Raw genomic sequence first — 230,686 nt, 5'->3', positions numbered from 1 at the left:
GCGCGTAGTCCGCCACCTGACGGCTGTGCGCGAAATCCCGCTCCACCGCGTCCCGGAACCGCAGGAACGTCGCCCCCGCCGCGCACTCCGCGTCCGCCGCGGGCACCTCCGGATGCGCCACCCGCAGCACGAGGACGGCCAGCAGATGCCGCAGCACGTCCAGGTGGGCCGCCCACGGCAGCCCGGCCCGCTCCCCGAACTCCTCGTGCAGCTGGTGCAGCGCCGCCCGCGTCCGCGTTGCCGCCGCGCCCTCGGGGTGCCGGACGGCCGGGCCGTACCAGTCCTCGATCCGGGCCGCGGCCGCCGTCGCCGGATCCAGGAACCCGGGCTCGAACAGCACCAGCAGCCCCTCCGCCCGCGACAGGTCACCGAAGTGCTGCACCTGCCCGGGGCGCGACCACAGCCAGTCGCCGGGGCCGACGGTGTGCTCCCGGAAGTCGACGGTGTGGTGCAGCCGCCCGTGCTCGACGGTGAGCAGATGGTGGAAGCCGGGCCGGTGCGGGGTGGCCAGCCGGCAGGCGTCGGCCCGCTCGCGCAGCTCGGCGAGGGTCATCACCTCGACCCCGGACGGCCGCCCGGCCGGCGCGGAGAACGCCACCTCCGGAATCTCCCGCCCGACCGCGCTCTCCCGATCCTGTCGCATTTTCACCACCACGCGTCCCATGTCCACCGCGATCCACGCACCTGACGGTCCTAGCGTAGAAGACGTCGGCCCCGCCGATGACGGAAAACGGAAGCCCGCCCCGGATGCGGCAGACCCCAGGAGAGACCATGTCCACGCTCGCGATCTTCGGCGCCAACGGCACCATCGGCAGCCGCATCGTCCAGGAGGCCCTCCGCCGCGGCCACCAGGTCACCGCGGTCGTCCGCGACCCCGCCAAGCTCACCCTCACCGACCCGAACCTGACCGTCACCACCGGCGACGTCCTCGACCCGGCGTCCGTCGCGCAGGTCGCCGCCGGGCAGGACGCCGTGATCAGCGCGGTCGGCGGCGGCGACGGCCCCGGCCACATCGCCACCATCAAGCCCGCCGCGGAGGCGCTCGTCGCCGGGCTGCGCACCCTCGGTGACGCGGCCCCCCGGCTGCTGACCGTCGGCGGCGCCGGTTCCCTGCGCAAGCCGGACGGCACCCAGGTCTGGGACGCCGAGGGCCTGCCCGAGTTCCTGCTCCAGATCATGCACGCGCACGGCGACGCGCTGGACTTCTACCGCACCGTCTCCGACGTCCGCTGGACCAACCTCAGCCCCGCCGCCACCATCGAGCCCGGCGAGCGCACCGGCGGCTACCGCACCGCCACCGACGACCTCGTCGTCGCGGCGGACGGCAGCAGCCGCATCTCCGCCGAGGACTACGCGGTCGCCCTCCTAGACGAGATCGAGCAGCCGCGGCACACCGGCGAGCGTTTCACCGTCGGCTACTGACCGTCGCGCACACGACGGGAGGGGGAGACCGGACGCCGGTCTCCCCCTCCCGTCCGTGCAGGTCAGCGCAGTCCCATGGCCTCACGCAGCGTGCTGAACAGATCCGTCTGGTTGGTGACGCCCAGAACCTGGTACGCCTTCGGGCCCTGCGCCGCGATCCGCACCTCGGTGCCGGTGTGCTCCTGGGACTCACCGGGCGGGTTGGTCCCGTAGTTGACCTTCAGCTGCTGCCCCTCGTCGGTGACGAGCGTGGAGGTCAGCCCGGGCGGCGCCGCCTCCAGCGGGACGATCTGGCTGGAGTGGCCGTGGTCGGCGGTGGTCACCACGAGCGTGTCGGGGTGCTTGGCCGCGTAGTCCCGGGCGACCTTGACGGCACGGTCGAACGCGGCGGTCTCACCGATCTGCCCGCACGGGTCCGCCGCGTGGTCCTGCTTGTCGATCGAGGCGCCCTCGATCTGGAGGAAGAAGCCCTTCTTGGCGTGCTTCTGCTTCGCCTCCAGCAGCTGGATGGCCTTCGTCGCGGAGTCGGCGAGGCTCGGCGTGGCGCCGGGACGGTTCGGGTTGGAGGTCACGCAGCGCTGCGGGTCGGTGCCGCCCTGCGCCGCCGGCTTACCGGTCCACTCGGTGGGCACATTGCCCGGCGCGAAGAGCCCGAGCACCGGCTTGCCCGGCTTGACCGCCTTCATCGACGCGTCGTCCGTGACGACCTGGTAGCCCAGCTTCTGCGCCTGCCCGGTGACCGTCAGACCCTTGTACCGGCCGTCGGTCACCTTCTGGTCGAACCGCTGCTTGCCGCCGCCGAAGAGGACGTCGACCTTGTGGTTCACGGACTGCTCGGCGACCGAACCGGGCCCACCGCCCGCCACCGCGTCGGTCGGGCACTTGGCCATGTCGGCCGGTCCCTGGCAGGAGCGGTCGGTGACGTGCGAGGCGAGCACCGCGGGCGTGGCGTCGGTGAGTTCGGCGGTGGTGACGGAGCCCGTCGCGTAGCCGCCCCGCTGCGCCAGCTCCAGGATCGTCGGCACCGCCTTGTCGGTGTCCGGCGTCTTGGAGATCCGCCCGTTCACCGTCTTGTGCCCGGTCGCCCACCCCGAACCGCTCGCCGCCGAGTCGGTCACGTAGTCCGGGGTCCCGTCCTTGTGCACGGAGTACGTGGTGTACGCGCCGGTGAGCGGGAAGCGGTCCATGTTGAGCCGGCCGTTCGCGCCGACGGTGTAGTCGCGGGCGAGCGTGATCTCCGAGTCGCCCATGCCGTCACCGATCAGCAGGATGACGTTCTTCGCCTTCCCGCCCTTGATGGCCTGCTGGGCCTGCTGCTTGGTGTCGGAGGCGCCGGCGGCGGTGGTGACGGCCACGGTGGCGGTGGTCGCGGCCACCAGGGCGGCACCGATCATGAGGTGGCGACGGGGTCTGGGCATGGAACGGCTCCTCGAAAGCCTCGTGGGGCGGGTGACGACGAGACGTACACCACCAGCCGTCGGTGAAGCGCCGGTGACGCTCAGGCGATCTCACTGCTTCCGGGACATGACACACGGAAGTGAGGGGCGGGCGCCGTGTTCCCGCGGTGCACCCACGCACGAGGAAATGCGAGAGGCCCGACCTGTTTTCACAGATCGGGCCTCTGCCTTGCTGGGGTGAGTAACGGGACTCGAACCCGCGACATCCTGGACCACAACCAGGTGCTCTACCAGCTGAGCTATACCCACCATGGCCGGTGCTTGTGTGGTTCCTTTTCCCCACCGGCTGAGAAAAAGTGTACAGGGTCCGAAGGAGTGCTCGCTCCCGGCTTTCGCCGTGCCGGGAGCGAGCTACGTCACTACGGCGTGGCCGGGGCCACGGGCGGCACCACGTGCTTGGCCGCGAGGGCCTTCGCGGTGTCGGAGTCCGGGCCGGGCTGCGGCACGAAGACCGCCTCCCGGTAGTAGCGCAACTCCGCGATGGATTCACGGATGTCGGCCAGCGCCCGGTGGTTGCCGCTCTTGTCCGGACTGTTGAAGTACGCCCGCGGATACCAGCGCCGGGCCAGCTCCTTCACCGACGACACATCGACGATCCGGTAGTGCAGATAGTTCTCCAGCGTCGGCATGTCGCGGTGCAGGAAGCCCCGGTCGGTGCCGACGGAGTTGCCGCACAGCGGCGCCTTGCCGGCCTCCGGCACGTGCTGACGGATGTACGCCAGCACCTGCTCCTGGGCGTCCTCCAGCGTCGTGCCGCCGTCCAGCTCGTCCAGCAGTCCGGAGGCGGTGTGCATCTCGCGCACCACCTCCGGCATGGTGGCCAGCGCCTCGGCGGGCGGCCGGATCACCACATCCACGCCGTCGCCGAGTACGTTCAGCTCCGAGTCGGTGACCAGGGCGGCCACCTCGATGAGCGCGTCGGTCGCCAGCGAGAGACCGGTCATCTCGCAGTCGATCCACACCATGCGATCGTTCATACGGCTCACCCTACGGGGCGCTCACGCTGGCTGGGCAGCACGGGGCGCCCGGCGCCCCGCCCGACCGGTGGCTCCGGAAGGCGTGCCGCATAGGCGTCCGACTGCGGTTTACCGGCGTCCGGGTCGGCGGTGGCCAGCGCCGCGGCCGGATTGGCCAGCGCCGCGAACCGGTCGCCCACCGCGGCCGCCCGCTCGCTCCGCTCCGCCCGCAGCCCGCCCTCGGGCGCACCACCCTGCGGCCGCCGGGCCCGGTACGCCGCGCGGTACGCCGCGGGCGAGGCACCCAGCTGTCGCCGGAAGTGGCCGCGCAGGGCGACCGGCGAACGGAAACCGCAGCGCCCCGCGACCTCGTCGACCGAGTAGTCGGAGGTCTCCAGCAGCCGCTGGGCCTGGAGGACCCGCTGCGTGATCAGCCACTGGAGAGGGGCGCTCCCGGTCAGGGAGCGGAAGCGCCGGTCGAAGGTGCGACGGCTCATGTAGGCGCGGGCCGCCAGCGTCTCCACGTCGAACTGCTCGTGGAGGTGCTCCAGCGCCCAGGCGACGACCTCGGCGAGCGGGTCCGCGCCGATCTCCTCCGGTAAAGACCTGTCCAGGTAGCGCTGGTGCCCGAGGTCGGCCGCGGTACGGCGGGGCGGTACGACCAGCCGGCGGGCCAGTGCGTTCGCCGCGTCCGCGCCGTGGTCGCTGCGCACGATGTGCAGGCACAGGTCGATACCGGCCGCCGTCCCCGCGGAGGTGAGCACATCGCCGTCGTCGACGAAGAGTTCACGCGGGTCCACATGGACGGACGGGTAACGCTTGGCGAGCGTCGGTGCGTACATCCAGTGGGTGGTGGCCGGGCGGCCGTCGAGCAGTCCGGCCGCGGCGAGGACGAACGCCCCCGTGCACAGCCCGACGATCCGGGCCCCCTCCTCGTGCGCGCGGCGCAGCGCGTCGAGTGCCGCGGGCGGCGGGGCCTGGGTGATGGAGCGCCAGGCCGGTACGACGACCGTCCCGGCCCGGGCGATGGCTTCCAGCCCGTAGGGAGCGGACAGTTCCAGCCCCCCGGTCGTGCGCAAAGGCGCTTCTTCGCCCGCGCACACAAGCAATCGGTATCGGGGAACGCCCGCGTCCTGGCGGTCGATTCCGAAGACCGAGAGCGGTATGGAGCTCTCGAAAATGGGGCCGCCGCTGAAGAGGAGCACCGCGACTATTTCGCGGCGTCGTCGGGCAGCGAGCTTGCGTGCGGGATCTGGTACGGCAGCGGAGTCCTGGCTCATGGCACTTAAGCCCCCCTCGGTCGTCTCGCCCTCTCGGTACTGCACAGCTCCCCCGCCATAACTACCAAGATCGAATCTACTGTGTCCCGTGAGGATGGCGTGCCAAGTTCACCACCCGCTGGTATGTCGATATGGCAACTTGGCGCGAAGCATTCGATCACGAAGCGTTCCACTCGTCGGGCCTCCAGGGAAAGTGCGCGTCTCGGCTCTGCCCGTTCGCAGTAGGGCACAACCATGCCGAGCGGTCCTTTCCGCCCTGCTCACGCCGGGGTTGGGGGGTGGTCGGACCAAGGTGGTGATCCGGACCCCAAGTTGGCTGAAAACGGTTGGGTCAGGGGTTGTGCGCTCCCAATTCGAGCCCTGCGTACGTGTCGGAACACCCTGTGCTTCCCTGCGCCCCCGTCCGCTTACGTCCCGCTCTGTCCTGATGTGGGGCGGTCGTCACGCCAGCCCCAGGGGTTACGGCCGGGGTGTGGTCCCGGCGACCGTCGGGCCGCGTGGACCAGGGGGTGCCGCCGGGCGCCCGGCGCCGGCGGAAGGGTCCCCTCCGGGTGGCGGTCCGGGGCCCCGCGGGCGGCGCGGATGGCCGGAGAACGCCACACGCGTCCCAGGGGGTACGTACGGGGGCAGGCCGGGGCATTGCCATCCGGGCCCGGCTCCGGCATGCTCCGGGGGACCGTTCGAGGGGGAACCCCGCCCCGTGCGGGCGCTCTGCCGCCTCCGCGGCCTTCTGGGCAGTGGAGGAGTGGCGCCGTACTCTTGGGGTAAAGCCTTGGGAAGATGATTCCCGGTCGTATCGTTCTTCGTTGAACTAAGACGTCGGCCCCTCGATCGGGTCAGCTCAGTCAACTGCCGGATCAAGTCACACGCCGTCCCCCGTTCGCCCCTCCGCAAGAGGACGTCCTCGCCGAGACATCAATGGCCGGTCACGAATTTCCCGAACCCGCGCACCGCAAGCAGGTGGCCGACCCGCTGGCCGACCTCCGGGCGGCGGAAGAGGCGCACCATCCCTGTGATCCCGCGTTCCGGCACGGCGTCGTCGTCGGCTTCGACGGATCCATGTCGAGCGAACGGGCGTTGGCGTATGCAATCGGTATGGCACGGCGACTCGGCTCGGGCCTGATCATCGTGCATGTCGCCAACAGACTGCCGACGACCGTGTGGGCGGGGTGTGAACCACCCGTCTTCGTGGACGTCCCCGACCACCGCACCGAGGTGCTGGGCCTGGAGCTGGCCTGCGCCGACCATCTCTCCGAGGTGCCCTGGATCCTCGTCGAGCGCGGCGGGGACATCTGCCACGAGTTGGAGGAGGTCGGCCGGGAGTACGAGGCCGACGGCATCGTGGTGGGCTCCACCCACGGGATCGTGGGGCGGATCTTCGGCTCCGTCGCGGGCCGTCTGGCGCGCCGCGCGCAGCGCCCGGTCATCGTCGTCCCCTGAGCGTCAAGGGCCCGCCCGCCGGGCCCTTCTACGCCGCCCGGCGCGCCCGTACGGCGTGTGCGGCGCCCCTGTGTGCCCCCTGTGCGGCCCCGTTCCGCCGCTGCCCCCGCACGCCCGTGTGCGGCTCCCCGGTACGCGTCCGGATCTCCCCGGAGTGTGCACAGTTGCGGGGGAGACATGGGGATTGCGGGCAGTCGTGAGATCAACTGCCGTACCGAGGTGGATTGTGACGGTGTGACGGGTAGATACCGGTCGGACGCGACGGCCGTCCGGGCAGGTCCCGGGCGTGTCAGGAGCGTGCCGCCGACCGGGAGATGACGGTTGACCGGTGTGGTGGCATCCGCCGGCGTATGGGCGACGCCGGCAGCAGGGGAGGCGGCGGCTCCGTGCGGCGTGGTGGCACGCACGGAGCCGTCGGCCGCCCCGTCGGACTACTCCACGGTCACGGACTTGGCGAGGTTGCGCGGCTTGTCGATGTCGCGGCCGAGCGCGAGCGCCGTGTGGTGGGCGAGCAGCTGGAGCGGGATGCCCATCAGGATCGGGTCCAGCTCCGGCTCGTTCTTCGGCACCACGATCGTGTGGTCGGCCTTCTCCTGCTCCTGGTGGGCGACGGCGAGGATGCGGCCGCTGCGGGCCTTGATCTCCTCCAGCGCGGCGCGGTTCTTCTCCAGCAGGTCGTCGTCCGGCACGATCGCGACGGTCGGCATCGCGGGCTCGATGAGCGCCAGCGGGCCGTGCTTCAGCTCCGAGGCCGGGTACGCCTCGGCGTGGATGTACGAGACCTCCTTGAGCTTCAGGGACGCCTCGCGGGCCACCGGGTAGCCGCGCACCCGGCCGATGAACATCATCGACTTGGCGTCGGCGTAGTGCGCCGAGAGCTTCTTGATGTCCTCCTCGCCCTTGAGGATCTCGTCGATCTGGCCGGGCAGCTTCCGCAGCCCCTCGATGATCCGCTTGCCGTCCGCGACCGACAGGTCCCGGATCCGGCCCAGGTGCAGGGCGAGCAGCGCGAAGGAGACCACCATGTTGGTGAAGCACTTGGTGGAGACCACGCAGACCTCCGGGCCCGCGTGCACGTAGATGCCGCCGTCGGTCTCCCGGGCGATCGCCGAGCCGACCACGTTGACCAGGCCCAGCACCCGGGCGCCCTTGCGCTTGAGCTCCTGGACGGCGGCCAGCACGTCGTAGGTCTCGCCGGACTGGGAGACGGCCACGTAGAGGGTGTCGGGGTCCACGACCGGGTTGCGGTAGCGGAACTCGGAGGCCGGTTCGGCGTCCGAGGGGATGCGGGCCAGCTCCTCGATCATCTGGGCGCCGATCTGACCGGCGTGGTACGAGGTGCCGCAGCCCAGGATCTTCACCCGGCGCACCGCGCGCGCCGCACGGGCGTCGAGGTTGAGACCGCCGAGGTGGACGGTGGCGAAACGGTCGTCGATCCGGCCGCGCAGCGCCCGGTCCACCGCCTCCGCCTGCTCGGAGATCTCCTTGTGCATGTACGTGTCGTGGCCGCCCAGGTCGTACGACTCGGCCGCGTACTCGACGGTCTCCGGCGTCGCCGTCGTGCGCGAGCCCTCGGTGGTGTACGTGCGGTAGTCGTCGGCCTTGAGGGTGGCCATCTCGCCGTCGTCGAGGGTGACGACCTGGCGGGTGTGCGAGACAAGGGCGGCGACGTCGGAGGAGACGAACATCTCGTGCTCGCCGATGCCGAGGACGACCGGGGAGCCGTTGCGGGCAACGACGATGCGGTCGGGGAAGGCGGCGTGCAGCACCGCGATGCCGTAGGTGCCCTCGATGTGCCGCAGCGCCTCGCGGACCTTCTCCTCCAGCGTCTCGGCGGTGGAGCGGCCGATGAGGTGGGCGAGGACCTCGGTGTCGGTCTCGGAGGCGAATTCCACGCCGTCGGCGGTCAGCTTGGCGCGTAGGTCGGAGGCGTTGTCGATGATGCCGTTGTGGACGACCGCGACCTCGCCGGTGACGTCCACGTGCGGGTGGGCGTTCTCGTCGGTCGGCGCGCCGTGCGTGGCCCAGCGGGTGTGGGCGATGCCCGTGGTGCCCTGGAAGCGCTTGGGCAGCCGGGACTCCAGCTCCCGCACCCGGCCCTTGGCCTTGGCGGTCTTCAGGCCGCCGGCGGACTTGCCGGACGCCTTGGCGTGGATGGCGATGCCCGCGGAGTCGTAGCCCCGGTACTCCAACCGCTGCAGCCCTTCCAGCAGCAGCGGCGCGACATCGCGCTTACCGATGTATCCGACGATTCCGCACATGGGGTGGGCCTCCTGGGTGACGTGGTGACGGGCCGCGCGGCGCGCGCCGTGGGGCGGTGCCGGTGCGCGACGGCCGCGCGGGTGATGACGTAGGAGCGGACAAACGGAACGGAAAGGTGGTGGGGCATGGGCGGCGGGACGGTGCCGGGGGGCCGGTCGGTGTCTCCGGCGGGTGCGGCGCGGTCAGCCGTAGACCATGCGGCGGAGCTGGCGGGCCGTGAGATCCGGTGGGGTCACGGCGCGGTGCGGCAGCTCCTGCCGGATGCGCTCGAAGATCGCGTCGTTGCGCAGCCCCTGGAACTGCAGCTCGCGGTGGCGGCGGCGGACGAACGCCTCCGTCGTCTCGTCGAAGTACGCGAGCACGTCCAGCACCACCCGGGTGGCCTCACCGCGCTGCAGCGGTGTGCTGCGCACCAGGTGGTCCACCAGGTCGTCGTGGGGGGCGGGACGGGTGTCCACGCCGCGGGCAGGGGGTTCGAGCACGGGTCGATACTGCGGGGGAGCGGAGAGTTTCGCAAGAATCCTGCCCGATATCGGGCAAGGTCGTGGCGAAAGTGCCGGAGATTGGCCCATACCTTGACCTGGAAGGGGGCTCGCGGTACGCATGGTGACCGTTCGGTCGCTCCATGCCATGTTCGACATGCCATGCACGATGCTCGCCGAAGGGATCGTCGATGAGACGACGCAGACTCCTCTGTTCCCTGCTGCTGGTGACCGCCGCCGGGATGGCCACCGCAGCCGCCCCGCCGCCGGCCGCCGCGGCACCCGCCGCCACCCCGCTCGACCGGGTCGTCCCCGCCCCCGCCGCGGTACACCCCGGCGGGGACCCGTACACGCTCGGCGACCGGACCACGATCCGGGTGCCGGGCGGTGGCGCCGAGGCCCGGCAGGTCGCCGGGTACCTCGCCGGGCTGCTCCGCCCCGCCACCGGTTTCGCGCTGCCCGTCACCACCCGCTCCGGGTCGGACGGCATCGTTCTCAGGCTCGGCGGGCGGGACACCGCGAAGCTCGGCGCCGAGGGATACCGGCTGGAGTCCGGGCCCCGCTCCGTCACCGTCCGCGCGGCCCGTCCCGCCGGGCTCTTCCACGGCGTCCAGACGCTGCGTCAGCTGCTGCCGCCGTCCGTCGAGCGCCGCACCGAGCAGCCCGGCGCCTGGCGGATCGCCGGCGGCACCGTCACCGACACCCCGCGCTACGGCTACCGCGCCGCGATGCTCGACGTCTCCCGGCACTTCTTCGGCGTCCAGCAGGTCAAGCGGTACATCGACCAGCTCGCCCTGTACAAGATCAACACCCTCCATCTGCACCTCTCCGACGACCAGGGCTGGCGCATCGCGATCGACTCCTGGCCCAAGCTCACCTCGCACGGCGGCAGCACCCAGGTCGGCGGCGGGCGCGGCGGCTTCTACACCAAGGCGGACTACCGCGAGATCGTGAAGTACGCCGCGAGCCGGTATCTCACCGTCGTCCCGGAGATCGACATGCCGGGCCACACCAACGCCGCGCTCTCCTCGTACGCGGAGCTGAACTGCGACGGCAAGGCGCCGCCCCTCTACACCGGCACCGACGTCGGCTTCAGCTCGCTGTGTGTGCCGAAGAAGAAGACGTACGACTTCGTCGACGATGTCGTACGGGAGCTGGCCGCGATGACTCCGGGCCGCTATCTCCACATCGGCGGCGACGAGGCCCACTCCACCAGCCATGACGACTACGTTGCCTTCATGGACAAGGTGCAGCCGGTCGTCGCGAAGTACGGCAAGACCGCCATCGGCTGGCACCAGCTGGCCGGCGCGCACCCGGCGAAGGGCGCCGTCGCGCAGTACTGGGGCTACGACGCGACCTCCGCCGACGAGCGGAAGGAGGTCACCGAGGCCGCCGCGCACGGCACCCGGCTGATCCTCTCGCCCGCCGACCGCTCGTACCTCGACATGAAGTACGACAAGAACACCCCGCTGGGGCTGGCCTGGGCCGGTTACGTCAGCGTGCAGCGCTCCTACGACTGGGACCCGGCCACCTATCTGCCGGGCGTCCCCAAGGGCGGGGTGCTGGGGGTGGAGGCGCCGCTGTGGACGGAGACGCTGTCGACGCCCGCGCATCTGGAGTACATGGCCTTCCCCCGGCTGCCCGGCATCGCCGAGCTGGGCTGGTCCCCGGCGTCGAGCCACGACTGGGCGCGCTACCGCACCCGGCTCGCCGCCCAGGGCCCGCGCTGGGACGCCATGGGCATCGGCTACTACCGCTCACCGGAGGTGCCCTGGCCGGGGCAGTCCTGAGCTGAGCTGACGCACGGGAGCGGCGGGCGGCCGGTGACGGCCCGCCCGCCGCTCCTCAGATGCCGTCAGCCGACGCCCAGCTCCCGGGCGATCAGCATCCGCTGGACCTCGCTGGTGCCCTCGCCGATCTCCAGGATCTTGGAGTCCCGCCACATCCGGGCGACCGGGTACTCGTTCATGAAGCCGTAGCCGCCGTGGATCTGGGTGGCCTCGCGGGCGTTGGTGACCGCGATCTCCGAGGAGTACAGCTTCGCCAGCGCCGCCTCCTTCTTGAACCGCTCGCCGCGCACCATCCGGGAGGCCGCGTCCCGCCACGCCAGCCGCGCGGTGTACGCCCGCATCTCCATGTCGGCGAGCTTGAACTGGATGGCCTGGTTGCTGCCGATCGGCTTGCCGAACGCGTGCCGCTCGCGGGCGTACTTCACCGACTCGTCGACACAGCCCTGGGCGAGACCGGTGGCGAGCGCGGCGATGGCGATCCGGCCCTCGTCGAGGATGCGCAGGAACTGCGCGTAGCCGCGGCCCTCCTCGCCGACCAGGTTGGCCAGCGGCACCCGCACGTCGGTGAAGGACAGCTCGCGGGTGTCCGAGGCGTTCCAGCCGACCTTGGAGTACGGGGCGGCGACGGTGAAGCCGGGGGTGCCGGACGGGACGATGATCGCGGAGATCTCCGGGCGGCCGTCCGGCTTGCGGCCGGTGACGGCGGTGACGGTGACCAGACCGGTGATGTCCGTACCGGAGTTGGTGATGAAGCACTTGGAGCCGTTGATCACCCAGGAGTCGCCGTCGCGGACCGCGGTGGTACGGGTGCCGCCCGCGTCGGAGCCGCCGTCCGGCTCGGTCAGCCCGAACGCGCCGAGCATCTCACCGGTGCAGAGCTTGGGCAGCCACTCCCGCTTCTGCTCCTCCGTACCGAAGAGGTACAGCGGCATCGCGCCCAGCGACACCCCGGCCTCCAGGGTGATCGCCACCGAGGAGTCGACCCGCGCCAGCTCCTCCAGCGCGATGCCGAGCGCGAGGTAGTCGCCGCCCATCCCGCCGTACTCCTCGGGGAACGGCAGCCCGAACAGGCCCATCCGGCCCATCTCACGGACTATCGGGTACGGGAAGGCGTGCTGCTCGTAGTACTCGCCGATCTGCGGGGCGACGACGTCGTGCGCGAACGCCTCGACCGTGCGCCGGAGTTCTTCCAGCTCGTCGGGGAGACGGTGGTCCAGGGACATGGGTGTCACTCCTTGTGGGAGAGGGCGCGGACGGTACGGGACGGGCTCGGCCGCCCGAGGGCTTCGGCCATCCACACGCTGGTGGCGGTGAGGGCGGTGAGGTCGACGCCGGTGTCGATGCCGAGGCCGTGCAGCATCCACACGAGGTCCTCGGTGGCGAGGTTGCCGGTGGCGGACTTCGCGTACGGGCAGCCGCCGAGGCCGCCCGCGGAGGCGTCCACGGTGGTGACGCCGTGCTCCAGCGCCGCCAGGGTGTTGGCGAGCGCCTGTCCGTAGGTGTCGTGGAAGTGCACACCGATCCGGTCGGTCGCCACGTCCGCGCCGTTCAGGGCGGTCAGCAGCGCCCGGACGTGGCCGGGGGTGGCGACGCCGATGGTGTCGCCCAGGCTGAGTTCGTCGCACCCCATGTCGAGCAGCGCCCGGCAGACCCGCACCACCTGCGGGAGCGGCACCGGGCCCTCCCAGGGGTCCCCGAAGCACATCGACAGATAGCCGCGGACCCGCACCCCGGCCTCCTTCGACCGCGCGACGACCGGCGCGAACATCGCGAGCGCCTCGTCGACGGTGCGGTTGAGGTTGGCCTTGGCGAACGACTCGGTGGCGCTGGCGAAGACCGCGACCGACCGGGCCCCGAGCGCCAGCGCCCGGTCCAGCCCGCGGTCGTTGGGGACCAGCACCGGCAGCGTCGCCGCGTCCAGATCGTCCAGCCTGCCGAACAGCTCCTCGGCGTCGGCGAGCTGCGGCACCCAGCGCGGGTGGACGAAGCTGGTCGCCTCGACGACGGGCAGCCCGGCGGCGGCGAGGCGGTGCACGAACTCCGCCTTGACCTCGGTCGGCACCACCGTCTTCTCGTTCTGGAGGCCGTCGCGGGCGCCGACCTCGTGGATGCGTACGCGCGCGGGCAGCCCCTGCGCGGGCACCGTCATGGGAAGTCCGGAAGCCGTCATCGCGCCTGCTCCTCCTCGCTGTCGGGTGCGGGCTCCGCCTCGTGCGGGTCGACCACGGCCAGCACCTGGTCCATGGCGACGGTGGTGCCGGGCGTCACATCGAGGGCGGTGACGGTCCCGGCGTGCGGGGCGGCGATGACGTGCTCCATCTTCATCGCCTCCACCACCAGCAGCCCCTGGCCCGCCCGCACCTCCTCGCCGACGGCGACCTTGACGACGGTGACGGTGCCGGGCATCGGCGCGGTCAGCGCGTCGGCGCCGTGCCCGCCGGCCGCGCCGAGCAGCGCGGCCGCCACCGGGTCGTGGTCGGTGACGTGCCAGGAGTCGCCGTCGCGGCCCAGCCAGTCGCCCGCGCGGTGGAAGGTGTGCACCACACCGTCGACGGTGACCCGCACGGTGTCCGCCGTCACCTCGGCGCCGTCCGTGCCGGGCGCCACGTCCCGGGCGACCGGCTCCTGCCCGGGCAGCCTGAGCCAGTGCCGCACCGGCGCCGCCTCGCCGCCCAGCCGGAAGCCGCTCGGTACGCCGAACGGGTCGCACCAGCCGCCGTCCGCCGCCGGCTCCAGCGCCGCCTGCCGGACCGCCGCGGCCGCCGCGTACACCTCGTCCGGCACCCCCTCCGGCACCAGCGAGGCGGCTTCCCGCTCGACCAGCCCGGTGTCCAGCTCACCGCTCACCACGTCGGGGTGGGCCAGCAGCCGTCGCAGGAACCCGGCGTTGGTGGTGACCCCGAGGGTGACGGTCTCCGCGAGCGCGGCCCGCAGGGCGCGCAGCGCCGCCGCCCGGTCCGGGCCGTACGCGATGACCTTGGAGAGCATCGGGTCGTACCGGCTGCCGACCTCCGCGTCCTGGAGGAGGCCGGAGTCGGTGCGGACCGCGTCCCCCTGGGGCTCGCGCAGCAGGTGGACGGTGCCGCCGGTGGGCAGGAAGTCGCGGGCCGGGTCCTCGGCGCAGATCCGGGCCTCGACCGCGTGCCCGGCGAAACCGATGTCGTCCTGGGTGAAGGGGAGTTCCTCACCCGCGGCGATCCGCAGCTGCCAGGCGACGAGGTCGAGGCCGCGCTCCCCGCCGATGCTCACGGTCAGCTCGGTGACCGGGTGCTCGACCTGGAGGCGGGTGTTCATCTCCATGAAGTAGTGGGCCGAGGGGTCCTTGCCGGGGACGATGAACTCGACGGTCCCGGCGCCGCGGTAGCCGCAGGAGCGGGCCGCGCGGACCGCCGCCTCGCCCATCGCGGCGCGGGTCGCCTCGTCGAGCAGCACCGACGGCGCCTCCTCGATCACCTTCTGGTGGCGCCGCTGGAGGGAGCACTCGCGCTCGCCGAGGTGGACGACGTTGCCGTGCCCGTCGGCGAGGACCTGGATCTCGATGTGCCGGGGCCGGTCGATCCACCGCTCGACCAGGAGCGTGTCGTCCCCGAAGGAGCCGCGGGCCTCACGGCGGGCGGCGGCGATCTCCTCGTCGAGCCGGGCCGCGTCCCGCACCAGCCGCATGCCCTTGCCGCCGCCGCCCGCCGACGGCTTGAGCAGTACGGGCATGCCGATCTCGCGGGCGGCGGCGGCCAGTTCGGCGTCGGTCAGCCCGCTGCCGGAGGAGCCGGGGACGACCGGCACCCCGGCCGCCCGGACCGTCTCCTTGGCGCGGATCTTGTCGCCCATCAGCTCGATGGCGGCGGCGGACGGGCCGAGGAAGACCAGCCCGGCGTCCGCGCAGGCGGCGGCGAACGCGGCGTTCTCGGCGAGGAAGCCGTAGCCGGGGTGGACGGCCTGCGCGCCGGTGCGGGCCGCCGCCGCCAGCAGCCGCTCGGCGCAGAGATAGCTCTCGGCGGCGGGCGCGGGCCCGATCCGGACGGCGGTGTCGGCCTCCCGCACGTGCCGGGCGCCGGCGTCCGCGTCGCTGAAGACGGCGACGGAACGGATGCCGAGCGCGCGCAGGGTGCGGATGATGCGGACCGCGATCTCGCCGCGGTTGGCGACCAGCACGGTGTCGAACATGGTGGTGGGCATGGCCTTCGAAGTCCCTCTCGTGTGCGGCACGTCGCTCACATCCGGAAGACGCCGTAGCCGGGCGCCGCGGCGTCCCGGGCGGGCAGCGGGGCGTTGGCGCAGGCGGTCAGCGCCAGCCCCAGCACCTGGCGGGTCTCCAGCGGGTCGATGACGCCGTCGTCCCACAGCCGGGCGCTCGCGTAGTAGGCGTTGCCCTGGGTTTCGTACTGCGCGCGGATCGGGTCCTTGAAGGCGTCCTCCGCCTCCGCGCTCCACTCCTCGCCGCGCGCCTGAAGCTGGTCGCGCTTGACGGTCGCGAGGACGGACGCGGCCTGCTCGCCGCCCATCACCGAGATCTTGGCGTTCGGCCACATCCACAGGAAGCGCGGCGAGTACGCCCGCCCGCACATCGAGTAGTTCCCGGCGCCGTACGAACCGCCGATGACGACGGTCAGCTTGGGCACCCGGGTGCAGGCGACGGCGGTGACCATCTTGGCGCCGTGCTTGGCGATGCCGCCGGCCTCGTACTGCCGTCCGACCATGAAGCCGGAGATGTTCTGGAGGAAGACCAGCGGGATGCCGCGCTGGTCGCACAGCTCGATGAAGTGGGCGCCCTTCTGGGCGGACTCCGCGAACAGGATGCCGTTGTTGGCGACGATCCCGACCGGGTGCCCGTGCAGATGGGCGAAGCCGGTGACCAGCGTCTGGCCGTACTCCGCCTTGAACTCCGCGAACCGCGAACCGTCGACGAGCCGGGCGATGACCTCCCGCACGTCGTAGGGCGTCCGGGAGTCGGTGGGCACCATGCCGTACAGCCCGGCCGGGTCGGCCTTCGGCTCCTCGGCCGGCCGCACCGACCAGGGCAGCGGCGGGCGGTCGCCGAGCGTGGAGACGAGGGTGCGGACGATCCGCAGCGCGTGGGCGTCGTCCTCGGCGAGATGGTCGGTGACGCCGGAGGTCTTCGCGTGCACCTCGCCGCCGCCCAGCTCCTCGGCGGTGACCACCTCGCCGGTGGCGGCCTTCACCAGCGGCGGGCCGCCGAGGAAGATCGTGCCCTGGTTCCGCACGATCACCGCCTCGTCGCTCATCGCCGGGACGTAGGCGCCGCCGGCGGTGCAGGAGCCGAGGACCGCGGCGATCTGCGGGATCCCGGCGCCGGACATCCGCGCCTGGTTGTAGAAGATCCGCCCGAAGTGCTCACGGTCGGGGAAGACCTCGTCCTGCATCGGCAGGAACGCGCCGCCGGAGTCGACGAGGTACAGGCACGGCAGCCGGTTCTCCAGCGCGATCTCCTGCGCCCGCAGATGCTTCTTGACCGTCATCGGGTAGTACGTGCCGCCCTTGACGGTGGCGTCGTTGGCGACGATCAGCGTCTCGCGGCCGGAGACCCGGCCGATCCCGGCGATCACCCCGGCGGCCGGTGCGGCGCCGTCGTACATCCCGTCGGCGGCCAGCGGCGCGATCTCCAGGAACGGCGAGCCGGGATCCAGCAGGGCGTCGACCCGCTCCCGGGGCAGCAGCTTGCCGCGGGCGGTGTGCCGGGCCCGGGCGCGCTCGCCGCCGCCCAGCCGGGCCGCCGCCAGCTTCTCCCGCAGCTCGGCGGTGAGCGCGCGGTGCGCGGCCTCGTTGGCCCGCCAGGAGTCGGACGCCGGGTCGGCGGCGCTCCCCAGCACCGGTGCCTGCTCCATCAGTACGCGCTCCCTTGTTCGGTCGCCGCGGACCGTCCGCCGGGGCGGAGGTGCGGTTAATGGCCGTTAACGTCGCTCCGTTCAGGTTAACGACCACTAACCCGACTGTCTACAATTGCGTCCATGAGCAATGCGCCCGCCCCCGCCCCGACCAGCCGCCGTGAGCAGATCCTCAAGGAGGCGGCCCGGCTCTTCGCCGAGCGCGGCTTCCACGGCGTCGGCGTCGACGAGATAGGCGCCGCGGTCGGTATCTCCGGCCCCGGGCTCTACCGCCACTTCGCGGGCAAGGACGCGATGCTCGCCGAGCTGCTGGTGGGTATCAGCGAGCGGCTGCTGGACGGCGGCCGGATGCGGATCGCCGAGGGCGGCGAGAGCCCCGAGGCGGTGCTGGACGCGCTGATCGACGGCCACATCGACTTCGCGCTGGACGACCGCCCGCTGATCACCGTCCACGACCGGGAGCTGGACCGGCTGCGCGAGGCCGACCGCAAGCGGGTGCGGCGCCTCCAGCGCGAGTACGTCGAGCTGTGGGTGACGGTCGTCCGTGAGGTGCACCCGGAGCCGTCCGAGGCGGAGGCGCGCGCCGCCGTCCACGCGGTCTTCGGCCTCCTCAACTCCACCCCGCACCTGGGCCGCCCCGGCGCGCTGCCGGGCCGTACCGAGATGGCCGGGCTGCTGCGGCGGCTGGCGCTCGGGGCGTTCGGCGCGATGGCGGACGGCGGGCGCCCCGCGGGGGGCCTGTCCACCGGGTGAGCGGTCTCTGGACAGGGTGTAGACCGACCGGTAGCTTTCGCTGAGCAAGCGCTTAGGTAGCGATCCGGAGGAGGCGGCCGTGCGTCGCACAGTGTTCAACGAGGACCACGAGGCGTTCCGCGAGACCATCCGCGCCTTCATCGAGGCCGAGGTCGTGCCGGTCTACGACCGGTGGATCGAGGCCGGAGCCGCCCCCCGCGACTTCTACCGCAAGCTCGGTGAGCTGGGCGTCTTCGGCATCGAGGTCCCCGAGGAGTACGGCGGCGCCGGGGAGAGCAGCTTCAAGTTCAACGCCGTGATCACCGAGGAGTGCGCCCGCGCCGGCGTCAGCTTCGGCGGCTCCAGCGTCCACACCGCGCTCTGCCTGCCCTACCTCCTCGCGTACGCCACCGAGGAGCAGAAGCAGCGCTGGCTGCCGCCGTTCGTCTCCGGCGACATGATGACCGCCATCGCCATGACCGAACCCGGCACCGGCTCCGACCTCGCCGGGATGAAGACCACCGCCAAGCTCTCCGCCGACGGCAGCCACTACGTCCTCAACGGCGCCAAGACCTTCATCACCGGCGGCGTCCTCGCCGACCGCGTCATCGTCTGCGCCCGCACGGCCGCCCCGACGCCGGAGGACCGCCGCGCCGGGATCACCCTCCTCGTCGTCGACACCACCTCCGAGGGCTACGCCGTCGGCCGCAAGCTCGACAAGCTCGGCCTGAAGACCTCCGACACCGCCGAACTCTCCTTCACCGACGTCAAGGTGCCCGTCGCCGACCGCCTCGGCGAGGAGGGCAGGGCCTTCTCCTACCTCGGCCAGAACCTCCCGCAGGAGCGCCTGGGCATCGCCGTCGGCGCGTACGCCCAGGCCGCGGCGGCGGTGCGGTTCGCCAAGGAGTACGTGCAGCAGCGCGAGGTCTTCGGCAAGTCCGTCGCCTCCTTCCAGAACACCAAGTTCGTGCTCGCCGACTGCAAGTCCGAGGTCGACGCGATGGAGGCGGTCGTCGACCGCGCCCTCGACGCGCACGACGCCGGGGAGCTGACCGCCGCCGACGCCGCCTCCGCCAAGCTCTTCACCACCGAGCGCGCCGCCGTCGTCATCGACAAGTGCCTCCAACTGCACGGCGGCTACGGCTACATGCAGGAGTACCCGATCTCCCGCCTCTACGCCGACACCCGCGTCAGCCGCATCTACGGCGGCACCAGCGAGGTCATGCGCTCCATCATCGCCAAGTCGATGGGTCTGTGACCGCGGGCCGACCCCGGCAGTACCTCCGAGACGGCGTACGGACCCGGCACCCGGCCCCACCGGGTGCCGGGTCCGTACGCCGTACCGCACCCGACCGAAAGCGCCCCATGCCGTGAACGACGCCCTCAAGGATCTGCTGGTCCTGCTCGACCTGGAGCGGATCGAGCAGGACATCTTCCGCGGCGCCAGCCGGGATTCGCTGGTCCCCCGCGTCTTCGGCGGGCAGGTCGCCGCCCAGGCGCTGGTCGCCGCGGGCCGCACCGTCCCCGCCGACCGGCCCCCGCACTCCCTGCACGCCTACTTCCTGCGGCCCGGCGACCCCGGCGCCCCGATCGTCTACACCGTCGACCGGATCCGCGACGGCCGCTCCTTCACCACCCGCCGGGTCGTCGCCGTCCAGCACGGTCAGCCGATCTTCCACCTCTCGGCCTCCTTCCAGGTGCACGAGGAGGGCCTGGAGCACCAGGAGCCGATGCCGAAGGCGCCCGACCCGCTGTCGCTGCCGACCGCCGCCGAGACGCTGCCCCGCTACGCCGGGCACTTCGCCGACCCGGACGTCACCCGCCGGCTGCTGCGCGCCCGCGCCGCCATCGACCTGCGCTACGTCGACGCGCCCCCGTACGCGACACCGGGGGAGCCGCGCGAACCCCGCTCCCAGGTGTGGTTCCGCACCAACGGATCGCTGGACCACCTGCCGGTCGCCACCGGCTCCGGCGCCCCCGCCGACGACGCCCCGACGGCCCGCCCGCTGCTCGACATCTGCCTGGTCACCTATGTCTCCGACATGACCCTGCTGGACTCGGTGCTGCTCGCGCACGGCCGCGGCGGCTGGGCGGTCGGCGACGTGGTCGGCGCCAGCCTGGACCACGCCATGTGGTTCCACCGCCCGTTGCGCGCCGACGACTGGCTCCTCTACGACCAGGAGTCACCCACCGCCCAGGGCGGCCGCGGTCTCGGCCGGGGCCGGATCTTCAGCGCCGACGGACAGCTGGTGGTCTCCGTCATCCAGGAGGGCGTGATCCGGGTGCCCCACAGGTGACGGGCGTCCGGGCCGGTGCCGTCGGCCCGGACCGGCGCGGCTCAGAGCAGTCCGGCGGCCTTGAGGAGGTACGCGGTCAGCGGGTCGTAATGGCGCGGGCTGCGGACGTGGTCGTCCAGCGGGACGGTGACCCGCAGCGTGCCCTCGGCCTCGGCGAGGAAGAGCGCCGGGTCGTTGCAGTCGGCGAAGCCCACCGCGTCGATCCCGCGCTGCGCGGCGCACCCGGCCCAGCCGTGGTCGGCCATCACCAGATCGGGCAGCGGGCGGCCGGCCCGCTCCAGCCCGTCCAGGACCGCGGCCATCGGCGCGGGGGAGTGGGTGTGCCAGAGCGTCGCCCCGCGCTCCAACATCGCCACCTCGCCGAACTGGAACACCATGCCGTCGTCGGCCTGGAGCCCGTCCGGCACCACGACGATCTCGCAGCCCCGGGCCCGCAGCGCCTCCGCGGTCGCCCGGTGCACGTCCAGCAGCCCGCCCGGATGCCCGGTGGCGAACAGCACCCGCTGCCGCCCCGCGGCCGCCTTGTGCAGCACCGCCGCCGCACGGTCCAGCGCGTCCACCGTCAGCTCGGGGTCGATGGTGTCCTGCCCGCTACGGTGGTGCGGATCGTCGCTCACCCCGCACCGCTCCGCCATCACGGCCAGCACGTCCTGCTCGTCCGTCCACCGGTCGCCCAGTTCGAGACCGAACCAGTAGTGGCGGTCGCCGTTGGCGAGGCGGCGGTAGTGGGAGAGGTTGTTCTCCCGGGGCGTGGCGACGTCACCGGCGATCCGGGTCCGTACGAGATGGTCGACGAGTTCGGCACGGGCGGGGACGGCGTCCACGGAGGGTATCGGCATGGCGCCATTGTGCCCGCCGAGGCCGTCCCGGGCCGGGAGTCCGGGGTTCCGGGGCTCCTCGGCAGGGCCGTCAGGCGGTGTGCCGCGTGACGAAGCCGGCGATGGCGTCCTGCATCTGCGTCAGGCCCGGTTCTTCGAGCGGGTAGTGACCGGCGCCGTCGAGCAGGACGGTGCCGACCGGGACCCGCGTGATGCGGGACAGCAGCGGCGTGCTCAGGTGGAGCGGGCTCCAGCGGTCCTCGGCGGGCGGGGTCAGCAGCACCGGGCAGGCGTCGAACTCCTCCGGCTCGACGGCGGGGGCGTACGTGGGTTCCGGTGCGGGCGACGGCGGTCCGGTGCGGTCGGCGGCGGTTCCGGTGTGATCGGCGGCGGTCCGGTGCCGTCGGCCGCGATCCGGCGGCTGGCCGATCCGTCGAAGGCCCTCCGCCCGACTCACGCAAATGTCCATCCCCAGGGGCGGCGGCGCTTCCTACCCTCACCCTCATGACCACCGCATCCGCCGCCTCGTCCGGCCCCGTCGGCCCCACCGACTCCTCCCGGGTCCCCCGCTACGCCGGGCCCGCGACCTTCGCCCGTCTGCCCCGCCTCGACCAGGTCGCTGCCGCCGATGTCGCGGTGGTCGGCGTGCCCTTCGACACCGGCGTCTCGTACCGGCCCGGCGCCCGCTTCGGCGGCAACGCCATCCGGGAGGCCTCGCGGCTGCTGCGCCCGTACAACCCGGCGCAGGACGCGTCCCCCTTCGCGCTGGCGCAGGTCGCGGACGCCGGTGACATCGCCGCCAACCCGTTCAACATCAACGAGGCCGTCGAGACGATCGAGGGCGCAGCCGACGATCTGCTCGCCACCGGCGCCCGCATGATGACGCTCGGCGGCGACCACACCATCGCGCTGCCGCTGCTCCGCTCCGTCGCGAAGAAGCACGGCCCGGTCGCCCTGCTCCACTTCGACGCGCACCTCGACACCTGGGACACCTACTTCGGCGCCGAGTACACCCACGGCACGCCGTTCCGCCGCGCCGTCGAGGAGGGCATCCTCGACACCTCCGCCCTCTCCCACGTCGGCACCCGCGGCCCGCTCTACGGCAAGCAGGACCTCACCGACGACGAGAAGATGGGCTTCGGCATCGTCACCTCCGCCGACGTCATGCGGCGCGGCGTCGACGAGATCGCCGACCAGCTCCGGCAGCGCATCGGCGACCGTCCGCTCTACATCTCCATCGACATCGACGTCCTGGACCCGGCGCACGCCCCGGGCACCGGCACCCCCGAGGCCGGCGGCCTCACCAGCCGCGAACTCCTGGAGATCCTGCGCGGTCTGGCCTCCTGCCACCTCGTCTCCGCCGACCTGGTCGAGGTCGCCCCGGCCTACGACCACGCGGAGATCACGTCGGTGGCCGCCTCCCACACGGCATACGAACTCACCACGATCATGGCCCGCCAGATCGCGGCGTCCCGCGGCTGACGCGGCGCCGAAACTGCCTGCGGGCGGCGACCTTTGAGGGGTCGCCGCCCGCTCGCGTACGCCCTCGGCGGCGCGCCTCTCGCGTACTGGCCCCGCCCTGGTGAGGCGTGCACGGCTCGACCGCCGGCGCTCCCGAACAGCCGGTTCCGCACGCCGTCCGGGCGTCAGCGCGGGGCCGCCCCCGCGCTCACGCCGAGGCGGCGTGCCCGGTGGCGCGCGGTGACCGCGGCCGACGGGCCGGGCGGGACACGCGGGGCGCGGGGGCCGGGGGAGCAGGGGGAGCCACGGACGGGGGCACGGTGGCCGTGCCGCCGATGCGGCCCTGGAGCAGCCGGGACAGCGAGGCATGGACGTCGTCGACCGTGCGGTGGGGCTGGAAGGACTGCCAGTCGAGGGCGGCCACCAGGACCATGCCGATCAGGGCGGACGAGGTGAGCGGGACGTCGATCTCCTCGCTCAGCTCACCGGCGTCGACCGCCTCCCGCAGGACGGATTCGACGACGGCCATCGCGCGGCCGCGCACCGACCGCAGGGTGGCGCGCCAACTGCGGTTGGTGCGCCACAGCTCGGCGACGTACAGCTGGGTGAGCGCGGGGGCGCCGGCGATGAACTCCAGCCCGGCGCGGATCATCGCGTCCACGGCGTCGATATGGGTGCCGCCGCGCGCCGTCACCTCGTCGGCAGCTCGGCGCAGGGAGGCGGCGAGCAGCTCGATGCCGTCCCGCAGCAACTCCTCGAAGAGGACGTTCTTGCTGGTGAAGTTGTAGTAGACGGTGCCCTTCGCGACACCGGCGCGTTCGGCGATCTCGTCCACCGTGGTGGCGGAGAAACCCTGCTCGGCGATGAGCGTGACGGCGGCTTCGAAGAGCTTGCGGCGGGTGCTCTCCCGCCGGGCGGCCCGGGAACCCGCCGCGGGGGCGGCGCCGTCCCCGGCACCGCCCCTACGGCCTGTGGAGGTGGTGGTCACAGGCTGAGTTCCGGATGGAGGTCCTTCATCCGGACGACCTGCCGGCCCCGCGCGGTCAGCGCGGTCAGCGCCAGCGAGGCGACGGTGAAGACCGCCAGCACGATGCTGCCCTGCGTGACGATCGAGAGGTCGCCGCCGGTGATCAGACGACGCAGACCGTCGACGACGTAGCTCATCGGCAGGAACGGGTGGATCGCCGCGAAGAATCCGGGGCTGGTCTGCACCGGGTAGGTGCCGCCCGCCGAGGTCAGCTGGAGCATCAGGATGACCAGGGTGAGCACCCGTCCCGCCGGTCCGAAGACCGCGCTCAGCAGCTGGATCAGGGCGGTGAAACACGCCGTCGCCAGCAGCAGGTAGCCGACCGTGGCGGTCGCCCGGGCCATCTCCAGGCCGAGGCCCCAGTGGAGCACGGCCATCAGCGCCAGCACCTGGACCACGCCGATGGCGAAGGCCGGGAGCCAGGAGCCGAGGGCTATCCGCCAGCCCGGCGCGCCGGCGGCGAGCGCCCGCTTGCCCAGCGGCTGGAGCAGCATGAAGGCGACCATCGCGCCGACCCACAGGGACAGCGGGATGAAGTACGGGGCGAGGCCCGTGCCGTAGTTGGGCGCCTTGTGCATCGACTTGGCGGCCAGCTCGACCGGGTCGGCCATGACCTCGGTCCGGGCGTCGCGCTCGTTCTTGTCGTAGTCCGGGATCTTGGCGACGCCGCTGTTCAGGCCGCTGGCCAGCTGGTTGGAGCCGTCCTTCAGCTTGTAGAGGCCACCGTTGAGCGAGATCGCGCCGTCCTTCAGCTTGCCCAGGCCGCCCGCCAGCTCGTCGGTGCCGTTCTTGGCCTCACCGATGCCGTTGTGGACCTGGCCCGCGCCGTCGGCGAGGTCGCCCGCGCCGTCGGCCAGCTTGCCGCTGCCGTCGGCGATCTTGGCGCTGCCGTTGGAGAGCGCGCCCAGCCCGGCGGCGAACCGGTCGGCGCCGTCGGCCACCTTGTGCGCCCCGGCGTTCAGCTTGTTGATCTGCGCGAGCTCGCCGTCGGCGTTCTTCGCGATCTCCGGGACCTGCTCGGCGACCATCACCGCGCCCTGGTGGATCTCACGCAGCTTGGCGCGCTGGGCGTCGAAGTCGAGGCGGAAGACGTCGCCCTTGACCTCCTTCGTCGATTCCAGCGTGTCGGCGGTCTTGGCGACGGTCTCCTTGAGGTCGGGGCAGGCGACGCCGGTGACTCCGGCCGTGCACTGCTTGCGGTAGGCCGCGGCCGCCTTGTCGGCCGCCTCCTGAGCATCGGTCACGCTTGTCTCGGAGCTGCTCGGCAGCCGGCCCAGCACCCGGTCGAGGGTCTCGGTGAGGTCGGCGACGAACTGCGCCCCCCTGGCGATCTCCTCGCTGTGCTTCTTGAGGTAGGGGAGGTCCTTCTTGGCCAGCCCGTTGAGCTTCGTGGCGAGCTGCTGGGTGCCGTCGGCGACCTGCCCGGCGCCCTGGCTCAGCTCCTTGGCCTTGGCCTGTGCCTGGCCGATGCCGGAGTGCAGGTCCGAGGCGCCCTTGCCGAGCTGCCCGGCCTTGTCGTGCAGGGTGTCCGCGCCGTCGCTGACCTTGCCCGCGCCCTCGTCGAGCTGGCCGAGGCCGCCGGACAGCTTGCCGGTGCTCTCCTCGGCGGTGCCGAGCCCGTCGGCGAGCTTGCCCGCGCCCTCCTTGGCGTCGTGCAGCCCGTCGTCCAGCTTTCCGGCGCCGTCGGCGGCCTTCTGCGTCTGGTCGTGGAGGTCGGAGAAGGAGACGAAGATCTTGTCGAGGAACTGCCGCGACGACTTCGCCGACGTCTTCGCCCGGATCTCCGAGAACACCGTCTTGGAGATCGAGCCGACGATGTAATTGTTGGCGTCGTTCGTACGGACCTGGAGCGCGCCGGTCTGCGGGGAGTCGCCGCCGCTGGACGCGATGCGCTCGCTGAAGTTCGAGGGGATGGTCAGCGACAGGTAGTACCTGCCGTCCTCCAGCCCCTTCGCCGCCTCACCGGAGCCGACTTCCTGCCAGTCGAAGGTGTCGCTGTCGCGGACGCTCTTGACGAGCTGGGAGCCCGCGTCGAGGTGCTTGCCGTCGGCCGTGGCGCCCTTGTCGTCGTTGACGAGGGCGACCGGGATCTTGTCCAGGCGGCTGTAGGGGTCCCAGAAGGAACAGAGGTAGAGCGCTCCGTAGAGCAGGGGGATCAGCGTGAGGGCGATGATGCCGAGCCGGGGGAGCTTGCCCCGGCCGAAACGCCTCAGCTCAAGCGCGGCCAGTTTCGGCGAACGCATGCGCTGTTTCCTCCTCGTGGGTGTCGGCCGGGCCCTGCGGGCCGGCGGTGGTCGTGGCATCGGTGGTGGCGCGCGGCGCGGCCGCGGCACCGGAGTCCGTACGGACGATCAGTGCGTCCTCGGGGGCGTCGCCGGCGACCGCCACGACGGTGGTGCCCGCCGCCGACAGCTCGCGCAACAGCCCCCAGATCTCTTCCCGTTCCCCCGCGGAGAGCTTGAGGTCGACGTCGTCGACGGCGAGCAGATGCGGGGCGTGCAGCATGCCGAGCGCCAGGGACAGCCGCAGCGCCTCCAGGCGTTCGAGGTCACGGACGGTGGTGTTCAGCCCCTTCGGCAGGGTCTCGGGGGCCAGGCCCACGGCCGCCAGTGCGGCCTCGATCCGGGCCCGGCGCTCCTCCCGGTGGCGGCGGCCCCAGGAGAGCCCGCCGAGCGGGGACCCCTTCAGCCGGCGGACCAACAGGGCCTGCTCCTTGAGGTGTTCGCCGACGGTGAGGGCCGGCTCCAGGTCGGCGACGCCCGGTACGTGGGCGACCGCCGTCCGGCCGCGCACCGCGCCCATCCGCTTCGGCAGCGGGAAGCCCGCGACGGTGGCCTGGCCCTCGGCGAGCCGCATCCGGCCGGTGAGGGCGAGCAGGAGGCAGGTACGGCCGGAGCCCGAGGGGCCCTGCAGCGCGATCAGTGCGCCCGGTTCCGCGGAGATGTCGACACCTCTGAAGGCCCATCCGCGCGGTCCTTTGACGCCGATCCCCTTGGCGATGACCGCCGCCCCTTGACGGGTGGTGTCCACTGCCCCTCCTTTGATCTGACTGGTCAGTCTAAAAGTTTGCCGCATCGATCGCCGCTTGACCAATCGGCGCCTTGCCAAATGCCCGTTTTCGGTGCGCTCGGCGGCGCTACGTGCTTAAGGTCACCCCTGACGTCGCAAGGACGCCGCGAATTCCCCCAGGAAGCGGCCCGTGCCGGGCAGTTGCGGATCCGGGCCGCACACGGACGACGGAGAGCGATGAATCAGACGGCACGGCATCCGGCGTATCCACCATCTCCCGAGCACCACCGGGCGGCCCGCACGGCCGCCCGCCCCCGCAGGCTGCTCGCACCACTCCTCGCGGTGGCCCTTCTCGCAGGCTCGGCCCCCGCCTCGGCCGCGGCCGAGCCCCTCGCCGCCGCCCCCGGAGCCGCTTCTGGCCCCCGCCCCGACCGGGACGGACCGTGCGGCAAGGGCTCCGGCTGGACGGCCGATTCGACCCGTATCGACCCCGAGGACAGTCACCACGCCTATGTCGGCAACGGCTACCTCGGCCAGCGCATCCCACCCAACGGCACCGGATATGCCGCCCCCGGCGGCGCCACCGGCTGGCCGCTGAAAACCCCGGCCTACGACGGCTCGTTCGTCTCCGGGCTCTACGCCAAGGGCCCCGCGAACGTCGAGGGACGGCAGGCCGTCGCGGCGATCCCCACCTGGACCACACTCGACGTGACCACCGGCGGACCGGGCGCCGAGACCTACTCCTCCGCCACCCCCGCCGCCCGCATCTCCCACTACCGGCAGACCCTCGATCTGCGCTGCGGATTCGTCCGCACCTCCTTGACCTGGACCAGCGCCGACGGCCGCGCCACCGACCTCGTCTACGACGTCCTCGCCGACCGGACCGACGCCCACATCGGCGCCGTACGCCTGCGGATGACACCGCACTGGAACGGCGCGGCGACCGTCACCGATGTGCTCGACGGGCGAGGCGCCCGCCGGATGAAGGCCACCGGGGCCGCCTCCGCCGACGGCACCATGGACGTCGCCTTCCGCACCGACGGCACGGACACCGACGGCGCCGTCGCCTCGACGCTGCGCCCCGGACCGGGGACCCACGCCCGCCCGGAACGGCGGCCCGCCCACGTCTCCGGGCTGACCAACCGGCAGCGCGTCACCTTCCCCGTCCGCAGCGGCCACGGCTACGAACTGACCAAATACCTCGGCGTCGACACCGCCCTGACCTCCCGCTCGCCCCGCGCCGCGGCCCGTGCCGCCTCGCTGCGGGCCGCCGGGCGCGGCTGGCCGTCGCTCTTCGCCCGGCACACCGCCGCCTGGCGCTCCCTGTGGCGCAGCGACATCGAGGTGGCCGGGCAGCCGGAGCTGCAGTCCTGGATCCGCTCGGCGCAGTACGGACTGCTCTCCGCCACCCGCGCCGGAAACCGCAACAGCATCGGCCCCACCGGTCTGACCAGCGACAACTACGCGGGCGAGGTCTTCTGGGACGCCGAGACCTGGATGTATCCGGGCCTGCTGGCGAGCCACCCCGCGCTCGCCAGATCGATCGTCGACTACCGCTACCGGACCCGCGCGGGCGCCCGCGCCAACGCCCGCAAACTCGGCTACGACGGGCTGTTCTACTCCTGGACCAGCGGCAGCAAGGGTGACCTGTGGACCGAATGCCACAGCTGGGACCCGCCGCACTGCCGTACCCAGAACCACCTCATGGGCGACATCTCCCTCGCCACCTGGCAGTACTACCTCGCCACCAAGGACACCGCCTGGCTGCGCTCGCACGGCTGGCCCGTGCTCAAGGGCATCGCGGAGTTCTGGGCCTCCCGCGCCACCCGCAACGCCGACGGCAGCTACTCCGTCAGGAACGTCGCCGGCCCGGACGAGTACAGCAACGGCGTCGACGACGGCGTCTTCACCAACGCGGGCGCGGCCACCGCACTGCGGCACGCCCTGCGCGTCGCCGCCGTCCTCGGCGAAAAGGCCCCCGCCGCCTGGCGGACCGTCGCCGACAAGCTGCGCATCCCCTACGACGCGGAGAACAAGGTCTTCGCGCAGTACGCCGGATACCGGGGCACCACCATCAAGCAGGCCGACACCGTGCTGCTGATGTATCCCCTGGAATGGCCGATGACGACGCAGCAGGCGGCGGACACGCTCGACTACTACGCGGCCCGCACCGACCCGGACGGCCCGGCGATGACCGACTCCGTCCACGCCATCGACGCCGCCGCCCTCGGCGAGCCCGGCTGCGCCGCCTACACCTACCTCCTGCGTTCCATCAAGCCGTTCGTCCGCGGGCCGTTCGCGCAGTTCTCCGAGGCGCGCGGTGACAAGGCGGGGGCAGAGGATCCGCACGCCGGACAGCCCGCCCAGGACTTCCTCACCGGCAAGGGCGGCTTCCTGCAGACCTTCACCCACGGCCTGACCGGTCTGCGGCTGCGGGAGAACGCCGTGCACCTCGACCCGACGCTGCCGCCGCAGCTCTCCCGCGGCGTCACCCTGCGCGGTCTGCGCTGGCAGGGCCGGACGTACGACGTGGAGATCGGCGCGCACCGCACCCGCGTCCGGCTGACCGCGGGTGCGCCGCTGCCGGTCGAGACCCCGCAGGGCGTGGAGACGGCCCGCGCGGGCCGGCCCGTCGTCCTCACCACCCGGCGTCCCGACCTCACCCCCACGGACAACGCCGCGCGTTGCACCCCCGCGAAGGCGACGTCCGAGGAGCCCGGGATGTACGCGGGCGCCGCCGTGGACGGCAACGCCACCACCGCGTGGGTGCCCGACGCCGCCGACGGCACGCTCACCGTCGACCTCGGCCGTACCGTGACCGTCGGGCAGATCACCCCGCACTGGAACGCGACGAAACCGGTCTCCTACGTCGTGCAGGTCTCGCGGGACGGCAGCCACTGGACCGGCACCGGATTCGCGGGCCGCACCCCGGCGCGGTACGTCCGCGTCACGGTCCACGGCGATCCGCGGCCGAACCCCGACGGCACGCCGAAGAAGCGCCCGGGGATCACCGAACTGACGGTGGACCGGGCCACCGGCACGGGCGGCGCCGGGAGCTGATCCGCACCACCACCGATGCCCTTCGCGGCGGCCGGGCCGTACCCCGGCGCCCGGCCGCCGCACGCCGCCCCTGGCACGGTCAGCCGGATATCGCACCCTCCGCGCGGCCGGCCGGGCCACCGCCGCGTCCGTGCGCACGGCGGAAGATGGCGAAGAGGAGTCCGAAGGAGGTGACGCCGCACCGCCCCGGCAGAGCGGACGGGGGGCTGGACGGGCCGAGTACGCGGATCTGTGTTCTCATGTCACTCAGCGTGACGGACGTCCGGCTCGGGCACCATCGGGGATCTCCCGGAGATCGCCCCTGACGACCCCGACCCCCGTCTCCGGGGAAACCCGGATTTCCGGCCGATCGCCCGCGCGGAGTGTGACGGCGGGATGAAATCCGACGGTGGCGATGTTGGCAATTTCCGTCAGGGTCGAGGCGCGGGAGGCACCGGGTGGCGGGGACGGACACGGCAGGACAGAGCTGGTCGCGGAGGCTGATCCGCGACTGCTGGCAGTACCGGACGGATGTGTTGCTCTCGCTCGGCTCCTCGCTGGGCGGGATGGCGGTCATGGCGCTGGTCCCGCTCATCCCCAAGCTGATCATCGACGATGTGATCGTCCGCCACGACCGCACGCTCGCGCCCTGGGCCACCCTCATGGTCGTCGCCGCGGTCGTCGTCTACGCCCTCACCTACGTCCGCCGCTATTACGGCGGACGGCTCGCCCTCGACGTCCAGCACAACCTCCGCACCCGCATGTACGGCTCGATCGCCCGGCTCGACGGGCGGCGTCAGGACGAGCTGAGCACCGGCCAGGTCGTCGGCCGCGCCACCAGCGACCTCCAGCTCATCCAGAGCCTCCTCTTCATGACGCCCATGATGATCGGGAACGTCCTGCTCTTCCTGGTCTCGCTGGCCGTGATGCTGGTGCTCTCCCCACTGCTCACGGTCATCGCGCTGGCCGTCGCCCCGGCCCTGTGGTTCGTCGCCAAACGCAGCCGCGCGCGCCTCTACCCCGCCACCTGGTACGCCCAGAGCCAGGCCGCCGCGGTCGCGGGCGTCGTGGACGGCGCGGTCTCCGGCGTCCGGGTCGTCAAGGGCTTCGGGCAGGAGCAGCAGGAGAGCGGCAAGCTCCGGGACGTGGGCCACAAGCTGTTCGCCGGACGGCTGCGCACGGTGCGCCTCAACGCCGTCTACAGCCCCGCCCTCCAGGCCGTCCCGGCCCTCGGCCAGGTCGCGATGCTGGCCCTCGGCGGCTGGATGGCCACCCGCGGCGAGGTCACCCTCGGCACCTTCGTCGCCTTCTCCACCTACCTCGCCCAGCTCGTCGGCCCGGTCCGGATGCTGGCCGTGGTGCTCACCGTCGGCCAGCAGGCACGGGCCGGCGTCGAGCGGGTCTACGAACTGATCGACACCGATCCCGTCGTCGAGGAGCGCCCCGACGCCCGTGAACTCCCCGCCGACGCCCCCGCCACCGTCGAGTTCGACGCCGTCACCTTCGGCTACGGCGAGGCAGCCGGGCCCGGGCCCGGGCGTGACGCGGAGCCCGCCGGGACCCCGGCCCCCGACGCCCCCGGGACGCCTGTCCCGGCCGGTCCCACCGCGCCCCGCCCCGTACTGGACGGCTTCTCGCTGCGCATCGCGCCGGGCGAGACCGTCGCCGTCGTCGGCCGGTCCGGCAGCGGCAAGTCCACCGTCTCGCTGCTGCTGCCCCGCTTCTACGACGCCACCGCCGGCCGGGTCCTGATCGGCGGCCACGACGTCCGCGATCTCACCCTGGAGTCGCTGCGCTCCGCCATCGGCCTGGTGCCCGAGAGCAGCTTCCTCTTCTCCGACTCGGTGCGCGACAACATCGCGTACGGCCACCCGGAGGCCACCGACGAGCAGATCCGTACGGCCGCCCGCATCGCGCAGGCCGACGGCTTCATCAGCGAGCTGCCCGCGGGGTACGACACCGAGGTCGGCGAGCAGGGCCTGACGCTCTCCGGGGGCCAGCGGCAGCGCATAGCCCTGGCCCGCGCCATCCTCACCGATCCCCGGCTGCTGGTGCTGGACGATGCGACGTCCGCCGTCGACGCCCGGGTCGAGCACGAGATCCACGAGGCGCTGCGCGGGGTGATGGCCGGCCGCACGACGCTGCTCATCGCCCACCGTGCCTCCACCCTGGCCCTCGCCGACCGTGTCGCCGTGCTCGACGGCGGCCGCCTCGTCGACATCGGCACCCAGGACGAGCTCACCGCCCGTTGTCCCCTCTACCGCAGTCTGCTGACCGACCCGGACGAGCTGGGCGGCGTCCCGCACGACCCGGCCGGTGAGGTGGCGGGCGCCTTCGACGGCGAAGCCGCCGCGACCGGTCTGCTGGAACCGCTCCCCACGGCCCACCCGGATGGTGTGCACCCGGATGGTGCTCACCCGAACGGCGCACGGCCCCGCGCCACGCGCCCCGCGGCCTCGGACGGCGCCCCCGTCCCGGGCGGCACCACCCCCGAGCTGTGGGTCCGCCGGGATACCGACGGCGCCCCGGAAGGACCGACCGGACCGGCCGCCACCCCCGAACTCCTCGCCCAGGTCGCCGCGCTCCCGCCGGCCACCGACACCCCGGACATCGACGAGGAGCGGGCCGCCGCGGCCGAGGGCTCGTACGGTCTGCGGCAGCTGCTGCGCGGTTTCCGCGGGCCGCTGCTCATCGCCCTCGGTCTGGTGGCAGTGGACGCCCTCGGCGGTCTTCTCGTCCCGATCCTCATCCGGCAGGGCATCGACGAAGGCGTCCGCCGCGGGGTGCTCGCCGGGGTGTGGACGGCTGCGCTCCTCGCCCTGGTGACGGTGCTCGTCCAATGGGCCGCGCAGATCGGCGGCAACAGAATGACCGGCCGCACCGGCGAACGGGTCCTGTACTCCCTCCGCGTCAAGATCTTCGCCCAGCTCCAGCGCCTCGGCCTCGACTACTACGAGCGCGAACTCACCGGCAAGATCATGACCCGGATGACCACGGACATCGACGCGCTGTCGACGTTCCTGCAGACCGGCCTGGTCACCGCCGTCGTCTCGGTGCTGACCTTCGGCGGCATCCTCGTCGCGCTGCTCGTCATCGACGTCCAGCTGGCCCTGGTCGTCTTCGCCACCCTCCCGCCGCTGATCCTCGGCACGTACTTCTTCCGCAAGCAGAGCGTCAAGGCGTACGAGCTGGCCCGTGAGCGGATCAGCGTCGTCAACGGCGACCTCCAGGAGAGCGTCGCCGGGCTGCGGATAGTCCAGGCGTTCCGGCGCGAGGGCATGGGCGCCGCGCGGTTCGCCGACCGCAGCCACGCCTACCGACAGGCCCGCGTGCGCGGCCAGTTCCTGATATCCGTGTACTTCCCGTTCGTCCAGCTGCTGTCGTCGGTCGCCGCCGCCCTGGTGCTGATCGTCGGCGCCGGGCGGGTCGGTGCGGGCACCCTGACGGCCGGTGCGCTCGTCGCCTACCTCCTCTACATCGACCTGTTCTTCGCCCCCGTACAGCAGCTCTCCCAGGTCTTCGACGGCTACCAGCAGGCGTCCGTCTCGCTCGGCCGCATCCAGGAGCTGCTGCGCGAGCCGACCACGACCCCTGCCGCCGCGGACCCCCGCCCGGTGCCGCGGCTGCGCGGCGAGATCACCTTCGACGGGGTGGACTTCCACTACGGCGCGGAGTCCGAGGGAGCCGAACAGGCGCTGTCCGGCATCGATCTGACGATCCCCGCCGGGCAGACCGTCGCGTTCGTCGGCGAGACCGGCGCCGGAAAGTCCACCCTCGTCAAGCTGGTCGCCCGGTTCTACGACCCGACCGGCGGGACGGTCCGCGTCGACGGCATCGACCTGCGGGAGCTGGACCTCACCGGCTACCGCCACCGCCTCGGCATCGTCCCCCAGGAGTCGTACCTCTTCGCCGGTACGGTCCGCGACGCCATCGCGTACGGGCGGCCGGACGCCACCGACACCGAGGTGGAGGCCGCGGCCCGCGCGGTCGGCGCCCACGCCATGATCGCCACCCTGGACGGCGGCTACCTCCACGAGGTCGCCGAGCGCGGCCGCAACCTCTCCGCGGGCCAGCGCCAGCTGCTGGCCCTGGCCCGCGCCGAGCTGGTCGACCCCGACATCCTGCTGCTCGACGAGGCCACCGCCGCCCTCGACCTCGCCTCCGAAGCCGTCGTCAACCAGGCCACCGACCGGCTCTCCGGGCGCCGCACCACCCTCGTCGTCGCCCACCGTCTGACGACCGCGGCGCGCGCCGACCGGGTCGTCGTGATGGACCGCGGCCGGGTCGCCGAGGACGGCACCCACGCCGAACTCCTCGCCCGCGACGGCCGGTACGCCGCCCTGTGGCGCGCCTTCGCCGGAGAGCAGGCGACGGCGCGGGTCTGACCGCCCCCCGGCCGGGACAACCGCCCCCGGCCGGCGAGGCGTTACGCATCGGTGCTGGTAGGACCCGATTCCCCCCGGGTAGGTTCGGCGCGAATTCCGCGACCCCTGGGGAGGGATCATGCGAAGAACGTTCAGCTGGCTGGTGCCGGTCGCCGTCCTGATCGGCACGGCGGGCGCCACCACCGCCCCGGCCACGGCGGCCACCGCCGCGCCGCGGACGCAGGACATCAAGGAGCGCCTGCTCGCGATACCCGGTATGCATCTGGTGGAGGAGAAGCCGGTCGACGGCTACCGCTACTTCGTCCTCACGTACACACAGCCGGTCGACCACCGCCACCCCGACCGGGGCACGTTCGAGCAGCGGCTGACCGTGCTGCACAAGTCGGTCGACCGCCCGACCGTCTTCTACACCTCGGGCTACAACGTCAGCACCCCCCCGTCCCGCAGCGAGCCGACGCAGATCATCGACGGCAACCAGGTCTCCCTGGAATACCGCTACTTCACGCCCTCCCGGCCGCAGCCCGCCGACTGGAAGAAGCTGGACATCCGGCAGGCCGCCGACGACCAGCACCGCATCTACCAGGCGCTGCACCGCATCTACGGGAAGAACTGGATCGCCACCGGCGGCAGCAAGGGCGGCATGACGGCGACGTACTACCGCCGCTTCCACCCCGACGACATGAACGGCACCGTCGCCTACGTCGCGCCCAACGACGTGGTCAACGACGAGGACTCCGCCTACGACCGGTTCTTCCGCACCGTCGGCACCCCGGAGTGCCGCACGGCGCTGCACAAGATCACCCGCGAGGCGCTCAACCGCCGCGACGAGATGGACGCGCGGTTCGCCGGGTGGGCCGCGAAGGAGAAGAAGACCTTCCGCCTCTTCGGCTCCGTCGACCGCGCCTACGAAGTGCTCGTCACGGACCTGGAGTTCGGCTTCTGGCAGTACCAGCCCGCCGCCACCGCCTGCAAGGACGTGCCCTCCCCGGACGTGTCCACCGACGCGCTGTGGACGTGGATGGACGAGGTCGGCGGCTTCGAGAGCTACACCGACCAGGGCGTGGAGTCGTACACGCCGTACTACTACCAGGCCGGTACCCAGCTCGGTGAGCCCGGATACGGCTACCCGCACCTCAAGGGCCTGCTGAAGTACCCCGGTATCAACAACTCCCGCACCTTCGTGCCGCGGGAGATCCCCATGGAGTTCGACAAGCGCGCCATGCCGGACGTGGACCGCTGGGTGCGCCACCACGCGCAGCGGATGATGTTCGTCAACGGCCAGTGGGACCCGTGGAGCTCGGAACACTTCGAGCTGGGCAGGGGCGCCCGGGACTCCTACGTCTACACCGTGCCCGGCGGCAACCACGGCTCCAACATCGCCAAGCTCAAGGACGCCGACCGCACCAAGGCCACCGCCTCCCTGCTGAAGTGGGCGGGCGTCGACACCGGCGGCAAGGCCACCGCACAGGCCCCCTACAACCGGAAGCTGGACCGCCAGGAGCCGCACCGCACCGCTCCGCTGCGCCCCTGATCGCCGGTCCCCGGACCGGCCACGGTTGACGGAACGTTACGGCGCGCCCCTCCACCCGGGAGGGGCGCGCCCCGTGCCGCGGCGTCAGTACGTCAGCCCGTGGCCGACCGGGTACAGCTCCTCGTCCGGCGCGTCGGCCCGCATCACCGGCACCGGCAGCCGCCCCCGCGGCGCCCGCCGCCCGGCGATCACCCGCGCCGCCGCCCGCACCTCGACATCGGTCCACCCGTAACTCGCCAGCGCCGCCCGCACACCGTCGAGCTGCGCGATGTCGTACGGATTGCGGACCGCGAGCTGCACCACCGGCTTCCCGGTGGCGAGCAGCGCCTCGACGAGTGCGCACTGCGGCGAGCCGGGCGTGACGTTGTACGTCACGACGACCGCCGCGTCGTGGTCGCCGAGCACCGCCACCGCGTCGTCGATCACCGTCCGGTCCGGCGTCAGGCCCGTGGACAGCGCGGTCGCGGCGAAGCCGAGCCCGGTCAGCTCCCGGGCCAGCACCCCGGTGGGCGGCCCGCCCGTCCCGGACGGCGCGGCCGTGTCCACCCCCGCCACCAGCAGCCGGTGCTCCCGGCGGCGGGAGAGCGGCAGCACCCCGCCGGTGTTGCGCAGCAGCGTCGTCGTCCGGTCGGCCAGCGCGTCCGCCGTCTCCAGATGGCGGCGGCTCCCCACCACCCGGTCGACCGCGGCCCGCGAGGTGTACGGGTCGGTGAAGAGACCGCGGCGCTCCTTGAGCAGCAGGATGCGCAGCAGCTTGGCGTCGATGTCGGCCTCGGACAGCTCGCCGTCCTTCAGGGCGCGGACGACGGCGGCGTGCGCGACGCCGAGGTCCGGCGGGTTGAGCAGCTGATCGACGCCGGCCTTGAGCGCCAGCACCGGCACCCGGTCGTCGCCGTACTTCTCGCGGACGCCCTGCATGCCCAGCGAGTCGGTGATCACCACACCGTCGTAGCCGAGCCGTTCGCGCAGCAGCCCGGTGAGGATCGGGCGGGAGAGGGTCGCCGGGTCCCCGCTGGGGTCGAAGGCGGGGACGACGATGTGCGCCGACATGATCACGTCGATCCCGGCGGCCACCGCGGCCCGGAACGGCGGCTCGTCCAGCCGCCGCCACTCCTCGGCGGTGTGGTGGATGGTCGGCAGCCCGACATGGCTGTCGACGTCGGTGTCGCCGTGCCCGGGGAAGTGCTTGGTGCAGGCGGCCACCCCCGCGCCCTGGTAGCCGCGCACCTGGGCGGTGACCAGCCGCGCCACGGCCCGCGGATCGGAGCCGAAGGAGCGGACGCCGATGATCGGGTTGGCGGGGTTGACGTTGACGTCGGCGTCCGGGGCGAAGTCCTGCCGGATGCCCATCGCGTACAGCTCGGCGCCGCTGATCCGGGCCGCGGTCGTGGCGTCGCCGCGTGAGCCGCCGGCGCCGAGCGCCATCGCGCCGGGCAGCAGGGTGGCGGGCGCGCCGATCCGCGTGACGATGCCGTGTTCCTGGTCGGTGGAGATCAGCAGCGGGACGGGCAGCCGCTGTGCGGCACCCGCCTTCTGAATGCCGTTGGACAGCTCCGCGATCTGGTGCGGATCGCGGGTGTTGTGCGCCCAGCTGAAGTAGATGATGCCGCCGACGTGGTACTTCGCGATGAGTTCGGCCGCGTTCGCGACGCCGATCTCCTTGCGGTTGGCGTCCACGTCGGCCTGGTCGGGGTCGGTGGCGGAGTGCCCGTAGACCCGCATGACGAAGAGCTGACCGGCCTTCTCCTCCGGTGTCATACGGGCGATGAGGCGCCGCATCCGCTCCCGCGCGGCGGCGGTGGGGCGGGCGGCGGCAGGGCCTGCGGCGGCCGCGGGAACGGTGCCCGCGGCGCAGGCGGCCGCGACGGCGGTGGTCAGGACGGCACGTCTGGAGTGCATGTGCGCTCCTTCCGGCGGGCTTCCCCGGCGAAATGAGGGACAGTCGGTGGATCACGGATAGCCCGAAAGCATCGCGTGGTCAATGACCGGTTGACCGGCGCCGTCCGGCGGTTGCGCCCCGGGCGGTGGCGTGCGCAGGGGCGGCGCCCGCCTCCTGGCGGCCCGTCAGTGATCCGGCGACACCTCGGCCGGGCCGCGTTGTCAGACCCCGGCGGTACCGTTCGGAGCATGGGCAACGCGGTCAACGCCTCGGTGGTCGAAGGGGTCCTGGAGCGGATCACCTACGCCGACGAGGAGAGCGGTTACACCGTCGCGCGCGTCGACACAGGCCGCGGCGCGGGCGATCTGCTGACGGTCGTCGGCGCGCTGCTGGGCGCGCAGCCCGGCGAATCCCTGCGGATGGAGGGCCGCTGGGGCTCCCATCCGCAGTACGGCAAGCAGTTCACCGTCGAGAACTACACCACCGTCCTGCCCGCCACCGTCCAGGGCATCCGACGCTATCTCGGCTCCGGCCTGATCAAGGGCGTCGGCCCGCGCATCGCCGACCGCATCACCGAGCACTTCGGCGTGGCCACGCTCGACGTCATCGAGGAGGAGCCGGCGCGGCTGATCGAGGTGCCGGGGCTCGGCCCGAAGCGGATGCGGAAGATCGCCGCGGCCTGGGAGGAGCAGAAGGCGATCAAGGAAGTGATGATCTTCCTCCAGGGCGTCGGCGTCTCCACCTCCCTCGCCGTGCGCATCTACAAGAAGTACGCGGACGACGCCGTCGCCGTGGTGCGCGAGCACCCCTACCGGCTGGCGGCCGACGTCTGGGGCATCGGCTTCCTGACCGCCGACCGCATCGCGCAGGCGGTCGGCATCCCGCACGACAGTCCGGAGCGGGTCCGGGCCGGGATCCGGCACGCCCTGTCGCAATCGGCCGACCAGGGGCACTGCTTCCTGCCCGAGGAGCAACTCCTCGCCGACTCCGTGAAGTTGCTCCAGGTGGAGATCGGCCTGGTCATCGACTGCCTGGCCGAGCTGGCGGCGGACCCGGAGGGCGTGGTCCGCGAGAAGATCCCCCAGGGCGGTGGCGAGGAGCCCGTCACCGCCGTCTACCTGGTGCCCTTCCACCGCGCCGAGCTGTCCCTGACCGGCCGGCTGACCCGGCTGCTGCGCACCCCCGAGGACCGGCTGGCCGCCTTCGGGGAGGTCGACTGGGAGCGTGCGCTGGCCTGGCTGGCGCGGCGTACGGGCGCCGAGCTGGCGCCGGAGCAGCGGGACGCGGTGCGCCTCGCGCTGACCCGCAAGGTGGCGGTGCTCACCGGCGGCCCGGGCTGCGGCAAGTCCTTCACGGTCCGGTCGGTGGTCGAGCTGGCCCGCGCCAAGAAGGCCCGGGTGGTGCTGGCCGCGCCGACGGGGCGGGCCGCCAAGCGGCTGGCGGAGCTGACGGGCGCGGAGGCGTCGACCGTCCACCGGCTGCTGGAGCTGAAGCCCGGCGGGGAGGCCGCCTACGACGCCGACCGGCCGCTGGAGGCCGATCTGGTGGTGGTCGACGAGGCGTCCATGCTCGATCTGCTGCTCGCCAACAAGCTCGTCAAGGCGGTCCCGCCGGGCGCCCATCTGCTGCTGGTGGGCGATGTCGACCAACTACCGTCGGTCGGCGCGGGGGAGGTGCTGCGGGATCTGCTGGCCGACGGCGGCCCGGTGCCGTGCGTCCGGCTGACGAGGATCTTCCGCCAGGCCCAGCAGTCCGGCGTGGTGACCAACGCCCACCGCGTCAACGCGGGGAAGCCACCGCTGACCCAGGGCCTGCCGGACTTCTTCCTCTTCGCCGAGGAGGACACCGAGGAGGCCGGCCGGCTGACCGTCGACGTGGTGGCCCGCCGCATCCCCGCGACCTTCGGGCTGGACGCCCGGCGGGACGTCCAGGTACTCGCCCCGATGCACCGCGGACCGGCCGGGGCGGGCGCGCTCAACGCCCTGCTCCAGCAGGCGGTCACCCCGGCGCGCCCGGATGTGCCGGAGCGCCGCTTCGGCGGCCGGGTCTTCCGGGTGGGCGACAAGGTCACCCAGATCCGCAACAACTACGAGAAGGGCCGCAACGGCGTCTTCAACGGCACGGTCGGCGTGGTCACGGATATGAACACCGACGAGCAGCGGCTCCTGGTGCGCACGGACGAGGACGAGGAGGTTCCGTACGGCTTCGACGAGCTGGACGAGCTGGCGCACGCCTATGCGGTGACGATCCACCGCTCCCAGGGGAGCGAGTACCCGGCGGTGGTGATTCCGGTCACCACGGGCGCCTGGATGATGTTGCAGCGGAATCTGCTCTATACGGCGATAACCCGGGCAAAACGCTTGGTGGTGCTGGTGGGGTCCCGGAGGGCTCTGGGGCAGGCCGTACGCACGGTGTCCGCCGGTCGGCGGTATACGGCGCTCGATCGCCGACTCGCCGGAGTGGTGGGTGTCGCTCAACTTCCCTAATCGGGTCGAAGGGGCGCAGGATGGTCAGGTAAACGGCACTCAGTGCCGCCCGAAGGCCGAATTGCCGACCCCGAGTGCACATCCCACGTCCAAATGGGGGAAGGTAGAGGCAGTCAGGGCACCTCGAAGAAGAGGCACAACGTCGGTGAGGGATGACGTGAGCGACAACTCTGTAGTACTGCGTTACGGGGACGGCGAATACAGCTACCCGGTCGTCGGCAGCAGCGTCGGCGATAAGGGCTTCGACATCTCGAAGCTGCGCGCCCAGACCGGTCTGGTGACCCTGGACTCCGGTTACGGCAACACCGCCGCGTATAAATCCGCGATCACCTATCTGGACGGTGAGCAGGGGATTCTGCGCTACCGCGGCTACCCGATCGAGCAGCTCGCGGAGCGCAGCACGTTCGTCGAGACCGCGTACCTGCTGATCAACGGCGAGCTGCCGACCGTCGACCAGCTGTCCAACTTCAAGCAGGACATCACGTACCACACCCTGCTGCACGAGGACGTCAAGCGCTTCTACGACGGCTTCCCCCGGGACGCCCACCCGATGGCGATGCTGTCGTCGGTCGTCAGCGCCCTGTCGACCTTCTACCAGGACAGCCACAACCCGTTCGACGAGCAGCAGCGGCACATCTCCACGATCCGCCTGCTGGCCAAGCTGCCGACGATCGCGGCGTACGCCTACAAGAAGTCGGTCGGCCACCCGGTTGTCTACCCGCGTAACGACCTCGGCTACGTCGAGAACTTCCTGCGCATGACGTTCTCGGTGCCGGCCGCCGAGTACGAGCTGGACCCGGTCGTGGTCAGCGCCCTCGACAAGCTGCTGATTCTGCACGCGGACCACGAGCAGAACTGCTCGACCTCCACCGTGCGCCTGGTCGGCTCCTCGCAGGCGAACCTCTTCGCCTCGATCTCCGCCGGCATCAACGCGCTCTGGGGCCCCCTGCACGGCGGTGCCAACCAGTCCGTGCTGGAGATGCTGGAAGGCATCCAGCGCGACGGCGGCGACGTCGATTCCTTCATCCGCAAGGTGAAGAACAAGGAAGACGGCGTGAAGCTCATGGGCTTCGGGCACCGCGTCTACAAGAACTTCGACCCCCGGGCGAAGATCATCAAGGCGGCGGCGCACGACGTCCTCTCGGCGCTCGGCAAGTCCGACGAGCTGCTGGACATCGCCCTGAAGCTGGAGGAGCACGCGCTCTCCGACGACTACTTCGTCGAGCGCAAGCTCTACCCGAACGTCGACTTCTACACCGGCCTGATCTACCGGGCCATGGGCTTCCCGACCGAGATGTTCACGGTCCTCTTCGCCCTCGGCCGCCTGCCGGGCTGGATCGCCCAGTGGCACGAGATGATCAAGGAGCCCGGTTCCCGGATCGGCCGCCCGCGGCAGATCTACACCGGGATCGTCGAGCGCGACTTCGTGCCCGTCGAGCAGCGCTGACCCGTCCGGGCGTCCGCGCCCGGTACGGAGACGGCCCCCGCCCGTCCAGGGTGGGGGCCCGTTCGCTTTCCGTGCGGGGAAGGCGGACGGAGCGGAAGAACGGGAAACGAAAAGCGCCCCGCCTCCAGATCCCCCCACGGGTCCAGAGCGCGGGGCGCTTCCCTTCTCCCGGGTCGGATTCCCCCCACGGGATCCGTCCGGGCGTTCAGGGTGCACCGCGATCTGCCGGGACGCGCACGTTCGGGAGGGCCGCTCAAAGCTCCCCGGGCACGTCGCCCCGGCCACGCGTAGCCGGTCCGATCCCCCAAGACCGGCACGGCTGTTGCCGAACAGGCCCCGCCGGGGTGCCTGCTCACCTGGTTAGACTCTCGACCCCCCTCGATGGTTACGTTCGGACCTCTGTGATCTGAGTCTCTTGCCATATGAGGGCGAAAACGGTCAAGGGCCGCGATCTGAATTTCGCGGCCCTGACGTATGGGTGTTGTGCCCATTGTGGGAATTTTGTGAACGTGTGGGCTGTGTGGGCCGTGGAGTGGCCCCTGTGACGAAAAGCCCTCCGGTTCGCGAGGGAGGTTCAGGCCTGGCCCACCAGCTCGTAGCCGGCCTCGTCCACCGCCTCGCGCACCGCGGCCTCGTCGAGCGCGGTCCGCGAGGCGACGGTCACCAGGCCCGTGGCGGCCTCCGCGCGCACCGAGACGACGCCGTCCAGCTCCGAGATCTCGGAGTTGACCGCACCTTCGCAGTGCCCGCAGGTCATGCCGGTCACCTTGTAGGTGGTGGTGATCTCGCCCGCCTGCGCCGCGCCCTCGCCGGAGTGGCAGGAGCCTTCGGGGGTGCAGCAGGAGCCGTTCGTCGATGCGGCGGTCATGGGAATCTCCTCGTGGTGCCGATGGTCCGTGGATGTCGGAGTGCCGTGCGGGCGCCGGGGTCCCGGGGCGTGCGTCGCCCGGGGCGCCGCCGGGTGACCGGAGCCGCCACCGTCCGACGAGCGCAACTCTATACCCCTAGGGGGTATCAATCCAGCGGCGGCGCGCCACTCCTTCCGGCGCGCGTTGCCACCCCGCGCGCCACGCGTCAGCCTGGGAGGTACCGGTGCGGATCCGCACCGCGCCGGGGTGACCGGAGGAGGCGCGCCGGATGGACGTGCTGGCTCTCTACGGGCTGCTGCTGCTCACCACCCTGCCACCGCTGGTGCCCAACTCCGCGCTGCTGGTCTCCGCCGGGGTCCTCGCCGCGCACGGCGACCTCTTCCTCCCCTTCGTCCTGATCGTCGTCGCCGGCAGTGCGACCCTCGGGGACCTGCTGATGTATCTCCTCGCCCGCCGCTTCGGCGGTCCCGCGCGCCGCTGGATGCGACGGAGCGTCCGCCGCCGCGTCCTCCTGGAGTGGACGGCCCGGCGCATCGAGCACTACGGCCTGCCCTTCGTCCTGGGGGTGCGCTTCCTGCCCAGCGGCCGGATCGTCGGCGCCCTCGCCTCGGGCGTCCTGCGCTATCCGCTGCGCCGCTACCTGCTCGGCGCCGCCCTCGCCGAAACCGTGTGGGCGACCTACTCGATCGGCCTCGGCTACCTCGGCAGCGCCGCCGTGGGCAACCGTCTCTACGCCGCAGCCCTCGGCATCGGCGTCTCGTGCGCGGTCGCCACGCTGGGTGCGGTCGTCCCCTGGCTGGTGCGCCGCCACGCCGTCCGGGCACGGAAGGCCCCGGAGTGCCGGGTGACGGCCGCGGGAGTGGTGGTCCGGGGTGGCAGCTCCGGTGGCGCGGTGCGACGGCGTGCGGGGCGTGCCGAGCGGGACGGGGACCGTGTTCCGGGCCCGGATGCACGCTCCCGGCCCGTTGTCAGTGGCCGCCCTTACCTTTGAGTCATGGCAAATGAACTCTCCGTAATCGTCCTCGTGTGGGCGTGTGTCGCGGCCCGGTCGTGGCGGGTCCTCGGTGCTGCGCGGCGCCCCGGCTCAGGCGGCGCCCGTGGTCCGCAGGTCGCGGTCGACGGCGCGCAGCAGGGTGAGCAGCATGCGGTTCAGCGGCGTCGGGAGGGAGTGCCGTTCGCCCGCCGCGACCACCGCTCCGGTGAGGTATTCGTGCTCCAGGGGCCGGCCCGCCTCGCGGTCGTAGAGCATCGACGAACCGCCGCCGGGCGGGGCCGCCGCATAGATCTCCAGCGTCCCGGCGATATCGCTCTCGCCGACGTCCGCCCCCTCCGCGCGGGCGACCTCCGCCGCCTCGGTGAGCAGGGCGCGGGCGAGTGCGGTCATCTCGGCCTCCCGGAAGATGTCCATCCGCTGTCCGAGCAGCGCGGTGAGCGGGTTGGCGGCGAGGTTGAAGAACACCTTGCGCCAGGTGGCCGTGGTGAAGTCCGGCACCTGCGTGACGTTCAGCCCGGTGCCGTCCAGCAGCGCGGCGAACGCCTCGGACGACGGGCCCTGCGGCACATGGAGTTCGCTCGCGAGGTGGTGGACGATCCGGCCCGGCGCGGTGCGCTCCGCCGAGAGGTAGCAGATCACCGGCAGTGTCGCGGTCCCCTCCGGGATATACGGGGCGACGCGCTCCGCGAGTCCGGTGCCGTTCTGGAGCACGGCGACCGTGGTGCCCGGCCCGCACAGGGCGCGCAGCCACGGAGCGGCGCTCGGGGTGTCCTGCGCCTTGGTGGTCAGCAGCACCCAGTCGACGGGCCCGGCCTGTGCGGGATCGGTGACGACGGGCACCGCGGCGTGCCGCTCGGTGCCGTCGAGGGTGACGGTCAGCCCGTCGACGGGCGTCCGCACGCACAGGGTGACGTCGAGGCCGGCCCAGTGCGCCAGGGCGGCGGTGTAGCCACCGATCCCGCCGGCGCCGATCACCGCCAGCCGGGCGGAGGAGGAGCGAGATGTCGTGGACATGGAGTGATCGTAGGAGGGGCCGGCCCGGCGTGTCCGGCGGTGCGCGGAACCGCCCGCGCCCGGGGCCCGGGAAGGAGCCGGGCCGATGCGGCGCGTGCCCCGTGCGGTGGGCGCGGGCGGGGGCCGGAGTCACCCCCGGCGGCTGTGGCCCGGTCTGCGGGTCACCCAGTCGCGGACGGTGTCGGCGAACCAGTACGGCCGGCCGCCCTCGACGTGGTCCGGCTCGGGAAGGAGTCCGTGCTTGCGGTAGGAGCGCACGGTGTCCGGTCGTACCCGGATGTGTGCGGCGATGTCCTTGTAGGACCAGAGCCTCCGGTCGGTCATCGCTGCCTCGCCTCCCTGGATCCGGGGCCCCGGCCCGCGCGGCCTGCGGGCGGCGCGGGCGGAGCGGATGTTCCTGTGTCCTGCGCCGGGACAACGACACCGACCGGCGTACGGACAGGGGCTGTTGATCACCTGTGACGGAAGGCCCGCGTAATCGTGACGGACGTAACGCAACGGGGACGGACGTGACACGTACGGAACAGAAGCGGATATGAGGGGAGGGGTGCGGGATGTGGGAGGGGTGCGGCCTGGCCGGGCGGTGGCCGCTCCGGAGGCGGGCGGCGGGCCGCCCCGCCCGGGACGGCCCGCCGTGTGAGGGGCGCCGCGCCGTCGGTGCGCGGCGGCCGGGTCAGGCGTAGAGCGCCTTCCAGGTCTTCTTGCCGACCTTGCCGTCGGCGGGCAGATGCGCCGCCTTCTGGAACTTCTTGACGGCGGCGAGCGTCTGGTCGCCGAAGTAGCCGGTGAGGCTGCTCCACGGCAGGTACTTGCGGTTGGCCAGCAGGCACTGGACCTGCTTGACCCGGTCGTTGCGCTGGCCGTACACGGTGAGCGCGGTGCCGCTGTAGTAGGCGCAGGCCGCCTTGGGGCTCGGTCCGGTGGCGGCCTGTGCCCCGGGTGCCGTACCGGTGAGCAGGGCGGCGGTGATCAGGCTGGTGGTGGCCGCCAGGGCGGCCGGGCGGCGGATGGTGCGATGCAGTGAGGTGATGCGCATGATGTCCTCATTTCCCCCGTTGGGTGCCATGCATCCTTATGGCGCGTATCCGACCACCCTCAAGGGGTATGTGCGCCGGACCGTTCCGCAGCGGGATGCGGTGCATCTACGGGCACGCCGCCCGCGCCCGCCGCGGTTGCCGGAGGCGCGGAGTCCGGAGTGTCAACTTTCCTACGCAAGAGAGGTGATGAGGGGGCATCGTCACGGACCGGTCGCTTTGCGGCGAACGTTCCACGGGCCGGGGGACGCGGCGGGGCGGCCGTCGTCCCCGCGCAGCCGCCGGACGGGCGGGGCAGGGAGCGGATCAGCGGTACAGCGTCGGCCGTTCGGGCAGGTCGACGGGGACGCGCTCGCCGGTGCGCTGCGCCTGGACACCCGCCTGGCAGACCACCGCGGCGGCGTAGCCGTCCCAGCAGCCGGGGCCCTCCACGGTGCCGCGCCGGGTGGCGTCCACCCACCGCTGCACCTGGTGGTCGTACGCGCCCGCGAAGCGCTCCACGAAGCCCGGCGGGATGGTGCCGCCCCAGCGGCCCGCCGCGTTGACGAAGACTCCGCGGTCGTCGCCGATCCGGGCGGTGCCCCGCTCGCAGACCGCCTCGCAGGACACCTGGTAGCCGAAGCCGCAGTTGACGAAGAGTTCGGTGTCGACGAGAGGGCCGTCCGCGGTCTCGAAGACGATCAGCTGCGGGTCGTGCAGCCCCTCGGGCGCGCCGCCCGAGGGCGCCGGGCGCAGCACCCGCACGGCGGTGATCTCGGTGTCCAGCAGCCAGCGCGTCACATCGATCTCGTGTACCGCGGAGTCGTGCAGCGTCTGCGCGTCGGTGCAGCCGGGCGGCGAGGAGACGTTGCGGTGCGTGTGGTGCAGCATCAGCGGACGCCCGTACGCACCGCGCGCCAACTGCGCCTTGAGGGCGCGGTAGTCGGCGTCGTAGCGGCGCATGAAGCCCAGCTGGACGAGGCGGCGGCCGTGGCGTTGCTCGGCGGCGAGCACCCGCAGCGCGGAGTCCGGGTCCGGCGTCAGCGGCTTCTCGCAGAGCACCGGAAGACCGCGGTCGAACGCCGCCGCCAGCGCCGCCTCATGGGCCGCCCCCGGCGATGCGACGAGGACCGCGTCCACCCCCGCGGAGTCCATCGCGGCCACCGGATCGGTGCAGGCCACGGCCCCTTCGATGGGGTCGGCCAGCGACTTCGCGCGGGCCCCGTCCACATCGGCGACGACCGCCACCCGCGCCCCGCTGGTCACCTCGTCGATCCGGCGTACGTGATCGGCGCCCATCCGTCCGGCGCCGATGACGGCCACCCCCAGCGTCCCGTGCATCTCGCCCTCCTGCTCGCGGTCGGTTCCGTCCGTCGCTCAGGCGCCGCAGGCGCGCAGGAAGCGGCGGGTGCGCCGGGCGATGGGCAGCGGCTGCTCCGGCGGACACGGATACATGTCCTGCTCGACGATGGCGAAGAGCGCGCTGCCCAGCTCCTGCGCCGCCTCCAGGACGGGCGGCAGCGCGGGCACCCCGCGCGGCGGTTCGCACATCACGCCCTGCCGCACGGCCGGACCGAAGGCGGTGCCCTTGGCGCGGACGTCGGCGAGGACCTCGGGGTCGACCTGCTTGAGATGGAGATAGCCGACGCGTTCGCCGTAGGTGCGGAGCAGCGCGACGCTGTCCCCGCCGCAGTAGGCGTAGTGGCCGGTGTCCAGGCAGAGGGAGACCAGGTCGGAGTCGGTGGCGTCGAGGAAGCGGGTGACGTGCTCCTCGGTGTCGAGATGGGTGTCGGCGTGCGGGTGCACCACCAGCGTCAGGCCGAACTCCTCCCGGACCCGCCGGGCCAGCCACTCCGTCCCCTCGGTGAGGTGCCGCCACTGCGCGGCCGTCAGCTCGGGCGGCTCCAGCTCCTCGGCGGTGCGGTCGTCGCGCCAGAAGGACGGGATGGCGACGAGATGCCCGGCGCCCGTCGCCCGGGCGAGCGCGGCGACCCGGGACACCTGCGCCCACGTCGCGTCCCGGACCGCGGGGCCGTGGTGCAGCGAGGTGAAGACCGTTCCGGCCGAGACCCCGAGGCCGCGCCGGGCGGTCTCGTCGCGCAGTACCGCCGGGTCGGTGGGGAGATAGCCGTAGGGGCCCAACTCGATCCAGTCGTAGCCCGCCTCGGTGACCTCGTCGAGGAAGCGCCGCCAGGGGATCTGCCGCGTGTCGTCGGGGAACCACACACCCCAGGAATCCGGTGCGGACCCCACCCGGATGCGGTCCAGCACGGGCGCGTCGGCACGGGCTGCGGTCATACGACGGCTCTCCTCTCGCCGGTCGGCGGTGACCGGGGGCGCGGGAGTGGTGGGCTCAGCGTCCCGGGCGCTCCCGGGGGGTGTCAAGATTCCCTCCCGCCGGTGGGACCGAGGCGTACGACGCTCCGGAAGGGCGCCCGGAAGTGACGGTTCCGGCAGGTTGCCGCCCGGGTGGACGGCGGGACGAGGGGTGGCCGCAGCCGTGCGGCCACTCGCCCGTACCGCCGCCGCCGTACAGGTCAGCGCGGTGCACCGGGCCGTTGACACGGTTCGGTGGCCCCACTAGACCTGAGCCCGCGACGGGGTGCGGGCGCGCCGCCCGGCCCCGCCGTGCCGCGCCGGGCGAAGCGAAGGGGATCCATGCCGGAACCGTTCGACCTCATCACCATGGGCCGCATCGGGGTGGACCTCTACCCCCTCCAATCGGGTGTGCCGCTCGACCGGGTGGAGACCTTCGGGAAGTTCCTCGGCGGCTCCGCCACCAACGTCGCGGTGGCCGCCGCGCGCCTGGGCCGCCGCACCGCCGTCATCAGCCGCACCGGACGCGACCCCTTCGGCGACTACCTCCACCGGGCGCTGCGGGAGTTCGGCGTCGACGACCGCTGGGTCACCGCCGTGGACGATCTGCCCACCCCGGTCACGTTCTGCGAGATCTTCCCGCCGGACCACTTCCCGCTCTACTTCTACCGCCGCCCCACCGCCCCCGACCTCACCCTCCGCGCCGACGAACTGGACCACGACGCGCTGCGGGCCGCCCGGATCCTCTGGGTCACCGGCACCGGACTGTGCGAGGAGCCCAGCCGCACCGCCACCCTCGCCGCGCTCGCCGCCCGCGGCAGGCGCGGCCCCACCGTCTTCGACCTCGACTGGCGGCCGCTGTTCTGGGGCGGCGCGGGCGGTGCCTCCGGGGACGGCGGGGCGACCGGCGCCGCCGCCATGGCCGCCGCGCGCCCCCACTACGAAGCGGCGCTCGCCCACGCCACCGTCGCCGTCGGCAACGTCGACGAGGCCGAGGTGGCCACCGGGCTGCGCTCCCCGCGGGCCTGCGCCGAGGCGCTGCTCGCCGGGGGCGCCGAACTCGCCGTCGTCAAACAGGGCCCCAAGGGCGTTCTCGCCGTCCACCGGGACGGCCGCACCGCCGAGGTCCCGGCCTTCCCCGTCGAGGTCGTCAACGGCCTGGGCGCCGGGGACGCCTTCGGCGGCGCCCTCTGCCACGGCCTGCTGCACGGCTGGGAGCTGGAGCCGACGATGCGCTACGCCAACGCGGCCGGCGCCCTCGTCGCCACCCGTCTCGCCTGCTCACCGGCGATGCCCACCGAGGCGGAGGTCGACGCGTTCCTCGCCGGACGATGAGCCGGCCGCGCCCGCACCCCGCGGCCGGCCCCGGAGCCCGGCGCCGGACGGCCGGACCGGCCCGCGCGTCCGGCCGCACGCGCACGGGTGGGCGCCGCCGCGGCGCCCGCATCTTCCTCACTGTCAGTGGTCGGGTGGAGACTTGTGGTCATGAATCCCGCATCCGCGTCAGCCGCTTCCGCACCCGGCCCCGGCCGGGCCCTCGGCCTCCACATCCCGGCAGGTCACGGCGGGGCCGGGCCGTACGCCCTGGACATCACGCCGGAGCGGGCGGGCTGGGGCCACTCCTCGCTGCGCATCCTCGAACTGCCGCCCGGGGGCCACCACGCCTTCGACGCCGGGGACAGCGAGTGGATCGTGCTGCCCCTCGGCGGAGGCTGCACCGTCACCACCGACGGCACCTCGCACGACCTCACCGGCCGCGACAGCGTCTTCAGCGGTCTCACCGACTTCGCGTACGTCCCGCGCGACGCGCACGCGCGGCTCACCAGCAGGGCGGGCGGCCGGTTCGCCCTCGCCGGGGCCCGCTGCACCCGCCGCCTGCCCGCCCGCCGCGGCGCCACCGCCGACATCCCTGTGGAGCTGCGCGGCGCCGGGGCCTGCTCCCGCCAGGTCAACAACTTCGCCGCCGCCGACGCCTTCCCCTGCGACAAGCTCATCGCCGTCGAGGTCCTCACCCCCGGCGGCAACTGGTCGTCCTACCCGCCGCACAAACACGACACCGCCCGCCCCGGCGAGGAGTCCGCGCTGGAGGAGATCTACTACTTCGAGGTCGAGCCCGCCCACGGCACCCCGGGCGTCGGCTATCAGCGCGTCACCCCCTCCGGGCCCGGCCACACCACCGACGTCCTCGCCGAGGTCCGCGGCGGTGACGCCGTCCTCATCCCCGACGGCTGGCACGGCCCGTCCATCGCCGCCCCCGGCCACGCCCTCTACTACCTCAACGTCATGGCGGGCCCAGGCGCCACCCGCGAGTGGCTGATCCGCGACCACCCCGACCACGGCTGGATCCGCGACACCTGGCCCGGCCTGCCCACCGACCCCCGCCTGCCCCGCTACACCGCGCCCCCGGGAGACACCCGATGACCACCCTCCGCCTCACCGTCGCGCAGGCCCTGGTGCGGTTCCTGGCCCGCCAGTACACCGAGCGCGACGGCCACCGCCACCGCCTGGTGAACGCCTGCTGGGGCATCTTCGGCCACGGCAACGTCGCCGGGATCGGCCAGGCGCTGCGCGAGGACCCCCAGGCGCTGCCGTTCCTCCAGGGCCGCAACGAACAGGCCATGGTCCACGCCGCGACCGCCTACGCCCGCCAGAGCGACCGGCTCCGCGCCCAGGCCGTCACCACCTCCATCGGCCCCGGCGCCACCAACCTCGTCACCGGCGCCGCCCTCGCCACCGTCAACCACCTGCCGGTCCTGCTGCTGCCCGGCGACACCTTCGCCACCCGCCGCGCCGACCCCGTCCTCCAGCAGCTGGAGGTCCCGTACGCCGGTGATCTCTCCGTCAACGACGCCCTGCGCCCCGTCTCCCGCTACTTCGACCGCGTCACCCGGCCCGAGGCGCTCATCCCGGCGGCCCTCCAGGCGATGCGGGTCCTCACCGACCCCGTGGACACCGGCGCCGTCACGCTCGCCCTGCCGCAGGACGTCCAGGCCGAGGCGTACGACTGGCCCGCAGAGTTCTTCACCTACCGCATCTGGCGCGTCCCGCGCCCCGCGCCCGACCCGGACGCCCTCTCGGCGGCGGCCCGGGTGCTGCGCGCCGCCCGCCGCCCGCTGATCATCGCCGGGGGCGGCGTCCACCACAGCGAGGCCGAGGGCGCCCTGCGGGCGTTCGCCGACGCCACCGGCATCCCCGTCGCCGCCACCCAGGCGGGCAAGGGGGCGCTCCGCCACGACCACCCCGCCGACGTCGGCGGCATCGGCCACACCGGCACCGCCACCGCCGACGCGCTCGCCCGGCACGCCGATGTGGTCCTCGGCATCGGCACCCGCTACACCGACTTCACCACCGCCTCCGCCACCCTCTTCGCCGACCCCGCCGTCCGCTTCGTCAACCTCAACATCGCCTCCTTCGACGCCCACAAGCTCGCGGCGCTGCCCCTGGTCGCCGACGCCCGCGAAGGGCTCGTCGCGCTCACCCGTGCCCTGCACGGCCACCGCGTCGAGGCCGCGTACGAAGCGGGGTACGCCACCGCCAAGGCCGACTGGGAGCGCCGCGTCGACGCCGCGTACGCCGCCCCCGATCCGGACGCCCGGCCCACCCAGACCCAGGTGCTCGGCGCCCTCGACGCCGTCGTCGACGACACCGACATCCTCGTCAACGCCGCCGGCTCCCTCCCCGGTGATCTGCACCGGCTCTGGCGCGCCCGCTCCCGCCGGCAGTACCACCTCGAATACGGCTACTCCTGCATGGGATACGAGATCCCCGCCGCCCTCGGCGTCGCCCTCGCCGCCCCCGGCCGCCCGGTGTGGGCCCTGGTCGGCGACGGCACGTATCTGATGAACCCCACCGAGATCGTCACGGCGGTCCAGGAGGGGGCCGCGTTCACGCTGGTGCTGCTCCAGAACCACGGCTTCGCCTCCATCGGCGGCCTCTCCGAGCAGACCGGCGGCGAGCGCTTCGGCACCGACTACCGCTTCCGCGCCGCGGACGGCACCTACACCGGCGATCCGCTGCCCGTCGATCTCGCGGCCAACGCCGCCTCCCTCGGTATGCGCGTGCTGCGCGCGCCCACCGTCGGTGCCCTGCGCGACGCCCTCGCCGAGGCGCGTGGCGCGAACCGTCCCACATGTGTCTACGTCGAGACCGAAACGGCCGACACAGTGCCGGGCGCGCCGGGCGCCCAGTCCTGGTGGGATGTACCCGTTGCCGAGACCGCGACGCGTCCGGCGGCGGTCGCCGCGCGCCTGGCCTACGACCAACACGCCGCAGACCGCCGCCGACACCTCTGATATCGGCCCGTAGTCGTCACCACCGGAAAGGCCCCCCCGCATGCAGACCATCAGCCACTGGATCGGCGGCAAGCCCGTCGAGGGTGTGTCGGGCAACTTCGGCCCGGTGTACAACCCGGCCACCGGCGCCCAGGAGAAGCAGGTCCCCTTCGCCTCCGTCGAGGAGGTCGACGCCGCGGTCGCCGCCGCCAAGGAGGCGTTCGCCACCTGGGGCACCAGCTCGCTGGCCAAGCGCACCTCCGTGCTGTTCCGCTACCGCGAGCTGGTCGCCGCCCACCGCGAGGAGCTGGCCCGGCTGATCACCGCCGAGCACGGCAAGGTGCACTCCGACGCCCTCGGCGAGGTCGCGCGCGGACTGGAGATCATCGAGCTGGCCTGCGGTATCCCCGAGAAGCTCAAGGGCGAGCTGTCCACGCAGGTCTCCACCCGGGTGGACGTCGCCGCGATCCGGCAGTCCCTCGGCGTGGTCGCCGGCATCACGCCGTTCAACTTCCCCGCCATGGTGCCGATGTGGATGTTCCCGCTCGCCGTGGCGTGCGGTAACACCTTCGTCCTCAAGCCGAGCGAGAAGGTGCCCAGCGCCGCCCTCAAGCTCGCCGAGCTGGCCGCCGAGGCGGGCCTGCCCGACGGTGTGCTGAACGTCGTCAACGGCGACAAGACCGCGGTCGACCGCATCCTGGAGCACCCGGACATCGCCGCGGTCTCCTTCGTCGGCTCCACCCCGATCGCCAAGTACATCCACACCACCGGCACCGCCAACGGCAAGCGGGTGCAGGCGCTGGGCGGCGCCAAGAACCACATGCTGGTGCTGCCCGACGCCGACCTCGACCTCGCCGCCGACTCGGCGATCAACGCGGCGTACGGCTCGGCCGGTGAGCGCTGCATGGCGATCTCCGTCGTCGTCGCCGTCGGGGAGACCGCCGACCCGCTGATCGAGAAGATCAAGGAGCGCGCCGCCGCCCTCCGCATCGGCCCGGGCGACGACCCGGCGTCCGAGATGGGTCCGCTGATCACCAAGGTCCACCGCGACAAGGTCGCCTCGTACGTCCAGGGCGCCGCCGCGCAGGGCGCCGATGTCGTCGTCGACGGCACCGGCTTCACCGTCGAGGGCTTCGAGGACGGCCACTGGATCGGGGTGTCGCTGCTCGACAACGTCACGCCCGAGATGGACGCCTACCGCGACGAGATCTTCGGCCCGGTGCTGTCGGTCGTCCGCGTCGCCACGTACGACGAGGCCATCGCGCTGATGAACGCCTCCCCGTGGGGCAACGGCACCGCCATCTTCACCCGCGACGGCGGCGCGGCCCGCCGCTTCCAGCTGGAGGTCGAGGCGGGGATGGTCGGCGTCAACGTCCCGATCCCGGTGCCGGTCGGCTACCACTCCTTCGGCGGCTGGAAGGACTCGCTCTTCGGCGACCACCACATCTACGGCAACGACGGCGTGCACTTCTACACCCGCGGCAAGGTCGTCACCACGCGCTGGCCCGACCCGTCCGACGGCGGTATCAACCTCGGTTTCCCCAGCAACCACTGAGGGCCCGTCCGCTGCCCCGCCGGTCACCGGCCGGCGGGGCAGCGGCGCCCGGTACGCCGCGGAGCGCGCTGTTCAGGGGGACGGCTGTCAGCGGGGGTTGCTACGGTGACCGGGCGTGTACACAACATCATCATCGGGGGACGCGATGCCACGGAGCACGGCACTGGCCAAGGGCGCACGGATCACGGGCGGCATTTTCTGCCTGGTCTTCTTCCTCTACACCGGCTTCTGGCTCTGCTACGACCTCGCGGAGTTCGGCCTCCCCGCGGTGTGGGACTACTGGACGGGCGCCCGTCCCCCCGGCCTCAACACCGTCTCCAACTCCACCCAGTTCTGCCTGGCCCTGGTGCAGCTGAGCGGCGCCGTTGCGGCGTTCGCGGGGCGGCGGACGGCCGGCGGTCTGATGGCCGTGGCCACCACCTTCACCTTCGCCACCGCCGTCCAGACCGTGATCAGCGTCGGCTCCCACACCGGTGACAACCGCTGGTTCCGCAACGCGCGGATCGACGCCGACCCCTTCGAAGCGGTCTTCCTCGGCGGCCTGGCACTGGCCCTGCTGGCCTTCCTCGCCGGGATCGTGCTGCTCGCCGGGATGCGGTCCTGGCCGCGCCCCACGCCCAGCCCGCCGCCGGTGCGCCCGGCCAAGGCAGCGGGCGTCATCGGCGGTCTCGTCCTCGGGGCGATGGCGCTGCTCTCGGTGATCTGGCAGCTCACCATGGTGGTCCAGGCCGGCAATCTGGGGGACTCCGTCCTCATCCTCTACCTGGGCAAGGGCATCCTGTCGTCCCTGACCTCGCTGGCCCCCGGCTGGGACGCACTGGTCCTGCTGGCGCTGGCGGGCATCGCCGCGCTCACCTGCCTGATGCGCGGCACCGCCGCCCGTGGTCTGTCCCTGGGCCTGGCGACGCTGCTGCTGCCGAACGCCCTGCTGATGGTGGTCGGCCCCGGGTTCTCCGGCCACCTGTTCACGATCAGCCACGCGGCGCCGGGCCAGAGCATCCTCGCCATCGCCGAGGTGGCGCTGGACCTCTTCGGCTCGCTCGCCCTGCTCGCGCTGATGGCCAAGGGCGAACCGGTCGCCCCCGGCTGGCAGCCGCCCGCGCCCGCACCGCGGTTCGGCGGACCCGGCTTCGTCCCGCCCGGCCCGCAGCCGTCCGGCTGGCAGCCGCCGGCCCCGATGCCGGGCGGCCCGGTCCCCGGCGCTCCGGTCCCCGGCCCGATGGCCGGCGCCCCGGTGCCCCCGCAGGCGGGCCCGGTCCCGCCGATGCCGACGGCGGGCCCCGCCGCCCCGCCGATACCGCCCACCGCCCCGCCGGTCCCGCCCGGCAACCCGCCGGCCCCCGGCGGATTCGGCCCTCCGCAGTACTGACGGGGCGGGCCGGACCGCGCGGCGCGATGCGCGGCCCGTACGGCCGACGGCGGCGCGGGCCACGCCCCGGCGGCCCCGGTGCCGCTTCCGCCGCACTCCCGGCACCCCCCGTACGGCCCACTCCCTAGGATCCCCGTATGGATCTGCGACTGCGCGGACGACGGCTGTACGCGGCCGTCGGCGCCCTGGCCCTGCTCGTGGGCGGCGGGGTGTGGACGGCCGCCACCTCGGACGCCGCACCGGCCGTGCACCGTACGGACCGGACGCTGACGATGCCCGAGAAGCCCGGCAGCGAGAAGACCGTACGGATCGACACCTCCTACTTCACCGCGGGGAGTTCCTCCGCGCGCCGCCCCGCCGTCCTGCTCGCGCACGGCTTCGGCGGCAGCAAGAACGAGGTCCGTCCGCAGGCGGAGCGGCTGGCCCGGGACGGCTACGCCGTCCTGACCTGGTCGGCGCGCGGCTTCGGCGACTCCACCGGCGACATCGGGCTGAACGCCCCGGACCGCGAGGTCGCCGACGTCAGCCGCCTCGTCGACTGGCTGGCGAAACGCCCCGAGGTGCGGCTCGACAAGGCGGGGGACCCACGTGTCGGCATCGCCGGTGCCTCGTACGGCGGCGCCGTCGCGCTGCTCGCCGCCGGGCACGACCCGCGGATCGACGCCCTCGCCCCGCAGATCACCTACTGGAACCTCGCCGACGCCCTCTTCCCCCACGGCGTGTTCAAGAAGTTGTGGGCCGGGATCTTCTTCACCACCGGCTCCGCGGGCACCCCCACCACGGCGCCCGGCCGCGCCCCCGCACCGTCCGGCGGCTGCGGCCGGTTCGCCGTGGACCTGTGCGCGATGTACCAACGGGTCGCGGTCGCCGGGAAACCGGACGCGGCGGCCCGCGCCCTCCTGGAGCAGCGCAGCCCGTCCGCCGTCGGCGGCCGCATCAAGGCGCCGGCCCTGATCATGCAGGGGCAGACCGACTCGCTCTTCACCCTCGACCAGTCCGACGCGATGGCGCGGGCGCTGCGCCGCAACGGCGCCCCCGTCTCCGTCGACTGGATCGCCGGTGGCCACGACGGTGGCGACCGCGAGACGGGACGGCTCACCGACCGCACCCGCGCCTGGTTCGACCGCTACCTCAAGGGCGACAAGGGCGCCGACACCGGGCCCGCGTTCCGGGTCAGCCGCAGCGGGGGAGTGGACTCCACCAACGGCGCCCTCCAACTGCGCGGGGCGAGCGGCCCGGCCTACCCCGGACTCGACCACGACCCGCGCCGCATCCAGCTCACCGGCCCCGAACAGCGCTTCACCAACCCGCCCGGCGCGAGCCCGCCCGCGATCTCCGCGGTCCCCGGCACCGGCGCGCTCGGCGCCCTCTCCTCCCTGGGCGGCGGCCTCGCGGTCGACTTCCCGGGCCAGTACGCCCGCTTCGACTCGGCGCCGCTCACCGCACCCGTCCATCTCACCGGCGCCCCGCGCACCACCGTGACCGTACGGTCCACCGCCCGCGACGCGGTCCTCTTCGCCAAGCTCTACGACGTCGCCCCGGACGGCACCAAGCAGGTGCTGCCCGCGCAGCTCGTCACGCCGTACCGCATCTCCGGCGCCGGCCGGGGCACCCGCGTGACCCTGGAACTGCCCGCCGTCGACCACGACTTCGCCGCCGGGCACCGGATGCGACTGGTCCTGGCCGCGACCGACCTCGGCTACGCCTCACCCACCGAGCCCGCCACCTACACCGTGGCGGCAGCGGGCGGCGGCGCCCTGAGCGTCCCCACCGACCCGCGGGTCCGCGCGGCCGCCGCCCCGCTGCCCGCCTGGACCTGGCTGCTCCCGTCGGCCGCCGCCGTCCTCGCCGCCGCCCTGCTGCTCACCGCCCGCCGCCGCACCACCGCCCCGCCCCCCGACCCGTCGCTCGCCGCCGTGCCGCTGGTGATCGACGGGCTGAGCAAGAAGTACGCCGGGGCGAGCGACCGGTACGCGGTGCGGGACCTGTCGTTCCGCGTGGAGAGCGGGCAGGTCCTGGGGCTGCTCGGCCCCAACGGCGCCGGGAAGACCACCACGCTGCGGATGCTGATGGGCCTGATCCGCCCGGACGAGGGCGAGATCCGGGTCTTCGGGCACGCCGTCCGGCCCGGCGCCCCGGTGCTCTCCCGGGTCGGCGCGTTCGTCGAGGGCGCCGGGTTCCTGCCGCATCTGTCGGGCCGCGCCAACCTCGACCTGTACTGGCGCGCCACCGGGCGGCCCGCCGCCGACGCGCACGCCGAGGAGGCCCTGGAGATCGCCGGGCTCGGCACCGCTCTGGACCGCGCGGTGCGCACCTACTCCCAGGGCATGCGGCAGCGCCTCGCCCTCGCCCAGGCCATGCTGGGCCTGCCCGACCTGCTGATCCTCGACGAGCCGACCAACGGCCTCGACCCGCCCCAGATCCGCGAGATGCGCGAGGTGATGATCCGTTACGCGGCCGCCGGACGTACCGTCATCGTCTCCAGCCATCTGCTGTCCGAGGTCGAGCAGAGCTGTACGCATCTGGTCGTCATGGACCGCGGACGCCTGGTCAGCTCCGGGCCGGTCGCGGAGATCACCGGCGCGCAGGACACCGTTCTGGTCGGCGTCGCGGATCCCGGGACGCTCACCGACGCGGTGCTGGAGAAGGTCCGTGAGCTGCCCGGTGTCGTCGCGGTGGCCCGCGCCGACGACGGTCTGCTGGTCCGCCTCGACGACCCCGCGGTCACCCCGGGCCTGCTCGCCGGGCTCCTGCGGCTGGACCTGCCGGTGCACCGCGTCGGGCCGCACTGCCGCCTGGAGGACGCGTTCCTCACCCTGATCGGAGGCGACCGATGACCGCCACCCCACCGGAACCGCGCCCCGCACCTGCCGCCGGGCCCCCGGAGTCGGCCGCCGCCCCCGGCTACCGTCCGCGCCGCACCCTGCCGCTGCGCGTCGAGGCGCTGCGGCAGCTGCGGCGGCGCCGCACCCTGGTGATCGGCGCCGGGCTGGCGCTGCTGCCGTTCGTGCTGGTCGTGGCCTTCGCCATCGGCGGCACCCCGGGGCGGCGGGCGAACGGCCGGATCACCCTGATGGAGACCGCGACGGCGTCCGGCGGCAACTTCACCGCCACGGTGCTGTTCGTCTCGGCGGGCTTTCTGCTGGTCGTGCCGGTCGCGCTGTTCTGCGGGGACACGGTGGCGTCCGAGGCGAGCTGGTCGTCACTGCGCTATCTGCTCGCGGCGCCGGTGCCACGCGCCCGGCTGCTGCTGAGCAAGCTGACCGTGGGCCTGCTCTTCAGCGCCGCCGCGATGGTGCTGCTGCCCCTGGTCGCCCTGGGGGTGGGCACCGCCGCGTACGGCTGGGGCCCGCTCACCCTGCCCACCGGCGGTGCGCTGGCGCCGGACGAGGCGGTGGGGCGCCTCGCGGTCGTGGTGGCGTATCTCTTCGTCAGTCAGCTGGTCACGGCGGCGCTGGCGTTCTGGCTGTCGACGGTCACCGACGCGCCCCTGGGGGCGGTCGGCGGCGCGGTCGGGCTGACCATCATCGGCAACGTCCTCGACCAGGTCACCGCCCTCGGCGGCTGGCGCGATGTGCTGCCCGCCCACTGGCAGTTCGCCTGGGCCGATGCGCTGCAGCCCAAGATGGCGTGGTCCGGGATGCTCCAGGGCGCCTCCGTCTCGGTCGCCTACGCGCTGGTCCTCGTCGCCTTGGCGTTCCGCGGCTTCGCCCGCAAGGACGTGGTGTCCTGAGGGGCGGTCCGGGGGCGGCCGGGCACCGGCCCGGCCGCGTTGCGGGCCGCCCGGACGTCCCGTAGGGGCCCGGCCGAGGGGCGCACCGGCCGGGCGGGCGCGCCGGGTGCGCACGTTTCCCGGCGGGGGCGCGCGACGGAACGGGACGCGCCCTCCGCCGGGTCCGCCGAGGGCCCTCCGGCACGGCCCCCGCGCCACGCGGGACGCCGGTCCTGGCCGCCCCGAACCGCGGCATTTCGCCCCGTATTCTCTGGTTATGACCTGGTCGCGCGCGCTGAAGCAGACCGCCCGCTCCGGGCTGACCATCGAGCGGGCCGAGCTGACCCCCCTCATCGCGGTGCGCGGCACCGTCGGCGTCGCCCTCGTCATCGGACTCTGCCTGTGGCGCGGCGATCCGACGCTCGCCGTCTCCTCCGCCTTCGGCGCCTTCGCCGCGGGCACCGTCACCTTCCAGCGCAGCTGGCGCCCGCGCCCCGTCCTCGCGCTCGCCGTCGCCGGCGGCCTCGCCCTCTCCACCTTCCTCGGCTACCTCGCCGCCGTCCACCTCCTCGCCTTCCTGCTGCTGCTCGCCGGCTGGACCTTCCTCGCCGGGCTGGCCTGGGCGATCGGGCCGATCTCCGGGCTCGTCGGCACCCAGACCATCTCGATCATGCTGGTCACCGTCACCCTGCCGACCTCCGTGCTCGGCGCCCTCGAACACGCCGCGCTGATCGCCTTCGGCGGCCTCATCCAGGCCACACTGATCACCGTCTTCCCGGTGCGCCCCTGGGGCGTCCAGCGCGACGCCCTCGCGGACGCCCTCGCCGCCGAGGCCGACTACGCCCGGCGGCTGCGCCACGACCCCGTCGCCCCCTTCGACCCGCAGCCCCTCATGGACGCCCGGCTCGCCTCCGCGGTGACGCCCCGCCAGGCCAAACGGCGCCCCGTCCAGCTCCACGGCCCGCGCGGCGTCGCCGAGCAGATCCGGCCGGTCCTCGCCTCCCTCGCCGACCCCGTGGTCGGCACCCCCCTGGAAGGGCCCGAACGCGACCGCACCCGCGACCTGCTCGGCGCCGCCGCCACCGTCCTGGACGCCGTCGCCCACGCCATCCGCCACGACCGCCCCGTACGGCTGACCCCGGAGACGATGGCCACCCTGGAGGTCCCGCCGTCCGGACCGCTGCTCAAGGGCGCCGCCCGCCGCTCCGCCTACCGCCTGATCGCCCTCCTCGCCGACGCCGTCGAGAGGAGCGACGAGCCCGTCGAGTCCACCCGCCCCACCACCGCCGAACAGGAACGCCACCTGCTGCGCCCCAGCGTCCCCCGGCTGATCCCGGGCGCCCTGCGCTCCCTCCACCGTGAACTGCGCTGGTCCTCCCGCTTCCTGCGGCACGCCGTCCGGCTCAGCGCGGTCGCCTCGGCCGGCTACCTCCTGGGCACCGTGCTGCCCTTCGGCCACGGCTACTGGGTACCGCTCGCCTCCGTCGTGGTGATGCGCCCCGACTTCGGCCAGACCTACGCCCGCGGCGTCGCCCGCTTCTGCGGCACCCTCGTCGGCGTCACCATCGGCGGCGCCCTGGTGGCGCTCTTCCACCCCGGTGTCTACGTCAACGCCGCGCTCGCCCTCTGCTGCGTCCTGCTGATGTACCTGCTCATGCGCACCGGACACTCGGTCACCTCCGCCTGCGTGGCCGCGTACGTCGTCTTCCTCCTCGGCATCGCGGGCGCCGGCTGGGAGCAGACCGTCCTGGAGCGTGTCGTCCTCACCGCCGTCGGCGGAGTCCTCGCCATGGCCGCCTACGCCCTCTTCCCGACCTGGGAGACACCCCGGCTCCGCCGCCGCCTCGCCGACTGGCTGGACGCCAACGGCCGCTACGCCCTCGCCGTCTTCGAACTGCACGCCCGCCCCGCCGAACGCCGCCCCCGCCAGGTCCGCGACGCCCTGCTGGACTCCCGCGCCGCCCGCGCCGCCTGGGAGGAGTCCGAGGAGCGCGCCGAGAAGGAGCCGGTGCGCCACCGGGGACTGTCCCGCACCTCGGCCGCCGCGGCGACCACCGCGCTCACCACCATGGGCCGGGTCGCGATGATCCTGGAGGCCCACCTCCCCAAGAAGGACGCGGAACCCTCCGTCGGCGCCACCGCCTTCGCCTACGAACTGCGCGAATCCCTGGAACGCGCCACCCAGGCCGTGGTGGACCGCGAGGAGCTGGACTGGAGCGAACTGCGCGCCGTCTGGGAGCGGTGGGACGCGGAGGACGAGAGCCAGGGCGTCGCCCTGCGCGGCGCCGACCTCCTCCTCGACGCCCTCGACGACCTCGCCCACGCCCTCTCCCGCGGCCCCGGCGGCCGCAACCGCGCCACCCGGAGCAGGCTGGGCAGCAGCAGCCGGTGACGGCGGGACGGTGCGTACGGCTCCCCGGGGAGCCCGCGTGGAACCGGCCCGCCCGGGGAACGGTTGGAGGGACCGGCCCGCCCCGGGCGCCGCCCCCTCCGGAACCCCTCCGCAGGCCCGCCCGTTTCCCCATCGCGGGAACCGATCCGCGACCCCAGTACTCTTGATAATTGCCCGAAAATGACGCCATTGGTACGCCCTTGGTGCCTCTGGGCCGCGATGCCCGAGGACCCGCCCCGCCGGGTCCTGTCATCCAGTGTGAGAAAGAGCGAACGAACTCCCCATGGCGCCCAGCACCTCGTCCGGTACGTACGACATAGGCATCGACCTCGGTACCGCCAACACCCTGGTCCACGCACGCGGCAAGGGGGTCGTGCTCAACGAACCGTCCGTCGTCGCCGTCAACGCCGCGGGCGACGTCGTCGCCGTCGGCGCCGAGGCCAAGCGCACCATCGGCCGCACCCCGTCCGGGATCACCGCCCTGCGCCCCCTCCGCGAGGGCGTCATCGCCGACTTCCACGCCGCCGAACAGATGCTGCGCGCCCTGATGAAGAAGGCGCTGCCCACCCGCCGCTTCTCCAAGCCGCGCGTGGTCATCTGCGTCCCGTCCGGGATCACCGGGGTCGAACGGCGCGCCGTCATCGACTCCGCACGCGGCGCGGGCGCCCGTGAGGTGCATCTCATCGAGGAGCCCATGGCCGCCGCGATCGGCGCCGGACTGCCGGTCGCCGAACCGGTCGGCTGCATGGTCGTCGACATCGGCGGCGGCACCACCGAGGTCGCGGTCCTCTCCCTGGGCGGCCTGGTCACCGCCCAGTCCGTACGCGTCGCCGGGGACGCGCTGGACGCCGCGATCATGGCCTACATCAAGAAGAAGCACGCGCTGGCCATCGGGGAGCGCACCGCCGAGGACATCAAGATCGCGATCGGCTCGGCGGCCTGGAGCCCGGTCGTCGAGGGCGAGGACGGCACCCCGGAACGCGCCACCACGTACACCGTCCGCGGCCGCGACCACATCGGCGGACTGCCGCGCGTCCAGGAGGTCACCGAGGAGGAGATCCGCGAGGCCCTCACCGAGCCGGTCGACGCGATCGTCCGCGCCGTCCACCGCACCCTGGACGAGTGCCCGCCGGAGCTGTCCGGCGACATCGTCGAGCGCGGTATCGCCCTGACCGGCGGCGGCGCCCTGCTGCGCGGCCTCGACCAGCGGCTGCGCCAGGAGCTGGGGGTGCCGGTGACCGTCGCCGACCAGCCGCTGGACTGCGTCGTCAACGGCACCGCGAAGTGCGTCGACGAATTCGCCACCCTCAAGGGCCTGCTGTCCGACGCCAAGCAGCCGCCCCGGCGCGCGGTCCGCCTCTAGTACGTACCGCCGATACGTACCACCACGGACGCCCCGGGCGCCGGCCCACGGCGCCCGGGACGTTCCGCCGCTCCCGCTTCCTCCGCAGGGGCGTATAGCCGGTAAATCCGGAATACCCACCGCGGACGGAGCGGACGGGGCGCCCCTCCCGGGCGCGGACGCGGCCTGTCGCCGCAGCGCACGGAGGGGGCGAAGGGGGTGCCGCCGGCGCATCCCCCGCCCCGCCGGACGGCGGCCCGGTGCCACTGCCGCCTCCCCGGGGGCCTACCTCCCCACGGGTGAACTCTCCGCCGCCCGGGGTGACCCCGTCTCGCCCCCGCCCGCTACGAACGGCGGATGCGGCCCTACGCCACCCGGTGTCGGAGGGGCGGACGGCAGGTCGGAGAGTTCCTGGCACCCCGCACGCGGGAGGCGCTCGACGCCCGCCACGCTCCGTTGAACAAACCACTGGCATGTGCCGCTGCGCCCGGTGAGGGGCGGGGGTCTCCGAGGGGATCGCACGGCCGGACCACTCCCGCCGGACTGCCGAAAACCCGTCCGATGACACGACTCACCCAGGATTCGGAAGTGAACTGACGGAGTGTCGAATATGAAGGGGAAGTTCGATTTCCGCTTGTTCAGGGCGTAGTGACCTGGCGTCAGCCTGCGATCAAACCCGGTTATGCTACTTCCGGTCCGCCGCCCCCCTGGAAGCGTTGCACGGTAACCACCGTGGTGACGCTGTCCGTTGTGTCGCGGATTCGGCAAGTCGTCCCGATCTTTCAATGTTTGAGGGTTTTGAGGGTGCAGATGGTTCGAGAAGGATCGTCGCCCGGGGGGTCACGTCCCGTCTCGGTTCTCGCGTGGGCCGTGCCCGCCGCGGTGACGGCCGTGGCCGGAGTCATCGCCGCGGTGACGGTCCCCTCCCAGGCGAGTACACCGGTCGCCTGGGTCGGGGTGATCGCCACTGTGGCGGTCGCACTGGTCACGGCCGAGCTGGCCCGACGGGCCAAGGTGATCGCCGGGCTGCGGCAGCGCGACCGTGAGTACCGCACGGCCCTGTCCCGCCAGGAGTCGGAGACCATCCGCCTGGCCAAGGACCTGCTGCCCGAGATGGTCTCCCGGCTCAGCCGCGGCGAGTTCCCCGAAGACGTCTTCAACGCCATGGGGGAGCGGCTCGCCAAGCACGCCAAGGAGGCGGAGCTCACCCCCGAGTTCCACGGCGCCCACCAGGCCGTTCTGCGGTCCGTCATGGAAGCCGTCGTCGCGGAGGAGGACCTCCGTGACGCCGCCCAGCGCGCGTTCGTGAACATCGCCCGGCGCGTCCAGGCGATCGTCCACCAGCAGGCCCAGGAACTCCGCGAGATGGAGGACCGTCACGGCCACGTCCCCGAGGTCTTCGGCGACCTGCTCCAGCTGGACCACGGCACCGCCCTGATCGGCCGCCTCGCCGACTCCATCGCCGTGCTCGGTGGCGCCCGCCCCGGCCGTCAGTGGAGCCGCGCGGTCCCGCTCTACAGCGTGCTCCGCGGCGCCATGTCCCGGATCCTCGACTACCAGCGCGTCGAACTGCACTCGGTCTCCGAGGTCGCCGTCGTCGGCCCCGCCGTCGAACCGCTCATCCACGCCCTCGCCGAGCTGCTGGACAACGCCACCCGCTACTCCCCGCCCCAGACCCGGGTGCATCTGACCGCGGTCGAGGTGCAGTCCGGTATCGCGGTGGAGATCGAGGACGGCGGCGTCAGCATGAGCGAGGAGGCGCGCAAGCGCGCCGAGCGGATGCTGGAGCAGGCCCAGAAGGGCATCGACGTCAACGACCTCGGCGAGACCCCGCGCCTCGGCCTCGCCGTCGTCGGCCGCCTCGCGCAGGTCTACAACTTCCAGGTGTCGCTGCGCACCTCCGCCTACGGCGGCGTCCGCGCGGTGCTGATCGTCCCGCAGGACCTGATCACCACTGCCCCCGCCACCGGCCGCGCCCACGGCATCGGTGCCTCCTCGGGCCCGCTGACCGCCCGCGCGGAGCGTCCCGCCGGGGCCTCCCGCCCCGCCCCCGCTCCCGCGGCCGCCCCCGTCGCGGCGCCTCCCGCCGCGCCCGCACCGGTCAACGGCGGGTACCCCGGCGACACCATGGACGACATCCCGGTGGTGACGGAGCGGACCGCCACCGGGCTCCCCCAGCGACGGCGCAAGGCCCGGGCGACCGCCCCCCTGGCGCCGCCGGCCGCCCCCGCCCCCACCCCGGCGCCGGCCCCCGCTGTTCCCGCCCCCACCCCCGCCCCGGAGAAGGCATCACCAGTGCAGCCCGGTATGTGGCTGGCGGCGTTCCAGAGCGGCCTGTCCGGCGAGAGCCAGACATCCGCGCCCACCGGTGCCTCCGGTGAGGCCGGTGCAGCCCGTGAGAGTGACGAGTCCTCGGAAAAGAGTGAGTAGCCATGATTCAGCACCGGCCCAACATGGACTGGATGCTCAAGGACCTCGCGGAGAGCGTGCCGCAGACCCGTCACGTCATCGTGCTGTCGTCGGACGGCCTGCGGATGGCTCAGCACGGCACCGACACCGACACCGCCGACCGGCTGGCGGCCGCCTGCGCCGGGCTGCAGAGCCTGGCCGGAGCGGTTTCCTCGGAGTTCCCCCGCAGTGACGGCCGGATGCGTATGGTCGTGATCGAACTGGACGGTGGGTTCTTCTACCTGATGGCAGCAGGTGCCGGGGCATACCTCGCGGTGCTGGCCGATGAGGACGTGGACGCCGGCTTGATCGGTGCGCGGATGCGGGACCTCGTGGCCCGTATCGGTGAGCACTTGAGCAGCCCACCGCGCCACAACGGACAGGTCGTATGAGCGGGGTCGTCGAACGTGTTGAGGACATGCGGCGTCCCTGCCGAGGGGGAAGAGGGTCTCCGGAGTGAGCGATGCGGACGAGGGCTGGGAGGACGAGAACCCGGAGAGGCTTTATGTGATCACCGGTGGGCGCAGCGGATCCTCCGGAAAGTCGGCCTCCCTCGACCTGGTCACGCTGATCGTGTCCAAGAACAGCCCCAAACCGGGCATGCAGCCCGAGCACGCCACGATCATGCGGCTGTGCCACTCCCCGCTGTCCGTGGCGGAACTCTCCGCCTACATGCGCCTGCCGGTCAGCGTGCTCACCGTTCTGCTCGGTGACCTGCTGGCGGACAGCCGCGTCGTCGCACGGGCACCCGTACCTCCCGCTCAACTTCCCGACCGTGCCCTTATTGAGGCGGTGATCCATGGACTTCAAAAGCTCTGAGACGCTTGTCGAGCACCCTGCCGAGGGCCCACGGACCGAGGACGAACTGCCGGACAGCGCGGCGGCAGCGGTCAAGGTCGTGATTGTCGGCGGGTTCGGCGTCGGCAAGACCACGCTCGTCGGATCCGTCAGCGAGATCCGTCCGCTGACGACCGAGGAGACGATGACCCAGGCCGGTGTCGGCGTCGACGACACCATCGGGGTGGAACGCAAGACCTCCACCACCGTGGCGATGGACTTCGGCCGGATCAGTCTCAACGACGAACTCGTCCTCTATCTTTTCGGAACCCCCGGACAGCAGCGCTTCTGGTTCCTGTGGAACGGCCTGTTCGACGGTGCCCTCGGTGCCGTCGTGCTGATCGACACCCGTCGGCTGGAGGTCAGCTTCGACGTCATCGGGCGGCTGGAGGAGCGCGGCGTCCCCTTCGTCGTCGCCATCAACTCCTTCCCGGACGCACCGGCGCACCCGGTCGAGGAGGTCCGTGCCGCCCTCGACCTGCCGGCCGATGTGCCGATAGTCGACTGCGACGCCCGGCTGCGCCCGTCAAGCCGCGACGTCCTGATGACGTTGATGCGGTATCTGCATTCCCTCGCCGTGGCGTGAGCCGGCGAGGAGCCAAGGAGCCACTGTGAGCACTTCCCCCACCCCGCCCCCGGGCTGCCCGGCCCACGGCGTCGGCCCGGAGGGCCTGCGCCGGCTGTACGGTCCCGAGGCCGAGGCCGATCCGATGGGGCTGTACGAGAAGCTGCGCGCCGAACACGGTCAGGTCGCGCCGGTTCTGCTGCAAGGCGACCTCCCGGCGTGGCTGGTGCTGGGGCACCGCGAGAATCTGGACGTGGCCCGCACCCCGTCCCGCTTCTCGCGGGACTCGCGCCGCTGGCGGGACATGCGGGAGGGCCGGGTCGGCCCGGAGCACCCGCTGACGCCGGTCGCCGCCTGGCAGCCGGTGTGCAACTTCGTCGACGGCGCCGACCACGAGCGGCTGCGGGCCGCGGTCACCGACTCCATCAACCGCTTCGACCGGCGCGGTATCCGCCGCTACGTCACCCGCTTCGCCAATCAGCTGATCGACGAGTTCGCCGGTGCCGGTCAGGCCGATCTGGTCAGCCGGTTCGCCGAGCATCTGCCGATGCTGGTGATGACGCAGCTGCTCGGCATGCCGGAGTCGTACGGTCCCCGGCTGGTCGAGGCCGCCCGCGACATGATCAAGGGCACCGAGACCGCCGTCGCCAGCAACGAGTTCGTCATGCAGACGCTGCAGCAGCTCGTGGAGCGCAAGCGCGCCACCCCCGGTCACGACTTCACCACGTGGCTGCTGGAGCACCGCTCCGCGCTCACCGACGACGAGGCCGTACAGCACCTCCGCGTGGTGCTGATCGCCGCGTTCGAGACGACGGCCAACCTCATCGCCAACACGGTGCTGATGGTCCTCACCGACCGGCGGTTCCGCGCCAGCCTCTCCGGCGGTCACATGACCCTGCCGGACGCGCTGGAGCAGGTGCTGTGGGACGAGCCGCCGTTCACCACCATCCTCGGGCGGTGGGCCACCGGCGACACGGAGCTGGGCGGTCAGCGCATCAAGGAGGGCGACATGCTGCTCCTGGGGCTGGCGGCGGGCAATGTCGACCCGGAGATCCGTCCCGACCTCACGCAGCCGGTGCACGGTAACCGCTCGCACCTCGCGTTCAGCGGCGGCCCGCACGAATGCCCTGGTCAGGACGTGGGCCGCGCCATCGCCGACACGGGTATCGACACGCTGCTGGCCCGGCTGCCCGACCTCCAGCTGGGCGTCGCCGTGCACGACATCCCGTACCGGTCGTCGCTGATGTCGCGTCACATGATCGAGCTTCCGGTGCGGTTCACGCCGAAGCCGAGCATGCCGGCGCAGACCGCCGGTACCGAGCTGCCCGCACCGCGCCGTTCGGAGCCGCTGCCCGAGGCGGCCGGTCCGCGGCCGCCGGTCGCGGTGCCCACGGCGGAGACGAAGCGCGGCACCAGCACCTGGTGGCGTCGCTGGTTCAGCGGCCACTGAGGCCACCGTCCGGGCCCGTCGGCGTACGCCGATGTGTCGCGGGCGAAGGGTGTGATGGGACCGGCGGTACGGTGCGTGCCGCCGGTTCCGCTGTTGGTGGGGTGTCCCGGTGGGGGCGGGACACCACGCTCAGGGAGCGTCGGGGGACGTCAGCTGGTCCCACCACCAGGCGATGGCCGGGAGGGCCGGTGCGTCCGTCGAGGGGTCGCTGGGCGTGTCCCGGTAGGTGATGTGGAACGACGAGCCCGGCACCGGCAACGGATTGCGGTTGCGGGGGCTGGCGAACCGCGGGGCGTTGTTCTGCCAGACGATGCATCCGGCGATGTAGTCGCCCAGCGTGTCCAGGTAGCGCCGCATCATCGGGTCGCCGTCGGCGGCGAGTTGGTCCCGCAGCCGCAGGTAGAGCGTCATCGTCCGGTCGCGCAGCCCGACCGCCTCGGTCAGCGCCTCGGCGGGGGTGCAGCCCCGCTCGTGGGCGATGACGTTGATGAGGTTCTGCTCGGGGATCTCCAGATGGTCCTCCTTGGCGTAGGAGAACAGGTCGTTGTCGGTGCCGACGAGGAAGCCCGCGGCGTCGGTGAGGGCCTGGACCGCCGGGGAGCACTGCACGTCGGGCGGCAGGTCGACGCCGTTCGCCACCTCGCCCCAGGTGAGCGAGAAGCGGGTGCCGTTGATCGAGACGGCCATGGCGGCGAAGTCGTTGAGGCTCGGCATGACGCCGCGTTCGGCGTTGGCGGTCTGCCAGGAGGAGGCGAACAGCCAGTCCCGGACGCCGTCGGTGAACCGCCGCAGCTGCCAGGGGCTCAGCACGGCGCGGGTGCGCCCCACCAGGTCGTGCAGCGCGTCGGTGTACGGGCTGGGCGGCATCATCGACGAGCCGGGGTACTCCAGGGCGCGGAGCAGCCGGATGCTGGTGTCGACGACCTTGCCGGTCGCGGTGGCGTTGCTGCCGGAGTCGAGCCAGTCGTCGACCGCGTGGGCCCAGTAGTTCCACATCATGAAGACGAGGAGGGGCTCCGGCTCGCCGTGCGGGATGATCCGGCAGCTGAACTCCGCGCTGTGGGTGGCCAGTCCCCAGGCGCGTTCGGTCGCGTCGGGGTAGAGGCCGTAGCTGTCGATCCACTCCAGGGCGCGCCGCTCCAGCTCGGCGTGGCGCGGGTGGATGTCACCGGTGAGCGTGATCGGGCAGTAGAACGGCGGGAGTTGCCAGCCGATGGGGGACGGGCGGGACCGGTCGCCGCCCGGGGTGGTGCGGACGTCGGAGGTGACGGTCATGGTCAGTTGCCTCCCAGGCGGAAGAGCAGCAGGCGGGTCTCGACCGCGTGGTCACGCCAGATGCGGAACAGCTTGCCGTGGGTGCGCTCCGACTCCAGCAGCCGGTCACGGGCGATGGGCGAGGGCACGCCCGTACGGTCCATCGTCTCCACCTCCGCGGTGCTCCACGCCATCGACTGCATCCAGAACTCCGCGACGCGGTCGGTGATGTCCTCGTCCTGCTCCAGCTCCAGACCGGCCGCGTGCGCGGCGTTGATGTACTCGGTCAGGGTGCCCAGGCGGGTCTTGTAGTAGTCGTCGATGAACTCGGTCCACTCCGGGCGGCACAGGAAGTGCTCCTGGATGCCGAACCAGCCGCCGGGCTTGAGGGCCTTGGCGACGACGGAGAAGAGCCGCTCACGGTCCATGTAGCCGGAGCTCTCGATGGCGACGGCGCCGTCGTAGCGGTTCTCGTCGGTCAGGTCGTGGATGTCGCCGAGGACCGGGGTGATCCGGTCGCCGACGTCGGCCCGGCGGGCGAGGTCGGCGATGACCGGTATGTGTTCGCCGGTGACGGTGATGCCGGTGACCTGCGCACCGAACTTCTGCGCCCAGTAGATCGAGCCGCCGCCGACGCCGCAGCCGATGTCGAGAAGATGACCGGGCGGGTTGCGCGGTACGTCCCAGAGTTCGGCGGCGTGATCGAGGACGGCCTCCTGCGAGGCGACGATGCGTTGCCGCAGGACGCGCTGCGCGACCGTGGTGTTGGGGTGCGCGCCTTCGTCGAATATCCCCATATGGAAGTGGACACGGGGGCCAGGGCCGTATTTGTGGAGGATGTCCCTGGTCTTGCGCGTGTAATAGAGGGGAACTTGCTTCTCGTCGAACCCGGACTGGCCGGGGACCGCCGCGTCGATGACGAGGTTGTTGTCCATGTTTCAACTCCGATGGGCAGACAGTCCGGTGCGCCGGTAGCATCCGGCGCCCCGGTAGGGGGGTGGGCCGGAACCAGACAGTCCGGGCCCACACGGTCTGCCCGAGAGTGATCGTCCGCAATCCGGATCGGGACCTCACGTGATCAGAGTCATATGCAAACAAGCCAAAAATAAACACTTTTGGGCGTGTCGAATGCCGCCAACATGCTGTTCGTCCGGTCGACGCCACGTCAGAACGCCTGTGGGCGAAGGGAGTGGACGAGGCGTCAGGCGGGGTCTGTGGGAACGGTGGTGCTCCGGGGTCGCGGTCTCGGCCGGAGGGAGTTCCGGGCCCGGGCCTCTCCCGGCAGGATGTACGGGAGAGCACGGCGCCGGGCGGCCCACCACTACGGTGGACGGCGGGCGCGAGACGGATCGGCACGGCCGCCCGGCAGTGGTACCGGGCGGCGTACAGGGGGAGTGACGGCATGCTGGATCCCACGTCGATGGCGGCGGTTTCGTCCCTGCTGTCCACCATGGCGATGTCCATGGCGACAGAAGCGGGCAAACGTGGCTGGGAATCGCTCGGTGCGCTCGCCCGCCGGATCGCCGGACGCGAGGTGCCCGCACCGGTCGGCGCCGAGGAGCGCGGCGAGCTGGCGGCGGTACTGGCCGGCGCCGCCGCCCGCGACCCCGAATACGCCCGCGCCCTCGGCGTCCTCTTCCGCACCGCCCCCGCCCCCGCGAGCGCCACGGCCGTCCCGCGCCAGCTCCCGGCCACCGCCCGCTTCTTCACCGACCGCCGCCGACCCCTCAAACAGCTCGACAAGGAAGCCGGACGCAAGGCCGACGGCCTGCCCCGCGTCGCCGTCGTGTACGGGCCCGGCGGCATCGGCACCAGCGCCGTACCCATCCACTGGGGAAGCCGCAACGCCCACCGCTTCCCGGACGGCCAGCTCTACCTCGACCTGCGCGGCGGCGCGGGCTCCGGACACGACGCCCCCGCCGTGCTCCGCCACTTCCTGCGCAAACTGGGCGTCGCCGACGCGGACGTACCGCCCGCGGCCGAGGACCGTATCGACCTGTTCCGTACCCTCGTCGCGGACCGCAGACTGCTCGTCGTCCTCGACCACGCCCGCTCCGCCGCCCAGGTCTGCCCCCTGCTGACCGGCGCCCCCGGCGTCTTCACCATCGTCGTGGCGCGCCGCCCGCTGGCCGGACTCGACGCCGTGCCCGTCCCGGTCGGCCCGCTCGCCGCCAAGGACGCGCGGGCCCTCCTCAGCCGGCTCACCGGACTGCGGTGGCGTGGCGACCACGAGGCCGCGCTCCGGGCCGTCCTCGACCGGTGCGGCGGTTTCCCGTGCGCCCTGCGCACCGCCGCCACCACGCTCACCCTGCCGCAGGACCCCGCGCCGGACGGGTCCGCTCCGCCCGCCCGGGAGCCCGCCGCCCCGGACCCCGACCCGGTACGCGCCGCCGTCGACGACGCCTACCGCGCACTCTCCGCGGACGCCGCCCGGCTCCACCGCCTGCTGGCACTGCACCCCTGGCCCGCCATCGGCCCCGCCCAGGCGGCGGCCACCGCGGAGACCATCGGGGCCGAGGCCGAACGCCTCCTGGGCGAGCTGGTCGCCCACGGACTCCTGGAGACCCGCGACGGCGTGCGGTACCACCACCGCCCCCTCGTCCGGCAGCACGCCGAAGCGCTCGCCGCCCGGGAGGACCGGCCCGCCGGTTGCTCCGCCGCCGTCTCCCGCACGGTGAGCTGGGCGCTGTGCCTGGCGGTGCCCGCCGACCGCGCGGCCCTCCCGGAACGCTGGCACCTCGGCCCGCTCTACGACCTGCTGCCGCCCGGCCCGTACGCCGACCCCCGGGCGGCGCTGGCGACCCTGGACTGCGAACTCCCCACCCTGGTGGCCGCCGTGCTGGCGGCGGAGGCGTACGGGGATCACCACAGCGTCTGGCAGCTGTGCGAGGCCCTGTGGGCGGTGCAGCTCAAGGCCGGGCGTCACGAGCAGGTCCTGCCGGCGCTGCGGGCGGGCGTCCGCGCCGCCCGCGCCCTGGCACCCGAGGCCGGTCCGGTGCCCGAGGCCGGTCCGGTGCCCGAGGCGTCCGGCGCGCGGGTCCGGGTGCGGGCCCGGATGCACACCCAGCTCGCACTGGCCCTGGCGGAGCTGGGCGCCGACCACTTCGCCGAGGCCGAGGAGGAGCTGCGGCAGGCGGCCCGGGCGTCGCAGTCGGCCGGTCACCGCCTCGGGCGGGCCACCGCGGTGGAGACGCTGGGCCTGTTGCGGCTGCGGCAGTGGCGGTACGCCGAGGCGCTGGACCTCTTCGAGGAGGCCGACGCCGTCCTCGTCGCCATCCCGGACGGCGGCGAGGGCAGCCGCGACGTGCCCCGCGCCCGCGCCCTGCTCCGCCGCCACCGTGGCCGGGCCCTGCGCGGTCTGGGCCGCCGCGACGACGCCACCCGGTGGCTGGAGCAGGCGCTGGAGTACTTCCGCGCCAACGACCCGTACAACACCGCCCGCACCCTCACCGACCTCGCGGAGACCCGCAGCGAGGCCGGGCAGGCGGGGGAGGCGCTGGCCCATTTCGAGGAGGCCGCCGGGCTGCTGGCGGAGGGCGGCGCGGGGTACCACCTGAGCCGCCTGCGGGAGCTGCGCGAGGCCGTCGCCCGGGACGCGGAGTAGGGGCGGCGGGTGCGGGTCGGCGGGTCAGCCCGCTGTCCCCGCGCCGTCGTCCGCCGCGGCGACCGTCACCCGGTGGCGGGCCCGGGTGGTCCGTACCGTCAGCCCGTTCGCGATCAGGCGCTGCGGCGCCGTGCCCGCGGAAAGGCAGGCGAACAGCGCCGAGGCCAGCGCGGCGGGGTCGGCCGCCGAGGCGTCGGCGGTGAGGGTGAACGTGGCGCCGGTACGGAGGCGGACGGTGCAGGTGTCCGGAGCGCTGACGTACACGGCGAGGGCGCACTGCGGGTGGCGGGCGAGCACCTCGGCACACCATGCCGCGGGCGGTCCCAGCCGCGGATCGTCGGCCGCACCGTCCCGGAAGATCACATCCGCCGCGGCCACCGCCTCCCGGTCCGCGGTCTCCTCGTGCGCCGCCAGATGCGCCTGGAGGGGCGCGCCGCCGCACGCGCCCGCGGGCCGGCTCCCGGGCCCGTCGGGCTCCTCCGGTTCGTACGACGGTTCCGCATAGCGGTGCAGCGCCACCTCGTACGGGCCGAGGAGGCGGGTCAGCACGCGGAGCGAGGTGGTGTGGCGCGGCGGCGTGTGGTCGGGCAGCGGCAGCGGGTCGAGGTGGGCGGGGAAGCCGGGTTCGGGGATGCCGATGAGGCGGTGGAAGAGGGCGCGCAGCAGCGCGGCCGACTTTCCGGGGACGGAGGTGGTGAGTTCGGCGGGCCCGGGGTGCGGCCGGTGGTCGCTGAGGGCGGACTCCAGCTGGGGGCGGAGCGGCCGGAGCGGGTCGAGGCGGGGCGCGGTGCGGACGAAGTCGGCGACGGGCGAGGCGGGGTCGAGACCGTCGAGCGGGGCGGCGCCGAGAAGGACCGGGGTGCCGAGGGCGGCGGCGTAGTACGTGACCGAGCCGTGGTCGCCGATGACCAGGTCGGCGGCGAGCAGCGCCTGACGCCATTCGGTCAGCGGATCGAGCAGCGCCAGGCCGCCGCGGCGCGCCCGCTCCAGCCAGGCCCGCACCTGTCCCGGGCCGTGACCGTGCCAGATGTTGGGGTGGAGGACGGCGGCGAGCCGGTAGTCGTCGGCGGGAAGCTCACCGGTGAGCCGGGGGAGGAGCGAGGGCAGCAGGTCGTCGCCGCCGTCGCCGAAGAGCGAGGCGGGATTCCAGGTCGAGTTGAGCACCACCAGCCGCTGCCCGGCCCGCAGCCCGAGGGCCCGCCGGAAACGCTCGCGGTAGGGGCGGGCGTCCAGCAGCCGGTCGAAGCAGGGGTCCCCGGCGACCACCGCGGTGTGCGCGGCGGCCGGGCACGCCTCCCGCAACCGCGTGAGCTGCTCGGGATGGGAGAGCACCATGGCGTCCGCGACCGGCTCCCCGTCGACCAGCAGCCACGCGTCCGACATCCCGAACACCGGGTCCGGCGTCCGGCGTCCGGCGTCCGGCGTCCGGCGTCCGGCGTCCGGCGTCCGGCGTCCGGCGTCCGGCGTCGCCAACGTCTTATTGTATCCGACCCCATGTGACAAAACGGCCAACTTACCGCAAATCTCATGCAGTTGGCCGCCGAAGCTGGCGGAGACGGCGAGGTCCACCCGCGTCCGCAGTGCCTGCGCCCACGGCAGTACCGGTACCCCGACCTCGGCCAGCAGCTCCGGCACCCCGGCCTGGAAGGGGGACGAGCCGGTGCAGGTGGCCAGCAACTGGATACGCAAGTCACGGAGGAGCGGCAGAACATCGAGCAACCGGGTCGCAGAGGTCACGTTGTGCACCACAAGCAGCACCCGCCGCACCGATCCCCGGGTATCCCATCGGCCCCCCTCGCCCCCGACCGGCACGCGTATCCATGCCCCGTCCCCCTTGCCCACGGGCCCCCTCCGTCGCCTCGACCGCCCTCGGTGCCTCGCCTGCGGCGCGGACCGGATTGCGCCGCCCGGGCGGCGCAAGGGGTCATGATCTCATCGGGTGTCGCTTCGGGGGCGGGGCCCTGGTGAGGTTCGCGGGCCCCAGCCGTAAGGGAGCACCCCGGGGGCCGCAGGGGCGACGGGGTCGCCCGCGGCGACCTCCCGGTGGAAGCGGCGCGCCTCACGGCGGCTCCGCCGAACCCCTGCGGGAGAACCGTGCCGCGTATTCTCCGTGGCCACCTGCGGAAACCCGGAGCCGGCCGGACGCCGTCGAGGGTGTCCCCTGTCTGGCCGGGGGTGCCTCCGGCTGTGGCCGGCCGGTCGGAAACCACCCCCGACCAGCAAAAAGACCCTCCCGAAGGAGGGTCTGATCCGGAGTGCCCCCGGCAGGACTCGAACCTGCGGCCAAGTGCTTAGAAGGCACCTGCTCTATCCGCTGAGCTACGGGGGCCGGTGGTGGGCGTGGAGCACGGACCGCGGACAAGGATAGGGGTCCGGGCGCCTCGTCCCGGTTGCTTCACCTCCGTGGCACGTTGTGGAGATTCCGTGAAGCGGTCCCGATAATCGCAGGCGGGTACGAATCCTGCACCGGTTTTGGCCACTCCGGCGGCGGCTGTTGTGCAGTCGTTATGCCTGCGAGTCGCCCGCCTCGATCGTCTCACGCGTGGCTCGTACCGTTCTGTGGTGGTTTTTATGGCACGCACACAGGTGTATACGCTTCAAAAACCTAACCAAATTGGGCATTCTGCACATGTGGCGACCTTGGACGTACGACCCCGACTCATCGACGCCCTGTCCGTACTGCGCGACCGCGTCGACGCCGCACGCTTCCCCCTGCCCCTGAGAGGCGCGGCCCGCGCCCGGCGCAGCAGGGACGAACTGCTCGCCCAGCTCGACGACTACGTCATGCCGCGGCTGCGCGCACCCCATGCCCCGCTCCTCGCCGTCATCGGCGGCTCCACCGGCGCCGGAAAATCGACCCTCGTCAACTCCCTCGTCGGCCGGCGCGTCTCCGAAGCCGGCGTCCTGCGTCCCACCACCCGCACCCCCGTCCTCGTCTGCCACCCCGACGACCTGCACTGGTTCGCCGGCCGCCGCGTCCTGCCCCACCTGGCCCGCCTCTGGGTCCCCGAACAGGAAGGCCCCGGGCCCGCCACCCGCGAACCCCGCCGCAACACGACACGCACCACGCCCCCGTACCCCACCTACGGGGCAAGCGGAACACACGACACCGGCCACACCCCGGACGACGGCGCCCCACCCGGACGGCACGAACCCCCGTACCCCACCCGCGACGACTCCGCCGTCCCCACCCTCCGCCTGGAGACCGACCCCGCCCTCCCCGCCGGACTCGCCCTCCTCGACGCCCCCGACATCGACTCCCTCGTCGCCCGCAACCGCGAACTCGCCGCCGAACTCATCTGCGCCGCCGACATCTGGGTCCTCGTCACCACCGCCGCCCGCTACGCCGACGCCGTCCCCTGGCACCTCCTCCGTACCGCCAAGGAGTACGACGTCACCCTCGTCACCGTCCTCGACCGGGTACCGCACCAGATCGCCACGGACATCGCCGCCCGCTATGCCGCCCTCCTCCAGCGCGCCGGACTCGGCCACGTCCCCCGCTTCACCATCCCCGAACTCCCCGAATCCGCAGGCGGCGGCAGCGGACTGCTGCCCGCCACCGCCGTCGCCGCCCTCCGCGACTGGCTCGCCCGCCACGCCCAGGACCCGCCCGCCCGCACCGCCGCAGCCGACCGCACCACCACCGGGGTCATCGCCTCCTTCCGCAGCCGCCTGCCCGCCCTCGCCGGCGCCGCCGCCGCCCAGCACGCCGCCGCCCTGCGCCTCGCCGCCCGCGTCGAGGAGACATACGGCGAAGCCGCCACCCGTGTACGACGCGAGATCACCGCGGGCGAGGTGCTGTCCGGCGACGCCCGCGCCCACTGGCGCGACCACGCCCTCGGCGGCCGCCCCGACGACCTCCTCGACGCCCTCACCCACGGCCTCACCGCCCTCCTCGCCTGCGCCGTCGAACGCGCCGACGAACGCACCGCCGACGCCTGGCGCCGCGACCCGGCCGCCGCCGACATCGCACCGAACGCCGCCGCAGGCACCACCGGCACCCCCGACCGCCTCGGCGTCGCCGTCCGCCGCTGGCGCCGCTGCCTGGAAGAGGTCACCGAGGAGGAGATCCGCGAGGCCCGCGGCGGCCGCGCCGCCCAACGGCCCGGCTCCGTCACCCCCGACGAACCCACCGCCCTGCTGGCCACCGCACTCCTCGGCGGTGACCGCGCCCGCGCCGCCGCCGAACGCCTCGCCACCCTCCTCGGCGCCCAGAGCACCCTCCGCCTCCACGACCGCGGCACCCGCCTCCTCACCGCCCACCTGGACCGCGCCCTCACCGCCGAACGCCAACGCCGCCTCGCCCCCCTCGAACGGCTCGCCGTCCCCCCCGACCAGCAGGCCGAACTCATCGCCGCACTGTCCGTACTGCAGAGGGAGAAGGTGACCGGATGAACGGCGCGAGCGGACCCGGCGACCTCCCCGACGGGCCCGGCCCGGCGGCCGCGCACCCCGCACCGTGCGAGGCGTGCGGCCGACCCGGCTGCCGGGCCTGCGGCGAACACGCCGACGCACCCCCGGCCACCGGAACCGACACGCCCCACCCACCGGAACAGGACGGGCCCGCCCCTTCCGCCCCCGCACGCGGCACCGACGGCCCCGAGGACCACCGGGCCTGGGCGGCGGGCACCGTGGTCTGCACCGACGGCAGCCTCGTCACCGGCGCCGCCGCCTGGGACGACGGCCTCATCGCCCGCCGCGCCACCGCACCCCGCGACCCCGCCCGCCGACGCCGCCGGCTGACCACCTGGACCGCCCGGACCGGCCCCCGCACCCCCGAAGGCACCGAAGGCGGCCGGATCGGACCGCAGTGGGACGGCGAACCCCCCACCGGCCCACCGGGCACGGCCCCGCCCCGACCCGCACTCCGCGACGCCCACCGGCACCCCGCCCACGCCCCCCACGAGGACGCCCCGTACGAGGACGCCCCGTACGGCTGGGCGCTCCCCCACACCGGACGCCCCGACCCCGGCGACGCCCTCCAGGCCCGCCTGGACGCACTGCGCCAGATGATCGTGCTCTCCCGCACCCGCCTCGACCGCACGATGCTCGACGAAGCCGGACAGGTCCTCGACGCCGCCGACGAACGCCGCCGGCTCTCCACCCGGCACACCGTCGTCGCCCTCGCCGGCGCCACCGGAAGCGGCAAATCCTCCCTCTTCAACGCCCTGGCCGGGGCACCCCGCTCCCGGGCCGGCGCCCAGCGGCCCACCACCGGCGAACCCGTCGCCTGCGTCTGGAGCGGCGGGCGCCCCGGCGCCGACGGCCTCCTCCACCGGCTCGGCGTCCCCCCGCACCGCCGCCACACACCCGCCCGCGACGCCACCGGACTCGACGGACTCGTCCTCCTCGACCTCCCCGACCACGACTCCGCACAGACCGGCCACCGTGCACAGGTCGACCGGCTCCTCGCCCTCGTCGACGCCGTCATCTGGGTCGTCGACCCCGAGAAATACGCCGACGCGGTCCTGCACGAGCGCTACCTCCGCCCGCACGCCGGATACGCCGAGGTCACCTTCGTCGTCCTCAACCAGATCGACCGGCTGCCCGGCGACGCCGCCGGCCAGGTCGTCGACGACCTGCGACGACTGCTCGACGACGACGGCATGGCACTCGGCGAACACGGCGAACCGGGCGCCACCGTCCTCGCCCTCTCCGCCGCCACCGGCACCGGCGTCGGCGAACTGCGCGACGCCCTCGCCCGGTTCGTCGCCGACCGCGGCGCCGCCGACCGCCGCCTCACCGCCGACGTCGACGCCGCCGCCACCCGCCTGCGCCCCGCCTACACCACACAGGGCCGCGTGACGCTCACCTCACGGGCCCGCCGCGCCTTCGACGACCGGCTCGCCGTCGCCGTCGGCGCCGCGGCGACCGGCCGCACCGCCGAACGCGACTGGCTCCGCCACGCCGAACGCGCCTGCGCCACCCCCTGGACCCGCCTCCACCAGCGGCGCACCCGCCCCGCCACCGACGCCCCCCGCACCGCCGACGACCGTGCCGCGGCCCGCCCCGTCGTCGAACAGGCCGTACGCACCCTCGTCGGCGAGGCGTCCCGTGGGCTGCCCGCACCGTGGGCCCAGGCCGTACGCGACGCCGCCGGGCGGGGCGCCGAAGAGCTGCCCGCGGCGCTGGACGTGGCTGCCGCCGACGCCGAGGCGGCACTGCGGCCCGGCCCCGCCAGGCCGAGGTGGTGGACGGTGGCCGCCAGCCTCCAAGGGCTGATGTGCGTCCTGCAGGTTGTCGGCACGGTGTGGCTGCTGGGGACGCTCGCCGGGCCCGCGAACGTCACCGGCTGGCCGGCGGCGCTGGCCGTGACGGCCCTCGGCGTCCTGGGCGCACCCACGCTGACCTGGGCATGTGCGGCCGCTGCCCGGGCTCCGGCCCGCCGCCACGGCCAGGAGACGGAGCGCCGCCTGCGCGAGGCGGCGGCCCACTGCGGCAGGGCCCATGTCCTCGAACCGGTCGCCGCGGAACTGCTGCGGTACCAGGAGGTCCGGGAGCAGTACGCGGTGGCTTCGGGGGGCTGAGGCCGGGGGCGCGCCGCTTCCGAGGCGGGTGCCGGGGCGGTGGGCGACGGGGCGATGGCCGGTGGGGGGCCGGGTCTGGGGTTCCGGGTGGTGCCGCTTGCGCGTCGGGCTCTTCGGGCGGTGTGCCCTGGGCGGTGAATTCACCGTTCGCGTGGCCGAGTTGTCCACACGGTGAGCTGTCGTCCACAGGCCCGAGCGGGGACGGGCGGACGCACGCAGCATGAGAACCGTCCACGGCAGTAGCGGCGGCCCGCAGAGCGCGAGCGCCGATCCGCCGACGGACGTGCCGACGGATGTACCGGTGGATGTGCCGGCGCGGATGTGCCGGTGGATGTGCCGATCGGACGTGGGAGAAGCCCGCGGACGACGAAAAGGAAGAGGGCGTCGTGTGACGGCGGCCCGACGAGGGGGATGCGATGAACGACACGATGGTCACGCTGGTGGGGAACGCCGCCACGGCGGTGGAGCACCGGACGACGCCAACGGGCGTGCCGGTGGTGCGGTTCCGGCTGGCGGCGACGCCCCGGCGCTGGGACCGGGCACGCGAGCGGTGGACGGACGGCGACACCAGTTTCTTCACCGTCAAGGCGTGGCGCGCGCTCGCCGACCACGTCGCGGCGTCCGTGACGGTGGGCGAACCCCTGCTGGTGCAGGGCCGGTTGCGCGTACGGGAAGGCGAACAGTCCGTGGACCGCGGCGGACAGCGCTGGCTCGCGGCGGAGGTCGAGGCCGTCGCCATCGGCCATGACCTCACCCGGGGGACCGCGGCGTTCCGCCGGGCGTCACCCCGGCCACGGTCCGAACGGCAGCCGGACGAAGGTGACGCGCGGGGAGGCGAGTTGGGGCCTGACTGGTCCACGGGGGGAGGAGCGGGGGCGTGGGGGAAGCCGGAGACGCCACCGGCGGTGACGCCATCGACGGTGACGCCGACGTCCTCTGTCGCGGACGGGAGCGGGGGTGCGGCCGAAGTGGTTGCGCGGGCGGTGGACGGTGCGGCGGCGGGCGCGGTCGCGGCGGAGAAGGAAGCCCTGGAGGGGGCGGGAGTGGGGGCGGGGTGACGGCGTAGGCGGAGGTGGCCGGCCGGGTGGACTCGGGGGCGCGGGGTGGGGAGGGGGAGGGGGAGGGAGGGGAGGGGCCCCCTCCCCAGCGCCGATTTATCGATAAACCCAGCCCCCACATTCCCCTATCGATAACGATTGCGATTCGGATCGTCTGCAGGGGTGTGATCCTGAGGACCGTGTTGCGGCTTCTCCCTAGGATCCGACGAGTACTCACGGGGGCTGATCTGTTCAGCTGTTGAGTTGTCTGGGATCTTTCCGGCGAGGCTTCTCCCCACTCGACCGCCTCGCCCAGAGGGGAAATTCATGCTTTCGAGGAAGAGGCGGGGCGCAGCCCGTCTTGCCGCCGCGGTCGTGGCTTCGGGCCTGGTCGCGGCGGGTGCGATAGCCACGGCGGGGCCCGCCGCGGCGGACGAGACGGTTGCGGGGCACGGCGGTGCCACGGCCACGCTCGGTGGGTTGAAGGTCTACGACCAGGCGATCGTGCACGGTGAGGGTGGGGACCAGCCCCTCGGCGCGGGCCTGTTCGAGATGTCCGTGGACAACGGTGGCACGCTGCAGACGTACTGCATCGACGTGCACAACCCGACGCAGCAGCAGGCGAAGTACCAGGAGGTGCCCTGGAGCGCTTCGTCGCTGCACAACAACGCGGACGCCGGCAAGATCCGTTGGATCCTGCAGAACTCGTACCCGCAGGTGAACGACCTGGCGGCGCTGGCGCAGAAGGCCGGTGCGCAGGGGCTGACGGAGAAGACCGCGGCGGCCGGTACGCAGGTCGCGATCTGGCGGTTCTCCGACCACGTCAAGGTGGACGCGGTGAACCCGGCGGCCGAGAAGCTCGCCGACTACCTGGAGCGCAGTGCGCGCAACCTCTCGGAGCCGAAGGCGTCGCTGACGCTGGACCCGCCGGCGGTCTCCGGAAAGTCGGGCGGCCGTCTCGGCCCGGTGACGGTGCACACCAACGCGGACAGCGTCGCGGTGTCCCCGGCCGCGGACCTGCCGTCGGGCGTGAAGATCGTCGGCAAGGACGGCAAGCCCGTCACGAGCGCCGCCGACGGCTCCCAGCTCTTCTTCGACGTGCCCAAGGGCGCGGAGGACGGCAGCACCTCGCTGACCGTGCAGGCCGCGACGAAGGTGCCGGTCGGCCGGGCCTTCACCGGTATCGGTGAGCACGCGAAGAGCCAGACGCAGATCCTGGCCGGCTCCAGCGAGTCGACGGTGTCGGCGGCGGCGACCGCGTCGTGGAAGAAGCAGGGCGCCGTTCCCGCGGCGACCGCGCAGAAGAACTGCGCGAAGGGCGGGGTGGACGTCACCACCACCAACAGCGGTGACGAGGCGTTCCCCTTCTCGCTGTCCGGCAAGGACTACGAGGTCGGTCCCGGTGAGTCGAAGACCGTGACGGTGCCGGTCGGCGAGGACCAGCCGTACAAGATCACGGTGAAGGGTGCGGGCGGCTTCGAGAAGTCGTTCTCGGGCGTGCTGGACTGCAAGACCGCCGGTTCCGGTGGCGGCAAGCCCACCCCGCAGCCCAGCCCCGCGTCGGTGGGCGGCACCAACGGTGGGAGCACCACCGGCGGCGGTGACCTCGCCGAGACCGGTTCCAGCAACGCCACCCCGGTGATCGCGGGCGTCGCGGTCGTGCTGGTGCTGATCGGCGGCGGTGCGGTGTTCTTCCTCCGTAAGAAGAAGACCGCGTAACACCTCCTCGTGAGCGACGGCGGGCGGCACCCGGGTACGGGCGCCGCCCGCCGCCGTATGCGCGGACGGCTGTGAGCCGCCGGGCCGCGGGCCGCCGGGCCACGGGTCGCCGGGCCACGGGCACGGGCGGCGGTGGGCCGGGCGGGGCGGCCCCGCGTTCCCCGTTCGCCGGCCTGCTCCACGGCTCCGGTCCCCGCTCGTTCCCCCGTGCGTTTCCGCCAGGGCAGGGCGGTACGGCAAGATGGGTGTATCTGCCCTCGCGCGGCCACGCCGCTTCATGGCCCACGCGGCGGAGCCCCTACAGACCCGCACGATCCAGACTGCCGGACGGTTTCTCTTGGCTGAGTACATCTACACGATGCGCAAGACGCGCAAGGCGCACGGTGACAAGGTCATCCTCGATGACGTCACGCTGAGCTTCCTGCCGGGCGCGAAGATCGGTGTCGTGGGCCCCAACGGCGCCGGTAAGTCCACGGTGCTGAAGATCATGGCAGGTCTTGAGCAGCCCTCGAACGGTGACGCGTTCCTCTCCCCCGGCTACACCGTCGGCATGCTCCTGCAGGAGCCGCCGCTGGACGAGTCGAAGACGGTGCTGGAGAACGTCCAGGACGGCGCCAAGGAGATCATGGGCAAGCTCCGGCGCTTCAACGAGGTCGCCGAGCTGATGGCGACCGACTACTCCGACGAGCTGATGGAGGAGATGGGCAAGCTCCAGGAGGACCTCGACCACGCCAACGCGTGGGACCTGGACACCCAGCTGGAGCAGGCGATGGACGCGCTGGGCTGCCCGCCCGGTGACTGGCCGGTCACCAACCTCTCCGGTGGTGAGCGCCGCCGCGTCGCGCTGTGCAAGCTGCTGCTGGAGGCGCCCGACCTGCTGCTTCTCGACGAGCCCACCAACCACCTGGACGCCGAGTCCGTGCAGTGGCTGGAGCAGCACCTCGCGAAGTACCCGGGCACCGTCGTCGCCGTCACCCACGACCGGTACTTCCTCGACAACGTCGCCGGCTGGATCCTGGAGCTGGACCGCGGCCGGGCCATCGGCTACGAGGGCAACTACTCCACGTACCTGGAGACCAAGCAGACCCGTCTGAAGGTCGAGGGCCAGAAGGACGCCAAGCGCGCCAAGCGGCTCAAGGACGAGCTGGAGTGGGTCCGCTCCAACGCCAAGGGGCGGCAGGCCAAGTCCAAGGCGCGTCTGGCGCGTTACGAGGAGATGGCCGCCGAGGCGGACAAGATGCGGAAGCTGGACTTCGAGGAGATCCAGATCCCGCCGGGCCCGCGTCTGGGCAATGTCGTCGTCGAGGTGGAGAACCTCTCCAAGGCGTTCGGCGAGAAGGTCCTCATCGACGACCTGTCGTTCACGCTGCCGCGCAACGGCATCGTCGGCGTCATCGGTCCGAACGGTGCGGGCAAGACCACGCTGTTCAAGATGCTCCAGGGGCTGGAGACGCCGGACGCCGGTTCGATCAAGGTCGGCGAGACGGTCAAGATCTCCTACGTCGACCAGAGCCGCGAGAACATCGACCCGAAGAAGACGCTGTGGGCCGTCGTCTCCGACGAGCTGGACTACATCAACGTCGGTCAGGTCGAGATGCCCTCGCGCGCCTATGTCTCGGCGTTCGGCTTCAAGGGCCCGGACCAGCAGAAGCCGGCCGGGGTGCTCTCCGGTGGTGAGCGCAACCGCCTCAACCTGGCGCTCACCCTCAAGCAGGGCGGCAACCTCCTGCTCCTCGACGAGCCGACCAACGACCTCGACGTCGAGACCCTGTCGTCGCTGGAGAACGCGCTGCTGGACTTCCCCGGCTGCGCTGTGGTCGTCTCCCACGACCGCTGGTTCCTCGACCGCGTCGCCACGCACATCCTGGCGTACGAGGGCGACTCCAAGTGGTTCTGGTTCGAGGGCAACTTCGAGTCGTACGAGAAGAACAAGGTCGAGCGGCTCGGTGCCGACGCGGCCCGTCCGCACCGTGCGACGTACAAGAAGCTGACCCGGGGCTGACATCGTGCGTCACACCTATGCCTGTCCCCTGCGCTGGTCCGACATGGATGCGTTCGGTCATGTCAACAACGCGGTCTTCGTGCGCTATCTCGAAGAGGCGCGGATCGACTTCATGGAGCGGCTGGCGCCGGGGAACGGCAGTGTGTCGTTCACCGGCGGTTCCGTCGTCGCGCGGCACGAGATCGACTACGTGCGCCCGCTGGTGCACCGGCACGCGCCGGTCACCGTCGAGCTGTGGGTCACGAAGATCAGTGCCGCGTCGATGACGGTCGCCTACGAGGTCAAGGACGAGGGGGCGCTGTATCTGCGTGCCTCGACCGTCGTCGTGCCGTACGACTTCGCGGCCGAGCGGCCCCGCCGTCTGACCGCGGAGGAGAAGGCGCATCTGAAGGAGTACCTCGACGACTCCGCGCAGACGAAGGGGGCAGTCGCCGGATGACGGTGCTGCGCCTGGCCGATGCCGGGGAGGCGGCGGATCTCGCCGCCTTCCTGGGCCGGCTGCTCCATTACGACAAGGCCGCCGCGGTGCGGTTGCAGGGCGGCGGCGGGGCGCTGGCCGTCTTCGGGCGGCCGCCGTCCTTCGAGGTCCTGGCGATCCGCACGGCGCGGCTCGCCGATCCGCGGGGTCCCGGCGGCCCCGACGGGATGCGGCTGGACACCACCGTCTCGGCCGGTGATCTGCTGGAGGTGATCGACCCCGAGGCCGTCGGGGAGGCCGCCGGTGTGCTGACGGTGCCCGCGGCGGTCACCGGTCCGCCGTGGGCCGGGGTGCTGCCGCCGCGCGGTGGCTGGCGGCGGGTGCCCGGGCTGCCGGGCCCCGAGGCGTTGGGCCGGGCGGTCGCCGCGGCGGTCGCGGAGTTCCGGGCCCGGGACGAGGCGCTGGCCCCGCAGGAGCGCACCCGGGCGGCGCGGGACGCGATCGGCCGGGAGATCTGGTCGCGGACGCTCGGCGACACCCGGCTGCCGCTGCGCGCCGTGCACGCCGCCCGCTCCCTCGGTTTCCTGCGCCCCGCGCAGGTCCCGGCGGCGCCCGGTGGCGGAACGCTGACCGCGCCCGCCCCGCAGCCGCCCGCCCTGCTCGCCGCCGGCGGCTGGCTGCGGCTGTCCACGCCGTACGGGTCGGTGGCGGTACGGGTCGCGGGCCCGGGGCTGTCCGGGTTGACGGTCACGCCCACCTGAGCGTGCGGCCAGGCGTGCGGCCCGGCGCCCGTCCGGTGACCGCTCAGGCGCCGGACGCCCCGCCCGGAGCGTCGTCCTCCCCGCCCGTGCGGCTGCGCGCCGCGTCGTCCGCGGTGTGGTCCGGCCAGACGCCGATGTGGTCGCGCTCCAGCTCCAGCAGCACCCGCTGGGCCATGCCCAGGCTGGTCAGGTGGTCGGCGGGCAGTTGCAGGCGTCCGGCGCGGTCGAGCATCGCGTACTCGCGGGAGACCAGGGACTCGGCGCCGGTCGCCGCGTCGCGTTCGGTGCGGCGCAGCACCTCCGACGCGGTGCGGCCGTCGCGGATGGCGACGGTACGGCGGACCTCGTCGGCGACGGCCTGGTCGTGGGTGACGATGACGACGGTGGTACCCAGCTCCGCGTTGGCGGTGCGGAACGCGGCGAAGACCTGCTCGGCGGTGGCGGAGTCCAGTTCGCCGGTCGGCTCGTCGGCGAGCAGCACCTTCGGGGCGTTGGCGAGGGCGACGGCGATGGCGGCGCGTTGCTGCTCGCCGCCGGACATCTCGTGCGGGCGGCGGTCGCGGCAGTGGTCGAGCGCCAGCATCGTCAGCAGTTCCTCGGCCGCCCGGGTCCGCTCCGCGCGGCGCTTGCGGCCCGCCAGCCGCATCGGCAGGGCGACGTTCTGGAGCGCGGTGAGGTACGACAGGAGGTTGCGGGCGGTCTGCTGCCAGACGAAGCCGACGGTGTCGCGGCGGTAGGCGAGGCGGTCGCGGGCGCCCATCGTCAGCAGGTCGCGGCCGGCGACGCGGGCGGCGCCGGCGGTGGGGACGTCCAGTCCGGCGAGGATGTTCATCAGCGTGGACTTGCCGCTGCCGGACGCGCCGACCAGCGCCATCAACTCGCCCTCGGCGACCAGCAGATCGAGCCCTTGGAGGGCCTGGACCTCCACGCCGTCGGTGGCGAAGACGCGGACCAGCCGGTCGCAGACGATCAGCGCGTCGTGGCCGTAGGCGGGGCGGTCGCCGCGGGCGGCGGCGCGGCGTTCCAGCTCGGCGAGGTCGGCCGGGGCGCCGTCGGGTGTACGGGCCTCCGGTGCGCCGCCGTCCGGTGTTCCGGCGGGGGGTGCGGGTCGTTCCGTCACAGGTCACCTGCTCTCCGGTCGGGGGACTGCCGTCGTCCGGCCGACCACGTCTGTGCCAGGGCCGCCACCAGGGTGAGGACGAGGACGCCCGCCGACGGCAGCAGCAGCGTGGCCCCTCCGGGCCGCAGCGGGACGGTGCCGGCGGCGCCGCCGGGCAGCGCCAGCGGGGTGAGGTCGGTCGCCGGGCCCAGCAGCCACAGGGTGACGGCGGCGGTCGCCGCGCCGCCGGCCGCCGCGAGGAGGGCCTGCGGCAGCGCTTCCAGGAGCAGCAGCCGCCGCCCCTGCCGCCGGGTCATGCCCAGGGCCCGCAACCGGTCGAGCAGCGGCGCGCGGTCGGGCGCCGCGCGCACCCCGGCGAGCACCAGGGCCAGCAGCGCGTATCCGGCCCCGGCGGCGGTCGCCGCGGCGTACAGCCGCTCGGCGCCCTGCTGGAGCGGGGCGTCCGCGAGGCGGGCGCGGACCTCGCCGCGGACCACGGTCACCGGGTGCGCGCCGGGCGGGGTGTGGGCGCGGACGGCGGCGCGGAGCGCGGCGGGGTCGGGGGCGGTGCCGGAGAGCAGCAGGGCGGTGGGGGCGGCGTCGGCGTCCGGGTGGCGGTGGCGCACGGCGTCGGCGGCGACCACCAGGAAGGAGCCGCCGGGCAGCGCGGGGGTGTCGGTGCGTACCGCGGCGGGCCGGACGACGAGCGACCCGGCCTCGGGCTGTAGCGGCATCGGGTCGTGGCCGAAGCGGCGGACGACGTCGGGGGAGACGAGGGCGGGCAGCGGGGCGTCGCCGCCGGGGTCGGCGAGGGTGCGGGCCGTGAAGGAGCCGAGGCCGGTGGTGCGGGAGAGCCGCGCGTAGGCGTCGGCGCCGGCCACGACGAGGGTCAGCGGCGGGCCGTTGTCCGGCGCGGGCTGCACCTCGGTGCGGACGGGGACGGCGTCGCTGACGCCCGGGACCTTCGCCAGGGCGGTGCGCAGGGCGGGCGGCAGGGGCCGGTCCGAGGTGATGCGGGCCTCGGCGCCGACGGTGGCCAGCGCGGCGGCGTCCCGGCCGTGGCCGACGCCGGACAGCACCGCGCCGCCGAAGGAGGCGCAGGTCAGGGCGGTCAGCAGGGCGAGCAGCGGCAGTCCGGTGGCGGTGTGGGCGCGGCCGGCGCGGGCCAGCGCCAGGAAGCCGGTGAGGCCGCGGCGGCGGGCGGCGGGCCGGGCCAGGGCGCGCAGCGGCAGCGGGTGGAGGCGGAGCAGCAGCAGCGTGGCGATCACCGCGATCAGCACGGGCGCGGCGCTGACGAGGAGGTCCGGGCCGTCCGCGGGCCCGTGCCGGCGCAGCGCGGCGACGGCAGCGGCGGCGAGGGCGACGGTGGTGAGTTCGGCGACGGCGCGGCGGCGGGAGGGCCGGGCGGTGGCGGTGTCACGGCGGGCCGCGGGGTGCGGGCGGCGGTGGACGTGGGCGGCGCGCAGCGGCAGGACGGCCGCGCCCACCACGGCGACGGCGGCCGCCGCGAGCAGCGGGCCGGTGGCCGGGGCGCCGGGCGGGCCGGGGACGAGGAGGCGGGCGGCGGCCCACCCGGCCGCGGCGGCGGGCAGCGCCACCGCGCAGCTGCCCGCGGCGAGGCGCCCGGCGAGCCCCGGGAGGGAGGCGCCGCGGGCCCGCAGCAGCGCGAACTCGTCGTGGCGGCGGGCGGCGGCGAGGGAGCCGGCCATGACGAGGACCACGGCGGCGGTGGTGGCGACGGTGCAGGCGGCGACCGTGAGGACCGGGGTGAGGGCGGCTCGGGAGCGCGCGTAGCCGGCGAGGAGGGAGTCGGCGGCGGTGTCGACGACGGTGTCGGGGCCGGTCACGGCGCGGACAGCGGCCAGGCCCGCGCCGTGCTCCAGGGAGGCCAGCCGGGAGCGCAGCGCCGGGACCTGACGGGCGGTGAGGGGACGCGCGTCGAGCCCGTACCACCAGAACTTCTCCGGGGCGCCGCGGTCGTCGGCGCTGAGCGCGGGGCCGTCACCGGGCGCCAGCAGCAGCGCGGCGCGCCAGGCGCGCAGCGGGGGGACGCCGTCGGTGGGGGCCAGGTGCGGGGCGGTCAGCAGGCCGTCGAGGGACCAGTACGCGCCGGAGACGGCGCGGGGGGTGAGCAGGCCGGTGATCCGGACGGTCAGCGCGCCGGGGTGCAGGGTGTCGCCGGGCCGCAGGTGCAGGGTGCGGGCGGTGGCGGCCGTGACGGCGGCCTCCAGAACCGGGGCGCCGGGCGCCGCGGCGCGCGGCAGCCGGCCCGCGGTGAGCGTGGCGTGGCGGTCGAGTCCGGCGGGCGCGTACAGGGCGAACGCGGCGGGCTCGCCGTCCGGGCGGGGCAGCGCCGGGTCGGGGGTGGTCAGCGGGACGGTGGTGCGGACGCCGTGCACCGCGTCACCGGGGGCGACGGGGACGCCCAGGGCGCGGCGCAGGGCGCGGTCCTCGCGGTCGGTGCGGGGCGGGGCGAAGTCCGTGCCGGGGTCGGTGGTGTCGGTGCGGGAGAGGGAGATCTGGAGGGCGCGCTGTTCGGCGGGGGCGGTGGCGAGGGCCGCGCGGGCGCCGCGGGTCTCGTACGCGTCGACGCCCCCGGCGAACGCGGCGGCGAGGAACGCGGTGAGCAGCACCAGCACACCGAGGACCACGGCGGGGCCGTGCGCGGGGTGCCGGGCGGGGGAGCGGTTCATGTCAGACGCCTCCCCGGGCGCGGAGGTCCCGGACGGTGTCGCCGCGCCGCGCGGCCACCGCGGCGGTGGTCAGCAGCGGCACCGCGACGACCGCGGCGATCAGCAGCGCGACCTGCCCGGCCGGCAGCTCCACCAGGACCGGCGGGACGGGCCGGTCGGCGTGTTCGGTCAGCACGATCAGCGGGACGACGGCGTGGGTCAGCAGGGCGCCGAGGGCCGCGCCGACGGCGGTGGCCGCCGCGATCAGCAGGCCCTGTTCGGCGATGACCGCACGGGCCCGGCGGCGCCGGGACGTGCCCAGGGCGCGCAGCACGGCGGACTCGGCGGCGCGGGCGCGCAGCGCGGCGGCGCAGCCGACCGCGAAGCCCGCCGCGGCCAGCGCGACGGCGACCACCATGGCCGCGGCGAGCGCCGCGCGCGGGCCGCGGCCCAGCGGGTCGCCGTGGAGCGCGGCGGCGGTCTCGTCGCGGACCAGGACCTGTCCGGGCTCGGTGTCGGCGCGCCCGCGCAGGGCGGCCGCGGCCCGCGCCGCGTCGCCGCCCGCGGGCCGGATCCACCACTCGGTGGCGGGCAGCGGCGTCGCGTCGTGGTCGGTGAGCGCCTCGTTGACGGCGGCGAAGTCGACGAGGAGTCCCGCGCCGTCGGCGGGCCGGTCGGCGGGCCCGGGCAGTGCCCGGACGGCGCGGACGATCCGGGTCCGCAGCGGCTGCCCGTTGACGGTGATGTCCACCGTCGCGCCCGTCTTCGAGCCGCTGGCGCGCAGATAGGCGTCGGTGGCGACGGCGGGCAGCGGGCCGCGCGGGGGGTGGGCGGCGAGGGTGCGGACGGTGGTGACGGCGGCGCCGTAGCCGTCGGCGGGCCGGGCGCCGGTGTCGTAGATCTGGGAGACGAGCGCGCCCGGCGGGACGGCGGTGGCGCCGGTGCGGGGGCCGAAGTCCTGGTCGGCGTAGGTGCTCTTGGTGCCGAGGGCACCGGTCCAGGACAGTCCGCGGGGCGGGTGCAGGGCGCGGTGGGTGCCGTCGGGGAGGTCGGCGCGGGCGGCGGTGAGGGTGAGCTGCTGGCGGTGGGCGACCGGCGGCTGGGCCGTGGTGGTGGTGAGCGCGGTCAGCCGCAGCGGCCCGACGGGTCTGCCGCCGGGCCCGGCCGCGGCGGCGAGATCGGCGGTGAGGGTGTGCGGGCGTCCGTCGGCCGGGACGCGCCCCAGGGCCAGCGGGTAGGGCGCGCCGTGGCCGTCGGTCAGCTGGACGGTGAGGTCGGCGGGGACCGGGCCGGTGTCGTGGACCGGGGTACCGGGCGCGGCGGGCGCGGCGGCGAGGGTGCGCAGCGAGCGGAGGGTGACGGTCAGGCGCAGCCGGGCGGTGCGGTCCGGCACGGCCAGGCCGGTGGCGCCGCGCGCGGGGGCGAGGGCGCGCAGCACGGGGTCGGCGGCGCGGCCCGGTGGTGTGTCGGCGGAGCCGCCGACGAGGTCGCCGCGGAGCAGCAGGGTGCCGGCGGCGGCGCGGGTGCCGAGGGCGAGGAGGGTGGCGCTGTCGCCGTCGGAGAGGTTCAGCGTGGCCTGCCCGGCGGGCAGCGCGGCCGCCACGCCCGAGGTGGCCGCCAGCGCGCCGCCCGCGCCGAACTGTGGGGCGCGGCCCGCCAGGACGCGGACGGCGGCGCCGGCGCGGTGGTCGGCCTGGTCGTCCTGGGAGCGGTCCCAGGAGGCGCGTTGGCCGACGGCGAGCATGCCCAGCGCGGTGGCGAGGACGAGCAGCAGCACCGGGCCGGTGGCGCCGGTGGTGCGGCGGCCGATCTGCCAGGCGGCGAGCGCCGCGGTCAGGCCCCGCCCGGCGGCCGCGGCGCGCTCGGCGAGGCGGGCGGCGAGCGGCAGCAGCCGCAGGGTGACCACCGCGCCCGCCAGCAGCGCCAGCGCGGGCGCCGCGACCGGCACCGGATCGATGACCGGCCGCCCGGCGGCGTCCTCGGTCAGCACCCCGCCGCCGTCCGCGGAGTGCTGCCGCAGCTGGACGAAGGCGACCGCGGCGAGGACGAGGAGTCCCAGGTCGGCCCCGGCGCGCAGCGCCCCGGGCGGCGCGGCGGACCTGCGGCGGCCCGGCCGCGCCGCCCCGGTGCGCAGGGCGGGCGCCGCCAGGGTGAGGGCGCAGCCCAGCGCGACGGCGACGCCGGTGGCCCAGGTGGTGGCGGTCGGCGCGGTGTCGAGCGGCAGACCGTCGGAGGCGAGGAGCCGCAGCAGCGGGACGGCGAGGAGCGGGGCGGCGACGGCGGCGGGCAGCGCGAGCAGCAGCGCCTCGGCGAGCGCGGCGGCGGCCAGCGTGCGGCGGGCGCCGCCGCGGGCCCGCAACAGGACGCCCTCCGCGGCGCGTTCCCCGTTCAGCGCCCCGGCGACCAGCAGCAGCGCGGCACCGGCGAGCAGGATCAGCTGGAGGGCGACGATCAGCACACCGGAGCGGTTGACGAGCAGGGAGCGCCGCAACTCCCCGAGCGTGTCGGGCAGTTCGGTGGCGGCGGTGGCGCGCCCGGCGAACGCCGGATCGGCCATCAGCGCCTTGGCGGCCGGGCGCGCGGCATCGGTCAGCGCGTCCAGCTGCCCCGCGGTCAGGGTGCGGAAGTCGCCGGTGACCAGCCAGCCGGCGGACTCCTGGGCGACCCGCCCGCCGCGGAACGCCTCCGGGGCGGTCAGCAGCGGCCCGTAGGTGGTGAACCCGAGGGTGCGCACGCCCCGGCCGCCGAGTTCGTCGAGTTTCCAGTAGGGGTCGGTGCGGTCCTTCGGCCGCCACACGCCGGTGACCTCGATGTGCAGGTCGGGCCCGGAGAGCCGGTCGGTGAGGGTGAGGCGGTGGCCGGGGGTGAGGCCAAGCCGGGCGGCGGCCGCCTCCGGCAGCGCCACCTGGAGCGGTCCGTCGCCGGTGGGCGCGGCGGGCCGGGTGCCCGCGGTGAAGACGAGGCGGGAGGTGTCGAGGGCGGCGAGCTGGGTGAGGTCCGGGTCACCGCCGTGCCGCGGGCGGCCGCCGGGCGCCGCGAGGGTGCCGGGCAGGGCGTACGGGCCGGAGCGGACCAGGGTGCGGACGCCGTAGGGCAGCCCGCCGAAGGCCCGGTCGGCGCCGTGGCGCACCGCGCGGTCGGCGGGGGCGGTGGCGTCGGCGGGCAGTTGCGCGGTGACGCGGAGGGCGGCCGCGGGCGCGGCGCGGGTGGCCAGCGCCCGGCGCAGTCCGGCGTCGCCGACGGCGTCCGCGTAGCCGGTGAGGGTGGTCAGGACCGTCGTGGTCAGCAGCACCGCGACGAGCGCGGCACCCGGCAGCAGCCGGTGTGCGCGCAGACGCGGAATGACGAAGCCGAACACGGGTCCCCCTGCACCGCTCAGCAACCGAACACTGTTCGGATGCTGTCAGAGCGGGGTCCGTACCGTCAGCCGCCTGCCGGGACGTGTCCGGATTGTGACGTACGACGCCACCGGGCCGCTCAGCCCGGAGAGTTGATCATCGTGGCGGCGGCGTACGTGAAGTAGTTCCACAGCTGCGCGGCGTGCTCCTCGGACAGGTCCAGGGAGTCCACCGCGTCCCGCATCAGCCGCAGCCAGGCGTCGTGCGCGGCGCGGTCCACGGTGAACGGCGCGTGCCGCATCCGCAGCCGCGGGTGGCCGCGGTTCTCGCTGTAGGTGCGCGGCCCGCCCCAGTACTGCATCAGGAAGAGCGTCATCCGCTCCTCGGCCGGACCGAGGTCCTCCTCGGGGTACATCGGCCGCAGCAGCGGGTCGCCGGCCACGCCTTCGTAGAAGCGGCGCACCAGACGGCGGAAGGTCTCCTCGCCGCCGACCTGGTCGTAGAAGGTCAGCTCCGGATCGGTGGTGCGCGGGTCGTCAGTCACCCGTCCATGGTGTCAGACACGCCGACCGGCGCGGGCCGGGTCGGGGGGTGGACAGTGGAGACATGGACCCGCAACGCAACGGCGACCCCGCCGGGCCCGCGGCGGCGGCCGCGGCGCGCGAGCGGCTGGTGCGCTCCATCGAACGCGGCGGCGCGCTGCGCGATCCGCGCTGGCGGGCGGCGTTCGAGACGGTGCCGCGCGAGGCGTTCGTCCCGGCCTTCCACGACAGCGTCCTCGGCGGCTACGCACGGCTGTCGGGCGACGACGCCGACCCGCTGCGCCGGGCCGCCTGGCTGCGCGGCGTCTACCGGGACGCGCCGCTGGCGCTCCGCGTCGACGACGAGGGGCGGCTGGTGTCGTCCAGCAGCCAGCCGTCGCTGATGGCGCGGATGCTGGAGGCGCTGGACGTCACCGACGGCTGCCGGGTCCTGGAGGTCGGCACCGGCAGCGGCTACAACGCCGCCCTCCTCACCCACCGGCTGGGCGGCGCCGCGGTGACCACCGTGGACCTGGAGGAGGAGATCACCGCGGCGGCCCGGGAACGGCTGGCGGCCGCCGGGTACCGGCCGACCGTGGTGACCGGCGACGGGGCGCTCGGCTGCCCCTCGCGCGCCCCCTTCGACAGGATCCTCGCGACGTGCTCCCTGGGGGCGGTCCCGACGGCCTGGCCCCGGCAGTGCGCGGCGGACGCGGTGATCCTCGCCCCGCTCGGCACCGGCCTGCTGAAGCTGCGGGTCGCCCCGGACGGCCGCGCCGAGGGCCACTTCCTGCCGACCCCGGTGTACTTCGTCCCGCTGCGCACGCCAGGCCCCGCGGCCGGCGCCGACGGGTCGGACGAGGCGGACGCGGTGGGGCTGGGCCTGCCGCGCCAGGCACTGGGCGACGACCGGTTCCGCTTCCTGCTGGGCATCGGCGCGGCCGGGCTGCTGCCGCAGGAGGCGTACGTGCTGTGGCGGCGCGAGCGGCGGCCGCAACGGGAGCGCTACGGCGTGACGGTCGAGGGCGACCGCCAGTGGTTCTGGCTGGACGACCCGACGGGCCCGTACGCCTGGGAGCTGGGCGGGTACCCGAACGGGGCGTGACCTGAGCAGGTCACGCCCCGTTCTTCGTTCCGCGTGAGCCGGGCTCAGCCGCGGCGGACGGTCAGCGTCGTCCACGCGCCGACGTGCACCCGGTCGCCCTCGTGCAGCGCGACGGGGACGTACGGCTGGATCGGCTCCTCGGCGAGGTTGAGCGTGGTGCCGTTGGTGGAGTTCTGGTCCACCACGGCCCAGCTGCCGTCCGGCTGCTGCACCAGCAGCGCGTGCTGGTGCGAGACGCCCGGGTCCTCCGGCGAGCGGCCCAGGTCGACGTCGGGCGACTCACCGGTGCTGTTGCGCCGCCGCCCGATCGCGACCTGCCCACCGGCCAGCGGCAGCTGCTGCTCCGGGCCGTACGACGGGAGATTGAGCCCCGCGGCCTCCGGGCCGCTGCGCTCCATCATCGCGGCGAAGTACTCGCGGTCCGGTGCGATGGCGACGACCCAGCCGTCCCCGACGACCGGCGCCGGACCCTGCGGCGCCTCCGGAGCCTGCGCCGGGCCGCCGCCCCACTGCTGCTCACCCGGCGGGGGCGGCGTCTGCTGCGGTTCGTACGGACCGGGCTGCTGCGGCGGCACCGGGCCCTGCGGGGCGCCGGGCGGCTGTCCGAACGGCGCCGGCGGCGCGGGCGGCGCCCCCTGGGCGTCCGGCGGGCTCAGCGGCCAGTCGTCCCCGGGCTGCTGCGGGACGGGCTGACCGGGCGCCCCCGGCAGACCACCGGGCGGCGGGCCCTGCGGCGGCGGGAAGCCGTAACCGTCCTGCGGGCCGGGGCCCGGCGGGGGCGGGAAGCCGTAGCCACCCTGCGGCGGGCCCGGCTGACCTGCGCCGACGGGCGGTGCGAACGACGCGGGCGCCTGCCCGGCGAAGGAGAAACGGCACTCCTCACAGGCGGGCGCGCCCGCGGCCCGCGGCGTACCGCACTGCGGGCACGCCTCGGGCGCACCCTGCTGGTCGGGACCGGGCGCCGGCGGGAAACCGGGACCGCCCTGCGGCTGCCCGGGACCGCCCTGCGGACCGGGGCCCGGCGCGGGCGGGAAACCGTAGCCGCCCTGGGGGCCACCGGGACCGGGCGCCCCCGGGGGCGGCGGGAAGCCCGGGCCGCCCTGGGTGCCGCCGGGAGGCGGGGGGAAGCCCGGTCCGTCCTGCGGCTGACCCTGGGGGCCGCCGGGGGGCGGGGGAAAACCGGGCGCGCCCTGGGGGCCGCCCTGGGGCGGGAAGCCGTAGCCACCTTGCGGCGGGCCGTCCTGCGGCGGGGGGAAGCCGTAACCGCCCGGAGGCGGCGGCGTCTGGCCCGGGGGCGGGCCGGCCGGCGCACCGGGGGCCGGCGGGAAGCCCGGGCCGCCCTGGGGGCCGCCGGGGGGCGGGGGGAAGCCCGGTCCGTCCTGCGGCTGACCCTGGGGGCCGCCGGGGGGCGGGGGAAAACCGGGCGCGCCCTGGGGGCCGCCCTGGGGCGGGAAGCCGTAGCCACCCTGCGGCGGGCCGTCCTGCGGCGGCGGGAAGCCGTAGCCACCCTGCGGCGGGCCGTCCTGCGGCGGCGGGAAACCGTAACCGCCCTGCGGACCCGGGCCGCCCTGGTGCGCGGGGGGCGGCGGGAAGCCGGAGCCACCGCCCTGGGTACCGCCCGGAGGCGGCGTCTGTCCCGGGGGAGGCCCGGTCGGCGCACCGGGGGGCGGCGGCATCTGGCCGGGCGGCGGGCCGGCGGGTGCGCCCGGGGGCGGACCGGCCTGGCCCGGCGGCGGGAAGCCGGGACCGTCCTGCGGCGGTGCGAAGCCCTGGCCGTCCTGCGGCTGACCCTGGGGGCCGCCGGGCGGCGGGAAGCCCTGGCCGGGGGGCGGCGGCGGGCCGGGTGTTCCGGCGGCCGGGGTGTTCAGGAAGCCGGCGGGCAGGGAGGGCGGCGGGGGGACGGCGCCCGCCATCGGCCGGCCGCACACCTCGCACCAGTCCTCGGCCACCGACTGGTGTCCGTTCGGGCAGGTAGGCATGTCGGTTTCTTCCCCCTCCGTACCGTCTCCGGCGCTCACGGCCGGCACTGTCGCTGGTCTGTCATGGCGTGGGGCGGACCGTCTCACGGCCGCGGCGGGTGCGCCCCGCGCGTGCCGGAGCCGCCGCCCCGTCGCACAGTACCGTTCGCCACCTCGCCACCGCCGCCCGCCTCGGAGCGGGGAACACCCGCCACCGGTGCCTCACCGGGCGACGTGGCTCCCGCCCGGCCCGGGGTGTGGAGTGCGTCACGCGCCACCCGAAACGGTGCCGATCCGACGAATCCGCACGTCCCACCCACAGGTGTCCGCGACGTCGCGCCGGACCGGCACCGGACGGTCCGGATCAGGCCGTCGCGGAGTGCCCCGCCGGTGCCGGGAACGGCACCACCGCGACCGTGACGTTGTCGTGTCCGCCGCCGTCCAGCGCATGCGTCACCAGCGTCCGGGCGCTCTCCAGCGGCCGGGCGTGCGCGTCGGCGGGCAGTACCGCGGCCATCTGCTCGGCCGACTCCGCGTAGTTCCACAGCCCGTCCGTGCAGACCACGACGACGCCCGGACCGTCCGGCTGGAAGTGCCGGGTGTGCGGCTCGACCTCGTACGCGTCCGCGCCCAGCCAGCCGGTGATGGCGTGCGCCCGCTCGTCGGCCATCGCCTCCGCCTCGGACATCAGATTGCCCGCGACCATCTGCGCGGCCCACGAGTCGTCCTCGGTCAGCCGGGCCGGCGGGACGCTGCGGTCGTCCGGCACCCAGTAGGCGCGGCTGTCGCCGACCCAGCCGACGGTCAGCAGCCCGCCGCCGACCACCGCGCCGACGAACGTGCAGGCCGGGGCGTTCTCGCGGCGCGGCTCCTGCGCATCGTCCGGCCCGGCCAGCGCGTTGACCGCCGTCGCCGCCGTCACCACCGCGTCGTGCATCGCCCGCTGGGCGTGGACGCCGCGCGGCAGCGACTCCAGCAGCGACTCACACGCCGCCTCGCACGCCGCGGCCGACGCCTCGTCCGGCCGGGTCGCGGAGGACACCCCGTCGCAGACGACGGCGACCACGGCCGGCGAACCGTCCTGGAGCGCCGTCGCCGACACCGTGAAGAAGTCCTCGTTGCGGTGGTGGCGGCGGCCGAGGTCGCTGACCGCGCCGACGCCCTCCAACTCCCGCTCCATGTGGTCACGTTCGCGCGGCTGCGCCTGTCCGCAGCGGGGGCAGTACCCGGCCGCGTCCACCCCGCCCGCGCCGCACAGCACACACCGGCGGGTGCCGCGCACCGGCGTCTGCTCGGCGGCGTCGGCGACCGCCTCGTACCCGGCGACCCGCGGGTCGGTGGCGGGCTGCCGCCCGGCAGTCTCCCCGCCCAGTGCCGCGTCGGGGACCCGGGTCTGCGGGTCGGGCGGCGCCGGCGCCCCGGCGCCGCAGCGCCCGCAGCCCGCGCCCTCCTCCTCCGGCGGCTCGCCGCAGCTCGGACACCTGGACGGCCCAGTCACACCCATGTCACACCCACGTCCCGGGGCGGAAACGGTCGGCCCGCTCCACCAGCTCGATCCTTGTCTCGCCACGCCGCGCCCTGCCGCGCGGTCGGCGCCCCGCCCGCCGCGCGGCGGCTCCAGGGGCGGTGGCCGCACGGCCCGGTCCGTAGGCCGGACGGGCACCGTGGCCCCCGGAGAGTACCCAGTCCGCGGCGAGGTTCCGTACTCCGGTCGCCCCCGGCGGCCCGATCCTCCCGGTGCGGCCGGTCGGCCCGAAGTCGGCGGGCCGGCCGGTGCGTTCGGCCGCGGGCCCGCTCACGCCCCGCCCCCGGGGCCCGGCCGGTCCCCGGCGAGCGCCTCCGCCGCCGCCCGCTGGTAGCGCGCCACCGCCGCCTCCGCCGCCCGCAGATCGCACGGTGCGCTCCACAGCAGCCGCCGCGCCGCGTCGTACCGCTCGCCCGGCAGCGGATCGCCCGCCAGACCGCGCCGGGCCAGCTCCGCCCGGTACGCGTCGAGGCGGCCGCGCAGCTCGGCGCGGACCGCGAGCGGCGCGGTCACCGCCGTCAGCGACTCCCGGGCGCGCAGCAGTTCGTCCTCGGCGCTCTCCTCCAGCCGGTCCAGCAGCGGCGAGAGGCGGTGCCACTGGGCGCGGCGCCGGAAACCGGCGGCGGCCGCGAGCTGTTCGTGCAGCGCCGTCGACGGGCCGCTGACCGCCGGGACCTCGCACGACGCGATCTTCGCCAGCACCTCGCCGCGCGCCTGCCGCGCCTCGGTCAGGGTGCGCTCGGCGCGCGAGAGGACGTCCCGCAGCCGCATCAGCCGCGCCTCGGCGTCCTGCCGTACGTCCAGCACCGCCTCGATCTCCCGGCGGACGTCCTCCAGCGCGCGGGCGGCCCGGTCGTAGCGGGTGGTGTCCGGCCGGCCGCCGCCCGGTGCGGCGCTGCCGCCCGCCGGGGCCACCCAGAACGCCAGCGGGTCGGCGATCACCTCGGCGCGCAGCCGGGTCAGTTCGCCGGTGATGTCCTCCAGGTCGTCACCGGAGGGGTGGGTGCCGGGGCGGACGCCCACGGAGTGCGCCAGCGAGCGGGTGCGCCGCAGCTCCTCGGCGAGCAGGTCGATCCGGGCGGGCAGCGTGGACCAGACGGCGTCCGCGGCGACGATGGTGTCCAGCGCGCGGGCGTAGCGGGCGTTGAGCCGGGCCACCAGCTCGCGCAGGGTGCACAGCTCCCTGCCGGCACTGCCGGCCCCGTCGGCGCCGCCGGCCGGGATCTGCGCGTCGCGCAGCAGTCCGGTCAGTTCGGCGAGGTCGTCGGGGGAGAGCCAGCGCCGCCGCTCCCGCAGGGCGCGGACGGTCTCCAGCGTCTCGGTGTACGCGTCGAAGTCGGCCCAGAGCGCGACCAGCGAGCGTTCGGTGGCCGCCCAGCGCTCCGCGGTCACACCGGTCAGTTCGGCGCCCTCCAGGAGGCGCCGCCCCGCGTGGTCCTGGAGCGCCTGGAGCGAGGACTCGATCGCCTCGTACTCGGCGCTCAGCCGCTCCACTGCGCGGTCGGCCTCCTCGCGGTCCAGCGCCTGGCCGGGCGGCCGTTCCGCGGATCCGGGGAAGGGTCCCAAGACCCCCATCGATCACCTCTCCAAACTGCGTACGGGGCGCGGTGGTTGGTGCGCTTCGGCCGCCTCTCGGGTGCTGCTGCCCCCACTTTTCCTCCATAGTGACGCCCCGACGCCCCGCGTGGGGACGATCAGCGGGGTATTTCGCCGACGGTGGTCCCGCGATGCCGGAAACGCCGGAATTAGGAGGGGTGCGGGTCCCGGGACCCGCACACGGAACCCGGGACCCGCACACGGAAGAGGCGCGGGGCGGAGGCGCGGCCTCCGAGGTCGCCGCGCCTCCGCCCCGCGCCCCTGCGCGCGGATCCGTCCGCCGTTACGTCCAGGTCTCCCGCAGCCGCGCGTACGCCGCCGCCGGTGCCCCGGCGCGGTCCAGGGCGGAGAGCGCGGCGCCCAGCACCGGGGGAGCGGTCACCACGTGCGCGACGGCCTTCGGCGCGCGCTCCGCCAGCAACCGCACCACCCGCTCGTGCAGCAGCGGATGGCGGGCGGCCAGCACCCCGCCGCCGAGCACCACGCGGATCTCCTCACCGAGCAGTTCGAGGCGGTCCAGCGCGACCGCCGCCAGCAGTACCACCTCGTCCGCCTGCCGCTCCACGATCGACCGGGCCACCGCGTCGCCGTCCGCCGCGACGGCGAAGAGCACCGGCGTCAGCTCGTACCGCCGGTGGTCGGGGAGGCGGCGCAGGTGCAGCGCCTCGATCAGTTCGGCCATGGTGGTCAGCCCGAAGTGGGCGGGGAGCGCCCGGGCCAGTGCGCTGGGGCCGCCGCGGCCGTCCTCGGCGCGCGCCGCGAACCACAGCGCCTCGTCGGCGAGGTGGCCGCCGCCGCCCCAGTCGCCGGAGATCCGGCCGACCGACGGGAACCGCGCCGTCGCCCCGTCCCGGCCCAGGCCCACGCCGTTGATCCCGGCGCCGCACACCACGGCGACGCCGCGCGGTTCGGCGCCGTCCGGCAGTCCGGCGCGCAGCAGCGCGAAGGTGTCGTTGGCGACGGTCACCGACCCGGCCCAGCCGCGGCCGGCGATCTCCGCCTCCAGCGCGGTCTCCTCGACCGGCAGGTCGGCGTTGGCGAGGTACGCCGAGACGTGCGCCACCGGGCCCTCGGCGCCGGCCTGCGCCAGGACCGACGCCACCAGCGGCGCGAGGACGTCCACCGCGGGGCCGACGCCGACCACCGGTGGCTGGAAGCCGCCGCCGCGGGCCGTGCCGAGGACCCGGCCGTCGGCGCCCACGAGGGCCACGTCCGTCTTGCTGTTGCCCGCGTCGATCGCGAGTGACGCGCCGCTCAGGCCCACGTCAGGTGCTCCCGGTTGTGTGCGAGGAGATCGTCGGTCAGCTGCTCGGCGTAGGCGATCTGGCCGATCAGCGGGTGGGCGAGCAGCGCCTGGAAGACCCGGTCCCGGCCGCCCTTGAGCGCCGCCTCCAGCGCCAGTCGCTCGTACGCGGTGACGTGGGAGATCAGCCCGGAGAACAGCGGCTCCAGGGGGCGTACGGGCAGCGGCTTCGCGCCGGTGGCGTCGACCGTCGCCGGGACCTCGATCACCGCGTCGTCCGGCAGGAACGGCAGCGTGCCGTGGTTGAAGGTGTTGACGATCTGGGTGTCGCCGGTGTCCCGCAGCAGCGAGGACGTCAGCGCCACCGCCGCCTCGGAGTAGAACGCGCCGCCCCGCTTGGCCAGCAGCTCCGGCTTCTCGTCCAGCTTCTCGTCGCCGTACATCTCCAGCAGCTGCTTCTCGATCGCGGCGACCTCCGCCGCCCGCGAGGGCTTGCGCCGCTGCTCCCGCACCACCTCGTCGTGCTGGTAGTAGTAGCGCAGGTAGTACGAGGGGACGACGCCGAGGCGGTCCACCAGGGAGCGCGGCATGTGCAGGTCCTCGGCGACCGCGTCGCCGTGCTCGGCCAGCAGCCGCGGCAGCACGTCCTCACCGCCGACCCGCACGGCCCGCTCCCACGTGAGGTGGTTGAGCCCGACGTGCTCCAGCTCCACCCGCTCCGGCGGGACGTCCAGCAGCCGGGCGAACTTCCGCTGGAAGCCGATGGCGACGTTGCACAGCCCGACGGCCCGGTGGCCCTCGGTGAGCAGCGCCCGGGTGACGATGCCGACCGGGTTGGTGAAGTCCACGATCCAGGCGTCGGGGTTGCGCCGCCGCACCCGCTCGGCGATGTCGAGGACCACCGGGACGGTCCGCAGCGCCTTGGCGAGCCCGCCCGCGCCGGTGGTCTCCTGGCCCACGCAGCCGCACTCCAGCGGCCAGGTCTCGTCCTGGTTGCGGGCCGCCTGCCCGCCGACGCGCAGCTGGAGCAGGACCGCGTCGGCGCCGTCCACGCCCGCGTCCAGGTCGGAGGTCCAGGAGATCCGGCCCGGGTGACCCTGCTTGGCGAAGATGCGCCGGGCCAGCCCGCCGACCAGCTCCAGCCGGTCGGCCGCCGGGTCGATCAGGACCAGTTCCGCGAGCGGCAGGACGTCCCGCAGCCGTGCGAAGCCGTCGATGAGTTCGGGGGTGTAGGTCGACCCGCCGCCGACCACTGCGAGTTTCATGGGAACAGCCACAGGTTCAGCCCTTTACTCCGGTGAGAGTGACGCCTTCGACGAAGGCTTTCTGTGCGAAGAAGAACACGAGGATGACCGGGGCCATGATCAGCAGCGTCGCCGCCATGGTCAGGTTCCAGTCGACGCTGTGCGCGCTCTTGAAGGATTCGAGGCCGTAGGAGAGCGTCCAGGCCCCGGGGTTCTGCGCCGCGTAGATCTGCGGGCCGAAATAGTCGTTCCAGCAGTAGAAGAACTGGAACAGCGCGATGGCGGCGATTCCGGGCTTCGCCATCGGCACGATGATTTTCAGCAGCGTACGGACCTCGCCGCAGCCGTCCACCTTCGCCGACTCGACGTACTCCTGCGGAATCGTCAGCAGGAACTGCCGCAGCAGAAAGATGGAGTACGCGTCACCGAACGCCATCGGGATGATCAGCGGCCACAGCGACCCGGACAGATGCAGCTGCTGTGCCCAGACCAGATACATCGGGATGACGACGACCTGCGGTGGCAGCATCATCGTGGAAATCACCAGGATCATCGCCGTCCGGCGGCCCCGGAAACGGAACTTCGCCAGCGCGTACGCCACCGGAACCGCCGAGCAGACCGTGAACAGCGTGCCCAGACCCGCGTACATCAGGGAATTCTTCCACCAGTCCAGGAAGCCCGGCGTGTGGAAGACGGTGGCGTAGTTGGACCAGTGCCATTCGGTGGGCCACAATTCGCCGCTCATCGCCTGGCCGTCGCTCATCACCGACGTCAGGAAGACGAAGACGAACGGCAGCACGAAGAAGAGCGCGGCGGCGATCGCCACCGTGTGCACGGCGATCCAGTGCAGCAGCCGGGTGCGGCGGGCCCGCAGCGCCGGACCGCGCGCGTCGCCGCCGGTGCGTGCCGGTGCGCCGGGGGCGCTCAGGGTCGTGGTGGTCATGGGATCAGTCCTCCGCCGGGAGCAGACCCGCGCGCTTGCGCATCAGCAGGGTGGTGACGGCCATGGCGATGACGAAGAGCACGAGCGAGAGCACGCACGCCGCGCCGGTGTTGAAGTTCTGGAAGCCCAGCGAGTAGACGAGCTGCGGGACGGTCAGCGTGGAGTGGTCCGGGTAGCCGGGCTGGATGACCGTGCCGGGGCCGATGGTGACGCCGGAGGCGAGCTTCCCGGCGACCAGCGCCTGTGTGTAGTACTGCATGGTCTGTACGACGCCGGTGACCACCGCGAACATCACGATCGGGGTGATCGCCGGCCAGGTGACGTAGCGGAACTTCCCCCACGCCCCGGCGCCGTCCAGTTCCGCCGCCTCGTACTGCTCGCGCGGCACGTCGAGCAGCGCCGCCATGAAGATCACCATCAGGTCGCCGATACCCCACAGCGACAGCAGCACCAGCGACGGCTTCGCCCAGTTCGGGTCGTTGAACCACGACGGCGCGTCGATGCCGACGGCGCCGAGGATCTCGTTGACCGGCCCGCTGCCCGGGTTCAGCAGGAAGACGAAGGCGACGGTCGCGGCGACCGGCGGCGCCAGATACGGCAGGTAGAACGCGGTGCGGAAGAACCCCGCCCCCGACTTGATCTTCGTGACGAGCAGCCCGATGCCGAGCCCGAAGACCACCCGCAGCGCGACCATCACCACGACCAGCCACAGCGTGTTCCACAGCGCCGGACCGAACAGCGGCATCTGCGTCAGCACGTACTTCCAGTTCTTCAGCCCCACGAAAGCGGGCTGCTCGATCTGGTTGTAGTGCATGAACGAGAAATAGACGGTGGCGAGCAGCGGATACCCGAAGAAGACCGAGAATCCGACCAGCCAGGGGGAGAGGAAACCGACCGTACGCAGTCTCTCGCGCAGTTTCTTACGGCGCAGCGCGGGCGCGTGGGTGCCAAGTGCCATGGGTGGCTCCGTCAGTTCTCGGACTGGAGGTTGTCGGCGTCGATCTGCGCGTCGAGGGTCCGCAGCCCCTTGTCGAGATCGGGCACCTTGCCGGCTTCGACGTTGTAGGAGAAGTCCTGGAGCGTGGTGACGTACTGCCCGCCGTTGTTGGACGGGGGCAGCGCCGAACTGTGCGGGTTCTTCGCGATGTTCAAAAAGGTGCGGAACGTCGGATCGGCGTCCAGTTTCGGCGATTTCAGCGCCGCGAACGTCGAGGGGACGTTGTGGATGGCATTGGCGAACGCGACCACCTGATCGGTGTCCGCGGTCAGGAACTTCACCAGCTCCCAGGCGGCGTTCTGATGCATACTGCTGTGCGCGACACCGGCGATGGTGCCGGTGAGATAGCCGCGCCCGTACGTGTCCGCCTGGTCGTCGGGGACCGGCAGCGGCGCGGTGTCCCAGCCGAACTTCGCCTTCGCGTCCTTGAGCATCAGCCCACGCCACTCACCGTCCAGGTGCATCGCCACCTTCTGGGTGAGGAAGGCGTTCTGCGACGACATCTCGTCGCCGAACATGGTGCGGAACTTCTCCAGCGGACCGTAGCCGCCCTGCGCCTTGATCAGTTTGAGCTGGGTACGGAAGAAATCCTTGCTGCGCGGATCCTTCGCCAGCGCGGCCTTGCCCTCCGTGTCGAAATACGTCGGCCCCCACTGCGCGAACAGCCGGTCCGGGCTGTTCTGGTACAACCGGAAGGCCGGCATGAAACCCACCCGCCGGTACGAACCGTCCTTGCGCCGTTCGGTCAGTTTCGCGGCGTCCCGCTCGAATTCCGACATCGTCCGCGGCGGCCGGTCGATTCCCGCCTTCTTGAACGCGTCCTTGTTGTAGTAGAGCCCGTACGCGTCGGCCAGCAGCGGCAGTGCGCACTGCCGCCCGCGGTATTGCGTGTAGTCGAGCAGCGTCTTCGGGAAGATCTTCTTCTTGTCCAGCCCGCTCTTCTTCAGGAACGGGTCGAGATCCGCCCACATGCCCGAGGAGCAGTACTGCCCGACGTTGTTGGTGGTGAACGACGACACCACGTCGGGCGCGTCGTCCCCGCCCGCCCGCAGCGCCTGGTTCATCGTCTCGTCGGTGACGTTGCCGACGGCCTCGACCTTGATGTTCGGGTGCGCTCTCTCGAAGCGGGCGATGCTGTCGTTCACCGCCTTCACCTCACCCGGCTCCGACCAGCCGTGCCAGAACTTCAGCGTCACCGGTTTTGTCGGATCGTCCCGGTCGCTGCCGACGCTCGGCCGGGCACACCCCGACACGAGCAGCCCGGCACCGGCCAGCGCCACGATCAGGCAGCGGCCTGCGCGCGAGGATGGCATGGCGTACTTCCTTTACGGCGGGAGGAATGAGAAAGGGGAAGTGAAAAAGTGCAAGGAATTCAGGCCGTGTTGAAGACGGTGTCGCGGGCGGCGGCGAGTGCCGTGCGCAGGGCGCCGGTGAGAATGGGATTGCCGTCGAGATGGCTGATGCGCAGTTCCGGCCGGGGCAGCGCGAGCCCCGTGAACTCCTCCTCGACCAGCGCCCGCAGCTCCTCCCCGCCGGCGTGCGCGACCGCCCCGGACAACACCACCAGCTGCGGATCGACGACCGCCACCACCGCGGCCAGCCCGGTGGCCATCCGCACCGCCACCTCCGCCCGGACGGTGTCGACCCGCAGCGCCTCCTCGACGGTGCGGACGTGACCGGCGCCGTGCCGGTGGGCGAGTTCGACGACGCTGGGCGCGCCGACCAGGCTCTGGAAGCCGCCGCCGCCGTCGGCCCGCGCGGCGCTGCGGTCCCCGCCGCGCGCCAGCGGCGCCCCCGGCAGCGGCATGTAGCCGATCTCCCCGGCACCGCCGGTCGCCCCGCGCAGCAGTACGCCGTTGAGCACGATCGCGGCGCCGACGCCCTCGTCCGCCCAGACCAGCACGAAGTCGTCGTAGTCCTGGGCGGCGCCGTCGTGCTGCTCGGCGACGGCCGCGAGGTTGACGTCGTTCTCGATCTCGATGGGCGTGCCCAGGACCTCCGCCAGCTCCTCCTGGAGGGCCCGCGAGTGCCAGCCGGGCAGATGCGGCGCGTACCGCAGCCGCCCGGTGCCCGGGTCCAGCGCGCCCGGCGTACCGATCACCGCGCCGTGCAGCTGCTCACGGCCCAGCCCGGCCTTGGCGAGCGCCCCGTCGACGGCCGCCGCGACCAGTTGCGCGGTGCGGTGCGGTACGTCCTCGGCCACCGCGTCGGTGCCCACCCGTGCCTCGCCGCGTACCTGCCCGGCGATGTCGGCCACGGCCGCCGTGATCCCCTCCTGATCCACGGCGAGCGCGGCGACCTGCGCCACGAACGGATTCACCTCGTAGAGCTGGGCGTTGGGCCCCGGGCGCCCGGTGACGTTACCGGTGGTCCGCACCAGCCCGACGGCCTCCAGCCGTGCCAGCAGCTGGGAGGCGGTGGGCTTCGACAGGCCGGTCAGCTCGCCGATCTGGGTACGGGTCAACGGTCCCTGGGACACGAGCAGGTCGAGTGCGGCCCGGTCGTTCATCGCGCGCAGTACCCGAGGCGTTCCGGGCATCCCCGCTCCCGCTGCCGCCATGTGCGCCCCCACCCCGTTCCCGGTGGCGCCGCCACCATCTGTTAGGAAACTTTCCAATCGGTGCAAGGACGGTAGGGCGCACCCCGAGGGGCCGTCAATGGTTTACGCGCGAAGACTTTTCCCGAAGATCCCCGGACCGTCATCTGCTGCCCACCGCCCGGCCGTTGACCGCGCCGCGGGTACCGCCACACGACACGGCCCCCGTACCGCGCGGGGCGGTACGGGGGCCGTGGGACGGCGGGGTGCGGGCCGCTACTTGCCCAGCTTCGGCCGGGCGATCGGCGCCGCGGCGAGGGACTGCGGCGAGTCCGGGTTGTTGAGCGCGGACGGTGCGGCCACCGCGGCGGACGGGTCCGCGGCCTCCCCGTCCTCCTCCTCCGGCTCCGGGCGCGGTGCGAGGCGGATCGCGGCGCGGTCCAGCGCCTGCTTGACCCGCCAGCGCAGCTCCCGCTCGACGCCGCCGGCCTTCCCCGGCATGGTCTTGGCCGAGAGGCCCAGCGTGACGGTCTCCAGGGAGACCTCGCTCAGGCCCAGCACCTCCACCGGCTCCCACAGCTGCTCGTTCCACGGCTCGGCCTTGGACATCTCCTCGCCGGCCGCCGTGATGACCTCACGGGCCCGCTCCAGATCCTGGTCGGCGGCGAGCTGGACGTCGACATGGGCGGTCGCCCAGCCCTGGCTGAGGTTGCCGATCCGCTTGACCTCGCCGTTGCGTATGTACCAGATGGCGCCGTTCGGGCCGCGCAGCTTCGTCACCCGCAGACCGACCTCGATGACGGTGCCGGTGGCCACCCCGGCGTCGATCTCGTCGCCGACGCCGTACTGGTCCTCCAGGATCATGAAGACACCGGAGAGGAAGTCGGTGACGAGGTTGCGGGCGCCGAAACCGATCGCGACACCCGCCACACCGGCGCTCGCCAGCAGCGGCGCCAGATTGATGTTGAGCACCGACAGCACGGTGAGCGCCGCCGTGCCCATGATCACGAAGGAGGCGACGGAGCGCAGCACCGAACCGATCGCCTCGGAGCGCTGCCGGCGCCGCTCGGCGTTGACCAGGAGCCCGCCGAGCGCGGTGCCCTGGGCGGCGTTCGCGGTGCGGTTCATCCGGTCGATGAGCCGGGTCAGCGTGCGGCGCACCACATGCCGCAGCACCACCGCGATCACGACGATCAGCACGATCTGGAGGCCGGACTCGACCCAGTTGCCCCAGTTCTCCTGCACCCACCCGGCCGCGTTGGTGGCCTTCTCCGTCGCGTCCTCGAAGGACGTCGGACCGGTGGCGTCCGGCGCCGGTGCGGCGCTGTAGGGCGCGGCGGCGACCGCCATGGCTGACCAGTGCACAGCAGAACCTTCCGTGTGGGGCGGGATGCCCGGACCGAGGGGGCGCCACGGCTCGGACGGCCACCACACTAACGGGGCAACGCCACCGAACCGCGCCCTTGTTCGAACGTCAACGCCTTCCGGGGCGTTCCCGGAGCGCCACGAGTGCGCCCGAATGAGGGCGAAGTAACACCGTGCCGCGCGAACTGAGGGGGTGTGCCGGAAAACACCTCCGGCCCGTTACCCGGTCATGGTGGCGCCGCGCCCGGGCACCGGGTGACACTGGGGGAGATCGTCCCGGCGCGAGCCACGCGCCGCCGGCGTACAAGGAGGCACCCGTGCCGCATGTCCTGGTCCTCAACGCGTCGTACGAGCCGCTCGGCGTCGTACCGCTCCGCCGCGCGCTCGTCCTCGTCCTCAATGAGAAGGCCGTCAGCCTTGAGGAGTCCGGCGCCCTGATGCACAGTGCGACCCGCGTCATCCCCGCCCCGAGTGTGGTCCGTCTCAAACGCTTCGTGCGGGTGCCTTTCCGCGGTCCCGTCCCTCTCACCCGGCGGGCGCTGTTCGCCCGCGACGGAGGCCGCTGCATGTACTGCGGCGCGGTCGCCACCAGCGTCGACCATGTAATCCCCCGCAGCCGCGGCGGTCAGCACACCTGGGAGAACGTCGTCGCCGCCTGCCGCCGTTGCAACCACGTCAAGGCCGACCGCCATGTCGCCGAGATCGGCTGGCGGCTGCGCCACCAACCGGCCCCGCCGTCCGGCCTCGCCTGGCGGATCATCGGGACGGGCCACCGCGATCCGCGGTGGCTGCCGTATTTGCAGCCGTACGGCGCCGACGACGCCCTGGCCCGGATCAGTGCCGTGACGGCCTAGATCCGGGCCTTCGTGCGCCGGGCCCGGCCCGGGGCGCACGGGCTGCCGCGCGGGCGGGAGCGCCGTCCCGCCGCCCGGCGGCCCGGGCGTCCCGGGTCGCCGTATGTCCGGGGCCGGTGCTCGCGGTGGATCGCCGGACGGTCTCGCGCCCCGCAGAACTTGCCGTCGGAGGGCCGCTCCCGCCGCAATCTGTGCGCCCCGTTCCGGGCCGCGCCGTGAAATCGCCCGTCCCTTAGGGTGTGATGTGGGTCACGTTTGCTGGTCGTTCGCGTCTGTGATCCCGATCGCTGGGTAGCCCAGCCCTTGACCCACTGCCGACGAACGGGAGGCCCTTGTGGCCGCGTCCGCTCAGTTGCTCCTCGACGCCCTGTCCTCCAAACCCGGCGACGGGCCCGTGGAGCCGGACTTCTTCGACGGGCTCTCCGGCCCCGACTGCCTGGACGGCTCCGGCTCCGCCAGCTTCGTCGAGCCGCCCCTGACCAGCGAGCCGCCGCTCGCCGCCGGCGCCCCGCTCACCAGTGAGGTCCCGATCTCCGCCGAACTGCCGCTGACGAGCGAGCCGACCGCCACCGGTCTGGGCACGGAGTCCATGGAGGTCTGACGGCCTCCGGCCGGGCGGTCCGACGCCTGTACCGCCCCCTTTCTCCGGCGGTGCCGCCTTGCGCCACCCCGGGCGCGCGGGCGGCCGGGGCGTCCTATACGTTGACTCCGTGAACAAGGTCAAGAAGAACGCCCTGCGCGCCGGAACCGTCACGGCCGGCACTGCGCTGATGCTGCTGATGTCGTCCCCCGCGTTTGCGTCCGTTCGCGACGACGGCGACGACCCGGGTCCGGGCCTGAGCGTGCTCTCCACGCTCGGCCTCTACGTCGCCGCCCCCATCGTTCTCTTCCTGGTCATCGCCGGGCTGGTCATGGTGGGCGACAAGTCCCGCAAGCAGGCCAAGTAAGGTCTGACGCCGGGCACCGACGCCTTTCAGGGCGCCCTTCGGTTCGTAAGAACCGAAGGGCGCCCTTTGTTGTTTCCGCGGGCGAACAAGGTGAAATAAGGCGATTTGGCGGGTCAGGGACTTAACTCGGCCTCACTTACGATGCCGTAACCTACGGAGCCGTAGGTCCAACTTACGGTTCCGTAGGTCATCGTCCCCCCAGGAGTTCCCCCGTGACCATCGCCCCCGCCCGCCACGACGGAGAGCCTGGCCTCAGTGCCTGGAGCGACGCCCACCTCCTCTACGCGCTCGAAGAGGTCGTCGAGAAGGAGCTGAACCGCCATCTGAAGGTCGCCAAGGAGTGGATGCCCCACGAGTACGTGCCGTGGAGCGACGGCCGGAACTTCGACGGCGTCATGGGCGGTGAGGCATGGGCGCCCGAGCAGTCCAAGGTGACCGACATCGGCCGCACCGCTCTCGTGGTCAACCTCCTCACCGAGGACAACCTCCCCAGCTACCACCACGAGATCGCCACCCTCTTCGGCCGCGACGGAGCCTGGGGCACCTGGGTGCACCGCTGGACCGCGGAGGAGGGGCGGCACGGCATCGTGATGCGCGACTACCTGCTCACCAGCCGCGCGGTCGACCCCGTCGAGCTGGAGCGGTTCCGGATGGCCCACATGTCGGAGGGGTTCGAGTCCGACAACAGCCACAGCATGCTGCACTCCATCGCGTACGTCGCGTTCCAGGAGCTGGCCACCCGCATCTCGCACCGGAACACCGGCCACCACTCCGGTGACCCGGTCTGCGACCGGATGCTGGCCCGGATCGCCACCGACGAGAACCTCCACATGGTCTTCTACCGCAACCTCCTGCGCGCCGCCTTCGAGCTGGCCCCGGACCAGACCATGGCCGCCGTCCGTGATGTCGTCACCGCCTTCCGGATGCCCGGCCACGGCATGCCCGGCTTCGAGCGGGCCGCCGCCCGGATGGCCATCGGCGGGATCTACAACCTCCGCATCCACCACGACGACGTGCTCCAGCCGGTGCTGCGCCACCTCAAGGTGCTGGAGATCGGCGGCCTCGGGCCGGTCGGTCTGGCGGCCCAGGAGGAGCTGGGGATGTTCATGGGCGGGCTCGACGACCAGGCCCGCGCGTTCGACGAGCGGCGCGCCGCCATCGAAGCCCGCCGGGCGGCCCGCGCCGCCTCGTAGGACACACCATTCAGTTCGGCTGAACAGAGTGCGTCGAAATTTTCGATGGACCTGATGTTTCCGGAACTGCCACGGTGGGTGGGCCTCCCTCCGACCGAAAGGACACCGTGGCAGTTCTGGAACGGCCCCGCACCCCTCGCACGGGCACGGCGCGCGCCATCGGCCTGACGCTCGCGCTCACCGCGACCGTCATCTGGTCCGGCAACTTCGTCATCGCCCGCGCCCTGCACGCGACGGTGCCCCCGGTCCAGACCGCCTTCTGGCGCTGGATCGTCGCGCTCGTCGCCGTCGCGCCCCTCACACTGCCCGAGGTCCGCCGGCAGTGGCCCGCCGTCCGCCGCCACCTGCCGCACCTCGCCGGGGCCGCGCTGCTCGGCGTCACCCTCTTCAACACCCTCATCTACCAGGCCGGACGCACCACCTCCGCCACCAACATGGCGATGATCGCGGCCGGTTCGCCGCTGCTGATCGCCGCCTTCGACCGCCTCGGACGGCGCCGCGCCGCCCCCGCGCCGGACGGCGCCCCGCTCGGCGCCCGCCGCCTCGCCGGGATGCTGCTCGCGCTGGCCGGGGTGGTCGTCCTCGTCGGCGGCGGCTCCCCGGCCGCCCTCGCCCGGCTCGACTTCGCCCCCGGCGACCTGTGGATGCTCGCCGCCACCGCCACCTTCGCCGGATACAGCGCACTGCTGCGCCGCCGCCCCGACGGCATCGGCCAACGCGCCTACCTCTTCATGACGTTCGCCCTGGGCGCCGCGATGCTGCTGCCCGCCTACGGGGTGAGCCTCGCCGTCGAGGGCGGCTTCCCGCTCACCGCCGCCACCGCCGGCCCGCTGCTCTACATCGGCGTCCTCTCCTCCGCCGTCGCCTTCTTCACCTGGAACACGGCGATAGCCCTGGTAGGCGCCGCCCGCGCCGGGGTCGTCTACTACCTCCAGCCGGTCTGTGTGGCGCTGCTGTCGTACGCGGTCCTGGGCGAGGGCGCCGGGCCCGTCCAGGCGGTGTGCATGGCGCTGATCGTGGCGGGGGTCGTCCTGGGGGCGGGCGGCAGGCGGTGAGCCCGCCGGAGGGGCGTCCGGGCGCGCCGCCCGATGCGTACGCTGCCCGCATGGCCGACTGGGACATCAAGAAGCTGCGGATCCTGCGCACGCTGCACGAGCTGGGCACGGTCACCGCGACCGCCGAGGCGCTGCACCTGACGCCGTCGGCCGTCTCCCAGCAACTGGCCGGCCTCGCCAAGGCGCTCGGCGTCCCGCTGCTGGAGGCGCACGGCCGCCGGGTGCGGCTGACCGACGCCGCCCATCTGGTGCTCCGCCACGCCGACGTCGTCTTCGCCCAGTTGGAGCGCGCCGACGCGGAACTCCTCGGCTATCTGCGCGGTGAGGCGGGCCGGGTCCGCATCGGCGCGTTCTCCACCGCCATCCCCGCCCTCGTCGTCCCCGCCGTCCAGGAGCTGCGCCGCACCCACCCCGGGCTCGCCGTCGCCGTCCGCGAGGCCGAGGCGGAGGCCGCGTACGAGCTGCTGGCCGAGGGCAGCGTCGATCTGGCGCTCTCCCTCGCCGCGCACGCGCCCACGCCCCGGGACCCCAAGTTCAGCCGGCTGTCGCTGCTCGCCGACCCGTTGGACGTGGCGCTGCCCGCCGGGCATCCGCTCGCCGCCGAGCCGGGGCTGCGGCTGGCCGATCTCGCGGGCGAGCCGTGGATCTTCGGATCCAGCGGCCCCTGGTCGCAGATCACCACCGCCGCCTGCGAGAACGCCGGTTTCGTCCCCGAGCAGGCGCATGCCGCCGCCGACTGGAACGCGATCTGGGCGATGGTCGCCGCGGGCATGGGCGTCGCGCTGGTGCCCCGGATGGCGCGGCCCGGCGTCGGCGCGCCCGCCCGGGGCACCGGCGGCGGCCCCGGCGTCGTGCTGCGGGTCCTCCACGCCGACCAGCCGCGCCGCCATGTCGTCGCCGCCGCCCGCCGCGGCTCCGAGGGGGCGCCGGGCCTGTCCCGGGTGCTGGCCGCGCTCCAGCAGGTGGCCGCGGCGCGCGCCGGTGCCCGGACGGCGCCCGCGGACGGCGACGCGCCCCCGGACGGGCCGCCCACCGTTCAGTCCATCTGAACAACGACCTCACGAACTGTCGATGGACCTGCCGGGTGGCCGCTGCGACGGTGGAGAGGTCCGCAGCGCCGCACCACCGAAGGGCGCCTCACTTCACCGAAGGGCGACGATGACCACCACCCCGGCCGACTCCACCGATCCGCACGCCAACGACGCCAACCCGTACGGCGGCGGCGACCCCTTCGCCGACTACCGCGGCGGCGACCACGCCTTCACCTCCCTCGTCGACCTCGCCGACCGGCGGTTCGGCGCCGGGGTGATCGCTGCGAACGACGAGTTCTTCGCCGAGCGCGAGAACCTGCTGAAGCCCGGCCCGGCGGTCTTCGACCCCGAGCGCTTCGGCCACAAGGGCAAGATCATGGACGGCTGGGAGACCCGGCGGCGCCGCGGCGCGGACGCGGACCACCCCTTCCCGACCGACGACGAGCACGACTGGGCGCTGATCCGCCTCGCCGCCCCCGGCGTGATCCGCGGCGTCATCGTCGACACCGCCCACTTCCGCGGCAACTACCCGCAGCAGGTCACCGTCGAGGCGACCGCCCTCCCCGGCAGCCCCGGCCCGGAGGAGCTGCTCGCCCCGGACGTGAAGTGGGAGGAGATCGTCCCGCGGACGCCGGTCCGCGGCCACGCCGCCAACGGCTTCGAGGTCACCACCGAGCGCCGCTTCACCCATCTGCGCCTCAAGCAGCACCCCGACGGCGGTATCGCCCGGCTGCGGGTCCACGGCGAGGTCGTGCCCGACCCGGCGTGGCTGGCCGCCCTCGGCACCGTCGACCTGGCGTCGGTCCTCAACGGCGGCGCGGTGGAGGACGCCTCCGACCGCTTCTACTCCTCGCCCACCCAGATCATCCAGCCCGACCTCTCCCGCAAGATGGACGACGGCTGGGAGAACCGCCGCCGCCGGGTCAAGGGCACCCACGACTGGGTCCGCTTCCGCCTTGCGGCCCAGGGGGAGATCCGCGCGATCGAGATCGACACCGCCTACCTCAAGGGCAACTCCGCGGGCTGGGCGGCGCTGTACGGCTGCGACGGCACCCCCGAGGACGAGGACTCCTGGTTCGAGATCCTGCCCCGGACCAGGCTCCAGCCGGACACCCCGCACCGCTTCGCCCTGCCCGAGGCGGTCACCGCCACCCACATCCGCCTCGACGTCTTCCCCGACGGCGGTCTCGCCCGGATGCGCGTCCACGGCAGCCTGACCGCCGACGGGCGCCGGGCCCTCGGCGAGCGCTTCACGGCGCTGGGCGGCTGACGGAACGCGGCGGGCCCGACCGGAGCCGCCGGCCGGCCGCGGCCGGTGCGCACGGCCCGGCCACCCGCCGCTGACGGAGAACGGGGCGCCCGGGACCACACGGCCCCGGGCGCCCCGCCCGTACGGAAGCTCCGGTCAGCCCGCGGCCGCGTCCGCCGCGCGGGCCTTCAGCGCCCGCTCGACGCCCGCCCGGGACTCCACGACCAGCCGCCGCAGCGCCGGGCTCGGCTCCGCCGACGCCAGCCACGCGTCCGTCGCCTCCAGCGTCTCCGGGGTGATCCGCAGCGCCGGGAAGAGCCCGGTCACGATCTGCGAGGCCATCTCGTGGCTGCGCGCGTCCCAGATGTCCTTCACCGCGTCGAAGTACTTCGCGGCGTACGGCGCCAGCTGCTCCTCCTGGTCGTGCTGGAGGAAGCCGCCGATGACGGCCTCCTGCACCGCGTTGGGCAGCGTGTCCGCCTCGACGACCGCGGCCCAGGCGGCGGCCTTCGCCTCCGCCGTCGGCCGGGCCGCCCGCGCGGACGCCGCGTGCTGCTCACCCGCCGAGGTGCGGTCGCGCTCCAGCTCCGCCGCGATGGCCTGCTCGTCGGCGCGGCCGGTCGCCGCCAGCCGGCCCAGCAGCGACCAGCGCAGATCGGTGTCGATGACCAGCCCCTGGACCGTCTCGGTGCCGTCCAGCAGCGCCTGGACCAGGTCGAGGTGGGCGTCGGAGCGGGCCGCCTCCTTGAACGCGCGGGCCCACGCCAGCTGGTGGTCGCTGCCCGGCGCCGCCGCCCGCAGCTGCTCCAGCGCCGCGTCCGCCCACCGCGCCAGACCCGTCTCGCGCCACGCCGGGTCCGCGTACATGTTCAGCGCCAGCGACACCTGGCGGTGCAGCGACTGGACGACGCCGATGTCCGACTCCTTGCCGATGCCGGAGAGCACCAGCGCCAGGTAGTCGCGGGTGGGCAGTTCGCCGTCGCGGGTCATGTCCCACGCCGACGCCCAGCACAGCGCCCGCGGCAGCGACTCGGTGAAGTCGCCGAGGTGGTCGGTGACGACCTTCAGCGACTCCTCGTCCAGGCGGACCTTGGCGTACGACAGGTCGTCGTCGTTGAGCAGCACCACGTCCGGCCGCCGGGTGCCCGCCGGGAACGGCACCTCGGTCAGCGCGCCGTCCACGTCCAGCTCGATGCGGTCGGTGCGGACGAGCGCGCCGTCCTTCAGGTCGTAGCAGCCGATCGCGATGCGGTGCGGGCGCAGCACCGGCTCGCCGGTGGCGCCGGCGGGCAGCGCGGGGGCCTCCTGCCGGACGTGGAAGGAGGCGACCGTGCCGTCCGCGGCGAGGGTGATCTCGGGCCGCAGGATGTTGATGCCCGCGGTCTCCAGCCACTTCTTCGACCAGGTCTTCAGATCCCGGCCGCTGGTCTTCTCCAGCGCGCCCAGCAGATCGCTCAGCCGGGTGTTGCCGAAGGCGTGCGCCTTGAAGTACTCCTGCACGCCCTGGAAGAACGCGTCCATGCCGACGTACGCGACGAGCTGCTTGAGGACGCTGGCGCCCTTGGCGTAGGTGATGCCGTCGAAGTTGACGAGGACGTCGTCCAGGTCACGGATGTCCGCCATGATCGGGTGCGTCGACGGCAGCTGGTCCTGGCGGTAGGCCCAGGTCTTCATGGAGTTCGCGAACGTCGTCCACGAGTGCGGCCACTTCGAGCCCGGCGCGTACGCCTGGCAGGCGATCGAGGTGTAGGTGGCGAACGACTCGTTCAGCCACAGGTCGTTCCACCACTCCATGGTGACCAGGTCGCCGAACCACATGTGCGCCAGCTCGTGCAGGATGGTCTCGGCGCGCGTCTCGTACGCCGCGTCCGTCACCTTCGAGCGGAAGACGTACTGGTCGCGGATGGTCACCGCGCCCGCGTTCTCCATCGCCCCGGCGTTGAACTCCGGCACGAAGAGCTGGTCGTACTTCTCGAAGGGGTACGCGTAGTCGAACTTCTCCTGGAACCAGTCGAAGCCCTGCCGGGTGACGTCGAAGATCTCCTCGGCGTCCAGGTGCTCGGCGAGCGAGGGACGGCAGTAGATCCCCAGCGGCACCGTCCGCCCGTCCGCGCCTTCCCAGCTGCTGTGCACGCTGTGGTACGGACCGGCGATCAGCGCGGTGATGTACGTCGAGATGCGCGGCGTCGGCGCGAACGTCCAGACGGTGCCCTCGGGTTCCGGCGTCGGCGAGTTGGAGATCACCGTCCAGCCCTCGGGCGCGGTGACGGTGAACGCGAACGTCGCCTTCAGGTCCGGCTGCTCGAAGGAGGCGAACACCCGGCGGGCGTCCGGCACCTCGAACTGCGTGTAGAGGTACGCCTGCTGGTCGACCGGGTCGACGAAGCGGTGCAGCCCTTCGCCGGTGTTGGTGTACGCGCAGTCGGCGACGACGGTCAGCTCGTTGCGCCCGGCGAGCAGGGAGGGCAGCGCGATCCGGGAGTCGGCGAAGACCGCGGCCGGATCCAGCGCGGCGCCGTTGAGGCGCACCTCGTGCACGGTCGGCGCGATCAGGTCGATGAAGCTCTCGGCGCCCGCCTCGGCGCAGTCGAAGCGCACCGTCGTGACGGACCGGAAGGTGCCGCCCTCCTGCGCGCCGGAAAGATCGAGAACGATCTCGTACGCGTCCACGGTCAGCAGTCGCGCCCGCTGCTGTGCCTCGTCGCGGGTCAGGTTCGTGCCAGGCACCAGGTCATCTCCTCGTAAGAGTCCTCGTCTGCGGGGTGCGGCCATCCTTCCACGCCCGCATTGTCAGGGTCGGTGGGTACTGTGATCGGAGAGGCAGTCGGCACTAGGAGGTGGTGGCCATGGCGGTTCTCGACCGACTCTGGCGGGATGTCGAGGCACAGAGCCGAATCGAGGGTTACGTCGTTGAGATCATCGACGGAAAGGTGATCATGACGCCGCAGAGCCCGACCCAGTCGAACACCATCCGCAGCCTGATCCGGCAGGCGGAACGCGAGCTGGGAGAGGAGGTCCCCCTCGTTTTCGACGTGGGCATCGACTTCCCGGGAGAGACCTCCCTGGCTCCGGACCTCGCGATCCTCGACCTCGACGCCCAGCCACGCGGAAAGCGTTACGTCTACATGGATGTCGTCGCGGCCATCGAGGTCGTCTCGACGGCGGCCGACACCAACGATTACGTGACGAAGGTGGCCAAGTACAGCCGCTTCGGCATCGAGACCTACCTGATCATCGACCCGTTCACCCGCGTGTGCACCCTGCACGAGGGCGCGGTGGGCGCGCAGTACGAGAAGAGCAGCACATACCGGTACGGGGACGTGGTGGAAATGGAGCTGGCCGACGGCCGGAAGTTCTCCATCGACACCAGCGGCTTCCCGGGGGAGACGGCCGCACGGCCCGCTGAGTGAGCAAGGGCTCCGGCGGACCGTACCGGAGACGCACCGAGGCGCCCGCCGGAGACCCGGCAGGCGCCTCGTGACGCGAAGGGGACCGCTCAGCCCCGCAGCTCCGCCGCGACCAGTTCGGCGATCTGGACGGCGTTGAGGGCGGCGCCCTTGCGGAGGTTGTCGCCGGAGACGAACAGCGCCAGGCCGTTCTCCGCGGTCTCGTCCTCGCGGATGCGGCCCACGAAGGAGACGTCCTGACCGGCCGCCTGGAGCGGGGTCGGCACGTCGGAGAGGGCGACGCCGGGGGCGGCGGCCAGCAGCTCCTGGGCGCGGGCCACGCTCAGCGGGCGGGCGAAGCGGGCGTTGAGCTGGAGGGAGTGGCCGGTGAAGACCGGGACCCGCACGCAGGTGCCGGAGACCTTCAGCTCCGGGATGCCGAGGATCTTGCGGCTCTCGTGGCGGAGCTTCTGCTCCTCGTCGGTCTCGTGCAGCCCGTCGTCGACGATCGCACCGGCCATCGGCAGCACGTTGAACGCGATCGGGGCGACGTACTTCTCCGGCTCGGGGAACTCCACGGCCGCGCCGTCGTGCGTCAGGCGGGTGGCGTCCTGCTCGACGGCCTTGCGGACCTGCCCGTTCAGCTCCTCGACACCGGCCAGGCCGCTGCCCGAGACCGCCTGGTAGGTGGCGGCCACCAGCGAGACCAGCCCGGCCTCGTCGTGCAGCGGGCGCAGCACCGGCATCGCGGCCATGGTGGTGCAGTTCGGGTTGGCGATGATGCCCTTGGGGCGCTCGGTGACCGCCGACGGGTTGACCTCGGAGACCACCAGCGGGACCTCGGGGTCACGGCGCCAGGCGGAGGAGTTGTCGATCACGACGGGACCGGCGTCCGCGACCTTCGGCGCCAGCGCCTTGGAGGTCGCCCCGCCCGCCGAGAACAGCACGATGTCCAGACCGGAGAAGTCGGCGGTGGCGGCGTCCTCGATCGTGATCTCGGTGTCCTGCCAGGGCAGGGTGCGCCCGGCGGAGCGCGCCGAGGCGAACAGGCGCAGCTGCTCGACCGGGAACTTCCGCTCGGCGAGAATGCCCCGCATCACGCCGCCGACCTGGCCGGTGGCTCCGACGATTCCGATCCTCATGGAACTCCCTCTTTCCTGACCTGGCATCGGTGCTTCTCTGAGGAACACCTGCTCAGAAGTGTCTCCATCATGTGTGTGAACCCCGTCGCCTTGTCCAATCCGTTCCGATACGTGGCCGGTACGTGTCCTGTGTCACCGCGGCCTCCCACGGCACCGGACCGGCCCGCGCGGTGCGGTGATCCCTGTGCGGTGATGGGCCACGGCTGTTGCGGTGGCGTTCACGCCGCCGACACCCCCGCTGCCAAGCATCCCCGGTGAGCGGGCAGTTGAGCTGCCCGGCCGCCCGCGCCCACGCAACCGGGGAGTCCGCGCATGTCCCGCACACGGTCCGCCGCCTCCGCCCTCGACCGCCGCGCCTTCCTCGCCGCCACCGGTGCGGTCGGCGCCGCCGCCGGTCTCGGCCTCGCCTTCGGCGGCGGCGACCGGCCCGCCGCGGCCGCCACGCCCCCGGGCGGCCACGCGCCCGTGGCACCCGTCCCCGTCGACGCCCCGGCCGTGCCCCCCGTCCCGTACACCCGCGGCACCACCCTCGCCTCCGTCGCCACCCCGCACGGCACCGGCGGCTACCGGCAGCTCGGCGACGGCCCCGGCTGGCGGCGGCTGGTCCGCACCGAGCTGGCCGCCGCGCACCCCGGGCGCGCCGGGCGGCGCACCGCGCTCGCCTCGTTCGTGCAGGTCACCGATCTGCACCTGGTCGATGTGCAGAGCCCGCTGCGGTACGAGTACCTGCGCGCCGAGACGGCCAGCGCCTGGCGCCCGCAGGAGGCGCTCTCCGTCGCCGGGGTCGTCTCACTGATCGAGCGGATCAACGCGCTGCCCGGCGGGCCCGCGACCGGTGCGCCCCTCGCCTTCGTGATGACCACCGGCGACAACACCGACAACAACTCGCGTCTGGAGCTGGACTGGTTCCTCACCGCCATGAGCGGCGGCGCGATCACCCCGAACTCCGGCGACCCGCGCCGCTACGAAGGCGTCCAGGACAGCGGACTCGCCCTCTACTGGCAGCCCGGCAGCGCCCTGCGCGACGCCGACAAGCGCCTCGGCTTCCCGCGGATCGACGGTTTCCTCGACGCGGCGATCCGTCCCGTCCACAGCCCCGGCCTGCGGATGCCGTGGTACTCCACCGCCGGCAACCACGACTCCCTGCCCGGCGGCTGCTACGCGCCCGGCGACCCGTTCCTCACCGCCGTCGCCACCGGCGACCGCAAGCTGGAGACGCTCCCCGCCGACCGCGCCGCCCAGGTCTGGAAGGCCGTCCGCAAGGGCCTCGACCCGCGCGGCGAGGACTTCAAGGAGCTGCTGCGCGCCCAGGCGAAGAAGGCCCGGCACGTCACCCCGGACCCGCGGCGGGCACCGTTCACCCGCACCGACTACCTCCGCGCCCACCTCGACCCGGCCCGCACCGGCCCCGGCCCGCACGGCCACGGCTACACCGCCGACCACCTCGGCGACGGGCGCCTCCACTACACCTTCCCGGTCGCCGACGACGTCCTCGGCATCAGCCTCGACACCACCGACCCGGCCGGCCACTACACCGGCTCGGTCGGCGCGGAGCAGTTCGCCTGGCTGCGCCGGACGCTGGCGGCGAACGAGCGCGACGGCGCCCGGCACGTGCTGATCTTCAGCCACCACACCTCCGCGACGATGGACAACACCCGCCCCGACCCGGCCCGCCCCCACGAGAAGCGGCACACCGGGGCCGAGCTGGCCGCGCTGTTCTCCGCGCACCCGTCCGTCGTCGCCTGGATCAACGGCCACAGTCACAAGAACGAGGTCACCGCCCACCCGGGCTTCTGGGAGGTCTCCACCGCCTCCCACATCGACTTTCCGCAGCTCGCCCGGGTCATCGAGCTGACCGACAACCACGACGGCACGCTGTCGCTCTTCACCACCCTCGTCGAATCCGCGGCCCCGCACCGCGCCGACCCCGCTGACCTCTCGGGGCCCGGCCTCGCCGCCCTCTACCGCGAACTGGCCGCCAACGCCCCCAAGGCCCGTAAGGACCTGGCGGGCGAGGCCACCGACCGGAACCTGGAGCTGGTGCTGCGGCGGCGGTGAGGCGGCGGGGCCGGAGCCGGGGCCGGAGCCGGGCGGGCCCCGGGCCGGGGCGCCTCCGCCGGGGCCCGCCCGCCGCCCCGGAATTCGGTGGACACCCGGCCCGCGCACCCCTTTGGCTGGCCGGATGGCTGCCACCGGATCCGTACCCCGTCTGCACACCGCCCGTCTGCTGCTCCGCGCCTGGCAGGAGGCCGATCTCGCGCCCTGGGCGGCGATCAACGCCGACCCGGAGGTCCGCCGCCATCTGGGCGGACCGCTCACCCGCGAGCAGAGCGACGCCTCCGTCGCCCGCTTCCGCGCCGAGTTCGCCGCCCGCGGCTACGGCTGGTGGGCGGTGGAGGAGCGGGCGAGCGGCGCGCTCCTCGGCTTCGCCGGGTTCGACCGCGTCGAGGAGGAGAGCCTGCCGTTCCACGGTGTGGAGGTCGGCTGGCGGCTGGCCCGCCACGCCTGGGGCCACGGCTACGCCACCGAGGCCGGCCGCGCCTGCCTCGACTTCGGGTTCGGCACCCTCGGCCTCACCGAGATCCTGGCGCTCACCACCGCCGCCAACACCCGCTCCCGCGCCGTCATGGAACGCCTCGGCATGGTCCGCGACCCGGCCGACGACTACCTGGACCCCACCCTCCCCGAGGGCCCGCTGCGCGCCGGGGTCTGCTACCGGATCCGCGCCTGAGCGGGGCGGCGCCCCGGGCCCGTACGGACCCGCGGCGCTCCGGGCGCTACCGCGGCGCGATCACCACCGCCGCCGGGTCCCGGTCCACCGCCGCCATCAGGGCCGTCCGCACCACCACCGCCTGCTCGGCGGGGGCCCGGCGCAGGCCGTCCGGGGTGCAGCGGACCACCGTGACACCCAGCCGCTCCAGCTGTTCGCGCTTACGGTTCCAGGCCGCGCCGGGCAGGGCGCCGTCACCGTCCGGCGCCGCGGTGTCGATCTCCACCGCCACCGCCTCGGCGGGCCAGTACGCGTCCACCCCGCCCAGATGCGGGCCGTCCGGCAGCCGCAGGCCGACGTTCCACAGCGGGTCCGGCAGCCCGTGGTGGCGGACCAGCGCGTAGAGCCGGTCCTCGGCGCGGGCGCGGTCCCCGGCCAGCAGCAGCGTCACCGTGTCCACCACGTGCGGGCGCTCCGCCAGCCGCGCCCGGCGCAGCTCGCCGACGACCGCGGCCGCCTCGGCGTGCCCGTCGCGGACCGCCTCCGTGACCAGGTGCCGCACCGCCGCCGCGTCCGTCAGCGTCGCCACCGTGTCGGCGAGCGCCCGCGCCACCGGGGCGACCGGCAGCCCGTCGACCTCCTCGGCCCCGGGCAGCTCCGCGGCGCGCACGACCCGGGCGAACCCCGCCGAGCGCAGCCGCCGGCCGTGGCCCACCAGGACGTGCAGCCGGTTGAGGGAGGGCAGCGGGGGAGCGGCGGCGACGCCGTGCAGCGCCAACGCCGCCGGACCGGTCAGCATCGCCCGCGCGCCCGGCCGCACCCCACCGCCCTGGTGCGGGACCGACGGGCCGCGCTCGGCCGCGTACAGCACGGCGGCGCGCAGCCGCTCCTCGGTGGACGGCGGACCCGGATGCAGCAGGTACACGCCGGGCAGCACCTCGCGCCAGGGGCCGCCGGGGCGGCAGCGCCCGGCGGTCTCGGCGGCCGTGACGCCCCGCTCGCGCAACCGGTGCGCGGTGACCAGCGAGCGGCCGGCGTCGGTGCGGGGGAGCGGGGAGAGCGGGGTGTCCTGGGTCATGCCCGGCACTTTTCCCGCGCGCGGGGCGCCCGCTCACGGTTGTTACACACCTGTGGCAGGAAGCGGACAACTCCGTTCAGATGGACGGGTGTTCGGGGCGGGGCCGACCGGTCCGGGCCGCACGGGCCGCACGCCCACCGCCCAGGACCGGCCGGCCCCGCGTCCGTCAGTCCCGCGGGCCCGCCGCCGCGTCGCAGGCCCGGGCCCGCAGCGCCCGGGCCAGGTCGTCACGCTGCTCCGACACCAGGCGGCGCAGCGCCGGCGCGGCCTGTGCGTGCTCCGTCAGCCAGGCGTCGGTGGCGTCCAGCGTGGCCTGCTCGATCTGCCAGAACGGGAAGAGGCCGCGGACCACGGCCATGCCGATCTCGATCGACCGCTCCTGCCAGATCCGCTCCAGCGCCGCGAAGTACCGCTCGCCGTACGGCGCCAGCAGCTCGCCCTGGCCGGGCCGGGCGAAGCCGCTGATGGTGGCCTCCACCAGCGCGTTGGACAGCGCGTCGGACTCCACCACGTCGGCCCACGCCCGCGCCTTGACGCCGGCGTCCGGCCGGGCGGCCAGGCAGCGGACCTGGTGCCGCTTGCCGGACGCGGTGTCGTCGCGGGACAGCTCGGCGTCCACGGCGGCGGCGTCGGCCGCGTCCTGCGACGCCAGCGACGCCAGGAACGCCCAGCGCAGCTCCTGGTCCACGTCGAGACCGTCGATCCGCGCGGTGCCGTCCAGCAGACCGCGCAGCAGCTGGAGGTCGGACGGCTGGGTGGCGACCGCGGCGAAGTGCCGGGCCCAGGCCAGCTGGTGGTCGCTGCCCGGCGCCGCGAGCCGCAGCTCGCGCAGGGCGCCCTCGGCCAGCGCGAGGGCCGCCGCGTCCCGGTGCTCCGGCGCGGTGTACGACCGCAGCGCCGTCTGCGCCTGCCCGTGCAGCGTCTGGAGCACGCCGATGTCGCTCTCCCGCCCGGCGAACCGCAGCACCAGGTCGAGGTGGTCGCGGGCCGGCATCAGCCCGTCGCGGGTCAGCCCCCACACCGCCGCCCAGCACTGGGCGCGGGCCAGCGGGTCGGTGAGGTCGCCGAGGTGGGCGCGGAGGGTGGCGAGCGAGCCCTCGTCGAAGCGGGTCTTGCAGTACGTCAGGTCGTCGTCGTTGACGAGGATCAGCTCGGGCCGCTCGGCGCCGGTCAGCTCCGTGACGACGGTGTGCGGCCCCGCGACGTCGACCTCGGCGCGGGCGTAGCGCACCAGCGCGCCGTCCGCGTCCGCCCGCCGGTAGAGGCCGACCGCCACCCGGTGCGGCCGCAGCTCCGGGTGGGAGGCGGCGGCCTCCTGGAGGACGGCCAGCTCGGTGATGCGGTCCTGGGCGTCGTAGGTGACCTGCGGGGTCAGCGCGTTGACCCCGGCGGTTTCGAGCCAGGCGTGCGACCAGGCGGCCATGTCGCGGCCGGAGGTCTCCTCCAGCACCGACAGCAGATCGCCCAGCCGGGTGTTGCCGTAGGCGTGGCGCTTGAAGTAGCGGCGGGCGCCCTCCAGGAACGCGTCCCGTCCCGCGTACGCCACCAGCTGCTTGAGGACGGATGCGCCCTTGGCGTACGTGATGCCGTCGAAGTTGAGCTTGGCGTCCTCCAGGTCACGGATGTCGGCGGTGACCGGGTGGGTGGAGGGCAGCTGGTCGGCGCGGTAGGCCCAGGCCTTGCGGTTGTTGGCGAAGGTGATCCAGCCGTTGGTGAAGCGCGTCGCCTCCACCAGCGACAGGGCGCCCATGTAGTCCGCGAACGACTCCTTGAGCCACAGATCGTCCCACCACTCCATGGTGACGAGGTCGCCGAACCACATGTGCGCCATCTCGTGCAGGATGACGTTGGCCCGGCGCTCGTACGCCGCCTCGGTGACCTTGCCGCGGAAGACGAACTCCTCGCGGAAGGTCACACAGCCCGGGTTCTCCATCGCCCCGATGTTGTACTCCGGGACGAACGCCTGGTCGTACTTGCCGAACGGGTACGGGTAGTCGAAGTGGTCGTGGAAGAAGTCCAGGCCCTGCTTGGTGACGGTGAAGATGTCGTCCGCGTCGAAGTGCTTGGCCAGCCCCTTGCGGCAGAGCGCGCCCAGCGGGATGTCCAGCTCCGTGCCGTCCTCGAACGTCCGCCGGTAGCTGTCGCGTGCGTAGTGGTAGGGACCGGCGACCACCGCGGTGATGTACGTGGAGATCGGCTGCGTCGTCGCGAAGCGGTGGTGGCCGCCGGCCGGCTCGCCCTCCTCCGCGCCGTTGCTCAGCACCAGCCACTCCTCGGGCGCGGTCACCTCGAAGGTGAACGGCGCCTTGAGATCGGGCTGTTCGAAATTGGCGAAGACCCGGCGGGCGTCGGCGGGTTCGTACTGCGTGTAGAGGTAGACCTCGCCGTCCTCGGGGTCCACGAAGCGGTGCAGGCCCTCGCCGGTGCGGCTGTAGGCGCACTGCGCGTCGACGGTCAGGGTGTTCTCCGCCGCGAGTCCGGCGAGCGTGATGCGGGTGCCGTCGAAGACCGCCGACGGGTCCAGGACCGTGCCGTTGAGCGTCACCGACGTCACCGACGGCGCCAGCAGATCCGCGAAGGTGGTGGCGCCCGGCTCGGCGCAGCGGAAGCGGATCGTGGTCAGCGAGCGGAAGGTGTCCTCGCCCTTCACCGCCGACCGCACGTCCAGCGCCACGTCGTACCCGTCGACGCTCAGCAGCCGTCCGCGCTCGTGGGCCTCGTCCCGGGACAGATTCTCACCTGGCACGCTCTGACTCCTTCGTCCTTTTCGTGGTCTTCTTCCGGTTCCGTGGTCCACCGGTCGAACACGGGAATCATGGCACGGCCGCACTCTGTTGAAGCGGGCGCCGACCGGCGTACGCCCCGGCACCCACCGCACCCGAGGAGAGCCCGTGTCCGACTCCGCGAAGACCCCCGCCGACTTCTGGTTCGATCCGCTGTGCCCCTGGGCGTGGATGACGTCCCGTTGGATGCTGGAGGTGGAGAAGGTCCGCCCGGTCGAGGTCCGCTGGCACGTCATGAGCCTCGCGGTGCTCAACGAGAACCGCCTCGACGACCTCCCGCCGGAGTACGCCGAGCCGATGCGGCCCGGCGGCAGCTCCTGGGGCCCGGTGCGGGTCTGCATCGCCGCCGAGCAGCGCTTCGGCAGCGACGTCCTCGGCCCGCTCTACACCGCGCTCGGCACCCGGATGCACCACGAGGGCCTGGGCCGCGACCGCGCCGCGATCGTGGCGGCCCTCGCCGACGCCGGGCTGCCCGCCGAGCTGATCGGGGCCGCGGACTCCGACGCGTACGACACCGCGCTGCGCGCCTCCCACAAGGAGGGTATCGACCTGGTCGGGCAGGACGTCGGCACGCCGGTCATCGCGGTGCCCGGCGCGGACGGCGGGCGGATCGCCTTCTTCGGCCCGGTCGTCACGCCCGCCCCCAAGGGCGAGGAGGCCGCCAGGCTGTGGGACGGCACCCTGATGGTCGCCTCCGTCCCCGGCTTCTACGAGATCAAGCGGACCCGTACGGCCGGTCCGGTCTTCGACTGAGCTCTCTCCGGTCATGGGCAGGGCCCCGCGAGTCACGTCCTCGCGGGGCCCTGCCGTTCTTCCGCCTGCCGGGTGAAGGTTGAGAAGACGATCACGAGGCAGGACGCGCGGGGTGCCTTACGGCGCCAGCAGCAGCGTGTTGGCGCGCTCCTTGGCGGCGGCGTAGCGCTTGGCCACGTCCTGCCAGTTGACGACCTGCCACATCGCCTCGATGAAGTCGACCTTCTGGTTCTTGTACTGGAGGTAGAAGGCGTGCTCCCAGGCGTCGAAGACCAGGATCGGCACCGAGCCCTGGCCGACGTTGCCCTGGTGGTCGTAGATCTGCTCGACGATCAGACGGCCGCTGACCGGCTCGTAGGCGAGCACGCCCCAGCCGGAGCCCTGCGTGGTGGCGGCGGCCTTCGTCAGCTGGGCCTTGAAGCCGGCGTACGAGCCGAAGCTCTCGGTGAGGGCGTCGGCCAGCTCGCCCACCCCGTCCTTGGCGTCGGGCTCGCCGCCGCCTTCACCGCTCATGTTGTGCCAGTAGATGCTGTGCAGGATGTGCCCGGAGAGGTGGAACGCGAGGTTCTTCTCCAGCCCGTTGATGCCGCCCCACTGCTCCTTGTCGCGGGCCTCGGCGAGCTGCTCCAGGGTGTCGTTCGCGCCCTTCACATAGGCCGCGTGGTGCTTGTCGTGGTGCAGCTCGATGATCTCGGGGCTGATGACCGGGGCCAGCGCCGAGTAGTCGTAGGGGAGCTCCGGAAGGGTGTAGGTCGCCATGTGCCCAGCCTCTCCAACTGCTTACGCCTTCTTATTGCAACAGGGAGCTATTGCAACTGATGTGCAAGAACGCTCGCTACGCTACCAGCCGGCGTGATCACCGGCCCGGTAAGGGCGGGCTGCCCGGTACCAAAGACGGAGGCGGGGCGGGACCCCCGGAGGAGTCCCGCCCCGCCTCGTACGCGGGAATGCGGTCCGGTCAGCCGGCCGCGGGCCGCTCGCCCTCCGCGGGGGCGCGGCCCAGCTTCGCGCGCAGCAGCCCGATCACGGCCAGCACCAGCGTGAACCCGCCGGTGAACAGCAGCTGGACCCGCTGGTCGCCGTCGCGCAGCATCATCAGCAGCACCGCCGCGATACCGGCCAGCGACACCCACGTCAGGACCGGGAACGCCCACATCTTCACGACCAGCTTCTCCGGCGCCTCCCGCTCCAGCTGACGGCGCAGCCGCAGCTGGGCGACGGCGATGAAGCCCCACACCACCAGCACCGCGGCGCCGACCATGTTGAGCAGCCACTGGAAGACCGTCGTCGGCCACCAGAAGCTGAAGAGCACCGCGAGGAACCCGAAGCCCGAACACAGCACCACCGCGCGGCGCGGCACCCCGCCGCCGCTGACCTTGCGGAGGAACGCCGGGCCCTGCCCGCGCGAGGTCAGCGAGAACGCCATCCGGGACGAGCCGTAGATATGGGCGTTCATCGCGGACAGCAGCGCCACCAGGATCACCACGTTCATGATCTGGCCGGCCGCCGGGATGCCCAGATGGTCGAGGACCGCGATGTACGGGCCGTTCTTGGTGATGGCGGGGTCGTTCCACGGGAGAAGGGTGACGATGACCGCCATCGAGCCGACGTAGAAGAGGCCGATCCGCCACATCGCGGTCCGCACCGCCCGCGCCACGCCGCGCACCGGGTCCTCCGACTCGGCGGCGGCGATCGTGACCGTCTCCATACCGCCGTACGCGAAGACCGACGCCAGCAGGCCGACCATCAGCCCGTCGACGCCCTTGGGCAGGAAGCCGCCGTCACCGGTGAGGTGGGTGGCGCCCGGCGCGGTGGTGCCCGGCAGCACGCCGAAGATCGCCAGCAGGCCCAGGACCAGGAAGACGGTGATCGCGAGGACCTTCAGCGCGGCGAACCAGAACTCGAACTCACCGAAGTTGCTGACCGCCGCGAGGTTGCTCCCGCACAGCAGCGCCATGAAGAGCAGCACCCACATCCAGGGCTCGGTCCCCGGGAACCACTGCGTCATGATGCCCGCCGCGCCGACCGCCTCGGCGGACACCGCCACACACAGCAGCGCGGTGAACAGCCAGCCCGCGGTGAACCCGGCCCACGGCCCGATCGACCGGCCGGCGTGCACCGAGAACGACCCGGACGCCGGGCTGGCCGCGGCCATCTCGCCCAGCATCCGCATGACCAGCATGACCAGCACGCCGGAGACCGCGTAGGCGAGGACGATCGAGGGTCCGGCGGCGGCGATGCCCGCACCGGACCCGACGAACAGCCCGGCGCCGATCACCCCGCCCAGGGCGATCATCGACAGATGGCGCTGCTTGAGGCCGTTGGACAGCGGGGTGCCGCCGTCGCCTCCCTGTTCCGCACCGGACCGCTCGCGCGCGGTCGTGGCGGACGGGGGTATCCCATTCATGTCGTACCTGTCCCAGTGGTGAGAGCGGAGCGGAACCTGCGTTCTCCCGGGGCTGCGACCTGTACGCCTCCGCCGCCGACCCCCGGCCCCCCGCCCGCGACGGCAAGGCACAGCCCTGCGCATGGCGCGTAATCGAGGGGTCCTCGGTGAAGCGCGCTCAGTTTGGGCGGCGGTGTCCGCTCAGGGCAACAGGCATGCAGCGAATGTTCGGTATTCAGACGCGATCGTGACCGTACGTGTCCAGGTCGTCGTCGTATGCCACCACAAGCCCGCCCAAGAGGGTACAAGTCCGCCTCAGCGCCGGTACGACCGCCCGCGCACTTCCCGGACCCCGGCGATCAACAGGACCAGCGCGGTCGCCCCCGCCGACCACAGCAGCTGCGGCCGGGCGGTGGCGTCGGCGAGCATCAGCACCAGCACCGCGGCCATACCCGCCAGCGCGGCCCAGGTCAGATAGGGGAACGCCCACATCCGCAGGGCCAGCTTCTCCGGCGCCTCCTGCTCGATGCGCCGCCGCAGCCGCAGTTGCGAGACGGCGATCAGCGCCCAGACGAAGAGCAGCACCGCGCCGACCGCGTTCAGCAGATAGAGGAAAACCGAATCCGGCCACTTGAGGTTCAGCAGCACCGAGACGAAGCCGAACGCCACCGAGGCCAGCACCGCCCGCCGCGGCACGCCCCGGCCCGCCACCTTCAGCAGCCCGCGCGGCGCCTCGCCCCGCTCCGCCAGTGAGAAGACCATCCGGGAGGCGCCGTAGAGGTTGGCGTTCAGCGCCGACAGCAGCGCAACGAACACCACGATGTTCATGATCAGCGCGGCGCCCGGGATCCCGATGTGGTCGAGCACCGCGACGTACGGGCTCTTCCCCGGCACCAGCTTCGACCACGGCAGCAGCGCGACGATCACCAGCATCGAGCCGACGTAGAAGAAGACGATGCGCCACACCGCGCTGCGCACCGCGCGGCCCACCGCGCGCACCGGGTCGTCCGACTCGGCGGCCGCGATGGTGACGACCTCCAGCCCGCCGAAGGCGAACACCACCGCCAGCACCCCGGAGATCACCCCGGACCAGCCGCGCGGCAGGAAGCCGCCCTGACCGGTCAGATTGGCCAGCCCCACCGGCTCGGTGTCCGGCAGCACCCCGAAGATCGCCAGCAGGCTCAGCACCAGGAAGAGCACGATCGCGGTGACCTTCAGCGTGGCGAACCAGAACTCGAACTCGCCGAAGTTCTTCACCGCGGCGAGGTTGGCGCCGGTGAACACCACCATGAAGAGGAGCACCCAGCCCCACTGCGGCACCGCCGGCACCCAGCCGTGCGCGATCTGCGCCGCCCCCGTCGCCTCCACGGCGAGCACCACGACCAGCATGAACCAGTACAGCCAGCCGACGCTGAACCCGGCCCAGCGGCCCAGCGCCCGCTCCGCGTGCACCGAGAACGCCCCGGACGCCGGCATCGCCGCCGACATCTCGCCCAGCATCCGCATGATCAGCATCGCCAGCGCGCCCGCGATCAGGTACGAGAGCGCGATGCCGGGCCCGGCCACCGAGATCCCCGCACCGGACCCGACGAACAGCCCGGCGCCGATCACCCCGCCCAGCCCCATCATCGTCAGATGACGCTGCTTGAGCCCCCCGGCGAGCGGTTCCCGCTCTCCGGCCGCCTCTCCGAGCGGCGGTATCCCGGAGGGGGCTGATGCGTCAGGCATGACTCGTTCTCTCGCGAGGGGTGCGGCCTCGCGAACGGCGCGGCCTGTGGACCTTCACAAGTTTCCCCGCACCGGCGACCGGAGCAAAGCGCTCCGACGCTTGGTGAGAAGCATCACGTGACCTGCGAAAAGATCAGCCCGGCGGCGATGCCCGGCACGAATGGGGATGTTCGGAACTCTCCAAGCCGCCCGGCGCCGCTTTGTCGCCGCCACACGATGATCGCGGTGGCCCTGCTGGACTAACGTCCATCGGGTCCGACCTGTCCGTATCCCTCTGACCTTCGCGGAGTCCTGATGAGCACTGCCGCTCTCACCCGTCCCGGTGCGGTCCTCGCCGATCTGCTGCCCGCCGCCACCGCCTCCCGCGCCCGCGTCCGTGACGCCGCGCTGGTCGCCGGGGGCGCCGTCCTCACCGGCGTCGCCGCCCAGATCGCCCTGCCCGTCCCGGGCTCCCCGGTGCCGGTGACCGGCCAGACCTTCGCCGCGCTGCTGGTGGGCACCGCGCTCGGCGCCCGCCGCGGCCTCGCCTCCCTCGCGCTGTACGCGGCGGTCGGCATGGCGGGCGTGCCGTGGTTCGCCGAGGGCAAGTCCGGTCCCGGCGGCGCCACCTTCGGCTACGTACTGGGCATGCTGCTGGCCTCCGTCGTCGTCGGCGCGCTGGCCCGCCGCGGCGGCGACCGGGGCGCGCTGCGCACCGCCGGGACGATGGCCGTCGGCCTCGCCGTGATCTACGCCGTCGGCGTCCCCTACCTCGCGCTGTCCACCGGCATCTCCTTCGGCCAGGCGCTCGCCGTCGGGATGGTGCCGTTCCTGATCGGCGACGCCCTCAAGGCGGCCCTGGCGATGGGCGCCCTGCCCACCGCCTGGAAGCTGGCCGGCCGCCGCGGCTGACCGCGCCCGCGCGCACGGAACGGGCCGGGCCCCGCACTCACCCAGGTGGTGACTGCGGGGCCCGGCCCGTTCCCCGTGTCCGGTGCCGTACGTGCCTGCCGGCTACGCGCGGTCCGCGCCCTGCGCGGCAGCGGCCTCCGGCGCCTCGGCGGCCGGAGCCTGCCCCGGGACGGCGGCGGCCTCGCGGGGGCGGCGGCGGTCCAGGATCAGACCGATGGCGAGGACGACCACGGCGGCGACGACGGACAGGACCATCTGCTTACGGCCGTCCGGGTCGTAGAACATGTAGCCCACGACGAAGAGGATCAGCGCGATCGTCGCGTACGTCAGCCACGGGTACAGCCACATCCGGACCGTCAGCCGCTCCGGCATCTCCTTCTCGATGACCTTGCGCATCCGCAGCTGGGAGAAGCAGATGACCAGCCACACGAAGAGCGCGACGGCGCCCGAGGAGTTCAGCAGGAACTGGAAGATGGTGTCCGGCGAGGTGTAGCTGAAGATCGTCGCGATGAAGCCGAAGGCCACCGACGCCCAGATCGCCACGGCCGGCACGCCGCCCTTGTTGACCTTCGCGAACGCCTTCGGCGCGTCCCCGCGCTCACCCAGCGAGAAGGCCATCCGGGACGCGGTGTACAGGCCCGAGTTCAGACAGGACAGCACCGCCGTCAGCACCACGACGTCCATCACGGTGCCCGCGTAGGGGATCTTCAGCGACTCCAGCACGGCCACGTACGGGCTCGCGTCCAGCTTCGGGTCGTTCCACGGCAGCAGCGTCACGATGACCGCGATCGAGCCGAGGTAGAAGAGCGCGATCCGCCAGATGACGCTGTTGACGGCCTGGCGGACGGCCTTCACCGGGTTCGGCGACTCGCTGGCCGCCAGGGTGACGATCTCGCTGCCCATGAAGGAGAAGACCACCAGCAGCATGCCGGAGAGGATCGCCCCGGGGCCGTTCGGCAGGAAGCCGCCCTGGCCGGTGAAGTTGCTCAGCCCGACCGCGTGGTCGCCCGGGGGCAGACCGAAGATGGCCAGCGCGCCGACGATGATGAAGATGACGATGGCGACGACCTTGATCCCGGCGAACCAGAACTCGAACTCACCGAACGAGCTGACGGAGATCAGGTTGGTACCGGTCAGCACGATCATGACCAACAGTGCCCACGCCCACTGCGGGACGGCGGGGACCCAATTGGTGAGGATCGCGGCAGCCGCGGTCGCCTCGACGGCCAGCACGACCGACCAGAAGAACCAGTACAGCCAGCCGATGGTGAACCCGGCCCAGCGGCCGAGCGCACGGTCCGCGTAAGCGGAGAACGAACCGGACGTGGGGGAGGCCGCGGCCATCTCACCCAGCATCCGCATGACGAGCACGACCAGAAGTCCGGTCAGTGCGTAGGAGAGGAGAATGCCCGGTCCGGCGGCCTTGATACCGGCTCCGGACCCGACGAACAATCCGGCTCCGATGACGCCACCGATGGCGATCATCGACAGATGCCGGTTCTTGAGTCCTGCCTGAAGCCCGTCCGTGGTAGGCGGGTGCGTGCCCATGTGCACCGTCCTTCAGTGGTTCTCGGTTTCGAGTCCCCGCATTAGACAGGTGACACCGACCGCTTAGGAAGATCCGACTCCGGATCGTTGCCGTTCCTGTTCAGCTGTATGAAGAGTGGCTGAAACCTCCCTGCCATATGTACGAAGACCCGACGCCACAGAGCCGCATTCCGCGTGTCACACTCATGCCATGCGCGTGTATCTCGGCTCCGACCATGCCGGTTTCGACCTCAAGAACCACCTCGTCGACTGGCTCAAGGCCCACGGCCACGAGCCCGTCGACTGCGGCCCCCACCTCTACGACGCCCAGGACGACTACCCCCCGTTCTGCCTCCGTGCAGCTGAGCGGACCGCCGCCGACGCCGACGCCCTCGGCATCGTGATCGGCGGCTCCGGCAACGGCGAGCAGATCGCCGCCAACAAGGTCAAGGGCGTCCGGGCCGCACTGGCCTGGAGCGAGGAGACCGCGAAGCTGGGCCGCGAGCACAACAACGCAAACGTGATGTCCGTCGGTGGCCGGATGCATACCCTGGAAGAGGCGACCAAGTTCGTCGAGATCTTCCTCGCCACCCCGTACTCCGGCGAGGAGCGTCACACCCGCCGCATCGAGATGCTCTCGGCGTACGAGACCACCGGCGAACTCCCCCCGATCCCGGCCCACCACCCCCAGGGCTGATCGCCTCCGAGCCCGACGCCGCCCGCTTCCCCGGCCGCCGGGGGAGCGGGCGCTCACCTTCTGAAGGACGCACCGCATGCCCGAGGGGCACACCATCCACCGCCTCGCCCTCGACCACCGCGAGCGCTTCGCGGGCGAGACGGTCCGCGCGAGCAGCCCGCAGGGCCGGTTCGCCGCCGGGGCGGCGCTCGTCGACGGCCGGGTCCTGGAGCGTGCCGAGGCCCACGGCAAGCACCTCTTCCTCGGCTTCGGGCCCACCGGATGGATCCACATCCACCTCGGCCTCTTCGGCAAGCTCGGCTTCGGCACCGCCCCCACCCCGCCCGCCACCGACACCGTCCGGCTCCGCCTCGCCACCCGCGAACACCACGCCGACCTGCGCGGACCGACCACCTGCGCGCTGATCACCGACGCCGAGAAGCAGGCGATACACGAGCGCCTCGGCCCCGATCCGCTGCGCCCGGGGGACGACGGCGAACGGGCCTGGCGGCGCATCTCCCGCAGCCGCACCACCGTCGCCGCGCTCCTCCTCGACCAGAAGGTCGTCGCGGGCGTCGGCAACGTCTACCGCGCCGAGGTCCTCTTCCGCCGCGGCATCGACCCGTACCTCCCCGGCCGGGCCCTCGCCCGCGACGACTGGGACGCGATCTGGGCCGACCTCGTCGCCCTGATGCGCGAGGGCGTCCGCCACAACCGGATCGACACCGTACGGCCCGAGCACCTGCCGGAGGCGATGGGCCGCCCGCCGCGCGTCGACGACCACGGCGGCGAGGTGTACGTCTACCGCCGCGCCCACCAGCCCTGCCATCTGTGCACCACCGAGATCCGCACCGCCGGCCTGGCGGCCCGCAACCTCTTCTGGTGCCCGCGCTGCCAGCCGGCGCACGGCGGCTGAGCGGGACGTCCGGCGCGCTCCGGGCCCGGGGACACCGGACCCCGGGCCCGGCCCCCGTCGCGGGCCCCGGGCCCGGCCGCTCTCAGAACTCGTGCGGCAGCCACGGCGCGACATCCGCGCCGAACGCCACCGACGCCGCCGCCAGCGCACCCGGCCGCAGCTCCCGCACCCGCCCGGCCCCGGCCATCGCCGACAGCGTGAAGCCGCCCAGATACGCCGAACCCAGCTCCCGCACGGACAGCGCCAGCTCGGCCGGGTCGGTGGTCCGCTCGCAGGTCGCGCCGGTGCCGTCGCCGGACAGCCGCCAACGGCCCTCGTTCCACGGGCAGAACGGGTCGGCCACCTGCAGCACCGTGTCCACCGGCCTCTGGTACGTCCGTGCCGCCAGCGCCGCGCCCAGCTCCACCGGCCGTACGAACGCCGCCTCCCGCAGCCCGATCAGACACCGCCGCATGTCCGGGACCAGATGCAGCAGCGGATCGTCCACCGGCAGATTCTGCGCCGTCACCCACGTCGTCAGGTCGATGTTGAACAGATAGCGCCACAGCGCCGCGCCCACCACCGGATCGGGCGCGCCCAGCTCCCACACCCGCACCGTGCCCTGCGCCCCGGCCTCGGCCCAGTCCATCACCACGGAGTAGCGGGCGTATCCGGCCACCTCGCCGCCGACCTCGGCCACCACGCACTGCAGCGGAGTCTCGTCGTCGTCGCGGTCGTCCTCCGGGTCGAGGATCATCAGCCGGTCCCAGCCCGGCGGCCGCACCAGCATCCCGGCGCGCCCCGCGACCACCCGCGCGTAGACCGCCTCACACGCCGTCAGCGCCTCGTCCGGCTCCTTCAGCCGCAGCCGTACGTCGTCACAACCGGGCAGCTCCACGGGGGCCACCCGGGTGGTGTCGGCCTTGATCCGCATCTCCTGCGTCGCCGCGCCGTACCCGAACCGCCCGTAGATCGCGGACTCGGACGCCGTCAGCATCGCCAGCGGCTCACCCCGCTCCCGCACGTCCTCCAGCTGACGCCGCATCATCGACGTCAGCACCCCGCGGCGGCGGTGCGTCGGCTGCACGCTGACCATCGTCACCCCGGCCGCGGGCACCGAGGCCCCGCCCGGCACCGTCACACCGAAGGAGAACGCGCCCGCGGTGCCGACGATCTCGTCGTCGTCCCAGGCGGCGAGGGAGCGGCCGGGCTCCATCAGCTCCCGCCACATGGCCCGTGCCTCGGCCGTCTCCTCCTCGCTGAACGCCCGTTCCAGCTTTCCGTACCAGACGTCCCCCTCGTCCGGCAGCAACACCCGTACCTCTGTCGTCATACGCCACCTGTACCAGGTGGCTCTCCGGCAGCGCGACCGCATTTCGAACGGGATTCCCGGCAATCACACCGGGCGGTGTCCGGCGAATCGACGTGCCGCCGAACGGGTGGATAAAGTCCCCGTGACATGACTCGCCGCCCGGGATCGGAACCCCTGACGGCCCGGCTGCACAAAGCGCTGCACCGGGCCCGCGTCGGCGTGCGCAAGGCGGGGGTCGACTACTTCCGCGGCGACGGCTCCGACGGACCCGCTCTCGCCGCGCTGCTCCTCTCGGTGGCGTTCATCGCGGGCGGCACCCTGTGGCACACGGAGTGGTTCGGACCGACCGCGTTGGTCCTACCGGTGATCGCCGGCGGCCTCCTCCTGCGCCCCGCCAACCTCCTCGTCCTCTACGCCGCCTCCGCGACCGCACTGACCGTGGAGGCGGCGCTCTTCGGCCCGTACGACGAGGGACCGGAACGCATCACGCCCGGCACGGTCCTGATCGTCGCCGCCGTCGGGCTGATCGGCCTGCTGATCGCGCAGTTCCGCAGCCGGGTCGGCGTGCCCTGGCGGCGCGGCAGCACCATGCTCTTCGACCTGCGCGAACGCATCCGGGTCCAGAGCGAGCTGCCGCGGCTGCCGGACGGCTGGCACCACGAGATGGCGCTCCGTCCGGCCGGCGGGCAGTCGTTCTCGGGCGATTTCGTCGTCGCCTCCCGCACCCAGGGCGGCAACATCCTGGAGGTCGTCCTCACCGACGTCTCCGGCAAGGGCATGGACGCCGCCTCCCGCTCGCTGCTGCTCTCCGGCGCCTTCGGCGGCCTCCTCGGCTCGCTGCCGCCGCACAGCTTCCTGCCCGCGGCCAACGGCTATCTGCTGCGCCAGGACTGGGACGAGGGCTTCGCCACCTCCATCCACCTCGTCCTCGACCTGGAGTCCGGCGACTACGAACTGCTCTCCGCCGGCCACCTCCCCGCCCTCCAGCTCTGCGCCGGCAGCGGCCGCTGGGAGGAGAAGTCCGGCGAGGGCCCGCTCCTCGGGGTGTACGACGGGGCGCAGTTCGACCCGGTGAAGGGCCGGCTGCGCCCCGGCGACGTCCTGATGATGTTCACCGACGGCCTGGTCGAGTCCGCGGAACGCGACATCGCCGAGGGCATGGACCGGCTGACCGGCGAGGCCGACCGCTATGTCGCGGGCGGCTTCGCGGGCGCCGCCTGGCATCTGATCGAGGCGGTCGCCAAGGACGTCAACGACGACCGGGCGCTGCTCCTCATCTGCCGGGACGCGTAGCGCCGACGGGTCCGGGCGCCGCCTCCCGCGCCGTGTCCGCGGTGTCCGGCGCGTCCTCCGAGGCCCGGCGGCCGCCCGGCAGCACCCGCGCCAGCAGCTCCGCGCGCCCGGCGGCCAGCGGCCCGAGCACCGCGAGGATCAGCACGTATCCGGCGATGAAGGGCGACAGCCGCGCGTCGAGCCCGGCGGCCGCGGCCATCGTCGCCAGGATCAGCGCGAACTCACCGCGGGCCAGCAGCGAGGTGGCGATGCCCGCGGCGGGCCGCGGCCCGAAGCCGTGGATCCGTGCGGCGAGCAGCCCGGCGACGACGTTCATCGCCACCGTCAGCGCGACGGCGATCAGCACCGGCCCGACCACCGACGGCAGATCACCGGGGTTGATGGAGAGCCCGAAGGCGAAGAAGAAGATCGCGCCGAACGCGTCCCGCAGCGGATGCACCAGCTCCCGGATCCGGTCGCCGGAGCTGGTCCCGCCCAGCATCAGACCCACCATGAACGCGCCGATCGCGTCCGCGACCCCGAACCACTCGGAGACCCCGGCGACCAGGACGGCCGCGCCGAGGAAGGAGATGACGAGGAGTTCGTTGTCCCGGGTGGCGATCAGCCGGTCGATCACCCGGGTGCCCCACCGCGCCGCGGCGGCGAGCAGCAGCAGGAACCCGAACGCCTTGCCCGCGTCGAACGCCGCCGCCCCGAACGAGTCCGCGCCGGAGATCACCGGCTGGAGCGCGGCCAGGTACAGCGCCAGGAAGATGTCCTCGACGACGATGATCCCGAGGATCGGCTTCGCTTCCGGGCTGCCCAGCCGTCCCGTGTCGACCAGCACCTTGGTGACGATCGCGGACGAGGAGATGCCCAGCACCCCGGCGAGCACCAGCGCCTCGGACGTCCCCCAGCCGAGCGCGAAGCCGAAGGCGAGGCCGGCGCCGACGTTCAGCGCCAGATAGGCGCCGCCGGCCAGCGCCATCGCGCGCCCGCCGTTCTTGAGGTCGTCCACATGGAATTCGAGGCCGAGGTAGAAGAGCAGCAGCACCAGACCGAGGAGGGAGAGCATCTCCAGGTCGTGCGGGTCGGCGACCAGCACCAGGCCGGGGGTGTGCGGGCCGAGGAGGATCCCGGCCAGGATGAAGAGGGGAATGGTGGGCAGGCCGATCCGGCGGCCGGTCCGGGCGAGCACGGCGGCGGCCAGAAAGGCCCCGCCCATGGCTATCAGGGTCTGTGCGTGACCGATGGCTCCTCCAGGGTCTGAGGGACGGACAGATGAACGGGCGGACCACGGGCGGACCCGCGCAAGACAGAAGCGGGCAAAACGCCAGGAATTGACACCCAAGGTCAAGAGAGAGTCAAGAAATGGTCGATAGTTAGATTACCAAAGGAGATTCCGGGTGTGCCGAAGCGCGGGCCGGAGCCGGCGCGGCAACCGCCCGTACGCCCGGACGCGACGCGTCAACGGGCGGGTGGGGGAGGAGGGTCGGGGAATTCCAGATTTTCCGGGTGGGCCGCGGAGCTACCGTGTCGCGGCGGCGCGGCCGCCCTCCGGGTCCTTGCGGAACGCCCACGCCATCGTCGGCTCCATCGCGAACCGGAAGACCTTGCGGACCGGCGGGGTGCACAGCGCCGTGACCACCACACCGGCGATCACCGTGACCGCGATCTCCCCGAGCGGTGTGTGCAGCCAGGCGTAGTCGTCGAACCAGCCCCAGAAGCGGGAGCCCTTGGCGAGGAAGCCGTGCAGCAGATAGCCGTAGAGCGTGCCGGCGCCCAGCACCGTGAACCACGTCCGCCGGGTCGGGACCCAGGCGTAGAAGCACGCCGTCAGCACCAGTGAGCACCCGAAGAGCGCCAGGTTCATCACCGCCCCGGCCCACCAGGTGGTGCCCAGCTCCTGCGCGCTGTCGCGGTGGTAGAACCACGCCGACGTCATCCGGGGCGCCGCCCAGTACGCCATGACCACAGCCGTCGCGAAGACCGGCACCGCCGCGATCCGCGCCGCCCGCCGCCGCACCCACGCGAAGTGCTCCGGCTTCAGATGCAGCCCCAGCACGAAGAACGGCAGGAACTGCAGCACCCGCTGGAGGTCGAGATCGTCACCGATCTCCGGGGAGACGGAGGCGGCGACCGCGATGGCGAGCGCCAGCGGGACCGGCCACCGGACGATCTTCCACAGCGGGGTGGTCAGCCGCCAGATGAAGAGCGCGACCAGGAACCACGTCAGGAACCACGGATCGAGCAGGCTGATCGGCATCTTCGGATCGTGGTTCGCCCACCGCGCGAAGAAGGTGTACGCCGTCTCGAAGAGGATGTACGGCACGGCGACGCCGGTGATGAGCCGCTGCAGCCGGTCCTTGCGCATGTCGAAGCTGCGCGAGAAATAGCCGGAGATGACGATGAACGCCGGCATGTGGAACGCGTAGACCGTCATGTACAGCGCCTCGGCGGCGCGGCTGCCGTCGGTCAGCGGCTCCCAGGCGTGCCCCATCGCCACCAGCACGATGGCGAGGTACTTCGCATTGTCGAAGAACGCGTCCCGGCCCCGCGCGGGCGCCGGCGCCCCGGGGGCGGGCCGTTCGGCCGCCGGTCCGCCCGAGGGTGGCGCCGGGTGCGCGTCCGCCCCCTCCCGGACCGCGGGAAGGGCACGTCGCGAGGTCGGCACAGGCGGAAACATCTGAGGCACCCTAGTGGCGATCCGTCGAATGCGTAAAACCGCCGCCGGGCAATTCGCCATTCCCCCAGGTAAGTGCCGCATACGGGCGCCGCCCCCGGCGTGATCCATTTCCACGCCGTGCTCCGCGATATCCCGCTCGTATTGCCCGCGCGCCCGTGAACCCCCCGACCTACGCACCGTTTTGTGGCATTTCACCCCGATAAAACGGTCGATAAGGCATGAGGTCTCCGCCGGAGGGAATGTCGCACCCCGCCGCCGACGCGCCATTGCGGCGAACATGAGTGATGTCACATCAGAGAATGCGCTCCGGCTTCCGCGCGGCGAATGCGGCGCGGGCCGCCGGGTAAATGACCGCGTGGGGAACGTCACTTACCGGCCAGGCGCAACGAAATGTTCCGGCCGAATTGCCGTTCTCGCGGCGCGCGTCGTTTCCCTCCGCCCCGCCCGCACCGTACGGTGCCCCGCCCGGACGCCCCGCGCCCGCTTCCTGGCACCTTGTCGCGCCGCCCCCGGGCCGTCGTACGAGCGGGACGTTCCTCCGCTTCGCGCCCCAACGGAACGAAGCGGGCAAAGCCTTGGCCGATGATTCGTCACCCGTATGCGGTGGGAAGTGACTTGGTGGCACGATGGGTGCCTGCGGGGGTGTGCGCAGCTGCACACTTCCCGGCCGGTGAGGCTTCCGACCGAGGGTGTGATCAGTGTGGCTCTGTCGCTGTCAGTGGTGCTGCTGTTGGGGATCGTGCTGATCGTGCTGATCCGCGGCAAAACGATCAAGCCCGGCCCGGCGATCGTCGCCATCCTCTTCGGGTTCTTCCTCGCGTCCACCGGCATGGCCCCGTCCATAAACCGGTTCTTCAACTCCCTCGCGGACACGATCAACCACATCACGTTCTGAGCCGCCGCCCCACCGCCCCACCGCCGCCGGTGGCACACCGCGCGGCACCGCCCGCCGGCCCCCGGGGCCGGACCGCGCCCGCGGCCCGGCCCCGGACCCGTGTCAGCTCCCGGCGCCCCGCGCCAGCGCCGCGCGCACCGCGTCCTCGCTGCGCCCGACGACCGCCGTGCCGTCGTCCGCGGTGATGATCGGCCGCTGGATCAGCCGCGGATGCGCGGCCAGCGCCTCGATCCACCGCTCCCGCCCGGCGTCCGACCGCTCCCAGGACGCCACACCCAGCTCCTTCGCCTCGGCCTCCTGCGTCCGCGTGATCTCCCACGGCTCCAGCCCCAGGCGCTCCAGCACGGCGCGGATCTCGTCCGCCGTCGGCGGCTCCTCCAGATAGCGGCGCACCGTGTACCGCGCCCCCTCCTCGTCGAGCAGGCCGACCGCGGAACGGCACTTGGAACACGCGGGATTGATCCAGATCTCCATGCCGGTCACCCTAGAGGGCCGCGCGGGCGCTCGGCGGGCAGCAGGAGGGCGTACGGCGAGAGGCCCCGGACCTGCCGGTCCGGGGCCTCTCGCTGAGCTGAGCGGGCGACGGGAATCGAACCCGCGTAGCCAGTTTGGAAGACTGGGGCTCTACCATTGAGCTACGCCCGCATGTGCCACAGGTCGTCGCGACCCCGGCACGCAGAGCACTGTAGCGGGTCGGACCCCTCCGCCGCACACCGGTTGACCACGCCCGGATATCCGGCAGCCGCAGCGCCATCAGCCATGTACCCTACGTGTCGCACCGACGGGGTGTGGCGCAGCTTGGTAGCGCGTCCGCTTTGGGAGCGGAAGGTCGTCGGTTCGAATCCGGCCACCCCGACCAGCAGTATTCACGGCGTACGTCCCGGTGGACCGGTTCCCCGGGGCGCCGCCCGCCGGGCACTTCCGAAAATCCGGAGGTGGCTCTCCGGCCACGTCACAGGCGCCGCGGGCGCCCTCCGCAGGGGCCCGAGAGGTCGCGTTGTCGGTGCCGTCGTCCTTGCGGTTACTATGCAAGCTGCGTGCCCGTGTGTCTCTGTACCGGGCGCGATCGGCCGGGGCCCGCACCGCGGGACCATCCCGGAAGATCCGAGCAGAACCCCAGAAGTCAGCCCCAAGGAGACCGAACCGTGAAGAGCGCCGTGGAGACCCTGAACCCGACCCGGGTTCGGCTCACTGTCGAGGTGCCCTTCGAGGAGCTCAAGGACAGCCTCGACGCGGCGTACAAGAAGATCAACCAGCAGGTCACGGTGAAGGGCTTCCGCAAGGGCAAGATCCCTGCCCGCGTCATCGACCAGCGGTTCGGTCGCGGCGCCGTGCTGGAGGAGGCCGTCAACGACGCGCTCCCGAAGTTCTACACCGAAGCGGTCAACGAGGGTGAGCTGAACGTCCTCGGCCAGCCCGAGGTCGACATCACCGAGCTGAAGGACGGCGAGCTGCTGGCCTTCACCGCCGAGGTCGACATCCGTCCCGCCCTCGAGATCCCGGACTACTCCGGCATCGAGGTCGAGGTCGACGCGGTCGCCGTGTCGGACGAGGACATCGAGAAGTCGGTCGAGCAGCTCCGTGAGCGCTTCGCCTCCACCTCCCCGGTCGAGCGCGCCGCGCAGGACGGCGATGTCCTGACGCTGGACCTCGAGGCCAAGGTGGACGGCGAGGTCCTGGAGGACGGCGTCGCCAAGGGCGTCAGCTACACCGTCGGCTCCGGTGAGCTGCTGGACGGCATCGACGAGGCCGTCAAGGGCGTTGAGGCCGGCGGCACCGCCACCTTCACCTCCGAGCTCAAGGGCGGCTCCGCCCAGGGCAAGGAGGCCGAGGTCAAGGTCGACGTCACCGCCGTCGCCGCCCGTGAACTGCCCGAGCTGGACGACGACTTCGCGCAGCTGGCCAGCGAGTTCGACACGCTCGACGAGCTGAAGGCCGACAGCGCCAAGCGCCTCGAGCAGATGAAGAAGTACGACCAGGCCACCCAGGCCCAGGAGAAGGTGCTCGAGGAGCTGCTGAAGCTCGTGGAGGTCCCGATCCCCGAGAAGCTGCTCGAGGACGAGATCAACACCCGCAAGCACAACCTCGTCAACCACCAGCTCGGCCAGATGGGCCTCGACCTCGCGAAGTACCTGGAGATCCAGGGCAAGAGTGAGGAGGAGTTCGACGCCGAGACCAAGGAGCAGGCGGAGAAGGGCATCAAGACCCAGTTCATCCTCGATGAGCTGGTCAACAAGGAGAAGCTGAACGTCAGCCAGGAGGAGCTCACCGAGCACCTCATGCGCCGCGCGCAGTCCTCCGGCATGTCCCCCGACCAGTTCGCCCAGGCCGTCGTCGAGGGCGGCCAGGTGCCGATGCTCGTCGGTGAGGTCGCCCGCGGCAAGGCGCTCGCCGTCGTCGTCGAGGCCGCCACCGTCAAGGACAGCAACGGCGAGGTCGTCGAGCTGGACGACGACGAGGACGAGACCGCCGAGACGGTCGTCGCCGAGGCCGAGGGCACCGAGGCCGCGGAGAAGACCGAGAGCTGAGCTCCGGCACCCTCCCGCACCCCTTGATCACGGGCCCGAACGCGCCTCTGCGTGTGTTCGGGCCCGTGCTCGTCACCGCCTGGTGAGCCTGCGCTCACAGCGAACAGTTCTCCAAGCGGGATGGCGTTGTCCGACCTGCGCGTTAGGGTCCGTAGATACGAGGGCAGGGGAGTCTCCGAACGCGCCGGGGCCCAGACCGTACGGCGCAGATCCCCACGCCCCGGCAGACGACGCTGAGACGGTTCCGTACCGTCCGACAACGAGCAGGTGGACACGTGACGATCCCGATGCCTTCCGCCGCCGCTGAGCCGACCTTCGGTGGCCTCGGCGACCAGGTCTACAACCGGCTGCTCGGCGAGCGGATCATCTTCCTCGGCCAGCCGGTCGACGACGACATCGCCAACAAGATCACCGCGCAGCTGCTTCTCCTGGCCGCGGACCCGGACAAGGACATCTACCTCTACATCAACTCCCCGGGCGGCTCGATCTCGGCCGGCCTGGCGATCTACGACACCATGCAGTACATCAAGAACGATGTGGTGACGATCGCCATGGGCCTGGCCGCCTCCATGGGGCAGTTCCTCCTGAGCGCCGGTACCCCGGGCAAGCGGTTCGCGCTGCCCAACGCGGAGATCCTCATCCACCAGCCCTCGGCCGGTCTCGCCGGCTCCGCGTCGGACATCAAGATCCACGCCGAGCGGCTGCTGCACACCAAGAAGCGCATGGCCGAGCTGACCGCCTTCCACACCGGTCAGACCGTCGAGCGGATCACCCAGGACTCCGACCGTGACCGCTGGTTCTCCGCCGACGAGGCCAAGGAGTACGGCCTCATCGACGACGTCATGACCTCCGCCGCCGGCGTTCCGGGCGGGGGCGGCACCGGGGCCTGAGCCCGCGGACCACTCGCCCCACAGCCACCCAGCCCCTTGATCGCCACCAGGACGGTGAACCTCCCGATGAACAACTTCCCCGGCAGCGGCCTGTACCAGGGCGCCGAGTCCGAGTTTTCCGGCCCGCGCGCCGAGTCCCGCTACATCGTGCCGCGCTTCGTCGAGCGCACCTCGCAGGGCGTGCGCGAGTACGACCCGTACGCGAAGCTCTTCGAGGAGCGGGTGATCTTCCTCGGCGTGCAGATCGACGACGCGTCGGCCAACGACGTCATGGCGCAGCTGCTGTGCCTGGAGTCGATGGACCCCGACCGTGACATCTCGATCTACATCAACTCCCCGGGCGGCTCCTTCACGGCGCTCACCGCGATCTACGACACGATGCAGTTCGTGAAGCCCGACATCCAGACGGTCTGCATGGGCCAGGCGGCCTCCGCCGCCGCCGTGCTGCTCGCCGCCGGTACCCCCGGCAAGCGGATGGCGCTGCCCAACGCGCGGGTGCTGATCCACCAGCCGTACAGCGAGACCGGCCGCGGTCAGGTCTCCGACCTGGAGATCGCCGCCAACGAGATCCTGCGGATGCGTTCGCAGCTGGAGGACCTGCTGGCCAAGCACTCCTCCACCCCGATCGAGAAGATCCGGGACGACATCGAGCGTGACAAGATCCTGACCGCCGAGGAGACCTTGGCGTACGGTCTGGTCGACCAGATCGTGTCGACGCGCAAGGCGTCGGTCTCGATGGGCTAGCGGTACCGCGCACAGGCGCCGGGCGCCCGCCCCCTTGGACCGAGTCGACGGAGTCGGTCCAAGGGGGGCCCGTACGAAGGGCCCGGCAAGGTACCGTCGATAGGCAAGCACCCGGGTCCGTAGGAGCAATGCGGATCCCAGGCGAAGGGGAAGCACCTCGTGGCACGCATCGGTGACGGCGGCGACCTGCTCAAGTGCTCGTTCTGCGGAAAGAGTCAGAAGCAGGTGAAGAAGCTCATCGCGGGACCTGGTGTGTACATCTGCGACGAGTGCATCGACCTCTGCAACGAAATCATCGAGGAGGAACTCGCCGAGACCTCCGAGGTGCGCTGGGAAGAGCTTCCCAAGCCCCGCGAGATCTACGAGTTCCTCAACGGCTACGTCGTCGGCCAGGAGCCCGCCAAGAAGGCCCTGTCGGTGGCCGTCTACAACCACTACAAGCGGGTGCAGGCGGGCGAGAACGGCGGTGGCCGCGGCGACGAGGGCATCGAGCTGGCCAAGTCCAACATCCTGCTGCTCGGCCCCACCGGCTCCGGCAAGACACTGCTCGCGCAGACCCTCGCCCGGATGCTGAACGTCCCGTTCGCCTTCGCGGACGCGACCGCCCTCACCGAGGCCGGTTACGTCGGCGAGGACGTCGAGAACATCCTGCTCAAGCTGATCCAGGCCGCGGACTTCGACATCAAGAAGGCCGAGACGGGGATCATCTACATCGACGAGATCGACAAGGTCGCCCGTAAGAGCGAGAACCCCTCGATCACCCGTGACGTCTCCGGCGAGGGCGTCCAGCAGGCGCTGCTGAAGATCCTGGAGGGCACCACCGCCTCCGTGCCGCCGCAGGGCGGGCGCAAGCACCCGCACCAGGAGTTCATCCAGATCGACACGACGAACGTGCTGTTCATCGTGGGCGGCGCGTTCGCCGGTCTGGACAAGATCATCGAGGCGCGGTCCGGCGCCAAGGGCATCGGCTTCGGCGCCACGATCCGCTCCAAGCGCGAGATCGAGTCGAAGGACCAGCTCAAGGACGTCATGCCGGAGGACCTGGTGAAGTTCGGGATGATCCCGGAGTTCATCGGCCGGCTGCCCGTCCTCACCTCGGTCCACAACCTCGACCGCGAGACGCTGCTGCAGATCCTCGTCGAGCCGCGCAACGCCCTCGTCAAGCAGTACAAGCGCCTCTTCGAACTCGACGGTGTGGAGCTGGACTTCGACCGCCCGGCCCTGGAGGCCATCGCCGACCAGGCGATCCTGCGGGGCACCGGCGCCCGCGGTCTGCGCGCCATCATGGAGGAGGTCCTCCAGTCGGTGATGTACGAGGTGCCCTCCCGCAAGGACGTGGCCCGCGTCGTCATCACCGAGGACGTCGTGCACTCCAACGTCAACCCGACCCTGGTGCCGCGCAGCCGCGGCGAGTCGGGCGAGCCGCACGAGAAGAGCGCCTAGCGCCCATCCCGTACCGACGAAGAGCCGCCCGGCAGCGAACGCGCTGCCGGGCGGCTCTTCGTCGGTCCCGCGGGGTTACTTCTCCTGGCGCACCTCGTTGCGGACCGTCGCCGTCTTCTCCGACAGCTGCTCCGTGCTGAGCGCCTGCGCACCGGAGGCGCCCGTCGGGTCGGGCTTGGCCTGGGAGTTGACGACGCCGACTGCGCTGCTGTCGGCCCAGATGCAGGTGGACGCCGTAAGGGCGGCGGAGGCGCCGCCGGCCGAGACCGTCACCTTCTGCGTCCGGCACTTCAGGACGGCGCCGTCGAAGTCGTCGGGGGAGTACGAGGTGGTCGGTACCGTCGTCTCGATCTTCGTCTTCGACCGCTCCTGCTGCTTCTTCTGCTGATCGTCGATCTTGGCGAAGAGGGCGTCCACCGCCGCATTCGGGTCCGCGACCTCGCCGTAGATGCCCGTGACGCCCAGGAGCTGATCGCCGGAGTTGGAGTAGGACCCCGCGACGGCCTTGCTGTTGGTGATCCCCATCGCCCGGAGTTCCTTGTCGTCGGAGAAGTCCTTGGAGGTCTCCGCCCCGGGCCGGTCGGGCACCTTCGTGTACTCCCCGTTCACCAGCTTGTCCTTGAGGACGATGGTGTACGGCGGGACGCTGCCGCCCGAGCCGAACGCGAAGTACGCGCCCACGGCGATGGCGGCGACGACCGCCACGCCGCCGATGATCAGGCCGACCTTCTTGCCGTTGCCGCCGGAGGAGGGCGGGGGGCCCTGCGGGATCGCGCCGTAGGGCGTCTGCTGGCCGTACGGGGCCTGCGGCTGCTGGCCGTAGGGGCCCGGCTGCTGCGGCTGGCCGTACGGTGCCTGCTGGGGTGCGCCCTGCTGGGGGTAGCCGTAGCCCTGCTGCGGGGGCACCGGGGCGCCCTGCTGCGGATAGCCGTAACCGGGCTGCGGGGCCGGGGGCTGCGGCTGACCGTACGGTCCGGGCTGCTGCGGCTGCTGCGGCTGCTGGCCGTACGGTCCGGGCGGCGGCTGGTTGAAGCTCATGGAGCGGTTCCCCTCGTGACTCGCTGGCGGCAGGCTCTGCCCTGCCTCGACACATCCTGTACGACGGCGCTGACAGTCGGTGCCCCGGGGGCGAAACCGATTCGAAGCTGCGACATCCGCGCCCGTACACTGTCGGTCGTGACCGAGAACACTCAGCAGAGCAACCACAGCGCCCCCGAACTGCCGACTCAGTACACGCCGGCCGACGTAGAGGGGCCGCTGTACGAGCGCTGGGTAGAGCGGGGCTACTTCACCGTCGACGCGAAGAGCGAGAAGCCCCCGTACACGATCGTCATCCCCCCGCCGAACGTCACCGGCTCGCTCCACCTGGGCCACGCCTTCGAGCACACCCTGATCGACGCCCTCACCCGCCGCAAGCGCATGCAGGGCTTCGAGACCCTGTGGCAGCCCGGGATGGACCACGCGGGCATCGCCACGCAGAACGTCGTCGAGCGGGAGCTGGCCAAGGAGGGCAAGTCCCGCCACGACCTGGGCCGCGAGGCGTTCGTCGAGCGGGTCTGGCAGTGGAAGGCCGAGTCCGGCGGTCAGATCGCCGGCCAGATGCGGCGCCTCGGCGAGGGCCTCGCGTGGGACCGCGACCGCTTCACCATGGACGACGGTCTCTCCCGCGCCGTCCAGACCGTCTTCAAGAAGATGTACGACGACGGGCTGATCTACCGCGCCGAGCGCATCAGCAACTGGTGCCCGCGCTGTCTGACGGCCATCTCGGACATCGAGGTCGACTACCAGGACGACGACGGCGAGCTCGTCTCCATGAAGTACGGCGAGGGCGAGGACACCATCGTCGTCGCGACCACCCGCGCCGAGACGATGCTCGGCGACACCGCCGTCGCCGTCCACCCGGACGACGAGCGCTACGCCCACCTCATCGGCAAGCGGATCGCGCTCCCGCTGACCGGCCGCACCATCCCGGTCGTCGCGGACACCCACGTCGACCCGGAGTTCGGCACCGGTGCCGTCAAGGTGACGCCCGCCCACGACCCGAACGACTTCGCCATCGGCCAGCGCCACGACCTCGAATCGATCGAGGTGCTGGACGAGCGGGGCGTCATCACCGCCCACGGCCCGTTCGAGGGCCTCGACCGCTTCGAGGCGCGCTCGGCGATCGTCGCCGCGCTGCGCGCCGAGGGCCGGATCGTCGCCGAGAAGCGGCCGTACGTCCACTCCGTGGGCCACTGCTCGCGGTGCAAGACCACGCTGGAGCCGCGGCTGTCGCTCCAGTGGTGGGTGAAGGTCGACACGCTCGCCAAGGCGGCGGGTGACGCGGTCCGCGACGGGCGGGTCGACATCCACCCCGCCGACCTGACGCAGCGCTACTTCGACTGGGTCGACAACCTCAACGACTGGTGCATCTCCCGGCAGCTGTGGTGGGGCCACCGCATCCCCGTCTGGCACGGCCCGAACGGCGAGACCGTGTGCGTCGGCCCGGACGAGCAGCCGCCGAGCGGCGAGGGCTGGGAGCAGGACACCGACGTCCTCGACACCTGGTTCTCCTCCGGTCTGTGGCCGTTCTCCACGATGGGCTGGCCGGAGAAGACCGCGGAACTCGCCAAGTTCTATCCGAACTCCGTGCTGGTCACCGGCTACGACCTGATGTTCTTCTGGGTCGCCCGGATGATGATGTTCGGCCTGTACGTGATGGACGAGGTGCCCTTCCGCACCGTCGCGTTCCACGGCATGGTCCGCGACGAGCACGGCAAGAAGATGTCGAAGTCGTTCGGCAACGCCGTCAATCCGCTGGACTGGATGGACAAGTACGGCTCCGACGCCCTGCGGTTCACGCTCGCCCGCGGCGCCAACCCCGGCACCGACGTGCCGATCGGCGAGGACTGGGTCCAGGCGTCCCGGAACTTCGCCAACAAGATCTGGAACGCGACGCGCTTCGCGCTGATGAACGGCGCGACGATCGAGGGCGACCTGCCCCCGGCCGAGGAGCTGTCCGCCACCGACCGCTGGATCCTCTCCCGGCTGAACACCGTCGTGGCCGAGGTCGACGCGTACTACGACGACTACCAGTTCGCGAAGCTCGCCGACGCCCTCTACCACTTCGCGTGGGACGAGGTCTTCGACTGGTACGTCGAGCTGTCCAAGACGACGTTCATGGCCGGCGGCGAGGGTGCCAAGGTCTCGGCGCGGGTCCTGGGCGAGGTCCTGGACACCACGCTGCGGCTGCTCCACCCGATCGTGCCGTTCGTCACCGAGACGCTGTGGACGACGCTGACCGGCCGCGAGTCGCTGGTCGTCGCCGACTGGCCGACCGACTCCGGCTTCCGGGACGCGGCCGCCGAGCAGGAGATCGCGCTCGTCCAGCAGGTCGTCACCGAGGTCCGCCGGTTCCGCTCCGACCAGGGCCTCCAGCCCGGTCAGAAGGTGCCCGCGCAGCTGGAGCTGGCCGGTACGCCGCTGGTGGCGCACGAGGCGGCCATGCGCTCGCTGCTGCGCCTGCAGCCCGCGGGCGAGGAGTTCAGCGCCACCGCGTCGCTGCCCGTCGCCGGCGCCACCGTCGCGCTGGACCTCTCCGGCGCGATCGACATCGAGGCGGAGCGCAAGCGGCTGACGAAGGATCTGGCCGCCGCCGAGAAGGAGAAGGCGCAGGCGCTGGGCAAGCTCGGCAACGAGGCGTTCCTCGCCAAGGCGCCGGAGAAGGTCGTGGACAAGATCCGCGGCCGGCTGGAGACCGCCGAGGCGGACCTCGTCCGGATCACCGCTCAGCTGGCGGCGCTGCCGCAGGCATGACCACGCCCGGGGACTGCCCCGGGATGTGCACCGCAGGCCCCTCGCCCTCACCGGCGGGGGGCCTGCGCCGTCCCCGGGTCCCCCGCTCGCGCACCGGCCACAGCAGGACGTACGCGGTGGAGACCGCCACGAAGCCCAGCCGGATCAGCCCGCGCGCCGCGTCGTCCGGGACGACGAAGACGCTGCCGTAGAGGGTGAGCAGCGCCAGCCAGCTCCACCACGGCACCAGCCGTCGCTGCCCGATGACGTCCCACAGCAACGTGCCCAGCAGCACCGACGCCGTGTAGTACGTGTAGACGCTCGGGTCGAGGACGATCCGGGCGTTGGCGCCGAGCAGCACCACGGCGGCCCACCGGCCCCGCCACACCGCCAGCGAGCCGAGCGTCAGGCCCAGTACGGCCTGGGCGGGGCGGTCCCAGCCGGGCGTCTCGGGGTCGCCGACGCCCAGCCAGCGCAGCGCGGACGCCGGATGGTTGGGGATGGTGAACCGCGCCGCGGCGACCGTGTCGGGGGCGTCCAGGAAGAACGGCAGCCAGGCGACCGCCACCAGCGCCGCACACCACAGCCCGGCCCGCAGCCACTGCCGCCGGGGCAGAGCCAGCAGCAGCGGCAGGAAGGCGAGCGCGGTGGGCTTGGCGTCCATCGCCAGCGCCAGGCAGACACCGGTCGCCGCCGGGTTGCCGCGGGTCAGGAAGCGGACGGCGAGGGCGGTGAAGAAGAGCGCGAGGACGTCGTCGAGGTGGCCGAAGCGGACCGCGACCTCGATCCACATCGGGATGAACGCCAGCCCGGCGATGAGCACCCGCTGCCGCAGCCGCCGGTGGTTGGTGCCGGTGCCCAGGAAGTGCTCGGCGGCGCTGCGCCCGGCCAGCACCGTGATCACCAGGCCGAGCAGCGACATCAGCGCCGCGGCCAGGAACTGCCCGGTAGCCTCGGGGAACGGGTTGAAGACCCCCGCGACCAGGAAGCTGACCGGCCCCATCTGGAGCTCGGGGTGGTGCGCGTAGAGGTTGAGGCCGCCGGTGCCGTCGCCGGCGGAGCCCTGGTAGAGGAGTTCGCCGCCCGCCCGCAGATAGTGCCAGGAGAAGCCGCCGTGCGGCTCGACCACGGCGAACCACAGCACCGTCCAGGCGGTGAGCAGCACCAGATGCATCCGCTGACGTGTCGGCGGCACGTTCTTCGCTCCCGTATTCCGTCCACTCGTACCGGAAGGGGCCCGCGGAGACCCCTCCGACCAAGAGGGGGGAATGCGCGGAAAAGTTCCCCGGCCGGGCCGAAAGGTCATTTTCATCGCGCTCTCATCAAGACGGGTGACCCTGGGGCGGGGCCGCCGGACTTTCCGGAGGAACCGCTCGAACCGTGAGGAGCCGCGCCGATCATGAACAAACCGCTGCGCCGGGTCTCGGTCTTCTGCCTGACGCTGGTCGTCGCGCTGATGGGCTGGGTCACCTGGATCCAGGGCGCCAAGGCCGATGCGTACCGGAGCGATCCGCACAACCCCCGGGTCGCCATAGGGAAGTACGCCGCCCCGATGGGCAACATCCTCGTCGACGGCCGGCCCGTGACCGGCTCCGCCGAGACCTCCGGATCGCTGCGGTACAAGCGCACGTACACCGACGGCGCCCTCTACGCACCGGTCACCGGCTTCGCCTCACAGGTCTACGGCTCCACCCAGCTGGAGGCGCTCTACGGCGACCTCCTGGACGGCACGGACAGCCGCCTGCAGTCCCCGGTGGACGTGCTCTCCCGCGAGCGCCCCAAGGGCGGCGACGTCGCCACCACCATCGACGCGTCGGTGCAGAAGGCCGGGTACCAGGCGCTCGGCGGCAAGAAGGGCGCCGCCGTCGCCCTCGACCCGGCGACCGGCAAGATCCTCGGAATGGTGAGCACGCCCTCGTACGACCCGGGGAAGTTCGCCGGATCGGACGGCAAGGACGCCGAGGCGTGGCGGGCGATGAGCGACGACCCGGACAGCCCCGAGGTGAACCGCGCGCTGCGCCAGGCGCTGCCGCCCGGCTCCACCTTCAAGCTGGTCGTCGCCGCGGCGGCGCTGGAGAACGGGCTGTACTCCTCGGTGGACGAGCCGACCCGCAGCCCCGATCCGTACACGCTGCCGCACACCCGCACGCAGCTGACCAACGAGAGCGCCTCGGCGCCGTGCGAGAACGCGGACATCCGCACCGCGCTCCAGTACTCCTGCAACACCGTCTTCGCGAAGATGGCCGCCGACCTGGGTCAGGACAAGGTCCGGGCGCAGGCGGAGAAGTTCGGGTTCAACGACGGGAAGATCGACACCCCGGTACGGACCGGCAAGAGCGTCTACCCGAAGGGCATGGACGAGGCGCAGACCGCGCTCTCCGGCATCGGGCAGTTCGACGACCAGGCGACCCCGATGCAGATGGCGATGGTCGCCGCCGCGATCGCCAACGGCGGCGAGCTGAAGACCCCGCAGCTGGTCGACCGGGTCACCGACGGCTCCGGCAACACCCTGGAGCAGCCGGGCACGAAGACGTACGGCCGGACGATGTCGGCGCACACCGCCGAGCAGCTGCGCTCCGCGATGCGCACCGTCGTCGAGAAGGGCACCGGCACCAACGCCAAGGTCGACGGGCTGACCGTCGGCGGCAAGACCGGCACCGCGCAGCACGGCGTGGACAACAGCGGTACCCCGTACGCGTGGTTCGTGTCGTACGCGCAGGACGACCGCGGGCGGCAGGTGGCGGTCGCGGTGATGGTCGAGGACAGCGGCGCCGCGCGCGACGAGGTCTCCGGCAACGGCCTGGCGGCGCCGGTCGCCCGGGCGATGATGAAGGCGGCGCTGCGGTGACCGGACCGGGCCGCCCGGCGCGGGCGGCCCGGTCCGTCCCGGCGGGCCGCAGGGTGTGCGGGGCGGCCGGTTTCCGGCCGCGCGCCTGTGGCCTGGGAAGGTCCGCGGGCCGTGGTGCGGGCGAGACCGTTGTCAGGGGTGACTCGTAGACTGGTCGGCGTGAGCGAGAGCCCCCAGAACGACGACCACGAGCAGACCGACGCCTTCGAGGAGATGGTCGACGCCGAGACCCGGCGCGACCCCGATCTCGCGGTGATCGAGGCCGGCAGCCGCACCCTGCGCGCCCAGGCCGGCCCCCCGCAGGGGGACGTGCCCGCCCGGCCCGAGGACCCCGAGACCGACCGTGCGCTGCGCGCGGTCGAGGAGGAGCTGGCGGGCCGCTGGGGGGAGACCAAACTCGACCCGTCGGTCCAGCGCATCGAGGCGCTGCTGGACATCCTCGGGTCCCCGCACCGCGCCTACCCCGCCATCCACATCACCGGCACCAACGGCAAGACCAGCACCGCCCGGATGATCGAGGCGCTGCTCGGCGCCTTCGACCTGCGCACCGGCCGGTACACCAGCCCGCACGTCCAGTCCGTCACCGAGCGGATCAGCCTGGACGGCGCGCCGATCTCCGCCGAGCGCTTCATCGAGACGTACCGGGACATCGCCCCGTACGTCGAGATGGTCGACGCCCAGCAGGAGTACCGCCTCTCGTTCTTCGAGGTGCTGACGGCGATGGCCTACGCCGCGTTCGCCGACGCCCCGGTGGACATCGCCGTCGTCGAGGTCGGCATGGGCGGCACCTGGGACGCGACCAACGTCATCGACGGCGACGTCGCGGTGATCACCCCCATCGCGCTGGACCACACCGACCGGCTGGGGGACACCCCCGAGAAGATCGCCGTCGAGAAGTCCGGAATCATCAAGAAGGACGCGACGGTCGTCCTGGCGCAGCAGCCGGTCGAGGCGGCGTCCGTGATGCTCAAGCGCGCGGTCGAGGTGGACGCCACCGTCGCCCGTGAGGGCATGGAGTTCGGCGTGCTCTCCCGCGAGGTCGCGGTCGGCGGGCAGATGCTGACGCTGCGCGGTCTGGGCGGCGAGTACCCGGAGATCTTCCTCCCGCTCTACGGCGCCCATCAGGCGCACAACGCCGCGGTGGCGCTCGCCGCCGTCGAGGCGTTCTTCGGCATCGGCTCGGCGCACGCCCGCAGCCTGGACATCGACACCATCCGCCGGGCGTTCGCCTCGGTCGCCTCGCCGGGCCGGATGGAGGTCGTCCGCCGCAGCCCCACGGTCGTGCTGGACGCCGCGCACAACCCGGCGGGCGCCCGCGCGGCGGCCGACGGCGTCACCGAGGCGTTCGGTTTCAGCCGCCTGGTGGGCGTGGTCGGCGCCAGCGACGACAAGGACGTCCGGGGCTTCCTGGAGGCGTTCGAGCCGGTCTTCGCCGAGGTCGTGATCACGCGTAATTCCAGCCACCGCGCGATGGACCCGGACGCGCTGGCCGCGGTCGCGGTCGAGGTCTTCGGCAGCGAGCGGGTCCAGGTCGAGCCGCGGCTCGACGACGCCCTGGAGGCGGCGATCACCCTCGCCGAGGAAGAGGGCGAGTACTCCGGAGCCGGTGTGCTGGTCACCGGCTCGGTGATCACGGTCGGCGAGGCCCGGCTGCTGCTGGGGAGGGGCTGACGATGCGGACGCTCTGCGCGAGCACGCTGATCGGTGAATTCTTCGTCATCGGGTTCGCCGGTCTGGTGGCGATGCAGCTCAACGACCTCCCGGCGGCCACGGTCTGGACGGTCAGCGGCATCGCGATGCTGCTCTGCGTCCTGCTGTGCGGCGCGCTGACCCGCCCCGGCGGCGTGCAGCTGGGCTGGGCGCTCCAGATAGCCCTGATCGCCAGCGGCTTCGTCGTCCCGACGATGTTCTTCCTCGGCCTGGTCTTCGCCGCCCTGTGGTGGGCGTCGGTGCACTACGGCCGGAAGATCGACGAGGCGAAGGCCCGATGGGCGGCGATGGCCGAGACGGAGGCGGAGGCGGCGTAGCGCCCCGCCCCGCGGAGACGGTGTGCGGGGCGGAGCGGGCCGGCGGCGCCCGTCCGGTGCCTGTGGGTGAAGCCCCGGCGGCGCACCGTACGGAGGGCGCCCGCCCGCGGTCCCGCCCGCCGGGTGCGGGCCGCTTCCCTGTAGCCTCGGCTCACCGCAGTCCCGTTCTTTCCAAGGAGCCTTCTTCATGAGCCAGCGCACTCTCGTCCTTCTCAAGCCTGACGCGGTCCGTCGTGGCCTGGTCGGCGAGATCATCGGCCGGATCGAGCGGAAGGCCGGCTGGACGATCGGTGCCCTGGAGCTGCGCACCCTCGACCGCGCGATCCTGGAGCAGCACTACGCCGAGCACGTCGGCCGGGACTTCTACGAGCCGCTGGTCACCTTCATGTCGTCCGGCCCGGTGGTCTCCCTCGTCGTCGAGGGCGAGCGGGTCATCGAGGGCGTCCGCGCGCTCGCCGGCCCCACCGACCCGATTACCGCACCGAGTGGGTCCATTCGTGGGGACTTCGGCACGATCACCCGGGAGAATCTGATCCACGCCTCGGATTCCGAAGAGTCCGCCGAACGGGAGATCAAGATTTTCTTTCCCGGCCTTTCCTGATACATCATCGCGCGTATACCGCTCGTGACCAGGGGCGACCGGTGAAATTACCGGTCGCCTCCCGGCATGTGAAGGACGTTCGGGGGAACGCGACTCCGCGACACGACGTCACCATTGAGGAAGGCGGGTACGGGTACCGCCGACAATGGCGCAAGTGGCGCCCACCGCCGTGTTCGGGCGGGCGGCGCGACGAACTACGATGAAGCTTCCGCGCCGTGTGGCGCATCACCTCCTGCCGACCTCCAGTAAGCATTCGCTCCAGTTGGGAAGGCCAGACGTATCCTCATGGGGAACAACATGTCGTTCATCGGCCGTGACATGGCTGTCGACCTCGGCACCGCCAACACGCTGGTGTACGTCAGGGGTCGCGGGATCGTGCTGAACGAGCCCTCGGTGGTGGCCATCAACACCAACACCGGTGGCATCCTCGCGGTGGGCGCCGAGGCGAAGAAGATGATCGGGCGCACACCCGGCAACATCGTCGCCGTACGGCCCCTCAAGGACGGCGTCATCGCCGACTTCGAGATCACCGAGCGGATGCTCCGGTACTTCATCCTCAAGATCCACAAGCGGCGGTATCTGGCCCGTCCGCGGGTCGTGGTCTGTGTCCCCTCCGGCATCACCGGCGTCGAGCGCCGCGCCGTCATCGAGGCGTCGACGCAGGCGGGTGCGCGGCAGGTGCACATCATCGAGGAGCCGATGGCCGCCGCGATCGGCTCCGGTCTGCCGGTCCACGAGGCCACCGGCAACATGGTCGTCGACATCGGCGGCGGCACCACCGAGGTCGCGGTCATCTCGCTCGGCGGCATCGTGACGGCCCAGTCGATCCGCGTCGCCGGTGACGAGCTGGACAACGCGATCATCCAGCACATCAAGAAGGAGTACAGCCTTCTGCTGGGCGAGCGGACCGCCGAGAGCATCAAGATCACCATCGGCTCGGCGTACGACCTGGAGCAGGACGAGCACACCGAGATCCGCGGCCGTGACCTGGTCTCCGGTCTGCCGAAGACCGTCGTCATCTCCGCCGCCGAGGTCCGCAAGGCCATCGAGGAGCCGGTCAACTCCATCGTCGACGCGGTCAAGACGACCCTCGACAAGTGCCCGCCGGAGCTGTCCGGTGACGTCATGGACCGCGGCATCGTCCTCACCGGCGGTGGCGCGCTGCTCCGCGGTCTCGACGAGCGGCTGCGCCGCGAGACCGGGATGCCCATCCACATCGCCGAGGACCCGCTCGACTCCGTCGCGCTCGGCTCCGGCAAGTGCGTCGAGGAGTTCGAGGCGCTCCAGCAGGTCCTCGACTCCCAGCCGCGCAGGTAACCCGACCGGCCCGTCCACGGCGCGGACGCCCTGCGGCGTCCGTGCCGGGCGGGCACCATGGCGGAGGGCCGTCCCCTTCTTTCCCCGGCCCGCTGATATACAGGACCACCCCGGGAAGGGCTCCGCCCGGCCCGGGCACCGCCCCAACCCCCAGAAAAATCCGGTGGACTGACCCCGCACCACCAGCCACCGCACACACAGGCACAACGCTCAGCACTCCCGAACGAGACCGGCGCGGGCCCGCAGCCGGCCGGTCCTACGAGGAAGGACACGGCCGCCGCACGTGAGGGACACACGAGAGAGCCGGCTGCTACTTGTGCTGCTGGTCGCCATCGCGTTCGCGCTGATCACGGTGGACATCCGCGGTGGCGAACAGTCCCCGCTCGACGGTGCCCGCCAAGCCGCCGCCTCCGCCTTCGGACCCGTCGAGAACGGCGTCGCCGGAGCGGTCAACCCGATCGGCAACGCCATCGGCGCGGTACGCGACTCCGGCGAACGGCACACCAGGATCGCCGCGCTGGAACGCGAGAACGCCACCCTGAAGGCCAAGCTCGGCTCGTCCGACCGCAACCGCAACCGCGCCGCCGAGCTGGACAAGATGCTCAAGACCGCCGGTGCCGGGCAGTACGGCATCAAGGGCGCCCAGGTCATCGCCATCGGCGCGGCCCAGGGCTTCTCCTGGACGGTCACCATCGACGCGGGCAGCCGGGACGGCATCGCCCGCGACATGACGGTGCTCAACGGCGACGGGCTCGTCGGCCGCGTCACCACCGTCGGCACCTCCACCGCCACCATCCTGCTCGCCAACGACCCGGACTTCACCGTCGGCACCCGGATGGAGAAGACCAACGAGATCGGCTTCGCCTCCGGGCAGGGCGGCCGGGCGATGCGGGTGCAGCTCCTCAACGGCAAGGCGTCGGTGAAGAAGGGCGACCGGATGGTCACCTTCGGCTCCAGCAAGGGCAAGCCGTTCGTACCCGGTGTGCCGGTCGGCCGGGTCGTCAAGGTCGAACCGTCCAACGGCGATCTGACCCGCACCGTCCAGGTCAGCACCTACGTCGCCTTCTCCCAGCTCGACGTGGTCGGGGTGGTCGTCCAGCCGCCGCGCAAGGACCCGCGGGACACCGTGCTGCCGGCGCCGCCGGCCAAGCCCCGGCCGACGCCCACGGTCACCGTCACCGCCGACCCCTCCGACGGCGAATCCCCCAGGAGCTGACCGATGCGCCTCTACCGGATCCTGCTGACCGTCCCGCTCGTGATCGTCGCCCTGGTCCTCCAGGTCAGCGTCCTGGCCCGGCTCCAACTCCCCGGCGCCGTACCGGACCTGCTGCTCCTCGTCGTCGTCGGCCTCGCCCTGGTCTACGGGCACGTCGGCGGCGCCCTCGTCGGCTTCGCCGCCGGCCTCCTCGCCGACCTCGCGCCCCCCTCCGACCACGCCATCGGCCGCTACGCCCTGGTGCTCTGCATCGTCGGGTACGCCGCGGGCCTCACCCGCCCGGAGAACGGCCGCCACCGCTCGGCGACCGTCCCGCTGCTCGCCGTCCTCGGCGCCGCCGTCGTCTCCACGCTGCTCTACGCGGGCGTCGGCGCGCTGGTCGGCGACACCACCGCCCGGCACGTCGGCGTCGGCGGTCTGGTCCTCAGCGCCACCGTCTACGACCTGCTGCTCGCCCCGTTCATCGTGCCCGGCGTGATGGCGCTCGCCCGCCGGCTGGAGGGCGAGCCGCTGACCGGCGACAGCTCCGGCAGCCCGAGCGGCACGGTCGCCGGGCGGGAGCCCGCGTACGGCTGGATGACCACCGGCACCGGCCTCAAGGCGTCCCGCGGCGGGCTGAAGTCCGGCCGCGCGCCGAAGCCGGCCCGCTCCTCCCGCGGTGGCCTCCTCGGCCGCTCCGCACGGAACAAGGCCGCCCGTATCAAGGGGGTCAAGCGGCTGTGACCGACCGACTGCCCCGCACCCGGACCGAGCTGCGGAGGCGCCGTGAGCAACATTCCTGAGACCGGCCGGACCTCCCGCGTCACCGCCCGGCTCGTCGCGATCCAGATCCTCGTCTTCTCCCTCCTGCTCACCCTCGGCGGCCGCCTCTGGTACCTCCAGATCCGCAACGGCCAGGAGTACGCGAGCAAGGCCCGCAGCAACCACGTCCAGCAGGTCGTCGACCCGGCGACCCGCGGTTCGATCCTCGACGCCCGCGGGGTGCCGCTCGCCGACAACGAGACCCGGCTGGTGGTCTCCGCCAGCCGCACCGAACTCCTGAAGATGAAGGACGACGGCAAGGCGGTCCTCGGCCGCCTCTCCGACGTCCTCGGCATCCCCGAGCAGGAGATCCGCAACAAGGTCCGGCTCTGCGACGCGAAGACGCCGCAGCCGTGCTGGAACGGCTCGCCGTACCAGCCCATCCCGATCACCGACAAGGCCACCACCCAGCAGGCCCTGCAGATCCGGGAGCGCTCCGAGGACTTCCCCGGCATCAGCGCCGAGCCGACCGCGGTGCGCCGCTACGCCACCCCGGCGAAGGCGCAGACCGCACAGGTCCTCGGCTATCTCTCGCCGGTCACCGACGAGGAGATCAAGAAGGCCGAGCACACCCGCTCGCCGCTGCTGCGCTCCGACCAGATCGGCCGCTCCGGTCTGGAGCGGACGTACGACAGCGCGCTGCGCGGCAAGGCCGGGGTCACCCGTTACGAGGTCGACAACCTCGGCCGGGTCATCGGCAAGGCCCACAGCGACCCGGCCGTCCCCGGCGCCAACGTCATCACCAGCATCGACGCCCGGGTGCAGGCGGTGGCGGAGAAGGAGCTGTACCAGGCGATGAAGGACGCCCGCCTGGAGCACGACAAGAACACCGGCACCAACTACAAGGCGGACGCCGGCGCCGTCGTCGTCATGGAGGCGAAGACCGGCCGCGTCGTCGCGATGGCCTCCAACCCCTCGTACGACCCGAACGCCTGGGTCGGCGGGATCTCCGCCAAGGACTACGCCAAGCTCACCGGCAAGAAGTCCAACTACCCGCTGCTCAACCGCGCCACCCAGGGGCAGGCGGCGCCCGGTTCGATCTTCAAGGTCATCTCGACCACCGCCGCCGTCAACGCGGGCTACCCGTTCAACGGGCACTACCCCTGCACCAGCTCGTTCAACATCGGCAGCCAGGTCTTCAAGAACTTCGAGTCGGAGAACTTCGGCCCGATCAGCCTCGGCCGCGCGCTGGAGGTCTCCTGCGACACGGTCTTCTACAACATCGCCTACGACCAGTGGAAGAAGGACGGCGGCAACAACCCGAAGAACCCCGCCGACTGGTTCTACAAGACGGCCCATCAGTTCGGCCTCGGCAAGAAGACCGGCATCGACCTGCCGGACGAGGTCAGCGGCCGGGTGCCGGACCGCCGCTGGAAGAAGGACTACTGGGAGGCGAACAAGACCGGCTGGTGCGCCCAGGGCAAGAACGCCGACGACTACGTCTCCAAGATCGCCCGGGAGAACTGCGAGTCCGGCATGAAGATGCGCGCCGGTGACTCCGTCAACTACTCCATCGGCCAGGGCGACACCCTCGTCACCCCGATCCAGATGGCGACGATCTACGCCGCGCTCTCCAACGGCGGCACGCTCCACGACCCGACCCTCGGCAAGGCGATCGTCAGCCCCGACGGCAAGAAGATCGAGAAGATCACGCCGAAGGCGCACGGCAAGCTGCCCGACTCCCCGGCCACGCTCAAGCAGATCGACTCGGCGCTCGCCGGCGTCGCCACCCGCGGCACCGCCGCCTGGCGCTTCCAGGGCTGGCCGCAGGAGAAGATCCCGATGCACGCCAAGACCGGTACCGCCGAGGTCTACGGCAAGCAGACGACCTCCTGGTTCGCGACGTACACCAAGGACTACGCCATCGTCATGACCATCTCCCAGGGTGGTACCGGCTCCGGCGCCTCGGGACCGGCCGTCCGCAAGATCTACAACGCGCTCTACGGCGTCGACGAGCAGGGCGGCATCGACAAGAAGGCCGCGCTGCTGCCGGCCCCCGAGTCGTCGCTGCCGGTCATCGAGCGCGACGGCACGATCCGGGCGCAGCCCGTCGAACCCGCCGAGTCCGCCGAAGACCCGTCGGCGGATCAGGCGGACGAGACGGATCAGGCGGATCAGACGGATCAGGCGGACCAGGGAGGGGACGAAGGATGACGACGAGTCCCACCTCCCGGATGTTCAACGTCCGGCGGTACGCCCCCGAGACCGGCGCCTGGGGCAAGCTGATGGACCGCGACTCGGCGGTCCGCAAACTCGACTGGCCGCTGCTGCTGTCGTGTCTGGCGCTGTCGCTGCTCGGTTCGCTGCTGATCTTCTCCGCGACCCGCAACCGCATGGAGCTGAACCACGGTGATCCGTACTACTTCTTCCTGCGGCATCTGCTGAACACCGGCATCGGCCTGGCGCTGGCCGCCGGGACGATCTGGCTCGGCCACCGCACGCTGCGCGGCGCCATCCCGGTGCTCTACGGCGTGTCGGTGGTGCTGGCGCTGCTGGTGCTGACGCCGATCGGCGCCACCATCAACGGCTCCCGGTCCTGGCTGGCGATCCCCGGTGGTTTCTCCCTGCAGCCCGCCGAGTTCGCCAAGATCACCATCACGCTGGGGATGGCGATGATCCTCGCCTCCCGGGTCGACGCGGGCGACACCCCGCACCCCGACCACCGCACCGTCGTCCAGGCACTCGGCCTCGCCGCGGTGCCCGTCCTGGTCATCCTGCTGATGCCGGACCTCGGTTCGATCATGGTGCTGGGCGCCATCATCCTCGGCGTGCTGCTCGCCTCCGGCGCCTCCAACCGCTGGATTCTCGGCCTGCTGGGCGCCGGTGTCGCGGGCTGCCTCGCGATCTGGCAGCTCAACCTCCTCGACGAGTACCAGATCGCCCGCTTCGCCGCGTTCGCCAACCCGAGCCTGGACCCGGCGGGCGTCGGCTACAACACCAACCAGGCGCGCATCGCCATCGGCGGCGGCGGGCTCACCGGCTCCGGGCTCTTCCACGGCAGCCAGACCACCGGCCAGTTCGTCCCCGAGCAGCAGACCGACTTCATCTTCACCGTCGCCGGTGAGGAGCTGGGCTTCCTCGGCGCGGGCCTGATCATCGTCCTGCTGGGCATCGTGATGTGGCGCGCCTGCCGCATCGCCCGGGAGACGTCGGAGCTGTACGGCACGATCGTCGCCGCCGGGATCATCGCGTGGTTCGCGTTCCAGGCGTTCGAGAACATCGGCATGACGCTGGGCATCATGCCGGTCACCGGTCTGCCGCTGCCGTTCGTCTCCTACGGCGGTACGTCGATGTTCGCCGTCTGGATCGCCATAGGGCTGTTGCAGTCCATCCGGGTGGAGCGGCCGGTGTCGGCCTCCCGCTGAGCCCCCGCGCGCGGGGCCCGCAGTTCGAACCAGAGCCCGGCGGGGCGGTCCGTCCCGCCGGGCTCCGCCGTGCCCCAGGCGTCCGCGAGGGCGCCGAACAGCAGCCCGGAGAGGTCCGCGGCGCCGTCGTGCCCGGCGGTCCGGGGCGCGGGCCCGCCGTGCACGCTGATCCGCACCCCGGCCGGGCCGTCGCCGGTCACCACCCGGACCAGCACGTCGGGCGCGCCGTCCGTGAGCGGGTGCGCCCGGGTGATCGCCTCGGAGGTGAGCAGGACGGCGGCGTCCCGCAGCGGCTCGGCCGGGGTGCCGCGCAGCACGGCGCGGACGAAGTCGCGGGCGGTCCGGGCGGCGGCCGGGCCGCTCGGCGCGATCAGCAGATGCGGGCGGGTACCGGTCGCGGCGCGGTCCGGCGGGCGGGCGCCGGTGGTGCGGGACGGGGGCACGGGTTCTCCCTTCCGGGAGGTCGGCCGCCGGGGCCGCGCGGGCGCCGGCGGACGGACGGCATCGGGTGGGCCGGACGACGGCGTCGGACCCTCCGCCTCCGGACCTCGCACACCGTAATTCGAGGCGGCGCGGGGCGATCCGCGCCCCGGTGGGCGCGCCGTCGTCAGGCGGGGCGCACGGGGGCGCGGAACGGTGGCGCACGGCGGGAAGCGCGCCGGTGCCCGGCGCCCCGGCGCGGAGTCCGGGTGCCGGGTGCGTCCGGCCACTGCCGCGCGGGGCGTCCGCCGGGCCGTCGCCGGGGCCGGACGGGCGGCGTGCTCCGGGCCGGGGTTCTAGATTCGGAGGTATGGCGCGCACCGTGCGGGAGACCGAGCGGAAGTACGACGCCGCCGACGGCGTCCGGCTCCCGGATCCGGCCGCCGTCGCGGGCGTCGCCGCCGCGCAGCCGGGCGGCGTCACCGCCCTCGACGCGCGCTACTACGACACCGGGGACCACCGTCTGGCCGCGGACGGCCTCACCCTGCGCCGCCGCACCGGTGGCCCCGACCCCGGCTGGCACCTGAAGCTCCCGGTGGGCCCGGACGTCCGCGACGAGATCCGCGCCCCGCTCGCCGACACCGTCCCGCCCGAACTGGCCGCCCTCGTACGCTCCCGGGTGCGCGGCGCCGCGCTGGTCCCGGTGATGCGGCTGCGGACCCGGCGTGAGGTGACGGTGCTGACCGACACCGCGGGGACGCCCCTCGCGGAGCTGGCGTACGACGAGGTCCGCGCCGAGCGCCCGGACGGCGCCCACGCGTCCTGGCACGAGGTGGAGGCCGAACTGGCGCCCGGCGCCGCCCCCGAGCTGCTGGACGCGCTGGACACCTGGCTGCGGGCCGCGGGGCTGACGCCGGGGGCGTACCCGTCGAAGCTCGCCCGGGCGCTGGTGGTGACGGGGTCGGGGGAGGCGCACCGGGACGGACCGGAAGCCTGCCGGGAGGAGGGGCCAGGCCGGCGGGAGGCGCCCCGTACCCCTCGGGAAGCCTCGCGGAAGGATCCGGCCGGCCGGCGGAAGAAGCCCGCCCGCAAGGGCGGCTCCGGGCGCCCGGGGAGCGGCGCCCCCGCGGCCACCGCCGGGGACACCGTCCTCGCGTACCTCGGGGACCAGCTCCGGGCGATCGTCGCGCTCGACCCCGCGGTCCGCCGCGAGCTGCCCGACGCGGTGCACCGGATGCGGGTCGCCACCCGCCGGGCGCGCGGTGCCCTGCGCTCCTACCGCCGGCTGCTCGACCGGTCGGTGACCGACCCCGTCGTCGCCGAACTCTCGTGGCTGGCAGGGGAGTTGGGGGTCGACCGGGACCGTGAGGTGCTGACCGCGCGGATCGGTGACGGGGTCGCCGCACTGCCGCGGGAGCTGTGCGCGGGGCCGGTACGCGCCCGGGTGCGCACCTGGGCCCGGCCCCGCCCCGGCGCCGCCCGGCGGCTGACCGCGGTGCTCGACAGCCACCGCTATCTGACGCTGCTCGACACCCTGGAACGGCTGCTCGCCGACCCGCCGCTGCGCCCCGCCGCCGCCCGCGCGCCCGGCGAGGAACTGCCCCGGGCGCTGCGCAAGGACTTCCGGCGGCTCTCCGGCCGGATGCGCCGTGCCCTGGAGACCCCGCCCGGGCCGGAGCGGGACCGGGCGCTGCACGAGGCCCGTAAGGCGGCCAAGCGTTTCCGGTACGGCGCGGAGGCGGCCCGCCCGGCGCTGGGCCGGACCGCCGCCCGGTGTGTGCGCCGCGCCACCGCCCTCCAGGACGTGCTCGGCGAGCACCACGACACCGTGGTGACCCGCGAGACCCTGCGTGACCTGGCCGACCGGGCGCACGCGGCGGGGGAGAGCGCCTTCACCCACGGTCTGCTCCACGGCCGCCAGGAGGCGCTGGCGGCGGCGTGCGAGGAGCGCCTGCCCCGGCTCTGGAAGAAGGCCCGGAAGAAGGCGCCTCCGGGAGCGTAGGCGACCGTCCGGCGGGCCCGGACCCGCCGTGCGCCCGGGCCCCGCCGCAGGCCGGGCACCCCGGACGCCGCGGCCCGGCGCCCGCCCGCGCCCCCGTCACCCACCGCACCCCTCACCTCACCCCGGGCGCACGTCAAGGGCGCCCCTTCGGACACGTTAGGCTTGAGGGTCACCCCTGCCCGCCGACGAAAGATCCCGCGATGCCTGTCGAGTCGGTCTTCCCGCGCCTGGAGGCCCTTCTCCCGCACGTCCAGAAGCCGATCCAATATGTCGGCGGCGAGCTGAACTCCACCGTCAAGGAATGGGACGACTGCGACGTCCGCTGGTCGCTCATGTATCCGGACGCGTACGAGGTCGGCCTGCCCAACCAGGGCGTGATGATCCTTTACGAGGTGCTCAACGAGCGCGAGGGCGTCCTCGCCGAGCGCACCTACAGCGTCTGGCCGGACCTGGAGGCGCTGATGCGGGAGCACGGCGTCCCGCAGTTCACCGTCGACGCGCACCGCCCGGTCAGCGCCTTCGACGTGCTCGGTGTGTCCTTCTCCACGGAGCTGGGCTACACCAACCTCCTCACCGCCCTGGACCTCGCCGGTATCCCGATCGAGGCCAAGGACCGTACCGAGGACCACCCGCTGATCCTCGCGGGCGGCCACGCCGCGTTCAATCCGGAGCCCATCGCGGACTTCCTGGACTGCGCGGTCGTCGGCGACGGCGAGCAGGCGGTCCTGGAGATCACCGACATCATCCGGGCGTGGAAGAACGAGGGCCGCCCCGGCGGCCGTGACGAACTGCTCTTCCGCCTCGCGAAGACCGGCAACGTCTACGTCCCCAAGTTCTACGACGTCGAGTACCTGGCCGACGGGCGGATCTCCCGCGTCGTGCCCAACCGCTCCGGCGTCCCGTGGCGGGTGTCCAAGCACACCGTCATGGACCTCGACGAGTGGCCCTACCCCAAGCAGCCGCTCGTCCCCCTGGCCGAGACCGTCCACGAGCGGATGTCGGTCGAGATCTTCCGTGGCTGCACCCGCGGCTGCCGTTTCTGCCAGGCCGGCATGATCACGCGTCCCGTCCGGGAGCGAAGCATCACCGGCATCGGCGAGATGGTGGACAAGGGCCTCAAGGCCACGGGATTCGAGGAGGTCGGCCTGTTGTCGCTGTCCTCCGCGGACCACACCGAGATCGGTGACGTCGCCAAGGGCCTCGCCGACCGGTACGAGGAGGACAAGATCGGCTTGTCCCTCCCCTCCACCCGGGTCGACGCGTTCAACATCGACCTGGCCAACGAGCTGACGCGCAACGGCCGTCGCTCGGGACTGACCTTCGCGCCCGAGGGCGGCTCGGAGCGCATCCGCAAGGTCATCAACAAGATGGTCTCGGAAGAGGACCTGATCCGCACCGTCTCCACGGCGTACGGCAACGGCTGGCGCCAGGTGAAGCTGTACTTCATGTGCGGGCTGCCCACCGAGACCGACGAGGACGTCCTCCAGATCGGCGACATGGCGGTCAACGTCATCGCCGAGGGCCGCAAGGTCTCCGGACAGAACGACATCCGCTGCACGGTCTCCATCGGCGGGTTCGTCCCCAAGCCGCACACGCCGTTCCAGTGGGCCCCGCAGCTCTCCGCCGAGGAGACCGACGCCCGTCTCGCCAAGCTGCGCGACAAGATCCGCGGCGACAAGAAGTACGGCCGCTCCATCGGCTTCCGCTACCACGACGGCAAGCCCGGCATCGTCGAGGGCCTGCTCTCCCGCGGTGACCGCCGCGTCGGCGCCGTCATCCGCGCCGTCTACGAGGGCGGCGGCCGTTTCGACGGCTGGCGCGAGTACTTCTCGTACGACCGCTGGATGGCGGCGGCGGAGAAGACGCTGCCGGACTTCGGCGTCGACGTCGCCTGGTACACCACCCGCGAGCGCACCTACGAGGAGGTCCTGCCCTGGGACCACCTCGACTCCGGTCTCGACAAGGACTGGCTCTGGGAGGACTGGCAGGACGCCCTCGACGAGACCGAGGTCGAGGACTGCCGCTGGTCCCCGTGTTTCGACTGCGGCGTCTGCCCGCAGCTCGACCTGGACATCCAGATCGGCCCGACCGGCAAGAAGCTGCTGCCGCTCTCGGTGGTCAAGAAGTAGCCGCGCGGGTGGGGGAGTTGCCCGTCGGCGACTCCCCAAGTGGCCGCCTAACGGCGGGAGTTGGTGCCGCCGACTCCCCGAGTGGCCACGCGGATAAGGCAGTTCGGCCCGGCATCGCACACCGCGATGCCGGGCCGTTCCCGTTCCTGCGCACCGGGTTCCTGCACACTGGGGCGATGCCGCCCCGTCTCACCGCACCCGGCGTCCGCGTCCACGCGTCCTTCCTCGCCGCCATGGCGGAGCTGCGCGCCGAGGGGCGCGGCGACCCCGGCGACGGTTCGGCCGTCGGCCGCGACCTGCGGGAGTACGGCGACCGCTGGCACGACCCCGCCGTCTTCGCCGCGTACACCGCCCGCCTCCGCGCCGCCGGCGGGGAGACCGGCGACGACCGCATCCCCTGCGACCACCTCTGGTACACCGACGGCCCCGCCTACCTCGGCGGACTGCGCCTGCGCCACCGCCTGAACGACTTCCTGCTCAGCCACGGCGGCCACATCGGCTACGACGTCCGGCCCACCGCCCGCCGCCGCGGCCACGCCACCGCGATGCTCCGCGCCGCCCTGCCCCGCGCCCGCGCGCTCGGCCTCGAACAGGTGCTGATCACCTGCGATGCCACCAACACCGCCTCCCGTAAGGTCATCGAGGCGTGCGGCGGGGAGTTCGAGGACCGGCGCGGGGCGAAGCTCCGCTTCTGGGCGCCGACGGGGGAGACGCCCCGCCTCCCCTGAGGCCGCACGGGAGCGACAGCGGCACGGAAAAACCGGGGGAACGGCGCATGACACACGGCAGCGGCATACCGAAGGGCGCGGCGCCCGCCGGCACCTCCGCACCGGGCTGCTGCCTCGCCCGGCTCCTCGCGGTGCCCGTGGTGATCGTCATGGTGCCGCTCCGGCTGCTGTGGGACGCACTGCGCTGGACCGCCCGGAACGTCCTCGCCCCCGTCGGCCGGTGGCTGTACGAGTGGGTCCTCGCGCCGGTGGGCCGGGCGGCGGCCTGGCTCTTCCACCACCTGGTCGTGGTCCCGGTGGCGTTCCTGTTCCGGTATCTGGTCGGGGTCCCCGCCTGTTGGCTGTACCGCTGGGTCTTCACCCCGCTCGGCCGGGCGGCGGTCTGGCTGCTCCACCACGGACTGGTGATTCCGGCCCGCTTCCTGGCCCGGTATCTGATCGTCGTCCCCGCCCGCTGGACGTACCGCCGGATCCTCGCCCCGCTCTTCCGGTGGCTCGTGGTGATCCCCGCCACCGCCGTGTGGCAGCACGTACTGCGGCCGGTGCTGGCCGCACTGGGGGTGTTCCTCGCCGGCTGCTGGCGGATCGCCGGGCGGATCTCCCGGGCCGCCGGCCGGGGCCTCGCCTTCCTCTGGCGGTGGCTGGTGGCCCGCCCGTCGCGATGGCTGTACCGCTCGGTGTTCACTCCGCTGGGCCATGGACTGCGGGCCGTTCTCGGGCCGCCGCTGCGGCTGGCGCGGGACGCCGCCCGCGAGGTCCGCCGCTCCCTCTTCGGCGCCTGAGACCGGCCCCCGGAGCCGGCCGGAGCGCACCGCGGGGAACCAGCGGTGCGCAGGGCACGTACTCTTGGTAGCAGTACGACCGCACTCACGAAGGACTGAACGACACTGGGCAAGCGACAGCCCGAAGGCCCGCCGCCCGCACCGGCGGTGCAGCGCATCCGTCTGCGCTACACCAAGCGCGGCCGCCTCCGGTTCACCAGCCACCGCGACTTCCAGCGCGCTTTCGAGCGGGCGCTGCGCCGCGCCGAGGTCCCCATGGCCTACTCGGCGGGCTTCACCCCGCACCCCAAGGTGTCGTACGCCAACGCCGCCCCGACGGGTACGGGCAGTGAGGCCGAGTACCTGGAGATCCAGCTCACCCAGGAGCGCGACCCCGCGACCCTGCGGGCGCTGCTGGACGCGTCGCTGCCTACGGGCCTCGACGTGACCGACGCCGTGGAGGCGCGGACCAGCGGACTCGCCGACCGGCTCCAGGCCTCGGTCTGGGAGATCCGGCTCGACGGCGTCGAGCCGGCGGAGGCCGAGCGGGCCGCGGCGGCGTTCCTCGCCGCCGCGGAGGTGCAGGTCGAGCGCCGCACGAAGAACGGTATGCGCGCCTTCGACGCGCGGGCCGCGGTCCGCGCGCTGGAGGTCTCGGCCACCGAGGGCGATAGGCCCGACGGCAAAGCCTGTGCGATACTGCGGCTGGTTGTTCGGCATGTGACACCTGCCGTTCGACCCGACGACGTCCTGTCCGGCCTCCGAGCCGCGGCCGACCTGGCGCCGCCGGTCCCCGCAGCGGTGACCAGGCTGGCGCAGGGGCTGCTCGATGAGGAGACCGGCGCGGTGACCGACCCGCTGGCGCCCGACCGCGACGCTGCCACGGCCGCCCCATCCACGGCCGCCGGGCCACGTGCCGCGACGGTGACGAGCGGGGGCAGCCCGGCCGATGCCGGGCACGGCACCGCGTAGAGCGCCGTCGTCGCGTCGCCGACCAACCAGGGAGCCACCCCGGTGCGGCAGACGCACTGACCAGGAGACTTTCGCCGGCCCCGGACCACGGGCCCGGCGAGCGAGACGACAGCTCCCGTGCGGCGCCCGCGCCCCGGACCGCAGAGCCGCGCCACGACGCGGCGCTGCGGCCGGACCAGGCCCGGCGCCCGGGAGCGTGACGGGAGAACCGCCCGCATGCTCGAACCCATTGAGCCCACCGCACCCGCGCCGTCCACGGACCGTGGCGCGGACGACAACAATTCCCCCAGCGACACGCTGCCGCCGCGCCGCAGGCGCCGTGCGGCTTCCCGCCCGGCCGGCCCGCCGCAGGGCGCCGGAGCCACCGCCGTGGTGAGCGACGCCGCCCAGGAGCCGCCGCAGCCCTCCGAGGCGCCCGCCGCGGAGGCACCCGCCGCCGAGGCCGCGCCCGCCCGTCCGCGCCGCCGTGCCACCCGTAAGGCCACCGCCCCGGCCGGTGCCCCGCAGCCCGCCGCCGAGGCCGCCGCCGAGGCGCCCGCGCCGCAGGCCGAGGCCGCACCGGTGACCGAGGCGCCCGCCGAGGACGCCGAGCCGCGCGCCCGTACCCGCCGCCGTGCGACCCGTAAGGCCACCGCGCCCGCCGGTGCCCCGCAGGGCGCGGACGAGACCCCGCGGGTCACCGAGGCGCCCGCCGCCGAGGCCCCGGCCGAGGAAGCGCCCGCCACGGAGGCACCCGCCGCCGAGGCCGCGCCCGCCCGTCCGCGCCGCCGTGCGACCCGTAAGGCCACCGCCCCGGCCGGCGCCCCGCGCGCCGCCGAGGAGGCCCCGGTCGCGGAGGCGCCGGCCGCCGCGCCGGCCGAGGAGGCGCCGCAGGCCGTCGAGGAGGCGCCCGCGCCCCGGGCCCGCCGCCGTGCGACCCGTAAGGCCACCGCGCCGGCCGGTGCCCCGCAGGGCGCCGAGGAGACCCCGAAGGCCGCCGAGGAGACCCCGGCCGAGCCGAAGGCCGAGGCCGACGAGGCGCCCCGCCGCCGGGCCCGCCGCCGTGGCGAGCGGGCCGCCGAGCCCGTCACCGAGGCGCCCGCTGCCAAGAAGGCGCCCGCCGCCGAGGAGGCGCCCGCCAAGGAGGCCCCGGCCCGTGGCCGCCGCCGTGCGCAGCGTCCGCCGACGGCCGTCTTCCAGGCGCCGGTCTTCGCCGAGCCGATGTTCCAGACCCCGGAGACCGCGGCCGCTGCCGCCGCCGCGGCCCGCCGCGAGGAGGAGGCCGCCGCCGCGGTCGAGCCCGAGCAGCCGCAGGAGGAGCAGCCGGCCGGCCGTCGCCGCCGTCGCCGCGCCGAGCGGGTCGCCGAGCCCGTCGCCGCCGCGCCCGCCGAGGAGCCGGAGGAGAGCGCCGAGGAGGCCGAGGAGGCCGAGGAGGCCGCCGGGCAGCGTGAGGCCGCGCACGACGACGAGTCGGGCGACCGCCCCTCGCGCCGCCGTCGCCGCGGTGGCCGCCGCCGTCGCCGCGGTGAGTCCGCCGACGCGGACGAGCAGGCCGCCGAGGCGCCCGAGCAGGAGCAGGAGGGCGCCGAGGACGAGGAGCCCGCCGAGGAGCCGGGCGCCGAGGAGCAGGCGGAGGCCGAGGAGCCGTCCGGCGGTTCCAGCAGCAGCCGTCGCCGCCGTCGCCGCCGCCGTCGCAGCGGGGACGCCGACGGGGGCGAGGCCCACAACGGCGACGACCCCGAGCGCACCGTCGTCAAGGTCCGCGAGCCGCGTGAGCGCAAGGCGGAGTCCACCAGCAGCGACGAGGTCCAGTCCATCAAGGGCTCGACGCGTCTGGAGGCGAAGAAGCAGCGCCGCCGCGAGGGCCGCGAGCAGGGCCGCCGCCGGGTGCCGATCATCACCGAGGCGGAGTTCCTGGCGCGCCGCGAGGCCGTCGAGCGGGTCATGGTCGTCCGCCAGAGCGGCGAGCGCACCCAGATCGGCGTGCTGGAGGACAACGTCCTCGTCGAGCACTTCGTCAACAAGGAGCAGTCGACCTCGTACGTCGGCAACGTCTACCTCGGCAAGGTGCAGAACGTCCTGCCGTCGATGGAGGCCGCCTTCGTCGACATCGGCAAGGGCCGCAACGCCGTGCTGTACGCGGGCGAGGTCAACTTCGAGGCGCTCGGCATGGGCAACGGCCCGCGCCGCATCGAGACCGCACTCAAGTCCGGCCAGTCCGTGCTGGTGCAGGTCACCAAGGACCCCATCGGCCACAAGGGCGCCCGCCTGACCAGCCAGGTCTCGCTGCCCGGCCGCTACCTCGTCTACGTGCCCGAGGGCTCGATGACGGGCATCAGCCGCAAGCTGCCCGACACCGAGCGCGCCCGGCTGAAGCAGATCCTCAAGAAGATCGTTCCCGAGGACGCGGGCGTCATCGTCCGTACCGCCGCGGAGGGCGCCAGCGAGGACGAGCTCCGCCGTGATGTGGAGCGCCTCCAGGCGCAGTGGGAGGAGATCCAGAAGAAGGCGAAGACGCCCTCGACGAGCGCGCCGAGCCTGCTCTACGGCGAGCCGGACATGACCGTCCGGGTCGTCCGCGACATCTTCAACGAGGACTTCTCGAAGGTCATCGTCAGCGGTGACGACGCCTGGGAGACCATCCACGGCTACGTCTCGCACGTCGCGCCGGACCTCACCGACCGGCTCCAGAAGTGGACGTCGGACGTGGACGTCTTCGCGACGTACCGGATCGACGAGCAGCTGATGAAGGCGCTGGACCGCAAGGTCTGGCTGCCCAGCGGTGGTTCGCTGGTGATCGACAAGACCGAAGCGATGGTCGTGATCGACGTCAACACCGGCAAGTTCACCGGTCAGGGCGGCAACCTCGAAGAGACCGTGACGAGGAACAACCTCGAAGCGGCCGAGGAGATCGTCCGCCAGCTGCGCCTGCGCGACCTCGGCGGCATCGTCGTCATCGACTTCATCGACATGGTCCTGGAGTCCAACCGCGACCTGGTGCTGCGGCGGATGCTGGAGTGCCTGGGCCGCGACCGGACGAAGCACCAGGTGGCCGAGGTCACCTCGCTGGGCCTGGTCCAGATGACCCGTAAGCGGGTCGGCCAGGGCCTGCTGGAGTCGTTCTCCGAGTCCTGCGTCCACTGCAACGGCCGCGGCGTCATCGTCCACATGGACCAGCCGACGTCGGCCGGCGGTGGCGGCAAGCGCAAGAAGAAGGGCAAGGGCGGCGGCGAGCGCCACGACCACCACGAGCAGGTGGCCGAGCAGCCCGCGGAGCCGGTGGCCGAGCAGCCCGAGGCGCCCGAGCTGGAGCCCGCGCCGGTGACCGAGGCGGAGCTGCAGCCCGCGGTGGCCGACGCCGACGAGTGGTTCAGCAGCCCGGCCGAGGCCGAGGCGGCCGCCGCCTCGCGTGGCCGTGGCCGCCGCCGGGCGAGCCGGAAGGCGTCCGCCCCGGCGGGCGCGCCGAAGGCCGCCGAGGCCGCCGCGATCGTGGTGCCGGTGGCGGAGACCGCCCCGGAGCCCGAGGCGGCTCCCGAGCCGGAGCCCGAGGCGCCCGCCGCCCCGGAGCCCGCGTCGGCCCGTCCGCGCCGCCGTGCGACCCGTAAGGTGTCCGCCCCGGCGGGCTCCCCGCAGGCCGCCGAGGCGACGGTCGTCGTGGTCGAGGCCCCGGAGGCCGCCGAGGTCCCCGCGGAGCCGGTCCAGGCTCCGGTGGAGGCCGTCGAGGCGCCCGTCGAGGCCCCGGCCGAGGAGGCGCCCGCCGCCAGGAAGACGGCGAAGAAGGCGGCGGCGAAGAAGACCGCCGCGAAGAAGACGGCCGCGAAGAAGACCGCGGCCAAGAAGACGACGGCGACGAAGAAGGCGGCGGCGAAGAAGACCACCACCGCCAAGACGGCCACCGCCAAGAAGACGGCGAAGAAGACGACCGCGAAGAAGACCACGGCGAAGAAGACGACGGCGAAGAAGGCGGCGGCCAAGAAGACCGCTGCCGCCGAGCCCGCCGCGGAGGACTGACGGTCCAGGCCGTGCCCCGGGTCGGTGACGACCCGGGGCCGGTTTGACCCCCAGGTCAAGGCCCCGTAACCTTGACCGTCGGTGTCTGTGACGCCAAACCCCTGAGCAAACACCTCCTGGCTCTCCGCCGGGGGAGGCCGCTCGTCCACTCGGATTTCACGGGAGTCTCCCAAGCCCGTGTGAGCGGCTGGCATCAGAGGATCCGTTTCCAGCGAAGGAGAGTTCCGCGTGTACGCGATCGTGCGCACCGGCGGACGCCAGCAGAAGGTTTCTGTCGGCGACGTCATCGAGATTGACCGCATTTCGACCAGCAAGGTCGGCGACACCGTCGAGCTCTCGACGCTGCTGGTCGTCGACGGCGAGTCGGTCACCAGCGACCCGTGGGTCCTGGCCGGCGTGAAGGTCCAGGGCGAGGTCGTCGACCACCACAAGGGCGACAAGATCCGGATCCAGAAGTACAAGAACAAGACCGGCTACAAGAAGCGGATCGGCCACCGCCAGCTCCACACGGCGCTGAAGATCACCGGCATCGACGCTCCGGCGAAGTAAGGGACTGAGGAGACATGGCACACAAGAAGGGCGCATCGTCCACTCGGAACGGTCGCGATTCCAATGCTCAGCGGCTCGGCGTGAAGCGCTTCGGCGGTCAGGCCGTCAACGCCGGTGAGATCCTGGTCCGCCAGCGTGGCACCCACTTCCACCCGGGCACGGGCGTCGGTCGCGGCGGCGACGACACCCTGTTCGCCCTGGCCGCGGGCGCGGTGCAGTTCGGCACCCACCGTGGTCGCAAGGTCGTGAACATCGTTCCGGTCGCTGAGTGATCAGCAGCCGGGCGACAGCTCAGCAGTAGCACCACTCCGAGGGCGGACCGCCTTTCTCGCACGTGCGGGAAGGCCGGTCCGCCCTTGGCGTGTTAGTACAGAGACATTCCCGTAGTTATCTGGAGGCACCTCACCATGACCACCTTCGTGGACCGCGTCGAACTGCATGTCGCCGCGGGTAACGGAGGCCACGGCGTGGCCTCCGTGATGCGGGAGAAGTTCAAGCCGCTCGGCGGGCCCGACGGCGGCAACGGCGGGCGCGGCGGCGATGTGATCCTCGTCGTCGACCAGGACGTCACCACGCTTCTCGAATACCACCACCACCCGCACCGCAAGGCCACCAACGGCCAGCCGGGCGCCGGTGACCACCGCGCCGGGAAGAACGGCCAGGACCTGATCCTGCCGGTTCCGGACGGCACGGTCGTCATGGACCGCAAGGGCAACGTCCTCGCCGACCTCGTCGGGCAGGGCACCACTTTCATCGCGGGGCAGGGCGGCCGAGGTGGTCTCGGCAACGCCGCGCTGGCGTCGGCGCGCCGCAAGGCGCCCGGTTTCGCGCTGCTCGGCGAGCCCGGTGAGGCCCGCGACATCGTGCTGGAGCTGAAGACCGTCGCGGATGTCGCGCTGGTCGGCTTCCCGAGCGCCGGCAAGTCCTCGCTGATCTCGGTGCTGTCGGCGGCCAAGCCGAAGATCGCGGACTACCCGTTCACCACGCTCGTCCCCAACCTCGGTGTGGTGACGGCCGGTTCGACCGTCTACACCATCGCGGACGTGCCCGGTCTGATCCCCGGCGCCAGCCAGGGCAAGGGGCTGGGCCTGGAGTTCCTGCGCCATGTGGAGCGCTGCGAGGTGCTGGTCCACGTCCTGGACACCGCCACGCTGGAGTCGGACCGTGACCCGCTCTCCGACCTCGACATGATCGAGGCGGAGCTGGCGCAGTACGGCGGTCTGGAGAACCGGCCGCGGATCGTCGTCCTCAACAAGGTCGACATCCCCGACGGCCAGGACCTCGCCGACATGATCCGCGGCGATCTGGAGGAGCGCGGTTTCCGTGTCTTCGAGGTGTCGGCCGTCGCCCGGCAGGGCCTGAAGGAGCTGTCGTACGCGCTCGCCGAGATCGTGGCGCAGGCGCGTGCCGCCAAGCCGGTGCAGGAGGCGACCCGGATCGTCATCCGGCCCAAGGCGGTGGACGACTCCGGCTTCACGGTCACCGAGGAGGGCGACCACTTCTACCGGGTGCGCGGCGAGAAGCCGGAGCGCTGGGTGCGGCAGACGGACTTCAACAACGACGAGGCGGTCGGCTACCTCGCGGACCGGCTCAACCGCCTCGGCGTCGAGGACGCGCTGCTCAAGGCCGGCGCGCACACCGGCGACGGCGTGGCGATCGGCCCCGAGGACAACGCCGTGGTCTTCGACTGGGAGCCGACGATGGCCGCCGGTGCGGAGATGCTCGGCCGCCGCGGTGAGGACCACCGTATGGAGGCGCCGCGGCCCGCCGCGCAGCGCCGCCGCGACCGCGATGCGGCGCGGGATGACGCGGAGCAGGAGTACGACGGCTTCCGCCCGTTCTGACGGTGATCGCCGAAGGCCCCGGGAGGCGCTCCTCCCGGGGCCTTCGGCCTGCCGCGGGCCGGTCAGACGTCGGTCCGGATGATCACGTCCAGGGTGCGGGGCCCGTGGACGCCCTCGACGCGTTCCAGCTCGATGTCGGAGGTGGCGGACGGGCCGCTGATCAGCGTCGTCGGCCGCTCGGGGGCGAGCCGGGCGACGGCCTCGGGGACGCCGACCACCACGCTCGACAGATCGACCACACAGACGTGCAGGTCGGGGACGAGGGTGAGGGCCCGGCGGCCCTGGTCCGGGGAGCCGTCGAGGAAGATCGTGCCGGTCTCGGCGCAGCTGACGGCGGAGGCGGTGACCACGCCGTCGAGGGCGTCCAGCGCGGGCGGCGCCACCGCCGCGTCGTCCTCGCGGACCTCCCCGTCGTACGCGGCCAGCCAGGTGCGGTCGAGTCCGGCGGGGATGCCGACGAGGCGGGCGCCGCGGGTGGCGAGGACGGTGGCGACGGTGGCCGCGGTCTCCTCGGCGGTGCAGGGGTGGACCTCGGCGCGGTAGTCGACGAGCCGGTCGGTGAAGAGCGCCAGCCGGTCGGCGTCGGGGAGGGCGCGGCCGGTGCGGTAGGCGCGGGGGACGGTCACCTCCGGGGCGGGGGCGAGCGCCAGGGCGTCGCGGATCCGGCCGAGCACCGTCTCGCGTGCGGTCGTGGTCACCGTTCCTCCTCGGGGGTGTCGGGGGTGTCGGGGGCGGCGGCCCGCTGCCGGGCGCCTTCGGCGGCGGCGTCGCGCAGGGCGGCGGCGCCCTCGTCCGAGGCCAGCCAGGAGCGGAAGGTGTGCCGGGGCGGGACGGGCGTGTCGCGGCTCTCGCTCCAGCCGTTGAAGGGCGGCGGCAGGTGGGAGATCGTGCCGTCGCGGCCCCCGGCGACCCGGCCGAGGCGGGCGGCGTGCTGCGCGGCGGTGTAGACCTTGGGCCGCTTCATCACCCCGGCCGCCGCCTTCATCGCCAGCTTCTCCGCGGTCGTACCGGACTGTTCGGTCTTCTGGTGGCGCAGCTCGACCAGGAGCGACGGGATGTCGATCTTGACGGGGCAGGCGTCAAAGCAGGCGCCGCAGAGGCTGGAGGCGTACGGCAGCGAGCTGTTGGGGTCGTCCTTGGCGGCGTGCATCCCGGCGAGCTGCGGGGTGAGGACGGCGCCGATCGGGCCCGGGTACGTCGAGCCGTAGGCGTGGCCGCCGGCGCGTTCGTAGACCGGGCAGACGTTGAGACAGGCCGAGCAGCGGATGCAGTTGAGCGCCTCGCGGCCGACGGCGTCGGCGAGGGCGGCGGTGCGGCCGTTGTCGAGCAGCACGAGGTGGAAGTCGCGCGGCCCGTCGCCGGGGGTGGTGCCGGTCCACATCGAGGTGTACGGGTTCATCCGCTCGCCGGTGGAGGAGCGCGGCAGCAGCTGGAGGAAGACCTCCAGGTCCTGGTAGCGGGGGATGACCTTCTCGATGCCCATGACGGTGATCAGCGTCTCGGGCAGCGTCAGGCACATCCGGCCGTTGCCCTCGGACTCGACGACGGCGAGGGTGCCGGTCTCGGCGACGCCGAAGTTGGCGCCGGAGACGGCGACCTTCGTCGTCATGAACTTCTCCCGCAGATAGGCGCGGGCGGCGGCCGCCAGATGGGCGGGCACGGCGTCCAGCTCCGGGTCGACGCCGGGGATCTCCTTGAGGAAGATCTCCCGGATCTCGTCGCGGTTGCGGTGGATCGCCGGGACGAGGATGTGCGACGGCTTGTCGTGCGCCAACTGCACGATCAGCTCGGCGAGATCGGTCTCGTACGGGGTGATGCCGCGGCTTTCGAGATGTTCGTTGAGGCCGATCTCCTGGGTGGCCATCGACTTGACCTTGATGACCTCACGGCTGCCGGTCGCCTCGATCAGCTCGGTGACGATCGCGTTGGCCTCGACGCCGTCGCGCGCCCAGTGGACGGTGCCGCCGCGCTCGGTGACCTTGCGCTCCAGCTCCTCCAGAAGGTCGGGGAGGCGGTTCATGGTGGCGGTCTTCAGCGCGGATCCGGCGTCGCGCAGCCGCTCCCAGTCGGGGAGTTCGCCGGTGACCGCGAGCCGCTTGGCGCGGATGGTGTGGGTGGCCTTGCCGAGGTTGCGGCGCAGCTGGTCGTTGCGCAGCTCGTCATGGGCGGCCTTGGGGAAGCTGCGGTCGCCGCGGAGATTGCCGGCGCCGTAGGGGGCGCGGGGCGGGGCGGCGGGCATGCCCAGGAAGGTGCGGCTCATCGGACGGCCTCCGTCGGGACGTACGGCGCGGTGCGGGTGGCGGCGAGGATCTGTGCGAGGTGCAGGGTGCGGGTGCCGGACCTGATGCGGGAGAGTCCGCCGCCGATGTGCATCAGGCAGGAGGAGTCGCCCGCGGTGCAGACGTCCGCGCCGGTCGAGGTGAGGTGGCGGACCTTGTCGTGCAGCATCGCCGTGGAGGTGTCGGCGTTCTTGACGGCGAAGGTGCCGCCGAAGCCGCAGCAGGCGTCCGCCTCGGGCAGCTCGACGAGGTCGATCTCCTCGACGGCGCGCAGCAGCCGCAGCGGCTTCTCGCCGACCCGCAGCATCCGCAGGGAGTGACAGGTGGGGTGGTAGGTGACCCGGTGCGGGAAGTACGCGCCGACGTCGGTGACGCCGAGCACGTCCACCAGCAGTTCGGAGAGTTCGTACGTCTTCTCCTTGACGGTGGCGACCCCGGCGCGCAGCGCGGCGTCGCCGTAGCGCGCGGCGACGATCTCGTGCTGGTGGCGCACCGAACCGGCGCAGGAACCGGACGGCATCACCACCGCCTCGATCGACGCGTCCCCGAACTGCTCCGCGAAACCGCGGACGAGGGGGACCGGCTCGCGCTGGTAGCCGGTGTTGACGTGCATCTGGCCGCAGCAGGTCTGCTCCGGCGGGAACACCACCTCGTGCCCGAGACGGGTGAGCAGCAGGGCGGTGGCCTTCACCGCGTCCGGGAAGAGCGTGTCCCCCAGGCAGGTGGCGAAGAGTCCGATACGCATGGAGCGCCTCCCACAGAGTTTTACGGTCCGACCATTCTAGCGTCGGTCCGGAAGTGAGGGCAGGAGGCGGCGCCGAGCAGGGTGCCGGGATACGCGTACGCCGGGACGCGGGCAGGCCGGGCAGGCCCCGGGAGACAGAAATGCCCCGGCCGGGGACGGGCCGGGGCAGGGGTTACGGATCTCGGGCTACGCGCCCGCGCCCTCCGCAGCGCCGGGGACGGGCCCGTCCGCGCTCCCGTCGGCGTCCACCAGCGTCCCGTGGAAGCCGCGGATGTGGCGTTCGGCGAGGTCGGCGGCTGCCGTGCCGTCGCCCGCGCGGACCAGCCGGAGCAGTGCGGTGTGGTCGGCGTTGAGGGCGGCGGCGGTGGCCGGCCAGTCCTCGGCGGCCTCCAGCGCGCGCAGGATCAGCGGACGGACCGACTCACGGACCGCGGAGGTGAGCGTCGAGGTGAGGTCGTTGCCGGAGCTGCGGGCGATGGCGACGTGGAAGCGGGTGTCCAGGTCGTTGAAGTCCGCGGGGGACAGACCCTCCGCGCCCAGCCGCGCCAGCAGCTCCTCGGCCTCCGCCAGCGCCTCCGGCGCACCGTGGCGCGCCGCCGCCTCGAAGCTGGAGCGCTCCAGCGTGACCCGGGCCTCCAGGACGTCGGAGAGGCTGTAGCTGCCGAGCGCGAAGTGCAGCCGCAGCAGCCGGCCCAGCGCATCGTCCGGATGGCGCACGATCCGCGCCCCCGCGTCCGCGCCCCGGCCCGCCTGCGCGACCAGCACCCCGATGGTCTCCAGCACCCGCAGCGCCTCGCGCAGCGCCGAGCGGCTGACCCCGAGCACCGGCGCCAGCTCCCGCTCCGGCGGCAGCCGGTCCCCGGCCTTCAGCTCCCCGGCGAGCACCTGCGCCTCGATGCTCTCCAGCACCAGCTCATGCGTGCGGACCTGCCGCACGGGGCGCCACTCGGCCATCGGAATTCCCTCGGCTCGCTCTCGTACCGGACCGGCGACTGTCGCCTGCGGATGTCCCTCACAGTCTATGGTCCGACCGTGCACGGACGGCCGCCGGGAGCGGGCGCCCGGGAAGGCCGAAGGGGCCCGCCGTCGGCCGGCGGGCCCCTTCGGACCGGTGTGTCGGACCGCGGCTCAGACCGCCGCGGGCGCCTCCGGGGTGCCGGGCTCCGCCTCGGCCGCGGCCGCGGCCTCATCGTCCTGCGCCCGCTGACCGGGGATACCGGCCAGACGCCGCTCCATCCGCGCGCGGCGGGCGTCGGCCGCGGCGCCGAGGGCCAGCGCCGCCTGGTTGAAGCGGACCGACGAGGGCGGGTCCGACGGGCCGAGCAGGTGCTCCTTGAGGGCGGCGCGCTCGGCCGCGAGGGTGTCCAGCTCGGGGTTGCGGACGCTCTCCAGCAGCCCGGCGACGCCGTCCGCCGCGGGCGTGAGGATCGTCGCGGCGCGCACCGTCGGGAAGTTCGTGCGGAACTCCTCCTCGGTCATGCCGGAGGTGTTGGCGACCGCGTACGGCTTCTCGCTGGTGAGGTAGTCCGAGACCACGCTGGAGACGTCGCTGATCAGCACGTCCGCCGCGTTGAAGCAGCCGAAGATGCCGGGGCGGGCGGTGGTGATGACGAGGTGCTCCCACTCCGGGAAGGACGCGAAGTAGGCGTTCTCCCAGGCGTCGGAGGCGGCTGCGACGGCGGCCGCGCGGCCCTCGGGCGGCGTGCCCTGCAGCCGCATCCGCTCCAGCTCGTCCGCGCTCTTACGGAACGACGAGGTGGTCAGCGCGTCCAGCTCCGCCTCCCGGCGGTCCAGCTCGGCCGCGGCCTCCGCGCCCGGACGGTCGCCGCCGCGCCGGGTGTTGGCCTCCGCGATCATCGCCTGGATGCGGACGTTGGCGGCGCCCGCCTTCGGGTCCACCGAACCGGTCATCGGGTGCGGCTTGTAGAGCAGCCGCACCTTGGGGTCGGCCAGCAGCTCCCGGACGATGTTCTCGCCGGCCAGGATCACCGAGGTGTTGCCCGGGTTGCCGTCCCAGCCCTCCCAGGTCGGGGCGTACAGCACCGTCGTCATCCGGTCCGCGGCGGGCGCGCCGGTGTACGGCAGGATCGGCGCCAGTTGCGGGCGGCCGACCTCGACGACGTCCTTGTCCTCCACGCCGATGTCGGCGAGCTGGTAGCGGTCCCGGGCCGCCGGACCCGCGACCCACACCTCGTCGTACGCCTTCGCGTACGGGTTGCAGGACGACAGCTTGTCGCTCTCACCGTGGTTGATGAAGGCGTGCTTGATGGAGGGGATGCGCAGGATCTGCGAGGTCTTGCCGGAGTTCGCCGGGTGCAGCAGCAGCTTGAGCGCGGAGTGCTCCAGGCGCATCAGGTTGGCGACCTTCGGGATGCAGACGATCGGGATGTCCGTCGCCTCGATCTTCTGCACCATGAACCGCTCACGGAGCACGATGATCGGCTTGCCGTCGAGGCCGGCCAGCGTGGAGAGCCACATGTTGGCCTGGTACGCGGAGGTCGCGCCGCCGGAGAAGTACATCCCGACCGTCGGCTCGTAGGCGGCCAGCCACCGGTCCAGCCACTCCAGCGCGCGCGCCTCGCCGAGGACCCGCTTCTTCGGCATCAGCCAGGTGCCCAGGTAGACCGAGCCGCCGATCGACAGGAGCAGCGAGACGGCCAGTCCGACGCCGCCCCAGAACGCGTCGGTGGTGATCGCGGTGACCATCATGCCGACCGTGGTCGGCACCGAGAAGCGCAGCAGCCGGCGGCCGGTCTGCCGGGACAGCAGCCGTGGCGGCGCGTCGGACAGTCCCAGCGCGCTCGCGTCGACGTTCCGCGTCACGAACGGCAGCGCACGGCTGCGCCGCACCAGCACCGCGAGGGCCTGGCAGACGAAGTGGGTGCCGTAGAAGACCAGCAGCGCGATGGTGAGCGGCGCCTGTTCGACGAGCGGGTTGATGCCGTCGATGTGCAGCAGGCCGACCAATATCAGCATGTCGCGCAGCAGCTGGCGGACCGTGACGTCGAAGCGGACCCGTCCCAGCACCGCCAGCAGCCCGGGCTGCTTGTGCTGGAGGAACAGGTCGAGCCCGAGGTTGACCACGGATGCGACGATGAACAGCGGTATGACGGGCAACAGCGCACCGAGAAGCTGGGCGATGAAGGCGACCATCATCGCGAGCAGCGCCGCGAGCTGTACGGCTCGGCGGGGGGCGATTCCGGCGGAAGGCACGGGGAAGGGCTCCTGGCAAGCAAAAAGAAAGGTCAGGTGACGGCCGAGGGGGCGGCCGGGCCCCGCGCTGCGACGCGCCAGGGCGTGCCCTGAGGCGGGGGAAACGGGACCGGTGGACACCCGACCGTATGACCTTGTCGGCTCCGGTGACAATCTGCTGTGGTTCTCATCACCGCGAATACGGACCAAACGCGCGCAACCTCAAAGGCGCCATCACCGTCTTAACCGACTTGTCGCAGCCATCCGTTGCGCCAACGCCCTTGCCGCGCCCGGCCGTCGCGCCCGGCGGCGCCCGGCGTGAGCGGAAGCACACCGTGCCCGCCGCCCGCGCACACCGTCCACCGCGTCGTCCATCAGGCGAAACCACCACGCACCGGCCCCGCCCGCTGCCGTAGATTGCCTGCACCGGACGGTCTGCGGGCCGTCCCGTACGGCGGTACCGGACGCGAGCACAGGGGTAGCAGGTGGCAGGGGCGAATCAGCGGGCGGCGGCCGACGGGACCTCCGGGGGCGCGGGGCCGCGCGAGGGCGTCGCCGAGGCCCGCCGGGTCGTGGTGAAGGTCGGCTCGTCCTCGCTGACCACGGCCGCCGGGGGACTGGACGCCGACCGCGTCGACGCGCTGGTGGACACCCTGGCGAAGTACCGCGACAAGGAGATCGTGCTGGTCTCCTCCGGTGCCATCGCCGCGGGCCTCTCCCCGCTCGGCCTCGACCGGCGCCCCCGCGACCTCGCCCGCCAGCAGGCCGCCGCCAGCGTCGGCCAGGGCCTCCTCGTCGCCCGCTACACCGCCTCCTTCGCGCGCTACGGCCGCCGCGTCGGCCAGGTCCTGCTGACCAGCGACGACACCAGCCGCCGCGCCCACTACCGCAACGCCTGCCGCACCCTGGACCAGCTTCTGGCCATGGGCGCCGTGCCGATCGTCAACGAGAATGACACCGTCGCCACCGACGAGATCCGCTTCGGCGACAACGACCGCCTCGCCGCCCTCGTCGCCCACCTCGTCCGCGCCGACCTCCTCGTCCTCCTCTCCGACGTCGACGGTCTCTACGACGGCGACCCCTCCACCCCCGGCACCTCGCGGATAGCGCAGGTCAGCGGCCCCAAGGACTTGGAGGGCATCGAGATCGGCAGCGCCGGGCGGGCCGGGGTCGGCACCGGCGGCATGGTCACCAAGGTCGAGGCCGCCCGGATCGCCGCGGCGGCCGGCATCCCCGTCGTGCTGACCTCCGCGGTGCACGCTGCCGAGGCGCTGGCCGGCGGCCCCACCGGCACCCACTTCCTGCGCACCGGCCGCCGCTCCGCCGACCGCCTGCTGTGGCTGGCCCACGCCTCCACCCCGCGCGGCGCGCTCGTCCTCGACGACGGCGCGGTGCGCGCGGTCGTCGAGCGGAACTCCTCGCTGCTGCCCGCCGGGATCGCGGCGGTGGAGGGCGAGTTCACCGCGGGCGACCCGGTCGAGCTGCGGGACGCCTCCGGCGCCGCCGTCGCCCGCGGGCTGGTCAATTTCGACGCCCGGGAGATCCCCCGTCTGATCGGCCGCTCCACCCGGGACCTCGCGCGCGAGCTGGGCCCCGCCTACGAGCGTGAGGTCGTGCACCGCGACGACCTCGTCCTCCTCGGCCACTGACGCCTCAGCTGCGCCGACGGCCCCGTCCGCCCCACCGGTGACGCCGCCGTCCGGGGCCCGCGGCCACCGGGCGCGGCGGCGCCCGTAGCGGAGCGGCGGGCCCCCTTTCCGCGGGGACCTTCGCCAAAACGCCCCCGCGACGGTCCGTGGACTGGTCCACTTTGTTGCGGGGGCCGCAGGTGAGCGGTGCCCGCAGCACGCCGGGAAAGAACCCACCGATCGGCTCCGCGCCCGCGCGGGGCGATTCGCATCATTCGCAGCACAGGAGGCCGCCGTGGTACGAGGGCGCCCAGGGGCACCGCACCGAGGGACGGCGAGGCCCACACTGACCAGCGTCGGGACCGGCACCCCGCCGGACGCCCCGGCCCGGCCGGACGCCGCCGACCGCACCCGTCCGCACGCCGCACCGCAACCGGCACCGCACACCGGGGACCGCGAGGTCTCCCGGCTGTGGCACGTCACGCTCAGCGTCTCCGGGGCCGACGCCCCGCTGAGCGACGTCCGGCGGGCCCTCGAACAGCTCGCCCACGACCACCCGTTCCTGCTGACCAGCCGCTACGCCAACGACCACGCCGAGATCCGGTACTGGGAGGAGGCCCGCGACCTGCACGACGCCGCCGCCGTCGCGCTCCGCCTCTGGGGCGAACACCGCTCCACGGCGGGCCTGCCGCCCTGGGAGATCGTCGGCCTGGAGGTCATCGACCGCGACACCTACCACCAACGCATCGCCGAGGGTTACGGCCCGCCGCCGGCGGCGCCGGTCGGGGTGCATCCGTACTGAGCCCGGCGGACGGCACGGGCGGTCCGGTCCGCCCCGGTGCGGCGGGCCGCCTCACCCCGGTCCCGGTCCGGCGGGGCGACCTGGCCCGGTCCCGGTCCGGCGGGGCGACCTGGCCCGGTCCCCGGTCCCGGTCCGGCGGCCGCCCCGTCCGTCCCGCTCCGTGAACCACTCCGCGGCCCCGCGCCCCCGCTCGTCTAGTCTTCCGCCCATGACCAGCAGCGCCTCGCACTCCTCACCCGTCCTCGCGACCGCGGCCCGCGCCCGGGAGGCCGCCGCCCTCCTCGCTCCGCTGCCGCGCACCGACCGCGACGGCGCCCTGCTCGCCATCGCCGACGCCCTCGTCGCCCGCACCGACGAGATCGTCGCGGCCAACGCCGAGGACACCGCCAAGGCCCGCGCCGCCGGCACCCCCGAATCGCTGGTCGACCGGCTCACTCTCACCCCGGAGCGGGTCGCCGCCATCGCCGACGACGTCCGGCACGTCGTCACCCTGCCCGACCCGGTCGGCGAGGTCGTCCGTGGCTCGACCCTCCCCAACGGCCTCGACCTGCGGCAGATCCGCGTCCCCCTCGGCGTCGTCGGCATCATCTACGAGGCCCGGCCGAACGTCACCGTCGACGCCGCCGCCCTCTGCCTGAAGTCCGGCAACGCCGTCCTGCTGCGCGGCTCCTCCTCCGCGTACGCCTCCAACACCGCCCTGGTCGCCGTCCTGCGCGACGCCGTGGCGTCCGCCGGACTGCCCGCCGACGCCGTTCAGCTGGTGCCCGGCGAGAGCCGCGATTCGGTCCGGGAGCTGATGCGCGCCCGCGGTCTGGTCGACGTGCTGATCCCGCGCGGCGGCGCCTCGCTCATCCGCACCGTCGTCGAGGAGTCCACCGTCCCGGTCATCGAGACCGGCACCGGCAACTGCCACGTCTACGTCGACGAGGCCGCCGACATCGACATGGCCCTCTCGATCCTCGTCAACTCCAAGGCCCAGCGCCCCAGCGTCTGCAACGCCGCCGAGACCGTCCTCGTGCACGCCGGTATCGCCGACGCGTTCCTGCCCCGCGCCCTCGAAGCCCTCACCCAGGCCGGTGTGATCGTCCACGGCGACGCCGCCTGGCAGCAGGCCGGCCCGGGTCTGGTCGCCCCCGCCACCGACGAGGACTGGGCCACCGAGTACCTCTCGTACGACATCGCCGCCGCCGTCGTCCCCGACCTCGACGCGGCCGTCGCCCACATCCGCCGCTGGACCTCCGGTCACACCGAGGCCATCGTCACCACCTCGACCGCCGCGGCCCGCCGCTTCACCCGGTTGGTCGACTCGACCACGGTCGCCGTGAACGCCTCCACCCGCTTCACCGACGGCGGCCAGTTCGGCTTCGGTGCCGAGATCGGCATCTCCACCCAGAAACTGCACGCCCGCGGCCCCATGGGACTGCCCGAGCTGACCTCCACGAAGTACCTCGTCACCGGCGACGGGCACATCCGCTGATCCCCGCGGGCGAGGTCGTCAACCCCGCTCTCTGCCCAAGCCGCCCGGGCGGAGCTAATCTGGACGCGTGCCGGACGACGCGGGGGGCACGCCGTTCCCGGACGGCGAACAGCCCGACGAGCACGACCACGGGAGCCACGGAGCGGCGGACGAGGACTTCGCCTCCGTGGTCTTCGACGAGGCGTTCGTGCGCGCCGCGCAGATCCACGAACCCTCCGCCGTCGAGCGCCTCGTCGCCGCCGCCGAGGCCCGCGCCGGTCTCGCCGTCGGCCCCGAGCACGAGAGCGGCGACCCCTTCGACGACCCCCGCGGCCAGGACCCGTACGGCGCCGACGACGGCACCTACGCACCCCATGGACCGTACGGGCCCTACGGCGGCGCGCTCCGCCCCTACCGCGGCACCGCCCACTGGCACCGCCCGGTGGCCTGGGTGCTCGCCGTCGTCATGGGCGTCGGCCTCGTCGCCCTCGCCTTCACGGCCGTCCACCGCACCGCCGGCGCCGGCGCCCCGGGGCGGCCACCTGCCTCCAGCGGACCGGACACCCCCTCGGGCGGCCCCCGGCCGGACCCGGCCCGCCCCGGCCTGCCGCCGCCCGCGTCCGCCGGAGCCGTCCCGCCGTCCGCGTCGCCCGTCCCGTCCGCGTCCCGGGCGCACTGATGCCCCCGGAGCGCCCCCGGCGGCCGCACGGCACCGGCTCCCCGACGTTTACGCACCGCCCCGCGGACCTACTCTGGTGATATGAGCGGACGAGGTGACCCTCCCGAGGGGACGCCGGACGGCGCTCCGGGCGGCGAGGACGAGTACCGGTCGATGGTCTTCGACGAGTCGTTCATCCGCGCTGCCCGGCTCCAGGAGAACTCCGCCGACGAACGCCTCGGCGAACACCACGCCCCCGCCGTCCGCCCCCGCCGCCCCTGGATGCGGCTCCCCGGCTCACGCCAGGCGCTGCTGCTGGTCCTGCTGATCGTCATCGCCTTCGGCACCGCGATCTACATGGGCATCCGACACCCGTACAAGGCCGCCGAACCGGGGCTCGGCGCGCAGCCGCTGCGCTCGTCGGTGGTGCCGCTCACCCCGCCGGGCGCGGTGCCGGGCGGCGCCCCCGGCGATCTCTACGCCCACAGCCCGGCCGCCCACTTCCGGTCCGGCGCCGCCGGGGTCACCATCCCGGCGAACACCGCGCGCACCCCGCACTTCTCCGGCGGTCAGGTCGTCGAGGCGCTGCGGCTGGCGAAGGAGTACCTCGTCCGCTCCTCGATCGACCCGGCCACCCTGACCGGCGGCGACGTCCGCTCCGTGCGGCTGCTGCTGGACACCGGGCAGCTCGATCAGTTCGACCGGAGCATGGCGCGCCCCGTGGACGACGGGCGGCACGCGGCGACCGGCTGGCTGATCCGCTTCGACCACGGCACCACGGCCCTCGCGGACCGGAACGTCCGCGTCGACGGCACCCTCGGCGCCGCCGAGAGCGGCCCCGACTCCCTGGACGTCACCGCCGACTACACCTTCGTCTACGCGGTCCGGGCCACCGGCGGCGCCGACCAGCACGCCGCCCACGGCACCGGGAAGCCGGTGCCCGGGGCCTCCTCGCTCTTCACCGTCCGCCGCGAGATCCACTTCCGGCTGGACCGCGAGGACCTCGCCGATCACCGCCTGGAGGTCACCCAGAGCAGTCTCCAGGCCGGACCGATGGCCTGCGCCCCGCAGGCGGACGTCCTGCGCCCGCTGCTGGCCGGCCAGCACGCGGGGGACGCCCGCCCGGCGGGCACCGATCCCTACTCCCGCCGGTGGGCGAACCCCTCGCTCTGCGGCCGGCTCGCCGCTACTTCCCAGCCGACTCCGAGCCACCCGGCCCGCTAGCTCCCTCGTCACCGGAGCCACCGGAGCCACCGGAGCCGCCGGGACGCTGGGCGCCCCGGAAGACGGTGTCCCGCAGTTTGCCGCCGAGATCGCCCGCGCCGCCCGCGATGTCGCGCACCAGGCCCATCAGCGGGTCCTTGCTGTTGCGCACCGAGTCGGCGTAGTGGGACGCGGAGTCGCGGAAGGAGTCGGAGACCGAGGTGTCCTTGTCCTCGTCGCGCCGCGGGTAGTGGCCGTCCATGATCCGCTGGTAGTCGCGGCTGGCCGCCCACTTCTTCAGCTCGGCGGCGCGCACCGTGGTGAAGGGGTGGCTGCGCGGCAGGACGTTGAGGATCTTCAGCACGGAGTCGCGCAGATCGCCGCCGGACTCGTACTCCTCCGCCTGCTCCAGGAACGCGTCGACGTTCATCTCGTGCAGGTGGTTGCCGCCGGCCAGCTTCATCAGGCCGCGCATCGACGCCTGGACGTCCTGCCCGACCAGCAGCCCGGCACGGTCCGCCGACAGCTCCGACTTGCGGAACCACTCGCGCAGCGCCGTCACGATCGCCATCACCGCGACATTGCCGAGCGGGATCCACGCCACCCGCAGCGCCATCTTCGTCAGGAAGAGCAGCAGGGTGCGGTAGACCGCGTGCCCGGACAGGGCGTGACCGACCTCGTGGCCGATGACCGCCCGCATCTCCTCCTCGTCCAGCAGCTCGACCAGACCGGTGGAGACCACGATGATCGGCTCGTCCAGACCGATGCACATGGCGTTGGGCTGCGGGTCCTGATTGACGTACATCGGCGGGACCTTCTCCAGGTCCAGGATGTAGCAGGCGTCGCGGAGCATGTCGTTGAGATGGGCGAACTGCCGGTCGCTGACGCGCACCGAATCCGACAGGAAGAGCAGCCGCAGGCTGCGCTCCGGCAGCAGGCCGCTGAGCGTCTTGAAGACGGTGTCGAACCCGCTGAGCTTCCGCAGCGCCACCAGCGCCGACCGGTCCGCGGGGTGTTCGTACGAACGGGACGAGATACCGGGGAACCGCCTGCGGTCCCGGCTCGGTACGCGCTCGCCGCCTGGGCTCTCCGTCATTGGGGCCTCCCCCTGTTCGACTGCGTGTGATTCAGACTAGAGGACGCCACTGACACCCGATTGGATGCTCGGGCGTACGCTGACGTCGTACCACTTGACCGCACAGTCCCGTACAAAACGGAGCGCCCCGCCATGACGATTCCGAGCGTGCTGCTCGCCGCTTCCGACGCCGCCGCGACGGCCGGTGCCACCGGCGTCTCCCACGCCAACGACGGCCCCGGGTGGCTGCTGCGCGGCACGATCATCGTCGGCGTCCTCGGCGCGATCCTGCTCGCCTGGTTCCTGCTGCGCGGCTACGGCGACTCGGACGGCAACTGACCGACGCGGCGCGGGAGGTGAGGTCGCCGGGTACCGCGCCGGGCGGCCGTCCGCACCGGTCCCCGGCGGAGTCGCCGTGAGCCCGCGCGGGCCCGCCGCTTACGATGTGGCGGAAGTCTCTGCCCGCCCCCAGCCCGGATTGGTCCCCCGACGATGAGCCTGCACACCTCCGCACAGTCCCTGGTCACCCTTGCCGAAGGGGGCCAGCACAACAGCCTCAACCCGCTCGTGACCGGCGGCGGCGCCTTTGTCGTCCTGCTCCTCCTGCTGGTGATCACCACCCGCTTCAACCGGGACCGCTGAGCCCGGTACCCGGCCTCCGGCACGGCGCGGCGCCCAGTAGGGTCTGCACGCATGGGAGAGCACACAGAGCCCGTGAAGCGGCGACTCGGAGTGATGGGCGGGACGTTCGACCCGATCCATCACGGACACCTTGTCGCCGCCAGCGAGGTGGCCAGCCAGTTCCACCTCGACGAGGTCATCTTCGTCCCGACCGGGCAGCCGTGGCAGAAGAGCCACAAAACGGTGTCCCCGGCCGAGGACCGGTACCTGATGACGGTCATCGCGACCGCGTCGAACCCGCAGTTCTCCGTCAGCCGCATCGACATCGACCGCGGCGGCAAGACGTACACCATCGACACGCTGCGTGACCTGCGGGCGCTGCACGGCGACGCCGATCTGTTCTTCATCACCGGCGCCGACGCGCTGGAACAGATCCTCACCTGGCACGACGCCGAGGAGCTGGTCTCCCTCGCGCATTTCATCGGCGTCACCCGGCCCGGCCACGTGCTGGCCGACCCCGGGCTGCCCGACGGCGCGGTATCCCTCGTCGAGGTGCCCGCGCTCGCCATATCCTCCACCGACTGCCGGGCGCGCGTCGCCCAGGGCGACCCGGTCTGGTACCTCGTGCCCGACGGTGTGGTGCGCTACATCGACAAGAAGCAGCTCTACCGCGAGAACGGCTGACGGGGCGGATCGAAAGGGGCACCGGTGACCGACCGACAGGACCCGTACGGGCCGCAGGACCCGTACACCCCCGACCCGTACGCCCATGAGCGGCGGCAGGGCCGGCAGGAGTACACCTACGACGCGTACGGCCGCCCGGTGCACCAGGACACCGGGCCCGGCCAGGAACCGCACCACGACCCGTACGGGCGGCCCGCCGCCCCGTACGGCGACCCGTCCTCCTACGGCCATGACCCCTACGGGGGCGGGGGCCACGGCTACGACGGCCACTCCCAGGGCTACGACCCCTACGGGACCCCGGCCCCCGGCGGCGGCGCCCCGCAGCAGAACTGGGTCCCGCAGCAGGCCCCCCGCCCCCCGTACGAGCAGCCCTCCTACGCGCCGTCCGGCTATGAGCCGTCCTACGAGCAGCCCGCCTACGGGCAGGAGACGTACGGCGGCGCCCCCTACGGGGAGCAGAGCTACGCCGGGCAGCAGCAGTACGGCGCCCAGGGCGCCCAGGGCTACGCACAGCCGGGCTACGCCGACCCGGCGCCGGCCGGGCACCGCACCGCGGAGGAGGCGCCGCGGGGCTACCCCGAGGAGCCGCACCACCGCGAGCAGCCGCCGCGCCCGCCGGAGCAGCGCCGCCCGGCCGAGGACACGGGCCCGTCGGACGGGCCCGAGCCGTCCGCGTCCGGCGCCGACCGGGGCCCGGAGTACCACACGGAGCAGTTCGCGTTCATCGAGGAGCCCGACGAGGACTCCGAGGACGTCATCGACTGGCTGAAGTTCACCGAGAGCCGCACCGAGCGCCGCGAGGAGGCCAAGCGCCGGGGCCGCAGCCGCCGGGTGGCCCTCGTGGTGGTGCTCGTCCTGCTCGTCACCGGTGGCGTCGGCTACCTCTGGTGGGCCGGGAAGCTGCCGGGGCTCAGCGGTCCGGGCGGCACCGCGGCCGAGGCGGGCGCCGGGCAGAAGCGCGACGTCCTCGTCGTCCACCTCCGCGACACCCGCACCGGCGACAGCTCCACCGCCCTGCTGGTCGACAACGAGACCACCGGCAAGGGCACCACCGTCCTGCTGCCGAACAACCTCCTCCTCACCCAGGACGACGGCACCGCCACCACGCTCGGCAAGTCCGTCAAGGACGACGGCACCGAGCCCACCCGGGACGCGCTGGGCACCCTCCTGGGCGCCGACCTCAAGGCGTCCTGGCGGCTGGACACCCCGTATCTGGAGAACCTCGTCGAGACCGTCGGCGGTGTCTCCGTCGACACCGACACCACCGTCCCCGGGGCGAAGAAGGGCGACTCGCCCCTGGTCAAGCCGGGCCACGAGCGCCTGCTCAACGGCCAGTCCGCGGTCGCCTACGCCACCTACCGCGGCCCCGGCGAGACCCAGGACAAGCAGCTCAAGCGGTTCGGCCAGGTCATGCAGGCCACGCTGAAGAAGGTCTCCAGCGACGCCGACGGCGCCACCGCCACTGTGAAGTCGCTGCTCCAGGTCCTCGACCCGCCGCTCACCGAGGCGCAGCTGGGCAGCTCGCTGGCGGTCCGCGCCGAGCTGGCGAAGACCGGCGCGTACGGCACACTGCTGCTCCCGGTGCAGGCCAACGGCACCCTGGGCCCGGACGCGGCCGACTCCGTCGTCAAGAACGTCCTCGGCGGCACGGTCAAGAAGACCGATCCGAACAGCACCCCGCGGGTCTCCGTGCGCAACGCCACCGGCAACGCCAAGGCCGCTCCCAAGGCGCAGGCGGCGCTGGTCAACGGCGGCTACACCTACGTCAGCGGCGGCACCGCGGACGCCGCCCAGGCCGCCTCTCAGGTCACGTACGAGGACGCCGCGGACCACGCCAGGGCGACGGAGGTCGCCAAGACGCTGGGCCTGCCGGACGGCGCGGTCCGCAAGGCGCACGGCGCCGCCAACGCGGACATCACGGTCGTCCTGGGACAGGACTACCGGGGCTGACCCGCGTGCAGAGGGCCGACCACCTCCTCCCTGAGGAGCTGGTCGGCCCTCTTGCGTACGGGCCCGGGGCCGCGGTGTCCGGGTGACGGAAATCCCCGGCCGGTGTGTCGGTGGTCCGTGAGACCCTTGAGAAGAATCCGAAGCCGTTCGCACCGCCCGCCCGGGCGGTGGCGCCCGTGGGCCGTGTGCCCGGGGCCGGGCGGCCCGTCTCCGACCCGAAAGCCGCTTGTGACCGCCACGGACCGTTCCCTTGAGCTCATCAACGCCGCCGCCCAGGCGGCCGCCGACAAGCTCGCGCACGACATCATCGCGTACGACGTCAGCGACGTCCTCTCGATCACCGATGCCTTCCTGCTGGCGTCGGCGCCCAACGACCGCCAGGTCAAGTCGATCGTCGACGAGATCGAGGAGCGCCTCAACAAGGAGCTCGGCGCCAAGCCGGTCCGCCGCGAGGGCGACCGTGAGGCCCGCTGGGTCCTCCTCGACTACGTCGACATCGTCGTCCACGTCCAGCACAGCGAGGAGCGCGTCTTCTACGCGCTGGAGCGCCTGTGGAAGGACTGCCCCGAGATCGAGCTTCCCGAGGACGCCAAGGCGACCCGCGGCAAGGCCGCCGAGCACGCCGAGGCCACGGCGGGCGAGGCAGAGGGAGCGGGCAACTGAACGGCACCCCCACGGGCCGCGGCCGCCGCATCGTCCTGTGGCGCCACGGCCAGACCGCCTGGAATCTGGAGCGCCGCTTCCAGGGCTCCACGGACATCGAGCTGACGGCGGCGGGCCGGGAGCAGGCCCGGCGCGCCGCGCGGCTGCTCGCGGCCCTGGGCCCGGACGCCATCGTCGCCTCCGACCTGCGCCGGGCCGCCGCGACCGCCGGTGAGCTGGCGGCCCTGACCGGGCTCGGGGTGGCGCACGACGCCGCGCTGCGGGAGACGTACGCCGGCGCCTGGCAGGGGCTGACGCACGAGGAGATCATCGCGCGCTACGGCGAGCAGTACGCCGCCTGGAAGCGCGGTGAGCCGGTGCGGCGTGGCGGCGGGGAGCTGGAGACCGAGGTCGCCGACCGGGCCGCCCCGGTGGTCCTGGAGCACGCCGGAAAGCTGCCCGACGACGGCACCCTCGTCGTCGTCAGCCACGGCGGCACCATCCGCACCACCATCGGCCGGCTGCTCGGCCTGGAGGCGCACCACTGGGAGGGGCTCGGCGGTCTGTCGAACTGCTGCTGGTCGGTGCTGGGCGAGGGCGCGCGCGGCTGGCGGCTGCTGGAGCACAACGCCGGCACTCTCCCGGAGCCGGTCCTCGGCGACGACACCTGAGCCGCCCGCGGAGCGTCCCGCGGACCCGGATTTCACATCTGGGCAGGTCGCAGGCTAGAGTTCTTCTTGTTCGCGGCGCCGCCGGGGGAAACCCGGAGGGGCGGAACAAGACCCGGGGCTATAGCTCAGTTGGTAGAGCGCCTGCATGGCATGCAGGAGGTCAGGAGTTCAATTCTCCTTAGCTCCACAACCCGGATGATCCCGTCTCACGGATTCCAGTCCCGCACTGGATCGCGCGAGGCGGGATCATTGCTGTATCTGCGGCGTCGCCGGGGCGGGCCCGGGGCCGGACGGTTCGGCGCCGGTGGCGCGGGCAGATTCGGTGCGCGGGCCGTCGCGTCCGGGCCCGCGCCGTGACCAGGCCGTCCCGCCGGGTGGGCCGTGGCAGAATCGGACGGCCGGCAGGGGAGGAGAGGACGCGATGCCCAGGAGCATCCTCGGGAAGGTCGCCGACCTGCCCGGCGCCGCCGGGCCGTCGTGCCCGCACCGGCTGCCGGAAACCGCCTCCCCGCGCGGCGTCACCCCGTCGTTGCAGTGCCCCACCTGCGGCTCCGGCCGGGTGGCGCAGATGCTCGGCGACAACGGCGGCGTCTCATTCGTCTGTACGTCCTGCGGCCACAGTTGGAGCTGACCGATGGGAGCCCACAGCAGGAAATGCGACTGGTGCGGCAGCGGTACGCCGATCGTCCGTGACATGGAACCGCTCAACTCCGCGTTCCAGTACTGGTGCGAGGAGTGCGCCCGCGCGCTGGTCATCAAGGGCGACCCGATCGAGACCTACCGCGAGCTGGACGGTGAGCCGATCTACGGCCGCCTCCTCGACGAACACTGCACGCTGAAGCGTTTCTACTCCTTCGCCACGGCCTGAGCACGGCCGCGGCCCCGGCCCGCCGACCGCCGTACGCACGAGCCCGCCTGACGCCGTGTGAGCCGCCTGCGCGGCGCCGACGTCATGTCACGCCGGGGGCGGTGCGCACGGCTCAGGGCTCCGCCCTCCCGCCGCGTCCCGCCCGGCGCAGCCGCAGTGCGCACAGCGCCAGCAGACCGATCCCGGCGAGCGGGTAGACGTCGGAGAGCAGCAGCTGGAGCGGGTTCTGGTGCAGCTCCTCGTGGCGGTGCCAGGCGTGCGGCACCCACCACAGCGCGAAGCTGACGAACAGGAACGCCAGCGCGCCCGTCGCCGCCCACCACCGCCGCGCCGCGCCGCCGGTACGGGCCAGCGCCTCGGAGCCGAGCAGGATCAGCGCCGGTACGCACCACACCCAGTGGTGCGACCAGGAGACCGGGCTGATCAGGAGGGCCGTCACCGCGCAGCTGACGGCGGCCCAGGCGCGGTCCCCGCGCAGCAGCGCACGGACCGCGAGCGCCAGCCCCGCGACGACGGTCAGGGCGGCGGCCACCGGCCAGACACCGCCCGGGTCCTGGGTGTGCAGCAGCCGCGCGAGGGCGCCGCGCAGCGACTGGTTCGCGGTGATCTCGACGTCGCCGACGCGGTCCGCCGCGAAGACGATCTCCGTCCAGAAGCGGTGCGCATCGCGCGGCAGTACGAGCGCGGACAGTCCGGCGGTGGCGAGGAACGTCACCGTGGCCACCGCCGCCTGCCGCAGCCAGGGCACACGCAGCGCGGTACGCAGCGGGGCGCCGCCGCGCAGCAGCGAGACCGCGCGTACCGCCCCGGCGAGCGCGAGGAAGACGGCGAACAGCGCGGGCGTGAGCTTGATCCCCGCCGCGATGCCGATGCCGATCCCGGCCCAGCGGCTGTTGTCCCTGCGGGTCAGGTCCCCCAGTACGAGCACCGCGAGCAGCAGATTGATCTGCCCGTAGCGCAGGGTCGTCCACACCGGCTCGCACCACACCAGCAGCGCGGAGAGCGCGAGCGTCGCGGCCGGGCGCGGCAGCCGGTGCGGCCGTCCGACCAGCCGCAGCGAGAGGTGGACGACGGCCACCAGCAGCAGGAGGTTGCCGGCCGTGGCCAGGGTGCGCATGGTGCCCACGCCGACCAGCGTCAGCGGGGTGAACAGCAGCGCGGCGAAGGGCGGGTAGGTGTTGGGCAGGTGCGCGGAGGTGGCGACCATGTCGTAGAGGTCCGCGCCGGTGCGCGCGGTCCAGCCCTCCGCGCGGTAGACCATGAGGTCGATCATGGTCACGTGCGCCAGCCGCTGGGCGAGCCAGAACGCCGCGAACGAGACGAGGCAGCCGGCCGCGGCCCACCGGACCGCACGGCGTCCCGGGGCCCCCGTCAGCGGGGCGCGGCCGCCGGAATCGGTGGACTGTTCCAGCTCCGGCGCGGTCACGGCGTACGGCTCCCCAGGACGAATCGGGCACGGTCCGCCGACAGTACCCCGGGCCGTTCCAGGGGCCTGAGGAGGAGCGATTTGGCAGAAGCCCGGGAGGGCCGTGTAATGTAGTCGATGTCGCCGCGGGAGACCGCAGCGGAGAAGACCTGGGGCTATAGCTCAGTTGGTAGAGCGCCTGCATGGCATGCAGGAGGTCAGGAGTTCAATTCTCCTTAGCTCCACAGGAATCAGAGCGGGCCGTCCGAAAGGGCGGCCCGTTCTTGTTGTGTGCCCGCTTCCCGGCGCGGCCGACGCGTGTGGCGTGTGCCACGAGCCGGACATTCCGTGGCGGGTGTGGCGTATCGCACGGCGGTGGGTGTTCCCGGGGTGCGCGGTGCGGACGCGGGGGAGCGGGGCGCCGGTGGGGCGGTGTTCCGCGCCGCGCGTGGTGGCCTCCCGGAGGACCGGTTCGCCCCGCCGTACTCTGACGTCTGCTCACCTTCCGCCCGCTTCCCTCTCCTTGATGCCGCCCGCGACCTCTTTCGTCCCCTTCCGCATCTCGCGCATTTCTTGCCTCTTCTTGTCGTTCCTTGGGGCCTTCTTGGCGTGCTCATGCCCCTGACGTGAACATTTCATCGAAAGAGTGACGCATCGCGTGCATGTCACCTCCCTCGCCTCACGCCGCACGCGAGGCACCGGACGCCGGTGTACGGCGGCGCGCACGGCGAGCCGCCGTCGCGGAACCGGTCGCGGTGCCACCGTCAGCACCTACCGCATCGTCACCACAGGGGGTTCCATGAGATCGAGCCGCAGCAGAGCCGGGCGGGCGCGTACCGCGACGGCGTGGGCGGCCGCCCTGCCGCTGATCGCCGGGGCGCTCGCGCTCGGCGCGCCCGCCGCCGACGCCGCAGGCCACGACGGCGGACGGCATGAGCTCCGCGGCACCAAACCGGCGTGGGCCACCCAGCAGTCCGACCGCGGCGACACCGCCGCGAACACCGGCATCACCGCCCGCGTCTACCTCGCGGGCCGGGACGCCGACGGGCTCGCCGGGTACGCCAAGGCCGTCTCCGACCCGCACTCCGCCCACTACGGGAAGTACCTGACCGCCGCCCAGGTGAAGGCGCGCTACGGCGCCACCCGGCAGCAGGTCGACGCCGTGAGCGACTGGCTCCGCGGCGCCGGGCTCAAGGTCACCGAGGCGGGCAGCCGCTATCTCACCGTCCACGGTCCGGCCTCGGCCGCGGAACGCGCCTTCGCCACCGACCTGCACAACTACCGCAAGGACGGCCACACTTACCACGCCCCCTCGGCCACCGCCTCCGCCCCCGCCTCGCTGGGCGGCGCCGTGCTGACCGTCACCGGCCTGGACAACGCGCCCAAGATGGCCCGGCACCACTCCACCGAGCTGCCCCCGCCGCCCGCCGTCTTCCGTAACGCCGGCCCGTTCTCCACGTACCACGGCTCCCGGACCGCCAAGGGCCTGCCGGGCGCCTACGGGTCCAAGGCGCCGTACGCGGTCAAGGGGTACACCGGCAAGCAGCTGCGCGCCGCCTACGGGGCGGGGAGGTGGACCGGCAAGGGCGTCACCGTCGCGATCACCGACGCCTACGCCTCGCCGACCATCGCCGCCGACGCCGCCCACTACGCGGCCCGCAACGGCGACGCCGGGTACCGCCCGGGCCAGCTCTCGCAGGTGCTGCCCGAGGACTACACCCACATCGAGGAGTGCGGCGCCTCCGGCTGGTACGGCGAGGAGACCCTCGACGTCGAGGCCGTGCACGCCGTCGCGCCCGCCGCCGACATCGTCTACGCCGGGGCCGCCTCCTGCATGGACGACGACCTGCTCGACACCCTGGGCCGGATCGTCGACGGCCGCCTCGCCGACATCGTCTCCAACTCCTGGGGCGACCTGGAGGCCAACGAGACCCCGGACGTGGCCGCCGCCTACGACCAGATCTTCCAGCAGGGCGCGGTCGAGGGCATCGGCTTCTACTTCTCCTCCGGTGACAACGGCGACGAGGTCGACAACACCGGCACCAAGCAGGTCGACACCCCGGCGAACTCCGCATGGGTCACCGCCGTCGGCGGCACCGCGCTCGCCGTCGGCAAGCACGACACGTACCAGTGGGAGACCGGCTGGGGCACCCGTAAGGCGGTGCTGTCCAAGGACGGCGCGAGCTGGGACGGCTTCCCCGGCGCGTTCAGCGGTGGCGCCGGCGGCGGCACCAGCAAGACCGTCGCGCAACCCTTCTACCAGCGCGGCGTCGTTCCCGACGGCCTCGCGCAGGCGGGCGGCGGCAAGGCCATGCGCACCGTCCCGGACATCGCCGCGGTCGCCGACCCCAACACCGGCTTCCTGGTGGGACAGACCCAGACCCTGCCCAACGGCAAGCAGGGCTACGACGAGTACCGCATCGGCGGCACCTCGCTCGCCGCGCCCGTGATCGCCGGTATCCAGGCGCTCGCCCAGCAGGCCCGGCACGGCATCCCGATCGGCTTCGCCAACCCCGCCGTCTACCAGCGGTACGGCACCCCGGCCTACCACGACGTCACCGACCACCCGCTCGGCGCGGGCCGCGGCCTGGCGGTCGTCCGGACCGACTACGTCAACGGTGTCGACGCCTCCAAGGGCACCACGACCTCGCTGCGCAGCCTGGGCCAGGACAGCTCCCTGAGCGCCCGCCCCGGCTACGACGACGTCACCGGTGTCGGCTCCCCGGCGAACGGCTACATCGAGTCGTACCGCCACTGATCCCGAGGTCGGCGCGCCCCTGAATCCGGGGGGCGCGCGGGCCGGGGCCCGCGCCGGGTGGGAATCCTCGACGCGGGCCCCGAGCCCCCTGCGGTACCCTGACGCCATGCGTGCCGTACGCCTTCTGCTTAGCGGGCCGCGCTGATCAGTACCGACCGGGCCACCCGCGGTGGCCGTCCGGGTCGGCATCGGCGCGGCGTCCCCTCCTGTGCGAGGGGCCTTTTTGTTTCCGCAGCAACCGTGTCCGCGGCAGCCGCAGGCAGAGACGATCGATGGAGCTTGAAGAGATGAGCGAGACGACCACCTCCCCCGCCGGTGAGGGCGCACCCGAGGCGGCCCCGCACCGCTACACCGCCGCGCTGGCAGCGGACATCGAGGCACGCTGGCAGGACTTCTGGGAGGCCGAGGGCACCTACGAGGCGCCCAACCCGAGCGGCGATCTGGCCGGCGACGCCGCCGTGGCCGCCCGCCCCAAGAAGTTCATCATGGACATGTTCCCGTACCCCTCGGGTGCGGGTCTGCACGTCGGCCACCCGCTGGGCTTCATCGCCACCGACGTCTACGCCCGCCACCAGCGCATGACGGGCCACAACGTCCTGCACACCCTGGGCTTCGACGCCTTCGGCCTGCCCGCCGAGCAGTACGCCGTGCAGACCGGCACCCACCCGCGGGTCTCCACCGAGGCCAACATCGTCAACATGCGGCGCCAGCTGCGCCGCCTGGGCCTGGGCCACGACCGGCGCCGCTCGATCGAGACGATCGACCCGGCGTACTACAGGTGGACCCAGTGGATCTTCCTGCAGATCTTCAACTCCTGGTACGACCCGGAGGCCGACAAGGCGCGCCCCATCGACACCCTGGTCGCGCAGTTCGAGGCCGGCACCCGGCCCACCCCCGACGGCCGTCCCTGGGGCGAGCTGTCCGCCACCGAGCGCGCGAACGTCCTGGGCGAGTACCGCCTGGCGTACGCCTCGGACGCGCCGGTCAACTGGTGCCCCGGCCTGGGCACCGTCCTGGCCAACGAGGAGGTCACCGCCGAGGGCCGTTCCGAGCGCGGCAACTTCCCGGTCTTCAAGTCGAAGCTGCGCCAGTGGAACATGCGCATCACCGCCTACGGCGACCGCCTGCTGACCGACCTGGACGGCCTGGACTGGCCCGAGGCGATCAAGCTGCAGCAGCGCAACTGGATCGGCCGCTCCGAGGGCGCCCGGGTCGACTTCCCCGCCGCGGGGCGCACGATCACCGTCTTCACCACCCGCCAGGACACCCTGTTCGGCGCGACGTACATGGTGCTGGCCCCCGAGCACGAGCTGATCGCCGACGGCTCCCTGGTGCCGGACGCCTGGCCCGAGGGCACCCACGAGGTCTGGACCGGCGGCCACGCCACCCCGGCCGAGGCCGTCGCGGCCTACCGCAAGCAGGCAGCGAGCAAGTCGGACGTCGAGCGGCAGGCCGAGGCCAAGGACAAGACCGGAGTCTTCACCGGCATCTACGCCACCAACCCGGTCAGCGGCGAGCAGGTCCCGGTCTTCATCGCCGACTACGTGCTGATGGGCTACGGCACCGGCGCGATCATGGCGGTCCCGGCGCACGACAGCCGTGACTTCGCCTTCGCCCGCGCCTTCGAACTGCCGATGCGCTGCGTCGTCCAGCCCTCCGACGACCGCGGCACCGACACCACCACCTGGGACGACGCGTTCTCCTCCTACGAGGCGAAGCTGGTCAACTCCTCGGACGACACGATCAGCCTGGACGGGCTGGGCGTCACCGAGGCCAAGGCGAAGATCACCGACTGGCTGGCCGCCGAGGGCATCGGCGAGGGCACCGTCAACTTCCGGCTGCGCGACTGGCTGTTCAGCCGCCAGCGCTACTGGGGCGAGCCGTTCCCGATCGTCTACGACGAGGACGGCGTCGCCCACGCGCTGCCCGAGTCGATGCTGCCCCTGGAACTGCCGGAGGTCGAGGACTACTCCCCGCGCACCTTCGACCCGGACGACGCCGACACCTCCCCGGAGACCCCGCTCTCCCGCAACGAGGACTGGGTCCACGTCGAGCTGGACCTGGGCGACGGCCGCGGCGTGCGGCGCTACCGCCGCGAGACCAACACCATGCCCAACTGGGCCGGTTCGTGCTGGTACGAGATGCGCTACCTGGACCCGCACAACGACAGCGCGCTGGTCGACCCGGGCATCGAGCAGTACTGGATGGGCCCGCGCGAGGGGCAGCCCCACGGGGGCGTCGACCTGTACGTGGGCGGCGCCGAGCACGCCGTGCTGCACCTGCTGTACGCCCGTTTCTGGTCGAAGGTCCTGTTCGACCTGGGGCACGTCTCGTCCTCCGAGCCGTTCCACAAGCTGTACAACCAGGGCATGATCCAGGCGTTCGTCTACCGCGACAGCCGCGGCATCGCCGTCCCGGCGGCCGAGGTCGAGGAGCGCGACGGCGGCTACTTCTACCAGGGCGAGAAGGTCAGCCGCGTCCTGGGCAAGATGGGCAAGTCCCTGAAGAACGCCGTCACGCCGGACGAGATCTGCGCCGAGTACGGCGCGGACACGCTGCGCCTGTACGAGATGGCGATGGGCCCGCTGGACGTGTCCCGCCCCTGGGACACCCGCGCCGTCGTCGGCCAGTACCGCCTGCTGCAGCGGCTGTGGCGCAACGTCGTCGACGAGTCGACCGGTGAGGTCACCGTCGTCGACGCGGAGCCGGACGAGGCGACGCTGCGGGCGCTGCACAAGGCGATCGACGGTGTCACCCAGGACATGGCGAACCTGCGGTTCAACACCGCCATCGCCAAGGTCACGGAGCTGAACAACCACCTGACGAAGTCGGCGGGCCCGGTGTCGCGGTCCGTCGCGGAGCGCCTGGTGCTGCTGGTCGCGCCGCTGGCGCCGCACATCGCCGAGGAGCTGTGGCGCAAGCTGGGCCACACCGGCTCGGTGGTGCTCGCCGACTTCCCGGTGGCCGACCCGGCGTATGTCGTCGACGAGGCGGTGACCTGCGTCGTCCAGCTGAAGGGCAAGGTCAAGGCCCGTCTGGAGGTCGCCCCGACGATCTCCGACGCGGACCTGGAGGCGGCGGCGCTGGCCGAGCCCGCGGTGGTCGCGGCGCTGGGCGGCGCCGGTATCCGCAAGGTGATCGTCCGCGCGCCGAAGCTGGTCAACATCGTGCCCGCGTGATGCGGCGCGGCCGGTTCCGGCCGTGGTTCTAGGGGGTTTCCCCTACGGGCAGGTTGGGGGTTCCGTCAGGGCCCGCAACCTGCCCGATCCGTTTACGGTGGAGGGACGGGCGCGGGTGACCGGCCGGCGCCGAGACTCTTCCGGGAGAGCCCATGGAAGCCGCCATCGCCATCGTGGGGCTGCTCTTCCTGCTGTTCGTCGTCGCCGGGGTCTTCGTGACCGTCAAGGCGGTCCAGGCGACCAAGCGCGGTGTGGACCGCACCGTCGCACAGGCCCGCCGGACGGTCGAGGACACCGGACTGCGGGCGCGGCAGCTGACCAAGCCCGGTGTCCCGGGCGAGCTGGCGCAGCTGCGGATGTCCCTGCGCACGTCGATGCGGGCGACCCAGGAGGCGCTGCGCGGGGGTGCGGCCGAGGACGCGTCGTTGAGCGAGGCGCTCGGCCTCTTCGACCGCCTCAGCGTCCACGGCCGTGCGCTGGACGACGAACTCAGGCGTCTGGAGCGCGAGCCCGACCACGCCACCACGGCCGCCCGCCTGCCTGAGCTGCGCGAACGCCTGGAGCGCATCACCCACTCCGCGGAGTCGCTGCGGTGGGCGGCGCGCGACCGGCAGCGGAAGTTCGCCGAGGACGACCTGGCGGCGCTGAGCGATCAGATCGACGTCGAATCGGGCGCGCTGCGGCACTGGACCGCCGTCCCGGACGAGACGGAGGGCGCCGCGGGCAGCGGTTCCACCGAGGCGCAGGCGCCGGGCCGGTCGGCCGGTGCCCCGGAAGCGGGGGCGGAGCAGCCGCAGGCGATATCGGCTCCGGATCCGCGCCGCCGCTCCGCGTACTCCTGGCAGAAGACGCCGTCCTGGCAGAAGTCGCCGGGGCCGGAGCGGGCCAATTGAGCGGAGCGGACCGACTGAGCGCGGGAGGCCGGCGGGCCGGGGCACGGTCCGCGCGGGGGCGCCCGCCCGGACACCGGGCCGTGCGGGTGGGGGCGTCAGAGCGCGTGACCAGGTGTGAGCGCGTGATCAGGTGCGGAACGGCCCCGCACTGTCGGCTGCCGGTCCTCCCCCGATAACCTCCCCTTCATGTCCCGCCATGTCGCCATCGTCACCGATTCCACGGCCTACCTGCCGCCGGTGACACTCCAGCGCCACCGCATCACGGCCGTTCCGCTGACCGTCGTCCTGGGGGACCAGGCCCTGGAGGAGGGCACCGAGATCTCCGCGAGATCCGTCGCCGAGGCACTGCAGAAGCGGCGGCCGGTGACCACCTCGCGCCCCGCCCCGACGACCTTCGCGGACACCTACCGCAAGGTCGCCGCCTCCGGTGCCACCGAGATCGTCTCGCTGCACCTCTCCTCCGAGTTCTCCGGCACCTACGACGCCGCGGTGCTGGCCGCCCGGCACTCGCCGGTGCCGGTAAGGGTCGTGGACACCGGCATGGTCGCGATGGCCCTCGGCTTCTGCGCCCTGGCGGCGGCCGAGACCGCCGAGGCCGGCGGCGACGCCGACGCCGCGGTCGCCGCAGCCGAGCGCCGCGCCGCCGGGACCTCCGCCTACTTCTACGTCGACACCCTCGACTACCTGCGCCGAGGCGGCCGCATCGGCGCCGCGCAAGCCCTGCTCGGCTCCGCGCTCGCCGTCAAGCCCCTGCTGCAACTGGCCGACGGCCGCATCGAACTCCTCGAAAAGGTCCGTACGGCGTCCAAGGCCATCGCCCGGCTGGAGGAGATCGCCGCGGAGCGGGCGGGCGAGGGCGAGGCCGACATCGCCGTGCACCACCTCGCCGCCGCGGAGCGGGCGGACGCCCTCGCCACCCGTCTGCGCGAACGCGTGCCCGGCCTGCACGAACTCCATGTCAGCGAGGTCGGCGCGGTGATCGGCGCGCACACCGGGCCCGGGCTGCTGGGAGTGGTGGTCGCGCCGCGGTAGCGCTGCCGCCCTGCGTGGCGGCGCCGGGGGCTTCCGGGTACGCCGGGTAGTCGTGCCGGCGGCGGGACGCCACCCCTCCGGGTGGCGCGGTTATCCACAAGTCGCGGGTTTTCCACCGGATTTGACGCTGCTCAGCACGGCCGGCGTGCGCAACCTACCGTAGGTCGGCATGAGCAGAGAGTCACGTTCGGTTGGTGAGGTGTCACGCCTTGGTGCGGTGGGCGGTGGCTTGCGGAGCCGTGCGGGCGCCGGGAGCGGTTCGCTTGCCGTGGAGGTTGCGCGGGGGCGTCCGCCGGTTGTCTCCCGCGCCGGGGGCGGAAGCCCGGCGGCCTCGGGTGCGGGCCGCTTTCCGTCCTCGGCGCGGAGCGGCGGCCGTACGAGGCGGCGGGCCGAACGCCGTGCCGCGGCATCGGCGGTGGTACGCGCACGGGCGGCCGCCCTCTTCGGCGTGGGGGCGGCGGGGCGGGAGCACGGGGGTGCGGAGCGGGATGCGGTGCCGGTGCCGGTGCCGGAGGCGGATTCGGCCTCCGGCCTGGAGCGGGAGAAGGAATCCTGGGCTGATCAGGGGCGGTCGGGACGGCTTGCGGGCGGAGTGGCGGGGCCCGGGGACGACCGGGCGCTCGGGCCAGGGCGCGGGGTGAGCGCTGACTCCGGCGACTCCGGCCGCACGGAGAGCCCAGTGCCTGTCCTCGGCGGTGAGGCGAGTCCGTCGGGTGAGGCGGCCTCGGGTGCGGGGCCTGGCCTCGGGCTGCGCCGCAGGGTGCGCCCCACCCTCGCCCTCGGTGACGAGACGGGCCCGTCGCGCGGGGCGTCCGGGGAGTCCGGCCCCGGCGGGGGGCCGAGCCACGCGGTGAGCCCCGAACCTGCCCTCGGCCATGAGGCGGACCCGCCCCGTAAGGCGTCCCTGGAGACGGGCCCCGGCCCGCACCCGGCCCCGCCCGCCGGCTCCGGGCCCAAGGCGCCCGGCCCGCGCCGCGCCCCCACCTCGTACGGCGCCCCCGGTTCGCCCGTCCTCACCCGCCGGGCGCGGGTGCGGCTGGCCGTGGGGGAGCGGTTACCCGTGTGGCTGCAAGGGCGGTTCGGGACGGAGCCGAAGGCGTTGGCGGCGCTCGGGGTGGTGCTGGTGGTGGCGCTCGTCCTCGCGGTGCAGCACTTCTGGTCCGGCGGGCCGGAACCGGTGCGGGCCCCAGCGGCGGAGCGGGCGGTGCCGGTCCCCGGCGGAGCGCCGCGGCAAGGGCCGTCAGGTGCCGCTCCCGCGCCCGGGGCGACCGTGAGCGGGGCGGGCCGTCAGGTGACGGTCGACGTGGTGGGCAAGGTCGAGCATCCCGGGGTGCGCCGGTTACCGGCGGGGGCGCGGGTGATGGACGCGCTCGCCGCGGCCGGCGGGGTGGTGCGCGGGGCGGACACCCAGGGGCTGAACCGTGCCCGGTTGCTGGTCGACGGCGAACAGATCGTCGTCGGCAGGGCGGGAGGCGCAGCGGGCCCCGGTGGCGGAGCGAACGGGCCGCCCGGCGCGGCGTCGGCCGGTGCCTCGGGAGGGCTCGGCGGGCCGGGCGCCGCCGAGCCCGGGCAGCCGGTCAGCCTCAACTCGGCGACCGTGGAACAGCTCGACACCCTGCCCGGCGTCGGCCCCGTACTGGCGCAGCACATCGTCGAATTCCGCACCCGGCACGGCGGGTTCACCTCGGTGAACCAGTTGCGCGAGGTCACCGGTATCGGCGACCGCAAGTTCGCCGACCTGCAGCCCCTGGTGCAGCCATGAGTACCGGAAACCGGGCTGCGGCGGTGGACTCCGCGCCCGGGGCTGCGGAACCGCGTCAGGAGGGCCCGCCCGATCTGCGCCTGGTGGCGCCGGCGACGGCGGCGTGGGGCGCGGCCGCGCTCGCCCTGGGCACCCCGGCGGGCGTGGTGGCGACGGGCTGCGCCCTCGCGGTCCTCCTCGCCGTACCGGCCCTGTGGGCGGCACTGCGGCGACGCAGGACGGAGCCGGCGGACGGTCCGCGCACCGGGGGAGGCGTACCGCCCCTGCGGTCCGCGGGGGCGCTGGTGGCCCTGGCCTCGGTGCTGCTCTGCGGGGCGGCGGGCGCGGCGAGCGCGGCGCTGCACGCGGCGGACGCCCGGCGCGGGCCGCTGCCCGCCTGGGCCGCCCGCCACGCCCATCTGACCGCCGAGGTCGAGGTGACCGGCGATCCGCGGACGGTCCGCCCGAAGGTCCGTGGGTCGCACCGGTTGCCGCCGTCCCTCGTGTTCACCGCTGACGTGGTGCGCCTCACCACCCCGGACGGCGCGGTGACCGCGCTCCGCACGCCCGCCCTCGTCGTCGTGGCGAGCCGTGACGGCGACACGGACCACCCGAAGCCCGACACGGACCACCCGAAGTCCGACGCGGAACCCCGGGCCACGGCACCGGGGCAGGCCACAGCACCGGGGCAGGGCGCGGCCCGGGAACCGGGAGCCGCGCGCTCCCGGGACGCGGGCCCCGACTCCCCGGATCAGGCCGGGCCGGCGGGCGGTGAGGTCCTGGAACGGTGGCGGACGCTGTTGCCGACCACCCGCGTCCGGGTGCCGGTCCGTGCCGCCCCGCCGATGCCGCCCGATGACCGGATCGCCGCCGTCCTCCGGATCACCGCCGACGGGCCGCCGCAGGTCACCGGCGCACCGTCCGGGCTCCAGCGCCTGGCCGGCGGTCTGCGGGCCGGGCTCCGCGACGCCTCCGACGGGTTGTCGCCCGACGCCCGCGGGCTGCTGCCCGGTCTGGTGGTCGGGGACACCTCGCGGGTGCCGCCCGACCTCGACGACGCGTTCCGCGCCACCGACCTCACCCATCTGCTCGCCGTCTCCGGCAGCAACCTCACCATCGTGCTGGCACTGCTGATCGGCCCGCCGCACCTCGCCTCCCGCGCCGAACGCCGCGGGCTGGCCCCGCGCCTGGGCCTCTCGCTGCGGTCCACCGCCCTCGCCGGGGGCGGTCTCGCGCTCGCCTTCGTCGTCGTGTGCCGACCGGACCCCAGCGTGCTGCGGGCCGCGGCCTGTGGCCTGATCACCCTGGTGGCGATCGGTACCGGGCGCCGCCGTTCCCTGCTGCCCGCCCTGGGCGCGGCGGTGCTGCTGCTGGTGCTCTACGACCCGTGGCTGGCCCGCAGTTACGGCTTCTTGCTGTCGGTCCTGGCCACCGGCGCGCTCCTGGTGCTGGCACCCCGCTGGAGCGCAGCCCTCCGCAGACGCCGGGTGCCGCCGCGTCTCGCCGAGGTGATCGCTGCCGCTGCCGCCGCCCAGGCGGTCTGCGGCCCGGTCGTCGCGGTCCTCGCCGCACGGGTCGGGCTGCTGGCGGTGCCCTGCAACCTCCTGGCGGAGCTGGCCGTCGCCCCGGCCACGGTCCTCGGGTACGCGGCGCTCGCCGTGGCGCCCGTACTCCCGCTCCTCGCCCGGGCGTTGGCCTGGTGCGCGGGGTGGCCCGTCAGCTGGATCGCCGGGGTGGCGCGGACGGGGGCGGCGCTGCCCGGGGCGGAGTTCGGCTGGCCGGGTGGCTGGCCGGGCGGGCTCGCGCTCGCCGCCGTCACGGTCGTCCTGGTGCCGCTCGGGCGGCGGGTGCTGCGCCGCCGGTGGCTGTGCGCGGTGTGTGCGCTGGCGCTGGTCCTGGTGGTGTGGCGACCGGTGCCGCTGACCCGGGTGGTGACGGGCTGGCCGCCACCGGGATGGCGGGCGGTGGCCTGCGATGTGGGACAGGGCGACGGCCTGGTCCTGGCGGCGGGCGACGGCACCGCGCTGGTGGTGGACGCGGGCCCGGAGCCCCGCGCGATGGACCGCTGTCTGACGGCCCTGGGGGTATGGCGGGTGCCCGTGGTGGTGCTGAGCCACTTCCACGCCGACCATGTCGACGGACTGCCGGGCGTGCTGCGCGGCCGGTCGGTCGGCCTGATCGAGACGACCACGCTCCGGGAGCCGCCCGGACAGGCGGAGTCCGTCCGGCGTACGGCGGCGGAGGCGGGCGTACCGGTGGTCCCGGCGGTGCCGGGGGAGCGGCGTCGCCTGGGGCAGCTGAGCTGGGAGGTCCTGTGGCCTCCGGCGGACGGCACGGGCGGTGCGGTGGGCCCGAACAACGCCAGCGTGACGCTGCTCGTCCGCAGTGGTGACCTGACCCTGATGCTCCTCGGCGACCTCGAACCGCCCGCCCAGCAGGCCCTGCTGGCCGCGCACCCGGACCTGACCGCCGTGGATGTCCTCAAGGTCGCCCATCACGGGTCCGCCCATCAGGACCCGACGCTGCTCCAGCGCCTGGCACCGCGGCTCGCGCTCATCTCGGTGGGCGCGGACAACCCGTACGGCCATCCGGCGCCCCGCACGGTCGAGACGTTACGGCGCGGGGGCGCCATGGTCCTGCGCACCGACACCGGGGGCGCGGCGGCCGTGCTCGGCACCCACCGGCAGCTGTCGGTGACCACGCAGGACCGCCGCCCCGACGACAGGACCCGCGGGCTCCGCCGTCCCCCTGTCCGTCCTCCCCCTGCCCACCGCGGCCGTCGCCCGCGCCGTGCCGGCCGGGGCTCCCGCCACCGCAGTCGCCGCCGTACGGGCCCGGCCCCGCCCGGCCCGATCGGGCTCGCGGCGCCCCGGCCCGGCGCGCCGCCCCGCGGCCCGGTCGTCACTCCCTCTCGCGCCATCCCTCGTGCTCGGCGGCGAGGGCGTCCAGCCGGTGCGCGTTGTAGCGGCCGTCCGGGTCCTCGACGACCACCAGCCACTGGGCGTCCTCGGCGTCGTCCTCCCCGGCCAGGGCGTCCCGTACGAGCTGGGGCTCCTCGGGGACGCCGAAGCGTTCGGTCAGGGCCTCGGCCACCTCCTCGGCGGCGTCGCGGTCGGGCAGTACCAGTACGTGTCGTGCATCGCTCACCGAGCCATTGTCGGTCAGCGGACCGGTGCGCCGGTCGGGCCGGTCCGGCGGGGTGCGCGGAGCGGCGCTGTCGGTGGGGCGTGGGATGCTGGAACGCGATGGCCAGGAAGAGTGCAAACGACGATCTGCTCGCCCCCGTGACCCTCGCGGTGGGCCAGGAGGACCTGCTGCTGGACCGCGCGGTCCAGCAGGTGGTGGCGGCTGCCCGCGCCGCCGACGCGGACACCGATGTGCGGGACCTCACCTCCGACCAGCTCCAGCCCGGCACCCTCGCCGAGCTGACCAGCCCCTCGCTCTTCGCGGAGCGCAAGGTCGTGGTGGTGCGCAACTCCCAGGATCTGTCGGCGGATTCCGTCAAGGACGTGAAGGGGTATCTCGCTTCGCCCGCCGAGGAGATCACGCTCGTGCTGCTGCACGCGGGCGCGGCCAAGGGCAAGGGGCTGCTGGACGCCGCCCGGAAGGCCGGTGCGCGCGAGGTGGCGTGCGTGAAGATGACGAAGCCCGCCGATCGGCTGTCGTTCGTGCGGGGCGAGTTCCGGGCGGCGGGGCGCTCCGCGACGCCCGAGGCGTGCCAGGCGCTGGTCGATGCGATCGGCAGCGATCTGCGGGAGCTGGCGTCGGCCTGTTCGCAGCTGGCCGCCGACATCGAGGGCACGATCGACGAGGCGGTAGTCGCGCGCTACTACACCGGCCGGGCCGAGGCGTCGAGCTTCACCGTCGCCGACCGCGCGGTGGAGGGCCGGGCCGCCGAGGCGCTGGAGGCGCTGCGCTGGTCGCTCGCGACCGGCGTCGCCCCCGTCATGATCACCAGTGCGCTGGCCCAGGGCGTCCGCGCCATCGGCAAGCTGGCCTCCGCCCCGCGCGGTGCCCGCCCCGGCGATCTCGCCCGTGAGCTGGGCATGCCGCCGTGGAAGATCGACCGGGTACGGCAGCAGATGCGCGGCTGGTCGGCGGACGGCGTGGCGACGGCGCTGCGAGCGGTGGCCGCCGCCGACGCGGGTGTGAAGGGCGGCGGGGACGACCCCGGATATGCCCTGGAGAAGGCCGTGGTGGCCGTCGCCCGCGCAGCCCGTTCCCGCTGACCGACACGGCAGGGGCCGGGCCGGTGGAGGCCACGCCCGCCTTGAGCCCCTGCCCAGGCAAGCTCCTGACCAGCCGAACCCCCGACCAGCCGAACTCCTGACCAGGCACCCTTGAGTCTGACCAGGCGCGGCCCGGCACCTCGACGCCCGGCAAAGGCCTTGCCCGGGCCCCTGGCAAGCACCCGGCCGTGCCTGGCCGCCTGCCTCCGCCGACCGGCGAGGCCCGCGCCTCTCACCCCCGCAGTTTCGCCAGCGTCTCCCGGGCGCTGGTCTTGAGCATGTCGCCCACGTCGTCCGGTGTCGGCTGGTTGCCGACGCTCCGGCCGGAGGCGTAGCTGGACCATGTCGTCTGGTACGTGGTCCAGCCGTGCCGGACGGCGAGGATCGCGTACCGCCCGGTGTCGCTGTTCTGGTCTTCTCGGGTCACCAGATACGCCTCGTCGCCGAGGCCCTCGACCGGTGTGACCTTGTAGCGGTTCGAGGGCGAGCTCTGCTTCTCGTAGGCGCGGTAGGTATCGGCGAACTCCGGGGCGGGGTCGCTCTTCTTGTGCAGGACGGCGGTGGTGTAGACGCTCGCCGAGGAGTAGTCGGAGCTGCTTCCGCCGTCCTGTTGCAGGGTGATGTTGCACCACATGGAGTCGACGGAGGGCTGCTGGGAACCGCTGTGCTCCGGGTTGGAGCCGGAGGTGGAGTCGTTCTGCGACGGCCGGTACCGGCCCTCCTCGAAAGGCTTCAGGGAGGTGTCCGCGCACAGGTCGGAGGTGTAGGCGTAACCGGCGAGGTCGGGGGAGGGCTCGCTGCTGAACCCGCCGGTGGCGAAGAGCAGCGAGCCCCAGAGCGCGCTGGCCGCGACCGCACCGCCGATCGCCCATATCCAGCCCGACGCGCCCTTGCCCCCGCCGTCCGGAGCCGGTACCGGCGCGGCCGGTCCGAAGCCGCCGGGCTGCGGTGACGGCTGGGCGTACGGATTGGACGGTGCCGGGACCGAACCGCCGTAAGGGTTCGGCTGCGGCGGGCCGTAGGGACGGCCGGAATCCCCCGAGATCGACATGCCCGCAGAGTAACGGACCCCACCGACAACGCCCCCGGCACGTCGGAAACCCACCCCGCCCCACGGCCCCACACGCCGGAAGCCCACCCACCGTCACAGCGGAAGGCCCCCGGAAGGCCCCCGGAAAGCCCCGGAAGGCGCAGCGGGAGGCCCTACAGGAAGACGGAAAAGTGGCCCGCCACAAACAAACGGCCCTCCCCCAACGCAGTCAGCCCAGCAGAAAGCCCCGCCGGCCCTGGGGAAGGGCACAGGCGGGGCTTTCCGTATGTGTCATGTGTCGGCGCGCCCGGCGGAAGGCCGGGCGGGCCGGGGTGCGCCGCACCCGCGTGGCGAACGCAGGCCGTGTGCGGCGCGGTGGTGCACCGTGCGAGGAGCGGAGAGAGGGGCCGCTGGGTCCCCGACGGCGGGGTGGTGCGGAGGTCGGACGGCGGACCGTCCGAGGGAGGTCGTTCAGCCCTTGAGGCCGGCGACCTTCTTCGCCAGCGCCGACTTCTTGTTGGCGGCGGCGTTCTTGTGGATGACACCCTTGCTGACGGCCTTGTCGAGCTTCTTGGCAGCCTCGGCCTGGGCGGTGGTGGCCTTCTGCAGGTCACCGGCCTCCACGGCCTCGCGGGTGCGACGGATCGCGGTCTTCAGAGTGGACTTGACAGCCTTGTTGCGCTGACGAGCCTTCTCGTTGGTCTTGATCCGCTTCATCTGGGACTTGATGTTCGCCACGAAAGAGCCTTTTCAGGTTCGTTGGAGTTTCGAGTTGCGCGACGCACTGAGAGGGCACGAAGCGCAGTGGACCAGGCTACCAGCCACCTCCGCGGCCACCCAATCCGGGGCGTTTCCGCCCGTGGGGGCCCGCCGTCGGGAGGTACCCGGGGCCGCGGGGGAGCGCCCGGAACGGGTCGGGGGCGCCGCTCATGGGACCATGGGGAGGACGTCACACCCGAGGGTGGTCTTGCGGATCATGGCGGGTCCGCCGGACGCACCCTGTTCCGCCTACCCGCCTTGAATGGACCCTGCGTGCCCGCGACCTCTACGAACGTGCCGGAGCCGAGCCGTACCGATCCGGCCCTCCTCCGTAACTTCTGCATCATCGCGCACATCGACCACGGCAAGTCGACGCTCGCCGACCGGATGCTCCAGATCACCGGTGTCGTCGACCAGCGGCAGATGCGCGCGCAGTACCTCGACCGCATGGACATCGAGCGCGAGCGCGGCATCACGATCAAGTCCCAGGCGGTGCGGCTCCCGTGGTCGCCGTCCGAGGGCGAGGAGGGGAGCGGTACGCACCACATCCTCAACATGATCGACACCCCCGGTCACGTCGACTTCACCTACGAGGTCTCCCGCTCGCTCGCCGCGTGCGAGGGCTGCATCCTCCTCGTCGACGCCGCGCAGGGGATCGAGGCGCAGACCCTCGCCAACCTCTACCTGGCGATGGAGAACGACCTCACGATCATCCCCGTCCTCAACAAGATCGACCTGCCCGCCGCGCAGCCCGAGAAGTTCGCCGCGGAGCTGGCGAACCTCGTCGGCTGCGAGCCGGAGGACGTGCTGCGGGTCTCCGCCAAGACCGGCGTCGGCGTGCCCGAGCTGCTGGACCGCGTGGTCCGCGACGTCCCGGCGCCGGTCGGCGTCAAGGACGCCCCCGCCCGCGCGATGATCTTCGACTCGGTCTACGACGCCTACCGCGGCGTCGTGACGTACGTGAAGGTCGTCGACGGCACCCTCAGCAAGCGCGAGCGGATCCGGATGATGTCCACCGGCGCCGCCCACGAGCTGCTGGAGATCGGCACCAACTCGCCCGAGATGACGGCCGCCGACGGCCTCTCCGTGGGTGAGGTGGGCTATCTGATCACCGGTGTGAAGGACGTCCGGCAGTCCAAGGTCGGCGACACGATCACCCAGCTCAACAACGGGGCGACCGAGGCGCTGGGCGGCTACAAGGACCCCAAGCCGATGGTGTTCTCGGGCCTGTACCCGCTGGACGGCTCGGACTACCCGGAGCTGCGCGAGGCGCTGGACAAGCTCCAGCTCAACGACGCGGCGCTGGTCTACGAGCCGGAGACCTCCGCGGCGCTCGGCTTCGGCTTCCGCGTCGGCTTCCTGGGGCTGCTGCACCTGGAGGTCATCCGCGAGCGGCTGGAGCGCGAGTTCAACCTGGCGCTGATCGCGACCGCCCCCAACGTCGTCTACCAGGTCGACATGGAGGACGGCGCGCACCACGAGGTCACCAACCCGAGCGAGTTCCCCACCGGCAAGATCGACAAGGTCCACGAGCCGGTCGTGCGGGCCACCATCCTGGCGCCCAGCGAGTTCATCGGCGCGATCATGGAGCTGTGCCAGACCCGGCGCGGCACCCTCCTCGGCATGGACTACCTCTCCGAGGACCGCGTCGAGATCCGCTACACCCTCCCGCTCGCCGAGGTCGTCTTCGACTTCTTCGACCAGCTCAAGTCCAAGACCCGCGGCTACGCCTCGCTGGACTACGAGCCCACCGGCGAGCAGGTCGCCGACCTCGTCAAGGTCGACATCCTGCTGCACGGCGACAAGGTCGACGCGTTCTCCGCGATCTGCCACAAGGACAAGGCGTACGCGTACGGCGTCCGCCTCGTCGGCAAGCTGCGCGAGCTGATCCCGCGGCAGGGCTTCGAGGTGCCGATCCAGGCGGCGATCGGCAGCCGCGTCATCGCCCGTGAGACGGTCCGCGCCATCCGCAAGGACGTCCTCGCCAAGTGCTACGGCGGTGACATCTCCCGTAAGCGGAAGCTGCTGGAGAAGCAGAAGGAAGGCAAGAAGCGGATGAAGATGGTCGGCAGCGTGGAGGTGCCGCAGGAGGCATTCATCGCGGTGCTCTCCTCGGACTCCGACGGCGACAAGAAGAAGTAGCGGCCGCGTCCCGCCTCCGGCACGGGGGAGCGGGCGCGTACCGGACAGGGCGCCGGCCTCGGGTGAGGCCGGCGCCCTTCGGCGTCTGCGCGCGGTGAGACGTCCCGGACGGCAGGCTTCCGGGGGATATGCCGGAGATGCGGCGAGGGGGCATCTGCGCGTACAGCGTACGGATCACTTCGTGAACCAGTCGGCCGCAGACCCTTACATGGCGGCGGAACGCGGCCTACTCTGATCTCTGCTCAAAGGTTACTCGCGAGTCACCAGCAATGTAGCGGGCCCCGGAGGATGCCGTGACGGACACCCACACGCTGATCGACAACCGCCCGCCTTCGGTGGCGAGCCTCTTTCTGGAGCGGGTCGCCGCGACGCCCGACGCGGAGGCGTTCCGTCACCCCGTCCCGCCCGTCTCGGGCACGGGCCCGGACGACTGGAAGTCGCTGACCTGGAACGACGCCGCCCAGCGGGTGTATGCCACGGCCGCCGGCCTGATGGCGCTCGGCGTGCGCCCCGAGGAGCGGGTGGCGCTGGCCGCCGCGACCCGCGTCGAGTGGATCCTCGCCGACCTCGGCGTGCTCTGTTCCGGCGCCGCCACCACCACGGTCTACCCCAGCACCAACGCCGAGGAGACCGCGTACATCCTGTCCGACTCCGGCAGCCGGGTGCTGATCGCGGAGGACGCCGCCCAGCTGGAGAAGGTCCGCGAGCGCCGCGCCGACCTGCCCGACCTCGCCCATGTCGTCGTCATCGAGGAGGCCGACGCCCGGCCCGCCGAGGACGACCCGGAGGGCTGGGTGCTCTCCCTCGCCGATCTGGAGAAGCGCGGCGCCGCCTACCTGGAGAAGCACCCGGAGTGCGTCACCGAACGCGTCGCCGCCCTCCGCGCCGACCAGCTCGCCACGCTCATCTACACCTCCGGTACCACCGGCCGCCCCAAGGGCGTACGGCTGGCGCACGACTGCTGGTCGTACATGGCGCGCGCCATCCAGGCCACCGGCATGGTCACCGCGGAGGACGTGCAGTACCTCTGGCTGCCGCTCGCCCACGTCTTCGGCAAGGTGCTGACCGCCGGGCAGATCTCGGTCGGCCATGTCATCGCCGTCGACGGCCGGGTCGACAAGATCATCGAGAATCTGCCGGTGGTCCGGCCGACCTACATGGCGGCCGTCCCGCGCATCTTCGAGAAGGTCTACAACGGCGTCGCCTCCAAGGCGCGCGAGGGCGGCGCCGCCAAGTACAAGATCTTCCAGTGGGCGGCGGGCGTCGCCCGTGAGTACGCCAAGGTCTCCCAGGACACCTTCCGCCGCACCGGCAACGCCTCCGTCCCCTTCGCGCTCGCCGCCAAGCACAAGGCCGCCGACGCACTCGTCTACGCCAAGCTGCGCGCGGCGTTCGGCGGCCGGCTGCGCGCCGCGGTCTCCGGCTCCGCAGCCCTCGCCCCGGAGATCGGCTACTTCTTCGCCGGCGCCGGCATCCACATCCTGGAGGGCTACGGCCTGACCGAGTCCAGCGCCGCCAGCTTCGTCAACCCCGGCGAGGCGTACCGCACCGGCACGGTCGGCAAGCCGCTGCCCGGCACCGAGGTGCGGATCGCCGAGGACGGCGAGATCCTGCTCCGCGGACCCGGCATCATGCAGGGCTACCACGGGCTGGAGGCGCAGACCGCGGAGGTCCTGGAATCCGACGGCTGGTTCCACACCGGCGACATCGGTGAGCTGTCCGCCGACGGCTATCTGCGGCTCACCGACCGGAAGAAGGACCTGATCAAGACGTCGGGCGGCAAGTACATCGCCCCGGCGGAGGTCGAGGGCCGCTTCAAGGCACTCTGCCCGTTCATCTCCAACGTCCTGGTGCACGGCGCCAACCGGAACTTCTGCACCGCCCTCATCGCCCTCGACGAGCCGACGCTGCTGACCTGGGCCGCCGAGCACGGCATGGCCGACCGCCCGTACGCCGAGGTCGTCGCGGACCGGCGGACCCGCGATCTGATCGACGGCTACGTCGAGCGGGTCAACGAGGGCCTCCAGCGCTGGCAGCAGGTCCGTAAGTTCCGGCTGCTCCCGCGCGACCTGGACATCGAGCACGGCGAGGTCACCCCCAGCCTCAAGGTCAAGCGGCCGGTCGTCGAGCGGGCCTTCAAGGATCTCCTCGACGAGATGTACTCGGGCGCGCGGGAGGCGTGAGGGCGCCCGCCCGGGCGGGCGCCGGGGCGCCACGCGCCCCCTCGCCCGTCCGGTGACGATCCGCCCGCAGGCCCGCTGCCTGCGCTTCCCGGCCGCTTCCCCGCCGTCCGCGCGCCGTTCCGCGGTGACGCGGTGTCGTGGCACGCGCCCGGTCTGTCACCCTGTCCGTGCGGCACGCGGCGGACGGCCGTGCCGCGCGGGAGGTGCGGGGATGACGACGACTGCGTTAGCGGCGGAGACCGGAGCCGCGGACCGGGCGGGCACGGCAGGGGCGGCCCGCTCCCTCGCGTTGCCGGGTACGGCCCGGGCGGCGGCCGACGCCCGCCGCTTCGTCCGCGCCACGCTCACCGACTGGGCGGCCCGGCGGCCACCGGGCGCCGAGCGGCTGGACGGGCGGCTCATGGACGAAGCGGTGCTGCTGGTCAGCGAGTTGGTGACCAACGCCGTGGTGCACGCCGGCACCGACGTCGATGTCCGCTGCCGCCTCGACGCGGACGGCCTGACCGTCGAGGTGGCCGACCGCCACCCCACCCGGCCGGTGTGCGGGCCGCACCACGGCGCCCTCCCCGGCGGCGCGGGCCACGGCCTCCAGCTGGTCGGCGCGGTCGCCACCTCCTGGGGCATCACCTACGACCGCGCCGCCAAGTGCGTCTGGTTCCGCCTCGCGACCGCCGCCCCGGAGCCCGGGACGGACCGCGCGCCCGGCCACGTCCCGGCCGCCCGCACCGCCCCGGACGACGCCCCGGCCCACCGCCCCGAGGGCCCGGACGGCGGGTACCGCCCGGCACCCGGCCGCGACCTCGCGGACACCGGTGGCGCCTACCCGGACCCCGACGCCCCGGCGGCCGCCCGGCCCGCCGCCGGATACGCCGACGCCGCCTACGGGGCGGGCAGCTACAGCGACACCTCCTACGGGTACGCGGCGCCCGGGCCCGGCACCTCGGGCGCGGCCGCCGAGTGGATCACACACGGCGCGCCGACCTTCCTCGCCGAGGCGTCCGACCTGCTCTCCGGCCCGCTCGACGCCGACCGCATCGCCTCCCTCGCCGCCCAGCTCGCGGTACCCCGGCTCGCCGACTGGTGCGCGGTGTGGCTCTACGACGGCGAGGCAGGCGGACCGGTGCCGGGCACGGCCGGCGGCGACGAACCGCCGCGCCTCGCCCACGTCTGGCACTCCCGCGAGAGCCTCATCGACCCGCTCCGGCTGGCCCTGGAGAAGGCCCCGCCCCCGGGCGCGCCTTCGCAGTCCTGCGCCACCGACGGCTCGGCGGTCCCCTGGGCGTGGCCGGAGGGCGCGGACGGCGCGGAGACGGCGGCGGAACCCGAGGCCCCGGGGAGCCACCTCGGCGCCGCCCTCGCCTGCCCGCTGATCAGCGGCGGCCTGCGGCTGGGCACGGTGCTGCTCGGCCGGTCCGGGCTGCCGCGCTTCCCCGACGCGGCGGTCGGCCTCTCCGAGGACCTGTGCCGCCGCGTCGCCCGCGCCGTCGCCACCGCCCGCGCGTACAGCAGGCAGGAGCGGATCAGCCGGGTCCTCCAGCGGCGGCTGCTGCCGCACGGCCGCGCCCAGGTCCCGGGCGTCGCCTCCGCCGTCGTCTACGAACCGCGCGCGGGTGCCTGGGCGGGCGGCGACTTCTGGGACCTCTTCGACGCGGGCGACGGCCGCTGGTGCTTCGCCCTCGGCGACGTCTGCGGCAGCGGCCCGGAGGCGGCGGCGGTCACCGGGCTCGCCCGGCCGGTGCTGCGGCTGCTGGCCCGCGACGGCTTCGACGTCGGCGCGGTGCTGGACCGGCTGAACGAGACCATGGCCCGGGAGGCGGCGGACTCCGTCGCCGCGGTGGCCGCCGCCGTCGCCGCCGAGGCCGGCGTGCAGTCCTCCGTCGGCCTGCGCGACGAGGGCGAACAGGCCCGCTTCCTGTCGCTGCTCTACGGCGAGATCGTTCCGCACCCGGACGGCTCCGGCGGCATCCGCTGCACCCTGGCCAGCGCCGGCCACCCGCTCCCGCTGGTCCTCGGCACCGACGGCGCGGTCCGGGTGGTCGCCGCCCCGCAGATGCTGCTGGGTGTGGTCGGCGACGCCACGTACGAGAGTGAGGCGTTCGACCTCGCCCCCGGGGAGACGCTGCTCTGCGTCACCGACGGCGTCACCGAACGCCGCTCGGGCCGTAACCAGTTCGATGACGACGACGGGTTGGCCCGCACCCTCGCCGCCTGCGCCGGTCTGCCCGCGACCGGCATCGCCGAACACATCCGCCGCGCCGTCCACGGCTTCTCCCCGACCCCGCCCGACGACGACCTGGCCCTCCTCGTCCTCCAGGCGCTCCCGGAGGGACGGACGGAGGGGGCGACGGGGTAGGGCGAGCCGCGGCCCGGCGGCGCCGCCCGGAGGGCGCGGGGCGGGACTCCGGGCGGCGCCCGCGGCCCAGCCCCGGCCGCGGCCCGGGACCGCCCCCGGATGACGGACAATGGACCCCATGCCTTCCGCACTGCCCGATGGGGAGCCGATGCCCGGGGACGGGGCGCTGCCCGCCGCCGCGCTGACCGGCGCCGCCGACCGCCCGCTCGGTTTCTACCTGCACGTCCCGTACTGCGCGACCCGCTGCGGCTACTGCGACTTCAACACCTACACCGCGAGCGAGCTGCGTGGCCCCGGCGGCGCCCTCGCCTCCCGGGAGACCTACGCCGATCACCTCGTCGAGGAGATCCGGCTGGCCCGCAAGGTGCTCGGCGACGACCCGCGGCAGGTCGAGACGGTCTTCGTCGGCGGCGGCACCCCGACCCTGCTGCCCGCCGCCGACCTCGGCCGGATGCTGGCCGCGATCCGCGACGAGTTCGGGCTCGCCCCGGACGCCGAGATCACCACCGAGGCCAACCCGGAGACCGTCGACCCGCGCTACCTCGACGGGCTGCGCGAGGGCGGCTTCAACCGCGTCTCCTTCGGCATGCAGAGCGCCCGCCCGCACGTCCTGAAGATCCTCGACCGCACCCACACCCCCGGCCGCCCCGAAGCCTGCGTCGCCGAGGCGCGCGCCGCCGGGTTCGCGCACGTCAACCTCGACCTGATCTACGGCACCCCGGGCGAGAGCGACGACGACTGGCGCGCCAGCCTGGACGCCGCCCTCGGCGCCGGTCCCGACCACGTCTCCGCGTACGCCCTGATCGTCGAGGAGGGCACCCAGCTGGCCCGCCGGATCCGCCGCGGCGAGGTCCCGATGACCGACGACGATGTGCACGCCGACCGCTACCTCATCGCCGAGGAACGCCTCACCGCCGCCGGTTTCCGCTGGTACGAGGTCTCCAACTGGGCCACCACCGACGCCGCCCGCTGCCGCCACAACGAGCTGTACTGGACCGGCGCCGACTGGTGGGGCGCGGGCCCCGGCGCCCACAGTCACGTCGGCGGCGTCCGCTGGTGGAACGTCAAGCACCCCGGCGCCTACGCCCAGGCCCTGACCGAGGGCCGCTCCCCGGGCGCCGGCCGCGAACTCCTCGCCGACGAGGACCGCCGCGTCGAACGCATCCTCCTGGAACTGCGCCTCGCCGACGGCTGCCCCCTGGACCTCCTCGCCCCCGCGGGCGCCCGCGCCGCCGCCCGCGCCCTCGCCGACGGCCTCCTGGAGCAGGCCCCGTACGCCGCGGGCCGCGCCGTACTGACACTCCGCGGACGCCTGCTGGCTGACGCGGTGGTGCGGGATCTGGTGGACTGATACCGAAAGGGTGAACCGATGCGGGCGCTCTGCGCCCCCGTCCCGCTCTCCCTACGCCGGCGGCAAAGACGCGGCGTGATGTGGAGGGCCACCGAGATGACCGCTGTGGCTGAACGACCGGTGACCGACGTGGCCGAGGTCTTCGCGAACCTGGAGGTTCCCGAAGGTTTCAAGGCGGAACTCCTGTGGGGGGACATTGTGATGATGGCCGGACCTGACTGGGTCCACAACGACATCGTCGAAGAGGTCCCGGAGCAGCGTCGACCGGGACTACGGCGACAAACGCGCGCTCCACGCGGCGGCCGGGGTCCCGTACTACTTGATCATCGATCCGATGGCGGCCCACTGCATGCTGCTGAGCAAGCCGGCGGGGAGCGGCCCGGACGCCGACTACGACGCCGAGGTGACCACGAAGTTCGGGCTGCCGGTGCCACTGGAGGCACTCGGCGTCGAGCTGGAAACCAAGGACTTCGGCACGCTCCCGCCGCTCAGGCGGCACCGCCGACCGTGACGAAGTCGATCAGCTCCTCCACCCGCCCCAGCAGCGCCGGTTCCACGTCCTTGTAGCTGCGCACGCCCGACAGGATCCGTTGCCAGGCGGCGCCGGTGTTCTCCGGCCAGCCCAGCGCCCGGCACACCCCCGTCTTCCAGTCCTGGCCGCGCGGTACGACCGGCCACGCCGCGATCCCCACCGACGCCGGCTTCACCGCCTCCCACACGTCGATGTACGGATGGCCCACCACGCACACATGCGGATCGGTCACCCCCGCCGCGATCCGGGACTCCTTCGAGCCGGGCACCAGATGGTCGACGAGGACGCCGAGGCGCGCGTCGGGCCCGGGGGCGAAGGCGCGGACGATCTCCGGCAGATCGTCGATGCCCTCCAGGTACTCCACGACCACGCCCTCGATGCGCAGGTCGTCGCCCCACACCCGCTCGACCAGTTCCGCGTCGTGCCGCCCCTCCACATAGATCCGCCCCGCCCGCGCGACCCGGGCCCGCGCGCCGGGCACCGCCAGCGAACCGGACGCCGTCCGCGCCGGACCGCCCGCCGCCCGCTCCCGGGGCCGTACGAGCGTGACGACCTCGCCCTCCAGCAGGAAGCCGCGCGGCTCCATCGGGAAGACGCGGTGTTTGCCGAACCGGTCCTCCAGGGTGACCGTCGGCCCCTGCGCCGACTTCTCGCAGCGGATCACCGCCCCGCAGAACCCGGTGGTGACCTCCTCGACCACCAGATCCGCTTCCGCCGCCACCTCCGGCGCGGGCCGCTGCTTCTTCCACGGCGGGGTGAGGTCGGGGCCGTAGTGCCTGCTCTGCATGGTCTCGGGTGCCTGTTCTGTGACGGGTCGGGGTGACGGGTGCCGGCGTGGTTCAGGCCGGCGGGGTGCCGAAGCGGGCGGCGAGCGCGGCGCGCTGGGCGCGGACGAAGGCGGCGTCCACCACGGCGCCGTGCCCGGGGACGTACCGCGCGCCCTCGCCGCCCAGCGCCAGCAGCCGGTCCAGGGCGGCGGGCCACTGCCGGCCGAGGGCGTCGGGCCCGGCGGACGGTTCGCCGGACTCCTCGACGAGGTCGCCGCAGAAGACCACCTCGGGCTCCGTGCCCCGGCCCGGGACGAGGACCGCGAGGTCGTGCGCGGTGTGGCCGGGGCCGACGTTGGCGAGCAGCACCTGCCGGTCGCCGAGGTCCACGGTCAGCTCACCGTGCACACCGTGGTGCGGCAGCACCAGGATGTCGGTGGCGTCGGTGGCCCTGTCCGCGTCGACGCCGTGGCGTACCGCGTCCTCCCGCAGCGTCTCCCGCTCGCGGGCCATCAGCTCGGCGGCTCCGGTGGCGGCGAAAACCCGCACCCCGGCGAAGGCGGCGGTGCCCAGGACGTGGTCGAAGTGCGGATGGGTCAGCGCGATGTGCGTCACGTCGCGGCCCACCACCCGGCGGACGGCGAGCCGCAGTTCGGCGCCGTCGCGCAGGGTGGCGCCGGCGTCGACGAGCAGCACGCCGTCCGACCCCACGACGGCGCCCACCGTCTCGTCCCAGCCCGGCATCCGGCGGCGGGCGATGCCGTCGCCGAGCCGTTCCCATCCCGCCTCTTCCCACGTCGTGCGCATGCCGAGACGCTATCGGTAGCGCGGGGGCGTTGCCCGGTGGATCACGGGGCGTGGCCGGTGTCGCACGCGAGACCCTTGCCCCGCCGGTGTGACCCGGCCGTACACTGGACCGGTACTGGCACTCGGACCGGTGGAGTGCCAGGCGAGGAAGCCGCGGGGCGGCGGGACTGGAGGTGTGCGCGGTGCTCAGTGAACGCAGGCTGGAGGTGCTGCGTGCCATCGTCCAGGACTACGTGGGTACGGAGGAGCCGGTCGGCTCGAAGGCGCTGACCGAGCGCCATCAGCTCGGTGTCTCCCCGGCCACGGTCCGTAACGACATGGCGGTCCTGGAGGATGAGGGATTCATCGCCCAGCCGCACACCAGCGCGGGCCGGATCCCCACCGACAAGGGCTACCGCCTCTTCGTCGACAAGCTCGCCGGCGTCAAGCCGCTTTCCAGCCCCGAGCGCCGCGCGATCCAGAACTTCCTGGACGGCGCGGTCGATCTGGACGACGTCGTGGGCCGCACGGTCCGGCTGCTGGCGCAGCTGACCCGGCAGGTCGCGGTGGTGCAGTATCCGTCGCTGACGCGGTCCACCGTCCGCCACGTCGAGCTGCTGGCGCTGGCCCCGGCGCGGCTGATGCTCGTGCTGATCACCGACACCGGACGCGTCGAACAGCGGCTGATCGACTGTCAGGGGCCGTTCGGTGAGGCGTCGCTGGCGGATCTGCGGGCCCGGCTCAACAGCCGGGTCGTGGGGCGCCGGTTCGCGGATGTGCCGCAATTGGTGCAGGATCTTCCGGACTCCTTCGAGCAGGAGGACCGCGGCACGGTCTCGACGGTGCTGTCGGTGCTGCTGGAGACGTTGGTGGAGGAGACCGAGGAGCGGTTGGTGATCGGCGGTACCGCCAATCTCACCCGCTTCGGGCACGACTTCCCGCTGACGATCCGGCCGGTGCTGGAGGCTCTTGAGGAGCACGTGGTGCTGCTCAAACTGCTCGGGGAGGCCAAGGACTCGGGCATGACGGTACGTATCGGGCATGAGAATGCCCATGAAGGACTTGCGTCCACGTCGGTGGTTGCGGTCGGCTACGGTTCGGGCGACGAGGCAGTCGCCAAACTCGGCGTGGTCGGACCGACCCGCATGGACTACCCCGGAACGATGGGAGCGGTACGCGCAGTGGCACGTTACGTCGGACAGATCCTGGCGGAGTCGTAAGTGGCCACGGACTATTACACGGTCCTCGGTGTCGGCCGCGACGCCTCGCAGGACCAGATCAAGAAGGCTTTCCGGCGGCTGGCGCGTGAGCTGCACCCGGATGTGAACCCGGATCCGAAGACCCAGGAGCGGTTCAAGGAGATCAACGCCGCTTACGAGGTGCTGTCGGACCCGCAGAAGAAGCAGGTCTACGACCTCGGCGGCGACCCGCTCTCGCAGGCCGGCGGCGGCGGTGGCGGGGCCGGTGGCTTCGGTGCCGGCTTCGGCAACTTCTCCGACATCATGGACGCGTTCTTCGGCGCCTCCTCGCAGCGCGGTCCGCGCTCGCGGACGCGGCGCGGTCAGGACGCGATGATCCGTCTCGACGTCGAGCTGGACGAGGCGGCGTTCGGGACCACCAAGGAGATCCAGGTCGACACCGCCATCGTGTGCACCACGTGCACCGGTGAGGGCGCGGCCCCCGGCACCTCCGCGCAGACCTGTGACATGTGCCGCGGCCGCGGTGAGGTCTCGCAGGTCACGCGGTCCTTCCTCGGTCAGGTCATGACGTCGCGGCCGTGTCCGCAGTGTCAGGGCTTCGGTACGGTCGTGCCGACGCCGTGCCCGGAGTGCGCCGGTGACGGCCGCATCCGCTCGCGCCGCACGCTGACCGTCAAGATCCCGGCGGGCGTCGACAACGGCACCCGCATCCAGCTCGCGGGCGAGGGCGAGGTCGGCCCCGGTGGCGGTCCCGCCGGTGACCTCTACGTCGAGATCCACGAGCAGCCGCACCCCGTCTTCCAGAGGCGCGGCGACGACCTGCACTGCACGGTCACCATCCCGATGACGGCGGCGGCGCTGGGCACGAAGTGCCCGCTGGAGACGCTGGACGGCGTCGAGGAGATCGACGTCCGGCCCGGCACCCAGTCCGGCCAGTCGATCCCGCTGCACCAGCGCGGCGTGACCCATCTGCGGGGCAACGGCCGCGGCGACCTGATCGTCCACGTCGAGGTCCAGACCCCCTCCAAGCTCGACCCCGAGCAGGAAGAGCTGCTCCGGCGGCTGGCCAAGCTCCGTGGTGAAGAGCGCCCCACGGGCCAGTTTCAACCCGGACAGCAGGGGCTCTTCTCCCGGCTGAAGGATGCGTTCAACGGGCGGTAGGCGACCGTAGATCTACGCGGGTGGGCCCGGGGATTTTCCCCGGGCCCACCCGCGTTCTGCGGGCGTTGGCCGATCTTGTCCGTCCGTGGCGCCGGGTGGGTCTGCCCGTTTCGGTGCGGTGCGCGGGGCATGACACGATGTGGCCATGTCCACCGCGCTGACCGCTCTTTGCCGTCATCCGATCGTGCAGGCGCCGATGGCCGGCGGCGGTTCCGGTCCGGAGTTGGTCGCCGCCGTCGGTGAGGCCGGCGGATTCGGTTTCCTCGCCGCCGGGCTCAAGACCGCCGACGGCATGTACCAGGAGATCAAGCGGCTGCGCGGGCTCACCGGCCGCCCCTTCGGCGTCAATCTCTTCCTCCCGCAGCCCGAACTCGCCAACACCGCCGCCGTCGAGGTCTACCGCGATCAGCTCGCCGGTGAGGTCGCCTGGTACGGGACGGGGCTCGGCGAGGTCGATCCGTACGGCGGCTCGGACGACGGCTACGAGGCGAAGCTGGCAGTGCTGCGCGAGGACCCGGTGCCGGTGGTCTCCTTCCACTTCGGCTGTCCCTCGCCCGCGGTGCTCGCCTCGCTCGCCGCGGTCGGTACGTACACCGTCGTCACCGTCACCACGCCGGACGAGGCGCGGGCGGCTCAGGCGGCGGGCGCCGACGCGGTCTGTGCGCAGGGCGTCGAGGCGGGCGGCCATCAGGGCACCCACCGGGACGACCCGCACGCCGACGGCACCGGCGCCCCGCTCGGGCTGCTGACGCTGCTCACGCAGGTCCGCGAGGCGGTGCGGCTGCCGGTGATCGCCGCCGGAGGGCTGATGCGCGGTGCGCAGATCGCCGCGGTGATCGCCGCCGGCGCCGTGGCGGCGCAGCTGGGCACCGCCTTCCTCGCCACCCCCGAATCCGGCGCGCACCCGCTGCACAAGCGGGCGCTGACCGACCCGCTGTTCACCCGCACCGAGCTGACCCGCGCCTTCACCGGACGCCCGGCGCGGGGCCTGGCCAACCGCTTCCTGCGGGAGCACGGCCCGTACGCCCCGGCCGCCTATCCGGCGGTGCACCATCTGACCGCGGGGCTGCGGAAGGCGGCCGCGCGGGCGGGTGACACCCAGGGCATGGCACTGTGGGCCGGGCAGGGGCACCGGCTGGTGCGGGAGCTGCCCGCCGGTGAGCTGGTGGCACTGCTGGCGTCCGAACTGGACGCGGCACAGGGAGAGCTGAACGGTCGCGGGATGAGGGGCGAGTCATGACGGCGCCGGTTTTCGTGGTGGATTCGCTGGCGGGCGTACGGCCCGGCGGCACGCTGCTGCTGGACGGCCCCGAGGGCCGGCACGCGGTGTCGGTGCGGCGGCTGCGGGCCGGTGAGGACGTGGTGCTGACCGACGGCGCCGGGACCGGTGCGTACGGCACGGTCGCGGCGGCCGAGGGCAAGGACCGGCTGACCGTCGCGGTCGCCGAGGTGCGGACGGAGCCCGCGCCGCCGGTGCGGATCACCGTCGTCCAGGCGCTGCCCAAGGGCGACCGCGGCGAGCTGGCCGTGGAGACGATGACGGAGACCGGCGTCGACGCCGTCATCCCCTGGGCGGCGTCGCGCTGTGTCACGCAGTGGCGCGGTGAGCGGGCCGCGAAGTCGCTGGCGAAATGGCGGGCGACGGCCCGCGAGGCCGGGAAGCAGTCGCGGCGGCTGACCTTCCCCGAGGTGGCCGAGGCGCACACCACCAAGCAGGTGGCCGAGGTGCTGGCGGCGGCCGATTTCGCGGCCGTGCTGCACGAGGAGGGCGCCACCCCGCTGGCCACGGCGGAGCTGCCCGCGTCCGGTTCGGTGGTGCTGGTCGTCGGCCCCGAGGGCGGGGTCGCGCCGGACGAGCTGGCCGCGTTCGCGGCGGCGGGCGCCGCGCCGTACCGCCTGGGCCCGTCGGTGCTGCGCACCTCCACGGCGGGGACCGCCGCGACGGCGCTGCTGCTGGGGCGTACCGGTCGCTGGAGCTGACGGACGGACGGGCCGGGCGGCGCGGGCGGTGGTGCCGCGGGCCCGGCCGGTCCGCGCGGGTCAGAGCAGTTCGGCGGTGAGGGTGATGTTCTTGACGCCCGCCAGCGCCTGACTGACCGGGCAGTTGGCCTTGGCGTTCTGCGCCGCCGCCTGGAAGTCGCCCTCCGACAGACCGGGTACGCGCGCCTTGACGCTCAGCGCGATGGCGGTGATGCCCTCGCCCGGCTGGAGGGTCACATCGGCCTCGGTGTCGATGTGCTCGGCGGTGTGGCCCTGCCCGGCGAGGCCGTGGGAGAGGGCCATGGAGTAGCAGGCGGAGTGCGCGGCGGCGATCAGCTCCTCCGGGCTGGTGACGCCGTTGGGCTCCTCGACGCGGGCCGGCCAGCTGACGGGGAAGGTCCCGACCTTGGAGGAGTCCAGGGACACGGTGCCCTTGCCCTGGAGGAGGTTGCCCTCCCAGTGTGTGGTGGCGGTGCGCGTGGTTGCCATGGTGCATCAACTCCCGTTTCGTGGGGGAATGGCGGGTATGCGGGGTCAGCTTAGGTGGCGCCTCGCGGCGCGAGCGGCACCTCGTGCCCGCCCCGGCGCGGTCCGCCCGCCCGGCCGGACGGCGGGCCGGGCCGGTAGCATCCGAGGGCGTACGCAGGGTGCGTACGGCGTCCGCCGCGTACGCCGGGACGGGACGAGGGCGGCCACGGCGCGGCCCTCGTACTCCGGCGGGTGGGGCGGCCGATGACCCGGGAGGAGCCCACCGGTGGCGGGAGAACCGCAGGCCGACTGCCTGTTCTGCAAGATCGTGGCGGGGGAGGTGCCGGCGACCATCGTCCGTGAGTCCGCGACCACCGTCGCCTTCCGCGACATCAACCCCCAGGCGCCGACCCACGTCCTGGTGATCCCCAAGGTCCACTACGCGAGCGTGCGCGAGCTGGCCGCCGCGGAGCCGGCCGTCGCCGGTGACGTGCTGCGCGAGGCGGGCGAGGTGGCCGCGGACGAGAAGGTCGACGCGACCGGCTATCGCATCGTCTTCAACACCGGCCCCGGCGCGGGGCAGACGGTCTTCCACGCCCACGCCCATGTGCTCGGCGGCCGCGACCTCCAGCGCCTGGTCTGACGGGCGAGGCCGGAGAGTTGTCCGTACGCGAACTGGTCGTCCTCGGCACCGCCAGCCAGGTGCCGACCCGGCACCGCAACCACAACGGCTATCTGCTGCGCTGGGACGGCGAGGGCCTGCTGTTCGACCCCGGTGAGGGCACCCAGCGGCAGATGCTGCGCGCCGGGGTCGCCGCCCACGACCTCAACCGGCTCTGTGTCACCCACTTCCACGGCGACCACTCGCTGGGGCTCGCCGGGGTGATCCAGCGGATCAACCTCGACCGGGTGCCGCACCCGGTCACCGCCCACTACCCGGCGAGCGGTCAGCGCTTCTTCGACCGGCTGCGCTACTCCACCGCGTACCGCGAGACCGTACGCCTGACGGAGCAGCCGGTGGCGGCGGACGGGGTGCTGGCGGCGACCCCGGCGTACACGCTGGAGGCGCGGTTGCTGTCGCATCCGGTCGAGTCGTTCGGCTACCGGCTGGTCGAGCCGGACGCCCGGCGGATGCTGCCGGACCGGCTCGCCGCACACGGCATCGCCGGGCCCGACGTCGGCCGCCTCCAGCGCGCCGGGGAGCTGGGCGGGGTGCGGCTGGACGAGGTGAGCGAGGTGCGGCGCGGGCAGCGGTTCGCGTTCGTCATGGACACCCGGCTGTGCGACGGGGTCCACGCGCTGGCCGACGGGGCGGACCTGCTGGTCATCGAGTCGACCTTCCTCGACGAGGACGGGCAACTCGCCACCGAGCACGGACATCTGACGGCCGGGCAGGCGGCGAGGGTCGCGGCGGAAGCCGGGGTGCGCCATCTCGTCCTGACGCACTTCTCGCAGCGCTACTCCGACCCGGCCGCCTTCGAACGGCAGGCGCGGGACGCCGGGTTCACCGGGGAGCTGACCGTGGCCCGCGATCTGATGCGGGTGCCGGTGCCCAAGCGGCGCTGAGCGCCGGGGTGGCGGGAGTGACCGGGCGCCGGTCACTCCCGCGTCCGTCACGGCAGGTAGTACATCGGGTTGGGCAGCTTGAACGTCCGCTCACCGAAGCCGCCGCGCAGATCGCTGTACTGGTCGCCGAAGTTGGCGACGATGCGGTACCCCAGCGACTCGATGTGCTTGCGGGTGCCCGACTTGTACTCGACCGTGGTGCAGTCGGCGCCGCACGGCAGGTACGCCGGAGGGTTCTCCTTGTTCTTCAGGTAGACGTGGCCGCGGTCGAGCGGGACGTCGTAGCCGACGTTCTTGAGGTTGCGCACGCTCCACTCCCGCTGGGCCTCCTTGCGCCCGGTGAGGAAGAAGACCTCGGCGCCCTTGGAGTGCGCCCAGGTGACCAGGCGGTCCATGCCGAAGACCGGGTCCATGTCGGTCGAGGCGAGGTACTCGTCCTGGCTCTTCTCGGTGAAGTGGAAGCCCTCGCGCAGCTCGTAGTTGTACGTCAGCAGCGTGGTGTCGTCCATGTCGAGGACGATGGCGGGCTTGGTGTGGCCCTTGTCCGCGGCGGCGTCGTGGCGGGCGAGCGCGCGGGTGAGGTAGGCCCGCGCCTTCTCCTCGACGGAGTGGACCTGGCGGGCGTAGTTGCTCTTCGGGGAGGCGTAGTGCTCGCCGCCGGCGGTGACGGTGTCGCCGTAGTACGCCTTGATCTCGTCCTGGACGAGGGTGAGGTTGGGGATCTCCTTGTCGCTGCGCGGCACCGAGTGCTCCGCGGTGGCCTGGCCGACGCCGAACACCGCGGTGCCGGCGACGAGCGCGGCGACCGTCGCGGCGCCGGCCTTGGCCCGGCGGGAGCGGAGGGCGGCCGGAAGGCGGCGGGACAGGGAAGAGCGGGGCATGCGCGGCTCCTTCGGAAGCGGTGGGGGTCCGCGCGGGGCCGCGCGGTGCCGGGCAGGTCACGCCCGGCCCAGGTAGATCTAACAGAGGCGCGGCGCGGGATCTACGCGCGAAGATTCAACGATTGGCAAAGAGGCGGGAGGTGCGGGCCGGTCGGGCGGTGGGTGGCGGGACGTACCGCGGCAGGAGTCCGGGTGCACCGCGGCAGGGGCGGGGCGTACGCCATCCGACTCCGCGCCCCCGGGGCCCCGTTGACGCCCCGTCGCCACGCTCCTAGCCTCCCTTCCGGTCCGTGGACGTCGTCCACATACGCGGACATGCGTGGCGCCGTCGCCCGGCGGCGTCCCTCCGGAGACAGGAGTCCGTCCCTTGGCCGCCACCCGTGCCCACGCCCTCACCGTCGCCGAGGTCCGCCTCACCCCGGTCCTGGTCGCCGACCCGCCGCTGCTGAACACCCAGGGCGTCCACCAGCCGTACACGCCGCGGCTGATCGTCGAGGTGGTCACCGTCGGCGGCGTCACCGGCGTCGGCGAGACCTACGGCGACACCGCCTACCTCGATCTGGCCCGGCCGCTCGCCGATGCCCTGCCCGGCCACCTGGTCACCGATCTGAACGCGCTGCCCGCGCTCGCCGCCCGCGTCTGCGGCGACTCCCCGGACGCCACCGGGCCCGGCGCCGTCGACGCCGCCGGGCTCCGGGGCGTCCGCACCGCCGACAAGCTCCGCCGCTCCGTCGTCTCCGCCGTCGAGGTGGCCTGCCTGGACGCCTGGGGGAAGACCGCGGGGCTGCCCGTCCACGCGCTGCTCGGCGGCAAGGTCCGCGATCACGTCGACTACAGCGCCTACCTCTTCTACCGCTGGGCCGCGCACCCGCAGGGCCGCGGCGAGAGCGACGACTGGGGCGCGGCCCTCGACCCGGACGGCGTCGTCGCCCAGGCCCGCCGCCTCGCGGACACCTACGGCTTCGGCTCCTTCAAGCTCAAGGGCGGCGTCTTCCCGCCGGACGAGGAGATCGCCGCGGTCCGCGCCCTCGCCGCCGCCTTCCCCGGCAAGCCGCTGCGGCTCGACCCGAACGGCGCCTGGACCGTCGCCACCTCGCTCCGCGTCGCCGCCGCGCTCGGCGACACCCTGGAGTACCTGGAGGACCCCGCGTCCGGGACCGGCGCGATGGCCGAGGTCGCCGCCGCGCTGCGCGCCGGGAGCGCCACGCCGCTGCCGCTCGCCACCAACATGTGCGTGACGACGTTCGAGGAGATCCCCGAGGCGTTCACCCGGGGTGCCGTACAGGTCGTCCTCTCCGACCACCACTACTGGGGCGGGCTCCGCGCCACCCGCGAACTCGCCGCGCTCTGCGCCACCTTCGGCGTCGGCCTGTCCATGCACTCCAACACCCACCTGGGCATCTCCCTCGCCGCGATGACACACGCCGCCGCCGTCGTCCCCCGCCTCGACCACGCCTGCGACACCCACTACCCCTGGCAGACCGAGGACGTCCTCACCGAGCGGCTCGCCTTCCACGGCGGCGCGCTGGCGGTCGGCGACGCACCGGGCCTCGGCGTCACCCTCGACCGCGACCGGCTCGCCGCGCTGCACCGCCGCTGGTGCGACGACGACGGCGCGCTCCGCTCCCGCGACGACGCCGCCGCCATGCGCCGCGCCGACCCCGACTGGCGCGTCCCGGCGGTGCCCCGCTGGTGACGGGGGCTGGCGCCGGGGCCGCCCCCGTTCGCGTACGCCGGATCATCGAGGGCGCCCCGGTCCTGCGGACGGCCGCCCGCCCCGCGTACGGTGTGGCACGGCTCGGTGGCGGTACGCCACAGTGGTCCCGTACGTGATCTTTGAGAGGGGCTGTCCCATGGCACAGGAAGTGCGCGGCGTCATCGCGCCGGGGAAGAACGAACCGGTGCGGCTGGAGACCATCGTGGTGCCGGATCCCGGACCCGGCGAGGCCGTGGTGCAGATCCAGGCGTGCGGGGTGTGCCACACCGACCTGCACTACAAGCAGGGCGGCATCAACGACGACTTCCCGTTCCTGCTCGGCCACGAGGCCGCCGGGACCGTGGAGTCCGTCGGCGAGGGCGTCACCGATGTCGCACCCGGCGACTTCGTCATCCTCAACTGGCGCGCGGTGTGCGGCCAGTGCCGGGCCTGTCTGCGCGGCCGCCCGCAGTACTGCTTCGACACCCACAACGCGAAGCAGAAGATGACCCTGACCGACGGTACGGAGCTGACGCCCGCGCTGGGCATCGGCGCCTTCGCGGACAAGACGCTGGTCGCCTCCGGCCAGTGCACCAAGGTCGACCCGGCCGTCTCGCCCGCCGTCGCCGGACTGCTCGGCTGCGGTGTGATGGCCGGTATCGGCGCGGCCATCAACACCGGCAACGTCGGCCGCGGCGACACCGTCGCGGTCATCGGCTGCGGCGGGGTGGGCGACGCGGCGGTGGTCGGCGCCCGGCTGGCCGGCGCCGCGAAGATCATCGCGGTGGACCTCGACGACCGGAAGCTGGAGACCGCCCGCACCATGGGCGCCACCCACACCGTGAACTCCCGCACCACCGACCCCGTCGAGGCGATCCGCGAGCTGACCGGCGGTTTCGGCGCGGATGTCGTCATCGAGGCGGTCGGCCGCCCGGAGACCTACCAGCAGGCGTTCTACGCCCGCGATCTGGCCGGCACGGTCGTCCTCGTCGGCGTCCCGACCCCCGAGATGAAGCTGGAACTGCCGCTCCTGGACGTCTTCGGCCGCGGCGGCTCCCTCAAGTCCTCCTGGTATGGCGACTGCCTGCCGTCCCGGGACTTCCCGATGCTCGTCGACCTGCACCAGCAGGGCCGGATCGACCTGGGCGCCTTCGTCACCGAGACCATCGGCATCGACGGCGTCGAGCGGGCCTTCGAGCGGATGCACGCGGGCGATGTGCTGCGTTCGGTGGTGACCCTCTGATGGCCGCCCGCATCGACCACCTGGTCACCTCCGGAACCTTCTCCCTCGACGGCGGCACCTGGGACGTCGACAACAACGTCTGGATCGTCGGGGACGACGACGAGGCGATCGTCATCGACGCCGCCCACGACGCCGAGGCGATCCTCGCCGCGCTCGACGGCCGCACCCTGCGCGCCATCGTCTGCACCCACGCGCACAACGACCACATCGACGCGGCCCCCGCCCTCGCGGCCCGCACCGGTGCGCTGATCCATCTCCACCCCGACGACCTGCCGCTGTGGCAGCAGACCCACCCGGGCACCCCGCCCGACCGGGAGCTGTCCGACGGCCAGGTGCTGACCATCGCCGGTACCGACCTGACGGTGCTGCACACGCCGGGCCACGCGCCGGGCGCCGTCAGCCTGTACGCACCGGGGCTCGGCGCCGTCTTCACCGGCGACACCCTCTTCCAGGGCGGCCCGGGCGCCACCGGCCGGTCGTTCTCCGACTTCCCGACGATCATCGACTCGATCCGCGACCGGCTGCTGACCCTGCCGCCGGAGACCGTCGTCCACACCGGTCACGGTGACACCACGACCATCGGGACCGAGGCCCCGCACCTGGCGGAGTGGATCAAGCGCGGGCACTGAGCCCGCCCGAGGCGGGCGCCGGGCCCGGCACCCGCCTCGACCTCGGCCTCGACCTCCGGCGAAGGCGAAGGCGAAGCCCGAGCCCGGCACCCGGACGAACACCGACCACAGCCGCCCGGAACCCCTGCGACACGAGGAGGTGGTGGGGTCGGGGGTGGTGTTACGGACGTAAAGCGGAGCAGTCCGTAACACCACCC

The 230,686-nt window shown here is 73.1% G+C and carries 176 protein-coding genes, 6 tRNA genes and 2 pseudogenes (1 of these 184 cut by a window edge); 113 read left to right on the top strand and 71 right to left on the bottom strand.

The window, feature by feature from the left end; all coding sequences use genetic code 11:
* On the bottom strand, positions 1 to 643 hold the 5' portion of the coding sequence (locus ACF1BH_RS20245) for a helix-turn-helix domain-containing protein (protein ID WP_391643951.1). The gene continues 263 nt to the left of window position 1, outside the view; 643 of the gene's 906 nt are visible here — the first part of the coding sequence; its start codon is at positions 641 to 643; its stop codon lies beyond the left edge, outside the window.
* 128 nt (positions 644 to 771) lie between these two features.
* On the opposite strand from ACF1BH_RS20245, the gene ACF1BH_RS20240 reads away from it, so the two are divergent.
* Positions 772 to 1,422 carry an NAD(P)-dependent oxidoreductase gene (locus tag ACF1BH_RS20240; RefSeq protein ID WP_391643949.1) on the top strand — a complete coding sequence of 217 codons (651 nt, stop codon included), beginning with the start codon at positions 772 to 774 and terminating at the stop codon, positions 1,420 to 1,422.
* A 62-nt stretch (positions 1,423 to 1,484) separates the two neighbouring features.
* Here the strand turns inward: ACF1BH_RS20240 and ACF1BH_RS20235 are convergent, their stop codons facing one another.
* The 4 genes from ACF1BH_RS20235 to ACF1BH_RS20220 all read right to left on the bottom strand — a co-directional run bounded on the left by ACF1BH_RS20235 (position 1,485) and on the right by ACF1BH_RS20220 (position 5,115).
* A complete protein-coding gene (locus ACF1BH_RS20235) occupies positions 1,485 to 2,840 on the bottom strand; it encodes an alkaline phosphatase (RefSeq protein ID WP_391643947.1) in 1,356 nt (451 codons plus the stop codon).
* 212 nt (positions 2,841 to 3,052) lie between these two features.
* Positions 3,053 to 3,128 (bottom strand) — tRNA-His (locus ACF1BH_RS20230).
* A 110-nt stretch (positions 3,129 to 3,238) separates the two neighbouring features.
* Positions 3,239 to 3,856, bottom strand: coding sequence for an oligoribonuclease (gene orn / locus ACF1BH_RS20225; RefSeq protein ID WP_345084491.1), 618 nt, complete (start codon positions 3,854 to 3,856; stop codon positions 3,239 to 3,241).
* Positions 3,857 to 3,861: 5 nt separating this feature from the next.
* Complete coding sequence (locus tag ACF1BH_RS20220; RefSeq protein WP_391643944.1) at positions 3,862 to 5,115, bottom strand: GlxA family transcriptional regulator; 1,254 nt, start codon at positions 5,113 to 5,115, stop codon at positions 3,862 to 3,864.
* Positions 5,116 to 6,033: 918 nt separating this feature from the next.
* On the opposite strand from ACF1BH_RS20220, the gene ACF1BH_RS20215 reads away from it, so the two are divergent.
* Complete coding sequence (locus ACF1BH_RS20215; RefSeq protein WP_030283209.1) at positions 6,034 to 6,555, top strand: universal stress protein; 522 nt, start codon at positions 6,034 to 6,036, stop codon at positions 6,553 to 6,555.
* Between the two features lie 431 nt (positions 6,556 to 6,986).
* Here the strand turns inward: ACF1BH_RS20215 and glmS are convergent, their stop codons facing one another.
* Entirely contained in the window at positions 6,987 to 8,816 is a 1,830-nt protein-coding gene (gene glmS, locus ACF1BH_RS20210) for a glutamine--fructose-6-phosphate transaminase (isomerizing) (protein WP_391643942.1), read from the bottom strand.
* A 183-nt stretch (positions 8,817 to 8,999) separates the two neighbouring features.
* Positions 9,000 to 9,299: a hypothetical protein gene (locus ACF1BH_RS20205; protein ID WP_391643940.1), complete on the bottom strand. Its 300-nt coding sequence runs from the start codon at positions 9,297 to 9,299 to the stop codon at positions 9,000 to 9,002.
* 191 nt (positions 9,300 to 9,490) lie between these two features.
* On the opposite strand from ACF1BH_RS20205, the gene ACF1BH_RS20200 reads away from it, so the two are divergent.
* The gene (locus ACF1BH_RS20200) at positions 9,491 to 11,089 is read left to right on the top strand and encodes a beta-N-acetylhexosaminidase (protein WP_391643938.1); all 1,599 of its coding nucleotides are present in this window, start codon (positions 9,491 to 9,493) and stop codon (positions 11,087 to 11,089) included.
* Between the two features lie 65 nt (positions 11,090 to 11,154).
* Here the strand turns inward: ACF1BH_RS20200 and ACF1BH_RS20195 are convergent, their stop codons facing one another.
* The 4 genes from ACF1BH_RS20195 to ACF1BH_RS20180 are packed head-to-tail and all read right to left on the bottom strand — an operon-like array spanning position 11,155 to position 16,932.
* Entirely contained in the window at positions 11,155 to 12,312 is a 1,158-nt protein-coding gene (locus tag ACF1BH_RS20195; protein WP_391643936.1) for an acyl-CoA dehydrogenase family protein, read from the bottom strand.
* Positions 12,313 to 12,317: 5 nt separating this feature from the next.
* Positions 12,318 to 13,259, bottom strand: a complete 942-nt coding sequence (locus tag ACF1BH_RS20190) for a hydroxymethylglutaryl-CoA lyase (RefSeq protein WP_391643934.1) — start codon at positions 13,257 to 13,259, stop codon at positions 12,318 to 12,320.
* Positions 13,256 to 15,265 carry a biotin carboxylase N-terminal domain-containing protein gene (locus tag ACF1BH_RS20185; RefSeq protein WP_391643932.1) on the bottom strand — a complete coding sequence of 670 codons (2,010 nt, stop codon included), beginning with the start codon at positions 15,263 to 15,265 and terminating at the stop codon, positions 13,256 to 13,258. Before ACF1BH_RS20185 ends, ACF1BH_RS20190 begins: the two co-directional genes overlap by 4 nt.
* Before the next feature lie 35 nt (positions 15,266 to 15,300).
* Entirely contained in the window at positions 15,301 to 16,932 is a 1,632-nt protein-coding gene (locus tag ACF1BH_RS20180; protein ID WP_391643930.1) for a carboxyl transferase domain-containing protein, read from the bottom strand.
* A 123-nt stretch (positions 16,933 to 17,055) separates the two neighbouring features.
* Here ACF1BH_RS20180 and ACF1BH_RS20175 point away from each other — a divergent pair, with 123 nt between their 5' ends.
* The 3 genes from ACF1BH_RS20175 to ACF1BH_RS20165 all read left to right on the top strand — a co-directional run bounded on the left by ACF1BH_RS20175 (position 17,056) and on the right by ACF1BH_RS20165 (position 19,961).
* Positions 17,056 to 17,685 carry a TetR/AcrR family transcriptional regulator gene (locus ACF1BH_RS20175; protein WP_391643928.1) on the top strand — a complete coding sequence of 210 codons (630 nt, stop codon included), beginning with the start codon at positions 17,056 to 17,058 and terminating at the stop codon, positions 17,683 to 17,685.
* 79 nt (positions 17,686 to 17,764) lie between these two features.
* Positions 17,765 to 18,922: an acyl-CoA dehydrogenase family protein gene (locus tag ACF1BH_RS20170; RefSeq protein WP_391643926.1), complete on the top strand. Its 1,158-nt coding sequence runs from the start codon at positions 17,765 to 17,767 to the stop codon at positions 18,920 to 18,922.
* A gap of 112 nt (positions 18,923 to 19,034) precedes the next feature.
* A complete protein-coding gene (locus ACF1BH_RS20165; RefSeq protein ID WP_391643924.1) occupies positions 19,035 to 19,961 on the top strand; it encodes an acyl-CoA thioesterase in 927 nt (308 codons plus the stop codon).
* A gap of 41 nt (positions 19,962 to 20,002) precedes the next feature.
* On the opposite strand, the gene ACF1BH_RS20160 is transcribed toward ACF1BH_RS20165, so the two are convergent.
* Positions 20,003 to 20,800, bottom strand: a complete 798-nt coding sequence (locus ACF1BH_RS20160) for a phosphatase (RefSeq protein WP_391643922.1) — start codon at positions 20,798 to 20,800, stop codon at positions 20,003 to 20,005.
* A gap of 70 nt (positions 20,801 to 20,870) precedes the next feature.
* Complete coding sequence (locus ACF1BH_RS20155; protein WP_391643920.1) at positions 20,871 to 21,236, bottom strand: hypothetical protein; 366 nt, start codon at positions 21,234 to 21,236, stop codon at positions 20,871 to 20,873.
* Positions 21,237 to 21,283: 47 nt separating this feature from the next.
* Here ACF1BH_RS20155 and speB point away from each other — a divergent pair, with 47 nt between their 5' ends.
* Positions 21,284 to 22,261 (top strand): agmatinase, encoded by a 978-nt coding sequence (gene speB / locus ACF1BH_RS20150; protein ID WP_391643918.1) that lies wholly within the window; start codon positions 21,284 to 21,286, stop codon positions 22,259 to 22,261.
* 187 nt (positions 22,262 to 22,448) lie between these two features.
* On the opposite strand, the gene ACF1BH_RS20145 is transcribed toward speB, so the two are convergent.
* From ACF1BH_RS20145 to ACF1BH_RS20135, 3 genes are read right to left on the bottom strand one after another with little or no spacing between them, the layout of a single operon-like run.
* Positions 22,449 to 23,228 carry a TetR/AcrR family transcriptional regulator gene (locus ACF1BH_RS20145; RefSeq protein ID WP_391643912.1) on the bottom strand — a complete coding sequence of 260 codons (780 nt, stop codon included), beginning with the start codon at positions 23,226 to 23,228 and terminating at the stop codon, positions 22,449 to 22,451.
* Positions 23,225 to 25,510: a YhgE/Pip family protein gene (locus tag ACF1BH_RS20140; protein WP_391643909.1), complete on the bottom strand. Its 2,286-nt coding sequence runs from the start codon at positions 25,508 to 25,510 to the stop codon at positions 23,225 to 23,227. The genes ACF1BH_RS20145 and ACF1BH_RS20140 overlap by 4 nt, the downstream gene beginning before the upstream one ends.
* Entirely contained in the window at positions 25,482 to 26,297 is an 816-nt protein-coding gene (locus ACF1BH_RS20135; RefSeq protein ID WP_391643907.1) for an ATP-binding cassette domain-containing protein, read from the bottom strand. The genes ACF1BH_RS20140 and ACF1BH_RS20135 overlap by 29 nt, the downstream gene beginning before the upstream one ends.
* Positions 26,298 to 26,513: 216 nt before the next feature.
* On the opposite strand from ACF1BH_RS20135, the gene ACF1BH_RS20130 reads away from it, so the two are divergent.
* From ACF1BH_RS20130 to ACF1BH_RS20120, 3 genes are all read left to right on the top strand, one after another.
* Positions 26,514 to 29,336: a discoidin domain-containing protein gene (locus ACF1BH_RS20130; RefSeq protein WP_391643905.1), complete on the top strand. Its 2,823-nt coding sequence runs from the start codon at positions 26,514 to 26,516 to the stop codon at positions 29,334 to 29,336.
* A gap of 437 nt (positions 29,337 to 29,773) precedes the next feature.
* Positions 29,774 to 33,700: an ABC transporter transmembrane domain-containing protein gene (locus ACF1BH_RS20125; protein ID WP_391643903.1), complete on the top strand. Its 3,927-nt coding sequence runs from the start codon at positions 29,774 to 29,776 to the stop codon at positions 33,698 to 33,700.
* Between the two features lie 118 nt (positions 33,701 to 33,818).
* Positions 33,819 to 35,231 carry a S28 family serine protease gene (locus ACF1BH_RS20120; protein ID WP_391643901.1) on the top strand — a complete coding sequence of 471 codons (1,413 nt, stop codon included), beginning with the start codon at positions 33,819 to 33,821 and terminating at the stop codon, positions 35,229 to 35,231.
* 84 nt (positions 35,232 to 35,315) lie between these two features.
* On the opposite strand, the gene ACF1BH_RS20115 is transcribed toward ACF1BH_RS20120, so the two are convergent.
* Complete coding sequence (locus ACF1BH_RS20115) at positions 35,316 to 37,130, bottom strand: glycoside hydrolase family 3 protein (protein WP_391643899.1); 1,815 nt, start codon at positions 37,128 to 37,130, stop codon at positions 35,316 to 35,318.
* Positions 37,131 to 37,358: 228 nt separating this feature from the next.
* On the opposite strand from ACF1BH_RS20115, the gene ACF1BH_RS20110 reads away from it, so the two are divergent.
* Together ACF1BH_RS20110 and ACF1BH_RS20105 are read left to right on the top strand one after the other, a co-directional pair.
* Positions 37,359 to 39,596 carry an ATP-dependent RecD-like DNA helicase gene (locus ACF1BH_RS20110; protein ID WP_391643897.1) on the top strand — a complete coding sequence of 746 codons (2,238 nt, stop codon included), beginning with the start codon at positions 37,359 to 37,361 and terminating at the stop codon, positions 39,594 to 39,596.
* A gap of 157 nt (positions 39,597 to 39,753) precedes the next feature.
* Positions 39,754 to 41,043 (top strand): citrate synthase, encoded by a 1,290-nt coding sequence (locus tag ACF1BH_RS20105; RefSeq protein ID WP_345084423.1) that lies wholly within the window; start codon positions 39,754 to 39,756, stop codon positions 41,041 to 41,043.
* A 574-nt stretch (positions 41,044 to 41,617) separates the two neighbouring features.
* On the opposite strand, the gene ACF1BH_RS20100 is transcribed toward ACF1BH_RS20105, so the two are convergent.
* A complete protein-coding gene (locus ACF1BH_RS20100; RefSeq protein WP_391643895.1) occupies positions 41,618 to 41,911 on the bottom strand; it encodes a heavy-metal-associated domain-containing protein in 294 nt (97 codons plus the stop codon).
* 269 nt (positions 41,912 to 42,180) lie between these two features.
* Between ACF1BH_RS20100 and ACF1BH_RS20095 the strand changes: the two genes are divergently transcribed.
* Positions 42,181 to 42,903 carry a DedA family protein gene (locus ACF1BH_RS20095; protein ID WP_391643893.1) on the top strand — a complete coding sequence of 241 codons (723 nt, stop codon included), beginning with the start codon at positions 42,181 to 42,183 and terminating at the stop codon, positions 42,901 to 42,903.
* A gap of 93 nt (positions 42,904 to 42,996) precedes the next feature.
* Here ACF1BH_RS20095 and ACF1BH_RS20090 read toward each other — a convergent pair whose 3' ends face one another.
* From ACF1BH_RS20090 to ACF1BH_RS20070, 5 genes are all read right to left on the bottom strand, one after another.
* Entirely contained in the window at positions 42,997 to 43,920 is a 924-nt protein-coding gene (locus ACF1BH_RS20090) for a 2-dehydropantoate 2-reductase (protein WP_391643891.1), read from the bottom strand.
* A gap of 129 nt (positions 43,921 to 44,049) precedes the next feature.
* Entirely contained in the window at positions 44,050 to 44,244 is a 195-nt protein-coding gene (locus ACF1BH_RS20085; protein WP_030283159.1) for an AlpA family transcriptional regulator, read from the bottom strand.
* Positions 44,245 to 44,593: 349 nt separating this feature from the next.
* Complete coding sequence (locus tag ACF1BH_RS20080) at positions 44,594 to 44,956, bottom strand: peptidoglycan-binding protein (RefSeq protein ID WP_391643889.1); 363 nt, start codon at positions 44,954 to 44,956, stop codon at positions 44,594 to 44,596.
* Between the two features lie 304 nt (positions 44,957 to 45,260).
* Positions 45,261 to 46,274 carry a Gfo/Idh/MocA family protein gene (locus ACF1BH_RS20075; protein WP_391643887.1) on the bottom strand — a complete coding sequence of 338 codons (1,014 nt, stop codon included), beginning with the start codon at positions 46,272 to 46,274 and terminating at the stop codon, positions 45,261 to 45,263.
* Positions 46,275 to 46,310: 36 nt separating this feature from the next.
* Positions 46,311 to 47,231 (bottom strand): sugar phosphate isomerase/epimerase family protein, encoded by a 921-nt coding sequence (locus ACF1BH_RS20070; protein ID WP_391643885.1) that lies wholly within the window; start codon positions 47,229 to 47,231, stop codon positions 46,311 to 46,313.
* A 360-nt stretch (positions 47,232 to 47,591) separates the two neighbouring features.
* Here ACF1BH_RS20070 and iolC point away from each other — a divergent pair, with 360 nt between their 5' ends.
* The 14 genes from iolC to ACF1BH_RS20000 all read left to right on the top strand — a co-directional run bounded on the left by iolC (position 47,592) and on the right by ACF1BH_RS20000 (position 67,190).
* The gene (iolC, locus tag ACF1BH_RS20065; protein ID WP_391643883.1) at positions 47,592 to 48,584 is read left to right on the top strand and encodes a 5-dehydro-2-deoxygluconokinase; all 993 of its coding nucleotides are present in this window, start codon (positions 47,592 to 47,594) and stop codon (positions 48,582 to 48,584) included.
* A 150-nt stretch (positions 48,585 to 48,734) separates the two neighbouring features.
* Positions 48,735 to 49,670 carry a 5-deoxy-glucuronate isomerase gene (gene iolB / locus ACF1BH_RS20060; RefSeq protein WP_391643881.1) on the top strand — a complete coding sequence of 312 codons (936 nt, stop codon included), beginning with the start codon at positions 48,735 to 48,737 and terminating at the stop codon, positions 49,668 to 49,670.
* On the top strand, positions 49,667 to 51,541 hold the full coding sequence (iolD, locus tag ACF1BH_RS20055) for a 3D-(3,5/4)-trihydroxycyclohexane-1,2-dione acylhydrolase (decyclizing) (protein ID WP_391643879.1): 1,875 nt from the start codon (positions 49,667 to 49,669) through the stop codon (positions 51,539 to 51,541). The genes iolB and iolD overlap by 4 nt, the downstream gene beginning before the upstream one ends.
* A gap of 40 nt (positions 51,542 to 51,581) precedes the next feature.
* On the top strand, positions 51,582 to 53,075 hold the full coding sequence (locus ACF1BH_RS20050; protein ID WP_391643877.1) for a CoA-acylating methylmalonate-semialdehyde dehydrogenase: 1,494 nt from the start codon (positions 51,582 to 51,584) through the stop codon (positions 53,073 to 53,075).
* Positions 53,076 to 53,220: 145 nt separating this feature from the next.
* The gene (locus ACF1BH_RS20045) at positions 53,221 to 54,444 is read left to right on the top strand and encodes a hypothetical protein (protein ID WP_391643875.1); all 1,224 of its coding nucleotides are present in this window, start codon (positions 53,221 to 53,223) and stop codon (positions 54,442 to 54,444) included.
* Positions 54,445 to 54,581: 137 nt separating this feature from the next.
* Positions 54,582 to 57,281, top strand: a complete 2,700-nt coding sequence (locus ACF1BH_RS20040; RefSeq protein WP_391643873.1) for an alpha/beta fold hydrolase — start codon at positions 54,582 to 54,584, stop codon at positions 57,279 to 57,281.
* Positions 57,278 to 58,177 carry an ABC transporter permease gene (locus ACF1BH_RS20035; RefSeq protein ID WP_391643871.1) on the top strand — a complete coding sequence of 300 codons (900 nt, stop codon included), beginning with the start codon at positions 57,278 to 57,280 and terminating at the stop codon, positions 58,175 to 58,177. The genes ACF1BH_RS20040 and ACF1BH_RS20035 overlap by 4 nt, the downstream gene beginning before the upstream one ends.
* 256 nt (positions 58,178 to 58,433) lie before the next feature.
* The gene (locus ACF1BH_RS20030) at positions 58,434 to 60,548 is read left to right on the top strand and encodes an FUSC family protein (RefSeq protein WP_391643869.1); all 2,115 of its coding nucleotides are present in this window, start codon (positions 58,434 to 58,436) and stop codon (positions 60,546 to 60,548) included.
* A 283-nt stretch (positions 60,549 to 60,831) separates the two neighbouring features.
* Complete coding sequence (locus ACF1BH_RS20025; protein WP_391643867.1) at positions 60,832 to 61,911, top strand: rod shape-determining protein; 1,080 nt, start codon at positions 60,832 to 60,834, stop codon at positions 61,909 to 61,911.
* Between the two features lie 789 nt (positions 61,912 to 62,700).
* A complete protein-coding gene (locus ACF1BH_RS20020; RefSeq protein ID WP_391644075.1) occupies positions 62,701 to 64,320 on the top strand; it encodes a sensor histidine kinase in 1,620 nt (539 codons plus the stop codon).
* 2 nt (positions 64,321 to 64,322) lie between these two features.
* A complete protein-coding gene (locus ACF1BH_RS20015) occupies positions 64,323 to 64,730 on the top strand; it encodes a roadblock/LC7 domain-containing protein (protein WP_030284070.1) in 408 nt (135 codons plus the stop codon).
* 64 nt (positions 64,731 to 64,794) lie between these two features.
* Entirely contained in the window at positions 64,795 to 65,157 is a 363-nt protein-coding gene (locus ACF1BH_RS20010) for a DUF742 domain-containing protein (RefSeq protein ID WP_345084374.1), read from the top strand.
* The gene (locus ACF1BH_RS20005) at positions 65,138 to 65,761 is read left to right on the top strand and encodes an ATP/GTP-binding protein (RefSeq protein WP_391643864.1); all 624 of its coding nucleotides are present in this window, start codon (positions 65,138 to 65,140) and stop codon (positions 65,759 to 65,761) included. The genes ACF1BH_RS20010 and ACF1BH_RS20005 overlap by 20 nt, the downstream gene beginning before the upstream one ends.
* Before the next feature lie 25 nt (positions 65,762 to 65,786).
* A complete protein-coding gene (locus tag ACF1BH_RS20000; RefSeq protein ID WP_391643862.1) occupies positions 65,787 to 67,190 on the top strand; it encodes a cytochrome P450 in 1,404 nt (467 codons plus the stop codon).
* Between the two features lie 129 nt (positions 67,191 to 67,319).
* Here ACF1BH_RS20000 and ACF1BH_RS19995 read toward each other — a convergent pair whose 3' ends face one another.
* Together ACF1BH_RS19995 and ACF1BH_RS19990 are read right to left on the bottom strand one after the other, a co-directional pair.
* A complete protein-coding gene (locus tag ACF1BH_RS19995) occupies positions 67,320 to 68,465 on the bottom strand; it encodes a terpene synthase family protein (protein ID WP_391643859.1) in 1,146 nt (381 codons plus the stop codon).
* Between the two features lie 2 nt (positions 68,466 to 68,467).
* Complete coding sequence (locus ACF1BH_RS19990) at positions 68,468 to 69,379, bottom strand: SAM-dependent methyltransferase (RefSeq protein WP_391643857.1); 912 nt, start codon at positions 69,377 to 69,379, stop codon at positions 68,468 to 68,470.
* Positions 69,380 to 69,846: 467 nt separating this feature from the next.
* Here ACF1BH_RS19990 and ACF1BH_RS19985 point away from each other — a divergent pair, with 467 nt between their 5' ends.
* Complete coding sequence (locus tag ACF1BH_RS19985; RefSeq protein ID WP_391643855.1) at positions 69,847 to 72,048, top strand: tetratricopeptide repeat protein; 2,202 nt, start codon at positions 69,847 to 69,849, stop codon at positions 72,046 to 72,048.
* A 24-nt stretch (positions 72,049 to 72,072) separates the two neighbouring features.
* Here the strand turns inward: ACF1BH_RS19985 and ACF1BH_RS19980 are convergent, their stop codons facing one another.
* Together ACF1BH_RS19980 and ACF1BH_RS19975 are read right to left on the bottom strand one after the other, a co-directional pair.
* Positions 72,073 to 73,785 carry a hypothetical protein gene (locus ACF1BH_RS19980; protein WP_391643853.1) on the bottom strand — a complete coding sequence of 571 codons (1,713 nt, stop codon included), beginning with the start codon at positions 73,783 to 73,785 and terminating at the stop codon, positions 72,073 to 72,075.
* Between the two features lie 519 nt (positions 73,786 to 74,304).
* Positions 74,305 to 74,377 (bottom strand) — tRNA-Arg (locus ACF1BH_RS19975).
* 302 nt (positions 74,378 to 74,679) lie between these two features.
* Here ACF1BH_RS19975 and ACF1BH_RS19970 point away from each other — a divergent pair.
* The 7 genes from ACF1BH_RS19970 to ACF1BH_RS19940 all read left to right on the top strand — a co-directional run bounded on the left by ACF1BH_RS19970 (position 74,680) and on the right by ACF1BH_RS19940 (position 84,512).
* Entirely contained in the window at positions 74,680 to 76,443 is a 1,764-nt protein-coding gene (locus tag ACF1BH_RS19970; protein ID WP_391643851.1) for a dynamin family protein, read from the top strand.
* Positions 76,440 to 78,575: a GTPase gene (locus ACF1BH_RS19965; RefSeq protein ID WP_391643849.1), complete on the top strand. Its 2,136-nt coding sequence runs from the start codon at positions 76,440 to 76,442 to the stop codon at positions 78,573 to 78,575. Before ACF1BH_RS19970 ends, ACF1BH_RS19965 begins: the two co-directional genes overlap by 4 nt.
* Before the next feature lie 416 nt (positions 78,576 to 78,991).
* Positions 78,992 to 79,633, top strand: coding sequence for a single-stranded DNA-binding protein (locus tag ACF1BH_RS19960; protein ID WP_391643847.1), 642 nt, complete (start codon positions 78,992 to 78,994; stop codon positions 79,631 to 79,633).
* 306 nt (positions 79,634 to 79,939) lie between these two features.
* Entirely contained in the window at positions 79,940 to 81,331 is a 1,392-nt protein-coding gene (locus tag ACF1BH_RS19955; RefSeq protein ID WP_391643845.1) for an LAETG motif-containing sortase-dependent surface protein, read from the top strand.
* A gap of 337 nt (positions 81,332 to 81,668) precedes the next feature.
* The gene (gene ettA, locus ACF1BH_RS19950) at positions 81,669 to 83,333 is read left to right on the top strand and encodes an energy-dependent translational throttle protein EttA (RefSeq protein ID WP_345084267.1); all 1,665 of its coding nucleotides are present in this window, start codon (positions 81,669 to 81,671) and stop codon (positions 83,331 to 83,333) included.
* A gap of 4 nt (positions 83,334 to 83,337) precedes the next feature.
* Positions 83,338 to 83,772, top strand: coding sequence for an acyl-CoA thioesterase (locus ACF1BH_RS19945; protein ID WP_391643842.1), 435 nt, complete (start codon positions 83,338 to 83,340; stop codon positions 83,770 to 83,772).
* Entirely contained in the window at positions 83,769 to 84,512 is a 744-nt protein-coding gene (locus tag ACF1BH_RS19940; RefSeq protein WP_391643840.1) for a hypothetical protein, read from the top strand. Before ACF1BH_RS19945 ends, ACF1BH_RS19940 begins: the two co-directional genes overlap by 4 nt.
* A gap of 43 nt (positions 84,513 to 84,555) precedes the next feature.
* Here the strand turns inward: ACF1BH_RS19940 and ACF1BH_RS19935 are convergent, their stop codons facing one another.
* The 4 genes from ACF1BH_RS19935 to ACF1BH_RS19920 form a co-directional block, all read right to left on the bottom strand.
* Entirely contained in the window at positions 84,556 to 85,539 is a 984-nt protein-coding gene (locus ACF1BH_RS19935; protein WP_391644073.1) for an ABC transporter ATP-binding protein, read from the bottom strand.
* A gap of 89 nt (positions 85,540 to 85,628) precedes the next feature.
* Entirely contained in the window at positions 85,629 to 88,304 is a 2,676-nt protein-coding gene (locus ACF1BH_RS19930) for a hypothetical protein (protein ID WP_391643838.1), read from the bottom strand.
* Position 88,305: 1 nt separating this feature from the next.
* Positions 88,306 to 91,641 carry an FtsX-like permease family protein gene (locus ACF1BH_RS19925; RefSeq protein WP_391643836.1) on the bottom strand — a complete coding sequence of 1,112 codons (3,336 nt, stop codon included), beginning with the start codon at positions 91,639 to 91,641 and terminating at the stop codon, positions 88,306 to 88,308.
* A 119-nt stretch (positions 91,642 to 91,760) separates the two neighbouring features.
* Entirely contained in the window at positions 91,761 to 92,165 is a 405-nt protein-coding gene (locus ACF1BH_RS19920) for a globin (protein ID WP_391643834.1), read from the bottom strand.
* 62 nt (positions 92,166 to 92,227) lie between these two features.
* Between ACF1BH_RS19920 and ACF1BH_RS19915 the strand changes: the two genes are divergently transcribed.
* Positions 92,228 to 93,247, top strand: a complete 1,020-nt coding sequence (locus ACF1BH_RS19915; protein WP_391643832.1) for a methyltransferase domain-containing protein — start codon at positions 92,228 to 92,230, stop codon at positions 93,245 to 93,247.
* Positions 93,248 to 93,291: 44 nt separating this feature from the next.
* Here the strand turns inward: ACF1BH_RS19915 and ACF1BH_RS19910 are convergent, their stop codons facing one another.
* From ACF1BH_RS19910 to ACF1BH_RS19865, 10 genes are all read right to left on the bottom strand, one after another.
* Positions 93,292 to 95,226: an FHA domain-containing protein gene (locus ACF1BH_RS19910; protein WP_391643830.1), complete on the bottom strand. Its 1,935-nt coding sequence runs from the start codon at positions 95,224 to 95,226 to the stop codon at positions 93,292 to 93,294.
* Positions 95,227 to 95,569: 343 nt separating this feature from the next.
* Positions 95,570 to 96,709, bottom strand: coding sequence for a PP2C family protein-serine/threonine phosphatase (locus ACF1BH_RS19905; protein ID WP_391643828.1), 1,140 nt, complete (start codon positions 96,707 to 96,709; stop codon positions 95,570 to 95,572).
* 291 nt (positions 96,710 to 97,000) lie between these two features.
* Entirely contained in the window at positions 97,001 to 98,305 is a 1,305-nt protein-coding gene (locus tag ACF1BH_RS19900) for a hypothetical protein (protein ID WP_391643826.1), read from the bottom strand.
* A gap of 304 nt (positions 98,306 to 98,609) precedes the next feature.
* Entirely contained in the window at positions 98,610 to 99,590 is a 981-nt protein-coding gene (locus tag ACF1BH_RS19895; RefSeq protein WP_391643824.1) for an N-acetylglucosamine kinase, read from the bottom strand.
* Positions 99,581 to 100,834: a 6-phospho-beta-glucosidase gene (locus ACF1BH_RS19890; RefSeq protein WP_391643822.1), complete on the bottom strand. Its 1,254-nt coding sequence runs from the start codon at positions 100,832 to 100,834 to the stop codon at positions 99,581 to 99,583. The genes ACF1BH_RS19895 and ACF1BH_RS19890 overlap by 10 nt, the downstream gene beginning before the upstream one ends.
* A gap of 16 nt (positions 100,835 to 100,850) precedes the next feature.
* Positions 100,851 to 101,756, bottom strand: a complete 906-nt coding sequence (locus ACF1BH_RS19885; RefSeq protein ID WP_391643820.1) for a carbohydrate ABC transporter permease — start codon at positions 101,754 to 101,756, stop codon at positions 100,851 to 100,853.
* Between the two features lie 4 nt (positions 101,757 to 101,760).
* Entirely contained in the window at positions 101,761 to 102,714 is a 954-nt protein-coding gene (locus ACF1BH_RS19880) for a carbohydrate ABC transporter permease (protein ID WP_391643818.1), read from the bottom strand.
* Positions 102,715 to 102,725: 11 nt separating this feature from the next.
* Positions 102,726 to 104,066: an ABC transporter substrate-binding protein gene (locus tag ACF1BH_RS19875; RefSeq protein ID WP_391643816.1), complete on the bottom strand. Its 1,341-nt coding sequence runs from the start codon at positions 104,064 to 104,066 to the stop codon at positions 102,726 to 102,728.
* 59 nt (positions 104,067 to 104,125) lie between these two features.
* On the bottom strand, positions 104,126 to 105,292 hold the full coding sequence (locus ACF1BH_RS19870; RefSeq protein WP_391643814.1) for an ROK family transcriptional regulator: 1,167 nt from the start codon (positions 105,290 to 105,292) through the stop codon (positions 104,126 to 104,128).
* 273 nt (positions 105,293 to 105,565) lie between these two features.
* Complete coding sequence (locus ACF1BH_RS19865) at positions 105,566 to 106,654, bottom strand: mechanosensitive ion channel family protein (protein WP_391643812.1); 1,089 nt, start codon at positions 106,652 to 106,654, stop codon at positions 105,566 to 105,568.
* Between the two features lie 317 nt (positions 106,655 to 106,971).
* Between ACF1BH_RS19865 and ACF1BH_RS19860 the strand changes: the two genes are divergently transcribed.
* The 7 genes from ACF1BH_RS19860 to alc all read left to right on the top strand — a co-directional run bounded on the left by ACF1BH_RS19860 (position 106,972) and on the right by alc (position 113,004).
* Positions 106,972 to 107,508, top strand: a complete 537-nt coding sequence (locus ACF1BH_RS19860; RefSeq protein WP_030283966.1) for an HNH endonuclease — start codon at positions 106,972 to 106,974, stop codon at positions 107,506 to 107,508.
* 334 nt (positions 107,509 to 107,842) lie between these two features.
* Positions 107,843 to 108,109: a hypothetical protein gene (locus ACF1BH_RS19855; RefSeq protein ID WP_391643809.1), complete on the top strand. Its 267-nt coding sequence runs from the start codon at positions 107,843 to 107,845 to the stop codon at positions 108,107 to 108,109.
* A 109-nt stretch (positions 108,110 to 108,218) separates the two neighbouring features.
* Entirely contained in the window at positions 108,219 to 108,455 is a 237-nt protein-coding gene (locus ACF1BH_RS19850; RefSeq protein WP_391644082.1) for a hypothetical protein, read from the top strand.
* Between the two features lie 212 nt (positions 108,456 to 108,667).
* Positions 108,668 to 109,648 (top strand): acyl-ACP desaturase, encoded by a 981-nt coding sequence (locus ACF1BH_RS19845; RefSeq protein ID WP_391643807.1) that lies wholly within the window; start codon positions 108,668 to 108,670, stop codon positions 109,646 to 109,648.
* A gap of 107 nt (positions 109,649 to 109,755) precedes the next feature.
* Positions 109,756 to 110,703 (top strand): DMT family transporter, encoded by a 948-nt coding sequence (locus tag ACF1BH_RS19840; protein WP_391643805.1) that lies wholly within the window; start codon positions 109,756 to 109,758, stop codon positions 110,701 to 110,703.
* Between the two features lie 50 nt (positions 110,704 to 110,753).
* Positions 110,754 to 111,752, top strand: a complete 999-nt coding sequence (locus tag ACF1BH_RS19835) for a LysR family transcriptional regulator (protein ID WP_391643803.1) — start codon at positions 110,754 to 110,756, stop codon at positions 111,750 to 111,752.
* Positions 111,753 to 111,861: 109 nt separating this feature from the next.
* On the top strand, positions 111,862 to 113,004 hold the full coding sequence (alc, locus tag ACF1BH_RS19830; RefSeq protein ID WP_391643801.1) for an allantoicase: 1,143 nt from the start codon (positions 111,862 to 111,864) through the stop codon (positions 113,002 to 113,004).
* Between the two features lie 135 nt (positions 113,005 to 113,139).
* On the opposite strand, the gene pepN (ACF1BH_RS19825) is transcribed toward alc, so the two are convergent.
* Positions 113,140 to 115,710 carry an aminopeptidase N gene (gene pepN / locus ACF1BH_RS19825; RefSeq protein WP_391643799.1) on the bottom strand — a complete coding sequence of 857 codons (2,571 nt, stop codon included), beginning with the start codon at positions 115,708 to 115,710 and terminating at the stop codon, positions 113,140 to 113,142.
* A 119-nt stretch (positions 115,711 to 115,829) separates the two neighbouring features.
* Here pepN (ACF1BH_RS19825) and ACF1BH_RS19820 point away from each other — a divergent pair, with 119 nt between their 5' ends.
* Positions 115,830 to 116,393 carry a Uma2 family endonuclease gene (locus tag ACF1BH_RS19820; protein ID WP_391643797.1) on the top strand — a complete coding sequence of 188 codons (564 nt, stop codon included), beginning with the start codon at positions 115,830 to 115,832 and terminating at the stop codon, positions 116,391 to 116,393.
* Positions 116,394 to 116,479: 86 nt separating this feature from the next.
* Here the strand turns inward: ACF1BH_RS19820 and ACF1BH_RS19815 are convergent, their stop codons facing one another.
* Positions 116,480 to 117,511 carry an aspartate-semialdehyde dehydrogenase gene (locus ACF1BH_RS19815; RefSeq protein ID WP_391643795.1) on the bottom strand — a complete coding sequence of 344 codons (1,032 nt, stop codon included), beginning with the start codon at positions 117,509 to 117,511 and terminating at the stop codon, positions 116,480 to 116,482.
* A 312-nt stretch (positions 117,512 to 117,823) separates the two neighbouring features.
* Here ACF1BH_RS19815 and ACF1BH_RS19810 point away from each other — a divergent pair, with 312 nt between their 5' ends.
* On the top strand, positions 117,824 to 119,569 hold the full coding sequence (locus ACF1BH_RS19810; RefSeq protein ID WP_391643793.1) for a TIGR03767 family metallophosphoesterase: 1,746 nt from the start codon (positions 117,824 to 117,826) through the stop codon (positions 119,567 to 119,569).
* 124 nt (positions 119,570 to 119,693) lie between these two features.
* On the top strand, positions 119,694 to 120,242 hold the full coding sequence (locus ACF1BH_RS19805) for a GNAT family N-acetyltransferase (protein ID WP_391643791.1): 549 nt from the start codon (positions 119,694 to 119,696) through the stop codon (positions 120,240 to 120,242).
* A 46-nt stretch (positions 120,243 to 120,288) separates the two neighbouring features.
* Here the strand turns inward: ACF1BH_RS19805 and ACF1BH_RS19800 are convergent, their stop codons facing one another.
* Both ACF1BH_RS19800 and pepN (ACF1BH_RS19795) read right to left on the bottom strand, forming a co-directional pair.
* Entirely contained in the window at positions 120,289 to 121,299 is a 1,011-nt protein-coding gene (locus tag ACF1BH_RS19800) for a hypothetical protein (RefSeq protein ID WP_391643789.1), read from the bottom strand.
* Positions 121,300 to 121,465: 166 nt separating this feature from the next.
* Positions 121,466 to 124,045 carry an aminopeptidase N gene (gene pepN, locus ACF1BH_RS19795; protein ID WP_391643787.1) on the bottom strand — a complete coding sequence of 860 codons (2,580 nt, stop codon included), beginning with the start codon at positions 124,043 to 124,045 and terminating at the stop codon, positions 121,466 to 121,468.
* Positions 124,046 to 124,190: 145 nt separating this feature from the next.
* Between pepN (ACF1BH_RS19795) and ACF1BH_RS19790 the strand changes: the two genes are divergently transcribed.
* Positions 124,191 to 124,835, top strand: coding sequence for a DsbA family protein (locus tag ACF1BH_RS19790; RefSeq protein WP_391643785.1), 645 nt, complete (start codon positions 124,191 to 124,193; stop codon positions 124,833 to 124,835).
* A gap of 117 nt (positions 124,836 to 124,952) precedes the next feature.
* Here the strand turns inward: ACF1BH_RS19790 and ACF1BH_RS19785 are convergent, their stop codons facing one another.
* The 3 genes from ACF1BH_RS19785 to ACF1BH_RS19775 all read right to left on the bottom strand — a co-directional run bounded on the left by ACF1BH_RS19785 (position 124,953) and on the right by ACF1BH_RS19775 (position 128,949).
* Positions 124,953 to 125,594, bottom strand: coding sequence for a superoxide dismutase (locus ACF1BH_RS19785; RefSeq protein WP_391643783.1), 642 nt, complete (start codon positions 125,592 to 125,594; stop codon positions 124,953 to 124,955).
* A gap of 199 nt (positions 125,595 to 125,793) precedes the next feature.
* The gene (locus tag ACF1BH_RS19780) at positions 125,794 to 127,242 is read right to left on the bottom strand and encodes an amino acid permease (protein ID WP_391643781.1); all 1,449 of its coding nucleotides are present in this window, start codon (positions 127,240 to 127,242) and stop codon (positions 125,794 to 125,796) included.
* A 294-nt stretch (positions 127,243 to 127,536) separates the two neighbouring features.
* A complete protein-coding gene (locus ACF1BH_RS19775; RefSeq protein ID WP_391643779.1) occupies positions 127,537 to 128,949 on the bottom strand; it encodes an amino acid permease in 1,413 nt (470 codons plus the stop codon).
* Between the two features lie 294 nt (positions 128,950 to 129,243).
* Between ACF1BH_RS19775 and ACF1BH_RS19770 the strand changes: the two genes are divergently transcribed.
* Positions 129,244 to 129,840: a biotin transporter BioY gene (locus ACF1BH_RS19770; protein WP_391643777.1), complete on the top strand. Its 597-nt coding sequence runs from the start codon at positions 129,244 to 129,246 to the stop codon at positions 129,838 to 129,840.
* A 102-nt stretch (positions 129,841 to 129,942) separates the two neighbouring features.
* Here the strand turns inward: ACF1BH_RS19770 and ACF1BH_RS19765 are convergent, their stop codons facing one another.
* A complete protein-coding gene (locus ACF1BH_RS19765; protein WP_391643775.1) occupies positions 129,943 to 131,388 on the bottom strand; it encodes an amino acid permease in 1,446 nt (481 codons plus the stop codon).
* Between the two features lie 190 nt (positions 131,389 to 131,578).
* Between ACF1BH_RS19765 and ACF1BH_RS19760 the strand changes: the two genes are divergently transcribed.
* Together ACF1BH_RS19760 and ACF1BH_RS19755 are read left to right on the top strand one after the other, a co-directional pair.
* Positions 131,579 to 132,064, top strand: coding sequence for a ribose-5-phosphate isomerase (locus ACF1BH_RS19760; RefSeq protein WP_391643773.1), 486 nt, complete (start codon positions 131,579 to 131,581; stop codon positions 132,062 to 132,064).
* Positions 132,065 to 132,140: 76 nt separating this feature from the next.
* On the top strand, positions 132,141 to 132,959 hold the full coding sequence (locus ACF1BH_RS19755) for an Fpg/Nei family DNA glycosylase (RefSeq protein WP_391643771.1): 819 nt from the start codon (positions 132,141 to 132,143) through the stop codon (positions 132,957 to 132,959).
* 82 nt (positions 132,960 to 133,041) lie between these two features.
* Here ACF1BH_RS19755 and ACF1BH_RS19750 read toward each other — a convergent pair whose 3' ends face one another.
* Positions 133,042 to 134,271 (bottom strand): GNAT family N-acetyltransferase, encoded by a 1,230-nt coding sequence (locus ACF1BH_RS19750; protein WP_391643769.1) that lies wholly within the window; start codon positions 134,269 to 134,271, stop codon positions 133,042 to 133,044.
* 126 nt (positions 134,272 to 134,397) lie between these two features.
* Between ACF1BH_RS19750 and ACF1BH_RS19745 the strand changes: the two genes are divergently transcribed.
* A complete protein-coding gene (locus ACF1BH_RS19745) occupies positions 134,398 to 135,543 on the top strand; it encodes a PP2C family protein-serine/threonine phosphatase (RefSeq protein ID WP_391643767.1) in 1,146 nt (381 codons plus the stop codon).
* On the opposite strand, the gene ACF1BH_RS19740 is transcribed toward ACF1BH_RS19745, so the two are convergent.
* Positions 135,524 to 136,747 (bottom strand): cation:proton antiporter, encoded by a 1,224-nt coding sequence (locus ACF1BH_RS19740; RefSeq protein WP_391643765.1) that lies wholly within the window; start codon positions 136,745 to 136,747, stop codon positions 135,524 to 135,526. The two genes, ACF1BH_RS19745 and ACF1BH_RS19740, sit on opposite strands and share 20 nt — an antisense overlap.
* A 303-nt stretch (positions 136,748 to 137,050) precedes the next feature.
* The gene (locus ACF1BH_RS19735) at positions 137,051 to 138,208 is read right to left on the bottom strand and encodes an acyltransferase family protein (protein WP_391643763.1); all 1,158 of its coding nucleotides are present in this window, start codon (positions 138,206 to 138,208) and stop codon (positions 137,051 to 137,053) included.
* A 700-nt stretch (positions 138,209 to 138,908) separates the two neighbouring features.
* Here ACF1BH_RS19735 and ACF1BH_RS19730 point away from each other — a divergent pair.
* Positions 138,909 to 139,103 carry a hypothetical protein gene (locus ACF1BH_RS19730; protein ID WP_030283919.1) on the top strand — a complete coding sequence of 65 codons (195 nt, stop codon included), beginning with the start codon at positions 138,909 to 138,911 and terminating at the stop codon, positions 139,101 to 139,103.
* Between the two features lie 102 nt (positions 139,104 to 139,205).
* Here the strand turns inward: ACF1BH_RS19730 and ACF1BH_RS19725 are convergent, their stop codons facing one another.
* A complete protein-coding gene (locus ACF1BH_RS19725; protein WP_391643761.1) occupies positions 139,206 to 139,577 on the bottom strand; it encodes an arsenate reductase family protein in 372 nt (123 codons plus the stop codon).
* Between the two features lie 100 nt (positions 139,578 to 139,677).
* Positions 139,678 to 139,748, bottom strand: a tRNA-Gly gene (locus ACF1BH_RS19720).
* A gap of 137 nt (positions 139,749 to 139,885) precedes the next feature.
* Here ACF1BH_RS19720 and ACF1BH_RS19715 point away from each other — a divergent pair.
* The 5 genes from ACF1BH_RS19715 (at position 139,886) to clpX (ending at position 144,708) form a co-directional block, all read left to right on the top strand.
* Positions 139,886 to 139,962: transfer RNA gene (locus ACF1BH_RS19715), tRNA-Pro, on the top strand.
* A 286-nt stretch (positions 139,963 to 140,248) separates the two neighbouring features.
* On the top strand, positions 140,249 to 141,631 hold the full coding sequence (gene tig / locus ACF1BH_RS19710; RefSeq protein ID WP_391643759.1) for a trigger factor: 1,383 nt from the start codon (positions 140,249 to 140,251) through the stop codon (positions 141,629 to 141,631).
* Positions 141,632 to 141,918: 287 nt separating this feature from the next.
* A complete protein-coding gene (locus tag ACF1BH_RS19705; protein WP_362606955.1) occupies positions 141,919 to 142,521 on the top strand; it encodes an ATP-dependent Clp protease proteolytic subunit in 603 nt (200 codons plus the stop codon).
* Between the two features lie 66 nt (positions 142,522 to 142,587).
* Positions 142,588 to 143,265 carry an ATP-dependent Clp protease proteolytic subunit gene (locus ACF1BH_RS19700; protein ID WP_030283914.1) on the top strand — a complete coding sequence of 226 codons (678 nt, stop codon included), beginning with the start codon at positions 142,588 to 142,590 and terminating at the stop codon, positions 143,263 to 143,265.
* Positions 143,266 to 143,424: 159 nt separating this feature from the next.
* Positions 143,425 to 144,708 (top strand): ATP-dependent Clp protease ATP-binding subunit ClpX, encoded by a 1,284-nt coding sequence (clpX, locus tag ACF1BH_RS19695; RefSeq protein ID WP_030283913.1) that lies wholly within the window; start codon positions 143,425 to 143,427, stop codon positions 144,706 to 144,708.
* A gap of 75 nt (positions 144,709 to 144,783) precedes the next feature.
* On the opposite strand, the gene ACF1BH_RS19690 is transcribed toward clpX, so the two are convergent.
* Positions 144,784 to 145,746, bottom strand: a complete 963-nt coding sequence (locus ACF1BH_RS19690) for a hypothetical protein (protein ID WP_391643756.1) — start codon at positions 145,744 to 145,746, stop codon at positions 144,784 to 144,786.
* Between the two features lie 138 nt (positions 145,747 to 145,884).
* On the opposite strand from ACF1BH_RS19690, the gene ACF1BH_RS19685 reads away from it, so the two are divergent.
* Positions 145,885 to 148,503, top strand: a complete 2,619-nt coding sequence (locus ACF1BH_RS19685; RefSeq protein WP_391643754.1) for a valine--tRNA ligase — start codon at positions 145,885 to 145,887, stop codon at positions 148,501 to 148,503.
* Here ACF1BH_RS19685 and ACF1BH_RS19680 read toward each other — a convergent pair.
* Positions 148,469 to 149,656: a hypothetical protein gene (locus ACF1BH_RS19680; RefSeq protein WP_391644071.1), complete on the bottom strand. Its 1,188-nt coding sequence runs from the start codon at positions 149,654 to 149,656 to the stop codon at positions 148,469 to 148,471. The genes ACF1BH_RS19685 and ACF1BH_RS19680 overlap by 35 nt on opposite strands.
* 225 nt (positions 149,657 to 149,881) lie before the next feature.
* Here ACF1BH_RS19680 and ACF1BH_RS19675 point away from each other — a divergent pair, with 225 nt between their 5' ends.
* The 9 genes from ACF1BH_RS19675 to rodA all read left to right on the top strand — a co-directional run bounded on the left by ACF1BH_RS19675 (position 149,882) and on the right by rodA (position 160,657).
* Entirely contained in the window at positions 149,882 to 151,330 is a 1,449-nt protein-coding gene (locus ACF1BH_RS19675) for a peptidoglycan D,D-transpeptidase FtsI family protein (RefSeq protein WP_391643752.1), read from the top strand.
* A 159-nt stretch (positions 151,331 to 151,489) separates the two neighbouring features.
* Positions 151,490 to 153,001, top strand: coding sequence for a bifunctional folylpolyglutamate synthase/dihydrofolate synthase (locus ACF1BH_RS19670; RefSeq protein ID WP_391643750.1), 1,512 nt, complete (start codon positions 151,490 to 151,492; stop codon positions 152,999 to 153,001).
* 2 nt (positions 153,002 to 153,003) lie between these two features.
* Positions 153,004 to 153,357, top strand: coding sequence for a DUF4233 domain-containing protein (locus ACF1BH_RS19665; RefSeq protein WP_391643748.1), 354 nt, complete (start codon positions 153,004 to 153,006; stop codon positions 153,355 to 153,357).
* A 187-nt stretch (positions 153,358 to 153,544) separates the two neighbouring features.
* Entirely contained in the window at positions 153,545 to 153,958 is a 414-nt protein-coding gene (gene ndk / locus ACF1BH_RS19660; protein ID WP_345084116.1) for a nucleoside-diphosphate kinase, read from the top strand.
* A gap of 297 nt (positions 153,959 to 154,255) precedes the next feature.
* Positions 154,256 to 155,275, top strand: coding sequence for a rod shape-determining protein (locus ACF1BH_RS19655; protein ID WP_003985182.1), 1,020 nt, complete (start codon positions 154,256 to 154,258; stop codon positions 155,273 to 155,275).
* Positions 155,276 to 155,558: 283 nt separating this feature from the next.
* Entirely contained in the window at positions 155,559 to 156,491 is a 933-nt protein-coding gene (mreC, locus tag ACF1BH_RS19650) for a rod shape-determining protein MreC (RefSeq protein WP_391643745.1), read from the top strand.
* Positions 156,492 to 156,494: 3 nt separating this feature from the next.
* A complete protein-coding gene (gene mreD / locus ACF1BH_RS19645) occupies positions 156,495 to 157,214 on the top strand; it encodes a rod shape-determining protein MreD (RefSeq protein ID WP_391643743.1) in 720 nt (239 codons plus the stop codon).
* 42 nt (positions 157,215 to 157,256) lie between these two features.
* A complete protein-coding gene (mrdA, locus tag ACF1BH_RS19640; protein ID WP_391643741.1) occupies positions 157,257 to 159,446 on the top strand; it encodes a penicillin-binding protein 2 in 2,190 nt (729 codons plus the stop codon).
* The gene (gene rodA / locus ACF1BH_RS19635) at positions 159,443 to 160,657 is read left to right on the top strand and encodes a rod shape-determining protein RodA (protein ID WP_391643739.1); all 1,215 of its coding nucleotides are present in this window, start codon (positions 159,443 to 159,445) and stop codon (positions 160,655 to 160,657) included. The genes mrdA and rodA overlap by 4 nt, the downstream gene beginning before the upstream one ends.
* On the opposite strand, the gene ACF1BH_RS19630 is transcribed toward rodA, so the two are convergent.
* Complete coding sequence (locus ACF1BH_RS19630; RefSeq protein ID WP_391643737.1) at positions 160,567 to 161,100, bottom strand: ATP-binding protein; 534 nt, start codon at positions 161,098 to 161,100, stop codon at positions 160,567 to 160,569. The genes rodA and ACF1BH_RS19630 overlap by 91 nt on opposite strands.
* A 347-nt stretch (positions 161,101 to 161,447) precedes the next feature.
* Here ACF1BH_RS19630 and ACF1BH_RS19625 point away from each other — a divergent pair, with 347 nt between their 5' ends.
* The 9 genes from ACF1BH_RS19625 to obgE all read left to right on the top strand — a co-directional run bounded on the left by ACF1BH_RS19625 (position 161,448) and on the right by obgE (position 174,052).
* Positions 161,448 to 163,079 (top strand): CHAD domain-containing protein, encoded by a 1,632-nt coding sequence (locus tag ACF1BH_RS19625; protein WP_391643735.1) that lies wholly within the window; start codon positions 161,448 to 161,450, stop codon positions 163,077 to 163,079.
* Positions 163,080 to 163,279: 200 nt separating this feature from the next.
* Positions 163,280 to 165,208: a TIGR03960 family B12-binding radical SAM protein gene (locus ACF1BH_RS19620; protein ID WP_391643733.1), complete on the top strand. Its 1,929-nt coding sequence runs from the start codon at positions 163,280 to 163,282 to the stop codon at positions 165,206 to 165,208.
* Positions 165,209 to 165,384: 176 nt separating this feature from the next.
* Positions 165,385 to 165,936: a GNAT family N-acetyltransferase gene (locus tag ACF1BH_RS19615; RefSeq protein ID WP_391643731.1), complete on the top strand. Its 552-nt coding sequence runs from the start codon at positions 165,385 to 165,387 to the stop codon at positions 165,934 to 165,936.
* Between the two features lie 47 nt (positions 165,937 to 165,983).
* Positions 165,984 to 166,718 carry a hypothetical protein gene (locus ACF1BH_RS19610; RefSeq protein ID WP_391643729.1) on the top strand — a complete coding sequence of 245 codons (735 nt, stop codon included), beginning with the start codon at positions 165,984 to 165,986 and terminating at the stop codon, positions 166,716 to 166,718.
* Between the two features lie 147 nt (positions 166,719 to 166,865).
* On the top strand, positions 166,866 to 167,669 hold the full coding sequence (locus ACF1BH_RS19605) for a TIGR03936 family radical SAM-associated protein (RefSeq protein WP_391643727.1): 804 nt from the start codon (positions 166,866 to 166,868) through the stop codon (positions 167,667 to 167,669).
* Between the two features lie 216 nt (positions 167,670 to 167,885).
* Positions 167,886 to 171,659 carry a ribonuclease E/G gene (locus ACF1BH_RS19600; protein ID WP_391643725.1) on the top strand — a complete coding sequence of 1,258 codons (3,774 nt, stop codon included), beginning with the start codon at positions 167,886 to 167,888 and terminating at the stop codon, positions 171,657 to 171,659.
* Positions 171,660 to 171,887: 228 nt separating this feature from the next.
* Positions 171,888 to 172,208: a 50S ribosomal protein L21 gene (gene rplU / locus ACF1BH_RS19595; RefSeq protein WP_030283879.1), complete on the top strand. Its 321-nt coding sequence runs from the start codon at positions 171,888 to 171,890 to the stop codon at positions 172,206 to 172,208.
* A gap of 14 nt (positions 172,209 to 172,222) precedes the next feature.
* Positions 172,223 to 172,480: a 50S ribosomal protein L27 gene (gene rpmA / locus ACF1BH_RS19590; protein ID WP_009717948.1), complete on the top strand. Its 258-nt coding sequence runs from the start codon at positions 172,223 to 172,225 to the stop codon at positions 172,478 to 172,480.
* A gap of 135 nt (positions 172,481 to 172,615) precedes the next feature.
* A complete protein-coding gene (gene obgE / locus ACF1BH_RS19585) occupies positions 172,616 to 174,052 on the top strand; it encodes a GTPase ObgE (protein WP_391643722.1) in 1,437 nt (478 codons plus the stop codon).
* A 62-nt stretch (positions 174,053 to 174,114) separates the two neighbouring features.
* Here the strand turns inward: obgE and ACF1BH_RS19580 are convergent, their stop codons facing one another.
* The 5 genes from ACF1BH_RS19580 to ACF1BH_RS19560 form a co-directional block, all read right to left on the bottom strand.
* Positions 174,115 to 174,750, bottom strand: coding sequence for a lactate utilization protein C (locus tag ACF1BH_RS19580; protein WP_391643720.1), 636 nt, complete (start codon positions 174,748 to 174,750; stop codon positions 174,115 to 174,117).
* Entirely contained in the window at positions 174,747 to 176,312 is a 1,566-nt protein-coding gene (locus ACF1BH_RS19575) for a lactate utilization protein B (protein ID WP_391643718.1), read from the bottom strand. The genes ACF1BH_RS19580 and ACF1BH_RS19575 overlap by 4 nt, the downstream gene beginning before the upstream one ends.
* Positions 176,309 to 177,076 carry a (Fe-S)-binding protein gene (locus ACF1BH_RS19570; protein WP_391643716.1) on the bottom strand — a complete coding sequence of 256 codons (768 nt, stop codon included), beginning with the start codon at positions 177,074 to 177,076 and terminating at the stop codon, positions 176,309 to 176,311. The genes ACF1BH_RS19575 and ACF1BH_RS19570 overlap by 4 nt, the downstream gene beginning before the upstream one ends.
* Positions 177,077 to 177,262: 186 nt before the next feature.
* The gene (locus ACF1BH_RS19565; protein ID WP_391643714.1) at positions 177,263 to 178,030 is read right to left on the bottom strand and encodes a FadR/GntR family transcriptional regulator; all 768 of its coding nucleotides are present in this window, start codon (positions 178,028 to 178,030) and stop codon (positions 177,263 to 177,265) included.
* 174 nt (positions 178,031 to 178,204) lie between these two features.
* Positions 178,205 to 180,289 carry a hypothetical protein gene (locus ACF1BH_RS19560; RefSeq protein WP_391643712.1) on the bottom strand — a complete coding sequence of 695 codons (2,085 nt, stop codon included), beginning with the start codon at positions 180,287 to 180,289 and terminating at the stop codon, positions 178,205 to 178,207.
* A 551-nt stretch (positions 180,290 to 180,840) separates the two neighbouring features.
* Between ACF1BH_RS19560 and proB the strand changes: the two genes are divergently transcribed.
* From proB to ACF1BH_RS19535, 5 genes are all read left to right on the top strand, one after another.
* Positions 180,841 to 181,917 (top strand): glutamate 5-kinase, encoded by a 1,077-nt coding sequence (gene proB, locus ACF1BH_RS19555; RefSeq protein ID WP_391644069.1) that lies wholly within the window; start codon positions 180,841 to 180,843, stop codon positions 181,915 to 181,917.
* A gap of 274 nt (positions 181,918 to 182,191) precedes the next feature.
* Positions 182,192 to 182,698 carry a hypothetical protein gene (locus ACF1BH_RS19550; RefSeq protein WP_391643710.1) on the top strand — a complete coding sequence of 169 codons (507 nt, stop codon included), beginning with the start codon at positions 182,192 to 182,194 and terminating at the stop codon, positions 182,696 to 182,698.
* A gap of 208 nt (positions 182,699 to 182,906) precedes the next feature.
* Complete coding sequence (locus tag ACF1BH_RS19545; RefSeq protein ID WP_391643708.1) at positions 182,907 to 184,175, top strand: glutamate-5-semialdehyde dehydrogenase; 1,269 nt, start codon at positions 182,907 to 182,909, stop codon at positions 184,173 to 184,175.
* Between the two features lie 67 nt (positions 184,176 to 184,242).
* Complete coding sequence (locus ACF1BH_RS19540; protein WP_391643706.1) at positions 184,243 to 184,833, top strand: hypothetical protein; 591 nt, start codon at positions 184,243 to 184,245, stop codon at positions 184,831 to 184,833.
* An 81-nt stretch (positions 184,834 to 184,914) separates the two neighbouring features.
* Complete coding sequence (locus ACF1BH_RS19535; RefSeq protein WP_391643704.1) at positions 184,915 to 186,036, top strand: hypothetical protein; 1,122 nt, start codon at positions 184,915 to 184,917, stop codon at positions 186,034 to 186,036.
* Here ACF1BH_RS19535 and ACF1BH_RS19530 read toward each other — a convergent pair.
* Positions 185,999 to 187,111: a M48 family metallopeptidase gene (locus ACF1BH_RS19530; RefSeq protein WP_391643702.1), complete on the bottom strand. Its 1,113-nt coding sequence runs from the start codon at positions 187,109 to 187,111 to the stop codon at positions 185,999 to 186,001. The genes ACF1BH_RS19535 and ACF1BH_RS19530 overlap by 38 nt on opposite strands.
* A 132-nt stretch (positions 187,112 to 187,243) precedes the next feature.
* On the opposite strand from ACF1BH_RS19530, the gene ACF1BH_RS19525 reads away from it, so the two are divergent.
* The 9 genes from ACF1BH_RS19525 to ACF1BH_RS19485 all read left to right on the top strand — a co-directional run bounded on the left by ACF1BH_RS19525 (position 187,244) and on the right by ACF1BH_RS19485 (position 192,526).
* Positions 187,244 to 187,429, top strand: coding sequence for a hypothetical protein (locus tag ACF1BH_RS19525; protein WP_391643700.1), 186 nt, complete (start codon positions 187,244 to 187,246; stop codon positions 187,427 to 187,429).
* Positions 187,430 to 187,582: 153 nt separating this feature from the next.
* Entirely contained in the window at positions 187,583 to 187,732 is a 150-nt protein-coding gene (locus tag ACF1BH_RS19520; protein ID WP_391643699.1) for a hypothetical protein, read from the top strand.
* 51 nt (positions 187,733 to 187,783) lie between these two features.
* Positions 187,784 to 188,395 (top strand): nicotinate-nucleotide adenylyltransferase, encoded by a 612-nt coding sequence (gene nadD / locus ACF1BH_RS19515; protein WP_391643698.1) that lies wholly within the window; start codon positions 187,784 to 187,786, stop codon positions 188,393 to 188,395.
* A 24-nt stretch (positions 188,396 to 188,419) separates the two neighbouring features.
* Entirely contained in the window at positions 188,420 to 190,345 is a 1,926-nt protein-coding gene (locus ACF1BH_RS19510) for an LCP family protein (RefSeq protein ID WP_391643697.1), read from the top strand.
* Between the two features lie 228 nt (positions 190,346 to 190,573).
* Complete coding sequence (gene rsfS, locus ACF1BH_RS19505; RefSeq protein ID WP_391643696.1) at positions 190,574 to 191,008, top strand: ribosome silencing factor; 435 nt, start codon at positions 190,574 to 190,576, stop codon at positions 191,006 to 191,008.
* A complete protein-coding gene (locus tag ACF1BH_RS19500) occupies positions 191,005 to 191,658 on the top strand; it encodes a histidine phosphatase family protein (RefSeq protein ID WP_391644067.1) in 654 nt (217 codons plus the stop codon). The genes rsfS and ACF1BH_RS19500 overlap by 4 nt, the downstream gene beginning before the upstream one ends.
* A 114-nt stretch (positions 191,659 to 191,772) precedes the next feature.
* Positions 191,773 to 191,845 (top strand) — tRNA-Ala (locus ACF1BH_RS19495).
* Between the two features lie 234 nt (positions 191,846 to 192,079).
* Positions 192,080 to 192,289, top strand: a complete 210-nt coding sequence (locus tag ACF1BH_RS19490; protein WP_391643695.1) for a hypothetical protein — start codon at positions 192,080 to 192,082, stop codon at positions 192,287 to 192,289.
* A 3-nt stretch (positions 192,290 to 192,292) separates the two neighbouring features.
* The gene (locus tag ACF1BH_RS19485) at positions 192,293 to 192,526 is read left to right on the top strand and encodes a hypothetical protein (RefSeq protein ID WP_030283838.1); all 234 of its coding nucleotides are present in this window, start codon (positions 192,293 to 192,295) and stop codon (positions 192,524 to 192,526) included.
* A 112-nt stretch (positions 192,527 to 192,638) separates the two neighbouring features.
* On the opposite strand, the gene ACF1BH_RS19480 is transcribed toward ACF1BH_RS19485, so the two are convergent.
* Positions 192,639 to 193,952: a glycosyltransferase 87 family protein gene (locus ACF1BH_RS19480; protein ID WP_391643694.1), complete on the bottom strand. Its 1,314-nt coding sequence runs from the start codon at positions 193,950 to 193,952 to the stop codon at positions 192,639 to 192,641.
* Positions 193,953 to 194,103: 151 nt separating this feature from the next.
* On the opposite strand from ACF1BH_RS19480, the gene ACF1BH_RS19475 reads away from it, so the two are divergent.
* From ACF1BH_RS19475 to ACF1BH_RS19445, 7 genes and pseudogenes are all read left to right on the top strand, one after another.
* Positions 194,104 to 194,176, top strand: a tRNA-Ala gene (locus ACF1BH_RS19475).
* 554 nt (positions 194,177 to 194,730) lie between these two features.
* On the top strand, positions 194,731 to 196,689 hold the full coding sequence (locus ACF1BH_RS19470; protein ID WP_391643693.1) for a protease pro-enzyme activation domain-containing protein: 1,959 nt from the start codon (positions 194,731 to 194,733) through the stop codon (positions 196,687 to 196,689).
* Between the two features lie 287 nt (positions 196,690 to 196,976).
* Positions 196,977 to 199,868 (top strand): leucine--tRNA ligase, encoded by a 2,892-nt coding sequence (gene leuS / locus ACF1BH_RS19465; protein ID WP_391643692.1) that lies wholly within the window; start codon positions 196,977 to 196,979, stop codon positions 199,866 to 199,868.
* A 152-nt stretch (positions 199,869 to 200,020) separates the two neighbouring features.
* Positions 200,021 to 200,761, top strand: a complete 741-nt coding sequence (locus ACF1BH_RS19460) for a hypothetical protein (protein ID WP_391643691.1) — start codon at positions 200,021 to 200,023, stop codon at positions 200,759 to 200,761.
* A gap of 186 nt (positions 200,762 to 200,947) precedes the next feature.
* On the top strand, positions 200,948 to 201,793 hold the full coding sequence (locus ACF1BH_RS19455; protein WP_391643690.1) for a DegV family protein: 846 nt from the start codon (positions 200,948 to 200,950) through the stop codon (positions 201,791 to 201,793).
* A gap of 850 nt (positions 201,794 to 202,643) precedes the next feature.
* On the top strand, positions 202,644 to 203,555 hold the full coding sequence (locus tag ACF1BH_RS19450; protein ID WP_391643689.1) for a helix-hairpin-helix domain-containing protein: 912 nt from the start codon (positions 202,644 to 202,646) through the stop codon (positions 203,553 to 203,555).
* Positions 203,552 to 206,230 (top strand): annotated as a pseudogene (locus tag ACF1BH_RS19445) (ComEC/Rec2 family competence protein); the annotation flags it as partial. The gene ACF1BH_RS19450 and the pseudogene ACF1BH_RS19445, both read left to right, overlap by 4 nt.
* A 205-nt stretch (positions 206,231 to 206,435) precedes the next feature.
* On the opposite strand, the gene ACF1BH_RS19440 reads toward ACF1BH_RS19445, so the two are convergent.
* A complete protein-coding gene (locus ACF1BH_RS19440) occupies positions 206,436 to 206,681 on the bottom strand; it encodes a hypothetical protein (protein ID WP_391644065.1) in 246 nt (81 codons plus the stop codon).
* A gap of 98 nt (positions 206,682 to 206,779) precedes the next feature.
* On the opposite strand from ACF1BH_RS19440, the gene holA reads away from it, so the two are divergent.
* Positions 206,780 to 207,763, top strand: coding sequence for a DNA polymerase III subunit delta (gene holA, locus ACF1BH_RS19435; protein WP_391644063.1), 984 nt, complete (start codon positions 206,780 to 206,782; stop codon positions 207,761 to 207,763).
* Positions 207,764 to 207,995: 232 nt separating this feature from the next.
* Here holA and ACF1BH_RS19430 read toward each other — a convergent pair whose 3' ends face one another.
* A complete protein-coding gene (locus ACF1BH_RS19430) occupies positions 207,996 to 208,814 on the bottom strand; it encodes a hypothetical protein (RefSeq protein WP_391643688.1) in 819 nt (272 codons plus the stop codon).
* A 450-nt stretch (positions 208,815 to 209,264) separates the two neighbouring features.
* Positions 209,265 to 209,531, bottom strand: a complete 267-nt coding sequence (gene rpsT, locus ACF1BH_RS19425) for a 30S ribosomal protein S20 (RefSeq protein WP_030283819.1) — start codon at positions 209,529 to 209,531, stop codon at positions 209,265 to 209,267.
* A gap of 294 nt (positions 209,532 to 209,825) precedes the next feature.
* On the opposite strand from rpsT, the gene lepA reads away from it, so the two are divergent.
* From lepA to ACF1BH_RS19395, 6 genes and pseudogenes are all read left to right on the top strand, one after another.
* On the top strand, positions 209,826 to 211,694 hold the full coding sequence (lepA, locus tag ACF1BH_RS19420) for a translation elongation factor 4 (RefSeq protein WP_391643687.1): 1,869 nt from the start codon (positions 209,826 to 209,828) through the stop codon (positions 211,692 to 211,694).
* 293 nt (positions 211,695 to 211,987) lie between these two features.
* Positions 211,988 to 213,877, top strand: coding sequence for an AMP-dependent synthetase/ligase (locus ACF1BH_RS19415; protein WP_391643686.1), 1,890 nt, complete (start codon positions 211,988 to 211,990; stop codon positions 213,875 to 213,877).
* 211 nt (positions 213,878 to 214,088) lie between these two features.
* On the top strand, positions 214,089 to 216,230 hold the full coding sequence (locus ACF1BH_RS19410; RefSeq protein ID WP_391643685.1) for a SpoIIE family protein phosphatase: 2,142 nt from the start codon (positions 214,089 to 214,091) through the stop codon (positions 216,228 to 216,230).
* Positions 216,231 to 216,348: 118 nt separating this feature from the next.
* Entirely contained in the window at positions 216,349 to 217,581 is a 1,233-nt protein-coding gene (gene hemW / locus ACF1BH_RS19405) for a radical SAM family heme chaperone HemW (protein ID WP_391643684.1), read from the top strand.
* A gap of 214 nt (positions 217,582 to 217,795) precedes the next feature.
* Positions 217,796 to 217,915, top strand: a pseudogene (locus ACF1BH_RS19400) (hypothetical protein); the annotation flags it as partial.
* Positions 217,916 to 218,092, top strand: a complete 177-nt coding sequence (locus tag ACF1BH_RS19395; RefSeq protein WP_391643683.1) for a hypothetical protein — start codon at positions 217,916 to 217,918, stop codon at positions 218,090 to 218,092.
* Here the strand turns inward: ACF1BH_RS19395 and ACF1BH_RS19390 are convergent.
* Positions 218,070 to 218,900: a DUF3097 domain-containing protein gene (locus ACF1BH_RS19390; protein ID WP_391643682.1), complete on the bottom strand. Its 831-nt coding sequence runs from the start codon at positions 218,898 to 218,900 to the stop codon at positions 218,070 to 218,072. The two genes, ACF1BH_RS19395 and ACF1BH_RS19390, sit on opposite strands and share 23 nt — an antisense overlap.
* A gap of 52 nt (positions 218,901 to 218,952) precedes the next feature.
* The gene (locus ACF1BH_RS19385) at positions 218,953 to 219,687 is read right to left on the bottom strand and encodes an MBL fold metallo-hydrolase (RefSeq protein ID WP_391643681.1); all 735 of its coding nucleotides are present in this window, start codon (positions 219,685 to 219,687) and stop codon (positions 218,953 to 218,955) included.
* A gap of 182 nt (positions 219,688 to 219,869) precedes the next feature.
* Between ACF1BH_RS19385 and hrcA the strand changes: the two genes are divergently transcribed.
* The 4 genes from hrcA to ACF1BH_RS19365 all read left to right on the top strand — a co-directional run bounded on the left by hrcA (position 219,870) and on the right by ACF1BH_RS19365 (position 224,006).
* Positions 219,870 to 220,886, top strand: coding sequence for a heat-inducible transcriptional repressor HrcA (gene hrcA / locus ACF1BH_RS19380; protein ID WP_391643680.1), 1,017 nt, complete (start codon positions 219,870 to 219,872; stop codon positions 220,884 to 220,886).
* Positions 220,887 to 222,026 carry a molecular chaperone DnaJ gene (gene dnaJ, locus ACF1BH_RS19375; RefSeq protein WP_391643679.1) on the top strand — a complete coding sequence of 380 codons (1,140 nt, stop codon included), beginning with the start codon at positions 220,887 to 220,889 and terminating at the stop codon, positions 222,024 to 222,026.
* Positions 222,027 to 222,171: 145 nt separating this feature from the next.
* Positions 222,172 to 223,266 carry a nitronate monooxygenase gene (locus ACF1BH_RS19370; RefSeq protein ID WP_391643678.1) on the top strand — a complete coding sequence of 365 codons (1,095 nt, stop codon included), beginning with the start codon at positions 222,172 to 222,174 and terminating at the stop codon, positions 223,264 to 223,266.
* Positions 223,263 to 224,006: a 16S rRNA (uracil(1498)-N(3))-methyltransferase gene (locus ACF1BH_RS19365; RefSeq protein ID WP_391643677.1), complete on the top strand. Its 744-nt coding sequence runs from the start codon at positions 223,263 to 223,265 to the stop codon at positions 224,004 to 224,006. Before ACF1BH_RS19370 ends, ACF1BH_RS19365 begins: the two co-directional genes overlap by 4 nt.
* 60 nt (positions 224,007 to 224,066) lie before the next feature.
* On the opposite strand, the gene ACF1BH_RS19360 is transcribed toward ACF1BH_RS19365, so the two are convergent.
* Positions 224,067 to 224,495 (bottom strand): OsmC family peroxiredoxin, encoded by a 429-nt coding sequence (locus ACF1BH_RS19360; protein ID WP_391643676.1) that lies wholly within the window; start codon positions 224,493 to 224,495, stop codon positions 224,067 to 224,069.
* A 265-nt stretch (positions 224,496 to 224,760) separates the two neighbouring features.
* On the opposite strand from ACF1BH_RS19360, the gene ACF1BH_RS19355 reads away from it, so the two are divergent.
* Positions 224,761 to 225,117 carry a histidine triad nucleotide-binding protein gene (locus ACF1BH_RS19355; protein ID WP_391643675.1) on the top strand — a complete coding sequence of 119 codons (357 nt, stop codon included), beginning with the start codon at positions 224,761 to 224,763 and terminating at the stop codon, positions 225,115 to 225,117.
* A 17-nt stretch (positions 225,118 to 225,134) separates the two neighbouring features.
* A complete protein-coding gene (locus ACF1BH_RS19350) occupies positions 225,135 to 226,040 on the top strand; it encodes a ribonuclease Z (protein ID WP_391643674.1) in 906 nt (301 codons plus the stop codon).
* Between the two features lie 47 nt (positions 226,041 to 226,087).
* Here ACF1BH_RS19350 and ACF1BH_RS19345 read toward each other — a convergent pair whose 3' ends face one another.
* Positions 226,088 to 226,921, bottom strand: a complete 834-nt coding sequence (locus ACF1BH_RS19345; RefSeq protein WP_391643673.1) for an HAD family acid phosphatase — start codon at positions 226,919 to 226,921, stop codon at positions 226,088 to 226,090.
* A 367-nt stretch (positions 226,922 to 227,288) separates the two neighbouring features.
* Here ACF1BH_RS19345 and ACF1BH_RS19340 point away from each other — a divergent pair, with 367 nt between their 5' ends.
* The 3 genes from ACF1BH_RS19340 (at position 227,289) to ACF1BH_RS19330 (ending at position 230,489) form a co-directional block, all read left to right on the top strand.
* Entirely contained in the window at positions 227,289 to 228,617 is a 1,329-nt protein-coding gene (locus ACF1BH_RS19340) for an enolase C-terminal domain-like protein (RefSeq protein WP_391643672.1), read from the top strand.
* A gap of 157 nt (positions 228,618 to 228,774) precedes the next feature.
* Positions 228,775 to 229,860 carry an S-(hydroxymethyl)mycothiol dehydrogenase gene (locus ACF1BH_RS19335; RefSeq protein WP_391643671.1) on the top strand — a complete coding sequence of 362 codons (1,086 nt, stop codon included), beginning with the start codon at positions 228,775 to 228,777 and terminating at the stop codon, positions 229,858 to 229,860.
* Positions 229,860 to 230,489, top strand: coding sequence for an MBL fold metallo-hydrolase (locus ACF1BH_RS19330; protein WP_391643670.1), 630 nt, complete (start codon positions 229,860 to 229,862; stop codon positions 230,487 to 230,489). Before ACF1BH_RS19335 ends, ACF1BH_RS19330 begins: the two co-directional genes overlap by 1 nt.
* Positions 230,490 to 230,686 lie beyond the last annotated feature (197 nt).

It is taken from the genome of Streptomyces sp. NPDC014733, assembly GCF_043083385.1.
GTDB lineage: Bacteria > Actinomycetota > Actinomycetes > Streptomycetales > Streptomycetaceae > Streptomyces.
Note: the sequence above shows the minus strand (reverse complement) of the source record. Positions and strands in the feature narration are given on the sequence as shown.

Excerpts from the sequence above, each read along its gene's own strand:
- ACF1BH_RS20240 (WP_391643949.1), top strand. The coding sequence starts at position 772 with ATGTCCACGCTCGCGATCTTCGGCGCCAACGGCACCATCGGCAGCCGC.
- ACF1BH_RS20235 (WP_391643947.1), bottom strand. The coding sequence starts at position 2,840 with ATGCCCAGACCCCGTCGCCACCTCATGATCGGTGCCGCCCTGGTGGCC.
- orn (WP_345084491.1), bottom strand. The coding sequence starts at position 3,856 with ATGAACGATCGCATGGTGTGGATCGACTGCGAGATGACCGGTCTCTCG.
- ACF1BH_RS20220 (WP_391643944.1), bottom strand. The coding sequence starts at position 5,115 with ATGAGCCAGGACTCCGCTGCCGTACCAGATCCCGCACGCAAGCTCGCT.
- ACF1BH_RS20215 (WP_030283209.1), top strand. The coding sequence starts at position 6,034 with ATGGCCGGTCACGAATTTCCCGAACCCGCGCACCGCAAGCAGGTGGCC.
- glmS (WP_391643942.1), bottom strand. The coding sequence starts at position 8,816 with ATGTGCGGAATCGTCGGATACATCGGTAAGCGCGATGTCGCGCCGCTG.
- ACF1BH_RS20200 (WP_391643938.1), top strand. The coding sequence starts at position 9,491 with ATGAGACGACGCAGACTCCTCTGTTCCCTGCTGCTGGTGACCGCCGCC.
- ACF1BH_RS20195 (WP_391643936.1), bottom strand. The coding sequence starts at position 12,312 with ATGTCCCTGGACCACCGTCTCCCCGACGAGCTGGAAGAACTCCGGCGC.
- ACF1BH_RS20190 (WP_391643934.1), bottom strand. The coding sequence starts at position 13,259 with ATGACGGCTTCCGGACTTCCCATGACGGTGCCCGCGCAGGGGCTGCCC.
- ACF1BH_RS20185 (WP_391643932.1), bottom strand. The coding sequence starts at position 15,265 with ATGCCCACCACCATGTTCGACACCGTGCTGGTCGCCAACCGCGGCGAG.
- ACF1BH_RS20180 (WP_391643930.1), bottom strand. The coding sequence starts at position 16,932 with ATGGAGCAGGCACCGGTGCTGGGGAGCGCCGCCGACCCGGCGTCCGAC.
- ACF1BH_RS20175 (WP_391643928.1), top strand. The coding sequence starts at position 17,056 with ATGAGCAATGCGCCCGCCCCCGCCCCGACCAGCCGCCGTGAGCAGATC.
- ACF1BH_RS20160 (WP_391643922.1), bottom strand. The coding sequence starts at position 20,800 with ATGCCGATACCCTCCGTGGACGCCGTCCCCGCCCGTGCCGAACTCGTC.
- speB (WP_391643918.1), top strand. The coding sequence starts at position 21,284 with ATGACCACCGCATCCGCCGCCTCGTCCGGCCCCGTCGGCCCCACCGAC.
- ACF1BH_RS20140 (WP_391643909.1), bottom strand. The coding sequence starts at position 25,510 with ATGCGTTCGCCGAAACTGGCCGCGCTTGAGCTGAGGCGTTTCGGCCGG.
- ACF1BH_RS20130 (WP_391643905.1), top strand. The coding sequence starts at position 26,514 with ATGAATCAGACGGCACGGCATCCGGCGTATCCACCATCTCCCGAGCAC.
- ACF1BH_RS20120 (WP_391643901.1), top strand. The coding sequence starts at position 33,819 with ATGCGAAGAACGTTCAGCTGGCTGGTGCCGGTCGCCGTCCTGATCGGC.
- ACF1BH_RS20115 (WP_391643899.1), bottom strand. The coding sequence starts at position 37,130 with ATGCACTCCAGACGTGCCGTCCTGACCACCGCCGTCGCGGCCGCCTGC.
- ACF1BH_RS20110 (WP_391643897.1), top strand. The coding sequence starts at position 37,359 with ATGGGCAACGCGGTCAACGCCTCGGTGGTCGAAGGGGTCCTGGAGCGG.
- ACF1BH_RS20100 (WP_391643895.1), bottom strand. The coding sequence starts at position 41,911 with ATGACCGCCGCATCGACGAACGGCTCCTGCTGCACCCCCGAAGGCTCC.
- ACF1BH_RS20095 (WP_391643893.1), top strand. The coding sequence starts at position 42,181 with ATGGACGTGCTGGCTCTCTACGGGCTGCTGCTGCTCACCACCCTGCCA.
- ACF1BH_RS20090 (WP_391643891.1), bottom strand. The coding sequence starts at position 43,920 with ATGTCCACGACATCTCGCTCCTCCTCCGCCCGGCTGGCGGTGATCGGC.
- ACF1BH_RS20085 (WP_030283159.1), bottom strand. The coding sequence starts at position 44,244 with ATGACCGACCGGAGGCTCTGGTCCTACAAGGACATCGCCGCACACATC.
- ACF1BH_RS20080 (WP_391643889.1), bottom strand. The coding sequence starts at position 44,956 with ATGCGCATCACCTCACTGCATCGCACCATCCGCCGCCCGGCCGCCCTG.
- ACF1BH_RS20075 (WP_391643887.1), bottom strand. The coding sequence starts at position 46,274 with ATGCACGGGACGCTGGGGGTGGCCGTCATCGGCGCCGGACGGATGGGC.
- ACF1BH_RS20070 (WP_391643885.1), bottom strand. The coding sequence starts at position 47,231 with ATGACCGCAGCCCGTGCCGACGCGCCCGTGCTGGACCGCATCCGGGTG.
- iolC (WP_391643883.1), top strand. The coding sequence starts at position 47,592 with ATGCCGGAACCGTTCGACCTCATCACCATGGGCCGCATCGGGGTGGAC.
- iolB (WP_391643881.1), top strand. The coding sequence starts at position 48,735 with ATGAATCCCGCATCCGCGTCAGCCGCTTCCGCACCCGGCCCCGGCCGG.
- iolD (WP_391643879.1), top strand. The coding sequence starts at position 49,667 with ATGACCACCCTCCGCCTCACCGTCGCGCAGGCCCTGGTGCGGTTCCTG.
- ACF1BH_RS20050 (WP_391643877.1), top strand. The coding sequence starts at position 51,582 with ATGCAGACCATCAGCCACTGGATCGGCGGCAAGCCCGTCGAGGGTGTG.
- ACF1BH_RS20045 (WP_391643875.1), top strand. The coding sequence starts at position 53,221 with ATGCCACGGAGCACGGCACTGGCCAAGGGCGCACGGATCACGGGCGGC.
- ACF1BH_RS20040 (WP_391643873.1), top strand. The coding sequence starts at position 54,582 with ATGGATCTGCGACTGCGCGGACGACGGCTGTACGCGGCCGTCGGCGCC.
- ACF1BH_RS20035 (WP_391643871.1), top strand. The coding sequence starts at position 57,278 with ATGACCGCCACCCCACCGGAACCGCGCCCCGCACCTGCCGCCGGGCCC.
- ACF1BH_RS20030 (WP_391643869.1), top strand. The coding sequence starts at position 58,434 with ATGACCTGGTCGCGCGCGCTGAAGCAGACCGCCCGCTCCGGGCTGACC.
- ACF1BH_RS20025 (WP_391643867.1), top strand. The coding sequence starts at position 60,832 with ATGGCGCCCAGCACCTCGTCCGGTACGTACGACATAGGCATCGACCTC.
- ACF1BH_RS20020 (WP_391644075.1), top strand. The coding sequence starts at position 62,701 with ATGGTTCGAGAAGGATCGTCGCCCGGGGGGTCACGTCCCGTCTCGGTT.
- ACF1BH_RS20015 (WP_030284070.1), top strand. The coding sequence starts at position 64,323 with ATGATTCAGCACCGGCCCAACATGGACTGGATGCTCAAGGACCTCGCG.
- ACF1BH_RS20005 (WP_391643864.1), top strand. The coding sequence starts at position 65,138 with ATGGACTTCAAAAGCTCTGAGACGCTTGTCGAGCACCCTGCCGAGGGC.
- ACF1BH_RS19995 (WP_391643859.1), bottom strand. The coding sequence starts at position 68,465 with ATGACCGTCACCTCCGACGTCCGCACCACCCCGGGCGGCGACCGGTCC.
- ACF1BH_RS19990 (WP_391643857.1), bottom strand. The coding sequence starts at position 69,379 with ATGGACAACAACCTCGTCATCGACGCGGCGGTCCCCGGCCAGTCCGGG.
- ACF1BH_RS19985 (WP_391643855.1), top strand. The coding sequence starts at position 69,847 with ATGCTGGATCCCACGTCGATGGCGGCGGTTTCGTCCCTGCTGTCCACC.
- ACF1BH_RS19965 (WP_391643849.1), top strand. The coding sequence starts at position 76,440 with ATGAACGGCGCGAGCGGACCCGGCGACCTCCCCGACGGGCCCGGCCCG.
- ACF1BH_RS19960 (WP_391643847.1), top strand. The coding sequence starts at position 78,992 with ATGAACGACACGATGGTCACGCTGGTGGGGAACGCCGCCACGGCGGTG.
- ACF1BH_RS19955 (WP_391643845.1), top strand. The coding sequence starts at position 79,940 with ATGCTTTCGAGGAAGAGGCGGGGCGCAGCCCGTCTTGCCGCCGCGGTC.
- ACF1BH_RS19940 (WP_391643840.1), top strand. The coding sequence starts at position 83,769 with ATGACGGTGCTGCGCCTGGCCGATGCCGGGGAGGCGGCGGATCTCGCC.
- ACF1BH_RS19930 (WP_391643838.1), bottom strand. The coding sequence starts at position 88,304 with ATGAACCGCTCCCCCGCCCGGCACCCCGCGCACGGCCCCGCCGTGGTC.
- ACF1BH_RS19915 (WP_391643832.1), top strand. The coding sequence starts at position 92,228 with ATGGACCCGCAACGCAACGGCGACCCCGCCGGGCCCGCGGCGGCGGCC.
- ACF1BH_RS19910 (WP_391643830.1), bottom strand. The coding sequence starts at position 95,226 with ATGCCTACCTGCCCGAACGGACACCAGTCGGTGGCCGAGGACTGGTGC.
- ACF1BH_RS19905 (WP_391643828.1), bottom strand. The coding sequence starts at position 96,709 with ATGGGTGTGACTGGGCCGTCCAGGTGTCCGAGCTGCGGCGAGCCGCCG.
- ACF1BH_RS19900 (WP_391643826.1), bottom strand. The coding sequence starts at position 98,305 with ATGGGGGTCTTGGGACCCTTCCCCGGATCCGCGGAACGGCCGCCCGGC.
- ACF1BH_RS19890 (WP_391643822.1), bottom strand. The coding sequence starts at position 100,834 with ATGAAACTCGCAGTGGTCGGCGGCGGGTCGACCTACACCCCCGAACTC.
- ACF1BH_RS19885 (WP_391643820.1), bottom strand. The coding sequence starts at position 101,756 with ATGACCACCACGACCCTGAGCGCCCCCGGCGCACCGGCACGCACCGGC.
- ACF1BH_RS19880 (WP_391643818.1), bottom strand. The coding sequence starts at position 102,714 with ATGGCACTTGGCACCCACGCGCCCGCGCTGCGCCGTAAGAAACTGCGC.
- ACF1BH_RS19875 (WP_391643816.1), bottom strand. The coding sequence starts at position 104,066 with ATGCCATCCTCGCGCGCAGGCCGCTGCCTGATCGTGGCGCTGGCCGGT.
- ACF1BH_RS19870 (WP_391643814.1), bottom strand. The coding sequence starts at position 105,292 with ATGCCCGGAACGCCTCGGGTACTGCGCGCGATGAACGACCGGGCCGCA.
- ACF1BH_RS19835 (WP_391643803.1), top strand. The coding sequence starts at position 110,754 with ATGGCCGACTGGGACATCAAGAAGCTGCGGATCCTGCGCACGCTGCAC.
- alc (WP_391643801.1), top strand. The coding sequence starts at position 111,862 with ATGACCACCACCCCGGCCGACTCCACCGATCCGCACGCCAACGACGCC.
- ACF1BH_RS19820 (WP_391643797.1), top strand. The coding sequence starts at position 115,830 with ATGGCGGTTCTCGACCGACTCTGGCGGGATGTCGAGGCACAGAGCCGA.
- ACF1BH_RS19815 (WP_391643795.1), bottom strand. The coding sequence starts at position 117,511 with ATGAGGATCGGAATCGTCGGAGCCACCGGCCAGGTCGGCGGCGTGATG.
- ACF1BH_RS19810 (WP_391643793.1), top strand. The coding sequence starts at position 117,824 with ATGTCCCGCACACGGTCCGCCGCCTCCGCCCTCGACCGCCGCGCCTTC.
- ACF1BH_RS19805 (WP_391643791.1), top strand. The coding sequence starts at position 119,694 with ATGGCTGCCACCGGATCCGTACCCCGTCTGCACACCGCCCGTCTGCTG.
- ACF1BH_RS19800 (WP_391643789.1), bottom strand. The coding sequence starts at position 121,299 with ATGACCCAGGACACCCCGCTCTCCCCGCTCCCCCGCACCGACGCCGGC.
- ACF1BH_RS19785 (WP_391643783.1), bottom strand. The coding sequence starts at position 125,594 with ATGGCGACCTACACCCTTCCGGAGCTCCCCTACGACTACTCGGCGCTG.
- ACF1BH_RS19780 (WP_391643781.1), bottom strand. The coding sequence starts at position 127,242 with ATGAATGGGATACCCCCGTCCGCCACGACCGCGCGCGAGCGGTCCGGT.
- ACF1BH_RS19775 (WP_391643779.1), bottom strand. The coding sequence starts at position 128,949 with ATGCCTGACGCATCAGCCCCCTCCGGGATACCGCCGCTCGGAGAGGCG.
- ACF1BH_RS19770 (WP_391643777.1), top strand. The coding sequence starts at position 129,244 with ATGAGCACTGCCGCTCTCACCCGTCCCGGTGCGGTCCTCGCCGATCTG.
- ACF1BH_RS19765 (WP_391643775.1), bottom strand. The coding sequence starts at position 131,388 with ATGGGCACGCACCCGCCTACCACGGACGGGCTTCAGGCAGGACTCAAG.
- ACF1BH_RS19760 (WP_391643773.1), top strand. The coding sequence starts at position 131,579 with ATGCGCGTGTATCTCGGCTCCGACCATGCCGGTTTCGACCTCAAGAAC.
- ACF1BH_RS19755 (WP_391643771.1), top strand. The coding sequence starts at position 132,141 with ATGCCCGAGGGGCACACCATCCACCGCCTCGCCCTCGACCACCGCGAG.
- ACF1BH_RS19750 (WP_391643769.1), bottom strand. The coding sequence starts at position 134,271 with ATGACGACAGAGGTACGGGTGTTGCTGCCGGACGAGGGGGACGTCTGG.
- ACF1BH_RS19745 (WP_391643767.1), top strand. The coding sequence starts at position 134,398 with ATGACTCGCCGCCCGGGATCGGAACCCCTGACGGCCCGGCTGCACAAA.
- ACF1BH_RS19740 (WP_391643765.1), bottom strand. The coding sequence starts at position 136,747 with ATGGGCGGGGCCTTTCTGGCCGCCGCCGTGCTCGCCCGGACCGGCCGC.
- ACF1BH_RS19735 (WP_391643763.1), bottom strand. The coding sequence starts at position 138,208 with ATGTTTCCGCCTGTGCCGACCTCGCGACGTGCCCTTCCCGCGGTCCGG.
- ACF1BH_RS19725 (WP_391643761.1), bottom strand. The coding sequence starts at position 139,577 with ATGGAGATCTGGATCAATCCCGCGTGTTCCAAGTGCCGTTCCGCGGTC.
- ACF1BH_RS19705 (WP_362606955.1), top strand. The coding sequence starts at position 141,919 with ATGCCTTCCGCCGCCGCTGAGCCGACCTTCGGTGGCCTCGGCGACCAG.
- ACF1BH_RS19700 (WP_030283914.1), top strand. The coding sequence starts at position 142,588 with ATGAACAACTTCCCCGGCAGCGGCCTGTACCAGGGCGCCGAGTCCGAG.
- ACF1BH_RS19690 (WP_391643756.1), bottom strand. The coding sequence starts at position 145,746 with ATGAGCTTCAACCAGCCGCCGCCCGGACCGTACGGCCAGCAGCCGCAG.
- ACF1BH_RS19680 (WP_391644071.1), bottom strand. The coding sequence starts at position 149,656 with ATGCATCTGGTGCTGCTCACCGCCTGGACGGTGCTGTGGTTCGCCGTG.
- ACF1BH_RS19675 (WP_391643752.1), top strand. The coding sequence starts at position 149,882 with ATGAACAAACCGCTGCGCCGGGTCTCGGTCTTCTGCCTGACGCTGGTC.
- ACF1BH_RS19665 (WP_391643748.1), top strand. The coding sequence starts at position 153,004 with ATGCGGACGCTCTGCGCGAGCACGCTGATCGGTGAATTCTTCGTCATC.
- ndk (WP_345084116.1), top strand. The coding sequence starts at position 153,545 with ATGAGCCAGCGCACTCTCGTCCTTCTCAAGCCTGACGCGGTCCGTCGT.
- ACF1BH_RS19655 (WP_003985182.1), top strand. The coding sequence starts at position 154,256 with ATGTCGTTCATCGGCCGTGACATGGCTGTCGACCTCGGCACCGCCAAC.
- mreD (WP_391643743.1), top strand. The coding sequence starts at position 156,495 with ATGCGCCTCTACCGGATCCTGCTGACCGTCCCGCTCGTGATCGTCGCC.
- rodA (WP_391643739.1), top strand. The coding sequence starts at position 159,443 with ATGACGACGAGTCCCACCTCCCGGATGTTCAACGTCCGGCGGTACGCC.
- ACF1BH_RS19625 (WP_391643735.1), top strand. The coding sequence starts at position 161,448 with ATGGCGCGCACCGTGCGGGAGACCGAGCGGAAGTACGACGCCGCCGAC.
- ACF1BH_RS19620 (WP_391643733.1), top strand. The coding sequence starts at position 163,280 with ATGCCTGTCGAGTCGGTCTTCCCGCGCCTGGAGGCCCTTCTCCCGCAC.
- ACF1BH_RS19615 (WP_391643731.1), top strand. The coding sequence starts at position 165,385 with ATGCCGCCCCGTCTCACCGCACCCGGCGTCCGCGTCCACGCGTCCTTC.
- ACF1BH_RS19610 (WP_391643729.1), top strand. The coding sequence starts at position 165,984 with ATGACACACGGCAGCGGCATACCGAAGGGCGCGGCGCCCGCCGGCACC.
- ACF1BH_RS19600 (WP_391643725.1), top strand. The coding sequence starts at position 167,886 with ATGCTCGAACCCATTGAGCCCACCGCACCCGCGCCGTCCACGGACCGT.
- rpmA (WP_009717948.1), top strand. The coding sequence starts at position 172,223 with ATGGCACACAAGAAGGGCGCATCGTCCACTCGGAACGGTCGCGATTCC.
- obgE (WP_391643722.1), top strand. The coding sequence starts at position 172,616 with ATGACCACCTTCGTGGACCGCGTCGAACTGCATGTCGCCGCGGGTAAC.
- ACF1BH_RS19575 (WP_391643718.1), bottom strand. The coding sequence starts at position 176,312 with ATGAGCCGCACCTTCCTGGGCATGCCCGCCGCCCCGCCCCGCGCCCCC.
- ACF1BH_RS19570 (WP_391643716.1), bottom strand. The coding sequence starts at position 177,076 with ATGCGTATCGGACTCTTCGCCACCTGCCTGGGGGACACGCTCTTCCCG.
- ACF1BH_RS19565 (WP_391643714.1), bottom strand. The coding sequence starts at position 178,030 with ATGGCCGAGTGGCGCCCCGTGCGGCAGGTCCGCACGCATGAGCTGGTG.
- ACF1BH_RS19545 (WP_391643708.1), top strand. The coding sequence starts at position 182,907 with ATGACCAGCAGCGCCTCGCACTCCTCACCCGTCCTCGCGACCGCGGCC.
- ACF1BH_RS19535 (WP_391643704.1), top strand. The coding sequence starts at position 184,915 with ATGAGCGGACGAGGTGACCCTCCCGAGGGGACGCCGGACGGCGCTCCG.
- ACF1BH_RS19530 (WP_391643702.1), bottom strand. The coding sequence starts at position 187,111 with ATGACGGAGAGCCCAGGCGGCGAGCGCGTACCGAGCCGGGACCGCAGG.
- ACF1BH_RS19525 (WP_391643700.1), top strand. The coding sequence starts at position 187,244 with ATGACGATTCCGAGCGTGCTGCTCGCCGCTTCCGACGCCGCCGCGACG.
- ACF1BH_RS19520 (WP_391643699.1), top strand. The coding sequence starts at position 187,583 with ATGAGCCTGCACACCTCCGCACAGTCCCTGGTCACCCTTGCCGAAGGG.
- nadD (WP_391643698.1), top strand. The coding sequence starts at position 187,784 with ATGGGAGAGCACACAGAGCCCGTGAAGCGGCGACTCGGAGTGATGGGC.
- ACF1BH_RS19490 (WP_391643695.1), top strand. The coding sequence starts at position 192,080 with ATGCCCAGGAGCATCCTCGGGAAGGTCGCCGACCTGCCCGGCGCCGCC.
- ACF1BH_RS19485 (WP_030283838.1), top strand. The coding sequence starts at position 192,293 with ATGGGAGCCCACAGCAGGAAATGCGACTGGTGCGGCAGCGGTACGCCG.
- ACF1BH_RS19470 (WP_391643693.1), top strand. The coding sequence starts at position 194,731 with ATGAGATCGAGCCGCAGCAGAGCCGGGCGGGCGCGTACCGCGACGGCG.
- leuS (WP_391643692.1), top strand. The coding sequence starts at position 196,977 with ATGAGCGAGACGACCACCTCCCCCGCCGGTGAGGGCGCACCCGAGGCG.
- ACF1BH_RS19460 (WP_391643691.1), top strand. The coding sequence starts at position 200,021 with ATGGAAGCCGCCATCGCCATCGTGGGGCTGCTCTTCCTGCTGTTCGTC.
- ACF1BH_RS19455 (WP_391643690.1), top strand. The coding sequence starts at position 200,948 with ATGTCCCGCCATGTCGCCATCGTCACCGATTCCACGGCCTACCTGCCG.
- holA (WP_391644063.1), top strand. The coding sequence starts at position 206,780 with ATGGCCAGGAAGAGTGCAAACGACGATCTGCTCGCCCCCGTGACCCTC.
- ACF1BH_RS19430 (WP_391643688.1), bottom strand. The coding sequence starts at position 208,814 with ATGTCGATCTCGGGGGATTCCGGCCGTCCCTACGGCCCGCCGCAGCCG.
- ACF1BH_RS19410 (WP_391643685.1), top strand. The coding sequence starts at position 214,089 with ATGACGACGACTGCGTTAGCGGCGGAGACCGGAGCCGCGGACCGGGCG.
- hemW (WP_391643684.1), top strand. The coding sequence starts at position 216,349 with ATGCCTTCCGCACTGCCCGATGGGGAGCCGATGCCCGGGGACGGGGCG.
- ACF1BH_RS19395 (WP_391643683.1), top strand. The coding sequence starts at position 217,916 with ATGGCGGCCCACTGCATGCTGCTGAGCAAGCCGGCGGGGAGCGGCCCG.
- ACF1BH_RS19390 (WP_391643682.1), bottom strand. The coding sequence starts at position 218,900 with ATGCAGAGCAGGCACTACGGCCCCGACCTCACCCCGCCGTGGAAGAAG.
- ACF1BH_RS19385 (WP_391643681.1), bottom strand. The coding sequence starts at position 219,687 with ATGCGCACGACGTGGGAAGAGGCGGGATGGGAACGGCTCGGCGACGGC.
- ACF1BH_RS19370 (WP_391643678.1), top strand. The coding sequence starts at position 222,172 with ATGTCCACCGCGCTGACCGCTCTTTGCCGTCATCCGATCGTGCAGGCG.
- ACF1BH_RS19365 (WP_391643677.1), top strand. The coding sequence starts at position 223,263 with ATGACGGCGCCGGTTTTCGTGGTGGATTCGCTGGCGGGCGTACGGCCC.
- ACF1BH_RS19360 (WP_391643676.1), bottom strand. The coding sequence starts at position 224,495 with ATGGCAACCACGCGCACCGCCACCACACACTGGGAGGGCAACCTCCTC.
- ACF1BH_RS19345 (WP_391643673.1), bottom strand. The coding sequence starts at position 226,921 with ATGCCCCGCTCTTCCCTGTCCCGCCGCCTTCCGGCCGCCCTCCGCTCC.
- ACF1BH_RS19335 (WP_391643671.1), top strand. The coding sequence starts at position 228,775 with ATGGCACAGGAAGTGCGCGGCGTCATCGCGCCGGGGAAGAACGAACCG.
- ACF1BH_RS19330 (WP_391643670.1), top strand. The coding sequence starts at position 229,860 with ATGGCCGCCCGCATCGACCACCTGGTCACCTCCGGAACCTTCTCCCTC.